The following is a 224966-nucleotide window of genomic DNA, read 5'->3' as shown; positions in this document are numbered from 1 at the left end:
GTGGCGAGGCTGCACAGGATCATCGGAGCGAGGCCGAACATCGAACCGATCGAAAGGTCGAATTCGCCGGCGATCATCAGCAAGCCGAAGCCCAGTGCCAGAATGGCAAGTTCGGGGAACAGGCTCATGATGCCGCGCAGGTTCTGCGGATTGAGGAACAGGCCGTGGGTGGCGACGGCGAAGTAGGCGACAAGCACGATCAGCACCCACAGCGCGACCAGCTCGGGCTTGTCCATGTAGATTTTCAGCAAACGCTTCATCCAGCGTCACTCCTGTTGACGGCGAGACCATGGCGGCGGCAATCGCTTGCCGCCGCCCGCGACGTTCTGGATTGCCTAGCGGTAGCCGTCCTTGCTGAGCTGCAGGATATCGTCGACCATGTCGGGGGTGACCACGGCGCTGCCGGTGTTAACGTCATAGGCCGACAGCTTGAATTTCTTGATCAGCGGTGCCTGCAGCACCGGCGCATAGCCCTGGAGGTAAGGCTGCTGGTCGATGTGGAACTGGATGTAGCCCTGCTTCATGGTGTTGAGCACGTCGGGCACCAGGTCGAAGCCGCCCATGGTGATCTGGCCGGGCGCAATGCCGCGGTCCTTCAGCACCGTCACCGCGCCGACGTCCCAGAAGCCGGTGTCGGCATAGGCATTGAGGTCGGGATTGCCGGTCAGGTAATTGCCGAAGCGATCGCCGGTCGTACCATAGTCGAGGCCGGCGTCGATCTCGTCCCAGACGATCTTGCGGTCGGGATGCTCGGATTGCCATTCCTTGAAAGCCATGATGATGCCGTTGGCGCGGGCGCGCGACCAGTTGTCGGCCGGGGCATTGACGCCGATCAGCGCCTTGACGGGGCCGCTGGCCGGGAATTTCGAGGCGATGGCGCGGCCGAGCGCCTGGCCGGCGAGGATGAAGTCCTGGCCGACGAAGGCCAGACGGGCGTTGCCTTTCGCGCCCTCAAAGTCGTCGACATTGGAGGCGATCACCGGAATGCCTGCGTCGATTGCCTCCTTCACCACCTGGTCGAACGCCTTGTTGTCGGGGATCGAGGTGATGATCATGTCAGGGCTCTGGGCGATCGCCGCCTGGATATTGGCGATCTGCCCCTGGACGTCGCTGACCTTGGACACGAGCAGCATCTGGCAGTCGGCCTTGATGAGCGCGCAGGCGTCGTCCATGCCCTTCTTGACCGACAGCCAGAAAGTGTTGCCGCTGTCCGAATGCGTCGTGTAAATAATCCGCAACGGTGCATCCTCCGCCATTGCCGGCATGGTCAGCACGGCAAAACTTGCGGCCAGGATAGTAAGCAGTTTCATCATCGTCGTTCCTCCCGTTTGGTGGTGGTTGATTGGCTTTAGCTTGCCTCGGACACCCGTCGAGTGATCGTGAAGCGCCGGTCGAGATCGGGGCTCAGTTCGAGGCCGAGCCCGGGGCCGGGCGGTACCGTGATCCTGCCCTTGCCGACTTCAGGCAGTGGCGTGACGAGGTCGCGGTACCAGGTGCGGTAAAACGCGCGCACGCTCTCCTGGATCAGCGCATTGGGCGCGTTCAGCGACAGATGGGTAGAGGCGGTAAGCACCACCGGACCGGTGCAGTCATGCGGGGCGATCGGCAGGTGCCATGCCTCGGCCATCGAAGCGATTTTCTTGGCCTCCGAGATGCCGCCGCACCAGGACAGGTCGAGCATCACGATGCCCGCCGCTCCCGTCGCCAGCAGGTCGCGGAAGCGCCAGCGTGTCGCGAGTGTCTCCGAGGCGCAGAGCGGCGCTGTCGAGGCTTCGCTGTAACGCTTGAGGTCGTCCAGAGAATCCATGCGGATCGGATCCTCGTGCCAGTAGGTGTCGTAAGGCGCCAGCGCCCGCGCGATCCTGATCGCCGGCGTCAGCGCCCACATCGAGTGGAACTCGACCATGATGTCGATCTTGTCGCCGACGCGCTTCCTGATCTTTTCGAAAGGCCGAAGCGCCGATTTGAGCTCGGCGGCGCTGATGTGCAGCCCGCCATTGGCCTCGGCCGCCACGTCGAACGGCCAGATCTTCATGGCCGTGATGCCTTCACCCAGAAGTTCTTCCGCCAGATCGTCTGCCCGGTTGAGAAAGGCATCGAGGTCGGCATAGCGGTCGCGGTCGTCGGCGAGACCGTAATTGGCAACCGTCTGGCCGCCTTGCTTCATGTAGGCGGTGCCGGCGCAGGTGTTGTAGGTACGGATGTCGTTGCGGGTGAAGCCGCCCAGCAGTTGCGCGACCGGCTGATTTGTGAGTTTGCCGAAATGGTCCCACAAGGCGATGTCGATAGCCGAATTGCCGCGCATCTCGGCCCCGGTAGAGGCAAAGCCGACATAGCCGGTCAGCGTCTTCCCTATGCGGTCGATCTGGCGCGGATCCTGTCCGAGCAACAGAGGTGCTGCGGTCTCGTGCACATAGGCTTCCACCGCCTGAGCGCCGAAGAAGGTTTCACCGAGGCCGGCAAGACCCTCATCGGTATGGACCTGCACCCAGCAGAGGTTGGGATGCTCTGCGATGCGGATCGTCTCGATCTTGCCGATCTTCACCTGGCTGCGCTCCGCAAGAATGCTTCCTTGACCATGATCTTTTGCTACGCTGACCTTCGGTTCGCGATCACGGCCTAGTTGATGCCGCTGGCCAGCAGCACCTTGACGGTGTTGTCGAAATGCTCGGCCATCATCGCCTCCGCGGCGGCGCGATTGCCCTCTTCGATCGCCGCGGCGATCGCCTCGTGGCAGGCGACGCTTTCGTAGCGGTCGGCATCGGTCGCGCGTGCTGCCCAGCCGATCCGCCAGGTCTGCCGCGTCACCACATGGAACGAGCCGACGATCAGCGAGAACATCGGATTGCGCGAAGCGCGCGCAATGGTCTCGTGAAAGGCGATGTCGTGCTCCATCACTTTGTCGGAATTGCTGAAATCGGCGCGCATGGCGGCAGCCAACGCCTTGATCTCGCGCGCCTCCTTGTCGGTGCGCCTGAGCGCCGCAAGCACCACCGTGCGCATCTCGATGGTGCGGCGCACGTCAAGAATCTGCTGCACCGAAACCTGATCGGTCTGCACGCCGTGATCGATGACAAGGGCCAGCACTTCGGGAACGACCGCCGACACCCGGGCGCGGCGGCCATTGCCGACGTCGATCAGCCTCAGCGCCGCCATCGATCGATAGGCCTCGCGCACAACGGCGCGGGAAACACCGAGCTCAACGCCGATCGCCGCCTCGCTTGGCAGCGGGTCGCCGATCTTCAGGCCCTCCGTGCGAATCATCTGGCGAATGCCGTGGATGACCTTTGAGACAAGGCTGGTCGTGGCCTCCTCGTCCTCCGTCGCATCGCGCTGAAGCGGATTGTTCATTCGAACCTGTATGCTAGGTTTCGGCAAAAATGTAGAAAGCATTGAGCCAACCTATTGTCAATAGCGTCGTATCCGGACTACCAATGCCGCGAGGTTTGCCGAGGAGCGAGAGACGAACGATGAAACCAGCGATTCAGAGACCCTACGCCATCACCATGTGGGACTTTTCCTGGTTGGAGCGCCGCTGGCCGGGCGCCGGCTACGAGGATTGGGACGAGGCGCTGGGCGAGCTCGCCGAACGCGGCTACAACGCCGTGCGCATCGATGCCTACCCGCATCTGGTCTCGGCCGATCCGATGAAAAGCTGGGAGATCCTGCCGGTCTGGGACCAGCTGAATTGGGGCGCCCAATCGCTGATCCATGTCCAGGTGCTGCCGGCGCTGGTCGAGTTCATCGCCAAGGCTAAGGCGCATGGCATCGCAGTTGCGCTTTCGACCTGGTACCGGCAGGATCGCGACGACCTCAGGCTGAGGATCAGGACTGCCGAGGATCAGGCGCGGGTATGGATCGACACGCTGCGCGAGATCGACAAGGCCGGCCTCATCAACCACATCCTCTATGTCGACCTCTGCAACGAATACCCGCTTCCGATATGGACGCCCTATCTCTACGGCGGCACGACAGGCGAGGAATTGAGCCGTGCCGAGCCAAGGGCGCGCGACTGGATGGCCGACTCGCTCAGGCTGATGCGGGCCGCCTATTCCGACATCGATTATACCTTCTCGTTCTGCAGCCAGTACAAGAACTGGAACGACCAGGATGTCTCGATGCTCGATTTCCTCGAGCCGCATATATGGATGGCGCACCGCGAGACCTCGGATTATTATTCCAAGATCGACTACAATCACGAGCAGTTCGATCCGCGCGGCTTCAACAACATCGTTGCCCGCGGCCACAGCGAGTACAAGGCCAACAAAGCCTATTACGACGGCAAGCTGCTCGGCGAGATCGACAACGTCGCGGCCTGGTCGCGCCATGCCGGCAAGCCGCTGGTCACCACCGAATGCTGGTCGCTGGTCGACTACAAGGACTGGCCCGGCCTCGACTGGGGCTGGATCAAGGATATGACCGCGATCGGCACGGAATACGCCGCCAAGAAGGGGCGCTGGAGCGGCATCGCGCCTTCGAATTTCTGCGGGCCGCAGTTCCGCGGCATGTGGCGCGACATCGCCTGGCACAAGCGGCTGACCGACCTGATCAAATCCTCCGCCATCGATGCCGATTTGAAGCGCTGACTAGGAAGGAGGCCGTCTGGCCGGCCGAACAGGAACTGGATGGCCGCTGGGTGGATTCATAGTGTGAGCGTATCGATGCGTTTCGTCAGCGCCACGGGATTGCCAAGCACGCGCAGCGTCTTCAGCCGAGCGGTGCCGCCGGCGACGACCGAGACGGCTGACGCCGGCACGCCAAATCCCTTGGCGACCAGCCTTTCCAGCGCTCGATTGGCGACCCCGTTTTCCGGCACGGCGCGGACGCGAGCCTTCAGATGGCTTCGCCCATCCGCCGTCGTTTCGGGGCCCTCGAGCCTGTCCATCGCTGATTTCGGCGTCAGCCGGACGAACAGGTCGATGCCGTCGGCGCGCGTGCGGAACGGCGCGCTCATGGGACGCCTGAACTCAGACGACCAGCGAAAGCACCGTGGTGAGCAGGAACTGCCGGATGAAGAACAGGATCAGCAGCAGGATGATCGGCGAGATGTCGATGCCGCCGAGATCGGGCATGAAGCGGCGGATCGGCCGCAGCGCCGGCTCGGTCAGCCGATAGAGCATGTTGCTGATGGTGTCGACGAACTGGTTGCGGGAATTGACGACGTTGAAGGCGTAGAGCCAGGAAAATATCGCCGAGGCGATGATGATCCACCAGTAAAGGTCAAGCGCCATGACAATGGTCTGAATGAGGGCGATCATGCCGGTCTCCGATTGTTGCCGACATGTAGCCACTGTAGGGGAAAGCGGCAAGAGCCGCCTTCTGCGGCATGGCGAAGCCGGACGAGCGGCCGAACGGCATTTCGGCGACACGCACAGCCTTGACAGGAAACCGCTGCGGCCGATAAAAGCCCCATCCGCTGGACGGGGCTGTAGCTCAGCTGGGAGAGCGCGTCGTTCGCAATGACGAGGTCAGGAGTTCGATCCTCCTCAGCTCCACCAGCGGATTTTCTCGACCCCTTGCCCAATGGATGCCGAGCACACCTCCTTGATAGCGGCGCTTTGTTGCTTGCGCACGCTGCCCGGCGATTTCGCGACGCTGAGAGAAGGCCACTTGCGACTTGCGGCCATCGAGGATTACCGGCGTGACCACGCGCTTTGGCGTCGGTCGGCTAGGGCCAGCCCCCAATTTGCTCGGCCGGCAGTTGCTGTAAGAATAGCCCAAGAGGATCGGCCTCCTTGTTCGCCTATTCTTTCTGTTTCCATTTTGCCGTGCTGACCTTCGCCGCTGGGGTCGTGACCACCTCGAAAATGCCCGTAAGCGATCCGTAAGCCGGGATCGCGGAACCTCTGCCCGTTGATAACAGCCGATTGCCGCAAGTCCTTCGACCTGCGGCCGTCGGGCCCGACGACGGGGATTGAAATGGCTGTCGCTCCAGCATTGCGCAATGAAGCCTGGGCGCTGTCGCGATTTGCGGCTGCCATCTGCTTCACGCAAGCGCAGCAAGGCGCGCGAACTGCCGGTGCCGCTCAAGCCACCCCTCTGGCCACCGCTCTGGCCCCCGTGGCAGTTACATGACCTGGACCGTTGACATGAAGGACCGCTTCGAAGCCATAGCGAACCCAAGCTGCCGGTTCGATATCTGGGACAATGAGAGTGGCGAGCCCGTGGTTCATCGCGGCCGATTGCTCTCCTTTGCCACGACGGAGACGGCGGAGCGGATTGCCGGCTTCCTCAACGAGACGGCCGCAGCCGGTGACGCCGAGCCGGCCCCGGAGGTACCGGATCAGGCGCCAGCACGTACCCGACGGGCGACGAAAAGGCATTACTCGGGATCGGGGTCTGTCATGACAGAACCTTCGGATTTCGCTGGGACGGGCAAGTCTTAGACCAGCCCGCGCTTGGCCATCATCGCTTCCGGTGAAGGCATCTTGCCGCGGAAGGCGGTGTAGAGTTCTTCCGGGTCCTTTGAGCCGCCGGCGGCGTAGATGTTCTTGCGCAGCCGCTCGGCCAGCGCCGGGTTGAAGGGATCGCCCGTCTCCTCGAAGGCGGCGAAGGCGTCGGCGTCAAGCACTTCCGACCACATGTATGAATAATAGCCGGCCGAATAGCCATTGCCGGCAAAGATGTGGCCGAAATGCGGGGTGCGGTGACGCATGGCGATGGTGTCGGGCATGTTGAGCTTTTCGAGCGTTTCGGCTTCGAAACGAAGCGGCTGATCCGCCGCGTCCGGCCGCGCGTGATAGGCCATGTCGACCAACGCCGAGGCCGTGAACTCGACCGTGGCGAAACCGGCACCGAAGGTGCGCGCCGCCAGCATTTTGTCGACCAGCGCCTTTGGCATCGGCATGCCGGTCTTGACATGCAGCGCATGTTTTTCCAGCACCGCCGGCACCGTCAGCCAGTGCTCGTAAAGCTGCGAGGGCAGTTCGACGAAATCGCGGCTGACCGACGTGCCCGCGACCGAGGGCCAAGTGACGTCGGTCAGCATGCCGTGCAGGGCATGACCGAATTCGTGGAACAGGGTCTTGGCTTCATCAACCGACAGCAAGGCTGCCTGGCCGGCCGGCGGCTTGGCGAAGTTCATGATGTTGTAGATGACCGGCTTCGACCCAGGGCCAAGCTTGTAGCCGGATTTCAGCGCACTCATCCAGGCGCCGGAGCGCTTTGACGGCCGCGCGAAATAATCGGCGAGGAACAGGCCGCGCTCGCTGCCGTCGGCATTCTTCACCACGAAAACGCGAGCGTCCGGGTGCCAGGCGGCAATGCCCTTCTTCTCCTCGAAAGAAATGCCGAACAATCGTGTCGCCACGTCGAAACAGGCGTCGATGATGTGATCGAGCTGCAGATACGGCTTCAGCTCGGCCTCGTCGAAGGCGAATTTCTCTGCGCGCAGCTTCTCCTGATAGAAGCGCCAGTCCCAGGCGGCGAATTTCTCGTTGCTGCCAGCCTCGGCCGCCAGCCGCCGCAATTCGGCCTGATCGCTTGCGGCCTTTTCCACCGCTTTTTCCCAGACCGGATCGAGCAGCGTGTGCACCGCCTCCGGCGTCTTTGCCATGGTGTCGTCGAGCTTCAATGCGGCGTAGGAAGCATAACCGAGCAGCTTCGCCTTCTCGGCGCGCAGGCGCAGCATGTCGCGCACCACTTCGGTGTTGTCGGTGGCGCCGCCATTCTGGCCGCGCATGATGAAGGCGCGGAACGCTGTCTCGCGCAGGTCGCGGCGTTCGGAGAAGGTCGAGAACGGCTCGTAGATCGAGCGCGACAGAGTGACGGCGTAGCGGCCTTTCTGGCCGCGCATCTCGGCGGCTTCGGCCATCGAGCTTTTCAGGAACTCCGGCAGGCCGGCTAGGTCTGCTTCGTCGAGGAACAGCGCCCAGTCGCGCTCATCGGCAAGCACGTTCTGGCCGAAGGTGGTGCCGAGCGACGATAATTCTTCGTTGATCGACGCAAGCCGCTTCTTGCCGTCGGCATCGAGCCTGGCGCCGGAGCGGACGAAGTTTTTCCAGGTCTTTTCCAGCACACGCAGCGTTTCGGCATCGAGCTTCAAAGCCTCGCGGCGCTGATAGAGACCGTCGATACGGGCAAACAGCCGCTCGTTCATCGAAATCGCCGAGAAATGCCGCGACATTTTTGGCGAGATGTCGCGCTCCAACGCCTGGATCGCCTCATTGGTGTGGGCGCCGGCGCGGCACCAGAAGATCGACGACACACGGTCAAGGGCCTCGCCGGCAAGCTCGAGCGCAGCAAGTGTATTCTCGATGGTCGGCGTCCCGGTGTTGCCGGCAATCGCCTCGATCTCGGCCTCATGCGCCTTCAGGGTCGCATCGAACACCGGAGAAAAATCACCGTCGCCGATGCGCGTGAAATCGGACAGGCCGAGCGGCCCTTGCCACGCAGTCAGCGGATGGGCGGCGAGGTCGATGGCGGACGGCATGGGCAAACTTTCGCTGAGTGGCGGGAGGAGGTGGATCGTCACCGATGTAAGGCGCCGGCCGGTTCCATGCAACAGCGCCCGGTTAGCGCTGAAAGCGTGCGCACATGGTGCCGTGAGTTATCATTCGAGCCGAATTCTATGCCCACCAAGATTATTATCTTGTAGCCTGCATTTTCCCTTGACTGAGGCTTCCACTCGTATGCGACCCTGAGGATGCCCACTCACGCGCCGTGCAGCAAAAGGTGCACTGTTCACCGGAATTCCTGGAATCCGACCTGACACCCGATCCAAGGGAACCTTAATGAGAGTAGAATTCCATGGCCTCACCTTCGACCTGCCTGCCGGATGGGTAGACATAGCCGGCGATCTTCCTGAGGGATCGCCACCTACCTTAGCCAAAGAAACGGACGGCTGCGGCGCGATTCAGTTCTCAATTGCGAAGTATCGTAGCGGGGAAAAACCAAACGCAAATGCTGATGTTCTGAGAACATTTATGATTCAGTTTTGTCATAATAATTCTATAGATGTAAGACATATCACGCAACATGAGTCTGAAGGCATAATCTCTGTTGGTGTATTGTCAGAAACCACCGACCAATTGTTATCTGCATGGTATATGTCAAACGGAATTGATTTTGTATTTATGACATATCTATGTCTTGGTGATGCATATTATCTAGAAGAATTGGACGTTGCTAGAGCAATCGTGTCGTCTATATCGTTTTAGGTAAGAATTACGGTGACAGTGCACTTTTTAGACGCGAAATAACACCGGCAATTCCAGCGCCCGTCCTCAATAACCTGGACGAAAATTTCGTCAGTAACCGTCGCAATTTTCGGCGATCGCGGCTTGCGAACTGGCGGTGATTTGGTCGTTGGCGACTGCAAAGGTCTCCTGCATCAGCATGTCGTTGCTGGGAAAATCATAGCAGGCGATCACAGTGGTGACGCCGCCCTCGGATTTCTCGATCCGGTGGCGGATTTCGGCCCCGGCGACGGCGCCTTGCCACTCGGCGATCGAGGCGATGAATTCCTGCTTGCTTTGCACGACGCCGAGGTCGTCAAGCTTGATGCGCACGTTATCGGCAAGCAGGTCCGACAATTCGGTGCGGTCGGCGACCAGCAGTGCCGAATACCAGCGGTCGATGATCGCGCTATCGTCGGCGCGGGCGACATTTGCTGAGCACAGCAGTGCCGCCGCCGCGAACGCGAACCGAGCTCGCACCATGCCTAGTCTCCTACTCCGTCTCCGGCCGCTCGAAATCGCCGGTGTCCTTGTTCATCACCCAAAGCTCGCCGGTCGAAATATCGAACCAGGCACCGTGCAGCGACAGCCGCCCCTTGCCTTCGAGGATCGAAACACAAGGGAAGGTGCGCAGATTGGCTATGGAATAGCGGATCGAGATGCGCTCCAGCGCCGTCTGGCGCTCGGTCGCGGTCATGAAGGTGCTGGACGATACGGTCTCGGCCGCCGGCGCGATCAGGCTCATCCATTTGCCGATGAAATCGCCCGGCGACAAGGGTGCCGCCGTGGTGTCGAGTGCCGCACGGATGCCGCCGCAGCGGCCGTGGCCCATCACCACGATGTTCTTGACCTTGAGGCTCTGCACGGCAAATTCGAGCGCCGCCGATGTCGAGTGGAACTGATCGTCGGGCGCATAGGGCGGCACCAGATTGCCGACATTGCGCAGCACGAACAGCTCGCCGGGCCCGGCATCGAAGATCGCTTCGGGCGCGGCCCGGGAATCGCAGCAGGCGACGATCATCGTTTCCGGTGCCTGGCCCTCCCGCGCCAGCGAGCGATAACGCCCGCTTTCGGTGAGATAGCGGCCGCTCATGAAACTGCGGTAGCCGGCGAGAAGATGGTCGGGAAGATGGGGCATGGGCGGCGTCTGGAGCCTTTCCGGATTAGAGGCGGCAGCTCGGTTCAATCTCATAGGCTCTAGCGCATCAGTCCGAAAATCGGAAACCGATTTTCGGAAAGCGCGATGCGTGGTTTCAACGTGTCAGCCTGTACTTTGCATGCAATCGAACGAACGCCACTGTTAATCGGGCTCAGAACCGCAGATTGGCGCCGGCGCGCAGCAAAAGCCAGTAGAACAGGCCGGTCGCACCGACTGCGAGGAGCATCGCCAGGATGAAGCCGCTGGGAGCCTCGGAGAATGGCAGCCCACCAGTGTTCATGCCGAATATGCCGACGATCAGCGTGCCCGGCAGAAGCAGCGCACTCATCACTGCCAGCGCCTTCAAGCTGCGATTGGATTCGTCGGCGAGCTCGGCTGCAAGCTCCTCCTGCAGCAGCCTTGCCCGGTCGTTGATCATGACGACCTCGCGGTCGAGCCGCTCCAGGCGGACGGCAAGCCGGCGCAAAACGGCATGTGCGCCGGCGGAGAGGTTCCAGGCGGAGCGGTCCTCGTCCTGGAAAAGCGCTGCCAAGGCCGAGATCGGCCGATGCAGGGACACGGCAAGCCGGCGCACATCCTTTAGTTGCCGCCTTTCATCGGCAAGCCGCTCGGTCACGAGATGGTCCTCGACCGCATCGAGCCGCTTCGTCGCCGCGGCGAGCCGCAGGCTGGCGGTTTTGCAAAGGGCCATGACCAGCGTCTCGAACAGCTCGAATGCTGTGGCCGGCCGCAGCCCTGCGGCAAGCGCGGTGTGCACTTCCTCCACCGCCGCCAGCGGATGGCGCCGGCCGGTTACCAGCAGCCGCTCCGAGACCGCAAAATGCAATCTGCCGATCGTCGTCGACTGATGGGCGATCTCGCCATGCAGGTCGGCCGAAATGCCGTGGACGACGCCGTTCTCATGGGCCAGCACCAGGCTGTCCTCGTGCCCTTCGAGGATTGCATGAGCCGACGCCGGCAGCGCGCAGGCATGGCTGACCCAGGAATGGGCGCGCCGGTCGACAAGGTCGACATGCAGCCAGACCCAGCCGTCCGGTGATGCCAGTGCGGCCTCTATGTCTCTGGGCGCCAGCGGTTCGGGAGCTTTGCCGGGAGCGGCATGATAAGCCCAGACCAACCCGGGAGCATGATGCTGGTCGTCCGCGGCAAGCAATGTCAGATGCGATGCGTCATTCATGGCCGCCGCCGAAACAAAGCGCGTTCAGGTGATCCGGGAGGCGCCGGAGCCGGCGCCGCGACATTCTGGTCAAGCCCTGTCCCCGCTCAGAACACCTGGCGGAAGATGGCGAACAACACGAAGGCAAGACAGATGGAGACCGGAAGGGTCAGCATCCAGGCCATCAGCATGTTGCGCACCGTCGCCCATTGCAGGCCCGAGCCGTTCGCCGCCATGGTGCCGGCAACGCCCGAGGACAGGACATGGGTGGTCGAGACCGGCAGGCCGAGATAGTCGGCCGATGCGATCGTCGCCATGGCGACAAGCTCGGCGGACGCACCCTGACCGTAGGTCAGATGGCTTTTGCCGATCTTCTCGCCGACAGTGACGACGATGCGCTTCCAGCCGACCATCGTGCCGAGGCCGAGCGCCAGCGCGATGGCGACCTTGACCCAGAGCGGGATGAACTTCGTCGCGTTGTCGACCGCCTTGTGATAGATCGTCACCGCCTTCAGGTCGTCTGCCTCCATCGGCAACAGCTTCTTCTTGTCGATCAGCTTCAGCGCTTCACCGATAAGATAGATGTTGTTGCGGGCGTTGCTGACCAGAGTTGTCGGCAGCTTTTCCACGGACGGATAGGGCGACAACATGGCGCTGGTGTCATGGATGAAGCTCTGCAGGGCAGGCGTGGTCTCGTCCTTCCAGGTCTTGGTACGGACGGCGTCGCCGACCGCTGTGGCAGCGTCGGTCACGGCGACGCCGGGCTTGACGTATTTGCCGAGCACGGTCTCGACCTCAGTCGCCGCCGACTTATAGGCTTCGAGATAGTTGATATCGGGCGTGCGGTTCAGCGCGAAGGCGGTCGGCACTACGCCGATCAGGATGAGCATGATGAGGCCCATGCCCTTTTGCCCGTCATTGGAGCCGTGGGCAAAGCTGACGCCGGTGCAGGTGAAGATAAGCAACGCCCGGATCCACAGCGGCGGCGGGGCTCTCGACTTAGGCGCCTCGTAGAGCTCGCGGTTCCTGACCAGCAGCTTCATCACCAGAAGCAGCAGCGCAGCCAGGCCGAACCCGACCAGCGGTGAGATCAGAAGCGACAGGCCGACATTGAACGCCTGCGACCAGTCGATGCCGCTGGTGATGGAGCCGGCCGGAGCCGTGAACTGGTTGGCGAGGCCGACGCCGATGATCGAGCCGATCAGTGTGTGCGAGCTCGAGGCAGGCAGGCCGAGATACCAGGTTCCGAGATTCCAGATGATCGCGGCGACCAGCAGCGCGAAGACCATGGCCAGTCCCGAGCTCGATCCGACCTGAAGGATCAACTCGACCGGCAGCAGCGAAATGATGCCGAAGGCGACCGCCCCGCTGGCGGTGAGCACGCCGAGGAAGTTGAAGAAGCCGGACCACATCACCGCAAGCTCGGCCGGCATGGAATGCGTGTAGATCACCGTTGCCACCGCATTGGCGGTGTCGTGAAAACCGTTGACGAATTCGAAGCCGAGCGCGATCAGCAGCGCCAGGCCAAGCAGGATCCACGGCACCGCGACGGTGCTGGTCAGGTCCTGGCCGAGTGCGTAGCCGACATAGGCAAGGCCGCCCAGGACGATGACGGCAAAGGCCGGCAGAAACCATTTGCCGGTGCTGTTCGGCCGGTCGAGCGGATGCTCCGGCCTTGGAATTCCTGCTTCGCTTGAAACAATATCGACCATACCCCACTCCTCGTGCATTGCAGCAAAGAATGGGAGGACGCTATGTCCGCACAATGAAGCCTGTGTGACGGCAGGGCAGGTTGAGGTGACGCAAACGGGGCAATCGAAGCAAACTGACGTCCCGACAGTCGGAGCAACTGAACCCCGGCGAAGGCAACCCTCGCCTATCCCGCGATCTCCAGCAGGGACGATATCAGCAGCCGGCGCTCATCGGCGGAGAGAACATCCGAACCGAACAGGTTCATGCTGCGAAGCCCTTCGATGGCGAGATAGCAGACCAGCAGCGCCTTGAGGTCCGGCGTCTCGCCCTTCAGCCGCTCGAAAACCTGCCGCCTGAACGATTTTATCGGCGTCAGGAAATCAGGATCTTCGGCGATCGCCGAAAAGATCCAGGAGGCCGACGGTTTCGACTCCTCGGCACGATCGGCCGAAAGCCTGATATAGGCTGCAAGCGGGCTTTCGCCGCTGACGCCGCTCGTGCGAGCGGACTCCAGCGCCTGTTGGAACTCGCGCAGGTAGTCCTCGACCAGCGCCTGCATCAGCTTCGCCTTGGTCGGAAAATTGTAGAGGAGGCCGCCTTTCGACACGCCGGCACGGCTGGCGACCGCATCCAACGACAGGCTGCCAGGACCCGTCTCGCGCGCCACGTCGGCGGCGGCGGCGAGAATTTTCTCGCGCGAATTTGCTCTGCGGACCTTCATCAATCGTTCCCCCATTCATTAGCTTAGGCGGAATTGACAAGACCGTCCAGACGGTACAGTAAGATCGCCGTCATTTGAAATTGGGACCAGTCACAGGTATGTGTTCCGGTCATCCGACGGTTATGCTGGGCCGTGGCCGAGGGGACTGTTCGTGATCAAGCGCTTCATCATCGCCTTCATTCTGCTCGTGCTGGTGTGCGGCGGCATCGTCGGCTGGCAGCTTTTCCGTGACAAGATGGCCCAACAGTTCTTTGCCACCATGAAGCCGCCGGCCACGACAGTGTCGACGGTCGTTGTTAAACCGACGTCCTGGACGCCCGGCATCGAGGCGATCGGTACGGTCAGTGCCGTACGCGGCGTCGACCTGACGGTGGAGACCGCCGGCATCGTCAAGGACATCCTGTTTCACGCCAATCAGAAGGTCGCCGCCAACGCCGTGCTGCTGCAGCTCGACGATGCCGTCGAGCGAGCCGACCTCGTGGCGTCGAAGGCGCAAGCCACATCCGACCAGACGACGTTGACGCGCGCTCTTGAGCTGCAGAAGCGCGGCGTCGGCACCGACGCTACGCTCGACACGGCGCAGGCAGCGGCGTCGGTCTCCGCCGCGCAGGTAAACAAGCTGCAAGCGGTGCTCGACCAAAAACAGTTGACGGCCCCTTTCAAAGGCACCGTGGGTATTCCGAAAATCGACCTTGGCCAGTATCTCACACCCGGCACCGCCGTGGTGACCTTGCAGGACATGGACACGATGCGTGTCGATTTCACGGTTCCGGAGCAGCAGCTTCCGCAGCTGAAGATCGGCCAGACGGTGCGGCTGGGCATTGGCGGCGGCGACATGCCGTTCGCCGGCAGCATTCGCGGTATCGATCCGAAGATCGATCCGACGAGCCGGCTGGTGACGGTGAGGGCGGAGGTCGCCAATCCGGAAGGCAAGCTGACGCCCGGCCAGTTCGTCCAGGTGCGCGTCGAACTGCCCGAGGACAAGAACGTGCTGGCGCTGCCGCAGACCGCCCTGACCTCCAGCCTGTACGGTGACTTCGTCTTCGTGGTGCGCCCGGCCACATCCGCCGAAACCAACGGCGCGGCTCCCGAGGCAAAGCCGGAAGAAAAGCCCGCCGCGGATGCTGCCAAGCCCGCTGCCGAAGCGCCCGAGGCAAAGCCGGAAGAAAAGCCGACTGCTACCCCGGCCAAACCGACAGCGGAAGAACAGAAGCCGCAGCTCGTGCTCGCTCAGGTGTTCGTCAAACCGGGCCGCCGCAACGCCGGTCTGGTCGAGATCCTGCAAGGCATCGCGCCCGGCGACGAAGTCGTCACCGCCGGTCAGAACCGGCTCTTCAACGGCATGTCGGTCGCCGTCGACAACACGATCGACCCGACCAAGCCGGGGAACCAGCAGGCAGCCCAGCAATGAGCTTTTCCGACATCTTCATCCGCCGCCCGGTCCTTTCGACTGTGCTCGCCTTGATGATCCTGCTTCTGGGTTTCCAGGGCATCTTCAACCTTTCGATCCGGCAGTATCCGGAGGTTGAAGAAACGGCGATCACGATCACCACGGCCTATCCCGGCGCCAGCGCCGACCTGATCCAGGGGTTCATTTCCGCGCCGATCGCGCGTGCCGTCGCTTCGACCGAAAACATCGATTATGTCACGTCGGCGAGCCGGCCGTCCTCCAGCACCGTGACGGTGCAGATGAAACTCGGCTCCAACCCCGACGTCGCTCTGAACGAAGTGTTGTCGAAGGTGCAAGGCGTGCGTGGTGACTTGCCGGACGAGGCCAAGGATCCGGTGATCATCAAGGGCACCGGCCAGCAGTTCGCGATGATGTACATCTCGATGCAGAATCCGAACATGACGCGGGAACAACTCACCGAATATATCGAACGCGTCGTGCGGCCGCGTATGTCGACGGTCGAAGGTGTCGCCGACGTGCAGATATTCGGCGCCGCCGACTATTCGATGCGCGTCTGGATCGACCCGATCAAGCTGGCCGCGCGCGGCGTCACCGCAGCGGAAGTGCTGACTGCCATCAACGAGTCGAACTTCCTCTCCGCGCCCGGCAACACCGAAAACGAGTACGTCGTCTCGTCGATCACGGTGCGCTCGACGTTGCAGACGCCGGAGGCCTTCGCCGCTCTGCCGCTCCGCTCGAAGGACGGCAATGTGGTGAGACTGCGCGATGTGGCGCGGGTGGAGCTCGCCGCCGAGAACACCGACGCTAGGGTGAGCTTCAACGGCAAGCCCGGCACATTTCTTGCCATCTTCCCGACGCCGGCCGCCAACCCGCTGACCACTGCGGCGGCAATCCACAAGATAGTGCCGACCATTCAGGAGACGCTGCCGCAAGGCATGACGATCGAGGTCGTCTACGATTCGACCGAGCAGATCAGCGCTTCGATCGAAGAGGTGTTCAAGACCATCGGCGAAGCCGTCGCCATCGTCATCGTCGTCATCCTGCTCTTCCTCGGCTCGTTCCGCTCGGTGATGATGCCGATCGTGACCATTCCGCTGTCGCTGATCGGCGTTTGCTTCCTGCTGCTTTCGCTGGGCTATTCGATCAATCTGTTGTCGTTGCTGGCCATGGTGCTGGCAATCGGCCTCGTCGTCGACGATGCCATTGTGGTGGTGGAAAACATTCACCGCCACATGGAAGAAGACGGTTTGTCGCCGATGCAGGCGGCCTTCAACGGCATGCGGGAGATTTCGTCCGCCGTCGTCGCCATGACGATAACACTGGCCGCCGTGTTCGCACCGCTGGCCTTCACCGGCGGCCTGACCGGTGCGCTGTTTCGCGAATTCGCGGTGACGCTGGCCGGCTCGGTGGTGCTGTCGGGTGTCGTCGCCCTCACCATCACACCGATGATGTCGGCACGCATCCTGAGGGCAGGTTCGCACAGCCGCTTCCAGCGCATTGTCGATAACACGTTCGGGCGCGTCGAAAACACCTATGAGCGGCTCGTCACCGGCTCGTTGAAATATCGCCCGGTGACGCTGATGATCGTCCTCGCGCTGGTCGCGACGACCGGCTTCATGTTCACCAAGACCCCGAGCGAGTTGGCGCCGGAAGAAGACCAGGGCTTCCTGCTTTCGATCGTGACGGCGCCGCGCTATGCAACGTCCGATTATACCGAGCGCTACGTCAACCAGATACTCGGCCTGGTCAAGGACCTGCCGGAAACCAGGGCGCAGTTTTCGGCTGTCGCCTTCGACGGCCAGACCAGCGGCGCCTTTGTCGGCTTTGCGTTCAAGGACTGGGCCGAGCGCGCCCGCAACTCCAAGGAGATTCAGGAGGATATCCAGGGCCGGCTGGGTAAGGTGGCGGGCGTCAAGGCTTTCGTCTTCGCGCCGCCGACGCTGCCCGGCTCCGGCGGCGGCCTGCCGATCACGATGGTGGTGCGCTCGACCGGCGAGGCCTCCGAAGTCTACGAGGCGGCGGAAAATATCAAGAACAAGGCGCAGGCCTCCGGCCGCTTCATCGTCGTGGAGAATTCGATGGCCTACGACGCGCCGCAAGTCACGGTGACGATCGATCGCGACCGCGCCGCCGCACTCAACCTGCCGATCGCCGATATCGGCCGAACGCTGACGCTCTTGGTCGGTGGCGCCGAAGTGGCGCAGTTCGACCGCGACTCCAACAGCTACGACATCATCCCGCAGGTGCCGCAGCAATTCCGCGACAACCCTGAAAAGCTGGGCGAGTATTTCGTGCGCAGCGTTTCAGGCGAGATGGTGCCGCTCTCGGCGGTGGTTAAGATCTCGACCAACGCCTCTCCGGCCGCGATCGAGCAGTTCAACCAGTTGAACTCCGCCACGATTTCCGCTCTGCCGCTGCCCACCGTCACCACCGGCGACGGGCTGAAGACCATCGAGGACATTGCCAGGCAAAGCCTGCCAGACACTTTCTTCATCGACTATACCGGTCAATCGCGGCAGGAGAAGGAACAGGGCTACACGATCATCATCGCTTTCGCGGCGGCGGTGCTGGTCATCTATCTGGTGCTGGCTGCGCAGTTCGAAAGCTTCCGCGATCCGCTGATCATCATGATGGCGGTGCCGCTGTCGATCTTCGGCGCGATCGTGCCGCTTAATATCGGGCTCGGCACGCTCAACATCTACACGCAGGTCGGCTTGATCACGCTGATCGGCCTGATCACCAAGCATGGCATCCTGCTGGTCGAGTTCGCCAACCAGCAGCGTGAAATGCACGGCATGCGGCGGCGCGACGCGATCATCGCCTCGGCCAAGGTGCGGCTGCGGCCGATCCTGATGACGACGGCGGCGATGGCGCTAGGCGTGGTGCCCCTGATCATCTCCAGCGGCGCCGGTGCCGCGGCACGCTATTCGATGGGCTTGGTGATCTTCACCGGCATCCTGGTCGGAACCATGTTCACGCTGTTCGTGGTGCCGATGTTCTACACCTTCATCGCCAGCAAGGACCTGCCACATCACGCCGAAAAGCCGGATCCGAAGCTGATGCCGGTGATGCCAGATTAGATTGTACTAATATTATGCTAATAAAGAAGGCCGGATTTCCGGCCTTTTTTGGGAGCGACGAGAGCAGCATCGCTCACTTGACGATGACGATGCTGGTGTTGGCCGGGCCGAAGACCTCGACGAGCTGGTAGAAATCGGCGGCGTTGTCCGGATGCAGACGCACGCAGCCATGCGAGGCCGGCTGGCCGAGGCGCTTGGTGGCGCTTGTCGCATGTACGGCGTAGCCGCCGCTGAAGAACACCGAATGCGGCATCGGGGCGTTATCGTATTTCTTCGAATACCACATTGCATGCATGCGGGTCGGCTTGAACGAACCGGTTGGCGTGACGTGCGTCCGGTCCCCGGTCGAGACCTTCCAGGCGAATGTCGGCCGGCCGTCGACTAGGATTTCCATGGTCTGCTGCGACAGCGACACACGCGCAACGATCTTGTTGGCGGCGGCGTGGGCTGTGCCGTTGCCGGCCCCGAAAAGCAAGGCAGCACCGGTGATGATTGCGGCGGTGACGTTGATGAGCTTGGCGGAAATGGCAGTGTACATGATGTCTCCCCTATTCTGCCGGTCGGGGCCGGCTCCAATTCGATGACCGGCTTATCGGGGCGTCATGTTTCGAGCCGATTTCGCTAGATGCGCGTTTCTGTTTCGATTGTGTTTCCTCTGGTTAACAAAAAGAGTCCGCGCAAAGCGGCTTCCAGTCGCGCGATACCATTAGGACGGTGCCATGTTTGCAAAAAGGGATCGGCTTTTCACAAGGAGATCGGCCGAGCCGCGGCACGAATACGCGGTTGCCTTTCGTTTGAGAGGAATTCACCTGACTCCGAAACCGAGCTGCAACAAACCGCGGCCTCGGCGGCATGATCCGGATACAGCACACGGGCAAAGTTGACCTAACGAAAACAGCCGGCACCGAATGATCGGAAGCCAACACTGCTTTCGCTACGGTCTAAATTGGTCTGGATAGTTTCCAGCCTGCGCATCGACCGGCTCAAGGCCCTCTGGCGGGGGCGGCTTCGGGCTGTTGAGGATGCGCGGCGCCTCCGGCAACTTGCTGCCGAGAGGACCGAAGGCCCGCGCCGCAACGGGGGGCTCCGCTGGCGGCGCGGGCGCTTCGGGGGTTCCCCTGAAGCGCCCGCAAATCCCAATTTTGAGGAACGAACAGGATGAAAACGAAATTCGCCGCTTCCGTGCTTTCTGCCCTGCTCTACGTGCAGGGCCTGCTCGGCATTGCCGGCCTCGCCACCGTGCTGCTGAAGGAACGTGCCCATGCCGGCGAGTTCAGCACGAACAGTGAAATGCCGTCAGGCCCGTCGCTTCTCGTGGTGCGCTGAGGAAAGAGCATCGGACCCCAAAAGTGGAAACCGGTTTTGGGAAAATCCGATGCTCAAAACAAAAGGGTGGCTGTCCTGCATTCAATCGGCGAATTGCGTCGGCGGATCGAACCGGTAACCCGCACCCCGTATGGTGGTGATGGTTTCGGTATCGAGCTTGCGGCGCAGCCGCACTATGCGCGAATCGATCGACCGGTCGAAGGCTTCGGCATTTTCGGCGGGCGCGGCGGCGATGATGTCGTCGCGCGTCAGCACCTTGCGCGGGCTGGCCAGGAACAGCCTGAGCAGCGCCACCTGCCCGGGCGAAAGCTGTTCTTCCGTGCCCGAGCGGTGCATGACGATGGCCGATCGAAGATCGACGGTCGCGTTCTCCAGCACGATCAATTCTCCGGCGCTCCTGCCGCGCCGCGCCAAAAGGCCGCCGACGCGGGCGGCGAGCTCCCTGACATTGAGCGGGCTTTCGACGACGTCGGCGGCGCCGAGCTCGAGCGCCAGCACCTTGTCGACCAGATCGGCCGGGCGGCAGATCAGGATGAAATCCGGTCCACCTTCGCCGCCATGGCGCCTGAGCAGGTCGCGCCCCTCCGCCTGGCTGACGCTGTCGCCGACAACCACGACATCGATGCCCTTTTCCGAAAGCAGCGATTCGGCTTCCCACGGCTGTCGCGCCGCGCGGACGTCATGACCGCGTCGCTTGAGATGATCGGCGAGATCGGTCGCAATTACTTCAGCGACGGAAACAAGCGCGATGACGGATCGTGCAGCCATGTTTTTCTACCCCGCATACGGCAACCCAAGAAGAGTGCTGGACATCATGTTTATACCCAATCTACTTTCCGCTGAAAGCGGGAGCGAAAGCATCGTGCGGGCACGAATTGTCATTGTCGAGGACGAGCCCGACCTGAGGGACGCGGTCGCCGAGTATCTCGGCGCCAGCGGCTATGATGTGGCCACGGCCGAAAGTGCGGCGGCGGCGCGAGACCTTTTGGAAACGCAGTCCTTCCATCTGGCCATTCTCGACATCGCCATGCCGGGCGAGGACGGCTTGTCGCTCGGCCGCTGGATGCGGTCGAAAATGCCGATCGGCATTATCTATGCGACCGCCGCCGGTACCGCGCTCGACCGCATCGTGGGACTGGAGCTCGGCGCCGACGACTACATCGTCAAGCCCTACGAATTGCGCGAAGTGCTGGCCAGGGTGCGCAGCGTGCTGCGCCGCGTTCCGGAGCCGACCGAGCCACAAAAGGCCAAGGCCGAAACATCTGGCGGACGCCGGTCCGTGAGCTTCGGACCCTTTCACGCCGATCTCGACGGCAGGCTCGTCACCGGTGCCAACGGCGCGGTCATCGACATGGCCAAGAGCGAGTTCGACGTGCTGGAGGTGTTCCTGACGCGCGCCAACCGGCTGTTGACGCGGGCGGCGATCTCCGAGGCGATCGGTTTCGTCGAGGACCCGGAATCGTCCCGCGCCGTCGACATCCGCATCATGCGGCTGAGAAAGAAGATCGAAGCGGACCCGGCCAATCCGAAATTCCTGCGCACGGTGCGCGGCGAAGGCTATATCTTCTCGCTGCCGGCCGGCGAAAATAACTAAGGCCCGGCGGCTTGAGCAAGCCACGGCCAGGAAATGACGGCTGACCATGACCGCTGAAACAGCACGGGCGGAAATGCAGGGCGCGGCGATGGCGGCCGTGCATGTGGTTCGCCGGCTGCGCCAAGCCGGCGACTGGCAGCACGAGATGGAGGGTATCCTCCAAACGCTCTGCGAAGCCATGGATTGTCACCGCGGCATCCTGTTTCGCCTGCGCGAGCTGCCCGGCCAGGGCTTCGCCCAGTCGGTCGCCGCTTATTGGATCGCCCCCCGGTTTGGCGGCGAACTGGCGTCACCTACGGTGATCATGCAGTCGGTCGTCGATTCGGACCCGTTGCTGGAACAGCTGGCGGAAGACGAACGCCAAGGCAAGATCTTCGCCGGGCACACACGCGATCTCGAAGGCTTTCTGCGGACCGATTTCGAAAAGCAGAATATCAAGTCGTTCCTGTCGGTGTCGGTCTTTTCGCACGGTAACCTGTGGGGCACGCTGGCGGTCAACGACTGCGTCAACGAACGCGAATGGACGGATGAGGAAGAGGCGGCGCTGCACATCGTGGCACTCGCCATCGGTGATGCCATCGAACGGTCGCCCTCCGACGCGCATGCCAGCGAAGTCATTCGCCGCACCATGCTGCAGGCCTCGCTCGACGCCATCATCGTCATCGACGAGACCGGCTCGATTATCGAATTCAATCCGGCTGCCGAGAAGATGTTCGGCTATCAGCGCAGCGACATCCTCGGCAAGGACCTGCTCGATACGGTCGTGCCGGAATATTACCGCAAGGGCTATGCGTCGGGCGCCGAATACATGTCGGGCCGCGGCGCGCCGATGGTCGGCCAACGGCTCGAAACGGTCACCCAGAACGCCGCCGGCGAGGTTTTTCCGATCGAACTGACGGCAACCGAGATGCGGGTCGCGGATCGCCATCTGATCTTCGGCTCCATCCGCGACCTGCGCGACAGATTGCGCGCCGAGGAGGAAATCAACCGCCAGCGCGAAAAACTGCACCAGAACGAGAAGATGGCGGCGATGGGCTCGCTGCTTGCCGGCGTTTCGCACGAGCTCAACAACCCGCTGGCCGTGGTCGTCGCCCAGTCGACGCTGCTGCATGAATTCGCCGCCGATCCGCAGACCAAGGTGCGCGCCGAAAAGGTGCGCGCCGCTGCCGAGCGCTGCGGCCGTATCGTCAAAAGCTTCCTGTCGATGGTCCGCCTGCACCCGACGGCACAGGCCGAGACCGACCTCAATCAGGTGATCCGCGCGGCACTCGAAGTGACCGCCTATGGCGCGCGATCGAGCGGCATCATCATCGACACCGATTTCGCCAGCGGCCCGTTGCTGGCCATGGCGGATGCCGACCACGTGACGCAGGTGGCCGCCAACTTCCTCATCAACAGCCAGCACGCCTTGGCCGGCATTGCCGGCGATCGGCGGATCAAGGTCCGGACGTTTCGCAGCGACCGCGGCAACCCCGGATTCTCGGTCGAGGACAACGGGCCGGGCGTGCCGGAAGCGATACGCTCACGCATATTCGAATCCTATTTCACCACCAAGCCGGTCGGCGTCGGCACCGGCATCGGCCTGTCGATCTCCAAATCGATCATCGAGCGGCACAATGGCAATATCTGGTTCGAGGAGGTTTTGCCGAGGGGCGCGCGTTTTGTCGTGCAGCTGCCGGCGATCTCCGCCGGCGCGGCCGCCGCCGGCGACAGTCCGTCGCGGTCGAGCGGCTTGCGTCACGCGCTGATCATAGACGATGAGCCGGATGTCGCGGCGTCGCTCTCCGACATCCTGGAGCTGATGGGCATCAAGTCGCGGATCGTGCCGGCCTGGGTCTCGGCCGCCGCGACCCTGAGCGGCCACATACAGCCTGACATCGTGTTTTCCGATTTGCGCATGCCCGGCACCAGCGGCATAGCCGCCTATCGCGAGCTGCTTGCCGAAATGCCGGATCTGGCGCGGCGCTTCGTGCTGGTCACCGGCGACCTGATCGGCGCGAAAGGCGAGATCGAGGCGCTGCCGGCGCCGCAGCGGCCGCAAATCCTGGAAAAACCGTTCAGCACGCTGGACGTGCGCGGCGTGCTTTCGGCCATTGCCGAGCAGGCGGCTTCGGGCGGCTAGAGACAAAAAGGAAGAAAAAAGACTCCCGGCCGACATTGCGGCGGGAGCCTGACTGGAGTGCTGGAGGGCGCTCGCGAAAAGATCAAAAAACGTTCGGCGTGTCGGCCAGCGGGGCTGCATTGGCGATCATACGGACCGGCCGGGCCCTGCCTGACTGGGCAGCGATGGCGCGCAGGCAGTCCAGGCTCTCGGCGCCCCAGGCCTGACCCTTGCAGGCAAAATCGATGTCCGGGATCGGCAGGCGCGCCGTCTTGGTCGTGGTGGTCGCGCCGTCGATGAGGTTGGCCGGCGGGTTCAGCGAGGCGAAGGCCGGACCGACCGTCGGCGTGAACGCCATGCCGGCAAATGCGGTGGCGGCCAGCAGCATGAACATCGCCATCGGATGATCACTGGCGCGCTGGCGCAGCGCCAGCTTCGGGCGCCGGTCGTTGCGCTGCGGGCCCTGCAGGCGATGGTCGTTATCGGTGATCTGGGTTTTCGTATGCATCGTCGGTTCCTTCGGTGTTCTTCTTTTCCCTGTTGAAACGAACTTAATCGCACCTTGTAACGGGCCAACGATGATGGATTAACGATTGTGTAACCGGCATGAAACCAGGCCCGCGGCCATTCCGGGGCAAACTGATCATGGTAGCTGGCCGCACCGGTGGCATTCAGCGCTCGTTTCCCGCTATCCACGGCACCGGATTCACGTCGCCTTTTGCAGGTCCACGGAGGGCCGGGCGCTCAACAAGCGTAAGGGGATTAACGTCCGGATTTCCCGGGATTTTCCCAGCCTCGACCATTCGGGTTCGGCTCACACATACCGCGCGATTTCACGTCAGGAATTCGCCTTATTTTCGCAAGCCATTGCATTTCAATGGAAAATCTTTATTTATTGAACGAGTATTCAATAAATAACGAGTCTTTTATGAACCCGCATCTGCGCGACGTGGCAATCCCCAACGATTGGGATCGGCGGGGGCTGCCGGGCTGGAGTTATCATTCCGACGCCTTGCTCGAACTCGAGAAAGAGCACGTCTTCCGCAACCACTGGCAGATTGCTGGCCATGTCTCGGACGTGCCGAACGCCGGCGACTATCTGACGATGGATGTGGTTGGCGAGCGGGCGCTGATCGTGCGCGGCAAGGATGGCGTGGTGCGTGCCTTCAACAATATGTGCCGCCACCGCGGCAGTCGCGTCGTCGCCGACAGCCAGGGCACTTGCAAGAATGCGCTGGTCTGCCCTTTCCATGGCTGGGTCTACAATCTCGACGGCACGCTGCGCGGTGCTGCCCGCCCGCGTTCCTTCCCGGACCTCGACAAGACCGAATTCGGCCTGATGCCGCTCGAGCTCGAAATCTGGATGGGCTTCATCTTCATCCGTTTCCGCAAGGGTGGCCCTCAGCCATCCGTGGCCGAGCTGTTGAAGCCGATCGAAGCCGAGATTGCCCATTACGGTGTGGCCGAGATGGTGCCGTCCTGGGGCATCTGGACCCAAAAGACGCCGGTCAACTGGAAGTCGGTGCGCGACGTCGACAATGAAGGCTACCACGTCGCCATGGCGCATCCGGCGCTGCAGGATCTTTACGGCGCGACCTATTTCGACGAGCCGTTCGTCAACGGCGTGTCGCGCTCGTTTGCCACCTACAACCCGCATGCCGGACGGCGCTGGAGCGTCGCGCAATACATCAAGCTCGCACCCGAGGCGAAGCACTTGCCGGAGCACCTGCGCAAGGCCTGGATCTACTATGGCATCTTCCCGAACAACGCGCTGTCGATCATGCCCGAATCGGTGCAGTTCTATCAGGAGTTCCCGCTGTCGACGGGTGAGACGCTGCTGCGCGGCGCCATCTACCGCTATCGCGACGAGACCAGGGAGCAGGCGGCTGCCCGCTACCTATCCTACCGCATCGACCGCGACACGCTGGCCGAGGATGTGCAGCTTTCGATATGGTCTAACGAATCCATGCTGTCCGAAGCCTTTGGGGGTTTTTACCTTTCCGATCTCGAATATGGCGTGCGCACCCACCACGACCATTTGCGCAAGCAAATTCCCGTGCTCGGATTGGAGACCGCGCCCGAGGAGAAGGATATGTGGGCGCTCAACGAGGCGCTCAGATCACGCTCCTGACGCATGTCGCCCAAAACGTTGGCCGTGATTCTCAGGCCCAGATGGCGACGGGAATGCCGAAACGATCGGCGAGCGGCGGATCCGGAAACGGCATTGCCTCGCCTCTGGCGATGCGGCCGGCAATCAGCATCATCGCCGCGGCATCGAGGAAATCGTCGGCGGCTGCACCGCGCGGCGGCGGCCGGTCGAGAAAATCCTGGCCATAACCATGCCCGACAAGCAGCGCCTTGCGTTCGGTCATGCCGGCTGGATTGACGCTGCCCCTAATCTTCTTCGGCAAGCGCATCGCCCGGTCGCCGTTCAGCCTGCAGAAGGCGACTTCCGGATGCGATTCGAAGACGCGGCTGCGCAATTCGGGCCGGCCGATCAGCAGCGAATCGATCTCGCGGATCTTGGCGAAGATGCCGAAGGCCTGGATCGAGACGCCACGCGGCGGATCGGAGGTTGTCTTGGCCACCTCGCTGGCCTTGCGATGTGCGGCGTACCAGGCTTCGACCGTGGTGAAGGCTTCCATCTCGGCGTAGAGCGCGGCGCGGGAGGGGATGGCAAAGACACTGGACTGCCGGGCACCGAGAAGCGGCCGCACCAGCGCCTCCGGGCCGCGACCGCCTCTTTGCGAGAAATCAGGCAGGCCGATCGGCATATCGACCGCCACGATCGCATTGGCGGGTAGCTGGTCGAGCAACGCTGCGAAACTTGGGAAAACGGCTGCCGATGGTACGGCACCGGGATCGCGACGGACGGCTATCCAGCCGGCCTTGCAACCGTCGACCCCGATAAGCGCAACATCCTTGGGCATAACATTCTGGGGCGCATCATCCTGGGGCACGGCGTCTTCGGCCAGCGTCACGCCCGGCGGTCCCGTCCCGGATGCAGGAGATGGCGAAGCTGCACCATCGCCATCGGGTGCGACAGGCTCTGGGCATCGGTCTCGAGCTGCAATTCGTCGCCGCCGCGCTTGGCGGTGCGCGCCAGAATCTCGTAGACAGCCGCCGTGGTCGATTGCAGCGCCTTGGCGGCCGGCTGGCCGGACAGGATGCGCGCTAGGTAGACGGCCGCCGTCAGGTCGCCGAGCCCATTCGGCGGCTTCTCGATCAGGCGGTGTTCGGCAAGCAGCGCCTCTCTGCCGTTGAGCAGCAAATTGCCGATGCCGCCGGCCATCATCGCCGGTGCCGAAGTGACCAGCATGGTCGGTGGCCCGGCTTGCAGGGCTGCAGCCATTGCCGATTTCAGGTCAGGCAGCGGCGCTCCGGCCATCCATTCCAGCTCGTAGCGGTTGGGCGTGGCGATATCGGCGATCGGCATCAGCCGGTCGCGCATGGCGATAGCGGTCGGCTCCGGTACGTAGAGCCCGCCCGAATCGCCCATCACGGGGTCGCAGATATAGAGGGCGTCCGGCGTCTTCGCCTTGACCGCACCGACCAGCGAAGCGACGGCTTCGGCCTGGCCAGCCTCGCCGAGATAGCCGGACAGCACGGCGCCGACCTCGCCAAGCCATGGCGCGCGCTCGAGGTCGGCCATCAGCGCCTCGAACTGGTCCAGCGGCGGCACGATGCGGGTCGCCCGGCCATGGCCCGGATGCCAGGGCAGGATGACGGTCGGCACCGCCCAAACCGGAAACCCCAGCGTCTCCAGCGCAAAGACGGCAGCGCGGTTGCCGACCGAGCCGCGGGCGACATGGCTGGAGACGACGATGACCGCGCGCGGCGCGTCGGTTTTTTCGGCGCTCATTGATTTTCCTAGCTGCCCCTGGTGACGAAAAGCACGAGCCAGATCAACAGGCCGATGGCAATAAGCAAGCCCGCCGCCCGACCAATACGGGTGCCCCAATATTCGATCGGATCCGACCGGTCGGTATCGGTTGCGGTGACGTGGTCTCGCGCGCCCCTGACGGTACGCGCGAGGAACGAGGTGCCGCCCGGGTCGGTCTCGCGCGCCACCCGTTCGATGATGCGGCGCGATTCGCTGTCGTTGTCGTGGCGTTGCGCCATGGTGCTGTCCCGTTTCATGCCGAGCTTAACCCGTTCGCCCCGTCTGTCACAGGGCCTGACGGCGAATGGTAGACAACCAGTAACGCTTCTCGGCCGAAGTCATTTTCTTACCCAAGGATTGTGGTAATGCTTCGCCTGCCAACGCTATCGAGGGGACCTTATGATGCTTGCCCAGCGCCTTTCTTCACCGCCCGCTTTCCGTAATTTAGCAGCGTTCCTGGTGATGGCCGGTATGCTGCCGCTGCTTGCCGGCTGCGGCTACAACACCATCCCGACTGCTGAGGAGAACGCCAAGGCCGCATGGAGCGAGGTGTTGAATCAATACCAGCGCCGCGCCGATCTCATCCCCAATCTGGTCAACACGGTCAAGGGCTACGCCGCGCACGAGAAGGATACGCTCGATGCCGTGGTGGAGGCGCGCGCCAAGGCGACGCAGGTGACCGTGACGCCGGAAACGCTGAACAATCCGGAAGCGTTCAAAAAATTCCAAGACAGCCAGGCCGGCCTGACCAGCGCGCTGTCGCGGCTGCTGGCGGTGGTGGAGAACTATCCCGATCTCAAAGCCAATCAGAACTTTCTGGCGCTGCAGGCACAACTCGAAGGCACCGAGAACCGCATCGCAGTTGCTCGCCGCGACTACATCCAGGCGGTGAGGGAGTACAATCTGACGCTGAGGACCTTCCCATCGGTGATCTGGGCGACCTTGTGGTTCCGCGGCAACCAGCCGTTTGCGAATTTCACCATCGAGGAAGACAAGATGCAGACGCCGAAGGTCGATTTCGGCACGCAGCAGGGCGGGTGAAGAACGCATAACGAGCCTGGTCCCTGCTGGCCTTGCACTCCGTCGCGCCCCCCTCTGTCCTGTCGGACATCTCCCCCACAAGGGGGGAGATTGGCAGTTCTTGCGAAGGCGGCCAATCACCACCTTTGAGAGTTGGCGAAAGCGGTCGTAACGGGCGATCTCCCCCCTCGTGGGGGAGATGTCCGGCAGGACAGAGGGGGGCGCGACGGAGTGCCAGCCTGGCATTTCTACTCGCCATTTTAAGCCTCCTCTTCCTCCCACTCAGCGCGTTGGCCGCCGAATTGCCGGCGCTGACCGGACGGGTCGTCGACAATGCCGGCATCATCGATGCCGCGACCAAGGCGGCGCTGACGCAGAAGCTTGCCGATTTCGAGGCAAAAGGTTCGGACCAAATCGTCGTCGCAACCATTCCCAGCCTCGACGGCGAGGAGATCGAGCCCTACGCCAACCGGCTGTTCCGCGCCTGGAAACTCGGCCAGGCGAAAGAGAACAACGGCGTCCTGCTTCTGGTGGCACCGAACGACCGCAAGATGCGCATCGAGGTCGGCTATGGGCTGGAAGGCACGCTGACCGACCTGCACACCAAGCTGATCATCGAAAACGACATGGTGCCGGCCTTCCGTGCCGGCGATTTCTCCGGCGGCATCAGCAAGGCCGTCGATGACATGATCATGGTGCTGGAAGGCAATCCCGAAGAGCTGGAGGCGCGCGGCGAACGCAACCAGCAGCCGCCGTTCAACAGCGACGATCTGTTCTTCACCATCTTCATCGGCATCTGGGCAATCATCTTTTTCGGCGGCCTCGCTGCCTCCATCCTGCCGCCGATCTTCGGACAGAAGATCGGTCCCGGCCGCTATCGTTGGCTCGGCATGACCTTCGAACCCAGCCGGCGGTCTTCCGGCGGCTGGTCGGGCGGCTCCGGCGGGGGATGGTCGTCGGGTTCAAGTGGTGGCGGGTTTTCCGGTGGCGGCGGTTCGTCCGGTGGCGGCGGCTCCTCGGGAAGCTGGTGACGAAATGACAAGACACGCCGTCAGCCTGAAGAGACCCGGCTGCTCCATCAGAATGATCGGCACTGCGTTGACGGCCATGGCGGTGCTGCTGGTCGGCTTCGCGGCCTTCGCCGCCGAACTGCCGGCGCTGACCGGACAGGTCGTCGACAATGCCGGCATCATCGATGCGGCGACCAAGACGGCGCTGACGCAGAAGCTCGCCGATTTCGAGACCAAAGGTTCGGACCAGATCGTCGTCGCGACCATCCCCAGCCTCGACGGTGAGGAGATCGAGCCCTACGCCAACCGGCTGTTCCGCGCCTGGAAGCTCGGCCAGGCGAAGGAGAACAACGGCGTCCTGCTTCTGGTGGCGCCGAACGACCGCAAGATGCGCATCGAGGTCGGCTATGGGCTGGAAGGCACGCTGACCGACCTGCACACCAAGCTGATCATCGAAAACGACATGGTGCCGGCCTTCCGCGCCGGCAATTTCTCGGGCGGCATCAGCAAGGCCGTCGACGACATGATCATGGTGCTGGAAGGCAACCCGGAGGAGCTGGAGGCGCGCGGCAAGCGCAATCCGGCGAATGACAATCCTGTCGATCCCATCTTCATGCTGTTTATCGTCCTGTGGGCGACGATGTTCTTCGGCGGCTTGGCAATGGCGTTCCTGCCGCCGATCTTTGGCACGAAAGTGTCGCCGGGCGTGTACAAATGGCTGGGCATGACGTTCCGCTACGGCCGCGGGCCAGGTTCGTCATCCTCCGGTGGTGGTGTCTGGACGTCCGGGACCTCGTCCGGCAGTGGCTGGTCGTCGGGAAGTTCCGGCAGCGGTTGGTCTTCTGGAAGTTCCGGCGGCGGGTTTTCAGGCGGCGGCGGTTCGTCCGGCGGCGGCGGTTCTTCAGGAAGCTGGTGAGACATCAATCATGGCAACACGACCGATCAGCCCCGAGGATCACGAGCGCATCGCCGCGGCGATCCGCGTTGCCGAATCAAAGACCGACGGCGAGATCTACTGCGTCGTGGCGCATGCCAGCGACGGCTATTTCTTCCCGGCTGCTTTCATGTCGATGCTCGGCATGCTCGTCGTCAGCCTCGCCGTCGGTTACGGGCTGGAAGCCTGGTGGCTGTCGATCCGCTTGCCGCATTTCGTCATCGCCGAGCTTCTAGCGCTTGCCAGTGTGCTTATCCTGTTGTGGGCATTGCCCGCATTGCGCATCCACCTGGTGCCGAGGCGGCTGCGCTACCAGGCCGCCCACGCCAATGCGATGAAGCAGTTCCTCGCCCGCAACGTCCATCGCACCACGGCGCGCACCGGCGTGCTGGTGTTCGTCTCGATCGCCGAGCGCTATGCCGAGGTGGTCGCCGACAGCGGCATTAATTCTCGTGTCGGCCAGCATGTCTGGGACGGCGTCGTCCGCGACCTTACGGCGCATGCCGGCGACGATCGGCTTGCCGACGGCTTCGTCAAGGCGATCGAATCGGTCGGTGCCGTACTGGCCGAGCATTTTCCGGTCTCGACCGGCGACAGCAACGAGCTGGACGACCATCTGGTCGAGATTTGATCTCGCTAAATGCGGTTTTGCAGCGTCTCAAGGACGCACCGTTCGGCTGTGCGAAAGCATCGCGGCGGCTGACCGGACTCTTGCAATCGGGCGCTGCGGGTTTATGGTTAACCAATCATGAATACGCTGAGCATCGACATCAGGAAAGCCGAACCGCGCGATGCAGCCGCTATCGCCGACGTGCATCTTGAGGCTTGGCGCGGCGCCTATGCCGGTATTATCCCGCACCGCACGCTGACATCGATGATCAACCGCCGCGGTCCTGACTGGTGGGCGAACGCCATTCGTCGTGCTGCCACCGTCCTGGTCGTCGAAATCGGCGGCAAAATTGCCGGCTATGCGACGATCGGCAAGAACCGCGCCCGCGAACTCAGGCAGCAGGGCGAGATCTACGAGCTTTACCTGCGGCCGGAATATCAAGGCATCGGGCTCGGCAGCCGGCTTTTCTCGGCCGCACGGGCACGGCTGGCCGACCATGGCCTGAAAGGCATGGTGGTGTGGGCGCTGGAAGACAATCAGAACGCACTTGCCTTCTATGCCGGCGCCGGTGGCCGCGATGTTGCCGAGGGCGTCGAGATCTTCGAGCAGAAGGCGCTGAAGAAGGTCGCTTTCGTCTGGGAATGACGGCCAGCGCATGATCCGACCGGTTTCGGTTCGGACGATCTCCCCAGTACCATTCGCCGCATTGCACCATGCGCCGTCGCCCGCTATCGATCTTCAATCGAGAGAGGGATAAACGATGCGTATCGAAGCGATTGCCAGCGGAAAGAACCCGCCCGAGGACGTCAACGTAATTATCGAGGTGCCGATCGGCGGCGAACCGATCAAGTACGAGATGGACAAGGAGGCCGGCACGCTGTTCGTCGACCGCTTCCTGCACACTTCAATGCGCTATCCCGGCAATTACGGTTTCGTGCCGCACACGCTGTCGGGCGACGGCGACCCGATCGATGTGCTGGTCTGCAACACGCGCGCGCTGGTGCCGGGCTGTGTCATCAATGTGCGGCCGATCGGCGTGCTGGTGATGGAGGACAATGCCGGCCAGGACGAGAAGGTTATTGCCGTGCCTTCGCCCAAGCTGACGCTGCGCTACGAGAACGTCACCGAGTACACGCAACTGCCTGATATCACCCGCCAGCAGGTGCAGCACTTTTTCGAGCACTACAAGGATCTCGAACCCGGCAAGTGGGTCAAGATCGAGGGCTGGTACGACGCTGCCTACGCCAAGAAGATGATCGTCGAGGCAATCGAGCGCGCCAAGCGCAAGTAATTACCGGGCGCAAATAATCAGTTGTCGACGCGGCCGAAATCGGGCGCGTTGCCAAGCACCACACGCTTGTCCTTGCCGCAGGCAAATGTCTTCGCCTTCTCGTCGGCAAGCTTGCGCGCCTGATCGTTGGCGGCGGGATTGCCGGTGGCGAGCACGAGAGCGATCGTGCAGCCTTCGTGGGCGTCCGGTTGGGCAACCTTGGCGACGATCAGCACTTCCGTCGACTTGTTCTCGCCCTCGGTATCGCTGATCGAGCGACGATGGATGACTGCGAAAGGAACGGCAGTTTTGCCGTTGGCTTCGATACGCCACTCGACTTTGGGTCCAGCCGAATTGAGGCCGGAAAAGCTTTCCCAGACCGTGGTCATGTCGCTAGGCGGAAAGCCGTAGAACAGCGATTCCCGCGCGTCATCGTAGGAAACCAGCACCGGGTAGCCGCCATAGCCCGAACAGGCGAGGTCGGCCCAGTCGCCGTCGCCTTCTTCCGCCTGCGCATAGGTCACGCAGTCCTTCTCCCAGACGAGATCGGTATAGACGCTGGATATATCGCCGGCCCGGGCTGCCTGGCAGAGACCGGCGAGGACAAGCGGAACAAGCAGCAGGGCACGCATGGTGGAGAATCCCCTCTGAACCCTATCTCGACCTAAGCCTTGCAAAAAAATACAGGGCGTACAACGCGGAAAAAGAAGCAGATATAACGAACGTTTGGTAGTCCATCCAACAAATTGCGAGTAGCGACGCGCAAGCTGTAAACAGGGTTAGGGGGACAGCGACGCCCAAGTATAAGAAGATCAAAGCCAACGCCGATATTGAGATGGTCAGCGCGCTCGCTGTCTGGCTAAAGTCAGGCGCCCTGAAGAAGAAATATGCCAAGGTCGATGAAATGAGTATGAGGAACGCAACTCTGCGCAGCACGGCTTCCTTGACCGTATATTCATTCAGACTAAGGACCGTCCTGATGTCTCTCTTTTCTTGGTCGCTGATAAAAACCGAATTTCCCTGCCTCACGTAGTGAAGCAGGAACATCTTTTGAAGATCGTCCAAAATCGTTCGAGCAATCGATTTCAAGTCGTTACGTGCAATGTGAGGCCAAAAGCGGAGCAATCATATTGCTCCCGACCGGCACAGACAGCAAGAGAGCTATTTCTTCAAGCTCGCTTCGATCAGAAGATCGGCGTTACGGGCCACCGACTGCGCCGGTCCGCCGACACCGAACAGCTGGCCGCTGATATAGGCGCCCTCGATCAGGAGCAGCAGCCCGTCGCCCAGCGTGTCGGCGTCGCCGGCGCCCATCTCTGCCGCCATGGCACGCAGGCGGCGGCGCAATTCCTGCTTGTTGGCCTCGCTCACCACGCGGGCCGGATGGCCGTGTTCGGGATATTCGACCGCGGCATTGGTCATGCCGCAGCCGCGATAGTCGGGCCTTTGCGTACGCTTGCCGACACGCGTCAGGAAAGCGACGATCTGCGCGCGCGGATCGCCGGGATGGGCATTCACCGCCTCGTCGAAGCGCTCCCAAAATTCGAGGTCATAGTGCCGGAGATAGGATGCGGCCAACTCATCTTTGGACGGAAAGCTGCGGTAGAGGCTGGGCTTGGTGACGCCGGCACGCCGCACGATCTCGTCGACGCCGATCGCCCTGATACCTTGCCGGTAAAACAGGTCGCGCGCCACCTGGAGAATCCTTTCGGCGGCGCGAGGCGGCGGTGCGTCATTCGTTTTGATCGTTGGTTCAATGCTTTTCATGTCTGGTGTGCCGATTAGCTGGTTGACAATGTTACCGGTCGGTACGTATGTTTCGCGCTCCTGCAACGTACCGGTCAGTAACATGATAGCTCAATCCCGTCCGTTTGGCCAGCGCTACGCTTTCGTCGTGGTCGCCGTCATCTTCCTCTGCCTGCTGATCGCAGCCGGCCTGCGTTCGGCGCCGGCGGTCATGATGCTGCCGCTGGAGAACAGTTTCGGCTGGCGGCGCGACGTCGTCTCGCTGGCCGCGGCCACCGGCATCTTCCTCTATGGCCTGACCGGGCCGTTTGCCGCGGCGCTGATGGAGCGGATCGGGCTTCGCCGCACCTTGCTTGCCGCGCTGCTTTTGATGTCGGGATCGACCGCGCTCAGCCTGCTGATGACCAAGCCGTGGCATCTGCTCCTCACCTGGGGCGTGTTTTCCGGCATCAGCTCGGGCGCCGTCGCTACCGTGCTCGGCGCAACCATCGTCAACCGCTGGTTCAAGACCAATCGCGGCCTGGTGATGGGACTGATGTCGGCGTCGAGCGCCACCGGGCTGCTGGTCTTCCTGCCGCTACTCGCCTCGCTTGCCCAGTCGGGCGGCTGGAAGCCGGTCGCCATTGCCATTGCCGTGGCCACCGCCGCCTTGGTGCCGCTGGTTTATATGCTGGTGCCGGAGCGCCCGGCCTCGATCGGCATGGTGCGTTACGGTGCCGAGGCCGACGACGTGCCGCCGGTGCCGCCAGCCTCGCAAGGCAATTTCCTCACCCAGACGCTGAGCACGCTGCGCCGCGCCGCCGGCACGCGCGTGTTCTGGTACCTGTTCGCCACCTTCTTCGTTTGCGGTTTCACCACCAACGGGTTGGTCGGCACGCATCTGATCGCCTTTTGCGGCGACATGGGCATCGGCGAAGTGCAGGCCGCAGGCCTGCTGTCGATGATGGGCATCTTCGACCTTATCGGCACGACACTGTCGGGCTGGCTCACCGACCGTTTCGACCCGCGCAAGCTGCTCGGCGTCTATTATGGCATTCGCGGCCTGTCGCTGATCTATCTGCCCTATTCCGGCTTCTCGGCGACCAGCCTGATCATCTTCGCGGTGTTTTACGGACTGGACTGGATCGCCACGGTGCCGCCGACGCTCAGGCTCTCCAACGAGGCGTTCGGCGACCGCAGCGGGCCGATCGTCTTCGGCTGGATCGTCGCCGGCCATCAGGTTGGCGCCGCAACGGCCGCCTTTTTCGGCGGCACCATGCGCGAGCTGCAAGGCAATTACGAGCTTGCCTTCCTGATCGCCGGCATGACTGCAATAGCCGCCGCCTGCATCTCGCTGCTGATCAACACCAGCCGCCCGGCGTTCGACCCGGAACCACAGGCGGCATAAGCGCATTCGTCGCAGGAGAGGTGCCGTCGGGCTAAACTGCCGATCTCCCCCACAAGGAGGGCGATCGGCAGTTCGCCCGTTGTTGGTTGTAACGAAACCTTCATCGTTTCGAAATGTGCATGAAACATTGAGGCTGGACCTTGGCGGCGACATTCAACGCCATCCAGGAGACAGCCATGAACAAGATTTCGATGACGCGGCGCGCTTTCGTCACGTCGGCCAGCGCCATTGGCCTGGTCGGCGCGTCGGGCCTCGCCCTTCCTTATTATTCGCGCGCCAATCAGCGCCCGGCCTTCACCCATGGCATCCAGTCCGGCGACGTCGACGCCACCAGCGGCATGGTCTGGACGCGTACGGACCGGCCGTCGCGCGTCATGTTCGAAGTGTCGTCGACGGAGAACTTCGCCAATGCCGTCCGCCTGGCGCCGCTCGATACGTCGCCGGCCAGCGACTATACGGTGAAGCGGCTGCTTACCGATCTCGCCTCCGACCAGGACATCTTCTACCGTATGGTCGCGGCCGATCTTGCCGACATCAACGCCGTTTCAGAGCCGATCGTCGGCCGTTTCCGCACAGCACCTGCCTCGAAGCGCGACATTCGTTTCGCCTGGTCGGGCGACACCGCCGGCCAGGGCTGGGGCATCGACGACACCGGCATGAAGACCTATGCCACGATCGGGAAGCATACGCCCGACTTCTTCCTGCATTCGGGCGACACGATCTATGCAGACGGCGCGATGAAGGACGAGGTTGACCTGCCCGGCGGCGGCAAGTGGAAGAACACCGTGCTCATCGATGAAAAGCGCAAGGTTGCCGAGACGCTGGACGAATACCGGGGTCAGTGGAAATACAATTTGATGGACAGGAACGTGCTCGCACTGAACGCCATCTGCCCGACGTTCTACCAGTGGGACGATCATGAGGTGCTGAACAACTGGTCGGATTCGAAGGATCTGACCGCCGACGACCGCTACACCGAAAAATCCATCCATGTGCTGGCGGCACGCGCTGCACGCGCCTTCCACGAAATGACGACGATCCGCTACGAGCCGTCGGAGCCCGGCCGCGTCTATCGCAAGATCGCCTATGGGCCGCTGCTCGACGTGTTCTTTCTCGACATGCGTTCCTATCGCGGTCCCAATGGTCCGAATATGCAGGAGACGATGACGCCGCAATCGCGCATCCTTGGCGAACAGCAGACGAAATGGCTGAAGCGCGGACTGGCGAATTCCAAGGCAACCTGGAAAATCATCGCCGCCGACATGCCGCTCGGCCTCGTCGTCTGGAACGACGGCACCAAGAAGGTCGGGGCTGAGGCAGTCAGCAATGGCGACAATGGGCTGGCCAAGGGGCGCGAGCTGGAAATTGCCGACCTCCTTCGCTATATAAAGAACGCGGGCATCAGTAATACCGTCTGGCTCACCGCAGACGTGCATTACACAGCCGCGCATTACTACAATCCGGACAAGGCGCAGTTCCAGGACTTCAATCCGTTCTGGGAATTCGTTTCGGGTCCGATCCATTCCGGCACGTTCGGACCTAATGATTTCGACATGACCTTCGGCCCGGAGCTGAAGTTCATCAAGGCGCCGACTGCCGAACAGGGTCAGAACCTGCCGCCGTCGGCCGGCCTGCAGTTCTTCGGCCTCGTCGACATCGATGGCGCCACTGAGCAGTTGACGGTGCGGCTGATGGATCGCGACGACAGCGAACTCTACAAGGTCACGCTCGATCCGGTGCGGTCGGCGTGAGAAGCCTGGACCGCTACCCTCGGTCCAGCCCAAGGGCAGGCTCCGGGGAGACGTGCATCAATCGGGATAGCAGACGACGGGAATCTTGGGCCATACGGCTTGGTCGCATCCGGCGTTTTGCTGCCGGTGCTTGAAGGCGGTGCTGACCGGCCCGGTCACCATCGGGTCGACCCCATCGGGGGCATCGGCAAAAAGCTGCTCCGCCGAACGCTTGTCGGACGGCAGGGCAGTCTGCGTCTCCTTGAACGACGCGGCCGATTGCGCCGCGCCTGCCGCGAGGAGGACGGCGAGTGCGGTACATGCCAAAATCGGCCGGAGTCTGATGCCTGCGTCGATCATGAAATTCGAACTGCCCGGACCATGAAAGGTTCCGCCTTGGTTAATAATTCCACTTCACACCAAGACATTTAAGATTTGGTGACTTTATTTGGTGGCTCGCCTCCTCTTTCGCAATTGCGAAAAACCCTGTATGAGCCGCCCAACCGAAAGAGGCAGCGCCTTTTGGCCTGCTGCCTGCAACGCTCCCGAGACCGAAACATGAAAATCCGCAATATCGCGATCATCGCGCACGTCGACCATGGAAAAACCACCCTCGTCGACCAGCTTCTGAAACAGTCCGGCTCGTTCCGCGACAATCAGCGCGTCGCCGAGCGCGCCATGGATTCGAACGATCTCGAAAAAGAACGCGGCATCACCATCCTGGCCAAGGCGACCTCGGTCGACTGGAAGGACACCCGCGTCAACATCGTCGATACGCCCGGCCACGCCGATTTCGGCGGCGAGGTCGAGCGCATCCTTTCGATGGTGGATTCGGCCATCGTGCTGGTCGACGCCGCCGAGGGGCCGATGCCGCAGACCAAGTTCGTCGTCGGCAAGGCACTTAAGGTGGGCTTGAAGCCGATTGTCGTCATCAACAAGATCGACCGGCCGGATGCCCGCCACGTCGAAGTGGTCAACGAGGTGTTCGACCTTTTTGCAGCACTTGACGCCACCGACGAGCAACTCGACTTTCCGATCCTTTACGGTTCAGGCCGCGACGGCTGGGTCTCGGAAAACCCTGAAGGCCCGAAGGACCAGGGGCTGGCGCCGCTATTCGACCTCGTCATCAAGCACGTGCCGGCGCCGACCGTTCATCCCGGCCCGTTCCGCATGATCGGCACCATTCTGGAAGCCAATCCGTTCCTCGGCCGCATCATCACCGGCCGTATCGAATCCGGCACGCTGAAATCCAACCAGGCGGTCAAGGTGCTGGACCATGACGGCACCCAGGTCGAAACCGGCCGCATCTCGAAGATCCTTGCTTTCCGCGGGCTCGAGCGCCAGCCGATCGAGGAAGCGCAGGCGGGCGACATCGTCGCCATCGCCGGCTTGTCGAAAGGCACTGTCGCCGACACGTTCTGCGACCTGTCGGTGACCGAGCCGCTGCACGCGCAGCCGATCGATCCGCCGACCGTGACGATGTCGTTCCTCGTCAACGATTCACCGCTGGCCGGCACAGAAGGCGACAAGGTGACCAGCCGCGTCATCCGCGACCGCCTGCTGCGCGAGGCCGAAGGCAATGTCGCGCTGAAGATCGAGGAATCGCCGGATAAGGATTCGTTCTTCGTCTCCGGACGCGGCGAATTGCAGCTGGCCGTGCTGATCGAGACTATGCGCCGCGAAGGTTTTGAGATCGCCGTGTCGCGGCCGCGCGTCGTCATGCAGAAAGGCGAGAACGGCGAATTGCTGGAGCCGGTCGAGGAAGTCGTCATCGACGTCGACGAGGAGCATGCCGGCGTCGTCGTGCAGAAGATGTCGGAGCGCAAGGCCGAAATGGTCGAGCTGCGCCCTTCGGGCGGCAACCGCCAGCGCATCGTCTTCCACGCGCCGACGCGCGGCCTGATCGGCTACCAGTCGGAGCTGCTGACCGACACGCGCGGCACCGCCGTGATGAACCGCCTGTTCCATGCCTACGAGCCCTATAAGGGCGAGTTGCCGGGCCGTACCAATGGCGTGCTGATCTCCAATGAACAGGGTGAATCGGTAGCTTACGCCATGTGGAACCTGGAAGACCGCGGCCCGATGGTCATCGACCCCGGCGTCAAGGTCTATCAGGGCATGATCATCGGCATCCATTCCAGGGACAACGACCTCGAAGTGAACGTGCTGAAGGGCAAGAAGCTGACCAACATCCGCGCCGCCGGCAAGGACGAGGCGGTGAAGCTGACGCCGCCGATCCGCATGACGCTGGAGCGCGCGCTGGCCTGGATCCAGGACGACGAGCTGGTCGAAGTGACGCCGAAAACCATCCGCCTGCGCAAGCTCTATCTCGACCCGAACGAGCGCAAGCGGTTTGAGAAGTCGGCGAAAGTGGTCGGCGCGGCGTAAAGGGCAATACCGCGCAATGAGCGGCAAACTCGTCACGGCTGTCATATACGACAATCGACCCGAGGCCGAAGTTTGCGTGTCGATGCTCGACGCGTATGGAATTTATGCTCTCGCGAATTACCTTCTCGACACGGGCAGGCTCGGCTTGATCCATGTGCAAGTCGCCGACAGCGATCTCGATGCGGCCAAGGGTTTGATTGGCTCGGTCCCCGAAGCGGGCGACTGAGCCTTGGCCGCAATTGTCTCTGATTGCGCATGCCCTCGCCGTTGCCTTATCCACCTGCAGCCGAAATGATATCGTCCCGGTCTGGTTCGCCAGACAGGTGGACGCGGATCGCCGTTCCCGCCCGAGCCGGCCTGCGCAAGGCTTTGGCACCGTCCGGACCGACGGCCAGCAATCGCTTCTCTTCCCAAACCTGAAGCCGCGATCGCGAGATACCGAGTTCGTTGGCCAGCAACCGGTCGAGCCGCAGCGCTGTCGGCATTTCGAGCCTGAGATGGAGTTCGAGAGCGGTGGTGTTTTCCGGCCTGTCCCCGAGCACCTCCTTATGAACGACGGCTTCAGGAAACTCCTCGACGCGCCCGATCCTGCTTCGCAGTGCGACAACATCGAAGGCATGGCGACGCGCCAATGCCGAGTCGTTGCTTTCGAATGCCTGCAGCAGGGCCGGCTCTATGTCGCGGCGGCTGCATCGCTCCAGAACGCCGAAATTCCAAGAGTTGTCGCAATAGATGCATCGGTAGATCAGCCACGCATCGATGCGTTTGCCGTTGGCGTTGACGCGGAATTTCCCGCTGCTGTGGTAAGGCTTCAGGCCGCCGCAGCGATTGCAGTTGAGGTGAGGTCGAGGTGCGATCTTGGGCGTGATCGCCCAGCGGATGCGCAGTATCGAAGACATGCCGAAAAGCCCCTTCCCGTCGGGAAGTTCGTCAGATCGGCGATGTCGAGTTGCCCATGCGGGCACGGCGTGGCGAGAGGCTGCGGTGGTCGGAATCAGGTGTCGCGGGTAATCGTGCGCGACAGCGGTTCAGCAGTGCCAAACCGGTCTCGAACCGCCACCCTGAAGAACAGATGATGTGAAAACAGGCACCGCGACTGCGACGCCCTGCTCTGTGTCGGGGGAGTTGACGAGACCGGCGGTTACGTAGGCAAAGTGAAGCTCGAAAAGGATTTCGGGACGACATTTCTAGCCGCGAGGTGCCTGGCCGACAAGCCCTCTTTCTGTGGACGCTACCGTCGCCGGAACGGTTGGGTTACATTGAACAATCCAACATCTCAAAGAGATCCGGGTCATGCATTTCACGTCGCTTCTGATTTTTGCCGCTGCCCTTTTCGTCGCCGCCGGCTCGCCCGGCCCGTCGATCGCCGCGCTTGTGGCGCGGGTCATCTCAAAAGGTTTTCGCGACGTGTTTCCGTTCCTGCTTGCCATGTGGATCGGCGAAGCGATCTGGCTGTCACTGGCGGTGTTCGGCCTGGCCGTCGTGGCGCAGACGTTCCATTTTGCCTTTGTCGTCGTGAAGTGGGTCGGCGTCGCTTATCTCGCCTGGCTTGCCTGGAAGATGTGGACGGCACCGGTCGAGGCAAAAGAAGGTTCGTTGCCGCGCGAAGATTCGCCCGCCAAGCTGTTCTTTGCCGGCATGGCGGTGACGCTTGGCAACCCCAAGATCATGATGTTCTATCTGGCGCTGCTGCCGACCATCATCGACCTCGGTTCGGTCAGCATGATCGGCTGGGTCGAGCTGACGGCGACCATGGCCGTGGTGCTGGTCGCCATCGATCTGGCCTGGGTGCTCGCCGCAGCGCAGGCGCGCAAACTGCTCAAAAGCAAGCGCGCGATGAAGATCGCCAACCGCGTCAGCGCCGGCACCATGGCCGGCGCTGCGGCGGCGATCGCTGCTCGGTCCTGAGCCGGCGCGTCAACCCATTTCGATTATCGGCGCGATCTCGACGCTGAAACCCGGGTCCGTCAGGATAGGACAATCCTTGGCTTTGCCGACGGCATCGTCGATGTCTTTCGCTTGGATGATTGTGTAACCGGCGGTCGGATTGCTGCCTCCATTGTTCTCGACCTTGCCGCCAGGCAGCAGGGTCTTCGACATGCCGACCGGATTGCCCCCATCGATCACGGCCGAGCCAAGCTTGCCGTACCATCCGTTCCAGGCATCCATCGCTGCTTTCCGTTCGGCCTCATCGGTCGGCATCTTGCCAGAGCCGTGATAGATGTAGAGAAATTTTGCCATGCTCTCCTCCTCTGATCGGCGGCGTCGAACCGGCATGCGGTCACGCCGCATGCTGATCATCGGACCAAACCGGCAAACAAGCAACGAGAATGCGAAGCAGCTAATATAACGTGCGGTTGACTCGCAGCCGCGGTGCCCTATCGCGCCATCGAGTGGTATTCATCGTTCGGCCGCATGTCGATTGCCGATGCCAGGCGGTTCGACATGTTGAAGAAGGCGGCGGTCGAGGCGATGTCCCAGATGTCGCGGTCGGAAAAGCCGACTTGCCGCAGCGCCGCCCGGTCGGCCTCGACCATCTTTGCCGGCTGCTCGGTCAGCTTCACCGCGAATTCGAGCATTGCGCGCTGCCTGTCCGACAGCTCGGCGGCGCGAAAATTCATCGCCATCATCTCGCCGAAGGCCGGATCGCCGGAAAGCTGGCGCACCGCCGCGCCATGCGCGGCCAGGCAATAGTAGCAATGGTTTATGGAGGAGACGGCCACCGCGATCATCTCGCGTTCGAGTTTCGACAGGCCGGATTCACCCAGCATCAAATCATTGTACATGTCGGTGAAGGCGCGCAGCTTCTTCTCGTCGAAGGCATAGGCGAGCAGCACATTGGGAACGAGGCCGAGTTTCTCCTCGCATTTGGCGAAATAGGACTTGGTCGCGTCGCTCAGCTCCGCCGGCGCAAGGTCAAGCGCGGTGATTTTGTCCGTCATGGCGGATTTCTCCTCGTTTTTCGCCAGCCTGCCGGTGAATTCCGACATTTCGTCGCAAGCCGTCAAACCTTTGTCGCCAAATACCGGTCATCTGCTACCATAGTTGTAAAAACACGACGGGAGGGAATTAGCTCATGGCCGGCCTGAAATCCGCAAGCCAGTTGAAAAAGATGAGTGCGGCCAAGGGCAGCGAAAAGCCCGGCAGGCTTGCCGATTACCTGCTGGCCCGAGCTCCGGCCGAAGATGTCGCCGCTTATGACGTCATCGATCTCGAACGCGCTGCCGAACTCGTCGGCCGCGCCGTCGCCCGGCACAAGAAGGACGACTGCGTCGTTGCCATAGACGTCGATTCCGGTGTCGTCCGCCAGGGCCGGCCGATGACGGTGATCACCGTCGTCAACGACAACATGCCGTTCCTGTTCGATTCCGTCCTCGGCGAAATCACCGAGAGCGCCGGCGAGCCGCTGCTGGTTACCCATCCGGTCATCGTCGTCAGGCACGGCAAGAACGGCGTCGAGGAAATCCTCGGCGATGGCGGCTTTGCCAAGGGCGACCATAGCCATGACCGCCTGAGCGTCATCCACGTCCATATCGGCCGCCTTTCGGCCGAGCAGGCCGAAGGCCTGTCCGCACGCCTGACGAAGCTGTTGGGCCAAGTGCGCGCCGCCGTAACCGACTGGAAGCCGATGCTTGCCCGCCTCGACCAGGCGATCTCGGAATTCCGCTACTCGCCGGTGCCGCTCGACAAGGCCCATGTCACCGAGGCGATCGCCTTCCTCGAATGGCTGCGCGACGACAATTTCACCTTTCTTGGCATGCGCGAATTCAAGTACACCGGCGGCGAGAAGAGCGGTATGCTGGAGCGCGCCGAAAAGCCCGGCCTCGGCATCCTTTCCGATCCCGACGTGCTGGTGCTCAGGCGCGGCACCGAAGCGGTGAGCACGACGCCGGAAATCCGCGCCTTCCTGCATGGGCCGGAACCGCTGATCGTTACCAAGGCCAATGCCAAGTCATCGGTGCACCGCCGCATCTACCTCGACTATATCGGCGTCAAGACCTACACCGGCAAAGGCGTGCTTTCAGGCGAGCTCCGCATCGTCGGCCTGTTCACCTCGACTGCCTATACGCGCTCGGTGATGAAAATCCCCTATCTGCGCTCGAAGGCGGAAACCGTCATTGCCAAATCCGGCTTCAATCCCGGCGACCATTCCGGCAAGGCATTGATCAACGTGCTGGAGAGCTATCCGCGTGACGAGCTGTTTCAGGTTCCGGTGCCTATCCTGCGCAAGCATGCCGAAGCCATCCTGGGCTTGATCGAGCGGCCGCGCGTCAGGGCGCTGGTGCGTGTCGACCAGTTCGACCGCTTCGTCTCGATTCTCGTCTTCGTGCCGCGCGACCGCTACGACAGCGTCGTGCGCGAGAAGATCGGCACCTATCTGAAGACGGTGTTCGAAGGCCGGCTGTCGGCCTATTATCCGGCCTTCCCGGAAGGCGGGCTGGCGCGCGTCCATTTCATCATCGGCCGCTCCGGCGGCAAGACGCCGAAGGTCGAGCAGGCGACGATCGAGGCGGCGATTCGCGACATCGTACGGACCTGGGACGATGCCCTGCGCGAGACCGCGACCGAGACAGGCGCCGACGCGAGACTCACGGCCATCGCCTCGCGCTTTTCGGAAAGCTATCGCGACAGTTTTCCGCCGGCGGTGGCGCTGGCCGACGCCGGGCGCATCGCCAAGCTCGACGCGTCAAATCCGATCGCCATCGACTACTACCGTCATGCCAACCAGAAGCCGCATCAGGCGGCGCTGAAAATCTATCACCACGGCAGCCCGGTGGCGCTGTCGCGGCGTGTGCCGGTGCTGGAAAACATCGGTTTCCGCGTCATCAGCGAGCGCACTTTCGAGGTAAGCGACAATCAATCCGGCATGGTCTTCATCCACGACATGGAACTCGAGAACAGCTACGGCAGGCCGATCGACCTCGACAATGGCGGCGCGCTGTTCGAGGATGCGTTCTTGTCCGTCTGGCGCGGCAACGTCGACAATGACGGCTATAACGGCCTCGCCCAGACCGCAGGCCTGTGGTCGGGCGAGATCACCGTCCTGCGCGCCTATGGCCGCTATCTGCAGCAGGCCGGTATCCCGCAGAGCCAGGATTTCATCGCCGCCGCGCTGAACCGCTTTCCCGAGATCGCCCGCGGCCTGCATGCGCTGTTCGTCGCCCGCCTCGGGCCGACGGCGGAAACGGAAGGCGTCGTTCAGGCCAAACATCTGAAGGCCAAGATCACGGATGCGCTGGAAGACGTTCCCAACATCGACGACGACACCATCATCCGCCGTTATCTGAACCTGATCGAAGCCTCGCTGCGCACCAATCATTTCGTTGCCGATACGAAAGAGAAAGGCCAATCACTGGCGATCAAGCTCGATTCGCAATCGGTCGACGGCTTGCCGGCGCCGCGGCCATGGCGGGAGATCTTCGTCTACGGCTCCGAGGTCGAGGGCGTGCATCTGCGCTTCGGCCCGGTCGCACGCGGCGGCCTGCGCTGGTCGGACCGCGCCCAGGACTACCGCACCGAGGTGCTCGGCCTGGTCAAGGCGCAGCAGGTCAAGAATGCGGTGATCGTGCCGGTCGGCGCCAAGGGCGGCTTCTATCCGAAGAAGTTGCCGATGAGCGCCGGTCGCGACGCCATTTTCGAGGCCGGCACGGCCGCCTACAAGAACTACGTCTCCAGCCTGTTGTCGATCACCGACAATATCGGACTGGACGGCGTCATCCCGCCGGCCGGCGTGGTGCGGCGCGACCAGGACGATCCCTATTTCGTCGTCGCCGCCGACAAGGGCACGGCGACCTTCTCGGACACTGCCAACGCCATCAGTGAAAAGCACGGCTTCTGGCTCGACGACGCTTTCGCCAGCGGCGGTTCGGCAGGTTACGACCACAAGAAGATGGGCATCACCGCCAAGGGTGCCTGGGAAGCGGTCAAGCGGCATTTCCGCGAGATGAACCGCGACATCCAGACCACGCCCTTCACCGTCGTTGGCGTCGGCGACATGTCGGGCGACGTGTTCGGCAACGGCATGCTGCTGTCGGGGCAGACCCGGCTGATCGCCGCCTTCGACCATCGCGACATCGTCATCGATCCCGATCCCGACATGGCGGCTTCGATGGCCGAGCGCAGGCGCGTGTTCGCGCTGCCGCGCTCAAGCTGGCAGGATTACGACAAGACGAAGCTGTCCGAGGGCGGCATCATCGTTTCGCGCAGCCAGAAGTCGATCACCCTGCCGGCGGCCGCGGCCGCGGCGATCGGCCTAGGCAAGTCAACGGCCACGCCGGTCGAGATCATGAGTGCCATTCTCAAGGCGCCGGCAGACCTTTTGTGGTTCGGCGGTATCGGCACATATGTCAGGGCGTCGAGCGAGACCAACCAGGATGTCGGCGACCGTGCCAATGACGCGATCCGCATCACCGCGCTCGACCTGCGCGCCAAGGTCATCGGCGAAGGCGCCAATCTCGGCGTCACGCAGCGGGCGCGCATCGAGTTCGGGATGAATGGCGGCCGCTGCAATTCGGATGCCATCGACAATTCGGGCGGCGTCAACTGCTCCGACGTGGAGGTCAACATCAAGATCGCGCTGGCTTCCGCCATGCGCAAAGGATCGTTGACCCGGCCGGCGCGTAACAAATTGCTGGCCGAGATGACCGACGAGGTCAGCGGCCTGGTGCTGTCCAACAATTACGAGCAGACGCTGGCGCTGTCCCTTGCCCGCAAGCGCGGCCTTGCCGACATCGCCCATCAGAGTCGTTTCATGGCGGCGCTCGAGGCGCGCGGGCTGCTCGACCGTGCCGTCGAGACGCTGCCGTCGCCGGCGGCCCTTGCCGAGCGCGAGACGCGCGGCGAGCCGCTGACCCGGGCTGAACTCGGCGTGCTGCTCGCCTATGCCAAGATCGTGCTGTTTTCCGACATCGTCGCCAGCGACGTGCCGGACGATCCGCATTTCGACCGCGACCTGATGGGTTACTTTCCCGACCGCATGGCGAAGAAATATGCGGCAGAAATCCACGGCCATCGCCTGCGCCGCGAGATCATCGCCCGTGTAGTCGCCAACGATCTGGTCAATCGCGGCGGCCCGTCCTTCGTCAACAGGCTGCAGGAAGCGACTGGCCGCAGTGCCGCCGATGTCGTGCGCACCTTCGCCGTGGTGCGGGATGGTTTTGCGCTGCCGGCGCTCTATCGCCAGATCGACGCGCTCGACAACCAGATCGACGGACAGATCCAGCTCGACCTCTATCAGGCGGTCAGCCGGCTGATCTTTGTGACCAGCGGCTGGTATCTGAAGAACGATGCCGGCACCGCACCGCTCGGGCAGCGGATCGCCGAGTTGCAGGATGCGCGCAGGGCGTTGGAGCCGAAGCTCGTCTCGCTGCTGCCCGCTTTCTCGCGCGAGCGGATCGAGGAGCGGCGGCATAGCCTGTCAAAGGGCGGTGCGCCGGAGAGCCTTGCCGAACAGCTGGCGCTGACCGATGTGGCGGAACTTGTCCCCGACATCGCGCTGACGGCGCGGATGGCGAATGCCGATATCGTCGCTGCCGCCAAGGCGTTTTTCGCGGTCAGCGACGTCTTCCGCATCCCGCGCGTCGAGGACGCGGCGCGCTCGATCACGCCCTCGGATTATTACGATCAACTGGCGCTTTCCCGCGCCACCGACACGATCGGCGCGGCGAGGCGTGGCATCGCGGTGGCGGCACTGACCAGCCATGCCGAGGCGGCGGATCCGGTGGCGACATGGCTGGAAGCCGGCGGCGAACGGGTCGGGCGCATCCGCGAGCGGCTGCAGGCGCTGACCGAGGGCGGCGACATCACCGTATCGCGGCTGTCCGTCGCGTCCGGCCTGATGAGCGATCTGACGGCGCTGTGAGCAGCCTTCCACATCGCGCGGGATTGCCGGAAAGAACTGCGCTATAGAACGAACGGCGCCCTGCTTTGGGGCGCTGGGGCATGATCCCGAACGTGACGATCGGCTTTGGGATCATGCTCAAAGAAAAGACGGAGCGTCATTCCGACTCGATCGGAATCTAGCAAGCTCCAGCGGAGGGGACATGGTTGAGATGGCAATGCAGCGGGCGTCGGGACGCGGCATCTGGGGATGGATGCTGTTCGACTGGGCGGCACAGCCGTTCTTCACGGTCGTCACCACCTTCATCTTCGGTCCTTATTTCGTCTCGCGCATGGCCAGCAATCCGGAGACGGGGCAAGCGGCGTGGGGCTACGGCATTGCCGCCGCCGGCCTCGTCATCGCCGTCTTGTCACCGATCCTCGGTTCGATCGCCGATCAAACCGGACCACGCAAACCGTGGATCGCCTTCTTCGCCGCGGTCAAGATCACCAGTCTCACGCTGCTGTGGTTCGCCGCGCCCGGCTCTAATCTTTTTCTGGTCGTGGCGGTGTTCTCGCTGGCGTCGGTCGCGGCGGAATTCTCGACCGTGTTCAATGATTCGATGATGCCGCGCCTGGTGCCGAAGAGCGACATCGGCAGGATCTCGAACATGGCCTGGGGCCTCGGCTATCTCGGCGGCATGATCGCGCTGATCTTCGTCGTTACCGTCATGGCCGGCTCGCCTGAAACCGGCAAGACCGTCGTCGGGCTCGACCCGATCTTCGGCCTTGACCCCAGGCTCGGCGAGGACGCGCGCGCCACCGGACCGTTGTCGGCGGCCTGGTATTTCCTGTTCATCCTGCCGATGTTCTTCTTCACGCCTGACGCGATCAAAGGCATGCCAATCGGGCCGGCGGTGCGCGAGGGATTGTCGGAACTGAAGTCGACGCTGGCCGAAGTGCGCAAGCGCAGTGGCATTTTTCGCTTTCTCGTCGCCCGCATGATCTATCAGGACGGCGTCAACGCGCTGCTGGCGCTGGGCGGAACGTTTGCGGCGGCGATGTTCCATTGGTCGATTACCGAGATCGGCCTGTTCGGCATCATACTCAACGTCGTCGCCATAATCGGATGCCTGGTTGCCGCACGCCTCGACGCAGCACTGGGTTCCAAGATCATAGTGATGATTTCGCTTGTCATGCTGAGCATTGCCACGATCGGCATCGTCTCAACCGGCCCGGGCTATACGCTGTTCGGCGCCTGGATAATGCCCGGACTGGATGGCGGCGGATTGTTCGGCACGGCGGCGGAAAAAGCCTACATTTTCTACGGCCTGCTGATCGGGCTTGCCTTCGGGCCGGTGCAGGCATCGTCGCGCTCCTACATGGCACGCAGCGTCACCGCAGCCGAATCGGGCCGCTATTTCGGCATCTATGCGCTGGCCGGTCGGGCAACCAGTTTTGCCGCACCATTCATGGTGGCCACGATCACCCTGGCCAGCGGCTCGGCGCGGCTCGGCATGGCGGCGATCGTGCTGTTCCTCGGCGTCGGCATCGCGATCCTGATCGGCACGCCTTACCCCGCGGATCGGCCGGCTGAGTAGCTTCCCCACAAGGAGAGGGACGGGCGCTCAATGCCGGAAGTGCCTCACTCCGGTGAAGACCATGGCGATGCCGTGAGCGTCGGCGGCGGCGATGACATCGTCGTCGCGCATCGAGCCGCCCGGCTGGATGACGGCGGTGGCCCCGGCTTCGATTGCCGACAAAAGCCCATCCGCGAACGGGAAAAAGGCATCCGAGGCGACGACCGAGCCCTTGGTCAAAGGCTCCGTCAGACCGGCAGCCTCGGCCGCGTCGAGCGCCTTGCGCGCGGCGATACGCGAGGAATCGACCCGGCTCATCTGACCGGCGCCGATGCCGACGGTGGCACCATCCCTGGCGTAGACGATGGCGTTCGACTTGACGTGCTTTGCCACGCGAAAGGCGAATTTCAGATCGGCCAATTCGGCCGGCGTCGGGGCGCGCCGGGTCACCACTTTCAGCTCGAGGTCATCCACCACCGCATTGTCGCGGCCCTGGACGAGCAAGCCGCCAGCAACCGATTTTAAGCCGAAACCCGCCGCGCGCGGGTCGGGCAGGCCGCCGGTGACCAGCAGGCGTAAATTCTTCTTGGCGGCGACGACGCGGATCGCTTCGTCCGAGGCGTCCGGCGCGATGATGACCTCGGTGAAGGTTTTGACGATCTCTTCGGCAGCCTCGGCATCGAGGATTAGGTTCATGGCGACGATGCCGCCGTAGGCCGAGACCGGGTCGCAGGCCAGCGCCCTGGCATAGGCCGCTTGCAGTGAAGCGCCTTCGGCGACGCCGCACGGATTGGCGTGCTTGATGATGGCAACCGCGGCGGAGCGGGCCGGATCGAACTCGCCGACCAGTTCGAAGGCGGCGTCGGTATCGTTGATGTTGTTGTAGGAAAGCTGCTTGCCCTGAAGCTGGCGCGCCGTAGCGACGCCCGGTCGCCTGTCGCCATTGACATAGAAGCTGGCGCCCTGATGCGGGTTTTCGCCATAGCGCATCACCGATTGCAGCTTGCCGCCGAAGGCGCGCCATGTCGGATGCTCGATCTCCAGCGCCTCGGCGAACCATCCCGAGATCGCCGCATCGTAGCTGGCGGTGCGGGCAAAGGCCTTGGCTGCCAGCTTCTTGCGGAAATCCAGCGACAGCGAGCCGAAATTCATCTCCAGCGCGTTGAGCACCGAGGCATAGTCGTCAGGGTCGGTGACGATGCCGACATAAGCGTGGTTCTTGGCCGAGGCACGGATCATCGCCGGGCCGCCGATGTCGATATTTTCGACGATCGCCGCGTAGTCGGCGCCGGAGCGGCGCACCTCTTCGAACGGATAAAGATTGGAGACGACGAGATCGATCGGCTCGATGCCGTGGTCGCGCATCGCCGCGGCGTGCTCGGGATCGTCGCGAACACCGAGCAGTGCGCCATGCACCGACGGGTGCAGCGTCTTGACGCGCCCGTCCATGATCTCGGGAAAGCCGGTGAGCTCGGATACGTCGCGCACGACCATGCCGGCCTCGGCAAGGGCCTTCGCCGTGCCGCCGGTCGAGACCAGCTCGACGCCGGCCGAAGCCAGCGCCCTGGCGAAATCGATCAGGCCGGTCTTGTCAAAGACGGAAAGCAGCGCGCGGCGGATGGGAACGAGATCGGGCGCTGGAATATTCTTGGCGGCGACGGCCATAGGCTGGCGGCCTTTCGACTTCTGGTTGGAGAGCGTCCGCGGGCCGTAGCATATGAGGCCCGGAAATCAAGCCGCAAGGCTTGATCAGCGTCTGCCGTTGCCACTGGCTTCAGCTTTTTCCGGATGGCCGCCGACAATGGTCCGCGTCAATTGCCAGTGGACCTCGGAAATCTCCGAGGCTTTGAACGCAAGCACGATCTGGCGGCTGCGGCGCGGGCCGCCGAGCCCGGCGAAATAGATCGATTCCTCGACCTCGGGCGTCACTTCGGTGGAGGTAAACACCCAGGTGTCGGCATGGTCGGCGGTCAGCACCAGGCGGTCATGCTCATCCTGGAGCAGGTTTATGTCGGGATGGACATGGAAACGCACCGTAACGAAATCACGGCCATTGTTGCGGATAGAAGCGCCGCCCGGCCGCAGGAAGCGGTCCCTGCCTGCAAGCACATTGCCCTCGGTCGACAATTTCAGCTCGCGCTCATGCAGGAACCCGAAACGCGCCACGTAGCCGTCATGGCGGGCGATGAAGCCCTGGCTGCCCTTCTGGTCGGTACGCTTGCAAGGCACATGCTGCGGCCCGCCGATCAAAGGCGTGCCGAGCAGGTCGTTGACCCGCAAGGAGTGGTTGAAGCGCGCCGATGACGTATCGTTGATGGTGGCGGTCGAGTGGGCGGCGGTGGCGCGGGCAAGCGGCCGGAATTCGGCGGCGCCATAGGTGTCTATGCCGGCATTGACGATATAATGCTGGCGGCCCGACGACAATTCGAAGGCGAGGCATCCGGCGTGAGCGGCATTGGACACGTCGACGGGCGGCGGCGGGCCGGTATCGGCGATCACCGTGACACCACCCATCGACAGGCGCTCATAACCCGAATGCGGCGCGTGCAGCAATGGTGCGCCGGCGGTGTCGTCGTGATGCAGGATGGTGGCGATACGGTCGTGAATGGTGGCGCCCATGCCGTTGAAGCGAGCAAGGCTGCCATCCTGATGGCGAAAGAAGCGCAGCGCCGGCAGCATCCGGTCGATGGCGCCGATCAGGGCGGCCGGCGGTGTCTCGGCCTGATTGGCATACGTCTGGCGCAACGGCAGAAGGTCGGCGAGGATTTCAAGCACGGCCATCGGATTGCGGGAGATATGGCCGCCGTCAGGCAGAATCTGGCGATCGAGCTCCTCAGCGAGAGTACGGGTGGCACCGCGTAGCGCCGAGGCGGGCGCCGGCAGCGACAAAGCGGCAAACGCCAGCGCAATGCGCGCGCGCAGCCTGTCCTTGCCGTCCGGCATCTCGCGCGCCATGGCGCGCAAATAGCGGATCTGGACGGCGAGCGATTTCAGGAACGCGCGGTAGAACGGAAATTCGGCGCCCTGCAACACGATCGAGGAATGCTGCAGCCAGGCAATGACGCGCTTGGCCGTCGTGCCGGGCTCCCAGGCAACGCCGGAAATATGGCTGCCATGGATTGCAATCCAGTCGGAAACCAATGCTCGCGCGTTGGCGGCGGCGAGCTCGGTGCCCGCGGCACGCATATGGCGCAGCCAGCGAAAGCCGTGCAGCGTCCTTTGCCAGCCGGGATTGGGCACGTCGATCTGGAAGGGCGATTTGCCACCGGTCTCGACCAGATGCCCCGAAAGCGGATAGCGGCCGTAATAGATCTCGAGCGCGATCTGAGGATCGGCGAGGCGCAGGTCCGGCGGGGCGATCAGGACGCGCTCCGGCGTGCGGCCGGAGTAGCGCCAGCGATAGAGTGGCCCGGCACGCAAGCGCCGGCGCGTCTTGCGCCAGAACTCCCTCGCGACAAGCGTCCATAGTCGCGTCGTGTTACCGGCAACGATTGCCAAAACCCCTCCTGATCGTCCTCGCCCAAGCACAAGTTTATATGATTCAAGAACTTGTGCGAAGGCGAATTCCGCGACAGCGTGGCCGTTCAGCCTGTTTTCCGTGCCTCCTCGCCCCAAAAAGGTCGGACTGCGCTTCGAGATCTACCCCTTAGCCGACTCTGCGCATGCGGGCGGCGAAGAAGCCGTCCAGCCCGGAACGGGCCGGCGAACCTAGCTCCAGATCGGCAGGCGTGGTGCGCAACGTGCCTTGCGGCGTCAGGAACGGGTCGATGCCGGCGATCTCACGCAGCCGAAGCGGGTCGTCGACGATTTCCGCATTGCCGGCGAGAAAGTTGCGATAGAGCTCTTCGCCTTCGAGCGGATCGAGCGAACAGTTGGAAAAGACGATGCGTCCGCCAGGTTCGACCAGGGTGACGGCGCGGGCGAGCAGCTTCCGCTGCAGGTCGGCCAGTTTTTCGACGTCGGCCGCCGTCTTCGTCCAGGGCACGTCGGGGTGCCGCCGCACCGTGCCGGTCGAAGAGCAAGGTGCGTCGAGGAGGACGGCGTCGAAGAGGTCCTTCGGCTCGTATTTGAGCAGATCGGCTTGCACGATCTCTGCCGAAAGGCCTAGCCTTTCGAGGTTCTGCGCCAGCCGCGCCAACCGGTTTCGGGACATGTCGAGCGCGGTGACGCGGGCGCCGGCAAGGATCAGCTGGGCGGTCTTGCCGCCGGGGGCGGCACAGAGGTCAGCGATGTGAAGCCCCTTGACGTCGCCGAACAATCGAGCCGGCAGGCTGGCCGCAGCATCCTGAACCCACCAGGCGCCTTCCCCAAAGCCGGGCAGTTCGGTGACGGAAGCGCTGAGCTTTTCGACCCGCACCGTGCCGGTCGGCAAGACGAAGCCGCCGAGCCGTTCTGCCCACAGCGCCGGATCCGACTTGACCGAGAAATCGACCGGCGCTTCATGGCGATGGGCGAGCAGAATCTGCCTGGCCTTGTCGGGTCCGTAGACAGTTTTCAAGCGGTCGGAAAACCATCTCGGCGCCTCGTCGGTGGCGGCAAGTGCCGCCGCCAGCTCGTCCTGCTTGGCCCGCGCCAGGGTGCGAAGCACGCCATTGACGAGGCCGGAAAAGCGCGTGGTGCGCGGATCGGATTTGGCGTGGGTCACGGCGAGGTCGACGGCGGCGCTGTCGGGAATGTCGAGGAACAGGATCTGCGCCGCCGCCACATGCAAGATGTGCGAAAGTGCTGTGGCGTTGGGCGGCAGCGGCTTTTCCAGGCGGCGGGCCAGCAGGCTCGATATGGTCATGCGGTAGCGCAGGGCGGTGACCAGAATGGCGCGCACCAGGGCACGGTCGCGCAGGTCGAGCGCCTTGTATTGCGGATGGCCGTTCTCATGGTCGGTCAGCCCGTCGAGCGGCGTTCTCGCATCGATGACGGCGGCAAGCAGGCGGGCGGCTGCCTTTCGCGCGGCGAGGCCGGGCGCTTCCGAAGGTTGTCTTGGAAGCGGCGTCATCGTGCGGGTGATCGCTTGGCTAATGCGAAGACGGCGTTGAGAAAATCATCTTTGCTACCCGCGGGGGAAGACAGCCCCAGGTATTCATTCTCCACCTTGCCGAGATAGTCGGAGATTTGCCTGGGATCTGCGCCGTCGACCACGAGACTCATAATCTGCAGCAGATAGTTGTCATACTCATCTGCAGGAAGCGGACGGAATCCAGGTTCTCTGGATGTCGCTGTACTCTCCATAGGTATTCCAATCGGGTTCCAGTGCTTAGCGCACAGGATACGCATCTCCTCAAGTTGCATAGGCCCCTTCCCGCCCGCGGCTGCGCTCACGACCACGGACCTTTGGGCCCGGTTGGATTGCGTCCCCAGGGATTGGGTTTCGGCCTGGCCGGCTCAGCCGGCCTCTCGGGCCGCGCGGCCCTGTCCCACGGACCCGACGGCTGCTGCCCGGTCTCTTCCGGCGTCGGCCTTGGCGTCGCGGCCGCTTCGGGTGCGCCGGCCATCTCGCTTGCCATCCTCTGCAATGCGGCGATGCGGTTTTCTGTGCTCGGGTGAGTGGAAAACAAACTGTCCATGCGCTCGCCGGAAAGGGGATTGATGATGAAGAGATGGGCGGTTGCCGGACTGCGCTCGGCATCCGGGTTGCGGATGCGTTCGGCGCCACGCGCGATCTTGTCAAGTGCCGAGGCGAGCCACAGCGGGTGTCCACAGATTTCGGCACCGCGCCGGTCGGCCTCGTATTCGCGGGTGCGGCTCACCGCCATCTGCACGATCATGGCGGCCAGGGGCGCCACGATCATCGCCACCAGCACGCCGACGATGCCGAAGGGATTGTTGTTGTCGCGGTTGCCGCCGAAGAAGAAGGCGAAATTGCCGAGCATCGAGATTGCGCCGGCAAGGGTGGCGACAATTGTCATGGTCAGCGTGTCGCGATGCTGCACATGGGCAAGCTCGTGCGCCATCACCGCCGCGACTTCTTCATGTGACAGTTGCTGCAGCAGGCCGGTGCTGGCGGCGACAGCGGCATTTTGCGGATTGCGGCCGGTGGCGAAGGCATTGGGCTGCGGATTGTCGATGAGATAGGTTCTCGGCATCGGCAGGCCGGCACGCTGGGCGAGACCCTGCACGATGGCGTAATATTCAGGCGCGTTGCTTTCGTCGACCTCGACGGCGCGGTGCATCGACAGCACCATCTTGTCGGCGTTCCAATAGCTGAACAGATTGGTGCCGGCGGCGATCAGCAAGGCGATCATCATGCCGCCGGATCCGCCGATGAGATAGCCGACGCCCATGAACAGGGCCGTCATTGCGGCCAAAAGCATGGCGGTGCGAAGGGTGTTCATCGTCTGCTCCGTTCTGGCCCAACAAAGGGGTCGATCCTTGTGGACCCATCGCTATATGATGGGAAACAGCGGTTCCCGTTTCAATCGGGGGCCTGTTTCAATCTACCGGAAGATCGCATGATCGACAAAACCAGCAAAACGCGTGCTAACGGCGAGCCGCAAAAGCCGCTGGCGCCGGCAGCCCGGCGCGCCTTGGCGGAGGCCGAGGCGCGGCGGGAGAAATATCGCGCGAAGGAAGCCACACTGCCGAGGGAGATCGGCGGGCGCGGCGGCAAGGAGCCCGGCCGCTACGGCGACTGGGAGGTCAAGGGCCTGACCAGCGACTTTTAGCCCAAACAGGGTGCTAGCTAAGCAGGCTGCGAGGCCCGCTCCGCTTCGATGGTGATCCAGCCGCTGGCATCGACGGCAATGCCGATCGCGTCATAGCCGGCGACGGCGGCATGCGGCGTCTCCAACGGATGCCGGTGCGTGGCGCTGATCACCACGACCGCGGCGCCCGCGGCCTCGGCTGCCGCTATGCCGGCGGGTGCGTCCTCGAAGACGAGGCAGTCGCGCACATCGACGCCGAGCCGTTCGGCCGCCAGCCGGAAGCAGTCGGGCGCCGGCTTGCCGCGGGACACGTCCTCTGCGGCAACGATTACGGCGGGAGCCGGAATGCCGGCGGCCTGCAGGCGCAGCAAGGCAAGTTCGCGGGGCGCTGAGGTGGCGATCGCCCAGCTCGCGGGCGGCAGCGACGCCAGGAACGCCGCAGCGCCGGCAATCGGGCGAATGCCCTCGACATCGGCCGCCTCGGCCTGCAAAAGCGCATCGGCTTCGCGGGCAGGGTCGATGCCCGGAAGTGCCAGCCGGCCGATGGTCTCGATCGCCCGAACGCCGTGGATGGTCGGCAGGAATGCGGCGACGTCAAGACCTTGCCGATGCGCCCAAGCTGCCCAGACCCTTTCCGCCGCGGCAATCGAATTGAGAATCGTGCCATCCATATCGAACAGGAAGGCCGCAAATTTTCTGCCTGCAAACATCGGTTTTTCCGGAGTCATTTTGGAGGGATTATTTCGAAGGAAGCATGTCGATCGACCGTAACGTTGCCGCGTCCGTATGGGAAGCCGCGCGGCGTCGTTTTCGGCCTCTCCACGGAACCGCTGCGCATGTCCCCGCGTTGATCGGAGCTATCTTTCACGACGATCGATGGGGGAGGACGATGCTGATTCGGCTCGGCTATGAAATTGCCATTGAATGCGTTGCAGCCACGCCGGTCGTTTCGTTGCTCGATATCCACAAGGATCGTCAGGCCAACATCAAGCGGCAGACGCGCGTGCTGACGTCGCCGTCCGTGCCGACCAGGGTCTACCACGATGTCTTCGGCAATAGCTGCCGCCGCTTCACGGCGCCGGCCGGAAATTTTCGCATCCTCTACGATGCGGTGGTCGAAGACAGTGGCGAGACGGACGAGGTCAACACGCTGGCCAGGCAAGTCCCGGTCGAGGAATTGCCGGATGAGGTGCTCGGCTATCTGCTCGGCAGCCGCTACTGCGAGACCGATCATCTCAGCGATCTGGCCTGGCAACTCTTCGGCCAGCTTCCGCCGGGCTGGGCGCGGGTGCAGGCGATCGTCGACTATGTCCACAACCGCCTTTCCTTCGGCTACGGCTATGCGCGCTCGACCCGCACGGCGGCGCAGGCGCATGAGGAACGCGTCGGCGTCTGCCGCGACTTTGCCCATCTGGCAATCACGCTCTGCCGCTGCATGAACATCCCGGCCCGCTACGTGAACGGCTATCTCGGCGACATCGGCGTGCCCGCCGATCCGGCGCCGATGGACTTCTCGGCCTGGATGGAAGTGTTCCTCGACGGCAAGTGGTACATCTTCGATCCCCGCCACAATTTGCGGAGAATCGGCCGCGTCGTCATTGCGCGCGGCCGCGACGCCACCGACGTGCCGCTGCTGCACAGTTTCGGCCCGCACCGGCTCAGCCTGTTCAAGGTCTGGACCTACGAGCAGGAAGGCAATCTGTTCAAGCCGCCCTATCGCGGCGTCGACAGGACGGTCAGCGCACGGATGCTGGCCTAGTCGTGTCGGACACATTCATCGTCGATATTTCCATCTCCCGCCACCGCTGATCCGGTTCGATACATCTCGGCTGTGCCGGATCGGGACGCGGTCCGGCCGTCCCGAATTGTAAGCCGGATCGTGGTAAGCGCTTCGTGAACAAAGTCGCGCCGGTGTGCATTCATTTACCGGTTGTTTACTGTATTGCGGCTCGAAACCGTTTGGAAACAATGGTCTGATGGGGAGCTGCTCGCTTTCGCCCGCCTGGCGGAGCGATCCGGCCGGAATCCTGCAATGCGCCTTCGGACAGCTACAGGCTGTAGCGAATGGAGGCGGAAGGATGCGGCGTTTCGGGGGTCTTGTTCAGACGATCGGCGGCTTTGCCGCGGATCGCAGCGGAAATTTCGCGGTGCTGTTTGGCGTAATCGGCTCAATGCTGGCGCTGAGCGTTGGCTTTGCCATCAACGTCTCCCAACTCTATAATGTGAAATCGAGCCTGCAGGGCGTGGTCGATGCGGCGGTCACCTCGACGGCCCGCGACCTGACGACCGGCGTCATCAGCGAGGCCGACGCGAACAAATCGGTGCAGGCCTTTCTCGATGCCAACAGCACGGCGGGTATCCTGCAGGACAACGAGATCGTTCTCGACAATCTGGCGATCGACAGGACCGCCAAGACCGTCCAGGCGGACGTCCATGTCAACGTCAGCTACTATTTCCCGTTTTTCAGCACGGGTGGCATGCAGCGCGTTCCAGCATCGACGACGGCGCTCTATTCGGACAAGGAGATCGAAGTCGCGATGATGCTCGACGTGACCGGGTCGATGGCCGGCCAGAAAATCATCGATCTGCGGGCGGCTGCGGCGAATGCGGTCGACAGTTTCCTGGGCGGCCAGGACCCCTCCAAGCCGCGAGTGCGGGTTGCCATCGTGCCTTACGCCAATTCGGTGAATGCCGGTACGCTTGCCTCCAGCAGCGTCTATGTGGAAACCACCGCCAGCCAACGCAAACAGGCGCCGGCCAATGACGCCGTGCAGTATGTCACGGGCTTCATCCGTCCGGACAATTGCGCCACCGAACGCAAGGGGACCTATCAATATTCGGACGCAGGCCCTGACGCCAGCATGGTCAACCGCGACTACCTGCTGTCGTCCTTCGCTTGGCAAACCGGCACCGCCGCCTGCCCGGCCGCCACGCTGATGCCGCTGACGGCGGATGCGACGGCGCTCAAGACGGTCATCAAGAATTTCGTCGCCTCCGGCGGCACCGCCGGCCATATCGGCGTGCAGTGGACCTGGTACATGCTGTCGGAAAACTGGGGGAGCATAATGAGGACTTCGCAACGGCCGGCCAAGATGGATCCAAAAAAGGTCGCCAAAATCGCGATCCTAATGACCGACGGCGAGTTCAACCTATCCTACTTCGATGCGAGCACCGTCGGCGACGTCTACAATGACGCCGGCAAGGAGCCGACCCGCACGGCGGCCAAGAAACTTTGCGCTGCCATGCGGGACAAGGGCATCGAGATCTTCACTATTGGGTTTGACCTAAACGAAACGAATGCCAAGGCGACGCTCCAGGATTGCGCGAGCCCGGACACCGCCAAGATCAAGCACTTCTACCAAGCGGCCAATGGAACCGAACTCAACCAGGCTTTCCAGGATATAGCGCGCAACGTCGAGATGTTGAGCGTAACCAAATAGGGGACAACAGCCCAAAAAGAAAAGGCCGCCGCTTCTCGCGAAGCCGGCGGCCTTCCGTGTTTCCGTCCATGGCGCGGCTCCGGGCGGCGACGGTTGGTCGCCAGCCGCGCATCTCGCGCCTTAACGGGAAGACTGCTTCCCGAAAGTGCAATCCGCTGAGGCCACGTTCTGGAAAACGAAATCACTCGACATCGGATCACCTCCTTTCGATTTGTTGAACACTCCCTCATGATGGGGTGTCACCCGGCAAATGGCAAGGCGCGGCACCCGAAAATCCTGAACAAGCGTGCTTGCGCACCCAGGCGGCTTGCGGCCGGCCGATCGGGCAGGCAAGATCGCGCTGCTATTGTTCCGGGCCACTATTGTTCCGGGTAAGGGAGGACGGGGATGGATCCAGCCGATAGGGCAGCCCGGATCGTTCGAACGGTTATCGAAACGCTGAAGCCGGGCTTTGCGGTGAGGTTGTGGACGGGCGAGCGGATCGGCCCGGCTGCCGGCCCGGTGCTCACCATTAACGACCAGGACATCGTCTGGCAGATCGTACGCCGCCCCTCCTTCTCGACGCTGATCGAGATGTGGATTTCCAAGGCAGTCGACGTCGAAGACGGATCGCTGTTCGATTTCTACGCCTTGCCCACGCAAGGCAAACTCCGGACGAAGCTCAAGTCATTGCCGAAGCTGGCGATCCTGCGCGACCTGCCGGCCGTGCTGCTTTCGCGAAAACAGATGACGACGCGCACCGACCTTTCCGGCCGCAATCCTTTCGTCAGCGGTTCGAGCAAGGAGGCGATCCAGCACCATTACGATATTTCCAACGCCTTCTATCGGCTCTTCCTCGACGAGCGGATGGTCTATAGCTGCGGCTACTTCAAGGATTTCGCCAACGATATCGACCAGGCGCAGAAAGACAAGCTCGACCATATCTGCCGCAAGCTTCGGCTGAAGCCCGACGAAAAACTGCTCGACATCGGCTGCGGCTGGGGAGCGATGCTCATTCACGCGGTGAAGAACTATGGCGTCGTCGGCCACGGCGTTTCGTTGTCGGAGGCACAGACCGAACTCGCCCGCGAACGCATCCGTGCCGAAGGGCTGGAGGACCGCATCACCATCGAGATAAAATCCTATGGCGAGCTCTCCGGCTCCTTCGACAAGATCTCGTCGATCGGCATGTTCGAGCATCTGGGGCTTGCCAACCATGCGGCCTATTTCTCGACGATCCATCGCCTGCTCAAACCCGGCGGCATCTATCTGCACCATGCCATCACCCGGCGCGACAAGGGCAGCCTGAAGAAGACGCTGCGCAAGGGGCCGGAATTCAAGGCGTTGATCAAATACATCTTCCCGGGCGGCGAACTCGACACGATCGGCATGACGCTCGGCAATCTCGAGGCGCATGGCTTGCTCGTCTATGATGTCGAAAACTTGCGCGAGCATTATGCGCGCACCTGCAGGCTATGGGCCGAACGTCTCCATGCACGCTTCGACGAGGCGATCGCCGAAGTCGGCGAAGCCAAGGCGCGGCTCTGGCTGCTTTATCTCACCGGCTGCTCGATCACCTTCGAACGCGCCTCGGCGCAGATTTTCCAGACCGTCGCCACCAGGCGGGCGCGCGGCCCCAGCGGCCTGCCGCCGACGCGTGCGGATTTGTATCGATAGCCTACAGGAAGCGCATCGTCGCGCCGATCTCGATCCGGCCGGGCCGGTCGACCGTGCAGTAGACGCCGAGATTGTGGGCGTTGTGGCGGACCAGGCTGCGCAGGATTGCCGGATCGTGGTCGAAGCCGTCCTGGGCAATGATGGTGAAGCCGCATCGGCGGCACGGCTCGGAGACGGTCAGGAGCAGGTCGCCGATCGCCAGCTTGCGCCCGATCCATTCCGTCTCGGGAAACGACCCCTCGACCTCAGGCATGTCGACGACGATGTTGGGCCGGAAGCGGCGCGGGTCGGCGACGCCTTCCGGATGCAGCGCCTTCAAACGCGCCAGCGAAGCGGTGGTCAGCAGATGAATGGGGGCCTTGACGTAGCGCTCCGCCAGCAGGGGACCGGCGTAATCCGGCGCGGCATTCTCCCGGCGAAACGGCCGGATAGAAGCCGCAAAGCCGAGATAGGCGGAAACGGCGCGGTCGCTGTCAGCGCCGGGTGCGGCCAGCCAGTCGCCGTCGGGGACGGCGATCTCCAGTCCGCCGGCCGGCGACAGCCGGGTACGGATGCGCGGCACCTTGTGCCATTTCGCTTCGCGATCGGGCCGTGCAATTTCGTTGTTCGAAGCATCGACGAGACCGAACAGGCGGTCGCCTTCAACGGTGTGCCAACCGACCGAGATCACCTCTTGGCGCTCGCCGGCGAGCGAGCTCGCGGGGTAGCGCCAAAGCTCGGTGACAGCACCCAACGAGGCTTGCATCAGCTCTTCTTGTTTTGCCGATTGGCGATCAGGTCGTCGACGACTGCTGGATCGGCCAGCGTCGAGGTGTCGCCAAGCGCAGCAAAATCGTCCTCCGCGATCTTGCGCAGGATGCGCCGCATGATCTTGCCGGAGCGCGTCTTCGGCAGGCCCGGTGCGAACTGGATCTTGTCGGGCGAGGCAATGGCGCCGATCTCCTTGCGGACATGGGCGACGAGTTCATTGCGGAGCTCCTCGCTCGGCTTCTCGCCGGCCATCAGGGTGACGTAGCAGTAGATGCCCTGGCCCTTGATGTCATGGGGATAGCCGACCACCGCGGCTTCGGAGACTTTCTCGTGTGAGACCAGCGCCGATTCGACCTCGGCGGTGCCCATGCGATGGCCGGAGACGTTGATGACGTCGTCGACGCGGCCGGTGATCCAGTAGTAACCGTCAGCATCGCGGCGGCAGCCATCGCCGGTGAAGTACTTGCCCTTGTAGGTCGAGAAATAGGTCTGCACGAAGCGCTCGTGATCGCCATAGACGGTGCGCATCTGCCCGGGCCACGAATCGGCGATGCAAAGATTGCCGCTGGCTTCACTTTCCAGCACCCTGCCGTCACCGTCGACCAGCTGCGGCTTGACGCCGAAGAACGGCCGCGTTGCCGAACCCGCCTTGAGGTCGGTGGCGCCGGGCAGCGGCGTTATCAGGATGCCACCGGTCTCGGTCTGCCACCATGTGTCGACGATCGGCACCTTGCCGTTGCCGACGACGTTGAAATACCACTCCCAGGCTTCGGGATTGATCGGCTCGCCGACCGAGCCCAGCACACGCAGCGAGTTGCGCGACGTTTTGGTGACGTGCGCATCGCCGGCACCCATCAGCGCGCGCAGCGCCGTCGGGGCGGTGTAGAAGATGTTGACCTTGTGCTTGTCGATGACGTCCCAGAAGCGCGATTGCGACGGGTAATTCGGCACGCCTTCGAACATCAGCGTGGTGGCGCCGTTGGCGAGCGGCCCGTAGAGAATATAGCTGTGGCCGGTGACCCAGCCGACATCGGCGGTGCACCAGTAGATGTCGCCGTCATGATAGTCGAAGACATATTGGTGGGTCATCGAGACGTAGACGAGATAACCGGCGGTGGTGTGCAGCACACCTTTCGGCTTGCCGGTCGAGCCCGACGTATAGAGGATGAACAGCGGGTCCTCGGCCTTCATCTTCTCCGGCTTGCATTCGGCCTTAACCGTCGCGACCTCGTCATGGTACCAGACGTCGCGCCCGGCGATCCAGCCGGTCTTGCCGCCGGTGCGGCGCACGACGACGACCCTTTCGACCTGGGTTCCGGCCTTTGCGGCGATCTCGATTGCCTTGTCGGTGTTCTCCTTCAGCGGGATCGGCTTGCCGCCGCGCAGGCCTTCGTCGGCGGTGATGACAAAAGTCGACTTGCAGTCGTCGATGCGGCCGGCCAGCGCGTCCGGCGAAAAGCCGCCGAAGACGACCGAATGGATGGCGCCGATCCGCGTGCAGGCAAGCATCGCATAGGCGGCTTCCGGGATCATCGGCATGTAGATGGTGACGCGGTCGCCCTTCTTGACGCCGTGCTTCTTCATCACATTGGCGAGCCGGCAGACGTGCGCATAAAGCTCGTTATAGGTGATCTTCCTGTCGTCGTAGGGATTGTCGCCTTCCCAGATGATGGCGGTCTGGTCGCCGCGCTTTTTCAGATGCCGGTCGATACAGTTCCAGGAAACATTGGTCTGGCCGTCCTCGAACCATTTGATCGAGACCTTGCCGTCGAAGGAGGTGTTCTTGACCTTGCTGAAAGGCTTGAACCAGTCGATGCGCTTGCCGTGCTTGCCCCAGAACTTGTCCGGGTTCTTGACGCTGTCGGCGTACCATTTCAAATAGGTGTCGTTGTCGATCAGCGCGTTCTTCTTCCACGCCGGCTGGACGCGGTGGACATGAACATCGGACATTTCTTAGCTTTCCTCCCGAAACCCAACCCGCCGGGTTGACTGCCAGCGGCATCGCGGCGATGCGGCCGCGAATTCGCGCGCATTATTAACAGTTCGGCGGTGACGGCAACATTAGACGTTGGATTTGCGCGGCGGGATGCCGCAGGCGCTTTGGTCACTGCTGTCAGCACTCGGCGGGATCGCTGCTAACTACATGTTTTTGCGTAGTAAACCCGGTCTACACCACAAAAGATCAATAGACGCTTAAGCAAATAGCGCGCACAATTTCAAATTGGGAGGAAGGAGAATCAACCAGGGGACCGCAATGCGCGACCATTCCGAAATGGACCTGATGCTCAAGGGCTATGGCTTGACCACGGCCAAGATTCTTTATCACTTTCCCGATCATCCGCATCTGCTGCAGAGCTTCATCTGGCAGGACTACGACATCGCCCCGAAATTTCCGGTGCTGATCCGCTTCATCGAGTTCTGGAAGGCCAAGCTCGAAGGCCCGCTGCATTCGGTGAGCTACACGCACCAAAAGCTGATCGCGCCGAATGAGTGGCGCAAGGTCGATGGCGAGTTCTTGCTGCATTAGAGCGCCGCGCGGGCGGCAGTCTGGGAGCCGCCGTCAGCCCTGGAGCGTCAGACCGCGGGCGGGCTCAGCCGAGCAAAACCCTCCTGGCGGCGATAGGGAAAATACGGGTAGGGTGCGGTGACTTCGCTTGCCGCGTCGAGCTTCTTCATCTGGTCGGCCGTCAATGACCAGCCGACGGCGCCAAGATTCTGGCGTAGTTGTTCCTCGTTGCGCGCACCGATGATAACGGAGGCGACGGTTGGCCGTTGCAGCAGCCAATTGATGGCGATCTGCGGCACGGTCTTGCCGGTTTCCTTGGCCACGATGTCAAGCGCCTCGACCACCCGATAGAGATGCTCGTTCTCGACTGGCGGTCCGAAGCTTGCCGTATCGTGCAACCGGCTTTTTTCCGGCAGCTTCTCGCCGCGGCGGATCTTGCCGGTCAGGCGGCCCCAGCCGAGCGGGCTCCACACCAGCGCACTGAGGCCCTGGTCGAGGCCGAGCGGCATCAACTCCCATTCATAGTCGCGCCCGACCAGCGAGTAATAGACCTGATGGGCGACGTATCGGGGATAGCCGTATCTATCCGCCAGGCCGAGCGACTTCATCACTTGCCAGCCGGAAAAGTTGGAAACGCCGATATAGCGCAGCTTGCCGGCGCGCACGAGGCTGTCCAGCGTCGACAGCACCTCCTCGATCGGTGTTGCGGCGTCGAAGGCGTGCAGTTGCAAAAGGTCGATGTAATCGGTGCCGAGCCGGCTGAGCGCATCGTCTACTGCCCTGATCAGGCGCGAACGCGACGAGCCGGCGTCGTTCGGCCCGTCGCCCATCGGCAGCGATGTCTTGGTCGAGATCAGCACGGCGTCGCGGCGGCCCTTGATCGCTTGGCCGAGCACCTGTTCGGAGGCGCCGTTCGAATAGACGTCGGCGGTGTCGAAGAGGTTGACGCCAGCCTCAAGGCAGATGTCGACCAGCCGTCGCGCTTCCGTCGCATCGCTGTTGCCCCAGGCGCCGAATAGCGGTCCCGAGCCGCCGAAGGTTCCGGCGCCGAACGAAAGCGCGGGAACCTTCAGGCCCGAGGCGCCAAGACGTCGATAATCCATGGTTTTGCTCCTTGTTGTTTTCGAAAAACGATCTGGGTTTGCCCGGCACCGCTACGATCGGGCGGATACCGGCAGGGCGAGCGCTGCGCCACGGTCGAAGCGCAGCGCCAGCGCCGCCACGCCAAGCGCCGAAAGCGGTAGCAGGGCGGCGACCCAGGTGACGGCGCCGAGGCCGGGACCATGGGCGATGACCACGCCGCCGAGCCAGGCGCCGGCGGCATTGCCGAGATTGAAGGCGGCGATGTTGACGGACGAGGCAAGGCTCTGACCGGCGTCTTGCGCCTTTTCCAGCACCCACATCTGCAGCGGCGCCACGGTGGCGAAGGCGGCGGCGCCGAGCAGGCCGACATAGATGACGGCCATAACTTGGCTGTGCAGTGCGAATGTCATCGTACCGAGCACCAGCGCCAGCACGACAAGGCTGCCGAGAACGGAAGGCATCAGCCAGCGGTCGGCGAACCTGCCGCCGGCGAGATTGCCGGCGATGAGGCCGCCGCCGAAGACCAACAGAATCGGCGATACGGCTGCTTCCTGAAAACCGGTGATCTCGGTCAGCAAGGGGGCGATATAGGTGAAGACGGCGAAGACGCCGGCGTAGCCAAGCACAGTGGTGGCAAAGCCAAGCAGCACCGGCGCGCGGCCGAGCACGGCGAGATCGCCGCGCAAATTGCTCTTCTCAGGCTCTGCCTGGCTGCGCGGCACCAGCAGTAGGATGATGGCGAAGGCGACGATGCCGACCAGGGTTACCGCCGAGAAGGTCGCGCGCCAGCCGAAGGCCTGGCCGAGCCAGGTGCCGAAGGGCACGCCGAGGATGTTGGCGATGGTCAGGCCGGTGAACATCAGGGCGATCGCCGAAGCCTTCTTGTTGGGTGCCACCAGCCCGGTCGCCACGACCGAGCCGACGCCGAAGAAGGTGCCGTGGGCGAAGGCGGTGAGTACGCGGGCACCCATCAGAGTCCAGTAGTCGGGGGCTAGCGCACAGGCGAGGTTGCCCAGCGTGAAGATCGCCATCAGCGCCAAAAGCACGGTCTTGCGCGGCCAACGGGCGGTGACGATGGTCAGCAGCGGCGCGCCGATGACGACGCCCAGCGCATAGCCGGAAATCAGCTGGCCGGCAGCCGAGATCGAGACGCCGAGGTCGGTGCTGACGTCGAGCAGCAGGCCCATGATGACGAATTCGGTGACGCCGATGCCGAAGGCACCGGCGGCAAGAGCGTAGAGAGCAAGAGGCATGGCGGTTCCCACTTCGATGGCGACCAGTTTTGACGACGGGCGCCGTGTCCTCCCACGCCCCGGCCTGAAAGATCGTGCTGCACCGGACTGTGAACCAGCCTTGCCTAGGGCACATTGTCTGTGAAATAGATTCACCAATGGCCAGGCCCGACATCAACCGCTCCGGCGAGATCGAAGTGTTCGTCCGCGTCGTCGAGGCGGGCAGCTTTTCGGCCGCGGCACGTGCGCTGCGCATGACGCCGTCGGCGGTGAGCAAGCTGATCGCGCGGCTGGAGACACGGCTTGGGGCGCGGCTGGTCAGCCGTTCGACCCGCAAGCTGCAACTGACGCCGGAGGGGGCGGCCTTCTTCGACAGCGGCGTGCGCATCCTCGCGGACATGGCGGCAGCCGAGCGCGAGGCAGCAGCGGGCGCCGCGCCGCGTGGACGGCTGCGCGTCAACAGTTACGTGCCTTTCGGGCAGCACCGGCTGATCCCGCTGTTGCCGCGTTTTCTACAACGCTACCCCGAAATCTCGGTCGATCTGGTGTTGACCGACAGTGTTATCGACCTGATGGAGGAGCGCGCCGATGTCGCCATCCGCGCCGGGCCGCTCGGCGAATCACGGCTGGTGGCGCGCAAGCTCGGGCAAAGCCGGGTGGTCGTCGTTGCGGCGCCATCGTATCTCGAAGCGCATGGCACACCCAAGACGCCGGTGGATCTCGATCGTCACAACCAGATGGGCTTCTGCTTCGTGCGCCACGTCGACGGCTGGCCTTTCGTCGACGCGGCCGGCAAGGCAACCACCATACCGATCATCGGAAACACGCTGGTCAGCGACGGCGAAGCGATGCGGCTGATGGCGCTCTCAGGGGCGGGCATCGCCCGGCTCGCGCACTGGCACGTGGAGGCCGACATTGCCGCCGGGCGGCTGCTGCCGCTGCTGGAAGAGTTCAACCCCGGCGACGAGGAACTCACCCATGCGGTCTATGTCGGCCAAGGTAAGCATTTGCCGGCGCGGGTGCGGGCCTTTTTGGATTTCCTGGCCGAGACCGTGCGGCTGGACTGAAGCGGAAAAGCAATTGGGAGCCTACTTGGTTCCCGAATTTGGTTCCCGAAAATCAGGGCGAGAGGGCGCTACTTCTTCGGCGTAAACGGCGCCGGACGCCGGCCGGCTGCCTGACGTTCGAGCATCCAGCCGGGGTACTCGGCAGGCAAGGCACTCACTTCGTCAAGCCTGGCAAGATCGTCGGTATCGAGCCTCAACTCGGTGGCGGCAAGGTTCTGTTCGAGCTGTTCCATGCGGCTGGCGCCGATGATGACGCTCATCACGAACGGCTTGGCCAAGACATAGCCGAGCGCCACCGTGGCGACGCTGACGCCGTGCTTGGCGGCGATCTCGCGCATGACGGCGACCGCTGCCCAGGCGCGGTCTTCGTTGACCGGCGGGAAATTGAAGCTGGCGCGGCGGCCCTCGCCATTGCCGGGGGCGCCGGGGCCGTATTTGCCCGAGAGCAGGCCGCCCGCCATCGGCGACCAGACCATCAGACCAAGCTTTTCTTCGTTGAGCAACGGCACGATCTCGCGCTCCAGGTCGCGGCCGGCGATCGAATAGTAGGACTGGACGGTCTCGAAACGGGCAAAGTCCTTGCGATCGGCAATGCCCAGTGCCTTGGCGATGCGCCAAGCCTGCCAGTTCGAGACGCCGACATAGCGGACCTTGCCGGCGGTGACCAGATCGTCGAGCGCCCGCAGCGTCTCGTCGATCGGCGTGACGGTGTCGGTGCCGTGCAGTTGGTAGAGATCGATGTGGTCCAATTGCAGACGTTCGAGGCTGCCTTCGACCGAATCCATGATGTGGCCGCGCGAAGAACCGCGCTGGTTCGGGCCATTGCCCGTGGCGCCGTGGACCTTAGTGGCGATGATCACGTCCTGCCGGCTGACGTCAAGATTCCTGAGCGACTGGCCGAGAAGCCGTTCCGATGTGCCGAAGGAATAGACATCCGCCGTGTCGAAGAAATTGACGCCGGCGGCGAGCGAGCGGGCGACGATCTCGTCGACACCCTTCTGGTCGAGGCTGGCGATCAGGCCCCATTGGGCATTTTCGCCCGCGGCGCCAAAGGTCATCGTGCCGAGGCAAAGTTCGGAGATAAACATCCCCGTGTTTCCAAGTTGATTGTAGCGCATGGTGGCTCCAGAGGGATTGGTAATGACCCAACCCATATAGGAACGATACGTTTCGTTTCCAGTCGCTGGTATAGCGACCTAGCGGTTCTGAGCCAACCTCCGCAGTAGTGGAGGTCAGAAGTCCCAAGGATTGAGAACCGTCACCCCGATATCGTCGAAATCGGCGACGTTGCGCGTAACCAGGATGAAGTCGTGGACGAGTGCTGTCACGGCGGGCATCAAGGCTGGACGCCAAACAGTCGCTAAACGAAATGTCTGCTAGCGGCTGCCGAAAATCGCCGACCCAACCCTAACGCTGGTCGCGCCGAACGCGATCGCCGTTTCGTAGTCGCCGGACATGCCCATCGAGAGCTTTTCGACGCCGGTCTCAAGCCTAAGCTTTTCCAACAGCGCGAAATGCGGACCGGGATTCTCGTCGGCCGGGGGAATGCACATGAGGCCTTCGATGGCGAGGCCATGAACCGTGCGGCAGCGAGCGACGAAGGCGACGGCCTCGCGCGGTTCGATGCCGGCCTTTTGCGGCTCCGAGCCGGTGTTGACCTGGACATAGAGCCTTGGTGACCGGCCCTGCCTGGCAATTTCCTTGGCCAGTTCTGCGGCGATCTTCTCGCGATCGACCGTCTCGATGACATCGAACAGTGCCACTGCTTCCTTTGCCTTATTCGATTGCAACGGACCGATCAGATGCAGTTCGATCTCGGGGAAGGCTTCCCTCAGCGCTGGCCATTTTCCTTGTGCTTCCTGCACGCGGTTTTCGCCGAAGACACGCTGGCCGGCCTCGATGACCGGGCGGATATCGGCCGCATCGAAGGTTTTCGAGACGGCGACCAGCCTCACCGCTCCGGCGTCGCGTCCGGCCTCGCGCTCGGCGGCAGCTATTCTCGCCTTGACCGTGAAGAACTGTTCGACGGCGCTCGCCATGCCTATATCCTGCCTGTGTTTCGTTTTCGCCGGATCGCCGCAGTTGACGGGTCCGGCAATCCATGGTGAACACCGCGACGACATTTCCTGAGCCGCCCGGGGCATTGTCCGGCAGTTCGCGCATGCTTTTAAGTGAAAAACATCCGATGGCAACCGAACGATATAATCCGCGCGCGTCAGAGCCCAAATGGCAGAAGGCCTGGGACGCCAAGAAGCTGTTCGAGGCCGACAACGGCGACCCGCGCCTGAAATACTACGTGCTGGAGATGTTCCCTTATCCGTCGGGGCGCATCCATATCGGCCATACCCGCAACTACACGATGGGCGACGTGGTGGCGCGCTACAAGCGGGCCAAGGGTTTCAACGTGCTCCACCCGATGGGCTGGGACGCCTTCGGCATGCCGGCCGAGAACGCGGCGATGCAGAACAAGGTCCATCCCAAGGACTGGACCTATCAGAACATCGCCGCCATGCGCGAGCAGCTCAAGGTCATGGGCCTGTCGCTCGATTGGGCACGCGAGTTCGCTACCTGCGACGTCGACTACTACCACCGCCAGCAGATGCTGTTCCTCGATTTCGTCGAGAAGGGGCTGGTGACGCGCAAATCCTCCAAGGTCAACTGGGATCCGGAGGACATGACGGTGCTTGCCAACGAGCAGGTCATCGACGGCCGCGGTTGGCGCTCGGGCGCGCTGGTGGAACAGCGAGAGCTGACGCAGTGGTTCTTCAAGATCACCGACTATGCGCAGGACCTGCTGGATTCGCTCGATCAGCTCGACGAGTGGCCGGAAAAAGTGAAGCTGATGCAGGCGAACTGGATCGGCCGTTCGGAAGGTCTGCTGATCCGCTGGCCGCTGGCCAAGCCAGCAGCCGGCGAGCATGAGCTCGAAGTCTATACGACAAGGCCCGACACCATCTTCGGCGCCTCCTTCATGGCGATTGCCGCCGACCATCCGCTGGCCAAAAAGGCCGCCGAAGACAATCCGGCGCTGGCAAAGTTCATCGACGAGGTCCGCCATATGGGCACCTCGGTGGCGGCCCTGGAGACGGCCGAGAAGAAGGGCTTCGATACCGGCATTCGCGTCGTCCATCCGTTCGACGAGAAGTGGACGCTGCCCGTCTACGTCGCCAATTTCGTGCTGATGGACTACGGCACCGGCGCGATCTTCGGCTGCCCGGCACACGACCAGCGCGACCTCGACTTCGCCAACAGATACGGCCTGCCGGTCATTCCGGTGGTGATGCCGGAAGGCGAGAATCAAGGAAGTTTCCAGGTCATCGATGAGGCTTATGTCGATGGCGGCGCAATGATCAATTCGCGCTTCCTCGACGGCATGAAGCCGGATCAGGCATTCGACGAGGTGGCGAAGCTGCTGGAACAAAAGACCATCGGCAACCGGCCGATGGCCGAGCGCAAGGTGAACTTCCGCCTGCGCGACTGGGGCATTTCGCGCCAGCGCTATTGGGGCTGCCCGATCCCGATGATCCATTGCGAGGATTGCGGCGTGGTGCCGGTGCCGAAGGCCGACCTGCCGGTCAGGCTGCCTGATGACATCGAGTTCGACCGGCCGGGCAATCCGCTCGACCGTCATCCGACATGGCGGCACGTCAAATGCCCGCGCTGCGGCAAGGACGCACGGCGCGAGACCGACACGATGGATACTTTCGTCGATTCGTCGTGGTATTTCGCGCGCTTCACCGCACCCTGGGCCAACGATCCGACCGACCCCAAGGCCGCGACTGAATGGCTGCCGGTCGACCAGTATATTGGCGGCATTGAGCACGCGATCCTGCACCTGCTCTATTCGCGCTTCTTCACCCGCGCCATGCGCGAGACCGGCCATGTCGATCTGGCCGAGCCGTTCAAGGGCCTGTTCACTCAAGGTATGGTGGTGCATGAGACCTACCGGGTCGGCGGCGCCTCGAACGGCCGTTGGCTTGCGCCGAGCGAGGTCAGGCTGGAGGACGCCGACGGCAAACGCCGCGCCTTCGAAATCGCCACCGGCGAGGGGGTGACGATCGGCCCGCTCGAAAAAATGTCGAAGTCGAAGAAGAATACGGTGAGCCCGGAAGAGATCACCGACGGCTACGGCGCCGACACGGCGCGCTGGTTCATGCTGTCGGACTCGCCGCCCGAGCGCGATGTCGAATGGACCGACGAGGGTGCCGCCGGCGCGCACCGCTTTATCCAGCGTATCTGGCGGCTGGTGTCGACGGCTGCCGAATCGCTCGCCGGGATCCAGCCGGCAGCGGCGAAGGACGGCGAGGCAGGGACAATGTCCAAGGCCGCGCACAAGATCCTGAAATCAGTCGGCGAGGATATCGAAAAGCTCGCCTTCAACCGTGCCATCGCCCGCATCTACGAACTTGCCAATGCGTTGACCGTGCCGCTCAACGAGGCGGCAGAAGGCAAAGCTGATCCGGCGCTCAAGGCTGCCTGCCGTGAGGCCGTCGAGATCCTGGTGCACCTGATCGCGCCGGTCATGCCGCATCTGGCCGAAGAGTGCTGGCAGACGCTCGGAGGCACTGATCTTGTCGCCGAACGGCCCTGGCCGGTCTACGATCCGGCGCTTGTCGTCGACGCCGAGATCGTGCTGCCGGTCCAGGTCAACGGCAAGAAGCGCGGCGATTTGACAATTGCCCGCGACGCGGACCAAGGTGCGGTCGAAAAAGCGGTTCTGGCCCTCGACTTCGTGCAGAAAGCGCTCGAAGGTAAGGCGCCGCGCAAGGTGATCATCGTGCCGCAGAGGATCGTCAATGTCGTTGCCTGATCCGAAAAAGGCGGAGCTGACGCTGCGCCGTGTCGTGCTTTGCGGGCTGCTCGCCTCGGTGGCGCTGGTTTCCGCCTGTACGGTGCGTCCGCTCTATTCGAGCGCGCCGCTGGTTGCCGGTTCGCAAGTCGGCGCTGCCGCCGAACTGGCATCGATCTCGGTCAAGCCGGTCAAGACCCGCTATGCCCAGCAGGTCCGCAACAATCTGATCTTCGCGCTCGGCCAGGGCGCCGGCGAGCCGGCTTCGCCGGTCTATTCGCTCGATCTCGGTGTCTCCGAACTCGTCGAATCGGCGGCCATTGAGCAGGTCACGACCGACGAGGACGAGCCGACCGCCGGCACCGTGACGCTGACCGCGAATTATGTGCTGAGCGATGCAAAGACGGGCACGGTCATAGCCAGGGGAAAGCGCTCGATCCCGTCCTCATACGACAGGCCCCGCCAGGAATTCGCGTCGTACCGGGCCCAGATCGACGCCGAGAACCGCGCGGCGCGCGAGCTGGCGGATATCCTGCGGCTGTCGATCGCCCAGGATCTGATAAAGCACGGCAAGCCGGCGGCAAGCTAGGTCTTTCCAGCCTGGGATTGAAGCGCCCTGTCTGTGGCGGAGTGCGCTATCTGCAAAAAAGGCCGATTGCTCGGCCTTTTTTTCGACGTAGGATATTCGCTTCAGCCGATCGTCTGGCCGGTCTTTGCCCAGTCGGCGAGGAACTGCTCCAGGCCCTTGTCGGTCAGCGGGTGTTTGACCAGCGCCTTGAGCGTCGCCGGCGGCGCGGTGATGACGTCGGCGCCGATCAATGCCGCCTGCTTGACATGGTTCACCGTGCGCACCGAAGCGGTCAGGATCTCGGTCTGGAAATCATAATTGTCGTAGATGGTGCGGATATCGGCAATCAGCTCCATGCCGTCCCAGCCGCTGTCGTCGATGCGGCCGACGAAGGGCGAGATGAAGGAGGCGCCGGCCTTGGCGGCGAGCAACGCCTGGGTGGCCGAAAAGCACAGCGTGACGTTGACCATGCGGCCGTCCGACCGAATGTCCTTGCAGGCTCTCAGGCCGTCGAGCGTCAGCGGCACCTTGATGCAGACATTGTCGGCGATCCTGGCCAGGATCTTGGCCTCCGCCATCATGTCCTTGTATTCGGTGGCGATGACTTCGGCCGAGACCGGGCCCTTGACGATCTCGCAGATCTCTCTTGTGACGTCGGCGATCTTGCCGCCGGATTTCAGGATCAGCGACGGATTGGTGGTTACGCCGTCGAGCAGCCCCAAATCGTTCAGCTCACGGATTTCCTTGACATCGGCGGTGTCGACAAAAAATTTCATGGCGGTCTCCTGAAGATTTTTCATGTGCATGTCATGCACATTTGGGGTCGGACTTTGATCTAGACCAAAGTCGGGGCAAGGTCACGCCTCATGATCGAAGATTCGCCCTTTGTCGCGGCCGCACCGGTCCTGGTGCCGATGCCCGCCGAGCGCCCCTACACCTATGCCGTGCCGGCTGGCATGCGCGTCGTGCCGGGTTCGATCGTGCGCGTTCCGCTTGGGCCCCGCCAAGTCGCTGGCATCGTCTGGGACGGCGCCGTCGAAAAGGTCGACGCGAAGAAATTGCGGCCGATCGAGCAGGTTTTCGACTGCCCGCCGATCGACCACGCGATGCGGCGTTTTGTCGATTGGGTGGCGCAGTACACGCTGTCGCCGCCCGGCATGGTGGCGCGCATGCTGCTCAGGGCGCCGGAGGCGTTCGATCCGGAACCGTGGATCGAAGGGCTGCAGCGCACCTTCGCCAAGCCCGACCGAATGACGGAGCCGAGGATGCGCGTGCTGGAGACAGCCGAAGGCGGGCTCGCCTGGACGCGGTCCGGCCTGGCGCATGCGGCAGGCGTATCGTCGTCGGTGGTGGACGGGCTGAGGGCGCAGGGCGTATTCGAGACGGTGATGATCCCGCCGCGGCCGGTGGTCGCAGCACCCGATCCCGGCTACGCCATGCCGACACTGATGCCTGACCAGAGCGATGCCGCCGAGATGCTGCGCGCCAATGTCGCGGCCGGCATATTCGGTGTCACCCTGCTCGACGGTGTAACCGGATCCGGCAAGACGGAGGTCTATTTCGAGGCGGTCGCGGCCGCGCTCGATCGTGGCACGCAGGTGTTGATCCTGCTGCCGGAAATTGCGCTGACCCACGCCTTCCTCGAACGCTTTCAGGAGCGGTTCGGCGCCAAGCCGGCGGAATGGCACTCGGACCTGCCGCCAAGGATGCGCGAACGGGTCTGGCGCCAAGTGGCGGAAGGCGGCGTGCGGGTCGTCGCCGGCGCGCGCTCGGCGCTGTTCCTGCCGTTCAGAGAGCTTGGACTGATCGTCGTCGACGAAGAGCACGACCCCGCCTACAAGCAGGAGGATCGCGTCTTCTACAACGCGCGCGACATGGCCGTGGTGCGCGGCCATATCGGCGGCTTTCCGGTCGTGCTCGCCTCGGCGACACCGTCAGTCGAAAGCCGGGTCAATGCCAGCCAGGGCCGCTACAGCAGGGCGGTGCTTTCGGCGCGCTTCGCTGAGGCAGCACTTCCCGATCTCAAGACGATCGACATGCGTCGCGCGCCGCCGGCACGCGGCGGTTTCCTGTCGCCGGTGTTGCTTGGACAAATGCGGCAGACATTGGAGAAACATGAACAGTCGCTGCTGTTTCTCAACCGGCGCGGCTATGCGCCGCTGACGCTCTGCCGGGTCTGCGGCCACCGCTTTGGCTGTCCGGTTTGCTCGGCCTGGCTGGTCGAGCATCGCTTTCGCGGCCAGCTCGTCTGCCACCATTGCGGGCACAATGAGCGCCGTCCCGAGGCCTGCCCGGAATGCGGCACGCTCGACCATCTGGTCGCCTGCGGGCCGGGTGTCGAGCGCATCGCCGAGGAGGTCGTCGCGCATTTCCCCGATGCCCGCACCATCGTCTTGTCGTCGGACCTGATGGGCGGCGTGCGGCGGCTGCGGCTCGAGCTTGAAGCCATCGCCAATGGCGAGGCCGACATCGTCATCGGCACGCAACTCGTCGCCAAGGGCCATAATTTCCCCAACATGACCCTGGTCGGTGTGGTCGATGCTGATCTCGGCCTTGCCAATGGCGACCCGCGTGCCGCCGAGCGCACCTTCCAACTGCTCAGCCAAGTGACCGGCCGCGCCGGCCGTACCGGCAAGAGGAGCCTGGGCTTGCTGCAGACCTTCCAGCCCGACCACCCTGTGATGCGGGCGATCGTCTCCGGCGATGCCGAGGCCTTTTACGAACGCGAGATCGCCGAGCGCGAGCGGGCGGGGCTGCCGCCCTTCGGCCGGCTGGCCGGCGTCATCGTCAGCGCGGCGGCGCGCGCCGAAGCCGAGGGTCATGCGCGCGGCCTGCGCCGTGCCGCGCCGCAGTCTTCCGACCTGTTCGTGCTCGGCCCGGCCGAGGCGCCGCTGTCGCTGATCGGCGGCCGCCACCGCTTTCGCCTGCTGATCCAGGGCGAGCGGCGCGCCGACATGCAAGGATTCATCCGCACCATGCTGGCCGAAGGACCGAAGATACGGGGCTCGGTGCGCGTCCAGGTCGACATCGACCCGCAGAGCTTTTTGTGAAGGGGCTCAGAGGACAGGCTTCCGTAAATTGCCGATGCCCATCTGGCGTATGTCTCTTGCTTCGTTAGAATGCCCGAAATTTTGAATATGCATTTACGAGGGACAACATGGAATTTGCGTTTCCGTGGCCGATGAGCCAGGGCGAGTGGCTGGCATGGTCGAGCGCCGTGATGACCTTGCTGTTCGGCCTGCTGCTGTTCCTGGCGCCAGGGTTGGCCTTCCGCATCCTGCGGCTGCAGGTCAAGCCCGAGAAGGCGGCGGCGATCGCCGAAGGTCGCGGCAGGATGTCGGGCTTCTATCTCGGCGTCAGTCTGTGCTGCATCCTGCTTACACCCCAGCCTTTCCTCTATATGGCACTCGGCTTCTCCTGGCTGTTCACCGCCTTCGGCAGGCTGCTGTCGATGATGTCGGACGGCGCCAACACGCCGTTCAACTGGGCTTCCATCGTCGTCGAGCTGGTGCTGGCGGCGCTGCCGCTTGCCTTCGCCTTCGACTTTTTGCCCTGAATCAGGGACCAATCCGGGGTTGGTTGCTGAACTCGGCCACCGGATGCGACAATAGTGCCTGAAAACCATGCCGGACGACGCATTGCGGTCTGAAAATGCCTGTGCTAGACGGCAATCGACTTTCGACCGGGGATAGCGGAAGCCGCGCCTCCGTGCTTGGAAAAATGCAGTAAGGTCAAAGATTTAGCCAGAGTTTTCGCTCGCGCCAACAATCTGCGGCCTGTCAGACAAGAGAAAAGACGGTCCGTGGCCCAATCGTCATCGCCAATCTCAGGTGTCGCAGAACGCTATGCGGGTTCGCTGTTCGAACTCGCGCTGCAGGCCAATTCGGTCGCCAGCGTCGAGGCCGACCTCAACAGTTTCGAAGCGATGCTCGAAGGCAGCGCTGACCTTTCGCGGCTGATCAGGAGCCCGGTCTTCTCCAGCGAGGACCAGGCCAAGGCGATCGCCGCGATCGCCGACAGAGCAGGGATCACCGGCCTCACCGGCAACTTCCTGCGCGTCGTTGCCCAGAACCGCCGGCTGTTCGCCGTGCCCGGCATGATCAAGGCGTTCCGCCAGATTGCCGCCGAACACCGCGGCGAGACCGCCGCCGAGGTTACCTCGGCGCATGCGCTGACGCCTGCCCAGGAAACCGAGCTGAAAGCGGCGCTGAAAAGCGTCGCCGGCAAGGATGTGGCGATCACGGTCACCGTCGACCCGTCGTTGCTCGGCGGACTGGTGGTCAAAATCGGCTCGCGCCAGATAGATACGTCGCTCAAAACCAAACTCAATTCGCTCAAGCTTGCACTGAAAGAGGTCGGCTGATGGACATCCGCGCCGCGGAAATTTCCGCAATTCTGAAAGACCAGATCAAGAATTTCGGCAAGGAGGCCGAGGTCTCCGAAGTCGGCCAGGTGCTGTCCGTCGGTGACGGCATCGCCCGCGTCTACGGCCTCGACAATGTCCAGGCCGGCGAGATGGTCGAGTTCCCCGGCGGCATCCGCGGCATGGCGCTCAACCTCGAAGCCGACAATGTCGGCGTCGTCATCTTCGGCGCCGACCGCGACATCAAGGAAGGCGATACCGTCAAGCGCACCGGCGCCATCGTCGACGCGCCTGTCGGCATGGGCCTGCTCGGTCGCGTCGTAGACGCGCTCGGCAACCCGATCGACGGCAAGGGCCCGATCCAGGCGACCGAACGCAAGCGCGTCGACGTCAAGGCGCCCGGCATTATCCCACGCAAATCGGTGAACGAGCCGATGTCGACCGGCCTCAAGGCCATCGATGCGCTCATCCCGGTCGGTCGCGGCCAGCGCGAGCTGGTCATCGGCGACCGCCAGACCGGCAAGACCGCGATCATCCTCGACACCATGCTCAACCAGAAATCGGTGCACGACAACGGCCCGGAGAAGGAAAAGCTGTACTGCGTCTACGTCGCCGTCGGCCAGAAGCGCTCGACCGTCGCGCAGTTCGTCAAGGTGCTGGAAGAGCGCGGCGCGCTCGACTATTCGATCATCGTCGCCGCCACCGCGTCCGATCCGGCGCCAATGCAGTTCCTGGCGCCGTTCACCGCATGCACCATGGGCGAATATTTCCGCGACAACGGCATGCACGCGCTGATCAGCTACGACGATCTGTCGAAGCAGGCCGTCGCCTATCGCCAGATGTCGCTGCTGCTGCGCCGTCCCCCGGGCCGCGAGGCCTATCCTGGCGACGTCTTCTACCTGCACTCGCGCCTGCTCGAGCGCGCCGCCAAGCTCAACGACGACAATGGCGGCGGCTCGCTGACGGCGCTGCCGATCATCGAAACGCAGGCCAACGACGTGTCGGCTTACATCCCCACCAACGTCATCTCGATCACCGACGGCCAGATCTTCCTGGAAACCAATCTGTTCTTCCAGGGCGTCCGCCCGGCGGTCAATGTCGGTCTTTCGGTGTCGCGTGTCGGCTCTTCGGCGCAGATCAAGGCGATGAAGCAGGTCGCCGGCTCGATCAAGGGCGAGTTGGCGCAGTATCGCGAAATGGCTGCTTTCGCCCAGTTCGGCTCCGATCTCGACGCCGCCACGCAGCGCCTGCTCAACCGCGGCGCGCGCCTGACCGAGCTGTTGAAGCAGCCGCAATTCTCGCCGCTGAAGGTCGAGGAACAGGTCGCGGTGATCTTCGCCGGCGTCAACGGTTACCTCGACAAACTGGCGGTCAATCAGGTCGGCAAGTTCGAGCATGGCCTGTTGTCGCATATGCGCTCGGCCGGCAAGGATGTGCTCGACGGCATCCGCAAGGAGAAGGCGCTGTCGGACGATCTGCGCGCCAGGCTGAAGGCGGAGATCGATGCCTTCGCTAAGACCTTTGCTTGAACGAAGCCGGACGGACGGGATCAGGTTTGAAGCATGCCTTCATTAAAAGACCTTCGTAACCGTATCGCCTCGGTCAAGGCGACGCAGAAGATCACCAAGGCGATGCAGATGGTCGCCGCGGCGAAGCTGCGTCGCGCGCAGGAAGCAGCGGAAGCGGCGCGTCCCTATTCCGAGCGGATGGGCGCGGTGCTGGCCAATATCACTCAGGCGATCGGCGGCGGCGGCGATGCCCCGACGCTGATGACCGGCACCGGCAAGGACGACGTGCATCTGCTTGTCGTCTGCACGGCCGAACGTGGCCTGTGCGGCGGTTTCAATTCGCAGATCGCTCGTCTTGCCCGGGAGCATATCCGCAAGCTTCTGGCCGACGGCAAGCAGGTCAAGATCATCTGCGTCGGCAAGAAGGGATTTGACATCCTGCGCCGCGACTACGGGGCGCTGATCCTCGATCGTGTCGATCTGCGCGAGGTCAAGACGCTGGGCTTCGTCAATGCCGATGCCATCGCCAGAAAGGTCATCCACCTGTTCAACGAGGGCGGTTTCGATATCTGCACGCTGTTCTATTCGCAGTTCAAGTCGGTGATCAGCCAGATCCCGACGACGCAGCAGATCATTCCGGCGGGCGTGCCTTCGGCTGCCGCTGAAGCGACGGATGGCGGTAGCGCCGTCTACGAATATGAGCCGGAGCCGGGCGAAATCCTCTCCGACCTCATCCCGCGCAACATTTCCGTGCAGGTTTTTCGCGCGCTGCTTGAAAATGCGGCCGGCGAGATGGGCGCCAAGATGAGCGCCATGGACAATGCGACGCGCAACGCCGGCGACATGATCAACAAATTGTCGATCACCTACAACCGCCAGCGGCAGGCGCAGATCACCAAGGAATTGATCGAAATCATTTCGGGCGCCGAGGCGCTCTAGGCACGCTCCCAAGACGGTCATCGACCGCGAGCGTGTGAGAAACAAAGAGACGAAAAGGGTAAAGACGATGGCGAAAGCAGCGACCCCCCAGAAGGCGGCTCCGAAGACCGCGGCACCAGCGAAGGCTCCGGCAGCAGCAAAGGCCGCTCCGGCCAAGAAAGTGGCGGCACCCGCCAAGGCTGCCGCGGCGAATACGCCGGCCGTTACCATCAAGAGGACTGGCTTGGCGGGCAAGGTTCGCCAGGTCATCGGCGCTGTTGTCGACGTGCAGTTCGGCGAACATCTGCCGGCGATTCTGAACGCGATTGAGACGATCAATGTCGGCAATCGCCTGGTGCTCGAAGTGGCCCAGCATCTCGGTGAGAACACCGTGCGCTGCATCGCCATGGACTCGACCGAAGGTCTGGTTCGCGGCCAGGACGTCTATGACACCGGCGCGCCGATCACCGTGCCGGTCGGCCCCGGCATGCTCGGCCGCATCATCAACGTCATCGGCGAACCGGTCGATGAGGCAGGTCCGGTCGACGGCATCGAGATGCGCTCGATCCACCAGCCGGCTCCAACCTATGTCGAGCAGTCGACGGAAGCACAGATCCTGGTCACCGGCATCAAGGTTCTCGACCTGCTTGCGCCCTATGCCCGCGGCGGCAAGATCGGCCTGTTCGGCGGCGCCGGCGTCGGCAAGACGGTGCTGATCCAGGAACTGATCAACAACGTCGCCAAGGCACATGGCGGCTTCTCGGTGTTCGCCGGCGTCGGCGAGCGCACCCGCGAAGGCAACGACCTCTATCACGAGTTCATCGAGTCCGGCGTCAACAAGAAGGGCGGCGGCGAAGGCTCCAAGGCCGCACTCGTCTATGGGCAGATGAACGAGCCGCCGGGCGCGCGCGCCCGCGTCGGCCTGACCGGCCTGACGGTTGCCGAATATTTCCGCGACCAGGGCCAGGACGTGCTGTTCTTCGTCGACAACATCTTCCGCTTCACGCAGGCGGGCTCTGAAGTGTCGGCTCTGCTCGGCCGTATTCCGTCGGCCGTCGGCTATCAGCCGACGCTGGCCACCGACATGGGCGCTCTGCAGGAGCGCATCACGACGACGACCAAGGGCTCGATTACTTCGGTGCAGGCGATCTACGTGCCTGCCGACGATCTGACCGACCCGGCGCCGGCGACTTCGTTCGCCCACCTCGACGCGACGACCGTGCTCAACCGCGCGATCTCGGAAAAGGGCATCTATCCGGCGGTCGATCCCCTCGATTCGACCTCGCGCATGCTCGACCCGATGGTTGTCGGCGAGGAGCACTACCAGGTCGCGCGCCAGGTGCAGTCGATCCTCCAGCGCTACAAATCGCTGCAGGACATTATCGCCATCCTGGGCATGGACGAGCTGTCGGAAGAGGACAAGCAGACGGTGGCCCGCGCCCGCAAGATCGAGCGCTTCCTGTCGCAGCCCTTCTTCGTCGCCGAAGTGTTCACCGGCGCGCCGGGCAAGCTGGTCGACCTCGCCGACACCATCAAGGGCTTCAAGGGCCTCTGCAACGGCGACTACGACCACCTGCCGGAGGCCGCCTTCTACATGGTCGGCGGCATCGAAGAAGCGGTCGAGAAGGCACAGCGCCTGGCGGCTGAAGCGGCTTGATGGTGAATGGTCAATAGTGAATTGTGAATAGGGAGTAGCGGACAGGAAATCGGGGCTGAGTGAAGGGCATTCTTTCTCACCATTCACCATTCACCATTCGCTAAATTGATCATGCCTGAAGCTTTCAAATTTGAACTGGTCTCGCCGGAGCGCCTGCTGGTTTCCGAGCAGGTCGAGTCCGTCGTCATTCCGGGTGTCGAAGGCGAGATGACCGTGATGGCGCATCACGCACCGGTCATGACCACGATCAAGCCCGGCGTCGTCACGCTGAAGACCGCTTCCGGCAAGGAAGAGCGCTATGTGGTGTTCGGCGGCTTTGCCGACATCGTTCCGGCCGGCTGTACGCTGCTCGCAGAATCGGCTGTAGCGGTCGGCGATATCGACCGCGCCGATCTTGCCCGCCGCATCCAGGAGGCGAGGGAAGACGCCGCCGACGCCAGGGACGATCAGACCCGCAGCAAGGCCGAGCAGTTCCTTAACCAGCTCACGACGCTGGAAGGTGCCATCCTGCCGGCTTGAAGCGAAGATCAGTTCGGCTTTTGAGAAAGCGAGGCTTGCCTCGCTTTTTTATTTGATGGACAGTCCGGCTGCCTGCGCATTGGCATTGAGGGGTGGCCGTGACGGAAGAAACAGCGCGACGAGAAACAGCCTCGCGATCCCTGTGGTCGACGGCCCTGGTGTCAGCCTTTGGCGGTCCGTTCGGCGGCTTTCTGTGGATCGGCAGTGGCAAACTGGCGGTCGCCAGCGTGGTGGTGATCAGCGCCGTCGTTTTCGCGCTTATTTACATCGGCTTTCCGGTATTGCCTGGCGTCGATCCTGCTTGGTGGGCCAATTTTTCAGGGATCGGTTTGATGGCCCTGTGGGCAGCGATCGTTGTTCCCTTCGCGCACCGGTTCAAGCCGGACAGATGGTACGCGCATGGGCTTTCGGTGCTGGTGCTCGTCTTTCTGACCTCGTATCCGGCTGCATTCGCAATACGCGCGTTCCTGTTCCAGCCTTTTTCGATTCCCTCCAGCAGCATGGTGCCGACGTTGCAGGAAGGCGACTATCTCTTCGTCTCCAAAATGGCATACGGCTACAGCCGCTACAGCGTGCCGTTCAACCTGCTTCCCGTTGATGGACGTTTATTCGGCGCGGAACCCAAAAGGGGAGATGTGGCTGTATTCAAGTTCCCGCCCGATCCGAGCGTGGACTACATCCAGCGGATCGTCGGCCTTCCGGACGAAAAGATCCAGATCATCGACGGGGTGCTTCACATCAACGATGTCGCGGTGGGACTCGACAATATCGGTACTTTTTCGTCCGACGAATTCTCGAGAGCCAAACTCCAAAGCGAAACCTTGCCGGGGGGTGTCACCCATTCCGTTCTCAACCTCACCGACAACTCGATCGGCGACAATACGCGCGTGTTTGAGGTGCCCGAAGGCCACTACTTCGTGCTTGGTGACAATCGCGACAATGCCTCCGACAGCCGGTTCAGTGTCGGGTTTGTTCCCTATGAAAATCTGGTCGGCAAGGCTGTGCGGCTATTCTGGAATTCCAAAAGTACCGATTATTCGTCTCGACAGACGCCGAACGGCCAGGCGAGCAAATAGCCTTACACGGTCAGCGCCTCCACCGCGCGCATGACGCCGCGCAGTTCGGCGAGGCCCTTCAGCCGGCCGATGCAGGAATAGCCGGGGTTCACCTTCTTGCCGATGTCGTCGACGATGGCATGGCCATGGTCGGGACGCATCGGGATCTGCCAGTCCGCCCTGCCTGCCGCCTTGCGTCGCCGTTCTTCGCCAATCAGCGCCGACACGACCGCCACCATGTCGGTGTCGCCGTCGAGGTGCTCGGCTTCATGGAAGGAGCCGTCGGGCTCCTTGGTGACGTTACGCAGATGGGCGAAATGGATGTTTTCGGCGAAAGCCTTGGCCATTGCCGGCAGATCGTTCTGGGCGCCCGCGCCATAGGAGCCGGTGCACAGCGTCAGTCCGTTAGCCGGTGAAGCGACGGCGTCAAGCAGCGCGCGGGCATCGGCTGCCTTGGAAACGATGCGCGGCAGGCCGAACAGCGAAAAGGGCGGATCGTCCGGATGGATCGCCATCCTGACGCCGGCCTCTTCGGCCACCGGCACGATCTCGCGCAGGAAGGCAAACAGGTTTTCACGCAGTCCTTCGGTGGAGACGTCCTTGTAGAGGTCGAGCGCGCGGCGGAAACTTGCCCGATCGAAGATGAATTCGCGCGCCGGCACCCAGCCGATCAGGTTGCGCTCCAGCCTTGCCTTGTCGCTTTCGCTCATGCCTTGCAGCCGAGCACGCGCGGCTTCGATACGGGCCGGCGGGTGATCGGCCTCGGCCCCTTTTCGCTCGAGGATGAAGACGTCATAGGCGCAGAGTTCGACGACATCGAAGCGCAGCGCCGTGCCGCCATGCGGCATCGGATAATCGAGGTCGGTGCGCGTCCAGTCGGTGATCGCCATGAAATTATAGCAGACGGTGTTGATGCCGGCGGCGGCGACGGCGCGGATCGAGGCCTTATAATTGTCGATCAGGGCGCGCCAGTCGCCGCTGCGGGTCTTGATGTCCTCATGGACGACGATGCTCTCGACCACGTCCCAGGTCAGGCCTGCTGCCTCGATCTCGGCCTTACGCCTGGCGATCTCGCCCGCCGGCCAGGCGCGCCCGTCGTTGAGGTGGTGCAGCGCGCTGACGATGCCGACGGCACCGGCCTGACGAACATGGGCAAGCGTCACCGGATCGTCGGGGCCGAACCAGCGCCAGGTCTGTCTCATGGCTTCTCACTCCCTATGCCAAGTGCCGCGAAAGCAGCGGCAGGCCCGCCCCGCCGCAGGCGTTCGAGATGGGCTGCCGTCAGGTCGATCAGTGTCATGCGCTGTGAATGGTCCTTGGCGAAGCCAGCCAGATCGAACACCGCCGCCACAGTTTCCACCCGGCTGCCGAGCGCAGTGAGTCGAGTATCGAGCGGGTCGGTGAAATGGGCTTCCGGCAGGGTTTTGCCGCGCGCCTCGCAAGCGGCGATCCAGGCGGCCACCACCAGCATCAGATGCGCGGGCGGGTCACCAGCGCTCAGCCGCTCGACGGCCGAGGCGACGATGCGCTGCGGCAGCTTCTGGCTGCCGTCATTGGCGATCTGTGCCGTCCGATGGGCCAGCGCCGTGTTCGAGTAGCGTTCCGCGAGCTGGGCGGTGTAGCCGGCCGTATCGAGCCCGGCGTCCTGCGGCAGCGTCGGGATGGCCTCGGCCCACAGTCCGTCGACGAATTGCCTGATCGCCGGATCGGCGAAGGCGCGGTCGACCGTTTCATAGCCGCTGAGCAAGCCGAGATAGGCGATTGCCGAATGCGAGCCGTTGAGCAGCCGCAGCTTCATGTCTTCGAACGGCCCGACATCGCCTACCATGGTGACGCCGAACTTTTCCCATGCCGGCCTGCCCGCCGGGAAATCGTCCTCGACCACCCATTGGCAGAACGGCTCGGTCATCACCGGCCAGGCATCCTCGACGCCGAGCTCGACGGCGATACGCGCCCGGTCGACGTCGGTGGTTGCCGGCACGATGCGATCAACCATGCTCGACGGAAAGGCGACGCCGTCGGCGATGTGGCCGGCGAGGCCGGGATCGCGCAGTGCGGCGAATTCGACCAGCAGGCGGTGCAGCGTGGCGCCGTTGGCCGGAAGGTTGTCGCAGCAGAGCACGGTGAAAGGCTGGATGCCGGCGGCACGGCGGCGCGAGAGCGCTTCGGCCAGGAAACCATGCGCCGTCCGGGGCATTTGCGGGTTAGCCAGATCGTGGACGATGTCGGGATGTGTGCTGTCCAGACCGCCGCCGGCGGCTCTCAAATAGGCCTTTTCGGTGATCGTCAGCGTGACGATGCGCGTGCGCGGATCGGTTAGAACGGCGAGTACCGCAGCCGGATCTTCCGGCGCCACCAGCAGCGACCGGATCGAGCCGACGACGCGCAGCTCTTCACTGCCGCTGCCCCTGATCGCAAGCGTGTAGAGCCCATCTTGTGGCGCCAGCGCGTCGCGCGTGTCTGGACTGCGCAAGGAGACGCCGACAATACCCCAATCCGCCTCTCCTGCCGCCAGGCAGTCGTCGACATAGGCAGCCTGATGAGCGCGATGGAATGCGCCGACGCCGAGATGGACGATGCCCGGCGCGATGCCGCCGCGGTCGTAGCGGGGAACCGCGACCGAAGCCGGCAGTGCCTTCAGCGTGCTGTTGGAAAGGCGTCTATTGGTCATTGCGCGGCGTGTCTTATCGAGATTGTTTGGTCACTGTTGGCAGGCGAGGTAACACCCGTTGCCGTCCCGCACAATGGGCAATGGGCGTCGAAAAGTCATCATACAACAACCCAATTTTTGTATGTTGACATTATTTCTTCCCGACCCTACCGATGTCCGGATTGGGGGGATTTACGTGGCGGCATTGACGGATCCGGATTTGCTATTTGCCGCCGAGGCGCGCCCGCTTTCGCTGGCTCGCGATCTCTATGCCGCGGTCAAGGACCTGCCGATCGTCAGCCCGCACGGCCACACCGATCCGCGCTGGTACGCGCTGAACGAGGCGTTTCCCGACCCAGCGCAATTGCTGATCGTGCCGGACCACTACATTTTCCGCATGCTGTTCAGCCAGGGCGTTCGGCTTGAGGAGATTGGCGTGCCGACGCTTGACGGCTTGCCGGTCGAGACCGACGGCAGGGCGATCTGGCGGCGCTTCGCCGAGCATTATTATCTGTTCCGCGGCACGCCGACCCGGCTGTGGTTCGACCATGTGCTCGCCCATCTGTTCGGCATCGACGAGCCGCTGAATGCCAAGACAGCCGACCGCCACTACGACACCATCGCGACGCTGCTGCAGCGTGAAGACTACCGTCCCCGGGCTCTGTTCGAGCGCTTCAACATCGAGGTCATCGCGACGACGGAGGGCGCGCTCGATGATCTCCAATGGCACCGGACCATCCGCGACAGCGGCTGGCAGGGCCGCGTCGTCACAGCCTACCGGCCGGATGCGGTCGTCGATCCCGATTTCGAAGGCTTTTCGGCCAATCTCGACCGCCTTGGCGATATCACCGGCTGCGACACCGGCAATTGGACCGGCTATCTCGATGCGCATCGCCAACGGCGGGCCCTCTTTAAGAGTTTTGGCGCGACTTCGTCCGATCACGGCCATCCAACGGCCGACACCGCCAATCTCTCGGATGCCGCCGCCGAGGAGCTGTTCAACCACATTCGGCGGGGCTCGGACGACGAGCGCGAGCGAAAGCTGTTTCGCGCCCAGATGCTGACCGAGATGGCCAAGATGAGCCGCGACGACGGGCTGGTCCTGCAGATCCATCCCGGCTCCTGGCGCAATCATTCGCCGGCTATCTTTCAGAAGTTCGGCAGGGACAAAGGCTTCGATATTCCGACCCGAACCGACTATGTGACGGCGCTGAAGCCGCTGCTCGACTGCGTCGGGCTGGAGCGCGACCTCACCATCATCCTCTTCACGCTCGACGAGACCAGCTGTGCGCGCGAGCTGGCGCCGCTCGCCGGCGTCTACCCGGCATTGAAGCTCGGGCCGGCCTGGTGGTTCCACGACAGCCCCGAAGGCATGCGCCGGTTCCGTGAGATGACCACCGAAACGGCCGGTTTCTACAACACCGTCGGTTTCAACGACGACACCCGCGCTTTTCCATCCATACCGGCCCGCCATGATGTGGCGCGCCGGGTCGATTGCGCTTTTCTGGCGCGTCTCGTCGCCGAGCATCGGCTCGGCGAGGACGAGGCGCACGAGCTGGCGCAGGAACTTGCCTATACGCTCGCGAAAAAAGCGTACCGGCTCTAACGGCGCTTGCCGCCATCGTTCAAACGGGAGGAAACCAATGCTGCATTTTTCTAGACTAGCGGGAGCTACGCTACTTGCCGCCGCACTGATGGCCGGATCGGCAAGCGCCCAGACGGTTTTGCGCTCGTCCGACACGCACCCGGACGGCTATCCAACGGTCGAGGCGGTCAAATATTTCGGCGAGCTCGTGAAAGAGCGCACGGCCGGCCGCTATGTGGTCGAGCTCTATCCTTCCGCGCAACTCGGCGAGGAAAAGGACACGATCGAGCAGGTGCGCACCGGCGTGATCGACCTCAACCGCGTCTCGATGGCGCCGTTCAACGGGCTCATCCCCGAAACCACCATACCCTCGCTGCCCTACATCTTCCGTTCGGAAGACCATATGCACAAGGTCATGGACGGAGCGATCGGCGACCAGATCGCCGCGGCGTTCGACCAGGTCGGGCTGGTGTTGCTCGCCTTTTACGACGGCGGCTCGCGCTCCTTCTACAATTCGAAGAAGCCGATCAACTCTGTAGCCGATATGGCCGGCATGAAGTTCCGCGTCATCCAGTCCGACATCTTCGTCGACATGGTGGCGGCACTCGGCGCCAACGCGACACCGATGCCGTATGGCGAAGTGTATTCGGCGATCGAGACCGGGGTCATCGACGGCGCGGAGAACAATTTTCCGAGCTACGACACCGCCAAGCATGCGGAAGTCGCCAAGTACTATTCGCTCGACGAGCACACGATGGTGCCGGAAGCCTTCGTCATGGCGAAGTCGAGCTGGGACAAGCTGACGCCGGAAGACCAGGCGATCTTCAAGGCGGCCGCCAAGGAAAGCGTCGCCAAGCAGCGCGAGCTGTGGACCGCCAAGGTCAAGGAATCGCGTGCCAAGGTCGAGGCGGCCGGGTCGCAGATCACGACGCCGGACAAGCAGCCCTTCATCGACGCGATGGGGCCGGTCTACGAGAAGCACGTCAAGGACGACAAGCTGAAGGCCATGGTCGCAGCCATCAAGGCCGTGCAGTGATCAAGCGGCGGCGCGGGCATTCCGCGCCGCCATCCTCTTCGGGAGAAAACCGGTGACTTCCAGCCCAAAACCAAGACCGCCCCTGTCCGGCGTCGCGCGCGTGATGTCGCGCGTCAGCACGGCGGCGCTGTCGATCGCCGGCATCGGGCTGGTGCTGATGACCGCCTTCGTCGCCTGGCAGGTGTTCGGCCGCTATGTTCTGAACCGCTCGCCGAGCTGGACCGAGCCGGGCTCGGTGATGCTGATGAGCTGGTTCATTTTCCTCGGCGCTGCCGTCGGCGTGCGCGAGAACTATCACCTCGGCTTCGACGTCCTGCTCTACGTGCTGCCGAAAGGCGGCAAGCGCTGGCTGAGGATGATTTCGGACCTCGTCGCGCTCGCCTTCGGCATCGGCATGATCTGGTATGGCAGCCAGCTGGTCGCATTGACCTGGGGCTCTACCTTGCCGTCACTCGGCATATCGGGGGGCTGGGATTACGTCCCGCTTGTCGCGGGAGGCGCGCTCATCGTGCTCTTCACGCTGGAGCGCATCGTGCTTCGCCTCTCCGGTGCGCCGATCGACGATGCCCTCGATGAACTGCCGCCGGCCGAAGTCGCAGCCGAACTCGACACCGCGAACGTGAAGGTCTGACGCCATGGAACTCTGGATTCTCTTCGGCGTCTTCACCCTGCTGATGCTTATCGGCACGCCGATCGCTTTCTGCCTCGGCGTCGCAAGCTTTGCCACCGTCCTCTATATGGGCCTGCCGCCGCTCATCGTATTCCAGCGACTGAATTCCGGCATGAGCGTTTTTTCGCTGCTGGCCATTCCGTTTTTCATCTACGCCGGCGACTTGATGGTGCGCGGCGGCATCGCCAGCAAGATCGTTGCCTTCGCCGGCTCGCTCGTCGGCCATTTGCGCGGCGGCCTCGGGCAGGTCAACATCGCCACCGCTACATTGTTCGGCGGCATTTCGGGCTCCGCGGTGGCGGAGGCAGCGGCGGTAGGCGGCTTAATGATTCCGCAGATGAAGGCGCGTGGATATGGAGCGGACTACGCCGTCAATGTCACGTCGATGGCGGCGCTGATCGCGCTGCTCCTGCCGCCGTCGCACAACATGATAATCTACTCGATCTCGGCAGGCGGAAAGATCTCCATCGCCGATTTGTTCACGGCCGGCATCATTCCGGGCCTGCTACTGGCCCTGTCACTGATGGTCACCGCCTATTTCGTGGCGCGCTCCCGCGGCTATCCGACCGAGCCGTTTCCGGGCTTCACCGCCGTCGCGCATCTCTTTGCTGTCGCGGTGCCCGGCCTGCTGCTGATCGCGATCATCTTCGGCGGCGTACGATCGGGCGTCTTCACGGCCACCGAGAGTTCCTGTATCGCCGTCATCTATGCGTTGCTCGTGACTGTCTTCGTTTACCGGCAGATGACCTGGGAAGGGTTTGTTCATGCCACCCATGGCGCCGTGCGCACCACGGCCATGGTGCTGCTCATCATCGGCATGGCGGCGGCGTTCTCGTGGTTGATGGCCTTCCTGAAAGTGCCGGCAGCGCTCATCGCCTCCATGAACGCGATCTCGGACGATCCGCTGGTCGTGCTTCTCCTGCTCAACCTCTTGATGCTGTTCCTCGGCACCTTCATGGACATGGGGCCGACGATCATCATTTGCACGCCGATCTTCCTGCCCGTGGCGCAGGCCTACGGCGTCGATCCGGTGCATTTCGGCGTCATCATGATCCTCAATTTCGGCATCGGGCTGAACACGCCGCCGGTGGGCGCAGTGCAGTTCGTGGCGTGCGCAGTAGGCAAGATATCCGTCTGGGAATCGATGCGCTCGATCTGGCCGTTCTATGGCGCAGGCCTCGTGGTGCTGGCGCTCGTCACATACATTCCGGCCATTTCGCTATGGCTGCCGAGCGTCTTCAAATAGGGGGTGCGACATGGCCTGGGACACCGCAGTCGGCCTCCGCGTCGAACGAAGACCGAAGCTTTCGGAAACCGTCGTTGCGGCGATCCGCAAGCAGCTGCAGGCGGGCGAGATCCAGCCGGGACAAAAGCTGCCGACCGAGGGTCAGTTGACTGAAACCTTCGGGGTCAGCCGCACCGTGATACGCGAGGCGCTGGCCAAACTTGCCGCAGACGGCCTGGTCGAGCCGCGCCAAGGCGCCGGCGTCTTCGTTACCGAGCATATCTCGACGATGTTCGGTGCTCTGGCAGCGGAGATGGGCAGCAAGGATTCGATCGCCCTCAACGTTCTGGAAGTCAGGTTGGCGATCGAGATCGAATCCGCCGGGCTCGCTGCCATCCGCCGCAACGCTGCACAGGAAGCGGCAATCCAGGAAGCCTTCTTCGAGTTCGAGCGGCTGCTCCTCAACAGCGAGCCGACGGGACCGGCCGACCTTGCCTTCCACCGCGCAATCGCCAGCGCCACAAACAATCCTTTCTATGTCGAGATGCTCGACGTGCTCGGCCGGCGCGCCATTCCTTGCGACGTGACTTCGCCCTGGTCGACCGAGCTCGCCCAGTCCGACGCCTACCAGCGCGGCCTGCAGCGCGAGCACCTGATGATCCTCAATGCCATCTCGGCAGGCGACGCCGAGGCGGCCCGGGAGGCGATGCGCGCGCATCTCGGTGCCAGCCAGCAGCGCTATCGCGAGCGCCTGCACGCGCGCCAGGTTTTTTATGCCGACTCGGTCAAGGCCGCGGCAACCGAATGACCAATGAGGCAGCAATGATTCAAACTGACGATCACACGGATTTCACCTCCCGCTTCGCCATCGACCCTGTTTCTGCCGCGGCGATGGGCACGGACGAGCTCCGTCACAATTTTCTCATCTCGGGCCTGTTCCAGCCCGGCCGCATTAGCCTGACCTACACCCATTACGACCGCATGATCGTCGGCGGCGCCATGCCCGCCGACGCACCGCTTTTGCTGCAGGCGATCAAGCCGACCGGGACCAAGGATTTTCTCGACCGCCGAGAAATGATCATCGTCAATATCGGCGGTGCCGGCATCGTCAAAGCTGGCGGTCAATCCTACGAGCTGCAGCCGCGCGACATGCTCTATCTCGGCATGGGCACCGATGAGGTATCGTTCGCTGCGAGCAATCCGGCTGAGCCGGCTAAGTTCTACCTGCTCAGCGCGCCGGCGCATCAGAGCTACCCCAGTCAGCTGATCCGCATCGGCGATGCCAAGCGACTCGATCTCGGCAGCCAGGCGACCTGCAACGAGCGCTCGATCTTCCAGTTCATCCATGCCGACGGCGTAAAGACCTGCCAATTGGTCGTCGGCATGACCCAGCTTGCCCCCGGTTCCGTCTGGAACACCATGCCTTGCCATGTGCATGACCGGCGCATGGAGGCCTATCTCTACTTCGACCTGCCGGAGACGGCGCGGGTGTTTCATTTCATGGGTGAACCAGACGAAACGCGCCATCTCGTCATGCGCAACGAGGAGGCGGTGCTGTCGCCGGGATGGTCGATTCATTCGGGTGCCGGCACTTCCAACTATGTGTTCATCTGGGCGATGGCCGGCGACAATGTCGACTATACCGATGTCGATCTGGTAACGATGGAAGAGCTCAAGTGAGCGATCTCTCGGCCTTCAGCCTTGCCGGCAAGCGCATCCTCGTCACCGGCGCCAATACCGGAATCGGCCAGGGCATCGCCGTGTCGATCGTGCGCGCCGGCGGCATGGTCGTCGGCGTCGGCCGGTCGGCGATGGACGAGACGGCAGAGAAGATAGCGGCGGCCGGCGGACGCTTCGAAGCGGTCCGCTGCGACCTTGGCGATGATGCAGCTGTCCAGGCGATGCTTGACCGCGTCTGGGACGATACGGGGCCGCTCGACGGCCTGGTCAACAATGCCGGCATCATCCGACGTGCCGATGCGGTCGAACTGACCGAAGCCGACTGGGACGACGTCATGGGCGTCAATCTCAAGACGGTGTTCTTCCTCAGCCAGAGTTTTGCCAGGCGCGTGCTTGCCGCTTCGGGGCGGCGTGGCAAGATCGTCAACATCGCTTCGGTGCTGAGTTTTCAGGGCGGCATCCGCGTCGCCTCCTACACCGCCTCCAAACACGGCGTGCTCGGCATCACCCGGCTGCTCGCCTGCGAATGGGCGGCAAAAGGCATCAACGTCAACGGCATTGCGCCGGGCTATATCGAGACCAACAACACCGAGGCGCTGCGCGCCGATCCCGACCGCAGCGCCTCGATCCTGGCGCGTATCCCGGCCGGGCGCTGGGGCGCGCCGGAAGACATCGGCGACGCAGCCGTGTTCCTGCTGGCGCCGGCGTCGAACTATATGCATGGCGCGGTGATGCCGGTGGACGGCGGCTGGCTGGCGCGATGAGCAACAAAAGATGAGAGTTTGGCGATGACCGGAACCAAAATCTTCTCGCATGCCGGCGAGGGTGCGTGGACGCCGACGCCCGATGGCAATCGCAGGCGCGTGCTCTTGCACACTGATGAACTGATGATGGTCGAGTTTGCCTTCGACAAGGGCGGCGTCGGTGCATTGCACTCGCACCCGCACGTCCAGGCGAGCTACGTCGCCGAAGGTCGCTTCGAGGTCACCATCGACGGGAGGACCGAGATCCTGGAAACCGGAAGCAGCTTCATCGTTCCTTCCAATCTGATCCATGGTGTCAAGGCGCTGGAGGCGGGACGGCTGGTCGACAGCTTCACGCCGCACCGCGCCGATTTCCTCGACTGAGCTGCGGGCCCGAAGATCAGGCTGCCGGTTTGCGCTTCTCTCGGAACGAAAAACCCGCGCCTCCGGAGAGACGCGGGCGTGTTGCCTGGGCGCTTGTGGCGCCGCGGTACTCAAAACATCACCGCAGAACCTGAACCTGCCGAATGATGGTGAAGATAGGATTAACCGCCCCGAGACGGCGCGATATTCACAGCCAAGGCGAATAGGGGCTGGAACGACGGTCTCATATCGGCCAATGAGAGAGAAGTTCTCTTCAGGCGGTGCCGAGGACAGGACTAGAGGGGCCTAGAATGTTCGAATCTGCTGTCCAGGCAATCACCTGGCGATTCGCCGGTGAATTTCGGCAGGTCATGTTCCCGAAAGTGCTGCAGTGCAGATAACAGCGAGCATCCCGGCAGAGGTTCCCAAGCGGCGCGTCCTGAAGGATGTGTTCGGCTTCGATGATTTTCGTCCCGGCCAGGCGGTCGTGATGGAGGCGCTGCTGGCCGGGCGCCATGTGCTGGCCGTCATGCCGACCGGCGCCGGCAAATCGCTCTGCTACCAGGTGCCGGCGCTGGTGCTGGGCGGGCTCACCATTGTCGTTTCGCCCTTGGTGGCGTTGATGCAGGACCAGGTCGCCGCATTGCGCCTTGCCGGCGTGGCGGCCGATACGATCAATTCCTCACTCGACCGCGATGCCAATATCGCTGCATGGCGCCGCGTCGCGGCAGGCCAGACACGCCTGCTCTACCTTGCACCGGAGCGGCTCATGACGGCGCGAATGCTCGACGCGCTCGCCAGGCTCGATATCCGGCTGATCGCCATCGACGAGGCGCATTGCATCTCCCAATGGGGACCGGCGTTTCGGCGCGAATATGAAGAATTGTCGCGGCTGCGCGGCATCTTCCCTGATGTGCCGATCATTGCGCTGACGGCGACGGCGGACGAGACGACGCGCACCGACATTGCCGCGCAACTGTTCGACGGGCGCGTCGACACCGTGGTGCTGGGCTTCGACCGGCCAAACATCAAGCTAGGCATCGAGCCCAAACAGGACAGCAAGCGCCAATTGCTGAGCTTCGTGCAGCGCCATGCCGGCCGCAGCGGGATCGTCTACTGCCTGTCGCGCAAAAAGACCGAAGAGATGGCGGCGTTCCTCGAGCGGAACGGCGTGCGTGCCCTGGCCTATCATGCCGGCATGAGCAAGGACGCGCGTGAAGCGAATCAAAACGCTTTCATGACCTTGTCCGGCGTCGTGATGGTGGCGACCATCGCCTTCGGCATGGGGATCGACAAGCCGGATGTCGCCTATGTCTTCCATACGGATCTGCCGGGCAGCCTCGAAGCCTATTACCAGGAAATCGGGCGAGCGGGCCGCGACGGGCGGGCGGCCGAGGCACATATGCTCTTCGGTCTCGGCGATATCCGCATGCGGCGGCTTTTCATCGAAGACGAGGACGCACCGGCGGAGCACAAAAGGCGCGCGCACGGCCGGCTCGACACGCTGATCGGCTATTGCGAGACGGCGCAGTGTCGCCGCCAGATCCTGCTTGGCTATTTCGGCGAAAGTGCGTCGCCTTGCGGCAATTGCGACAACTGCCTTGACCTGGCGCCGCATGCGGATGGTGAGGCGGAGGCACGGATCATCCTCGCGGCCATCGCACAGACCGGCGAGCGCTTTGGTGCTGCCCATGTCGTCGATGTTTTGCTCGGCCATGAAACCGAGAAGGTCCTGGCCAGGAACCACCACAGGCTTACCAGCTTCGGCACCGGTGTGGCGCACAAGAAGAATCTATTGCTGTCGCTGGTCCGCCAGCTCGTCGCGGGAGGGTTTCTGACATTGGACTCAGGCGGCCATGGCGGCCTCGCCATCGCCGAAAAGGGCCGTGAGCTGGCCCGCGGAGAGGCTTCGTTCCGGTATCGTGTGGACGCGCGCCAGTCATCGCGAGGCAAGATACGTCCCGTACAGGGCGCCGCAGCAGGCACGGAAGCTCTGGATTCGGCGCTGCTGGCCGCACTCAAGGCGGTACGGCTGCGTCTCGCCCGCGAGCGCCAGGTGCCAGCCTTCGTGATCTTCTCCGATCGTACGCTGATCGATATGGCCGAACGCTGCCCGAGTGATCTGGACGCCTTCGCCGAAGTGAATGGTGTCGGCGCCGCGAAGCTCAAAGATTTCGGCGAGATATTTCTCGGCGCGATCGCCGCGCATCAATCCGATGGATCGGCTTGAAAAACCCTCACCAACGTCCTGCGGCAACTGTCAGTTTGCGAGGCAACATTTCTTGAATTTCTTGCCGCTTCCACAGGGGCAGGGATCGTTGCGTCCGACATCGCGCAAGGGGTTTGTGGCCGGCGTCATGTTGGACCAATCTCTGGTTGGCCAAGGCTCCCAATCGTCCTCGTCAAGCCCAATGCCGTGAGTCGTCCAATCCAGCGCCGCGAGCACATCGTCGATATAGCCGAGATTGGCGTGCTTGAACCGATCGATGTCATCAGGGCGTTGCTCGGCGTTCCAGCAGATCCCTTTCGAAATGGCTGCGTTCTAGCACTCCGTACGGCACACGGTCTTCGTCCCAGGCGCTGTAGACGAGCGGGACAAGATCGCGCACCGCGAGCAGGGCGATGGCCTCCAGCCAGCCAATCCAGGCGTGATCGTCGTCGTCAGCCAGCCTCTCCTTGAAGAACCGCTCGAGAAACTGCTGCATCCGATCTCGCTCGATTCGGCCTTCCCAGGTTAGAAAGGTCGCCGCGCCCAGCAGCGCTTCGCGGGTAAATTCGTCGACGGAGCGGTCGGCGATGACGCTGAACAGGGCGTCAACATCGCCGTCGAACACGCCCGCGACGATGCGTGCCATGGTTTCGGTGATGGCGTCGCCGAGCAGGCGGTTGGTTTCCTTCTCCGGGCGGCGCAGCAGGCGCAGCAAGGGTTGACATGCCTGGCTGTCACGGGCGCCGCCCAGAACATACAAGCCTCTGAAGAGCAGCATCTCCTCATCCTCCGACAGAGCCTCTCCATCGGCCGCTCTCGTGAGGATCGCCCGCAACGCGGGAGCGGATTCTTCAATCCTTGCGATGCAGTGAATGATTGCCACATCCGGCAATTGCCGCTTGGTGGCCACGGCATGCAGTTGGTCTTCTATCGGACCCAGATCGAAGCCGGGGTTGCCATGGCCAAGGATAGATTCCAGATCTTCGTTCTTCATGGCATTCTCGATGTCGTTCGCGCTTGCCAAATCTACGCCAGACCGGCTGCCTTTCAACAGTTCATCCGCTGCATGAGTAGCAAATTCCTGTGCAGAAGGTCATCGCCGCCAGTGGAACGGGCAGCGGCGAACCGTCGTCTCAAGCGGCTCTACGACGCCGTTGAGGTGCGTCTTCTCAACCGTCGATTCCAATGCCACATCCTGCGATGTTGATCATCTTTCTGCCTTGCAGGTTCTCACGCCGGCGGCGCGATTAGCACCTGCTTCGTCTCGCCACTGCAATCGCAGCCTCCTGCTGCCGCAAGCGCTCGATCTTCGCACTCTGGCGGGCAGTGACAGCAGAGGCGATACGCCGCCCTCCCCATAGCCAGTCCGGAATATCGGTGTGGACGACTTTGCCGCGAGCGATGGCTGTTGCCGACATTTCGTCGGCGACCGCGCCCATCGCGACGTTGAGTTCGACGCAACTCATCGTCGCGTATTTCGCGGCATCGAAGGATGCAGGCAAAGGCGATGCGCAACTTCCGACAAACATGAGGCTGCATATCAGAGGCGTGGCCGTGGAGATCGCCTTCATTCTCTTATCAAACACGTTGACGCCGGACGGGCGAATTTCGGAGGGTTCTCGATCTCGGGCCGCGAAGCGCTCCCGAAGTTCTGCGTAACTGAAGCATGTGAATCTCTACAATACTCTGTCCGGACCGTCCTATTTGTCTTCGAAGAATTCCGAGAGAAGCGCTGCGGTCTTGCCCGGGTACTCTTCCGGGAAAAAGTGCCCGCCTTGGACAGCGCGTCCTTCAACTCTGTCGGCCCATTTTCTCCAGATAGCCAGCGGCCCGCCTTCTTGCGTATACCAGTTCTCCAGGCCGCCTTCGCCACTCCATAGCGCCAATAGCGGACACTCGATGCGACGACCGTTTGCCTGGTCTAGCGCGTCATGTTCACGATCGATCGTGGCAGCGGCCCGATATTCTTCGCAGATCGCGTGAATATGAGCGGGATCGCGAAGCGCATCAACATAGGCGTCCCTGACCTCTTGGGAGAATATTTTTGCCGACGATCCCCACTGCCCAATCGCATTGTCGACGACGGCATCGGGAGCCGCGCCAATCAGACGCTCCGGCAGGGGCTCCGGCTGGGCAAGAAGGCTCCAGGGCCAGAAGCCGAGCGTCAGTCTGGCATCGGCCCTATCCCATGCGGCGGCGGTTGGGATGACGTCGAGGACGGCGATTCTAGACACCGCATTGGGGTGATCGAGCGCCAGACGATAGGCGACCCGCCCGCCACGATCATGCCCAGCCACCATGAACCGCTCAAACCCTAGTTGCTTCATGGCTTGAACCATGTCGACGGCCATGGCGCGCTTGGCGTATGGGCTGTGGTCGGAGGAGGAAACCGGGCACCCGCTTTGCCCGTAGCCTCGAAGGTCGGCGGCGACCACCGTGAAGCGGGGCGCCAAGGCTGCGGCGATATCCCGCCACATCAGATGCGTTTCTGGAAAACCGTGAAGAAACAGCAGCGGCGGACCCGTGCCACCTACCCTTGCGAAAATGGTCGTATCGTCCAGCCGCAAGCTGCTGGCACTGAAACCTGCAAACACCGTCAGCCTCCTCGGCGTCCCTTAGACAAGCTTTAAGGGTACTAACGGTCGCCTGAGGCGAAAACCCCGGCCGCGATGGCCAGGGTTTAAGCCGGCTAATTGCTAGAACCGAAACCAGACCCAAACGCGCCTGCGGAAGCACCGCCTGCGCCGATAGCCATTTCGCCAGTAAACGCGACAGACCCTTCTCCAAGCGCGCCGGCGGCGCCGGCGTGGCCGGTGCCACCGGCGATGATAGACCGGTTGCAACTCTGCTTGAGTATCGTCGTCGTCGAAGGTCTCTATATCCGGCGCCTCGAGTTCATCGAGAATGCCGCTTCTGGCAGCTGGAACGCCGGCCACTGCGTTCATAGGCCGAACTGCGCTCGCAAGGGCGGCGGCCCCGGCAATGCCAAACATTCCTGTCAAAAATAGTCGCCGATCCATGGAAACCTCCCAATCTTCAATCAGCGAGACAACAAGGCTAACGATGGGGAGATAGCGCAGTCGATATAAAAGCCCAGAGCCGCGCGGCGATTGGCGGTGGTCCGATCGGCCGGAGGGCGTCGCCGCCTCCTCGAAATCGATCGACAAACACCCGGAGTTTTTGAATGATGGCGGGCCGTGAACGACGAAGATGGGACCTACGTCTACGCTATGGCTACCTAATTCCACGCTACTGCTCTCTGTTTGTCGCTCGCGTTGCAAGGAGGGCTTGACGGCCATCCTACCAGAAGGTAGGGTAGGGCATGAGCAACTTATCTACCACCTCTGACGACATCCTGGCTTGTGCGCGTTCTCTGATTGTCGCTGGCGGCTACAACGGTTTCAGTTATGCCGACATCTCTGATGTGGTCGGGATTCGTAAGGCGAGCATCCATCACCATTTCCCAAGCAAGGTCGATCTGGTCCGAACGCTGGTTGCGCGGTATCGGGAAGAAGCTGAAGCGGGGATGGCGAATCTCGAACTTCAGGTATCCGATCCGCTCGAACAGCTTCGGTTCTACGCTGGGTATTGGGAAGCCTGCATCGCGGATGCCAGCGCTCCGTTTTGTGTCTGCGCGCTGTTGGCAAGCGAGCTCCCTGTTCTGCCCGAGGAAGTTGGCCTTGAGGTCCGGGCGCATTTCCGCTCCCTGTCAGCGTGGCTGACATTCGTGCTGGAGCGTGGCGCGCGGCACGGCCAACTTCAACTGATGAGTACCCCTCGTGCCGAGGCTGAAGCGTTCATGGCAACGGTTCACGGTGCGATGCTTTCGGCACGGGCCTATGGCGATCCGAAGATATTCGGCGTCGTGACAGGCCCCCTCCTGGAGCGACTCCGCGCTTCTCCCCAGATACGGCCCTAGATCTCAAATAACCATAGCCGTGATCGCTCTGCGACGTTCGTCGAGAGCCTCTACCTACTAGTCGAAAGGACGATCCAATGGCGGTTCACAGTGGCGATCTTTCTCGCGCCAGCCAGGAACAATGGCTCAAGCTCTATTACTTCGCTCGGACAGCGTTCTCGGCTGTCTGGGTGGCGGCTGCCTTTACGGTGGGACAGAATTCCGGAGGGATCGCGGCGGTTTTACTCGTGGCTTATCCTGCATGGGATGCCCTCGCCAATTTTGTCGACGCATCGCGCAGCGGAGGATTGGGACAGAATCGCACGCAGACCATTAACGTCGTGGTCAGTGTGGCGACAACGCTCGCGGTCGTTCTCGCGCTGAAGATGAGCATGAATTGGGTGCTCGGGGTGTTCGGCGTATGGGCGATCCTGTCCGGCCTGCTTCAACTCGGCACCGCAGTCCGCCGTTGGAAGAGCTATGGTGCGCAGTGGACGATGATCCTGAGCGGAGGGCAATCAGCACTGGCAGGTACGTTTTTCATCGTGCAGGCGCGGATGCCGATGCCGCCATCCATCACCAACGTGGCCGGCTATGCCGCAGTAGGCGCCCTCTACTTCCTGGTTTCGGCGGTGTGGCTGAGCGTGAGCCAATTGCGGCGGAAGGCTGTATAGCCCGCCATCTTAAGCCATCACCGACCCGATCAGAGATACTGTCAGCCGCTGGTGTCGGCTCGCCGATCTGTCGACAGAACGGAACGACCCACCCCGTCCTTAGACTGGAAAGGAGACCGATATGTCTGGAATTTCACCACTCGGCTGGGTGGATACACTCGGCAGCCTGCCTGCCTCCGGCTACTCACCCAGCGGGTCGAGGTCGAGGAACAAGGAGGTCCGCATCATGGGGTCCAAGAGCAACGTGCTCCGAACCTTGTGGCGCTCTCTAGCTCCGGCGCAAAATTTGATACCCTGGGCGTGTCCGGAATGGACCCCGTTGAAGTGGCGGAGAGGGAGGGATTCGAACCCCCGATGGGCTTGCACCCATGCCGCATTTCGAGTGCGGTGCATTCGACCACTCTGCCACCTCTCCGCGGTCATGGTCCGCCGTTGCCGGCGCGGCGCACTAGATAACGGCTGGACAGGCAGGTTACAAGGGCCAATCTGCCCCGGCGCCGCAGCTTCTGTCCGCGCTTCCTTCGAGGCTCCGGTGGCCCGCTGCTCGATATTTCCCGGACTGGGCTCAACCCATTCGCAGCTTGCCCGCGGCGCTTGCCTTGACTCAAGCCGAACCTTCGGTTAGGGACAGCGCGCAATCGGCGTGGAGGGATCTTCCGCGCCGCTTGTTTTTTGAATCCGCAGACTGACAAAAAGACGGCCGAACCGCCTGAGGCGGTTCATCAAGGCCGACCGAACAGCGAAAGGCAAAAAATGTTCGCAGTCATCAAAACGGGCGGCAAGCAGTATCGCGTTGTCGCCAACGATCTTCTGAAGATCGAAAAACTCGAAGCCAATGTCGGCGACATCGTCGAGATCGGTAGTGTGCTCGCGCATGGCGAGGGCGAGAACGTCACATTCGGTGCGCCGTTCGTCGATGGTGCGACGGTCACCGCCGAAGTCGTCGAGCAGGGCAAGAACCGTACCGTCATCGCCTTCAAGAAGCGCCGCCGGCAGAATTCACGCCGCAAGATCGGCCATCGCCAGCTTTTGACCACCGTCAGGATCGCCGAGATCCTGCTGGGTGGCGCCAAGCCGGCGAAGAAGGCCGCCGCCAAGACCGAAGCGAAGGCCGAGGTTGCAGCCAAGACCGAGGCGAAGGCTGATGCCGCGCCGAAGGCCGAAGCGAAGGCAGAGGCTGCGCCAAAGAAGGAAGCCAAGGCCGAGGCAGGCGCCGCCGCCGCGCCGTTGTTCAAGGCGCCGAAGGGCGAGCCGGACGATCTGACCGTGATCAAGGGCATCGGCCCGGTCGCCGCCGGGCAGCTCAACGAACAGGGCATCGCCACTTTCGCCCAGATCGCCAAGCTGTCCGACAAGGATGTCGCCAAGATCGACGAGCACATGCCGTTCAGCGCCGACCAGATCAAGGACTGGCGCGAGCAGGCCAAGGAATTGGCGAAGAAGTAGAACGAACCGGCGCAATCGTCGCCGGATCGGACTTGAAACGGAACGCGAACGCGTTCATAAGATCGTTTAGGCGCCTCGCGGCGCATCGGAGTAGTTAGATGGCACACAAGAAAGCTGGCGGATCGTCGCGCAATGGTCGCGACTCCCATTCCAAGCGGCTCGGCGTGAAGAAGTTCGGCGGCGAAGCCGTGATTCCGGGCAACATCATCATTCGTCAGCGTGGCACGACGTGGCATCCCGGCACCAATGTCGGCATTGGCACGGACCACACGCTGTTTGCGCTCGAAGCTGGCGCAGTCACCTTCAACAAAAAAGCCAATGGCCGAACCTACGTATCGGTGAACCCGATGACGAAGGCAGCGGAGTAGCCGGTTCCGCACGAGAACACCGGCACCCATCTCGGGAACCGGTGTCTGGCCAAGCCAGGAAATGGATCAGGGGAGATGGGTTTCCATCTCCCCTTTTTCTTGTGCCTGGAGGACTTTGACATGGTTGCCGAAGCGGAAGACTCAGACGACGAAAGTTACGCGATAGATTGCCCCGTCCTGGTCACCGAGCGGCTGGTCATGCGTGCCCCGCGTGAAAGCGACATCGAGCAATTGGTGGCGCTCGCCGACAACCGCCATGTCGCGGAAATGTTGGCCCGCATGCCGCATCCCTATGGCGAGGCCGAGGCACGCGCCTTCCTCGCCATGACAGCATCGCGCCGAGCGGGAATCGCCTATGCGCTGACGCTGGCTGGCACCGAGACCTTCGTCGGCTGCGCCGGGCTCAACACCACGGATCGCGGGCTGGAGCTCGGGTACTGGATCGGCGAGCCGTACTGGAAACGCGGCTATGCGACTGAGGCAGCGCACGCACTGGTCGACCTTGCCTTCCAGAGAACCACGATCCAGGTGCTGCACGCCTCGACGCGGGTCATCAATCCGGCCTCGCGCCGGGTCATCCACAAATGCGGCTTCCAGTATGCCGGCCAGGGCATGCTGAACTCGATCGTTGCCGGCCAGGTGCCGGTCGAGCGCTACCGCCTTGATCGCAAGACCTGGACCAGCCTCAGGAACTGGGTGCACTTTTGATCGGCGCTGCTCACGCCATCTCGACCCAGACCGGCACGTGGTCGGAGCCGACCGCTTGCCGGTCGACCCACAGGCGGTTTAGCGATTTGGCGAGCGAGGCGCTGGCAAAGACATAGTCGATGCGCTTGTGGCGGCTTGCATCATCCGGCCGCTTGGGGTCGACCCAGGTGATGAGATCGGCGCCGGCAGCGCCGAGGCGCGCGGCGGCATCGACGGCGAGGTCGGCGGTCACCGGCATGCCGAATTCATGGTCAGGCTGGCCGGCGAGTTCGACATATTCCGGCGATCCGGCCAGCATGTTGAAGTCGCCCATGACGACGAAGGCTTCGGGATAAGGCAGGTCCGGCAAGCCGATCTCGGCGACGCCGGAGAGCCCACCGCCCTCAAGCGGGTAGTTCAACAGGCGTTGGCGCAGAAAGCGGATCTGGCTCAGCCGTTCAACGGGGCTGCGGTGGTCGAGATGGGTGGAATAGAAGCGGATGAAACCAAGCGGCGTTTCGATCAGCGCCTCCAGTGCGCCGCGCTGGAAGTTCATCGCTTCGAAACTGCGGCTGCGCGGCAAAAGGAGATTGCGCGACAGATGGATCGGCGTTCTCGACAGCACCATGTTGCCGAGCTGGAAGGTGGTCGTGATGGCTCGGCCGTTCTCCAGACGCGAGCCGGCGTCGGCCTCGAAATTGCTGCCGTAGACGGCAAAATAGTCGGGCAGTGCCTCGCCGAGCTCGGCCACCATGTCGCGGCCGCCATTGTTGGGATTGGCGCGGGTGACCTCCTGCAGCGCGATCACGTCGGCGCCGCGCACGGCATCGGCGATGCGGCCGGCATCATAGCGGCCGTCGAGACCGATGCCGTAGTGGATGTTGTAGGTTACCAGCTTCATTGCGACTCCGGCCATGTTCATAAACAGCCCTCGCCCTTCGCCCTGCCTTGGTTTAGAGCAGTGCCGAAGGTTTAGAGCAATGCCGCAAGGCCACTAGCAGAAACTCAGCAATCCGATGAAATTTCTCGATCAAGCCAAAGTCTACATCCGCTCCGGCGACGGCGGCGCCGGTTCGGTGTCGTTCCGGCGCGAAAAGTTCATCGAGTTCGGCGGTCCGGACGGCGGCGACGGCGGCCGCGGCGGTGATGTCTGGGTGGAGGCGGTCAATGGACTGAACACGCTGATCGACTATCGCTATCAACAGCATTTCAAGGCCAAGACCGGGACGCACGGCATGGGCCGCGACATGACCGGCGCCAAGGGTGCCGACGTGACGCTGAAAGTGCCGGCCGGCACGCAGGTCTTTGCCGAGGATAACGAGACGCTGATCTGCGATCTGACCGTCGTTGGCCAGCGCTTCCTTTTGGCCAAGGGCGGCAATGGCGGCTTCGGCAACCAGCATTTCAAGACCTCGACCAACCAGGCCCCGCGCCGCGCCAATCCCGGCCAGCCGGGCGAAGAGCTCAACATCTGGCTCAGGCTCAAGCTGATCGCCGATGCCGGCCTGGTCGGGCTGCCCAATGCCGGCAAGTCGACCTTTCTGGCGGCGGTCACCGCGGCCAAGCCGAAGATCGCCGATTATCCCTTCACCACGCTGCATCCCGGCCTTGGCGTGGCCCGCATTGACGGTCGCGAATTCGTCATTGCCGATATTCCGGGCCTGATCGAAGGCGCGCATGAAGGTGTCGGCATCGGCGACCGCTTCCTTGGCCATGTCGAGCGCACGCGTGTCCTTCTACATCTTGTCTCGGCGCAGGAAGAAAATCCGGCCGATGCCTACAAGACCGTGCGTGCCGAGCTCGAAGCCTACGGCAATGGGCTGACCGACAAGGTCGAAATCGTCGCGCTTTCCCAGGTCGACATACTCGATGCCGACGCACGCAAGAAGAAGGCCGCCTCGCTGAAACGCGCGGCCGGCCGCGCGCCGATGCTGCTTTCGGCAGTCACCGGCGAAGGCGTCGAAGCAGTGTTGCGCGCGCTGATGGCTGTGGTGGCGGAGGCGCGCGAAGCTGTCGCTGCGCCGGTCGAGACGCGCTGGAACACATAGCCATGGCCGCGCAATCGCTGAAAAATTATCGGCGCATTGCCGTCAAGATCGGCTCGGCGCTGCTTGTCGACCGCACGACGGGCCTGAAGCGCGACTGGCTGGCCTCGCTTGCCGGCGACATCGCCGTGCTGGCCAATAGCGGCGCCGAAATTCTCGTCGTGTCTTCCGGGGCGATTGCACTCGGCCGCACCATCCTCGGCCTCGGCAAGCGGGCGCTGAAGCTCGAGGAGAGCCAGGCTGCTGCTGCCGTCGGGCAGATCGCCTTGGCCGGCGCCTGGTCGGATGCGCTCGGCAAGAATGGCTTGAAATCGGGCCAGATCCTGCTGACGCTCGGCGACACCGAAGAGCGCCGCCGCTATCTCAACGCGCGGGCGACGATCTCGACACTGCTCAAGATGAAGGCGCTACCGGTCATCAACGAGAACGATACGGTGGCCACCTCCGAAATCCGCTATGGCGACAACGACCGGCTGGCGGCGCGTGTCGCCACCATGATGGGCGCCGATCTTTTGGTGCTGCTTTCCGACATTGACGGGCTCTACACGGCGCCGCCGGCGCGCGACCCGCAAGCCCGGTTCATTCCGGTCGTCGACCGCATCACCCCCGACATCGAAGCGATGGCGGGTGCCGCCGCTTCGGAATTGTCGCGCGGCGGCATGCGCACCAAGCTCGACGCCGGCAAGATCGCGACCGCCGCCGGCACCGCCATGATCATCACATCAGGCACGCGGCTGTCGCCGTTGCTGGCAATCGAGCGCGGCGAGCGCGCCACCTTCTTCCGGCCGAGCGCCAATCCGGTCAAGGGCTACAAGACCTGGATCGCCGGGCAGCTCGAACCGGCGGGACGGCTGACCGTCGATGCCGGCGCCATCGGCGCGCTGCTCTCCGGCAAGTCGCTGCTGCCGGCCGGCGTCAAACTGGTCAGCGGCAATTTTGCGCGTGGCGACACGGTGGCGATCTTGTCGCCCGAGGGCCGCGAGATAGCGCGCGGGCTGGTTGCCTATGATGCCGCCGATGCCGTAAGGATCGCTGGCCTGAAGACGACCGAGATCGAAACCGTGCTCGGCTACGAGGCGCGTTCGGCGATGATCCACCGCGATGACCTTGTGGTGAGCGGCGCGACCGACTGAGAAAGGGCTCCATGCACGCTACTTGCGGGGTTCAGGCGGCCATTTAGGCGGGTTGCGGTATCTTTCCTCAACGTCGCGTTTAGTTCTCAGCAACTCGCTGCAGCCTCCCAGTTCTGCTTCGATCCCAGCCTTGGCTCGTCGATCCACCTCGATTTGGGAAATGTCCTTGTCGTCCCCGGCGACGACATCGCGAATAAGCCCGTCGGTCGTTGTTATTTTCGCACTTGTATCCTCCTTCGTCCTTTTTTCTATTTCCGCTTCAAGCCGAGCCCGCGGCCCACATCCATGGAGCTCCTCGACAACGACGGCAATCCGAGAGGGCGGTGTCGCCGGTGCGCCGCAGTAGCGTTCAGCAAAAGCAAGTTGCACCATCAAGCTGTACGCAATCAAAGCCATCCCGTCGGGGCTCTCGCCAGGCTCGAACTTGTCGTCGCAGTAGTCGGCGGCGTGAAGGCCTGTCGGCAGGAGCATCGCGCCGACAGCAACGAGAATTATGAAGCTCTTCATTCTACTCCCCCAGATTTGCGGCCATTGCCGCGAAGGCCGGCCGCGTGTAAATCCACCAAGCTTCACCGGAGCGGTCAGATGCTGAACAAACACAAAGGCGAAGATGTAGCCAGTTTGATGGCACGGACGGGCCGTAAGGCCCGCGCCGCCGCCCGACCGCTGGCCATCGCCACCACCGCCGCCAAGAATGCGGCGCTTCTCGCCATGGCCGACGCGGTCGTTTCCCGTGAGCAGGACATTCTTGACGCCAATGCCATCGATGTCTCGAATGGCCACGAGTCCGGGCTTTCCGGCTCGTCCATGGACCGGCTGAAGCTGGATCCGGCGCGCATCCGCGCAATGGCCGACGGTATTCGCGAAATCGCCGCACTCGGCGATCCGGTTGGGGATGTCATCGCGGCTTGGGACCGGCCGAACGGCCTGCATATCGAACGGGTGCGCACGCCGCTCGGCGTCGTCGGCGTCATTTACGAGAGCCGGCCGAACGTTACCGCGGATGCTGGCGCGCTGTGCCTCAAGGCGGGCAATCCAGTAATCCTGCGCGGCGGCTCGGATTCACTCAATTCTTCCGCCGCGATCCACGCTTGCCTGGTCGAAGGGCTGGAGGCAGCCGGGCTGCCGCAAGATGCCATTCAGCTTGTGCCGACCACCGACCGCGCCGCCGTCGGCGAAATGCTGAAAGGGCTTTCCGGCAATCTCGAGGTCATCATTCCGCGCGGCGGGCGCAGTCTGGTCGAGCGTGTGCAGAACGAGGCGCGGGTGCCGGTCTTCGCGCATCTCGAAGGCATCTGCCATGTCTATGTCGACCGCTCAGCCGATCTCGGCATGGCGGTCAAGATCGCCGTCAACGCCAAGATGCGGCGCACCGGGGTGTGCGGTGCCGCCGAGACGCTGCTGGTCGACCGTGCCGTCGCGTCGACGCATCTGGTGCCGATCCTCGAGGCACTGCGGGCGGCAGGGTGCGAGATCCACGCCGATGCCGAGGTGCTGAAACATTACGCCGATGCCCGGCCCGCGACCGACGCCGACTGGGTGACCGAGTATCTCGACGCGATCATCGCGGTGAAGCTGGTCGACGGGATTGGCGGCGCCATCGAGCATATCGAGAATTTCTCCTCGCATCACACCGAGGCGATCATCGCCGAGGACGCCACAGCGGTCGACCGGTTCTTCAACGAGATCGATTCGGCGATCCTTCTGCACAACGCCTCGACCCAGTTTGCCGATGGCGGCGAGTTCGGCATGGGCGCCGAGATCGGCATCGCCACCGGCAAGATGCATGCACGCGGGCCGGTCGGCGTCGAGCAGCTGACCTCGTTCAAATACCGCGTACGCGGGTCGGGACAGGTGAGGCCTTGAGCGCCGGTCTTACCCTCCCCCTTGTGGGGAGGGTGGCGAGCATCGCGAGCCGGGTGGGGGTGCGACGCTGAACTCTGCAACACCCCCACCCCCCGCCCCGGCGCGGGGCGGCCCCCCCCCCCCGGGGGGGGGGGGGGGGGCCCCCCCGGCGGGGGGGGGGGGCCCCGCGACGCTGAACTCTGCAACACCCCCACCCCGCTCCGCTTCGCGGATCGACCCTCCCCACAAGGGGGAGGGTAAGGAATCCGTATCCTCCCACTATCTGCACATGCCGCATGCCGGGAAAGGCGTGGCGGTCGGGCTGTTCGGTGGTTCATTCAACCCGCCGCATGCCGGCCACGCGCTGGTCGCCGAGATCGCGCTCAGACGCCTTGCGCTCGACCAGTTGTGGTGGATGGTGACGCCCGGCAATCCGCTCAAGAATGCCGGAGACCTGGCGCCGCTGGCCGAGCGGCTGCAGCTATCCGAAAAGATCGCCAAGAACCCGAAGATCAAGGTCACCGCCTTCGAGGCGGCCCACCGCGTCCGCTTCACCGCCGACACGCTGGCGCTGGTCAAGGCGCGTAACCCCGGCGTCGATTTTGTCTGGATCATGGGCGCCGACTCGCTTCGCGACTTCCACCGCTGGCAGCGCTGGCGCCGCATCGTGATGACGTTCCCGATCGCGGTGGTCGACCGGCCAGGCGCGACGCTGTCGTTCCTGTCGTCGGTGGTCGCCAAAACCTTCGACTATGCCCGCGTCGACGAAGGCGACGCACCGCGGCTCGCCCGCATGACGGCGCCGGCCTGGACCTTCATCCACGGCCCGCGTTCGTCGCTGTCGTCGAGCGCGATCCGCAAGGTGGCAAAGGGCTGAACCGGCGCGGAAGGCAAGTCCCGGTGATGTCGCTTTTGCGGCTGCCTTGACCTGCTTGATGGGCGATCCTCGGTCATGACGATTCTCGAGCGCGACCAGGACAAGAACGGTCTAGGGCAGCCGGCGCCGTCGATCGCCATTGCCAGCATCCTTTTGTCGATGGCGCTGATCGCCGTCGGCAATGGGCTGATGTTCGCCTATATCCCAGTCCGGCTCGGCGCCGAGGGCTTCGATCCGACATGGGCGGGGCTGATCGTCACCGGTCTTTCGGCCGGCGGCCTTGCCGGCTGTATCCTGACCGGGCCGCTGGTGCGGCGCGTCGGTCATGCCCGCGCATTCATGGTGCTGTCGGCGCTGATCGTGCTATCCAACGCCGCCGTAGGCGCCGGGCCGCATCCATTGCCGTGGATCGCTGCACGGGCGCTCTACGGCTTTGCCATTTGCGGACTATTCATCGTCGCGCAGAGCTGGCTGAACGATGTCATCGACAACGCCATCCGCGGCCGGGTCATGGCTACCTTCTACGTTGCCTATGTCGCCGGCCTCGGCGTCGGCTATTCGACGCTGGCGTTGGTCGATATCCGCGCGGCCGACGCGCCGCTGATCGGCATCGTCTTCACCGCGCTGTCGATCCTCCCCGTCGGGCTGACGCGGCTTGCGCAGCCACCGTCGCCGCAAGCAGCGTCCGTGGCGCTCGGCCGGGCCTGGCGGATTTCGCCGGTCGGCGTTGCCGGCATGCTTGCCGTCGGCGGCCTGTCGATGACGATTTCGGGTTTTGTGCCAATCCATGCCACGGCCAAGGGCTACAGCCAGGCCGACGTCGCATTGCTGCTTTCGGCGATGCCGGTCGGCACGCTGATCCTGCAGATTCCGCTCGGCTGGATTTCCGACCGCACCGACCGGCGCTTTGTGCTGATCGCAGCGTCGGCACTTGCCGCAGCGGCAGGCCTGTTTGCCTTGGGTTTCGACGGCGGCGCGCTGGCGGCGCTGCTCGTCATCTACGTGGTCTGGGACGGCGCCTCGGAATCGATCTATTCGCTGGCCAGCGCCCATGCCGGCGACCGCGCCGGCAAGGACGATATGGTGGCGCTGTCGAGCTCGCTTTTGTTTGCCTGGTCGTTGTCCGGCTTCGTCGTGCCCGGCATTGTGACCGGGCTTTCCGCCATCTACGGCACGCAGACCTTCATTTATGTGGCGATCGTCATTGCCGCCGCCTATTGCCTGTTCGTTCTCTGGCGCGTCGTCATGGTGCGGCCCGTGCCCGCCACCGAGACCGGCAGTTTCGCGCCGATGACGGCGCAGGCGCCGTTGCCTGTCGATCTCGCCTTCGCGCCCGAAGATCAGCGCGGGCGCGGAGAGCTTTGAGGGGCATCCTGCCAGCTGGCTGCAACGCTCTATTGCTGCGTGGCTGAGGCCTCCGGCTGCGGCGCTTGCGGCGCCGGCGCCGGAATTGAAAGACCTTCGGCATCGAAGGCCTGCTTGACCCCTTTGGTGAGGTCGATCTGGGCGGCGAAGAAATCGGCAGCCGCCGTCCAGTAGCGTAAGGTGATGGCGACGTTGCTGTCGCCGACAGTCGCGACAAAGGCGATCGGCGCCGGCTGCCGCCTGACGCGCCTTTCGGCGGCGGCGACGCCGAGCATGGTCTTTTGCGCGAAATCGATGTCGTTCCACGAGCCGATGCTGAGCGTGATGTCGCCGCGACGCACACCGTTGCGGGTGAAGTTGCGGACCGGCTGGTTCCATAGGGTCGAGTTGGGCGCAAGCACGTAGACGCCTTCGACCGTCCTCAGCGTGGTAGCGAATAGCCCGATCTCCTCGACGGTGCCGGATATGGCGCCGACCTCGACATATTCGCCGATGCGGAACGGCCGCAGCGCCAGGAGCATGATGCCGGCGGCAATGTTCTGCAGCGTGCCTTGCAGCGCCAGGCCGATGGCCAGGCCGGCGGCACCGATGGCGGCAATGATCGAAGCCGTCTGCACGCCGAACTGGCCGAGAACCATGATCACGACAAGCCCCAGAATGGCGTAGCGGACGACCTGCGAGAAGAAATGGCGGAGCGTTTCGTCGAAGCCGCTGATATGGCCGAGGCCGGCATAGATCGAACGCTCGGCGAGGCCGGCGACGATGTAGCCGATGACCAGCAGGATGACGGCGCCGACCGCCGAAAGCGAGTAGGAGACGATCAGCGTACTTAGTTGCGCAAGGCCGGATTGCACGGTGAGGAGGGCGTTCTGGGGATCGATCGGCATGTCGGGGATTCCGGTTCATGGATGAGCCGATAACCGCTGCGGGGCGAGGCGGTTCCGATTTCTCGCCTGGAAAAGCCGCAATGCGGCACGACATTCGGCCGTTACGAGATGTCGGTTTGCGAGCGCCGTCTTGAAACTGCAACGCAACTCTGCCTATCTAAGCAGTGTCACCTGATTTTAGGGGTGATTTGGTTGTTCTTGCTGCGAAAGGAAATACACTGAGAACAGCACTGCGGAAGAAGGCCGACATCGTGCCTTCGCCGGCCGGGATCAGCGTAAACGACGCCGTGTCCCGCGCCATCAAGACAGTCCTTGCCAGTCTGGAAGACTCCAAGGCCGAAAATATCGTCTCAATCGACATTCAGGGAAAATCGAGCCTCGGCGACTACATGGTCGTCGCGTCGGGCCGATCGCACCGTCATGTCTCGGCTGTCGCCGATCATCTCCTCAAGGCGCTGAAGGATGCCGGGCTCGGCACTGCGCGCGTCGAGGGGCTGGCTGGCGCCGACTGGGTCCTGATCGATTCGGGCGACATCATCGTCCATGTCTTCCGTCCCGAGGTCCGCGACTTCTACAATCTCGAAAAGATGTGGCAGGCGCCGGATCTCGAGGAAGACACCCTCCACTGAGCCGTATTTGTCTTGATGCATGTCGTTGTCCGACATGCATCAGCGGCTCTTCGAGACAGGGATGAAGATTACCGTTCATGCCGTGGGCCGAATGAAAGCCGGCCCCGAGAAGCAGTTGGCCGATCGCTATTTCGAGCGCTTCGCCAAAAGCGGCCCTGCTGTAGGCCTCGAATTCGCCGGGATCGCCGAGATTGCCGAAGGCCGGGCGCAGACGGCCAATGAGCGCCGGCGCGAGGAAGGCCAGAAGCTGCAGACGCACTTGCAGCCCGGCACGGCGCTGATGCTGCTGGATGAGCGCGGCAAGAACCTTTCCTCCGAGGATTTCGCCGGCCGCATAAGCTTCCTGCGCGATGGCGGGCGCAAGGCGCTGGTGATTGCCATTGGCGGCGCCGACGGCCATGACCAGTCGCTGCGCGACCTGGCTGATCTGACGGTGTCGCTCGGCGCGCTGACCTGGCCGCATCAGCTGGTCCGCGTGATGCTGGGCGAGCAGCTTTACAGGGCGGCCACAATCCTTTCCGGCCATCCCTACCATCGTTCATGAAGCCGGCTCGATCAGCGAATTGACGCCAGCCGCCCGGATTTTTGCCCCAATGCTCACAGAGGTTTGCGGATGGCGGCCGGGGCTCGAACATGGTTGATGGTTCGTTAACGAAGCCGCGCATAGAGTTGGGCTTCAATGTCTGAAGACTGGAAATCACGAACGGGCTCTTGGCGCGCGCGCTACGGCATCGCCGTCGCGGCGATCGTGCTTTCGCTCGGGGTCGCGCGGGCCGAGAACACGCTCGACCTGGCGCCCGACCCGGACCAGAGCCGCGCCGAATACGAAAAGGTGTCGAAAGAGATCACGCTGTCGTCCGATCGGCTGGCCAAGCTCGCCGCCGACATAGCGGCGGTCAAGAAGGACCACGCCTCGATCACGGCGGCGCTGATCCAGTCGGCGATGACCGAGCAGAAGCTCGGCCAAGACATCGAGGATATCGGCGGCAAGCTGGAAGGGCTGAAGGCCGAGGAGCAGAAGATCCGCGCCTCACTGGCCGCTAGACGCAACGTTCTGGCCGAAGTGCTCGGCGCGCTGCAGCGCATGGGGCTCAATCCGCCGCCTGCGATCCTGGTCAAGCCCGAGGATGCATTGTCGTCGGTGCGCAGCGCCATCCTGCTCGGTGCCGTGGTGCCGGAACTGCGACAGCAGACTGACATATTGCTGGCCGATCTCAAAGAGCAGTCGCGGGTGACGGCCTCGATCGAGGCCGAGCGGGCGCGGCTGACGTCAGCGGTCGGCGAACAGGCGGCGGAAAAAAAGCGGCTCAGCATGCTACTCGAAGCCAAGCAGAAGCTCGCCGCCGATACGGAAACCGCGTTGGCCGCCGAAAAGCAGCGGTCCGCGACGCTGGCGGCCAAGGCCGGCAGCCTGAAAGAGCTGATCGCATCGCTGGAGGCCGACAGGGCCCGCAAGGCGGCGGATGCGGCCAAGGCAGCCGAGCAAAAAACGGCGGACGCCGACAAGGGCCCGGCATCGGGCCCGGCGGCGCCGACGGAATTGGCCTCGCTGCCGGTGCCGGAGAGCAACAGGCTCACCGCTGCCGCACCGTTTTCCGCGCTTCAAGGGCAGATCGCGCTGCCGGTCACCGGCAGGATCAAGCGGCGCTTCGGTGCCGACGACGGTAACGGCGCGGTGATGCTCGGTGACATGGTTGCGACACAATCGGGAGCCATCGTCACAGCGCCGGCGGATGGAAATGTGCTTTATGCGGGGCCTTTCCGCTCTTACGGTCAACTCTTGATCCTGAATGCGGGTGACGGCTATCATGTCGTCCTGGCGGGGATGAGCAGAATCAGCGTCGCGTCTGGCCAGTCGGTGCTCGCAGGAGAACCGGTCGGCGCGATGGGAGAGGCCCGGGTGGCGAGCACCTCGGCATCGAAGAATGGAAATGCCACACCGGAGCTCTATGTCGAGTTCCGCAAGGATGGAAAACCCGTCGATCCGGCCCCATGGTGGGCGGACCGTTTTTCTGGAAGGACGTGAATGATGCGGAAACTGTCGCTTCTGTTTGCCGGTGCGCTGATGGGTGCATCGGCGATGAGCCTGGTCTATGGCGCGCCCGGCTCGACGGCGAAGGCTGCGGGCTCCGAGACCTACAAGCAATTGGCGATCTTCGGCGACATCTTCGAACGGGTGCGGGCGAATTATGTGACGCCGCCCGACGACAAATCGCTGGTCGAAAATGCCATTAACGGCATGCTGTCCTCGCTCGACCCGCACTCCTCCTACATGAATGCCGAAGAAGCGCAGGACATGCGCGTGCAGACCAAGGGCGAATTCGGCGGCCTCGGCATCGAGGTCACCATGGAGAACGACCTGGTCAAGGTGATCACGCCGATCGACGATACGCCTGCCGCCAAGGCTGGTGTGCTCGCCGGCGACTATATCGCCAAGATTGACGGCGAGGAGGTTCGCGGCCTGACCCTCAACGACGCCGTCGAGAAGATGCGCGGGCTGGTCAACACGCCGATCAAGCTCACAATCCTGCGCCAGGGCGCCGACAAGCCGATCGAACTGACGGTCGTGCGCGACATCATCAAGGTGAAGGCGGTCAAGTTCCGGGTCGAGAACGACATCGGCTACATGAAGATCACCTCCTTTACCGAAAAGACCTATGACGACCTCGAGAATGCCATCGACACCATCAAGAAGCAGGTGCCGAACGACAAGCTCAAGGGTTACGTGCTCGATCTGCGTCTCAACCCAGGCGGTTTGCTCGACCAGGCGGTGAGCGTGTCGGATGCCTTCCTCGACCGTGGCGAGATCGTCTCGACGCGCGGCCGCGATCCGAAGGACGTCACCCGCTTCGACGCGCGGTCCGGCGACGACATCGGCGGCAAGCCGCTGATCGTGCTCGTCAATGGCGGCTCGGCCAGTGCATCGGAAATCGTCGCCGGTGCGCTGCAGGATCTGCGCCGCGCCACGGTGGTCGGCACGCAGTCCTTCGGCAAAGGTTCGGTGCAGACCATCATCCCGCTCGGCGAGAACGGGGCGCTGCGGTTGACGACGGCGCTCTATTACACGCCGTCCGGCAAGTCGATCCAGGGCAAGGGCATCACGCCCGACATCAAGGTCGACCAGCCACTGCCGGCGGAACTGCAGGGCAGGGATCTGACGCGCGGCGAATCGGACCTCAAGGGCCATATCAAGGGCGCCGACGAAGGCACGACCGGTTCGGGCTCAGCCGCCTATGTGCCGCCGGAGCCGAAGGACGATTTGCAGCTCATCTATGCCGAGCAGCTGCTGCGCGGCCAGAAGACCGATCCGGCGTTCCCGCCGAATCCGCAAAAGGCCGTGTTGAACCAGTAAGGGCGGGCAAGCCGGGGCCAAACAGGTCTGGCTGCCTGAGCGAAGCGATGCGATGCTGCCGGGGCCGCGAGGCTCCGGCAGTTTGATTCGGGGCCGCGGCCGGGATGCTGCGCACCTCGATGAAATGGGGCGGGCCGATATTTGGATTTGCGCCTTCGGAAAAGGTTTCTTTCGGAGACGCGCGCCGGGGGTGCGGGGCTTGGCTGATATCGGCAAGGACATAGAACGACCTCTCGGACAGGCGATCCGGCCGCCGCGCGCAGGCAGCGGGATCAGCGCCGGTGCGGTCGTGGCCGCGCTTGTCGTGCTGGCCGTGGTCGGCGTTTCCGGCGCGATCGCCTTGCGCGACAAGCCGTTTCGGAAGCTGCAAGAAGCCGCCGTTTCGACGCCGAAGATGCCGGCAGCGGCGGATACCGCCGCGGCGCCGGCCAAGGCGACGCCCGAAATGGAAGCGCCAAGCAACGCAAGCGAACAGAAGACAGGCGGGCAGAAGACAAGCGAACAGAAGACGGGCGAACAGAAGACGGGCGGTCCGCAGATCATCCATGTACAGACCGAGGAGGGTGACGGTCCACCCAAGGCCATCGTCATCAGCGACCCTTCGACAATCGGCCAGAACCTCAGGATCGCGCACATTCCCGACAAGGCGCTGATCGAGGCCAGCGAGACCGGTCCGCTGCCGATCCGCGCCGACGACGGCCGGCGCCCGTTCGACGTCTATGCGCGGCCGTGGTCCGGCGCACGCGGTGCACGCGTGGCGCTCGTTATCGGCGGGCTTGCAGTGTCCCAGACCGGCACGCAGGCAGCCATCTCCAAGCTGCCGGCGGAGGTCACGCTGGCCTTCGCGCCGCATGGCAACAGTATCGGCCGCTGGATGCAGGCGGCGCGGCAGAGCGGCCATGAGATCATCATGCAGGTGCCGCTCGAGCCGTTCGATTATCCGAACGTCAATCCCGGCCGCAACACGCTGACCGTGGCAGCGGCGCCGGACGAGAATTTGAAGAATTTACGCTGGGTGCTGTCGCGAACGACCAACTACACCGGCGTCATGAACTATATGGGCGCCCGCTTTTCGGCCGACGCGACGGCGATGGGGCCGTTGATGGCCGAGCTTGGCAAGCGTGGTCTTGCTTATGTCGACGACGGTTCGTCGGCGCGCAGCCTGGCACCCGAATTGGCGCTGAAGGACGGCGTGCCGTTCGTTGGCGGCGACACGGCGATCGACGCGGTGCAGGACCGCGGCGCCATATTGAAGAAACTGGATGGGCTGGAAGCGACGGCGCGAGCGAAAGGGTTTGCCGTCGGCGTCGGCTCGGCCTTCGACCTGACGGTCGATACCGTGTCGTCCTGGGTGACCGAGGCCAAGAAGCGCGGCATCGAGATCGTGCCGATTTCGGCGGTCGCCATAGACCCGGAAAAAGGCTGACATGGCAAAGAACAAGCTCGTTGACCCGGAAACACTGCCTTACCGGCCCTGTGTAGGAGTGATGGTCCTCAATGGCGCCGGCCTGGTCTGGGTTGGTCATCGCATTGCCGAGCCGGACAGCGAATTCGCTGGAACGACGCAGCTCTGGCAGATGCCACAGGGCGGCATCGACGATGACGAGGAGCCGCTGCCTGCCGCGGAGCGCGAACTCTACGAAGAGACCGGCATGCGCTCGGTGTCGCTGCTGGCCGAGGCGCCGCACTGGATCAAGTACGACCTGCCGGCCCATCTGGTCGGCATCGCCTTCAAGGGACGATATCGCGGCCAGACGCAGAAATGGTTTGCCTTCCGCTTCCACGGTGACGAAAGCGAGATCGAGATCAATCCGCCGCCGGGTGGCCACAAGGCCGAGTTCGACCGGTGGGCGTGGCGGCCGATGCTGGAATTGCCCGGCCTGATCGTGCCGTTCAAGCGCAAGGTCTATGAAGGCGTGGTGGCAGCGTTCCAGCATCTGGTGGCGTAGCCGCCGGCCTTCCGCTAAAACAGGTCGGCATGAACGATATCTCCAGCAAATCTCTTCCGCAGACCGTCTCTCTTCCGCAGACCGGCGCCCCGAGTGAGCTGATCAGCGAAGCGGCGGCGGGGGCGATCCTGACCATCGATCTCGGCGCCGTCCGTGAGAATTACCGGCGGCTGAAGGCGCGGCTGGCCGGCGTCAGCTGTGCAGGAGTGGTCAAGGCCGACGGTTACGGGATTGGCGCGGCGCCGGTGGCCGCGGCACTGATGGCTGAAGGCTGCGCCATGTTCTTTGTCGCGCATTTGACCGGAGGCATCTTGCTGCGCAAGGCGCTCGGCTCAAGCCCGGCCATCTACGTGCTGAACGGCATTCCGCCGGGCGCCGAAAGGGAGGCGGTTGCGGCGGGGCTTTGCACCGTCGTCAACAGCATCAGCCAGGTCGCGGCATGGCGTGAGGCGGCGGCGCGTGTGGGCCGTAAATTGCCGGCCGCCATCCAGGTCGACAGCGGCATGTCGCGGCTCGGCATGACACCGTCCGAGGTGAAAGCTGTCGCGCAGGATCCGCAGGCTTTCGACGGTGTCGAACTGACCTTCGTGATGAGCCATCTCGCCTGCGCCGACGAACCCGAGCAACCGGCCAACGAGCAGCAGCGGCTGGAATTCGAACGGCTGCGCAGGATGCTGCCGGAGGCGCCGGCTTCGCTTGCCAACTCATCAGGCATTTTTCTCGGACAGCGCTATCACTACGATCTCGCTCGTCCCGGTGCCGCTCTCTATGGCATCAATCCGACGCCGGCGAAGGAAAACCCGATGCTGCCGGTGGTGCGATTGCAGGCCAAGGTCATCCAGACGCGGATGCTGGAGGCCGGCGCCGGTGTCGGCTACGGTCACACTTTCCGCGCCAAAACTCCGCTTGTCGCGGCGACGATTTCGCTCGGCTATGGCGATGGCTGGCATCGACGCGCCGCCTCCGCCGCCTGGTTCGAAAATGTGCGGCTGCCCTTCGTCGGCCGGGTTTCGATGGATTCGATCATCCTCGACATTTCCGCACTGCCGCCCGGCAGGCTGGAGGCCGGCGACCTCGTTGAACTGATCGGGCCGTCATCGCAGACGGTGGACCAGGTAGCCGGCCATGCCGGCACCATCGGCTATGAGGTCCTGACCAGCCTCGGCCACCGCTTCCATCGGCGCTATGTGAATGGATAGAGACGCAAGCTGCTTGCTCTTTATGCGTGTCGTTTCCCAACAAGCATCGGGCACTTGGCTGGGGCACTAAAATCCGGCAGACAGAAGGCGGCAATAACCCCGGTCTCGAACCCTGACGAGACGTCTTTGCGGAGAACCAAGCGATGAAGATCTTCGTGCTGGGCGGCGGCGTGATCGGGGTTACCACCGCCTACTTTCTTGCCGAGGCCGGCCATCAGGTGACGGTGATCGATCGCCAGAAAGGCCCGGCGCTGGAAACCAGCTTTGCCAATGCCGGCGAGATCTCGCCCGGCTATGCCTCGCCCTGGGCCGGGCCTGGCGTTCCGCTGAAGGCCATCAAATGGCTTTTGATGAAGCACGGTCCGCTGGTGGTACGGCCGGCGCTCGATCCGCATATGTGGATATGGCTGGTCAAGATGCTGCGCAATTGCACGACGCAGCGCTATGCGCTGAACAAGGCGCGCATGGTGCCGCTGGCCGAGTACAGCCGCGACGCGCTGAAGGCGCTGCGCGAGGCCGCCGGCATCGCCTATGACGAGCGCGCCAAGGGCACGCTGCAGCTTTTCCGAACGCAAAAGCAGCTCGATGGCGTCGGCGGCGATGTCGAGGTGCTGAAGACCTATGGCGTCCCCTACGAGATACTCGACCCCGACGGCTGCATTGCGGCCGAGCCCGCGCTGGCTGGCGTGCGCGAAAAAATCGTCGGTGGCCTGCGGTTGCCCGGCGATGAAACCGGCGACTGCAAGATGTTCACCGACAGGCTTGCCGAGCTTTGCGTGGCACGCGGCGTCACCTTCGAATACGACACAGAGATACGGCGTGTCGTCAAGAAGCGCGATCGCATCACCAACATCAGCACCAGCAAGGGCTGGATGGTCGCGGATGCCTATGTGATGGCGATGGGCAGCTATTCGGCGCGGTTCATGCGCATGCTGAAGCGGCCCATCCCGGTTTACCCGGTCAAGGGCTATTCGATCACCCTGCCGGTCAAGGACGCCACCGCCGCACCTGTATCGACGGTGATGGACGAGAGCTACAAAGTGGCGATCACCCGGCTCGGCGATCGTATCCGGGTCGGCGGTACGGCGGAGATTTCCGGCTTCGACATGCGGCTGCACGAATCGCGGCGCCATACGCTCGAACATTCGGTCGGCGACCTTTTCCCGGGCAGCGGCGACATGCGGTCGGCGACCTTCTGGTGCGGGCTGCGGCCGATGACGCCGGACGGGCCGCCGCTGATCGGCCGCACCGATTTCTCCAACCTCTATCTCAACACCGGCCACGGCACACTCGGCTGGACCATGGCCTGCGGCTCGGCCAAGGTTCTGGCCGACATCATCTCCAGCCGGGTGCCTGACATCAACATCAGCAATCTCGGGCCGGAACGATACGCTAAGTAAGGTCGGCCCAGCAGCCGACACGGCGTCACACGAACAATTCCCGGTCCCGTTCAACGGCCTTGGTGATGAAGCTCGCGACGATCTGGACGCGGCGCAGCGGCCTGACCGATTCATGATAGACCAACCAGTAAGCGCGGCGGATGGGTGCGACGATATCGAGAGGCACCAGCTCCGGCATCGAGCGGGCAACGAAGGTGTGCAGGATGCCGATGCCGGCGCCGGAACGCACCGCTTCGGCCTGACCGAGCGCGGAGGAAATGGCGAAGCTGGTGCGCCAGTCGGCGCTGAATTCGGCCGCGTAGTCAAGCGAGGGACTGACGATCAGATCCGGGACGTAGCCAATCAGCGTGTGCTGGCCTAGCGCGGCGGCGGTTCCGGGCAGCCCATGCGTGTCGGCATAGGCCCGGGACGAGAACAGGCCGAGCGTGTAGTCGACCAGCTTTCCCGCTACCAAGCGGCCTTCCGTCGGCCGCTCGACGGTGATGGCAATGTCGGCCTCACGCCGGGACAAAGAGAAGGAGCGCGGCACCGGCACCAGCTGGATGGTGAGCTCACGGTGCAGAGCGGTCAGCGCGCCGAGGCGCCTGGCCAGGAAGGCCACACCGAAGCCATCCGGCGCACCGATCCGCACGGTGCCCGAGACGTCGTCGCCTTCGCCTGCCACGGTCGAGCGCGCCGCGATCATGTCGCCCTCCATGCGTTCGGCGATTTCGAGGAAACGCTCGCCTGCCGGCGTCAGCTCGCTGCCGGTGGTAAGCCGGCGAAACAGTTTTGTCCTGAGCGCATCTTCGAGGGCGGCGATGCGGCGCGACACGGTCGCGTGGTTGAGCTCCAACCGTCTGGCGGCGCCGAGGATCTGGCCGGCGCGCGCCACGGCAAGGAAGATGCGGGCGTCATCCCAGTTCATGGGAGATGTCCGGCAGGACAGAGGGGGGCGCGAAGGAGCTCAACTTAAACAATCCAAGCTGTACCGGCATATCCCTATCATTTGCGTGATTTAATGCACAGATATAAACCGATGTCTATTTTCCGCACAACGGTTGCGTTTTCGCTCGCGTTGCCATCGCTCACGCAAAGGCGGACAATGCCTCATCACGAACCAGGGAGAGAAATCATGATCGAATACGGTCATTTCATTGGCGGCAAGCGCGTCGCTGGGACCAGCGGCCGCAAGCAAAACATCATGCAGCCGATGGACGGCACAGTGCGTGGCACGGTGGCGTTGGCTTCGCAGGCGGAATTGCGCGCGGCGGTCGAAAACGCCAAGGCGGCACAGCTCGGCTGGGCGGCGACCAACCCGCAGCGGCGCGTGCGCATCTTGATGAGGTTCCTCGAGCTGGTCGCCAAGGAGTATGATGCGCTGGCCGAGATATTGGCGCGCGAACACGGCAAGACCATCGCCGACGCCAAGGGCGACATCCAGCGTGGCCTCGAAGTGGTCGAGGTCTGCATCGGTGCGCCGCATATGATGAAGGGCGAGTTCACCGATGGCGCCGGCCCCGGCATCGACGTCTATTCGATGCGCCAGCCGCTCGGCGTCGTCGCCGGCATCACGCCGTTCAATTTTCCGGCGATGATCCCGCTGTGGAAGATCGCGCCGGCCATCGCCTGCGGCAATGCCTTCATCCTGAAGCCGTCGGAGCGCGATCCGGGCGTGCCGATGCGGATTGCCGAACTGTTCATCGAGGCCGGCCTGCCTGCCGGCATCCTCAATGTCGTCAATGGCGACAAGGATGTGGTCGACGCCATCCTCGACGATCCCGACATCAAGGCGATCGGTTTCGTCGGCTCGACACCGATCGCCCAGTACATCTATTCGCGCGGCTGCGCGGCCGGCAAGCGCGTGCAGTGCTTCGGCGGCGCCAAGAACCACATGATCATCATGCCCGATGCCGACATGGACCAGACCGTCGACGCGCTGATCGGCGCCGGCTACGGCTCGGCCGGCGAGCGCTGCATGGCGATCTCGGTGGCCGTCCCGGTCGGCAACGACACCGCCAACCGACTGATGGAAAAGCTGGTGCCGCGCGTCGAGAGTTTGAAGGTCGGTCCGTCGACCGACTCTTCCGCCGATTTTGGCCCGCTGGTCACGGCACAGGCGCTGGAGCGGGTCAAGGGTTATGTCGATATCGGAGTCAAGGAAGGTGCCAGGCTGGTGGTTGACGGCCGCGGCTTCTCGATGCAGGGCTACGAGAACGGCTACTATATGGGCGGCTGCCTGTTCGACAACGTGACCGCCGACATGCGCATTTACAAGGAAGAGATCTTTGGGCCGGTGCTCTCGGTGGTGCGCGCGCCGACCTACGAGAACGCCATCAAGCTCGCCAACGAGCACGAAATGGGCAATGGCGTCGCCATCTTCACCCGCGACGGCGATGCCGCGCGCGACTTCGCCTCGCGAGTCCAGGTCGGCATGGTCGGTATCAACGTGCCGATCCCGGTGCCGATCGCCTACTATACGTTTGGCGGCTGGAAGGCGTCCTCATTCGGCGACCTCAACCAGCACGGGCCGGACGCGTTCCGCTTCTACACCAAGACCAAGACGGTGACGTCGCGCTGGCCGTCCGGTGTGAAGGACGGTGCCGAGTTCGTCATCCCGACGATGAACTGATCCTGATCGCAAACGCTGAACGAGGCCTGGGCACGGACCCGGGCCTTTTCGTTTGAACGTTAATGTGATGGAACCAAGAAGGCAGCAATTCTCTTAAGTTGTGATCCTGCAGCGAGGAGGCGCTGGCAGACCAAACCAACGGCGCTGGTGACGGCTCCGGGGGATATCGTCAGGCGCAAAGGAGGTGTCAGATGACACGTCGCATGGCGACTATCGCTTGCGCGGCAACGGCGGCGCTTTCCGCCATCCCGGCAATGGCTGCCGAGCAATGCGCGGCACGCGCCGATATGGTCAAGGCGCTCGGCGAGAAGTTTCATGAAAACCCGAGCGCAGTCGGCGTCGTCAATCCGAATGTGGTGCTTGAAGTCTTCGTTTCCGACAATGGCACATGGACCATCCTCGCTAGCGACACAAAGGGTCAAAGCTGCGTGATTTCGGTGGGCGAAGGCTGGGAGAGCGCGATGACCAAAGCGGCGCTGCCAGGCACCTGAACGATTTATCACGGGTCTGCGCGCCTCGGCATGGCCGCGCCGCCTGTGGCCCGTTCTTTCGGCGACAACCGTAAAACGGATCTGCAGGCGCCCGCTCGGGCGCCTGCTTGCGCTTTTCCATTGCCGATACCATATATCGAGAACATAATGGGAACATCTGGAATCGTTCCCACCGATGGCAGACCGGAACACAGAAAGGAACGACGCGATGATGATGACGTCGGAACCGGCCTGGATCGCTCCGGCAAAATGAGGCCGTCAAACCCCTCCTTTGCCGGAACGTGATGGCAAAGGAGGTGCCCTATGGCACGCAAATCGCTGTTGGGATGGGTGAAAACCCTGGTTCTTGCTGGCGCATTGGCGGTGGGTACGAACACCGCAAGCGCACAATATCAATACTGCGTTGAACATGGCGAGCTCGTCGCCCATTTGAGCGAGAAGTTCCAGGAAAGGCAGTTTGCTTTGGGGCTGATCGGTCAGGTGGCGGTGATGGAAGTCTTTGTCGCCGAGACCGGAACCTGGACCATCGTCGTCACCGATATCGCCGGCAGAAGCTGCATCGTCGCGGCCGGCGACAATTGGGAAAACGTGATGGCCCTGCCCGGCCAGGGCGCATGACGAAATGGCAGGCTCAGCGTGTGGCAGCTGCCTCGGCATGGCCGCGCAAAAGCGCCATCAGGCGCTTGGCGTCCTTGGCAGCGGCCTCCTCGTCGCCGGCGAGGATCGAGCGGATCAGCGCGACATGGTGCTCGGCGGATTCGGCCAAGCCGGTATCGGCCTTGTAGCGGAACCAGAAGCGGCGACTGTGGGTTTGCAAGGGCGCCGCCAGGCGCGCGGCGAACGGGTTGTCGGCGGCCAGCGCCAGCGCCTCGTCGAGAGCCTTGTCGGCCTGGATGAAGTAAAGCACATTTTCCGAAATCACCGCTTTCTGCATGGCCAACGCTGCGTCATGAAACAGGTCGGCGGCCTCGCGGGTGACGAAGCGGGCGGCCGAGCGGGCAAGCACCACCTCGACGCCACGGCGGGCGTCGAGGACGCGCAGCCAGTCGCCGGGGTGAAGCGGGGCAATCGCAATGCCGGCGCGCGGTCGGACCTCGAGCAGCCCTTCCCAGGCCAGCCGCTGGATCGCCTCGCGCACCGGGGTGCGGCCGAGCCCGAGCCTGTCGATCAGCGCGCCCTCGGTGATGAAGCTGGCGGGCACCAGCTCGAGCGTCACGATCATATGTTCGAGCATGCGGTAGGCCTTCGCGGTCGCCGGCTCGGAGCCTAGATTTTCATATATCAATGCCGGCCTCCTGATATATTGTTGATATATCATAGCGGATTCAACGTTGACAGCCGGCTTCTTAAGAAATATACGACTGATATATCAGATGGAGCGACCGATATGTGGGCCGGAGTCTTCCCCGCCGTTACGACCAAATTCACCGAGGATGACCGCCTCGACCATGCCGAGATGGAGCGCTGCTTTGCGCTGCAGATGGAGGCCGGCTGTGACGGCATCACCGTCTGTGGCTCGCTTGGCGAAGGGCCGATGCTGTCGCATGACGAGAAGATCGAGGTGCTGAAGACCGCGCAGAAGATCGCAGGCAAGAAACCGGTGCTTTTGACGGTCAACGAGGCCGGCACTCGCGAGGCGGCCGCAATCGCGCGCCGCGCCGCGAAAGAAGGCGCCAACGGTCTGATGGTGGTGCCGAGTCCGATCTACCATACCAACGCCGAAGAGACGGTCGCGGCACTCCGCGCTGTCGCCGCGGCCGGCGACCTGCCGGTGATGATCTATTCCAACCGGCTTGCCTACCGTGTCGACGTCACTGTTGACCAGATGGAGGAGCTGGCGAAGGACAAGCGCTTCGTCGCCATCAAGGAGTCCTCCGACGACATCCGTCGCTCGACCGAGATCATCAACCGCCTCGGCGACCGCTACGACCTGTTCACCGGCGTCGACAATCTCGCCTTCGAAGCGCTGTCGGTCGGTGCCATCGGCTGGGTGGCGGGCCTGGTCACCGCGTTCCCGCGCGAGACGGTCGCCATCTACCAATTGATGAGACAGGGCCGCCGCGAGGAGGCGCTGACGATCTACCGCTGGTTCCGGCCGCTGCTCGACCTCGACGTCTCGACCTATCTGGTGCAGAACATCAAGCTCGCGGAAGTCTTCGCCATCAACACCAACGACCGCGTGCGCATGCCGCGCCAGCCGTTATCGGGCGAGCGCCGCAAGACGGTGGAAAAGATCGTCAGGGATGCGCTGGCGGTGCGGCCAGAGCTGCCGACATTCTGATCCACTCCCTTTGAGGGTATTTGCAGATGTGCAGCGCGGCGCACAGCAAATGAATGATGATGCTACGCTCGACATCGCCATTGTCGGTGGCGGCATCATTGGCATCTGTGCCGCCGCCTTTCTGGCCGAAGCGGGACGAAACGTCACGATCTTCGATCGGACGGGAATCTGCGAGGAGACCAGCTCCGGCAACGCCGCTGCCTTTGCCTTCTCCGACGTGTTGCCGCTCGCCCACAAGGGCATGATCAGGCAGTTGCCGAAATGGCTCGCCGACCCGCTCGGTCCGCTCAGCATTCCGCCCGCCTATTTGCCGAAGCTGCTGCCTTGGCTGGTCCGCTTCTGGCGCGCCGGGCGAAGCGACCGCTATGAAGCCGGCCTTGCGGCGCAGGCCGGGATGATGAAGCTCGCCGAGGCGGAATGGATGGGCTTGCTGGATCGTTCCGGCACACGGCCGCTGCTGCACGAGGACGGCTCGCTCGAACTCTACGAAAGCGAGGCCGAGTTCAAGGCGTCGCTGCCCGGCTGGGCGGCAAGGCAGCGCTTCGGCATCGGCTTCAGCCATGTCGAAGGCAACGCTCTCGCCGCCTTGCAGCCCGGCCTGTCGCCGCGCTTCGTCAAGGGGACGTTCGTGCCGGGGTGGAAGACCGTCGCCGACCCCATGCTGCTCGGCAAGGCGATTTGGGCCTATGCCGAGGGATTGGGCGCGGGGTTCGAAAAAGCCCGGATCGAGCGCGTCGAGGCGGGACAGGACGGCGCGACGCTGACCATGGCCGAGGGCACGACGCGGCGGGCAAATCATGTCGTCATCGCTGCCGGTGCGTGGTCGCATCTGCTGGCAAGAAAACTCGGCGATCGCATCCCGCTGGAGACCGAGCGTGGATACAACACGACGCTGCCGAAGACCGTCTTCGACGTGAAGCGACAGCTCATCTTTTCCGGGCATGGCTTCGTCATCACGCCGCTCGAGACCGGCCTGCGCGTCGGCGGCGCGGTCGAGCTCGGCGGCCTTGAGAGGCCGCCCAATTACGCGCGCTCGAAAGCGCTGCTCGAAAAGGCGCAAAAATTCCTGCCGGGATTGGACCCTGCCAATGGCCGCGAATGGATGGGGTTCCGGCCGTCGCTGCCGGATTCGCTGCCTGTGATCGGGCGGTCGCAACAAACGCCCTCGGTGGTGTATGGCTTCGGCCATGGTCACCTCGGCCTGACCCAGGCTGCGGCGACCGGACGCTTGATCCGCGAGCTCGTTCTCGGGCAAAGTCCATCGCTCGATCTCGGTTCCTTCAGGCCGCAGCGGTTTTGAGTTCCAAGGTCTTAAGTCGGGAGCCGTCATGGCCAAGAATTCCTTCTTCTGCATAGACGGCCACACCTGCGGCAATCCGGTGCGGCTGGTTGCCGGCGGTGGGCCGCTGCTCAACGGCTCGACGATGATGGAGCGGCGAGCGCATTTCCTGGCCGAATACGATTGGATCCGCACCGGGCTGATGTTCGAGCCGCGTGGCCATGACGTGATGTCCGGCTCGATCCTCTATCCGCCGACGCGTGAGGATTGCGACATCGCCATCCTGTTCATCGAAACCTCGGGCTGCCTGCCGATGTGCGGCCACGGCACCATCGGCACGGTGACTTTTGCCGTCGAACATGGATTGATCAAGCCGAAGACGCCGGGCGTGCTCAGGCTGGATACGCCGGCGGGCCTGGTCGTCGCCGAGTACAAGCAGGTCGGCGACCATGTCGAGGAGGTGCGCATCACCAATGTGCCGTCGTTCCTCTATGCCGAGGGACTGACGGTCGAATGTCCCGGGCTCGGCGAGATCAGCGTCGATGTCGCCTACGGCGGCAATTTCTATGCCATCGTCGAACCGCAAAAGAATTATCGCGACATGGCCGAGCATTCGGCCGGCGAGCTGATCGCCTGGAGCCCGGTGGTGCGGCAGCGGCTCAACGAGAAATACACCTTCGTCCATCCGGAGAATCCCGGCATCAACCGTCTGTCGCACATATTGTGGACCGGCGCGCCGACCAACCCGCAAGCCGATGCCCGCAACGCCGTCTTCTACGGCGACAAGGCAATCGACCGATCGCCCTGCGGCACCGGCACCTCGGCGCGGATGGCGCAGCTTCACGCCAAGGGCAAGCTTGGGGTTGGCGACGACTTCGTCCATGAATCGATCATCGGTTCGCTGTTCAAGGGCAAGGTGGAGGAAGAGATCACCGTCGCCGGCAAGCCGGCAATCATTCCGTCGATCGGCGGCTGGGCGCGGATGACCGGATTGAACACGATCTTCATCGACGACCGCGACCCGTTCGCGCACGGCTTCGTCGTCAAATAGAGAGAATCCTGACCTTGGGGAAACAACGAGGAGCGGCAAGGGGATTCCCTTCGGTGACGCAACGATCCCGCTCATCAACTTATTTTGACGGTGATTTCTTCGAAACGAAGCGCATGGTGTGGTTGAATCATCAAAGACATTGCGTTAGGCCAATGATAGGGTCCGCTCTGGTCCAGAGGCCGGATAGGAAAAAACGGGCAATCCGATGGCGTGCGACGAAAACACCCATGGCGATTGAAAAATCACGTTGCAATCCGGGCTCGAAACTTTACGACTAGGGGCAATACGAAAAGGAATGCGTCTGCATGGGCGACATTCCAGGGGAGCCACGACAGCATGCAGTATTTTGTCCAGCAGCTTATCAATGGGCTGACGCTGGGATCGATCTATGGGTTGATTGCGATCGGCTACACGATGGTCTACGGCATCATCGGCATGATCAATTTCGCCCATGGCGACATCTTCATGGTCGGCGCTTTCACCGCCCTCATCGTTTTCCTTATCCTCGGTGCGTTGTTCTATTCGGTGCCGATCGTCGTTGCGCTGCTGATCATGATGATCGTGGCGATGCTTTTGACCGGCCTCTACAACTGGACGATCGAGAAAGTGGCTTACCGGCCGCTGCGCGGTTCGTTCCGGCTGGCGCCGCTGATCACCGCCATCGGCATGTCGATCGCCCTGTCCAATTTCGTCCAGGTCACGCAAGGGCCGCGCAACAAGCCCGTCCCGCCGATGGTCTCCAAGGTTTATACGATCGCGGGCATCAGCGTGTCGCTGAAGCAGATCATCATCGTCCTGGTCACCATAGTCCTGCTGGCGCTGTTTTGGTATCTGGTCAACAAGACCTCGCTCGGCCGGGCGCAGCGCGCCTGCGAGCAGGACCGCAAGATGGCGGCACTGCTCGGCGTCGACGTCGACCGCACCATCTCGATCACCTTCATCATGGGCGCCGCGCTTGCCGCCGTCGCCGGCACGCTGTTCCTGATGTATTACGGCGTGGTGGTGTTTTCCGACGGTTTTACGCCCGGTGTGAAGGCGTTCACCGCCGCGGTGCTCGGCGGCATCGGCTCGCTGCCCGGCGCCGTGCTCGGCGGGCTGATGATCGGCTTCATCGAGAGCATGTGGTCGGCCTATTTCTCGATCGACTACAAGGATGTCGCCGCTTTCTCCATCCTGGCGATCGTGCTGATCTTCCTGCCTTCCGGCATTCTGGGCCGGCCAGAAGTCGAAAAGGTCTGAGATCATGGCGGTTACCGTGTCTCCGGAAAGCGCCGTCGTCGCCACCCCAGTCCAGCGCGCTTTTCGCGAAGCGCTCTATGCCGGCGCCATCTCGCTTGGCCTGTTCGTGCTGTTCATCGGCCTGAAGACCGATCAGAACATCTCCAACGAGTTGATCCTGGTGCAGCGCTGGGGCCTGCTCGGCGCCGTGGTGATCGCCACCATGATCGGCCGTTTCCTCTACGTCGCCTATGGCCAGCCTTTCATGGCCAACCAAAAGATCGCCGATGTCGCCACCGGCCTGCTGCCAGACAGTGTGGCGACGCGGTTCTTCCGGTTACAATATTTCTTCGCGGCGATCGGTATTGCGGTCGTTCTGCTTCTTCTGGCCAGCTCCCTTGACGGGCTGGTGGGGCCCGATCTTGCAGGTTATGCGCGTTTCGTGCGAGCGCTGGCGATCATCTATGCGCTGGCTTGGGTGATCTACTATTTCCGTGCCTTCATCCATGCCCATTTTTCGGCGCTCGGCATAACCGCGCTGGCGCTCTATCCGATCATCGTCGTGCTGGTGCTTGCTCTCTATACGGGCTCGATGGTGGGCGGCTTCCAGGGCTCGCTGAAATGGGTCGACAATTTCGGCATCCAGATCCTGATCTACGTGATGCTGGCCTGGGGACTGAACATCGTCATCGGCCTCGCCGGCCTGCTCGATCTCGGCTATGTCGCCTTCTACGCCGTCGGTGCTTACGCCTACGCGTTGCTCGGCACGCATTTCGGCCTGTCGTTCTGGATCCTGCTGCCCGCCGCCGGCCTGATGGCTGCGTTCTGGGGCGTCATGCTCGGCTTCCCGGTGCTGCGCCTGCGCGGCGACTATCTGGCCATCGTGACGCTCGCCTTCGGCGAGATCATCAGGCTGGTGATCATCAACTGGCGCGAAGTGACCAACGGTTCGGCCGGCATTTCCGGCATCCCGAAGGTTTCGTTCTTCGGCCTGATATCGTTCAATGTCTCGGACCCCAACTACATCGCCAAGGTGTTCGGAATTGCCCAATCGGGCGCCTATTACAAGATCTTTCTCTACTACCTGATCCTCGGGCTCTGCCTGCTGACTGCCTTCGTCACAATAAGGCTGAGGCGCATGCCGGTCGGCCGCGCCTGGGAAGCGCTGCGCGAGGACGAGATCGCGTGCCGCTCGCTCGGCATCAACACCACCACCACCAAGCTCACCGCCTTTGCCACCGGCGCGATGTTCGGCGGCTTCGCCGGCTCGTTCTTCGCCGCACGGCAAGGCTTCGTCAGCCCGGAATCCTTCGTCTTCCTGGAATCGGCGATTATCCTCGCCATCGTCGTGCTCGGCGGCATGGGCTCGCTGGTCGGTATCGCCGTCGCCGCGCTGGTGATGATCGGCGGCACCGAAGCGCTGCGTGAACTCGATTTTCTGAAGCGGATATTCGGCCCCGACTTCACCCCGGAACTCTATCGCATGCTGTTGTTCGGCATGGCGATGGTCATCGTCATGCTGTGGAAGCCGCGCGGCTTCGTCGGCAGCCGTGAACCGACAGCCTTCCTCAAGGTTCGCAGGGCCGTGTCGGGATCCTTCACCAAGGAGGGACACGGCTGATGAACGCGAGCCCCTCCGTGACCGACGCCATCCTCCAGGTCGAGCATCTGTCGATGAAGTTCGGCGGTCTCGTCGCCATCGGCGACCTGTCCTTCCAGGCCAAGCGCGGCGAGATCACCGCGCTGATCGGTCCGAACGGCGCCGGCAAGACCACCGTGTTCAATTGCATCACCGGTTTCTACAAACCGTCCGAAGGCATGATCACGCTCAACCGGCGCGACGGCTCGAGCTTCCTGCTCGAACGTCTGCCGAACCATGAGATCCCGGCGCGTGCCAAGGTGGCGCGCACCTTCCAGAACATCCGCCTGTTCTCGGGCATGACGCTGCTGGAGAACCTTCTCGTCGCCCAGCACAACAAGCTGATGAAGGCCTCCGGCTACACCATTCTCGGCCTGTTCGGCTACAGCGGCTACAGACAGGCTTCGGCGGAATCGGTTGAACTGGCCGAGCACTGGCTGGAGAAGGCCGATCTTGTCGGCCGCGCCGACGATCCCGCCGGCGATCTGCCCTATGGCGCGCAGCGGCGGCTCGAAATCGCTCGCGCCATGTGCACCGGGCCTGAGCTTCTGTGCCTCGACGAGCCGGCCGCCGGCCTCAATCCGAAGGAATCGGCTGGGCTCAATGCGCTTCTGATGGACATCAAGGACAACACCGGCACGTCGATCCTTTTGATCGAGCACGACATGGCGGTGGTGATGCAGATTTCCGATCACGTCGTGGTGCTCGAATACGGGCGCAAGATCTCGGACGGCAACCCGCAATCGGTACGGACCGACCCGCGCGTCATCGCTGCCTATCTCGGCGTCGAAGACGAGGAGGTCGAGACTGTGCTCACCGAAGTCGGCGACGAAGACGTCATCGAGCAATTGGATACGGGTCCGGATGCCGCCCACGGCCCAGGCACATCGTCTTCGTATCTCGCCGGACCGGTGGCCGATACGGTCGGCCACAGCGAGGGCGAGCGCGTCACCGTGTCGAAAGGTGCCTCGAAAGCCGGGCAGTTCGACGCGAGGTCGAGTGCCGCAGCAAGCAAGGCGGCAGCGCAGGCCAAAGCCAAACCGACGGCGAAATCTTCTGCCGCGAAATCCTCCGCAGCAAAGCCGGCGACCAAGGCTCCGGTGAAGCCGAAGACACCGCGCGTCTCCAATCGGCGTGGAGGGCGTAAATAATGGCCGGCACAACGCTGCTCGATATCAAGGGCGTCCAGACCTACTACGGCAACATCAGGGCGCTGAACGGCGTCGACGTCACCGTCAACCAAGGCGAGATCGTGGCGCTGATCGGCGCCAACGGCGCCGGCAAGTCGACGCTGATGATGACCATTTTTGGTGCTCCACGGGCGCGGGCGGGCACGATCACCTTCGCCGGCACCGACATCACCCAGATGCCGACGCATGAGATCGCGCGCATGCGCATCGCCCAGTCGCCGGAAGGGCGCCGCATTTTCCCGCGCATGACGGTGATGGAAAACCTGCAAATGGGCGCCAGCCTCGACAACCTCGAGCATTATGACGACGACGTCGAGAAGGTGTTCACGCTGTTTCCACGCCTGAAGGAACGTATTGCCCAGCGTGGCGGCACGCTGTCCGGCGGCGAGCAGCAGATGCTGTCGATCGGGCGCGCGCTGATGGCGCGGCCGAAGCTGCTTTTGCTCGACGAGCCGTCGCTCGGCCTGGCGCCGCTGATCGTCAAGCAGATATTCGACGCCATTCGCGAGCTGAACCGCACGCAGGGGCTGACCGTATTCCTGGTCGAGCAGAATGCCTTTGGCGCGCTGAAGCTCGCCACGCGCGGCTATGTCATGGTCAACGGCAATGTAACGATGAGCGGCACCGGCAAGGAGCTGCTTGCCAATCCGGAAGTGCGCGCCGCCTACCTCGAAGGCGGCCATCACTGAGTCTCGGGAGACATCAATTATGCAGGGCATTCTCTACGAGGAACCCTCGATCTGGCAGTTCTTCTTTGTCACCTGCCTGCTCGGCGGCTGGGCGGCGTGGATGACGGGCAAGGCATGTGCCCAGACGTGGCGCAGCTTCGTCCAGCTGTTCGCCTTCATGCTGGGGCTCGGCATCGGCATAAGGTTCATTCATCACGCGCTGTTCGGCGGAACGATGTTCTCGCTGCATTACTACGTCATCGACACCATCGTGCTGATGATATTGGGTTTCATCGGTTACCAATACACGCGTACCAACCAGATGGTGACGCAGTATAATTGGCTTTACGAAAGAGCCTCTCTTTTGAGCTGGAAACCAAAAGGTTGACGTTTATCATTAACGTCGTTTCGGGGATGAATCGGCGTGACAAGTGCCTGAAAATCGGCAAAGTACTCTTTCTGCGAGCAAGGGTGGGCATCGCATGAAAGCAACATCCACGCCCACTCGGTAAATGGGAGCGTTTCAATGAAAAAGTCACTTTTGTCCGCCGTCGCCCTGACCGCGCTTGTCGCGTTCAGCGGCAATGCGTGGGCTGACATCCTGATCGGCGTTGCCGGTCCGATCACCGGCCCGAACGCAGCTTTCGGCGCCCAGTTGCAAAAGGGCGCCGAGCAGGCCGTCGCCGATATCAATGCCGCCGGCGGTGTCCTTGGTCAGCAGCTCAAGCTTGAAGTCGGCGACGACGTCTCTGATCCCAAGCAAGGCATCTCGGTCGCCAATAAGTTCGTCGCCGACGGCGTCAAGTACGTCGACGGCCACTTCAACTCCGGCGTCTCGATTCCGGCCTCGGAGGTCTATGCCGAGAACGGCATCCTCGAGATCACGCCGGCCGCGACCAATCCGAAGTTCACCGAACGCGGCATGTGGAACACCTTCCGCACCTGCGGACGCGACGATCAGCAGGGCAAGGTTGCCGGCGACTATCTCGCCGCGAACTTCAAGGACGCCAAGATTGCCGTCATCCACGACAAGACGCCTTATGGCCAGGGCCTCGCCGATGAAACCAAGAAGGCGATCAACGCCAATGGCCTGACCGAAGCCATGTATGAGGGCATCAATGTCGGCGACAAGGACTTCTCGGCCCTCATCGCCAAGATGAAGGATGCCGGCGTCACCGTCGTCTACTATGGCGGCCTGCACACCGAGGCCGGCCTGATCATACGCCAGCTCGCCGACCAGGGTCTCAAGGCGACCTTCATGTCCGGCGACGGCATCGTGTCCAACGAACTGGCCTCGATCGCCGGCGATGCAGTCGACGGCACGCTGATGACGTTCGCTCCCGATCCGCGCAAGAATCCCAACGCCAAGGAACTCGTCGAGAAGTTCCGGGCCGCTGGCTTCGAGCCGGAGGCTTACACGCTCTACTCCTACGCGGCGATGGAAATTATCGCGGCCGCCATCACCAAGACCGGGTCAGCCGATGACGCTCAGAAGGTGGCCGAGACCATCAAGTCGGGCAGCCCCTGGAAGACAGCGATCGGTGAGATCGGCTATGACGCGAAGGGCGACATCACCCGTCCTGACTACGTCATGTACACCTGGAAGAAGGGTGACGACGGCAAGTTCACCTATGTCGAGAACGCACCCGGCAAATAACCGGACCTTTCTGCTGAAATGCCCGGCGCTTCGCGCCGGGCATTTTTTATGGGACTTGCGGCTTCCGAAAGCACGGATCGAGAGTGTCCGTGCGCATCCGAACGACGCATATCTTTTCAGCGGCAGGGGATGGATTAAATCGGTTTAATCTCTGCCTTCGATTTTGTTTGCACTGCAGCATTTTCGCGCTAATCATGGCGTCAGCTCTCCCTTCCGTGTCTGGAGCCTTCCTTGGCAATCACGAAGATCCTTGTCGCCAACCGGTCTGAAATCGCCATCCGCGTCTTTCGCGCGGCCAATGAGCTTGGCCTCAAAACCGTGGCGATCTGGGCGGAGGAGGACAAATATTCGCTGCACCGCTTCAAGGCCGACGAAAGCTATCAGGTCGGGCGCGGGCCGCATCTGGCCAGGGATATGGGGCCGATCGAAAGCTATCTGTCGATCGAGGAGGTTATCCGCGTCGCCAGGCTTTCGGGCGCCGACGCCATCCATCCGGGCTACGGCCTGTTGTCGGAGAGCCCGGAATTCGCCGAGGCCTGCGCCAAGGCCGGCATCATCTTCATCGGGCCAAAGCCGGATACGATGCGCAGGCTGGGTAACAAGGTCGCCGCGCGCAATCTCGCGGTCGAAGTCGGCGTGCCGGTGATACCCGCCACCGATCCTTTGCCGGACGACCTGGCGGCGGTGAAGGAACTCGCCAAGACGATCGGCTACCCGGTGATGCTGAAGGCATCCTGGGGCGGCGGCGGCCGCGGCATGCGCGCCATCCGCTCCGCGGCCGATCTCGCTCGCGAGGTGATGGAAGGCAAGCGAGAGGCGAAGGCGGCTTTCGGCAAGGACGAGGTCTATCTCGAAAAGCTGATCGAGCGCGCCCGCCATGTCGAGGTGCAGGTGCTGGGCGACACGCATGGCAATGCCGTACACCTATTCGAGCGCGACTGTTCGATCCAGCGCCGCAACCAGAAGGTGGTCGAGCGGGCGCCGGCGCCGTATCTCGAAATGTCGCAACGCGAAGAGCTTTGCGGCTACGCACTGAGGATCGCGCGCGAAACCAGCTATATCGGTGCCGGCACCGTCGAGTTCCTGCAGGATGCCGATACCGGAAAATTCTATTTCATCGAGGTCAATCCGCGTATCCAGGTTGAGCATACAGTCACCGAACAGGTGACCGGCATCGACATCGTCAAGGCGCAGATCCATATCCTTGACGGCTTTGCCATCGGCACGGCGGAATCGGGCGTGCCGGCGCAGAAGGACATCAGGCTCAACGGTCACGCGCTGCAGTGCCGCATCACCACAGAAGACCCCGAGCACAATTTCATCCCCGACTATGGCCGCATCACCGCCTATCGCGGCGCCACCGGCTTTGGCATTCGCCTTGACGGCGGCACCGCCTATTCGGGCGCGGTCATCACCCGTTTCTACGATCCGCTGCTGGAGAAGGTGACCGCCTGGGCGCCGACGCCGGCCGAGACCATCGCCCGCATGAACCGGGCGCTGCGCGAATTCCGCATCCGCGGCGTGGCGACCAATCTCACCTTCCTCGAGGCGATCATCAATCACCCGAGTTTCGCCGACAATTCCTACACCACCAAGTTCATCGACACGACGCCGGAACTGTTCGCCAGCGTGAAGCGGCAGGATCGCGCCACCAAGCTGCTCAACTACCTTGCTGACGTTTCGGTCAATGGCCACCCCGAGACGCGCGGCCGGCCGCAGCCAAAGGCCGATGGGGCGCCACCGGTAGTGCCATATCTCAACGGCAATGTGCCTGACGGCAGCAAGCAGAAGCTCGACGTGCTCGGGCCGGAGAGATTCGCGGCGTGGATGCGCGAGCAAAAAGAGGTGCTGGTCACCGACACGACGATGCGCGACGGCCATCAATCCTTGCTCGCGACGCGTGTGCGCACCTATGACATCGCCGGAATTGCCGGCACCTATGCGCGTGCTCTGCCGCAGCTTTTGTCGCTCGAATGCTGGGGCGGCGCCACATTCGACGTCGCCATGCGCTTTCTCACCGAAGACCCATGGGAGCGGCTGTCACTGGTGCGCGAGGCAGCACCCAACCTTCTGCTGCAGATGCTTCTGCGCGGCGCCAATGGGGTTGGCTATACCAACTATCCCGACAATGTCGTCCAGCATTTCGTCCGCCAGGCCGCGGCCGGCGGCATCGACCTGTTCCGCGTCTTCGACTGCCTGAACTGGGTCGAGAACATGCGCGTCGCCATGGATGCGGTCGGCGCCGAGGGCAGACTGATCGAAGCGGCGATCTGCTATACCGGCGACATACTCGACCCGGCGCGGGCGAAATACGATCTGAAATACTATGTCGGCCTGGCCAGGGAATTGCAGGCGGCAGGCGCCCACATCATCGCCGTCAAGGACATGGCCGGGCTGTTGAAGCCGAGCGCTGCCCGCGCACTGTTCAAGGCGCTGCGCGAGGCGACAGACCTGCCGATCCACTTCCATACCCACGACACATCCGGCCTGTCGGCGGCAACCGTGCTGGCGGCAGTGGAGAGCGGCGTCGACGCCATCGATGCGGCGATGGATTCCCTGTCCGGCAACACCTCGCAGCCTTGCCTGGGCTCGATTGTCGAGGCGCTGAAAGGCACCGAGCGCGATCCGGGCCTCGATCCACAGTGGATCAGGAATATCTCGTTTTACTGGGAGGCGGTGCGCAACCAATACGCCGCCTTTGAAAGCGACCTGAAAGGGCCGGCTTCGGAGGTCTATCTGCACGAAATGCCGGGCGGGCAGTTCACCAATCTCAAGGAACAGGCGCGCTCGCTCGGGCTGGAGACGCGCTGGCACGAAGTGGCGCAGACCTATCACGACGTCAATCTGATGTTCGGCGACATCGTCAAGGTGACGCCGTCGTCCAAGGTCGTCGGCGACATGGCGCTGATGATGGTGAGCCAGGACCTGACCGTCGCCGATGTCGAGAACCCGGCGAGGGACATCGCCTTCCCTGATTCGGTGGTGTCGATGTTGCGCGGCGATCTCGGCCAGTCGCCGGGCGGCTGGCCAAAGGCATTGCAGAAGAAGGTGCTGAAGGGCGAAAAACCGATCACGGTGCGGCCGGGTTCGCTGCTCAAGCCGGCGGACCTCAAGGCCAGCCGCACGGAGATCGAGGAAAAGCTCGAGCGCAAGCTCAGCGAGTTCGAGTTCGCCTCGTGGCTGATGTATCCGAAGGTGTTTTCCGATTTTGCCGCCGCGCAGGAGACCTATGGGCCGGTCAGCGTGCTGCCGACGCCGACCTATTTCTACGGCATGAAGCCGGAAGACGAGATTTTCGTCGACATCGAAAAAGGCAAGACGCTGGTGGTGCGCTGCCTGGCGATCGGCGATGTCGACGAAAAGGGCATGGTCACCGTGTTCTTCGAGCTCAACGGCCAGCCGCGCCGGGTGAAGGTGCCGGACCGGGCGCATGGCGCGTCCGCCGCCAAGGCACGGCGCAAGGCGGAGCCGGGCAATGAGGCGCATGTCGGCGCGCCGATGCCTGGCGTCGTCTCGGCGCTTTCGGTCGCTGCCGGCCAGGCGGTGAAGGCCGGTGACGTGCTGCTGTCGATCGAAGCGATGAAGATGGAAACGGCGCTGCATGCCGAGCGCGACGGCACCATCGCCGAGGTGTTGGTCAAGGCCGGCGACCAGATCGATGCCAAGGATCTGCTGATCGCATTCGGGTGAGCTAGGCCAGCATCAATAGGGCCTTGTCGGCGCCTGGCAGCAGCCCTTCATGCCGCATCGATAGCACCTTGACCCGCCGCGCCCGGTCGGGCATCGAACCGCTGCAATTCGCTGCTCAGGTCACCCCGAGTCGCGGCGAGAAAACGACGCGGAGAGAAAATATGGCCGACGACATAACCGAGACCAGCCAGACTGTTGCCGCCGGCCAGCTGCGCGCCTTCATCGAGCGCATCGAGCGGCTCGAGGAAGAGAAGAAGACGATCGCCGACGATATCAAGGAAGTGTTCGCCGAGGCCAAGGGCACCGGATTCGACACCAAGGCGATGCGGTCGATCATCCGGCTGCGCAAGAAGGACCAGGCCGAGCGCCAGGAAGAGGAAACCATCCTCGACCTCTACAAGGCGGCGCTTGGAATGGTGTAAAGGCCAGACTCGGCGCCGAACACGGTTCCGGGAGAAGCGGTTCCAGCCATGGATTCCGGCCCATGAGTGAATTCGACTTCGGCGCCCACCGCGCCTCGGAATTCCGGCAGCGCGGCTTCTGGACCCTTTTCGCAGAGCGGCATCCCGAGGAACTGGTTCGCCGGGCAAAACGCGGGCCCTGGTTCTGGCAGCGCGGGCTGCCGGATTTCGGTCTGGTCATTTCCATGTATGTCGCGCCGGCTGAGAATGTCGTCGGTGTGTTTTTCGGCCGCAACGAGAAGCTTGGCGCTACCGATGTCTGGGCACGGCTGCGGCCGTTCCAGCCGGCGATCGAAGACAGGCTGAAACTCAGGCCAGACCAGTGCTTGCAAGGGCTGGGCATCAATTCGCTATGGCGGGTGAATTGTTTTGCCGAGGACAATTGGCCGGCGATGGCCGACTGGCTGGTGACGGAAGCCTGGCGTTTCGAGCGCGCAATTGCCGAAGTTCTGGGTCAGGAATAAAGCAGCGTTTCTAAACGCAATCCTTATGGAAGGGTCGCTCTGGTGAGCAGAGCGAGGGAGCCGGTGGATCGATGACGATCATATCGCGCGTTGCCGCCTTCTTCCGCTCACGCTGGCTGGGCGGCGTGCCGCTCGATCGGCTGTTCTGGCGCGACCTGGTCGTTGTCGGCACAGCGATCAACATCGCGTCATCGGTGGCGGCGCTCATTCTGCTCGGGTTGAAGTTGCCGCTTGCCCTTGTGCTGGCGGTGCATTTCGCGCCGGTGCCCTACAACATCTTCCTAACCTTTGCCGTTTGGCGGACTGCCGGAAGCTCAGCTGGCGCCAAGGCGTCGCTGATGACGCTTGGCGCCACGTTGTGGCTGATCGTGGTGGTCGTGGTTTGACGATCAGGCGGCCGGCTCGAATTTGAGCGCCACGCCGTTGATGCAATAGCGCAGGCCGGTCGGCGGCGGGCCGTCCTCGAAGACGTGGCCGAGATGGCTGCCGCAACGGGCGCAATGGCATTCGGTGCGGACCATGCCGTAGCTGCGGTCGACGGTGGTCTCGACTGAACCCAGCACTGGGTCGTTGAAGCTCGGCCAGCCGGTGCCGCTCTCGAATTTCAGCTTGGATTCAAACAAGGGCTGGTCGCAGCCGACGCAGGAGAAGGTGCCGGCGCGCTTCTCGTGCAGCAGGGCGCAGCTTCCCGGCCGCTCGGTGCCGTGGTTGCGCATCACCGCATATTGCTCAGGGGTCAGCCGGGCGCGCCATTCGGCATCGGTGCGGGTGACGAGGTAGGTGTGGCTGTCCATTTTTTCCTCTTAGCTTATGTCGCTATTTGGGTTGCCTTCCCAACTTCGCCTGAAATAGGTATTTGTTACGGCGTTTGCCCGTATTTCCTATCCTGCCGCGAAGAATTCCTTAGGCGATGGCGGCGAGATAGCGCGCAATCGATGCTGAAAATGCGGCCTTTGCATCTCCGATGACGTTCTGGTTCCACCACGCGCCATAGATATGGTCGAACGCGAAAGGCTCCAGCGCGGCCTTGATGCCGAGCACTTTCGTCGCGTTGAGCGGGATGTAGTTCGGGTAGCTGTACATAAAGCTGACGTGACGGCGAGTCGGCGTCACCTGCACGATGTCGCCGGCCAAGATGGCGCTGCCGCCGTCGCGTTTCCAGTGCAGTACCTGACCACCGGCAAAGTGGCCGCCGCAGCGGATGAGCGTCAGCGACGGGTTTATGGCGCGCGTCTCGCCTTCCCAGCTGATGATTGCCGGATGCGGGCGCATGATCCACTGACGATCATCGGCGTGCAGATAAATCGGCACGCCGCCAAACGCCTCGCTCCACTCGACCATTGCCGAATAATAATGGCAGTGCGAAATGGCGATGGCGGCCAGGCCGCCCCGGCGGTTGATCTCGGCCACCGCCTCGTCGCTGACCATCGAGATGCAGTCCCACAGCACATTGCCGTGCGGCGTTTGCGCCAGCAATGCGCGCTGGCCGATAGCGAAGCGCGGCTCGATGCCGAAGGCGAGCACGCCGGCATCATCCCTGATCACGACCCGATGCCCGGCGGCGAGCTCTTCCGGCGTGGTCCAGGCCTGGCCCTCCCAGCGCACATATTGCCGCTCGTCCTCGCAGATCGGGCAATGGTCCGGCGGCGTCGCTGTTGCCGCGAACTGGACACCACATTGCAGGCAAAGGAAACAGGTCATCGGTCTTCCTGTCTTGCGTGCCGTAGATCCATTCAATGCTTCCTTGAAAGTTGCTTCGTCGCGGCTTCGAGCCCGGCGAGCGTCAGCGGAAACATGCGGCCGCCGAAGATGTTGCGGATCATGGCGATCGAATTAGTAAAACCCCAGTGTTTCTCATTTTCCGGGTTGAGCCAGACCGCGTTCGGCCATTGCTGCAGCAGACGGTCGAGCCAGACAGCGCCGGCTTCCGCGTTCCAGTGCTCAACCGAGCCGCCGGGATGCGCGATCTCGTAGGGGCTCATCGAGGCGTCACCGACGACGATCACCTTGTAGTCGGGACCGTATTTGTGGAGGAGATCGAAGGTCGGAATCACCTCCGCGTGGCGGCGGCGATTGTCCTTCCACACGCCTTCGTAAAGGCAGTTGTGGAAATAGAAATATTCGAGCTGGCGGAACTCGGCGCGGGCGGCCGAAAACAGCTCCTCGACGCTCCTGATGTGGTCGTCCATCGAGCCGCCGACATCGAAGAACATCAGCAGCTTCACGGCATTGCGCCGTTCGGGTCGTGTCTTAACGTCAAGATAACCATGCTCGGCGGTGGCGTGGATGGTGCCTGGCAGGTCGAATTCTTCCTCGGCGCCTTCGCGCACCCAGCGGCGCAGGCGCTTCAGCGCGATCTTGATGTTGCGGGTGCCGAGCTCGACGGCATCGTCGAAATTCCTGAATTCGCGCTTGTCCCAGACTTTCACCGCCCGGCGATTGCGGCTTTCGTGCTGGCCGATGCGCACACCTTCGGGATTGTAACCATAGCCGCCGAAGGGCGAGGTACCGCCGGTGCCGATCCATTTCGAGCCGCCCTGATGCCGCCCCTTCTGCTCCTCCAGCCGCTTTTTCAGCGTTTCCATCAGCTTTTCGAAGCCGCCCAGCGCCTCGAGCAGCTTTTTCTCCTCGTCGCTCAGGTGCTTCTCGGCGAGCCGCCGCAGCCATTCCTCCGGGATGTTTTTGACATCGACCGCGTTTTCGCCAGCCAGCGCTTCGACGCCCTTGAAGATGTGCGAAAAGACCTGGTCGAAGCGATCGATGTGCCGCTCGTCCTTCACCAGGGCGGTGCGGGCGAGATAGTAAAAACCCTCGACATCATAGTCGACCAGCCCGGCTTCCAGGCCTTCCAGCAGCGACAGATATTCGCGGAGCGAGACCGGAACCCGCGCTGCCTTCAGTTCGAGGAAGAAGGGAATGAACATCGCGCCGTCTACAGCAGATCGTACTCGATGAAACCGGTGCGCCGCGCGACCCGGTCGTAGAGCTTGCGCGCGGTGGTGTTGGTCTCGTGAGTCATCCAGTAGACGTTCTTGACGCCGATCTTGCCGGCTTCCTGCTTGACCGCCTCGATCAGCGCGGCGCCGACGCCCTTGCCGCGCACATCCGGGTCGGCGAACAGGTCCTGCAGATAGCAGTTGTTTATCTGCGACCAGCAGGAGCGATGGTAGAGATAGTGCGTCAGGCCGACCGCCTTGCCGTCGAGGGTGGCGATGAAGCCCTTCGGCTCAAACTCACCTTCCGTGAACAGCCGCTTCCAGGTGACGGCATAGACCTCTTCCGGCAGCTTGGTTTCGTAGAAGGTGAGATAGGCAGTCCACAGCCGCCGCCAGTCGGCATGGTCGGATTGTGCAAGCGGGCGGACGGTGATCTCGGTCATTTCGTTTCCTCCGAAGCTTCAGGCCCGAAGCTGTCTCGATGCCCGGCGGGCGGCAACAGTCCAGCAACGGGAAAGCGCTGTCCGGTGGCTTTCGTCGGCCCATAGCGGATCGCTTCTTACCCTTGCCGTCTCGCCATGAAGGCCAGGCGCTCGAACAGATGCACGTCCTGTTCGTTCTTCAACAACGCGCCGTGCAGCTTGGGCAGCGCGTTTTTCGGATCGGCGCGCAGGTCCTCGGGCGCGATGTCGTCGGCGACCAGCAGGCGGATCCAGTCCAGCGCCTCGGAGGTCGACGGCTTCTTCTTCAGGCCCGGCACGTCGCGGATCTCGTAGAACTGGGTCAGTGCTGCTCGCACGAGGTTCTGCTTGATGCCGGGATAGTGCACGTCGACAATTCTGTGCAGCGTGTCGACGTCGGGAAAGCGGATGTAGTGGAAAAAGCAGCGGCGCAGGAAGGCGTCCGGCAATTCCTTCTCGTTGTTGGAGGTAATGATGACGATCGGCCGCACGGTGGCGCGGATTGTCTCGCCGGTCTCGTAGACGAAGAACTCCATCCGGTCGAGTTCCTGCAACAAATCGTTGGGGAACTCGATATCGGCCTTGTCGATCTCGTCGATCAGAAGCACGACCTTCTTGCCGGCGGCGAAGGCGTCCCATAATTTGCCGCGCTTGATGTAATTGCAGATGTCGTTGAAGCGATCGTCGCCGAGCTGGCTGTCGCGCAGCCGCGAGACGGCATCATATTCATAGAGGCCCTGCTGGGCTCTTGTCGTCGACTTGACGTGCCATTCGATCAGCTCCAGGCCGAGCGCCGCCGCCACTTGCCTCGCAAGTTCGGTCTTGCCGGTGCCGGGCTCGCCCTTGACCAGCAATGGCCGCTCCAGCGCGATCGCCGCGTTGACCGCCACCATCAGATCCTTGTCGGCAACATAGGCTGCCGTGCCTTCGAAACGCATTTTTGCTCCCGGGTTCATCGCGCGACCCTAAGGACGGGGCCTTGGCTGTGCAAGCCGCTGCTGCCGGCATACGCTTGGTGAGGTCTTGCGCCGGCTTCACCAATTGCGTCGAATTAAGTCTCCAAGCATGTCATCTCTCTGGCGCTTGGTCTGCCGTCCGCCTATATTGGTGGATGACGGTCTGCGCTTCCCGGCAGGAGAACATTTTCCCCGGGGCCTTAATGATCCCTAGGGAGCTGTCCCTGGGAAGACCCGTGGGTTTTCTCATACGGCGCCCACCTACTTTGTAGGTTCCCGGGATCGCTCTCTCCACCGGTTGTGTGGATCGTCACTTACATTTTCAGCGGACCAAGCGGTAGAAAACGTCGTTCCCGAACCTTCGTCCCAGATCCGACTTTTCTATCCTGGCTCCATGACCTCCCCAAAAGACCTGAAAAAAAATCTCCGCAACGAAGCACTCGGGCGCCGCGATGCGCTCGATCCGTTCTGGCGGGTGGAGGCGGCGCTGGAAATGGCCGAGACGGCGCGAGACCGGATGACGGTCGAGCCGGGCCAGATCGTCTCCGGCTTCTGGCCGATGCGTTCGGAAGTCGACGTCCGGCCGCTGATGTTTGCCTTGCGCGAGAAGGGGGCAAGGCTCTGCCTGCCGGCCATTCTGGACAAGAGCACCATCGTCTTTCGCGAACTGGTGCGCGGCGCGCCGATGATCGACATGGGCTTCGGCACCGTCGGGCCGCATGACGAAGCCGAGGTGCTCGATCCCCAGGTGATGCTGGTGCCGCTTGCCGCCTTCGATGCGCGCGGCCACCGCATCGGCTATGGCGCCGGCTATTACGACCGGGCGATCGCGCGGCTGGTCGACAAGGGGCAGCAGTTGCGGCTGATCGGTATCGCCTTCGACTGCCAGGAGGTGGCCCTGGTGCCGGACGAGCCGCATGACATGATCCTTCCGGAAATACTCACCGAGAGCGGGTTGCGCCGCTTCGCGCCAGAATTGTAGATGGAGGAATGAGACTTCTCTTCCTCGGCGACATGGTCGGCAAAACGGGACGGACGGCGGTGTGGGAACAACTGCCCGGCCTGATCTCGGATTTCAAACTCGACTTCGTCATCGTCAATGGCGAGAACGCCGCCGGCGGCTTCGGCATCACCGAGGAGATTTTTCGCGAGACGATCTCGGCTGGCGCCGACGTCGTCACCACCGGCAATCATGTCTGGGACCAGCGCGACGCGCTGATTTTCGCGCCGCGCGAAGAGCGCTTCCTGCGTCCCTCCAACTTCCCGAAGGGTACGCCAGGGCGCGGCTCAGGCGTCTACATCGCCAGGAACGGCGCGCGCGTGCTGGTCGCCAACATCATGGGCCGGGTGTTTATGCATCCCGAGCTCGACGACCCGTTCCAGGCCGGCGAGCGCGAACTTGCCGCTTGTCCGCTCGGCGAGCAGGCCGATGCGATCGTCATCGATTTCCATGCCGAAGCGACCTCGGAAAAAATGTGCTTCGCCCATTTCGTCGACGGTCGTGCCAGCCTTGTCGTCGGCACCCACACGCATCAGCCGACTGGTGACCACCAGATCCTCAATGGCGGCACGGGTTATATTTCCGATGCCGGCATGTGCGGCGATTATGATTCCTCGCTCGGCATGGACAAGGAGGAGCCGCTCAACCGGTTTTTATCCAAGGTGCCGAAAGGCCGCTTCGAGGCGTCGACCGGACCGGCGACATTGTGCGGCGTTGGAGTCGACATTTCCGATCGTAGCGGCCTGACCGAACGGATCGCGCCGTTTCGCCGCGGACCGCGGCTGGAAGAAACGGCTCCATCCTTCTGGTCGTGACATTGATACAGGCGCTTGCAATACCCAATTGCCGGCGAAACTGCTCTAGATCGTAGAGGGGACGACCTCCATGCAGCTAGTCGAATTCCTGGCGCCGCATTTCGCCTTTGTCTCAGATCCGACCGCATGGGTCGCGCTGCTGACGCTGATCGTGCTGGAGGTCGTGCTCGGCATCGACAATCTGATCTTCATCTCGATCCTCACCAACAAATTGCCGGAGGCGCAGCGCGCGCGCGCCCGACGGCTCGGCATCTCCGCCGCGCTGATGATGCGGCTGATCCTGCTTGCCACCATCTCGATCATCGTCCAGCTGACGACGCCGATATTCACCGCTTTCGGCCATGGCTTTTCCTGGCGCGACCTGATCCTGATCGCCGGCGGCCTGTTCCTCGTCTGGAAGGCGACCAAGGAGATCCACCACACGGTCGATCTCGAAGATCACCAGGACACGATGATGGGCGAGACTCTGCAGCTTTCGCTGGCCGGCGCGATCTTTCAGATCCTGCTGCTCGACCTCGTCTTCTCGATCGACTCGATCATCACCGCGGTCGGCATGACCGACGAAATCGCGATCATGTACATCGCGGTGATCGTGGCGGTGAGCGTGATGATGCTGGCGGCCGGGCCGCTGGCCGATTTCATCGCCAAGAACCCCAGCATCGTCATGCTGGCGCTCGGCTTCCTGCTGATGATCGGCATGACGCTGATCGCCGACGGCATGGGCTACCATGTACCCAAGGGCTACATCTACGCGGCGATGGGTTTTTCGGCACTGGTCGAAGGACTCAACATGTTGGCGCGGCGGCGGAAGAAGGCAAAGTCCGGTGGCGGGCACTGAGGATGGCAGGCATCCCTGAGAGCCGCGCGTTCTAAGCCGCCGACACGCCTTTCGGATGACGGTCGCTGATCAGGCCAAGCGTCAGGCCGTGCTCGAGCCACGCCTTGGCGCCGGCGAGCACCAGCGCAAAGCCATCGGTCGAGCCGATCGCCTGGTTGACTTGCTCGTCGCCGCTGCCGGCAAAGCCGAAATTGCGAACCTCGACAAAGGTCGTTCCGCCCGGCATCTCGGTAAAAGTCCACACCACAGTGGTCGGCGGATCGCTCCATTGCATGACGATCTTCTCGTTCGGTACGATCTCGCTGACCATCACCGCCGTCGAGACGCCATACATGCGCCATTCCCAGCGAACTTTGTTGCCGCTGTCCAGCCTGTCGCTGCCATGGGTGAACCAGAATTTCGTCGTGATCGCGGGGTCAATGAAGGCTTCGAACACTTCGGCGACCGGCCGCCTTATCAGCATGCCGGCTTCGGCGGTCGGTGTTTCACGGATTTCCATATCGTGCTCCTTTTCATGAAGACGCCGCCTGTTCACCAGGCATCGGGTTCGCGCACGAGGTGAATGATGTTGGCCGGGTTGGTGATCCAGCCGCCGCGGAAGCCTTCACCCAGTGCTTCGATGGCGTCGCAGCGCACGACGCCGGCCTTGGCGAGATGCTCCGCAGCGGCCGGAAAATCCTCGGTGAACAGTTCCAGCCAGATCTCGGCCTGGCTCATCATCAGCGCCTCGTCGATCCACAGCCGATTGGGACCGAGTTCGAAGCCGATGGCAGGCGCTTTGGTCGTGAATGGCTTCAGGCCGATGACGTCGCGATAGAAGGCGATCGTTGCCTGGTATTGATGCGGCGGGACTTTCATCGCGATGTTGATGCCGCCGGTGATCTTCGCGGTCATTTTGGCTCCATTGCTCTCAGATATTGGTCTCGTTGGCCGGCTCGCCCTTCATCTCGCTGCGGTAATAGCCGTCGCGCAAATTGATGCCGTATTCGACATAGGCCTTCAAGCAGGCCAGCATCTGCGACCAGCCCTCGCAATTGAGGTAGGACTTCTTCAGGCCGACGGCGTCCTCCTGCCAGCCGGTCTCAGCGATGGTGACGAAGGTGCCACCGTCGTCGAGCGGTTCGAAATTCATCTCGATGCGGGTCTTGTAGGCCGGCTTGCCGTCGGCGTCGGTAGCGTCCCAGCGCAGCACGATGCGGCTGTCCCTGACCACCTCGTCGACCTCGACGGGAACCTTGCCCCACCAGACAACACCGGCGCCCGCTACCAGCGGCGCGCTGGCGCCGCCGATGGTAGTGAAATAGAAGCTGAGTTTCTTCGGGTTGACGACTGCGTCGAAGACTTCGGCGACCGGCTTGCCGATGCGCCCCGAAACTCTGAATCCAAGAGACATATCCACAGCTCCTTCCTTGAATGGATCAATGATATGTTATATAAATATAACATGTCAAGCCGATCGCAGGACGACAATGTTTTCAAGGCGCTGGCGCATCCGCGCCGGCGTGAGTTGCTGGACCAGCTGAAGAATGCGCCGCAGACCACCGGCATGTTGTGCGATGCCTTCCCCGACATGGACCGCTGCACGGTCATGCTGCATCTGAAGGTGCTGGAGGAGGCCGACCTGGTTGTGGTGCGCCGCGAGGGCCGCGAGCGCTGGAACCATCTCAACGCGCTGCCGATCAAGCACATCCACGACCGCTGGATCAGCCAATATGCCACGCATGCGATCAGCATCCTCGACCGGCTGAAATCCGATCTGGAGGGATGAACGGCCGCCGAAGCCTGCCATTTTCGGGTCTCAAAACCCTCACGCGTCCTCCGCCACGGCGCCGCTGGACGAATTGAGCCGATTTATCTATAAGCCGGCCATTCCGATATAGAGCGTCGTACGTCCGTCCGGACGCAGCAGGACGTTCTGAAATTTTGAATTCGAGCATTTTGCAAGACGCCGGGTGGTTCACTAGGCCGCAGATGCTCTAGCCGAGAAGACGACAGGGGTGCCATGGCTGGCCATTCACAGTTCAAGAACATCATGCATCGCAAGGGCCGCCAGGATGCGGTGCGATCGAAAATGTTTTCCAAGCTGGCGCGCGAAATCACCGTCGCGGCCAAGAGCGGCACGCCCGATCCATCGATGAACCCACGCCTGCGCCTTGCCGTGCAGAACGCCAAGGCGGTGTCGATGCCGAAGGACAATATCCAGCGCGCCATTAACAAGGCGTCGATGGGCGATGCCGAGACTTACGAAGCCGTGCGCTACGAAGGGTACGGGCCGGGCGGCGTCGCGCTGATCGTCGAGGCGCTGACCGACAACCGCAACCGCTCCGCGTCGAATGTGCGCGCTGCCTTCACCAAGGCCGGCGGGGCGATGGGCGAGACCGGCTCGGTGTCGTTCATGTGGGACCGCGTCGGCGAGATCTACTATCCGGTAGCGGCTGGCAGCGCCGAGAAGGTGATGGATGCGGCGATCGAGGCCCGTGCCGACGACGTCCAGTCGGACGAGGAAGGCCACACGATCTACTGCGCCTTCGAGAATCTCGGCGAAGTGTCGAAGGCGCTGGAAGGCGCGCTCGGCGAGGCTGAATCGGTGAAGCCGATCTGGAAGCCGCAGACCAATATCGCGGTCGACGAGGAGCGGGCACAATCGCTGATGAAGCTGGTCGCGACGCTCGAGGACGACGACGACGTGCAGAGCGTCTACGCCAATTTCGAGGTCGACGAGGAGACCTTGGCGAAGCTCAGCGCGGCATGACCGAACAGGCGCTGCCCCAGGTCCGCATCACCTATTGCACGCAGTGCCAGTGGCTGCTCAGGGCCGGCTGGATGGCGCAGGAGTTGCTGTCGACCTTCGGCACGGATCTCGGCGAAGTGGCGCTGGTGCCCGGCACCGGCGGCATCTTCACCATTTCCTGTAATGACACGCTGGTCTGGGACCGCAAGCGTGACGGCGGCTTTCCCGATGCCGCAAAGCTCAAGCAACTGGTTCGCGACGTAATCGATCCGGATCGCGATCTCGGCCATGCCGATCGCAAGAGCCACAAGTCAAAAGATCCCACGTCAAAAGACCCTGCCTGAGGGTCGTTCACATTTCTGCCCCTGCATTCACCGCCATGCCATGATGAAACAGCCCAGCGCGGCGATGGCGGTGATGGTGCGGACATGGTTCCACATCACCCAGTCCCTGAGATAGGTGGTCCACATAGCGGCGCCATTGGCGCTGGCCGGATCGACGGCAGCCAAGGCGTTGTTGAGCGGCACGTTGAAGATCATCGTCACGATCGGGTTGCCGACGAGATAGATCAGGGCGCCGGCGAGAAGCCAGAACGCACCCGGTTGGCTCAAGCCGATAAGAGCGCCTGCGGCGAGGACAAGACACACCAGCCCGGTGCCGAAAAGTGCGGTCATGAACATCGGCGTCACCGCAGTGACGTTGATCGAATTCATGGCGGCGATGCCGCCCGCGGCCGGCATGCGGGCGAGGCCCGGCATGACGAAGCTGGAAAAGGCGAAGAAAACACCGCCGACGATGCCTGAACCAAGGGCAGCGACGAAGGTGAGGGTGGGAAGCAGTTTCATGATCATGTCAGTTGCTCCAGATGCCGGTTGAGGTGGTTTCGATTGCATAAGCGGAAAAGTCTTTTGGGGCGCGACCGATTTCCTTGCCCGCAAACGTGAGTAATCCTCATATTTGCAAAACGTGATAAACCCTCGTATTTTACGAGTCAAGCCAATTGTTGGCCAATTCGCCTGGAGACAGTGATGGAAGGCTCGACCGTATCGGGTTCACAGGATGGCCAGATCGCATCGCCGCGCCGGACGCCAAGCCAGCAGCGCAGCCGCGAGCGGGTCGAGCGGATGCTGGCCGCCGCCTCGGCACTGATCGCCGAGCAAGGCAGCGACGCGATGCGCATGGGCGAGGTGGCGAAGAGAGCCGGCGTGTCGATCGGCTCGCTCTATCAGTTCTTGCCGGACAAGCGGGCGATCATCTGGGCGCTGGCCGAGCGCTATACCGCAGAGAGCCAGGCCTGCATTGCGGCGGCACTGGCGGAGGTCAGTGACGCCGAAGGCCTATGCAGGGCGTTTTCGGAACTGGTGGATACCTATTACGCGCTGTTCCTGGCGGAGCCGGTGATGCGCGACATCTGGTCGGGCACGCAGGCCGATAAGGCGCTGCGCGACCTCGAACTTGCCGACAGCCGGGCCAACGCCGAATTCCTCACCGCCGTGCTGAAAAAGCTGCGGCCGTCTGCCGATCCGGCGGCGCTGGAAACGACGGCGTTTCTTATCTGGCAGATGGGCGAGGCCACCATGCGGCTGGCGATCTCGGTCGAGCGGCAAGAGGGCGACAGGCTGGTTGCCGCCTACAAGCGGATGGCGCTGCGGGAACTGGTGGACCGGTAGGGCCGCACCCCGGCAACAAAAAACCCGCCTCGACGGCGGGTTTTCGATGTACGAAAGATCGCTTGGCTTAAAGGCCGAAACCTTCGAAGCGCTTCTTGAACTTCGACAGGCGGCCGCCGCGGTCGAGCAGGGTCTGCTGGCCGCCGGTCCAGGCCGGATGGGTGGTCGGGTCGATATCGAGGTTCATCGTATCGCCTTCCTTGCCCCAGGTCGAACGGGTCATGTATTCGGTGCCGTCGGTCATGACGACCTTGATGGTGTGGTAGTCGGGATGGATGTCGGTCTTCATGGTTCTGTTCCTGGCTTGCCGGGTGCTGCCGACGGGCTAAAGCCTGCGTCGATGCGCCCCTTTTTAAAACTCGAAGCCGCAGCTATTGAGGAGCCACGGCTTCTAAAACGGTCGGCGAGCCTATACATCAGCCGGAATTGAATCACAAGGCCGCGGCAAGCGCATATTGATCGCGCAAACCCCAAAGGGCCAAAGGAAACGGTCATGGCGAACATCAGCGGCGATGCAGACGAGCGCAGGCGCTCGCTGAGACCGCTGCAGCGCCTGTTTCCCTACATCACCCATTACCGCAAAATGGTCATCGGCGCGATCGTCTCGCTGGCCGTCGCGGCGGCGACGACGCTGGCGCTGCCGCTGGCCGTGCGGCGGATGATAGACCACGGCTTTTCCGCTTCCGATTCCAGCTTCATTGCCGAATATTTCGCCATGCTGGTGGTGATGGCCGCCGTGCTGGCGGCGGCGTCAGCCAGCCGCTACTATTTCGTCATCACGCTGGGCGAGCGCGTCGTTGCCGATATCCGCCGCGATGTCTTTGCCCACGTCACGACACTGTCGCCCTCCTTCTTCGACACGGCCCAGTCGGGCGAGATCGTCTCGCGGCTCGCCGCCGACACGACGCAGGTCAAATCGGCGGTCGGTGCTACCGCCTCGGTGGCGCTGCGCAACGTCATCCTCGGCCTCGGCGCCGTGGCGATGATGGTCTTCACCAGCCCAAAGCTGTCCGGCCTGGTCATCGCAGCTATTCCGGTGATCGTGCTGCCGCTGGTCGCCTTCGGCCGCTCGGTGCGGCGGAAGTCACGACTGGCACAGGACACGCTGGCCAATGCCACCGCCTATGCCAGCGAGCAGATAGGCGCGGTGCGCACCCTGCAGGCCTTCACCAACGAGAAGCTTGTCACCGGGTATTTTTCATCCGCCGTGGAAGCAGCGTTCGAAGCGGCGCGGGCCTCGATCTTTGCTCGCTCCTTTCTCACCTTCTTCGCCATCTTCATGATCTTTTCCTCGGTGGTGGCGGTGCTTTGGTTCGGCTCGCGCGACGTGCTCGAGGGTACGTTGTCGCCGGGCACGCTCGGCCAATTCCTGCTCTATTCGGTGTTCGCCGCCGGGGCGCTCGGCGCCCTTTCGGAAGTCTGGGGCGAACTTGCCCAGGCAGCGGGCGCTGCCGAACGGCTGACCGAGATCCTGGCCGAAAAGCCCGCGATCCAGGCGCCCACCGATCCGAAACCGCTGCCGGCGAAAGCGAGAGGCGCAATCAGCTTCGACGATGTCTCCTTCTCCTATCCGGCCCGGCCCGACCGCGCCGCCGTCCACGGCCTGAGCTTTCAGGTCAAACCCGGCGAGACGGTGGCGATCGTCGGGCCGTCGGGCGCCGGCAAGAGCACAGTCTTTTCGCTACTTCTGCGCTTCTACGATCCGGAGGCCGGCAGGATCGTCATCGACGGCGTCGATTTGCGCGAGGGCGATCCGGCCGCGATCCGCGCGCGCATCGCCATCGTGCCGCAGGACGTCACCATCTTTGCGGCGAGCGCGCGCGACAATATCGGCTTTGGCCGGCCGGGTGCCAGCCAGGCCGAGATCGAGGCGGCGGCGAAGGACGCGCTTGCCGACGAGTTCATCCTGAGGCTCGAAAAGGGCTATGACAGCCAGGTCGGCGAGCGCGGCGTGACGCTGTCGGGCGGCCAGCGCCAGCGCGTGGCGATCGCCCGCGCCATTTTGCGCGATGCGCCGATCCTTCTGCTCGACGAGGCGACCTCGGCACTAGATGCCGAAAGCGAGACGCTGGTGCAGACGGCGCTGGACCGGCTGATGCAGGGCCGCACCACGATCGTCATCGCCCATCGGCTGGCAACAGTGCTGAAAGCCGATCGCATCCTGGTCATGGATGGCGGCCGCATCGTCGAGGAAGGCACGCATCAGAGCCTGGTCGCCAAGGGCGGCATCTATGCGCGGCTGGCCAAGCTGCAGTTCGAAAGCGGGGCGAATGCTTTCAGGGGCGCGGCGGAGTAGCATCGCTAGCCTGTTCCATCCCGATGAAATCGGGATGAGGCTCCATCTTCTTGTTTGACCATGATCTTTTCCGAAAACCGGCATCCACTTTTCGGGGTCATGGTCCCCAGCGGCCGCCGAGATTCTTCAGCTACCGAAAGCTCGGCGTTTACCGCGTCGATAGGCGATGAACAGTGGAACGCCGACAAGCAACGACAACAAAAGCATGCTGGCGATGGCCTGTCGCTGCTCCTTAGCTGGATCGCTGAGTTGCACATTGGCTGGCGGCTCTTCATAGGTAAAATCGTACTGCCACCGTATTTCGTCTGCGACGTCATCGACGGTTTTCAGGTAGTCGGCGATCGCCTTGGCCGGCACTTCAGTCGCCAGCGTCTGAAAGTTCCATTCAACCTGAAATTGGGTAGGTGTGTTGGACCAGGACACCTTGAGCGACATGTAGGGCGTCACGATGTTTCTCATCGACTCACCGGAGAACCTCGCCTTGAGGTTGCGCACGGTCACCTTGTGACGCCGGTAGAGCCGGGAGCCGAGGGAGATAGGCCCGGTACGGCCGACGATTGTCGGGGTTGCAAGAGAGTTGCCGAGATCGGCCGCGCGGATCGGAAAATTCTTTGCCAGATCGTTGGCCGCCAGCGCCTCCGCCGGCAAGCGATAACTTTCCTTCACGCTCACTATGTTGCCGTCGCGGCGATCCACGACTTCCGGCTTGGCGACGGTTTGGATGCCCGGATATTGCTTGTTGTAATATTTCAGGTAGGTGTCCGACACCTCGCTCAGTGACCGGCTGGCCAAGTTGCCGCGCATCCAATCGGCATCGGCGTCCTCATATGTCGAGAAGACCGTCAGCACGAGGGGATCGCCCGGTTTCCGCGGAAAGTCGAATTCCTCCGCGATCTGGATCGATGGGCTGGTAAGCTCCGGACTCGGCATCTTCTCCAATCCGCCGGTGCTGGAAAGCGGCAGCGCGAAGCCGTAGTCGGGCTGCGCGAGATTGTGCGCCTTGCCTCCCTGAAGATAGTTCGTGGCGTCCAGCCAATATGTCTTTGTTCCGATCCTTGCCTTGACGATGGCATGGTCGAAATCGCGAACCGCCGGCAGATGCTGGTCCAGGGCCCGCCCCTCGTCGAGGTCGGCCAAGGCAACCTCGGCAGCAATGCCAAGCCGCACAAGCGAAGAAACGAGCAGCAGTGCCTTGTCCTTGCAGTCACCAAACCCGCTAAGGATGACCGTCGCGGGGTCACGCGGAATGTGGGAGCCGGCACCCATCGACAGGCTTACATAACGGATCTGGCCCTGTACCAATCGCATTGTCTCGACCATCCGGTCTTCGGGCACTGGATGCCGGAGAGCGATGTCGTCAAGCTTTGCGGCGAATGCCGAGGGAAAAACGGTCGCTGGCTTGTAATAGGGCGCAACAGCATCGACCACACTTTGCCAATTCGCGGTCGACGCAACATCGATAGAGCCCCAGCCTGGATACGTCACGGGCAGGTTTTCTTCGACATTGATCGGTTTCGGATTTGGAATTTCCCACAGATAGGTCGTGTCCGGCCCTGTCGAGGAGATCGCAGGTTTGAGTTGGGTTCCCCTTGCCTTGATCTCGAGCGGCTGGCCCGAAGGCCAAATGATGCTTGTGCGGATCAGCGCCACCGGCTCTTCCCATTCGGCGGAGAAGTTCTTGAAGAAAAGATCCTTACCGACGAGCGGCGTTATCTCATAGGTCGATCCGTAGTCGACGATGTCGCCGGCGCGCACGTCATCGATGTTGACATGGGCCGTCAGCCAGCCATCGAAGACGCCTTTCTCGGCGTCTCTTTCCCTGCGGAAGATATCGAATTCGACGTCTCCCAGCCGGTCCAAAACGGCGCCATCGCGGATGATGTGAAGATGGTTGAGCGTAACCTTGTGCCGGGACGGATCGAACTGCAGATCGATACTTGCGCCCCGATCGAGGCCGGGACGGTCGACGATTTTATAGACGGTGCGCGAGTACTCGACATAGCCGCCGGCGCGATACTTGATCTGATCGTCCGAGAGCAGCCATGAAACGCCATTCTTGATTTGATCCGATCGGGTGGGATCGGCAGCCGGAATATCAACCTGCTTTACCCAGCTTTCTGCCGGACGCTTGAGAACCATGTCGTCGGACATGGCGGGAGAACTCAGGCCGATCAATAAGATGAAAAATACCAGGCGGGGCCAGAAAGACTTCACCCTACGAAAACTGTAACCAGGCAGACATCTATGCGCGCCCAACTTGCAAGAAGTCCTTTTTCAGAGGCTTTCCCACCAAAGTAAAGGCCCGTTTCGGGATTTCTGCAGTCTCCTCAGCAAGAACCACTAATAGACGAAGGGGCTCAGTTCCCGTACCGCTTCTTCAGGTGATCGGTGAAATGCACGGCATTGAGCTTTTCGCCGGTGGCGCGTTCGAGCAGTTCCGGCGTCGACCAGCGCGAGCCTTGCGACCAGATCCTTTTGCGGCGCCAGTCGTTGATCGCGGCGAAATCTCCCCTGGCAAGGTCTTCGTCGGCTGAAGGATGATCTCGCGTCAGCGCCGCCCATTGCTGCGCCGCCATCATGGCGCCCAGCGTATAGGAGGGGAAATAGCCGAAGGCCGCACCCGGCCAGTGGACGTCCTGCATCGGACCATCAGCCGGATTGCCCGATGTCGACAGGCCAAGATAATCGCGCATCTTGGCATCCCAGGCTTCGGGCAGGTCGGCTGCTTCCAGCCGTCCCGAGACAAGCTCCTGTTCCAGCTCGTAGCGCAGGATGACATGCAGCGGATAGGTCACCTCGTCGGCGTCGACGCGGATCAGGCCGCGCTCGACCCGGTGCACATGCGGCAGGATGTCGTCGATCGTCCAGCTCTCACCAAGGTGCCTTTCGACCACCGGCAGCGCCCAGCGCCAGAACTCCGGGTTGCGGCCAATCTGCTTTTCGACGAACAGGCTCTGGCTCTCATGGACGGCCATGCCGCGCGCTCTGCCGAGCGGCCAGTGCGCCCATGCCTTCGGCAGGTTCTGCTCGTACAGCGCATGGCCGGTCTCGTGCAGCACGCCCATCAGCGCCGACAGGAAATCCGAGGTCTTGTAGCGGGTGGTGATGCGCACGTCGCTCGGCACGCCGCCGCAGAACGGATGGTGCGAGACCGACAGCGAACCATGGGTGAGGTCGAAACCGACTGCCGCCATCATGGCGAGGCCGAGTTCGCGTTGCTTGTCGATCGGGTAGCTGCCCGATAGCGGCTTCAGCGGACGCCTCGCCAGCCGCGCCTCCTGCACCGCCAGCGCCTCCGGCACGAAGCCTTTCAGGAATGCCTTCAACTCGGCAAACACCGGCGTGATGTCGGCGGCGCGGTTACCGGGGTCATACTGCTCCATCAGCGCGTCGTAGGGCTCGAGCCCGAGCACCTCGGCGCGAAGTGCTGCCTCCTCGCGCACCAGCGCCACGACGCCTTCCAGCGCCGGCAGGAAGCCAGTCCAGTCGTTCTTGGCGCGCAGGTCGCGCCAGAGCTGCTCCGAGCGCATGCGCGCGGTCGTCTGGCGCTCGACGAACTCGACCGGCAGGCAGGTCAGGTTGGTGTATTGCCGGCGGAATTCCCTGACCGCGGCTTGCTGCTCTTGGTTCAGCGCTTCCCGCTCGGCCGCCGCGATCCAGTCGGCGATCTCGGGCGCAGTCGCTCGGGCGTGGTGCATGCCGGCCAGCGCCGACATCGCCTCTGCGCGTTTCTCGCCGCCGCCGACCGCCATATGGGTCGCCTCGTCGGCGCCGAGGATGGCGAGCGCATGTTCCAGCGCTTCGAGCTTGTGGCCGAGGTCGTCGAGTTTTTGAAAGGACATGGTGGGGTTCCGCCGATTTGACGGCGGGAAAAGATACCAATGCAAAAGTGTTGGCAACCCCTGAAGGCCGTCTGCGATCGACGCATTGATTGCCGGCTGCAACGGCTGAAAGGCATCTTGCGGAAGCGGCGGCGCGCGTGATCAATGTCGTCTGGCGGCGGCAGACCGTGATGGGAAGACGAAACATGATCGCCAATGTGCTGGTCGGGCTGGTGGCCGTGATCCACCTCTACATCGTCTATCTGGAGATGGTGCTGTGGGACACGCCGCGCGGCCACATGGCGTTCAAGCTGACGCCGGAATTCGCCAGTGTCTCGAAAGTGCTTGCGGCCAATCAGGGGCTTTACAACGGCTTTCTCGCAGCCGGGCTGATCTGGGGGCTTTACCTCGGCGAAGCCGGTTTCCAGTTCAAAGTCTTCTTCCTGCTCTGCGTCGCCGTCGCCGGCCTTTACGGCGCGGCGACGGTGGGCCGTAAAATCCTGTTCATCCAGACAGTGTCGGCGGCAGTTGCCTTGATCGTACTTTGGCTCGGCTGGTGAACGGCTGGTGAAGGCTTGACTGGTGAAAAAGCCAGCTCTTCCTTTTCAGCCGTTCGGATAGTATCCGCCATCGGCGCCATCGCCGATCAGGGCGTTACTGCCGGTGGACGTGCGGAGTTTCTGGCTCAGGTCGTCGACCTGGTGCAGCAGTTGCTGATACTGCCTGACCGGCATCGTGCCATGTCCCGCGGCAGCCGTCCTTTGCGCGACACGGCTGATATGAGCGGCCCGCATCTGCAAGCTGTGCGCCTCGGCCGGCGTGATCTTGTTCACCTGCCTGGCGGCGGCAATGCCGTCATCCAGGCTCTGGACCTGATCGATCAAGCCAGCCACGCGCGGGCTGTATACGGCGCTCGACGCCGCGTAGGCGCCGGAAAACGGGGCTGTCACGAGAAATGCGGTGAACGTTGCAGTCCTCAGAGCAGTGGGAGCGAAGAAGCGCATGATTGCGTCTCCTTTTACTGAGGAAGGCGGTGATTGGGCTGTCCTGCCTTCCGGCCGCGGGCCGTCAGGTTCCGTCGCGTCGCGATGAACGGTTCCACCGCCGGCGGTTCTCGGCCCACGACCAAGGCTAAAAGGCGATGGCGGCAAAGTGTAATTAAAAAAAGGTAATCTTTTTCAGGCCTTGCCGGTGCCGCACCGGTGCCCTAAATGCCGCCGACGTGAGCCGGCTCGATCCGGTGCATGTTGCTTGCGAGCCAAAGGGTTGCAGATCACCGTTCGGTGAGCTTCAGCTCGATGCGGCGGTTCTTGTTGCGCGCCTCTTCGGTATCGGCGGGGTCGAGCGGCTGGAATTCGCCGAAGCCGGCCGCGACCAGCCGGTTGGCCGGCACGCCGTTCTCGATCAGGAACTTGACCACCGATGTCGAGCGCGCCGTCGACAATTCCCAATTGTCGCGGTAGCGGCCGGTGCCGGAGAGCGGCTTGTTATCGGTGTGGCCGTCGACGCGCAGCACCCAGTTGATCTCCGGCGGGATCTCTTTCTGCAATTCGATGATGGCGTCGGCGAGCTTTTTCATCTCGACCTTGCCGGCATCGTTGATCACTTCGGAGCCGGTCGGGAAAAGCACCTCCGACTGAAAGACGAAGCGGTCGCCGACGATGCGGATGTTCTCGCGGTCGGCGAGGATTTCGCGCAGCCGGCCAAAGAAGTCGGAGCGGTAGCGGTTCAACTCCTGCACCCGTTGCGCCAGCGCGACGTTCAGGCGGCGGCCGAGATCGGCGATCTTGGTGTTGGATTCGCGGTCGCGCGTTTCGGACACGTTGAGCGCTTCTTCGAGCGCTCCGATCTGCCTGCGCAGCGCCGCGATCTGCTGGTTGAGGATCTCGACCTGGCTCAGCGCCTGCTGGCTGATCTGGCGCTGACTGTCGAGTTCGCCGGAAAGCGCAGTGGCGCGCTGGTTGGCCGCGTCGCCGGCACCCGCGCCTTGCGCCAGCAATTGCTCGAGCCGGCTCTTTTCAGCCTCTGACGCCGACAGCGACGCCTGCAAATTGGCGAGCGAATCTTCCTTGTCCTGCGTCGTCGAGCGCTCCAGCGCCAGAAGCTGCGTCAACTCATTGATCTGGGAATTGAGGCGGTTGAGCACCGTGTCCTTGCCGGAGATCTCGCGACCGAGCAGGAACTGCGCCAGCACGAAAACCGTGAGCAGGAACATGATCGCCAACAGCAGCGTCGACAGCGCATCGACGAAGCCCGGCCAGTAATCGATGCGGCGGTCGGAGCGCCGGCCTCGCGCCAACGCCACGTCAGTGCACTCCAGGCTTCTTCAAGGCGTCGGCGATTTTCTCCAAGGTGTTGCGCATCGCCTTCTGCTCGTCGGACTGGGCCTCGACCCAGTCGCGCATGATCTGCTGCTCCGAGCGCATGTTCTTGACCAGGCCGGAAATGCCGTCGGCGAGATTGGCCATGGCGGTGGCGACGCGCGGATTGGAGCCGCCGCCATTCTCCTGCAGGGTGCGCAGCTTTTCCGACAACAGCCGGATTTCATCGGAGGGTTCGGTCTTGGCCGCGTCGGCAACGACGATGTCGGAGGACAGGTCGGTGACCGAGGACAGCCAATTCTCGAGCTCGGTGTAGAAGCGCGTCTGGGCACGGCCGGCCTGCAGGTCGAGGAAGCCGAGCACCAGCGAGCCGGAGAGACCGAACAGCGACGACGAGAAGGCGGTGCCCATGCCGGCCAACGGGGCGGAAAGCCCCTGCTTCAGGGATTCGAGCACGGCCGCTGCATCGCCGGTGCCGGGATCGAGCGACTCGATGGTTTCGCGGATCGAGCCGATTGTGTTGAGCAGGCCCCAGAAGGTGCCTAGCAGGCCGAGGAACACCAGCAGCCCGACAAGGTAGCGCGAGGTGTCGCGGGTTTCGTCGAGGCGGGTGGCGATCGAATCCAGCATGGTGCGCATCGAACTGGTCGAGAAGGCAATCGTCGACGAGCGGCCGATCATCGCCTTCATCGGCGCCAGCAGCACCGGTTCGGTGGTTTCGGAACCGGCGCGGAACGAGTTGACCCAGCGCACCTCGCGGAACAGCCGGCCGACCTGGACGAAGGCCAGCAGGATGCCGACCGCCAGCACCCCGACGATCAGGCCGTTGAGGCCGGGATTGGTGACGAAGGCGGTCGAAATCTGGCGGGTCAGGATGGCGGCGATAAAGGCCACGATAAACAGAAAGATCACCATGGTCAGGAGAAAGACCTGCGGGCTCGACAATTTGTGCGGGTCGTAGATCAGAACGTCGGAGCGCCTGCCCATGCCGAAGGATCTGAGAAAAGTCATCCGTGCCCCGTTTCCGATGCCGTCGCCGCCGATCACGTTGTGTTCGCGACTCTAAACGGAATTGTGACGAAATTGAATGGCGCTTGGCAATATTGCGACCCGTTCGCGCCCGGCGGTCAGAATCGGTTGATGACCAGGCAGTCGACCATGGCGGCCAGATGCAGCCCGGCGCCGGTAACGACAAAGCCGTGCCACAGCGCATTGTGGAAGCGCAGGCCTTTCCAGGTGAAGAAGATCACGCCACAGGAATAGACGATGCCGCCGGCAACGATAAGCGCGATCGATGTCGCCGGCAGCGTCCGTACGAGCGGCTCCACCAGAACGATGCCGCTCCAGCCGATGGCGAGATAGAAGACGATCGCCAGCCGGTCGAAACGGCCGGGAAGAAAGACCTTGATGGCGATGCCGACCGCCGCGGCAATCCAGACCAGGACGATCATCGAAACAGCCAGCGGCGAGCCGCCGAGCTGGGCGAGGAAAGGCGTGTAGGTCGCAGCGATAAGCAGGTAGATCGCCGCGTGGTCGAAACGCCGCAATATCCATTTCGCCGGCGACGACACCGGCCAGAGATTGTAGGCCAGCGAAACCGACAGCACGGTGAGCAGCGAGACCACATAGAACGCGGCAGCGACATATTCGCCGGGGCCGGTTCGAAAGGCGGCCAGTGCCAGCAGCGTCGAGCCGGCAGCGATCGCCAGTACGATGCCCACGGCGTGGACGATGCCGTCGGCGATGATCTCGGCGCGCGAGTAATGCCAGCGCCCCATGAAGGGGATGTCGATCTGGGATAGTTCGCTCCGGGATTTGGGCTGGCTGTTCGTCATCGATGATCCTGCGTCGCCTTATCTGGGCGGCCGCGGGACAGTATTTCAAGCTTTGGTTGCCGTTTTGCGACTGCGGCGCTTCAGCGCGGTGCGCCTGTATTAGCGCGGCGTGACTGGCTTCTTCACCGTCTTCAACAGCGCGCGCTGCATGAGTTCGTTGCCGGCAACGACCGAACCGGCGGTCAGCATCTCCTGGCCGCCGGCGAAATCGGAAACGAAGCCGCCCGCCTCGCGGATCAGCAACATGCCGGCGGCGATGTCCCAGGCCGACAGGCCGATTTCCCAAAAACCGTCCATGCGGCCGGCGGCGACGTAGGCGAGATCGAGCGAGGCGGAGCCGAAACTACGCACGCCCGAGACCTCGGCCATGACATTGCGCAACTCGACAAGGAAATTGCCGTGCTGGCCACGTCCGAGATGCGGCATGCCGCAGCCGATCACCGCATCGACCAGCTTGGTGCGGCCGGCGACGCGCAACCGGCGGTCGTTCATGAAGGCGCCGCCGCCACGCTCGGCGGTGTAGAGCTCGTCCATCGCCGGATTGTAGATGACGCCGGCGACGATCTGGCCTTGGCGCTCCAGCGCGATCGAGATCGCGAAGAACGGAATGCCGTGCAGGAAATTGGTGGTGCCGTCGAGCGGATCGACGATCCAGCGATGCTGGCCGTCGTCGCCCTCGATCACGCCGCGTTCCTCCATTAGGAAAGCGTAGCCGGGCCGCGCCTTCGACAGTTCGGCAAAGACGATGTCTTCCGCCTTGCGGTCGGCCTGGCTGACATAGTCGCCCGGTCCCTTCATCGAAACCTGCAGGTTCTGCACTTCGCCGAAGTCGCGCGACAGCGAGCGGCCGGCCTTCATAGCGGCCTGGACCATGACATTGAGGATCGCGGAACGCGCCATTGCTCTTCTTCCTGCCGCTGCGCCTATTTGCTTTGACGCATGATCTTATCCAAAAAGTCTGCAACCTTTTGGGATCATGCCTTAGTCGGCGCGGCGCACGTAAGTGATTTCGTTGGTATCGACGATGATGCGCTCGCCCGAGCCGATGAAGGGCGGCACCAGCACGCGGATGCCGTTCTCGAGTATCGCCGGCTTGTAGGACGAGGCTGCCGTCTGGCCCCTCACCACCGGGTCAGCTTCGGTGATGGTCAGCGTCACTTGGTCGGGCAGCGAAATGCCGATCGGCCTTTCGTCGTAGAGCTGGACCGTCACCATCATGCCGTCCTGCAGGAAGGCGGCGCGATCGCCGACGAACTCCTTTTGCAATTCGAGCTGCTCGTAGCTTTCGGTGTCCATGAACACCAAAGCGTCGCCCTGCTCGTAGAGGAAGGAAAAATCCTTCAGATCGAGCCGGATCTGCTCGACTGTCTCGGCCGAGCGGAAGCGTTCATTGAGCTTGGTGCCGTTGATGAGGTTCTTCAGTTCGACCTGGTTGTAGGCGCCGCCCTTGCCGGGCTTGACGGTGTTGGTCCTGACCGCCACCCAAAGGCCGCCATCATGCTCGATGACGTTGCCGGGACGGATTTCGTTGCCATTGATCTTGGCCATGGTGGTGTGATCCGGAAATGAGATGACCGCCGCGAAGGCGATTTGGCGCCTCCAAGACCACAAATCGCCAGGAGAGGCAAGGAGCGCCTTCCGATGAAGCGGGAACGAAGCTGGCCCGGCAGCGCGGCGCGGCAGCCTCAGTCCGTCCCGACGATGGCGGTCACGGCCTCGGTCACGGCGTCGGCCACCTTAGACAAAAGATGCAGGTGCGGCGAACGCAAGACGACAATTCGCAGCGACAGCTCGAGGCCGGGAGCGTCGACCAGGGCAATGCCCTCCGGCAGCTTTTCCTGCAGCAGCCGCTTGGGCAGCAGGCCAAGGCCTTGGCCTCGACGAACCCAGTCGATCTGCAGCGCGCTGTCCTGAATCTCGGCGCCGACCATCAGCCTGTGGCCGCCCTCGGCAAGGGCAGCCGCCAGCCGCCGGCGCGCGTCGCAAGGCTCAGGGCTGAGGACCCAGGGCGTGGTCCTGACATCGGCTTGCCGGCAGGTGTTTTCGGCAGCGATGATGCCGAGAGGCTCGGTTCCAACGACGCCGTCGCCAGCTTTGGAATTGCTGCCGTCCAGGATGAAAGCGAGGTCGAGCTGTCCGCGCTTATGCTGGTCGGCCAACTCAATACTCCAGCCGCTCTTCAGACGCAGCGAAACCTTCGGAAACCGCGCGACGGCATCAGCAATGGCGGCGGCCACGGCTTTGTCGCAAAGTCCATGCGCGAGGCCGAGCCGCAGCAGACCCTCCGGCTCGTTACCCTTGGCGAATAATCTCAGCGCGTCGACGGCGGCGAGAATGTCCTTGCCGCGTGCCAGCACCTCGACTCCGGCCGGAGTCAGTCGCGACGGCTTTAGCCGGCGGTCGAGTAATTCCGTGCCGAGCATCTCCTCCAGCCGCTGGATCTGGCGGGTGACGGCCGGCTGCGTCAACGGCAGGCGTCGAGCCACCTTCTGAATCGAACCCTCCTCGGCAAAGAGGGCCAGCGTTTTCAGTTCTTCGAGCATGAGACACCTACATGTTACAGAGGCATAATTATTCTGAACATTATGAATTTGAAATCGGGCGCATGGCAAGCGATTTTTCCTCCAGCAGGGCCAGCAGGAAAGGAACAACGATGAAAGCGATCGAACTGCAAAACCCGGGCGGCCTCGAGAACCTCAGAATGGTCGAGCGGCCGATGCCTGAACCAGGGCGCCAGGAGATGATTGTCAAGGTCAAGGCCACGGCGCTGAACTATCGCGATGCCGAGATCGTCCGCGGCAGCTATCACACGAAGTTTGCATTGCCGCTGGTGCCGCTTTCGGACGGCGTCGGCGAAGTCATTGCCATCGGCGCCGAGGTCAGCCGGTTCAAGATCGGCGACCGGGTCTGTGGCACGTTCTGGCAGCGCTGGGTCGGTGGCAGTTTCGCAATGGCCGAGCCCTCCTATCAACGCGGCGGCCCGATCGATGGACTGCTCAGCGAATTTGCCCGGCTCGACGAACAGGCGGCGGTGCTGGCGCCAGCCAATCTGAGCGACGTCGAGGCGGCGACGCTGCCATGCGCCGGCGTGACGGCATGGCATGCGCTGTTTACGGAAGGCAGTGTGAAGCCTGGCGAAACCGTGCTTTGCCTCGGCACCGGCGGCGTTTCGCTGTTTGCGATGCAGTTCGCCGCGGCTGCTGGGGCGCGCGTCATCGTGACGTCGAGCAGCGACGACAAGCTTGCACGGGCAAAGCAACTTGGCGCGCAGGATGGCGTGAACTATCGCACCGATCCCGACTGGGCATCGGCCGTGCTGGGATTGACCGATGGCCGCGGCGCCGACCATATCATCGAGGTTGGCGGACCGCAGAGTTTCGCACAATCGCTGAGGGCAGCGGCGCGCGGCGCCCAGATCAACGTCATCGGCTATCTCGGCGGCAGTGATGGCGCGATCAACCCGCTCGATATCTTCCGCCCGCAGGTCAGAGCGCGAGGCATACCGGTGGGCTCACGCGAATCCTTCGAGGCGATGAACCGCGCCATTGTCGTCAACCGGTTGAGACCGATGATCGACCGGGTCGTGCCGTGGAGCCGGGCTGCCGAAGCCTTTCGGTACCTTGAACACGGCTCGCCCTTCGGCAAGGTCGTCCTCGATCACACGCAATGAGCCCGGGCTGACGAAGTCCGGGTGCAATGAATCGCGAGATCGCGGTCAGGGCAGGCGGTTGGCCCGTTGCAGCGCCTGCTGCGTCTGCTCGTCGGTCAGGCCCTGCAGGAAATCGTCCATCTCTTGGTCGATGAGCCCGGCGCGGCGGGCGACAACATACCAGGCGCCGGCGAGGATCAGATCCGGGTCGGTGCCGATGCCGTTCATGTAGAGCTTGGCGAGACGGTTCTGGGCGGCGACATTGCCGCCTTCTGCGGCCTGCTTCATCCAGTTGAAGCCGGATTTCAGGTCGCGGGCGCCGCCGCGCCCCTCGATCATCCAGGTGGCGAGATCGATCTGTGCCGTGTCGTAGTTCTGCCGCGCGGCCTGTGTCAGCAGGCCGCGGGCGCGGACATCGTCGCGCGGCTTGCCGCCGGCGCCATTGGCGTAGACCTGTGCCATCGCATACTGTGCGTCGGCAAGCCCGGTCGCGGCAGCGCGCTCGTAATAGGATATGGCTTTGGTGATACCGACATCGCCGGGCTCCTGTTCGACCATCAGCTGCGCAAAATTGAACTGCGCCAGGCGGTTGCCGGCCTCGGCGGCGGCCTGCATCAGCGCATAGGCCTCCTTCTCGTCCTTTTTGACGTAGCGGCCGTCGAGCAGCATCAGCGCATACTGGAATTGCGATTCCGGAATGCCCTGCTCGGCGGCAAGCGCATACCACTTCGCCGCCGCCGCCGCGTCGATCGGCACACCGAGGCCACGCGACAATATCTCGGCCACCAGCGTCTGTGCCGCCGGATCGCCGTTTTGAGCCCGGGAAAGCGCAAGGTTGTAGGCCGTCTTGTAGAGGCCGCGCTGAAACGCGCCGTAGGCGGCGTCCGACGGTTTTGCCCCGAAGCGCTCGGGGTTTATGGTGTCGGCCGACGGTAACGGGGCCATGGTGGCGGGCTGCGGCAACGGTGCGGCGATCGGCTTGTCGGCAGGTTCGCTGGAATCCGGCCTGGGCTGTGGCAGCGGAACGGTTTCCGCCGCTGGGGCCTGGGTCACGGCCATTGCAAGCAACGCACCGAAAAGGATCGTCCGCGAGAGCACGTCAGTCCTCGAAGCGCGGCGCGGTTTCGTCGAGCAGCGCGTTGGCGGCGGCGACCGCCGTCTTCGGGTCGACACCATCGGCAAAGACGGCGCTGGACAGCGCCACGAATTCGGCGCCGGTGGCGGCGACCGCTTCCACCGAGGCAAGGTCGGATCCGGCCATGACGATGCAAGGGATCTGGATCACATCCGCCCACCATTGCCCTAGCGACAGGTTACGAGGGTGCGGCTCTGGCTTGTTGTCGTAGCCGAAGCGGCCGAAGAAAATATAATCGGGCCTCACCTCGCCGAGTTCCAGCGCGTCGTCGCGGGTCTTGGCGCCGCCAGTGCCGACCATCATCTTGGCCTGGAAGTGTCCGATCGTTTCGGCGAGCTCGTCCTTGCCGACCTCGACATGGATGCCGTCGGCCTGAACGCGGCCGGCGATGCGGGTGTCGCCGGCAATGATGACGGCAACGCCGGCCGCTTGCGCCACCGGCACGATCCGCTCGGCAAAGGCCTGGAAAGAGGCCTCGTCCATGCCGTTTTCCGGCAGGATGAGCGAGGCGACGTCACCGCCGTCGAAAGCCGCCGCAATGTGCTCGGCCGGCACGTTCGGCGGCGCGATCAGCACGATACGGCAGCGGTTGGGGGGCGTTGCGTCATTCATTGAGTTCGATCCCGGTTATCGCCTATGCCGGGCGAAGATGGTTGCATTGCGGCATAGAGCAAAGTGCGGGAATTGAACAGACGGCAGGGGGATCACGATTGCCGTCAACAATTCTATCGGGCTTGGCGTGTGACTGCCGTTGGCCGAAATTCTCCTCGCTTGGTCGCTTGCGGGCTCTAGGCAGGCACTTTCGATTTCCATAGCGACCAGCCGAGGTTCATGCCGGCGGCGGCGACCAAGATGGCGGCGGCGCCGACGATCTGGGCCGGATGCAGCCGATGGCCGAAAGCGACGACATCGACCAGGATCGCGGCCACAGGGTAGATAAAAGACAGCGATCCCTGCAAATGCGTCGGCAGCTTCTGAATGGCGCCGTACATGAGGATGTACATCAGGCCGGTATGGACGATGCCGAGTGTCGCCAGCATGACCCAGCTCCGCGCATCGGCGGGAAGGTGGGTGAGATTGGCGAACGGCGCCAGCATGAGAACGCCGACGCAGACCTGGATCAGGGCGATCAGGTGTGGCGGCGTGCCTTTGAGTTTCTTGGTGACGATAGCCGCAACGGCCCAGAAGAAAGCCGCGGCCAGCGCCATCGCGATGCCGGTAAAGTAATCCGCGCCGTGATCACCTGCAGCGGGGCCAGCATCGGGTGCGGCCTGCACGATCAGCAGCATGCCGGCGAAGGCGATGCCAAGCCAGGTCAGCTTGATCATCGTCAGCCGTTCGGAGAAGAAGAGCGCGCCAAAACCCACCAGCATGAAGGGCTGCGTGTTGTAAACGGCCGTGGCGATCGAGATCGACGCGCGGGAAAACGCGCTGAACAGCAACAGCCAGTTGATAACGATGGCAGCACCGCCGAGAGCCGCGATCGCGACAATGCGAAGCGACAGCCTGCCACGCAGCAGTCCCAGCGCCGCGCAGATGATCAGCAGCGTTACCGCCCCGAAAGCACAGTGCCAGAACACCACGTCCATGATAGGTTGGCCGGAAAGGACGACGAACCAGCCGATCGTGCCGAGGATCGCCATCGCCGCCGTCATTTCGATCGTGCCGCGTATCGTGTTGTCCATGGATGCTCCTGAAACCCGTTGAGATTTTATAATCCCACGGCGGATCGGGTATTTCCATGACTTGCAGCTGGTGATATGCAGAGTGAACCTCATTTAATTAGGTAAACATCGGTTTTTTCTTGGAATTGTAAAATGCTGGACGAACTCGACAGAAAGCTCCTCGATATCCTGGTGAAGGATTCACGGACCTCGCTAAAGGAACTGGCGCTGCAGGTCGGGCTGTCGTCGCCAAGCGTTTCGGAGCGGCTTCGGCGGCTTGAGGATCGCGGCGTCATCCGCGCGTTCACCATCGACATCGATCCGCAGGCGCTCGGCTACGCCTTGCAGGCGATCGTTCGCATCCGGCCGTTGCCGGGCAAGCTGCACATCGTCCAGAAGCTGATCGAGGAAACCCCGGAATTCGGCGAATGCGACAAGGTGACGGGCGATGACTGCTTCGTCGCCCGGCTGTTCGTCCGCTCGATCGGCGAGCTCGACCGGATTCTCGACCGTATCGCTGACAAGGCCGAAACCAGCACCGCTATCATCAAGGCGCAGCCGATCCGGAGGCGCCCGCCGCCGCTCGACATGCCAAACATGTGACGGGCTCCGCTGGCGTGGCCCACATATTTGCGGTCGCGGTCTGACCATTTCTGGTCTATTCCAGAGTTCAACTTTCCCTCCAGCGTCCCTTCCCCATGTCAGGCCTGCTCGTCGATCCCTGGTTCTATGCCGCGGCCATTCCGGCCGTCATCCTCGTTGGCCTGTCGAAAGGCGGCTTCGGCGGCGCCGTCGGCTTTGTCGGCGTGCCATTGATGGCGCTGACCATGCCGCCGGTTCAGGCAGCCGCAATTCTTTTGCCAATTCTGTGCCTGATGGACATTGTCTCGGTGTGGACATGGTGGGGCATCTTTGACCGCAGGATGCTGGTCGACATGATGCCGGGTGCCGTGGCCGGCATCGCCCTCGGCTGGCTGACGGCGGCGCTTGTTACCGAAGAGATGGTGCGGCTGATCGTCGGCGCGGTCGCCCTGATCTTCGTGCTACGCTGGATTTATGTGCAGATCCGCCATGGGGCGACACATTCCGCGCAGCCCAACCGCGTCGCCGCCGGCTTCTGGGGTGCCGTCGCCGGTTTCACCAGCTTCGTCGCCCATGTCGGCGGCCCGCCGTTTCAGGTCTATGCGCTGCCGATCAGGCTCGATCCGAAGGTGCTGTCGGGCACCGCGGCGATCTTTTTCGCCGTGACCAATGCGCTGAAGCTCATCCCCTACTTTGCGCTCGGCCAGTTCGACACCACCAACCTGACCGCGTCGGCGGTGCTGATGCCGCTAGCGCCGCTGTCGACCATCGCCGGCGCCTGGCTGGTGCGGCGGATGCGGCCGGAGCTGTTCTATCCCTTCACCTATGCGACCGTGGCGGTCGTCGCGGTCAAGCTTCTGTGGGACGGCATCGCCGGCCTTTTATAAGACGGCGGCCCCCAGCCGGCCGCCGCCGGATTCTTTAAGCCTCAGGCGGCACTCGGCAGCAGCGGCCGCGTCCTACCAAACGCGAGAGCAACGCCCGTTGCCAGCACCAACGCCATGCAGCCAAGAATGGTGATGTCGTGCAGCGTCGGCTTCAGCACCATGTCGGCGATGATCACGAGCATCACCGAATAGTCGAAGCGCGCAGCATTGAGAACGCGCTGGCCCTGGGCAAGCACTGCCGGCGTCACGCCATCCTTGGCGATCATACCGGCCATGCGGTCGGCAGTCGGCTTGAAGACGAACATGCCGATGCAGAAGGTCGTCGCATAACCGGCAAGGCCGATCAGCACCCACAGATCGGAAAAGCCGACCCAGAAGCCGCACATGATGAGGCCGAAGAGCAACGTCAGCATCGACATCGGCGCGAAGAACCGGTTGCCGAGCTCGCCGGTGGCGCGCATCGCCTGCAGCATGCCTTCGACGTTTCCAGCGCGATCGGCGCGGACCGCAAGCAGCATCAGCGTGAAGCCGCCGCCGACCCAGAGGATCGCCGAGACGATGTGCAGAAATTTAACGACCGAGTACCAGTCCATGGTTCGCTCCTTGAGAAATTTGATGATTGCCGGAGCGCAAGGTTTGCTCCGCCTCGTTGCGAGGAGCGGGCGTTTAGCGCGGCGCCTGTTTCGGAACGATGTCGCGCGGAGGGCGGTTTTGTTTCGGTATGTCGGTCACGATCTGGAGGAACCATTGCGTAAGCGCGTTGCTCCACTTTCCAGCCGGTGGTGCAAACGATCCTTAGCCGGTCGGCTGTGCTGTTCCGGCACAGATGCTGGGCGCTTGATCAAAAAATATGCCCTTCGTTAAGGCTTCGTTAAGCTTTACAGGCGTTTACTATGCCCATCCAGTGATCTGGATTCTTACCGAGTGGTTGGAGCCACTTTGTTTGACGCCTCCCTGTTAAACTCCTGAGAGCCGCCTTATCCGCGGCTCTTTTTTTGTTCGTCGGCAAGGAGCCCTTGGCGTCAAATGGGGCCGTTAACCGTTTGTTAAACATGTGCTTGCCTTCGCTGCCGGCGAAGCGCATTTTCAAGCTTCAGTCGTTTAGGCTGCCGGATGTGACGGCCAAGAGCCAAATCGGCCGGCTGTTAGGCAAGTGCAGGGGCGTAGCAAATGAACGAGCCTTCGAAGGCCGGCGCGAAAACCATCAAACTGGCGGAGCGCCGGGTTTTCTCCCAATCCTTCAAGCCGCTCTATCAGGAAGGCATGGGCCTGGTCGAGCAGGCGGCCGAATATCTCGACGGCAAGGGCCGGGCCGAGGCCAAGAAGCTGTCGAGGCTGGCGGCGACACTTTATGCGGCCGAATCGATGCGGCTGACCACAAGGCTGATGCAGGTCGCCTCGTGGCTGCTTTTGCAGCGGGCGGCGAATTCCGGCGAGATGACCCGCGATCAGGTCGCCTCCGAAAAATCCAAGGTGCGTCTGGACACCGCCTCCGCGCATGAGGAGGCGCCCGGCTGGGCCGAACTGCCGAAGGATTTCATCGACCTCGTCAACCGGTCGCTGCGCCTACAGGCGCTGGTGCGCCGCATGGACGAGGAGATCTATGGCGGCCTCGCCGAGGTGCCGCCGTCGAGCCGTCGCCTCAATCCGGTCTCCGACCAGATCACGCTGCTAAACACGGCTTTCGCCCGCGGCTGACAGGCTGCTTGATAATTCTACTCTGACGGACACCTGGCGCGGTTTTCTGCGCTTACCTGCAGCGCCGCGCGTCCTTTTGGACGCGCAAAGGACGCTGCAGCACTTTGATTACGCATGATCCCGAAAATCGAACCCGATTTTCGGGATCATGCGATGCTCACGGACCCAAATGTCCGCTCCGCTTCGGTTCTCGAAAACCACACCATCTGCCTCGTCAGAGCGAATTCTCAAACAGCCTGTGGGACACAGTGTAAGCCCGTTTCTGGTTTGTTCACATTTTGCTGGCATCGCTGTCCGCTGGGGGTAAAGTTGGCGGATGGGGGAAGCGATTCGCATCATCGGCATCGATCCGGGGCTTAGGCGTACCGGCTGGGGCGTCGTCGAAAGCCTCGGCAATTCGCTGCGCTTCGTCGCTTCCGGCACCGTGCGGTCCGACGACAGAGCGGCGCTGGCGGTGCGTCTTTGCCAATTGCATGACGGGCTCGCCGAGATCCTGCATGCCGCGATGCCGCACGAGGCGGCGGTCGAGCAGACCTTCGTCAACAAGGATGCCGCGGCGACGCTGAAACTCGGCCAGGCACGGGGCATCGCCATGCTGGTGCCGGCGCGCGCCGGCCTTGTCGTTGCCGAATATGCGCCAAACGCCGTCAAGAAGGCGGTGATCGGCGTCGGCCATGGCGACAAGAAGCAGATCCATATGATGGTCAAGGTGCTGATGCCGAAGGCGACTTTCGACACAGACGACGCCGCCGATGCGCTGGCTATCGCCATCTGTCACGCGCATCACCGGCAGAGCATCGCCTACAGGATGGCGGCGCTGGCATGACGGTTCCGGCATGATAGGCAAGCTCAAAGGCACGCTGGACGAGATCGATGAGGATTTCTGCATCGTCGACGTGCATGGCGTCGGCTACGTCGCCTATTGCTCGGCGCGCACGCTTGCCGCGTTGCCGCCGCCCGGCGAGGCGGTGGTGCTGTTCATCGAGACCTATGTGCGCGAAGACATGCTGCGGCTCTATGGGTTCCAGTCGGTGCTGGAGCGCGAGTGGTTCCGGCTGTTGATGAACAATGTGCAGGGCGTCGGCGCCAAGGTGGCGCTGGCAATCCTGTCGACGCTGGCGCCGGCCGACCTCGCCAATGCGATTGCGCTGCGCGATATCGCCATGGTCAGCCGTGCGCCCGGCGTCGGCAAGAAGGTGGCCGAGCGCATCGTTACCGAATTGAAGAACAAGGCGCCGGCCTATGCGGGCACTGCCTCCGGCACCATCGGCCTGAAGCAGGAGCTCGGCGAGGGCGTTGCCTCGGCGCCGATCACCGACGCCGTCTCGGCGCTGGTCAATCTCGGCTATTCGCGCGACACCGCCGCCAATGCGGTGGCGGCAGCGCTGAAGACGGCAGGCGAGGAGGCGGACGCCTCGAAGCTGATCCGCTTCGGCCTGAAGGAGCTGGCACGGTGAGACGTTGCTTGTCCGGTCCCTTGCCATATGCAAGGAAGGCGGCATGAGCCTTTCGCCACGCCTCATTGCTCCCGACAGACGCGGCGAGGACGCCGAGCAGACCTTGCGGCCGCAGACGCTTGGCGACTTTGTCGGCCAGGCGGCGGTGCGGGCCAATCTCAAAGTGTTCATCGAAGCCGCCAAGGGGCGCAGCGAAGCGCTCGACCATGTGCTGTTCGTTGGCCCGCCTGGCCTCGGCAAAACGACGCTGGCGCAGATCATGGCGCGCGAGCTTGGCGTCAATTTCCGCTCGACCTCGGGTCCGGTCATCGCCAAGGCCGGCGATCTGGCGGCGTTGCTCACCAACCTCGAAGACCGCGACGTGCTGTTCATCGACGAGATCCACCGGCTCAACCCGGCGGTCGAGGAAATCCTCTATCCGGCGATGGAAGATTTCCAGCTCGACCTGATCATCGGCGAGGGGCCGGCGGCGCGCTCGGTCAAGATCGACCTGGCCCGCTTCACGCTTGTCGCCGCCACCACCCGGCTCGGCCTTTTGACCAACCCGCTGCGCGACCGGTTCGGCATTCCGGTGCGGCTCAATTTCTACTCGGTCGAGGAACTCGAGCAGATCGTGCGGCGCGGCGCCCGCATCCTTGCCATGCCGCTCGGCGACGACGGTGCCTTGGAGATCGCCCGGCGGGCGCGCGGCACGCCGCGCATCGCCGGCCGGCTGTTGCGCCGGGTGCGCGACTTCGCCAGCGTTGCCGGCGACGGCCATGTCGACCGCAAGATCGCCGACGAGGCGCTGACGCGGCTGGAGGTCGACGGGCTCGGCCTCGACGCGCTCGACCGCCGCTATCTCTCAATGATCGCCCGGAATTTCGGCGGCGGGCCGGTCGGCATCGAGACCATCGCTGCCGGGCTTTCCGAGCCACGCGATGCCATCGAGGACATCATCGAACCCTTTCTAATCCAGCAAGGCTTCATCATGCGTACCCCGCGCGGCCGCGTGCTGGCGGCCAATGCCTGGCGGCATCTCGGCCTCGACGCGCCGAAGGACCTGGCGCAGCAGCAGATCAGCCTGTTCCAGGAAGAGCCCTAGCTTGCGGCTTCGTTGCCGATAGTCCCGGAAACAGCAACACTGCCAGCGAGAACAGCTCCGCCCTCCAGGTCTTGATCATCGCCGGTCTATGCGCAAAACAGGTGGTGCCAAAACAGATGCTCGTCGGGACCAAAAGGACAGCGCAATGGACGATCACGGTGAATCGGCATTGTCCGCCGGGCTTTCCGGCGCGCTGACGGAATTCGGCCATCGATTGATGGCGCGGGTCTATTATGCAGACACCGATTTTTCCGGCGTCGTCTACCACGCGCGCTATCTCGAATTCTTCGAGCGCGGCCGTTCCGACTATCTGCGGCTGGCCGGCGTCCACCACACCGAGCTTGCCGACGGCAAGCATGGCGAGAGAATAGTCTGGGTGGTGCGGCGCATGGAGATCGACTTCCGCGGTTCGGCCCGCATGGACGACATCCTGACCATCGATACGCGCACCGACGAGATTTCCGGCGCCCGCATCGTCATGGCGCAACAGTTGAAGCGCGGCAGCGAAGTGCTGGTCGAGGCGCGTGTCGAAGCGGCGATCGTCGGCGAGAACGGGCGGCCGCGGCGCTTTCCCAAGGACTGGATCGCAGCCTTCATGCCCAGAACGCGCAAATAAGGGCCCAGAGGCGGACGATCCCGGAGATCCCGGTCGGGGCCAGGATCGCCGGGCGGCTCGTCGGGGCGCGGCAATGCGCCGCGCTGTACGTCCTAACCCATCCTTAACCATAACGGTCCATGAAGGGATTGGTTAAGATTGGGAGAATCCAAGCGCCTTCCTTTCACCAATATTTGCCCCGAAAAGGCCGCCAACGGTGCATTTGGGGTTATTCCGCAAGCCTAACGCGAACGGACCACAAGGGATGCCCATGGGCCAGCCGCCAGCCACGCCCGGAAAATCTTTAAGGACGTAACATGGAAAACATCGCTCTCGCCGAACCGGGCGCGCATTTATCGATTTGGGCCTTGTTCATGCAGGCCGGTTGGGTGGTCAAGCTGGTCATGATCGGGCTGCTTGGTGCCTCGATCTGGACCTGGGCGATCATCGTCGACAAGCTCGTCGCCTATGCCCGCATGCGGCTGGCGCTCAATCGCTTCGAACAGGTGTTCTGGTCGGGACAGTCGCTGGAAGAACTTTACCGCACGCTCGCCGACCGCAAAACGACCGGCATGAGCGCGATCTTTGTCGCCGCCATGCGCGAATGGAAGAAGAGTTTCGAGAAGGGCGCGAAATCGCCGCTCGGCCTGCAGACCCGCATCGACAAGGCGATGGATCTGGCGTTGACCCGCGAGATGGAAAAGCTGGAAGGGCGGCTCGGCTTCCTCGCCACCACCGGCTCGGCGGCGCCCTTTATTGGCCTGTTCGGCACGGTCATCGGCATCATGACCTCGTTCCAGGCGATCGCCGCCTCGAAGAACACCAGCCTTTCGGTGGTCGCGCCCGGCATCGCCGAGGCGCTGCTGGCGACGGCCATCGGCCTGCTCGCCGCCATCCCGGCCGTCATTGCTTACAACAAGCTGTCGTCGGACGCGAGCAAGATCGCGGTGCGCATGGAAGGGTTCGCGGATGAGTTCTCCGCCATACTCTCGCGCCAAATCGATGAAAAAGTCGCGCAGAAGGCCTGAGGAACGATCATGGGAATGTCCGTAAGCGCAGGTGGCGGAGGACGCGGCGGGCGCGGCCACAGGCGGCGCGGCCGCCATCACGCCCTGATCTCGGAGATCAACGTCACGCCGATGGTCGACGTGATGCTGGTGCTGCTGATCATCTTCATGGTCGCGGCACCGTTGCTGACGGTCGGCGTGCCGATCGACCTGCCGGATACGCAAGCCAAGGCGATGAACGCCGATACGCAGCCTATAACCGTGTCCATCAACTCGGCCGGTCAGATCTACCTCCAGGAAACCGAGATCCCGATCGAGGAATTGGTGGCCAAGCTGCAGGCGATCTCGAAGACGGGCTATGACGAGCGTATTTTCATCAGGGGTGACAAATCTACCGACTATGGCACGGCCATGAAGGTGATGGCCCGCATCTCGGCTGCCGGCTACAAGAATATCGGCCTGGTTTCACTGCAGGAACAGGATCAGTAGACGCAAGATGAGGACCGGCCTCACCACATCGGTGATCTTGCATACGGTGGCGATCGCCTTCGGGCTGTTCACGTTGTCCTCGCCGCCTGCGATGCCTGCGTCCGATGCGGAATCGGTGTCGGTCGAGATCGTGCCGATGGAAGCGACGGCACAGGTCCTGCAAGGCGACAAGAAGGCTGTGATGCACGACAAGCCGGCACCGCTACCGACGCAGCGTCCCGACATCGTTCCCGACGCCCAGAAAGTCGGCGAGAACAGCGTCGATACCGACAAGCCGCCGACACCTGAGCCCAAGCCCCAGCCAGTCGATATGACGGCGGCTCCGCCACCCGCGCCGACGCCGGTCGAAAAGCCCAAGCCCGAGGACGTGCCAAAGCCAAAGGAAGAGCCGAAGCCTATTCCCGCTACAGAGGTAGCGCCGGTGCCGCAGCCGAAGGAAGAGGTCAAGCCCGAACCGGTCAAGCAGACCGATCCCAAGCCGACGCCGGCCAAGGAGCCGACGCCCACGCCGCCGCAGGACAAGACTGCCGCGATCGATCCACAGCCCGAGGTCAAGCCGGATGCCGTCGCCGAGGCGATTGCCAAGGAACCGCCAACCGAGGAGGCGCAGCTTCCGGACTCGGCGCCGGCGCCCGAGGCTCGGCCGAAGCCGCAGCCGGTCCAGGCCGAAAGCGCCAAGGCGCCGGAGCGCAAGGATGCCGACAAGCCGGTCAAGGAAGCCTCATCCAAGCCGAAATCGGACGACAAGCAATTCAACGCCGACGAGATTTCGGCTCTGCTCGACAAGCGGAAGCCGGCCGGTGGCGGCGCCAAGCGCTCGACCCAACAGTCGTCGCTCGGCGGCGACAAGGACCAGGGCCAGAAGCTTTCGAAATCGGAGCAGGGGGCATTGGAGGCCCAGCTTGGTGGCTGCTGGACACTTCCGGTAGGGCTTGAGGGTTCGGAGGATTTCGTCGTCGTGGTCCGGTTTAATCTGGACGCCTCCGGTAAGTTGGATGGCCGGCCGAGCGTCGAAAAGTCGAGCGGAAACCGCCCGTTTGACGAAAGTGCCGTTCGCGCGGTTCAGAAATGCGATGTGGCCGGCCTGCAGGTTCCCGCGGGCAAGCAAGACATCTGGTCCGACGTTCGGGTCACCTTCGACCCCAGGGAGATGCTCGGCCTTTAGGGCCGGCGCCCACAGATTCAGCGAAGAGAAACGAGAAGACATGAAATCCATCCTCAAGCCGCTCCTGACGATCGCAGCGATGGCGCTGGGTATGACTGTTGCGGTCACCCTGCCGGCACGAGCGCTCGTTGAGCTCAACGTCAACAAGGGCAATGTCGAGCCGTTGCCGATCGCCATCACCGATTTCCAGGGCGGCGATGCGCTTGGCGCCGAGATTTCTGGCATCGTCAGCGCCGACCTGAAACGCTCCGGCCTGTTCGCGCCGATCGACAAAAGCGCCTTTATCGAAAAGATCTCGAACCCGGATGCCACGCCGCGCTTCGAAGACTGGAAGGTGATCAATGCGCAGGCGCTGGTTACCGGCAGCGTTGGCAAGGAGGCAGACGGCCGCGTCCGCGCCCAGTACCGGCTATGGGACACCTTTGCCGGCCAGCAGATGTCCGGCGAGCAGTTCTTCGCCAACGACGCCAATACCAGGCGCGTCGCCCACATCATCGCCGATGCCATCTACGAACGGCTGACCGGCGAGAAGGGCTATTTCGACACGCGCGTCGTCTTCATCGACGAGTCCGGCGCCAAGAATGCGCGCAAGAAACGCCTCGCCATCATGGACCAGGACGGCGCCAACGTCCGCTATCTCTCGAACGGCAAATCGATCGTGCTGACGCCGCGCTTCTCGCCGAACCGGCAGGAAATCACCTACATGTCCTACGAGAGCGGCCAGCCGCGGGTTTACCTTTTGCAGATCGAGACGGGGCAGCGCGAACTGGTCGGCAATTTCCCCGGCATGACGTTTGCGCCGCGCTTTTCGCCGGACGGTCAGAAGGTAATCATGAGTCTTCTGCGCGACGACGGCAATTCCAACATCTTCGCCATGGATCTGAGAAGCCGCTCGACGACCAGGCTTACCAATTCGACCGCCATCGACACCTCACCGTCCTACTCGCCTGACGGCAGCAAGGTGGTGTTCACTTCGGATCGCGGCGGCCGCGCTCAGATCTATGTGATGGACGCCGACGGCTCGGGCCAGACCCGCATCTCGTTCGGCGACGGCGTCTATTCGACGCCGGTGTGGTCGCCGCGCGGCGATCTCATCGCCTTCACCAAGCAGACCGGCGGCGAATTCCAGATCGGCGTCATGCGCACCGACGGTTCGGGCGAGCGCATCCTATCCACCGGCTTCCAGCAGGAAGGGCCGACCTGGGCGCCCAACGGCCGGGTGCTGATGTTCTTCCGCGATTCCAACGGTGGACCAAAACTTGTTTCGGTCGATCTCACCGGCCGCAACGAACAGTCGATCCCAACGGCGAACTTCGCCTCGGACCCGGCCTGGTCGCCGCTGCTGGAATAGAGGAATAGAGGAATAGGGGAACTGAGGAATAGAGGAACTGAGGAATAGAGGAACTGAATTGAGGAACCGAGGAACTGACGAGTTGAAGAACTGAAGAATGGAGAAGGCAGCGGCCTACATCGAGCACGCGAGGGATTTGGAAGTCTACAAGCGTGCCTATGCGGTTTCCCTTGGGGTACACAGAGCCACGCTTGCTTTTCCGAAAATGGAGCAATACGCGCTCGCCGATCAACTTCGTCGTTCCAGCAAGGCGATCTGCGCCAATTTGGCTGAGGGTTTTGCCAAACAGACCCACTCCAAGCCCGAATTCGCACGGTTCATTTCGATGGCCATAGGGTCATGCAGTGAAGTGGAGACGTGGATTTCGTATGCGTTCGATCTCGAGTACATCACACAGGCGCAACGCGACGATTGGTTGCAATCCTATGCCCGCATCTACGGAATGCTGGTCAATCTCAGAGAGAAGCTGAGGTGATCTCTTTCCTCAATTCCTCAACTCTTCAATTCTTCAATTCCCTCTTTTTCATGTTTTGGCCGCATTTCCGCCTACGGTCCGCGCTCATTGTCGCCCTTGAGTAGCCCTCGGCAGAACGGTTGCGGACGGCAGCCGAAAACCAAATTTTAACGGCAGCCGAAAACCAAATTTTAACCGTGTTTCTTGAGCGCTGGTTAACCCAAACGTGGTTACTGGAGGATCAATGAAATCACTCGAATTGCGAAGGAGAGGCGGCATGGGCCGTATCGCAGCACTTACCACAAACCCGGTCATGATCGCGCTGGTCGCGATGCTCGCGATCACCGGTTGCGCCTCGAAGAAGACGCCGAACAGCGCCGCCGATCTCGGCCTCAACGGCGCCGGCGCGGCAACGCCGGGCTCGGCCCAGGACTTTACCGTCAACATCGGCGACCGCATCTTCTTCGATACCGACTCGTCCTCGATCCGCGCCGACGCGCAGACGACGCTGTCGCGCCAGGCGCAGTGGCTGAACCAGTACAAACAGTTTGCCATCGTCATCGAAGGCCATGCCGACGAGCGCGGCACGCGCGAATACAATCTGGCGCTCGGCGCCCGCCGTGCTGCCGCCACCCGCGACTTCCTGGTCGCCAAGGGCGTTTCGGCGCAGCGCCTGAAGACCATTTCCTACGGCAAGGAGCGTCCGGTCGCGGTTTGCGACGACATCTCCTGCTGGTCGCAGAACCGCCGCGCCGTAACCACACTAGGCGGCGCCGGTTCTTGATCGGCATAAATGCAACACTTGGTGCGAAAGGCGGCCAAAAGGCCGCCTTTTTCATATCTGCTCGCTCCAATTCCTACGGCAAGGAGCGTCCGGTCGCGGTTTGCGACGACATCTCCTGCTGGTCGCAGAACCGCCGCGCCGTAACCACACTGGGCGGCGCCGGTTCTTGATCGGCATAAATGCAACACTTGGTGCGAAAGGCGGCCAAAAGGCCGCCTTTTTCATATCTGCTCGCTCCAAACAAAATTTGGCCGAAGTCTCACGTCCTGTTAAGAGCCGAGAGCGCCCGGCTGATCCTACTGGCTAGTCCCACTTGGCTGGTCCACTTCGGTTGGAAGGGCGCGCAACAGGCTAACGGTTTTCACGGCGAGAGGCACATGCATTTCAGAACGGTCTTGAGCGGCACGCTTGCGTTGCTGCTCGTATCAAGCACCGCCGCACTTTCTAGCGGGATCGGGGCAAGCGGCACCGGGCAATCCTCGGAAAGCGGATTTTCCTTCCACCTGCCGACGATCAAACTGCCCGGCATTTTCGGTGAAAAGAAAAAGCCGGATCAGGTTCAATTCGCGCAACAGGATGGCACCGGCACTCCGGCGCTGGAGGAACAGCTCCGGCAGATGAACGGCAAGATCGAGGAACTCAACTTCCAGGTCCTGCAGATGCAGGAGCAGATCCGCAAACAGCAGGAAGACAACGAATTCCGCTTCCAGCAGTTGGAAGGCGGTTCGCAAGGCGCGCAGCAGCCGGCCGAGCAGAAGAAGTCCGAGGCCGCGCCCAACAGCGACAGTAATGTGGCGGAGGCGCCGGCAACGCAGGCGCCGGCCGCTGCGGACACGCCGCCAGCCGGCGACAAGAGCGTCGAGGACGTCATCGTCGAATCGCCCACCGGCGATCCCGGCAAGCTGATCCCCGGCGCGCCGCCCAAGACGTTCGGCACCATCACCGTCGACAAAAACGGCAATGTCGTCGAAGCCGACGGCAATGCGCAGGCGAACGCGCCGGAGCAGAATACGGCCCCAGCCACCGGCGCCAACGCAGCCGGCAACAAGGCCGGCAAATCCGACGATACGGTGGTCGCGGCACTCCCCTCGACCAACGACCCGGAGGAGCTTTACCGCAACTCTTACCAGTTCATCCTGTCGGGCGACTACAGCACCGCCGAACAGGGTTTCCGCGACCACATCGCCCGTTTTCCCAAGGACGCCAAAGCGGCGGACGCGCACTACTGGCTCGGTGAATCGCTGCTCGGCCAACAGAAATACCGCGATGCGGCCGAGACTTTCCTCGCTGCCAGCAAGGACTATCCCAAGGCCAAGAAAGCGCCCGACATGCTGCTGAAGCTCGGCGTTTCACTGATCGGGCTGAAGCAGCGCGACGTGGCCTGTGCCACCTTCAGCGAGATCGGCAAGCGCTACCCCGATATTTCCGGCGCGCTCAAGGAGCGGGTCAAGCAGGAAAGGGCGCTAGCGGCGTGCTAGTTTTTCTGTTGCATGTCGTTGCCCCAAAATCGGGCCCACTTTTGGACGACATGCATGACGCTCGACACCGAGCCTGACCTTTCGGATTTTTCGCAGATCGACTTTTCCAACGGCGCTGTTGCGGCCGTGTCCGGCGGCAGCGACTCGACCGCCCTCCTCCTCCTCCTCAAAGCCCATCTCGACCGTACCGCGCCGGCAACGAAATTGCTGGCGGTGACGATCGATCACCAATTGCGGCCGCAAGCGGCAGCGGAAGCGAAAGCCGTGGCCAGGCTGTGCGCGGCGCGCGGCATTGCCCATCGCATCCTCGCCTGGTCGGGGCACAAACCGTCGACCGGCCTGCCCGCCGCCGCACGCGAGGCGCGATACCGGCTGCTCGCCGAGGCCGCCGAAGCGGCAGGCATCGGCCTGATCCTGACCGGCCACACCGCCGACGACCAGGCCGAGACCGTGCTGATGCGGCAAGCACGTGACGAGCGGCCAAGCGATGGGGGGCCGAGTGATGCGGGGCCAGGCGACGCTGGGCAAAGCGACGACGGGCCGCGCGACGAGCGGCGGGGCCTTGCCGGCATGGCGCCGGCAACCCTCTACGACTGGCGGCACTGGATCGTGCGGCCACTGCTCGGCGTGCGGCGTGCGGCGCTGCGCGAATTCCTCAGGCGTAAACAGGTCGCTTGGGCCGAGGACCCGACCAATGCCGACACTGCTTTCGAGCGGCCGCGCATCCGTGCAGCACTTGGCGATGGTGATGGTGCGCCTCGCGTGGCTGAAGCGATGGCGCTGGCCAGAAAGGCGGCGGTCGAGCGTGAGCAGTTAGGACACGGCGCCGCCATGCTGATCCGCAGTTTTGCCTCCAGGCCGGCCGCCGGCCTCGTCCGCCTCGATCGGGATTTTGCAACGGACGGTGACAGCCGGGCGGCGATCTATGCGCTGCGCATCCTGCTGGCGGCGACCGGCGGCACCGCCTTCCTTCCCGACCAGGCCCGCAGCGAGGCACTTTTCGACCGGCTCCGCAGCGGGCCGCTTTGTGCCACATTGTCGCGGAGCGTGGTCGATGCTCGGCGTACCGGTATCTTTCTGCATCGCGAATTGCGCGATCTGCCGCCCGCTGTTGCGGTTTCCAACAATGCCCTTTGGGATGGCCGCAGACGGATCACGTTGGGCGACAATTCAGGTGCATTGTTGATCGCGCCGCTGTTGGTAGCACCGCTCGGGGCGGCCCTTGCCGCAAAGCGGGCAATTGCCGGGCCTGGCACGTCGGCAAGCCTCGTACGTGCCGCCTTGGCCGCGGAGCCGGCGCTGTGGCGAGATGGCGAATGCCTTGGTTTGCCGGGGGAAGGCCCGATGCCGGCGGCGGTCGCCGCATATCCGGCAGTCGCGCCCTTCGCCCGTTTCCTGCCGTGCTTCGATCTGGCGCCGGCCGATGCCGTCGCCGCGTTGCTTGGCGCGGCGCCGATTCCAGCCGCGCCATTCGGCGGCCACAGTGCCGGCTTACCACGGGCGAAAGCTTAACCGAGACCTGCTGTTATGCTTGGCAAGGGGAGACGCTCTCCCTATGTTAGGCCCAAGTTTCCTCTCACGACGCGTGTCCGCCCAGCGGGCGCCAACGGGACAATTGATGAATCCGAATTATCGCAACCTCGCGCTCTGGGCGATCATAGCGGTCCTGCTCATCGCTCTCTTCAATCTTTTCCAGACGCCGCAGACGCGTGGAGCCTCGAGCGATGTCCCCTATTCGCAGTTCCTGCAGGAAGTCGCGGCGGGGCGGATCAAGACGGTGACCATCGCCGGCGCCCGCATCTCCGGAACCTACACCGACAGTTCAAACGGCTTCCAGACCTATTCGCCTGGGGATCCGTCGCTGGTTTCGCGGCTGCAAGACAAGAACGTCACCATCAATGCGCGTCCTGAATCCGACGGCTCCAATTCGCTGTTCGGCACCCTGATCTCCTGGCTGCCGATGATCCTCATCCTCGGCGTCTGGATATTCTTCATGCGCCAGATGCAGTCCGGTTCCGGCCGCGCCATGGGCTTCGGCAAGTCGAAGGCTAAGCTTTTGACCGAAGCGCATGGCCGCGTCACCTTCCAGGACGTCGCCGGCGTCGACGAAGCCAAGGAAGATCTGGAAGAGATCGTCGAGTTCCTGCGCGACCCGCAGAAATTCCAGCGGCTCGGCGGCAAGATCCCGCGCGGCGTGCTGCTCGTCGGTCCTCCCGGAACCGGCAAGACGCTGCTCGCCCGCTCGGTCGCCGGTGAAGCCAACGTGCCGTTCTTCACCATTTCCGGCTCGGATTTCGTCGAGATGTTCGTCGGCGTCGGCGCAAGCCGCGTCCGCGACATGTTCGACCAAGCCAAGAAGAACGCGCCTTGCATCATCTTCATCGACGAAATCGACGCAGTCGGCCGCCATCGCGGCGCTGGCCTCGGCGGCGGCAATGACGAGCGCGAGCAGACGCTGAACCAGCTGCTGGTCGAGATGGATGGCTTCGAATCCAACGAAAGCATCATCCTGATCGCCGCCACCAACCGGCCCGACGTGCTCGATCCGGCGCTGCTCCGGCCGGGCCGTTTCGATCGCCAGGTGGTGGTGCCGAACCCAGACATCGTCGGCCGCGAGAAGATCCTGAAGGTGCATGTGCGCAACGTGCCGCTGGCGCCCAATGTCGATCTCAAGGTGATCGCGCGCGGCACGCCGGGGTTTTCCGGCGCCGACCTGATGAACCTGGTCAACGAGTCCGCCCTGATGGCGGCGCGGCGCAACAAGCGCCTCGTCACCATGGCCGAATTCGAGGATGCCAAGGACAAGATCATGATGGGCGCCGAGCGACGCTCGTCGGCGATGACGCAGGCCGAGAAGGAGCTGACCGCCTATCACGAGGCCGGCCACGCCATCCTGGCGCTCAACGTGCCGTCGGCCGATCCGCTGCACAAGGCGACCATCATCCCGCGCGGCCGGGCACTCGGCATGGTCATGCAACTGCCGGAAGGCGACCGCTATTCGATGAGCTACAAATACATGATCTCGCGCCTCGCCATCATGATGGGCGGCCGCGTCGCCGAGGAGTTCAAATTCGGCAAGGAGAACATCACCTCGGGTGCCTCCTCCGATATCGAACAGGCGACCAAGCTGGCGCGCGCCATGGTGACGCGCTGGGGCTTCTCCGACAAGCTCGGCCATGTCGCCTATGGCGACAACCAAGAGGAGGTGTTCCTCGGCCATTCGGTGGCGCGCACGCAGAATATCTCGGAAGAGACGGCGCAGATCATCGACGCCGAAGTGCGCCGGCTGATCGACGAAGCCTATTCGACGGCAAGATCCATCCTGACCAAGAAAAAGAAGGAATGGATCGCGCTGGCGCAAGGCCTGCTCGAATACGAGACGCTGTCCGGCGAGGAGATCAAGCAGCTGATCGCCGGCAACAAGCCCGCACGCGACCTTGGCGACGACACGCCGCCGAGCCGTGGCTCGGCCGTGCCGAAGTCCGGTCGCCGCAAGAAAGGCCCCGAGCCCGAAGGCGGCATGGAACCCCAGCCGTCAAGCTAGGCTCCGGCCCAGGAGAGATCGACTTCGAAACGCCGCGGTTTTGACCGCGGCGTTTTTCTTTTGATGACGGTCAATCTCACCTGTTCGCGAGGCGCTAAAGCTGCCGATCTCCCTCTCGTGGGGAAGATGCCAAGTGGTCGCAAAAGAGGGCCGGACGGAGGGGGCGCGAAGGAACACGACTTTGCAATCGTCCTTGAGCATCGATTCCGGCAATACGAATGGGGTGAGCCGGTGAAGGGAATTCGCGTTTTTCTGCCGGCCGCAACGCATTTTGTTCTTGCTTTGTTCCGGCAGCTATGCTATTAGTTTGAGTATGGTGCTGATTGGCGCCGACGACCCGCCCGCCGAGGCGGGTTTTTTGTTTCAGGCTTTTTGAAAGTTCCGGCGTTGCCGGCCTGACGCTGGCGGGACAGCGCCCCCCTGTCCTGCCGGACATCTCCCCCCACAAGGGGCCGGCCATTGCATATGAAGTCCCCTCATCCGGCCGCTTTGCGGCCACCTTCTCCCCGCCGGGGAGAAGAGCCTGGCATCAACGCTGGCGACCCGGGTGAGGGGCACTTGCCCATATGCGATTGCCCTGCCCGTCGTAGGGAGATCGGCACCTTCGACGTTTCGCGCAGCCCGCAAGGAAGTTGGCAAAGGGTTGAGCATGACCTCGGGAGGGCCGTCACATTGCTCGGCCACAACAAAAAGCCCGCGAACCTTGCGGCTCGCGGGCTCATATCGTCAGATGATGGCGCCGGTCAGCTCTTCAGCTTGGAGTTGCAGAGGCTGTAGAAGCCGCCGCCCTTCTGGATCCACCTGAGGCCGCCCAGCGTGTTGGCGTCCTTGTTGGCGTAATACAGGTCGAGGCAAGTATGCATGCGGCCCTTGGCCGGGGTCTCGGTTGCGTATTTTTTGGAGATCGCCGTCGGGAATTTCACGCCCTGGGGGGCGGTGATGGTCGGCGGTTGCGGATCGCCGGTGTACTTGGCATCGGGAGCCGGCAGGGTTTCGTCGTCGGCGGCACCGGTGCCGCATTGGCTCTTGCGGAAGTCGTTCCACTTCATGCCGTTCAGAGTATTGCCGGACTTGGCGGCCTGATATTTGGCGCTGCAATCCGCCATGCTGAGGCCTTTGCCGGTATCGGTCGCCGCGGCCGTCGTCGCCTTGGCAGGTGCGGCGGCGGGCTGTGCCGCTGCAGTTGCGCCGGCGGCGCATTCACTCTTGCGGAAATCGTTCCATTTCATGCCGTTGAGCGTGCCGGCAGCCTTGGCGGCCTGGTATTTGGTGCTGCATTCCTTGGCCGTCAGCCCAGGCGCCGCGTCATCGCTGGTGGCCGCCGCTGCTTTGGTCGTGGCGGCAGGCTGTGCGGCTGCAGTTGCGCCGGCAGCGCATTCGGTCTTGCGGAAATCGTTCCACTTCATGCCGTTCAGCGTGCCGGCGGCTTTTGCCGCCTGGTACTTGGTGCTGCACTCCTTCGCCGTCAGGCCCGGCGCCGCATCGTCGGCGGCAGCTGCCTTGGTGGTGTCAGCGGCCTTTGCCGTGGTCTTGGCCGGCTTGGTGTCGGTCGTAGCAGCAGCAGTGGCATCGGTGCCGCATTGGGCCTTGCGGAACTGGTTCCAGTTCTGCCCGTCAAGCGTTCCCGCATCCTTGGCCGCGTTATACTTGGTGCTGCACTCGGCCATGGTCAGCGCGTTGGCCGGCGCTGCCAGGAACAAAGTGACGACGGCAATGCCCGTCAAAGTCGCAAGTCGATGGATTAGCATGGCGTTTTCTCCATTGTGCCGCCCATTATATGTCCCTGGCGAATCAATAGCGCTCAACGGCCGGTTGCGCCAGATGCTAAGTGCGAGCGAGAAGGCCGGAAGATGCTTTCTTTGCGATAGGGTGATGAAATCGTTGCCACCTTATTGTTCTCCAAGGTAGATGTTTGGGGATGTATTCGCCCACGGCTACGCCCAGCTTCGGACCGCGAGACTATCTCATCGGATAGTCAGTCATGCCGGCCGGCGCCGTCGATCCGAAATTTGCCTTCGGCGAGAATGGTTCACCTTTAACACCCTTTGGGAACGTCCCTTGGCCGGCGTGACACAAAACACACAAGACAAAGGTTTTATAAGGATTAGTCGTCCATAATCATACAATGTGATGACAGAGCTCGGCCGATTTTATGGCATGAGATGCTCGGAAAGAACCATCAGGAAGCTGGCTAGCATGGCAGGACATTATTTCGGTACGGACGGCATTCGCGGGCGCGCCAACAAGTTTCCAATGACGGCGGAGGTCGCCATGAGGGTCGGCATGGCCGCCGGCCTCTCGTTTCAGCGCGGCAGCCACCGCCATCGCGTCGTGCTCGGCAAGGATACCAGGCTTTCCGGCTACATGATCGAGAACGCGATGGTGTCCGGGCTGTGCGCCGCCGGCATGGATGTCTTCCTGCTCGGCCCGATCCCGACGCCCGCGGTTGCAATGCTGGTGCGCTCGCTGCGCGCCGATATCGGCGTGATGATCTCTGCCTCGCACAACCCCTATTACGACAACGGCATCAAGCTGTTCGGCCCCGATGGCTACAAGCTGTCCGACGAGATCGAGGAGCGCATCGAGGGGATGCTCGACAAGGATATCGAACTGGCGCTCGCCGATTCCGATGGGCTCGGCCGTGCCAAACGCGTCGACGGCGTGCATGACCGCTATATCGAATTCGCCAAGCGCACGCTGCCGCGCTCGATGTCGCTGTCGGGCTTGCGCATCGTCGTCGATTGCGCCAATGGCGCCGCCTACAAGGTGGCCCCCGACGCGCTGTGGGAACTTGGCGCCGAGGTCGTTGCCATCAATGTCGAGCCCAACGGCTTCAACATCAACAAGGAATGCGGCTCGACCCATCCGGCCGGCCTGCAAAAGAAGGTGCACGAAGTACGCGCCGATATCGGCATAGCGCTCGACGGCGATGCCGACCGCGTCGTTATCGTCGACGAGAACGGCGCGATCGTCGATGGCGACCAGATCATGGCGCTGATCGCCGAATCCTGGCATCAGAGCGGACGGCTGGCCGGCGGCGGCGTCGTCTCGACGGTGATGTCCAATCTCGGCCTCGAACGCTTCCTCGGCGACATGAACCTGCAGTTGCATCGCACCAAGGTCGGCGACCGCTATGTCGTCGAGCACATGCGTGCCCATGGGCTCAATGTCGGCGGCGAACAGTCGGGCCACATCGTGCTGTCCGATTTCTCGACCACCGGCGACGGCCTTGTCTCGGCGCTCCAGGTGCTCGCCTGCATCAAGCGGCAGAACCGGCCGGTCAGCGAGCTGTCGAAGAAATTCGAGCCGGTGCCGCAGCTGTTGAAGAACGTGCATATTTCCGGCGGCAAGCCGCTGGAGGAGGCGCCAGTCAAGGCAGCGATCGAAGATGCGCGCCATCGCCTCGGCAAGGCCGGGCGCCTGGTCATCCGGCCATCCGGCACGGAGCCGCTCATCCGTGTCATGGCGGAGGGCGACGACCCACAACTCGTCGAGTCCGTCGTCAACGACATCGTGGAGGTCATTTCGGAAACGCGCAGCGCCGCCTGATCTCGCCAACAAGGTTGTCAGTTCGAAAGCCCGCTTCGGCGGGCTTTTTTGTTGGATCCTCTGTCAGTCCTGCTACAGCAACGGCCGCCAGATTCATCGAATTTTACGGAGTCGTGGTTAATCGATACGGTTAAACGCCTTTTAACCTTTCCAATTCATTATCCACAACTGAGGTCAATCATATTCGGGCGCGTTGCCGTTCGAGGGTTCTCAGGGGTGATAAGCATGTTCAACACAGCTAGAATGGCTCTTCTGGCCGCGCTGTTTGCCGGCGTCGGACCGGCATTCGCCGCCGATTTCGTCGAGCCGCCCGTGGTCGAGGAGGCACCGCCACCAGTTGCCTACGAGCAGCCGGCCGAATTCGGCGGCTGGTATATCCGCGGCGACATCGACTATCACTGGTCGAAGTTTCGTGGTGGCGACTATATCACCTACGGTGTAGCGCCCCAGAATCCCGGCAAGTTCGCCACCGGCAAGCTGGATGGCGCCTTCTCGGCCGGCGCCGGCGTCGGTTACCAGATCGATGAGCATTTCCGCACCGATCTCACCTTGGACTGGATGAGCAAATCCAAATTCCGCGGCTCGACCAATGGGTTTTGCGGCGTCAATCAAACGCCCTGCACCTCGGTCGACACCTCGTCCTATTCGGCGCTGCTGCTCTTGGCCAACGCCTATGTCGATATCGGCACCTGGCATGGCGTCACGCCTTATGTCGGCGCCGGCATCGGCGGTGCCTGGGTCAAATGGGATGAGCTGCACAATGTGGACAGCGACGGTTCATTCGATCATGCCGGCGGCAAGGGCTGGCGCTTTGCCTATGCTGCCATGGTCGGCGCATCCTATTGCTTGACCGACCGCGTCAAGCTTGACGTCGGCTACCGCTTCAGCCACATCAACGGCGGCAAGATGTTCGACTATGCCTCGCTCCCCAATGTCGGCCCCGGCTATGACAAAGGCATCAACGTTCACGAAGTGCGCGGCGGCCTGCGCTATCAGTTCGGCAGATCGGACTGCGCTCCGCCGGAGCCCTATGTTCCGGAACCGGAGCCGGTCTACACCAAGTAAGCGCTTCGAAAATCCAGGAATTCGTCGACCGCCCGGCTGATGCCGGGCGGTTTTCGTTTGGCGGCCTGGAGTGCTGGAACACCGTCCCGCCCGAAGAGCGAAAGCGCATCGAAATCAATTCTCTAACGCCTTGTTATCCTTAACCCGCACTTAACCACTATGGTTAACAATGCTCCCTGATACGGCGCGCGACCGCAAAATGCGCCAAGTTCGGGAGCCGGGACCATGACATTCAAATCGCCTGTAGTGCTGGCGCTTGCAGCAATCGTACTGATGCCGCTGACGCCGGCGCTTGGCGCTGACTACGATCCGCCGGTCTATGTCGACCAGGCGCCGGACTATGTGCCGGTCGAGGTTGGCTCGGGGTGGTATCTGCGCGGCGATGTCTCTTATCTGGCGCAGAAGAGTTACAGGACTGTGGATTTAGGGTTCAATGCTGCCAACTACGAAGAAAATGAGGATCCGGTTTTTGCGAGCATAGGCTTCGGCTACCACTTCAACGACTATCTCCGCGCCGATCTCAATCTCGGCTATCTGCCCGGCAACAAGATCGGCGTCAGCTATGACAGCGGAACGACCGTGGCATCGGGAGACCTGAAAAACTTTGCGTTCTCGAGCATACTCAACGGCTATGTCGATCTTGGCACCTATGTCGGAATCACGCCTTATCTCGGCGCCGGTATCGGTCTCGTCCAGAGCAGGCGTCGTCTCTCGGCGGACTACTTCACCAACAACGGCAACCCCGCCGACGATTTCGTCACGCATGACAACAAGACCCAATACTCATTCGCCTATACGCTGAATGCCGGCCTTGCCTATCAAGTGTCCAAGAATGTTTCGGTCGATCTTGGTTATCAGTATTTTTCCGCACCGGATGCCGAATACCAGACTGTCGAGAGCCTGATTTCCTATCCGATCCGCAAAGGGATCACTAATCACCAAGTCAAAATCGGATTGCGCTACGATCTCTGGTAGGCTCGATCGAAGCCGAGGCGTTAACAATGGCGGGTCGTGGCCGGCCGTTTGCGTTTTCGCCCCGGGGCGCCGGCAATATCCCGGCAGCGACAAAAACTTTCCCCTTGACGCCGAAAGGCTGAACGCATATCGCCGTCCGTGGGCCACCCCTCCCCAACGAGGGGCCACTATCTGGAAGGATAGACCACGATGACGACGCATACGAAGCCCGGACTCCGTCCGGCAAATCCCAATTTTTCCTCAGGTCCCTGTGCAAAACGCCCCGGCTGGTCGGTCGAGGCGCTCAAAAATGCCGCGCTCGGGCGCTCGCATCGCGCCAAGATCGGCAAGGCCAAGCTCGAACAGGCGATCGAGCTGACGCGCGAGCTCCTCCAGGTTCCGGCAGATTACCGCATCGGCATCGTGCCGGCGTCGGACACCGGCGCGGTCGAAATGGCGCTGTGGTCGCTGCTCGGCGAACGCGGTGTCGACATGGTCGCCTGGGAGAGCTTCGGTTCCGGCTGGGTCACCGATGCGGTCAAGCAGCTGAGGCTCGCCGATGTTCGCAGGATCGAAGCCGGCTACGGCGCGCTGCCCGACCTGACGAAAATCGACTTCGACCGCGACGTGGTCTTCACCTGGAACGGCACGACTTCGGGCGTGCGCGTGCCGAACGGCGATTTCATCCCGGCCGGCCGCAAGGGCCTGACCATCTGCGATGCCACATCGGCCGCCTTTGCGCAAGGGCTGGACTTCCAGAAGCTCGACGTCGTCACCTTCTCCTGGCAGAAGGTGCTGGGCGGCGAGGGCGCGCATGGCGTGCTGATCCTCAGCCCGCGCGCCGTCGAACGCCTGGAAAGCTACAAGCCGGCCTGGCCGCTGCCGAAGATCTTCCGCCTCACTTCGGGCGGCAAGCTGATCGAAGGCATCTTCAAGGGCGAAACCATCAACACGCCGTCGATGCTGTGCGTCGAGGACTATCTCGACGCGCTGCATTGGGCGAAGTCGATCGGCGGCCTCGATGCTCTGATCGCCCGTGCCGATGCCAATGCCGCAGTGCTCGATGGCTTCGTCAAGAGTTCCTCGTGGCTCGGCCACCTTGCCGTCGAGCCGGCAACGCGGTCGAACACCTCGGTCTGTCTTTCCTTCACCGATCCGGATGTCGTGGCACTCGATGCCGACGGACAGGCGGCCTTCGCCAAGGGCATCATCTCGGCGCTCGACAAGGAAGGCGTCGCCTATGACATCGGCGCCTATCGCGATGCACCGCCCGGCCTGCGCATCTGGTGCGGCGCGACAGTCGAGGCCTCCGACCTCGAAGCGCTGCTGCCGTGGCTCGACTGGGCCTTTGCCGCGCAAAAGGCGTTGCTGAAGGCAGCCGCCTGACTCCCTCCCCTTGAGGGGAGGGTGGCCCGAAGGGCCGGGTGGGGTCGCCTCCACCCGCTCAACGATACGAGCTCAACGATACGCCATCCAGAAAAGAAAAGATTTTCGGCCGCGCCCGGCCGCAACGACCCCACCCCGGCGCTTCGCGCCGACCCTCCCCTCAACGGGGAGGGACGCCAATCGCAAAGGACCAAGCCCATGCCACGCGTTCTCGTCTCGGACAAACTCTCCACCACCGCCGTGCAGATCTTCAGGGATCGCGGCATCGACGTCGACTATCTGCCGGATCTCGGCAAGGACAAGGAAAAACTGCTCGAGGTGATCGACCAGTATGATGGGCTGGCCATCCGCTCGGCGACGAAGGTCACTGAGAAGCTGATCAACGCCGCGACCAGGCTGAAGGTCGTGGGCCGCGCCGGTATCGGCGTCGACAATGTCGACATCCCGGCGGCGAGCCGCAAGGGCATCATCGTGATGAACACGCCCTTCGGCAATTCGATCACCACCGCCGAGCATGCGATCGCCATGATCTTCGCGCTGGCCCGCCAGATACCGGAGGCCAACGCCTCGACCCACGCCGGCAAATGGGAAAAGAACCGCTTCATGGGCGTCGAGATCACCGGCAAGACGCTGGGCATCATCGGCTGCGGCAATATCGGCTCGATCGTCGCTACGCGCGGCGTCGGCCTGAAGATGCACGTCGTCGCCTTCGACCCGTTCCTGTCGGACAGCCGCGCCGAGGAACTCGGTGTCGACAAGGTCGAGCTGGACGAGCTGTTCGCCCGCGCCGATTTCATTACCCTGCACACGCCGCTGACCGACAAGACGCGCAACATCATCGACGCTGCGGCGATCGCCAAGATGAAGACCGGCGTGCGCATCATCAACTGCGCCCGTGGCGGGCTGATCGTCGAGGCCGACCTGATCGCGGCCTTGAAGAGCGGCAAGGTGGCCGGCGTCGGCATCGACGTGTTCGAGGTCGAACCGGCGGAGAAGAACGCGCTGTTCGGCATGGAGAACGTGGTGGCGACGCCGCATCTGGGTGCCTCGACGATGGAGGCGCAGGAGAATGTCGCGCTACACGTCGCCGAGCAGATGTCGGACTATTTGATCAAGGGCGCCGTTTCCAATGCCATCAACATGCCGTCGATCACCGCCGAGGAAGCGCCGCGGCTGAAACCTTTCGTCAAGCTCGCCGAAGTGCTTGGCGCCTTCGTCGGCCAGGTCACCGAGGATCCGATCAAGGAAGTCGAGATCCTGTTCGACGGCTCGACCGCGACGATGAACACGCGGGCGCTGATCAGCGCCACCCTTGCCGGGCTGATTCGGCCGCAGGTCGCCGATGTCAACATGGTGTCGGCGCCGATCATGGTGAAGGAGCGCGGCATCATCGTCGCCGAGGTCAAGCGCGACAAGTCGGGCGTGTTCGATGGCTATATCAAGCTGACGGTCAAGACCGAGCATAGGACGCGCTCGATCGCCGGCACCTGTTTTTCGGACGGCAAGCCGCGCTTCATCCAGATCAAGGGCATCAATCTCGACGCCGAGGTCGGCCAGCATATGCTCTACACGACCAATGCCGACGCGCCCGGCATTATCGGCCTGCTCGGCACGGTGTGCGGCGAGAACGGCGTCAACATCGCCAATTTCCAGCTCGGCCGCAACCGGCCGGGGGGCGATGCCATCGCGCTGCTCTATCTCGATGCCCCGTTCCCGGAAAACGTCTTGGCGCAGGTGCGCTCGCACAAATCGATCGACTCGGCCAAGCGGCTGCGCTTCGACGTCGGCGTCGCCTGAAAATTCGGTCGCTCCGTGTGCGGCAGCACGCGGAGCTCTTCCGCGGTCGTTGATGGACCGCAGTGAAACGTCGCGGCAAGCGACTTCATTCAGCCGCGGATATCGCCGTCTTCCGTCCGCTGTATTCGGCGAGGCCGATGCCGCCAAGCACCAGCACGAGGGCCAACGCCTGATAGAGCTGGAACGCCTCGCCGACGATCAGCACCGACAGCAGCGTTCCGAAGATCGGCACCAGATTGATGAACAGGCCGGCCCGGTTGGCGCCGATCAGCTCGTTGCCTCTGATATAGAAGATCTGCGAAATGACCGAGGCGCCGACGGCAGTATAGACTGCGACCGCCCAGCCGCGTGCATCGGGGACGATGACCCTGCCGGCGGCAATCTCCCACAGAAAGAAAGGCAGCGATGTGACGAGTGCGGCAACCGACAGCGCCAGCATCAGGCTCTGCCAGCGGATGACCGGCTTCAGCCGCAACCCCACCGAATAGAAGGAGTAGCAAAGCACGGCGACCAGCATGATGGCATCGCCGAAGTTGAGATCCAGCCTGAGAAGCTGGCGTGGATCGCCATGGCTCGCCGTCACCACGACACCGGCGATGGTCAGCACGACACCGATGACCTGCACGCCGTTGACGCGCAGGCGAAAGAACACAAAATTGGCGATGATGATGACGATCGGAATCGCCGCCTGCTCGATCGAGACGTTGATCGCCGTGGTGTAGTTAAGCGCCGTGTAGAAGATCGTGTTGAAGAAGGCGAAGCCGCAAGCGCCGAGCCCGCCAAGTAGCAACCACTGCCTGCGCACCACCGGCCAGTCTTGGCGCAGCGTTCCCCAGCCGATCGGCAGCAAGATCAGAACCGCCAGCAGCCAGCGCAGGAAGACCAGCGTCATCGGCGAAATATGACCGACCGCCAGCTTTCCCGCCACGGAGTTGCCGCCCCACAGCAAGGTGGTGAACAGCAGGAACAGATAGGCGGTTCGATGCATCGTGAAGTCCCGGCCAGGCAGAGAGAAATGACGGGTCGTTGCGGGCCTATTGCGACAGCTCGCGCAAGTAAATGATGTCAAAGGCGAAAATTGTTGTGCCTCGGAGCGTTTTGGGCGGCAAAGAATGGTCGCGCTCGCCGGGTCTTGACGCTATAGAGCGACATGCGCCCAATTGGACGCACAAAGTACGCTCTAGGGCTTATTAATCTTCGCATCGTGCTTTTGAAAATCGATTCCGATTTTCGGGCCGATGCGATAGAGGCCTGTCGTTTCGAACCGTTTCAAGCTGCGTCGCGCGGCGTCTCAAGGGAAAAGAAGCATGGCCAATGTGGTGGTCGTCGGCTCGCAATGGGGCGATGAAGGCAAAGGCAAGATCGTCGACTGGCTGTCCGAGCGTGCCGACGTTGTCGTGCGCTTCCAGGGCGGCCACAATGCCGGCCATACGCTGGTCGTCGACGGCAAGGTCTACAAGCTGTCGCTGCTGCCGTCCGGCGTCGTGCGGCAAGGCAAGCTGTCCATCATCGGCAATGGCGTCGTCTTCGACCCGCACGCCTTCGTCGCGGAAGTTGCGAAATTGAAGGCTCAGGGCGTCGAGGTGACGCCGGACCGCCTGAAAATAGCCGAAAACACCGCGCTTATCCTGTCCTTGCACCGGGAGCTGGACGGATTCCGCGAGGACGCCGCTTCCAATTCCGGAACGAAGATTGGCACGACCCGTCGTGGCATCGGTCCCGCATACGAAGACAAGGTGGGCCGGCGCGCGGTCAGGGTGATGGATTTGGCGGATTTGGAAACGCTGCCCTTGAAGGTCGACAGGCTGCTGACGCACCACAATGCGCTGCGGCGCGGGCTGGGCCATGCCGAGGTCACGCATGAGGCGATCATGAGCGAGCTGATCTCGGTCGCCGACGAGATCCTGCCCTATATGGATCGCGTCTGGAAAATCCTCGACGACAAGCGCCGGGCCGGCGAGCGCATCCTGTTCGAGGGCGCGCAAGGCACGCTGCTCGACATCGACCATGGCACCTATCCGTTCGTCACCTCCTCCAATACGGTCGCCGGTCAGGCTGCCGCTGGGTCCGGTGTCGGCCCGGGCGCGATCGGCTATGTGCTCGGCATCACCAAGGCCTATACGACGCGGGTTGGCGAAGGTCCGTTTCCGACCGAACAGAAGAACGAAATCGGCGAGTTCCTGGGCACGCGCGGCCATGAATTCGGCGTCGTCACCGGCCGCAAGCGGCGCTGCGGCTGGTTCGATGCCGTGCTGGTCCGCCAGGCCGTCGCCGTCAACGGCATCAAGGGCATTGCGCTGACCAAGCTCGATGTGCTCGATGGGCTGGATGAGATCAAGGTCTGTACAGGCTACCGCCTTGACGGCGAGGCGATCGATTACCTGCCGGCCAGCCAGGGCGCGCAGGCGCGCGTCGAACCGGTCTACGAGACGCTGGAGGGGTGGAAAGGCACCACCGCCGGCGCGCGTAGCTGGAACGACCTCCCGGCCCAGGCGGTGAAATACGTCCGCTACATCGAAGAGCTGATCGGCGCGCCGGTCGCACTCCTTTCCACCAGCCCTGAACGCGACGACACGATACTTGTGACCGATCCGTTTCAAGACTAGTTTCTCAGCCTTTCCGGGCATTGCGGCTGATTTGCGGGGGCCGGCCCAGAAACAAAATGCAGGTCGACTGAAGCATGGTAGATTTTGTTTCTGTTCTGAAAAAGGCGCTCGATAATCTTGGCGAGCCGTCGGCGGAGGTGCGCGCCAGGGTCTACGACAAGGCTCGTTCGACGATTGCGAAGAAGATTGCCGACCGCGATCCACCGCTTACGCCGTCGGACGCCGCTAAGCAGAAGCGTGCGCTCGAAGAGGCCATCTCAAGCATTGAGCGAGACTACGCCAAACCTGCGCCGACATCCGATCCGCTGGCGGAACTGGAGGACATCTTCTCCTCCATAGACCGCAACAAGAACCAGTCCAGTCATGTCCGGCAGCCGGCAAAGACGGAGCCGGCAAAGAGCGGGCCGGCATGGCAGCCCACGCCCGCCAAGGCGGCGCCGAATTGGCAAAAGCCGCAGCCCGTCGCTCTTCCTCCGGAGCGCGCTGGTTCGCCGTCATCCGACATGGATCTTCCGACGGCCGATGGCAAAGATGGCGTTTTTCAGGACGATGACTTTTCCAACGACGGCGGCCCCGCGGAGGACAGGTTCCAGCGGCTCCATCCTGCCGAGCGCAGGCGCAGCTATGGCGGCGTGATAGCCGCCGTCATCGCCTTGCTCGTCATTGCCGGTGGGGGTTATGGCATGTGGCTGAACAAGGAGGCGTTCGGCAGTATGTTCGGCCTCGACGGGACCAAAGCCGTCGCCACCGAACCGCTGGTAAAACCAGCCCCGGCCAAGCCGGTGGCCGACGCGGCCGTACCGGCCGCCGCGCCTCCGACGGAGGCCGGCGAAGGCGCGAAGTTCACGCAGCGCCTGACGCCCGAGGGCCACGAAGTGGATCCCGGCCCCGCAGCCGGGCAGGCGGGCATCGGCGAAGGCGAATCCGTCGCCGCACTCACCACGCCGCCGTCGGCCGCACAAGCTCCGACCACCCCGGCACCCGCCGCGCCGGCACCGGCCGCACCTGCCGACACGCAAGCCCCGGCCACTGCTCCAGCAGTCGATGGGTCGGCTGCACCAACTCCCGCAACGCCGCCCGCCAACGGAGAGGCAGCACCCGCCGATGCTGCGACTGCCCCGCCCGCGCCCGCAGCGGCCGCCACACCGCCCGCACCGGCAGCGGCACCAACGGTAGTTCCACCGGAAGCCGCGTTGGCGGTCGGCCAGAAGGCGATCTTCTACGAGGAACGCACCAGCACCGCTCAAGGCTCGGCCGAGCCCGGCAACATCGTCTGGTCGCTGGTGCAGGAATCGCCCGGCGGCGACCTGCCGCCCGAGCCGGCGATCCGCGCCGAGGCGACTATTCCAGGCAAGGATATCCAGTTGCGCATGACGATCCGTCGCAACACCGACCAGACGCTGCCGGCCAGCCATATCATCGAGATGATCTTCCTGACGCCTAACGGCTTCGAGGGCGGCGGTGTCGACAACATCCTGCGTGTCGCCATGAAGGGCTCCGAACAAGATGCCGGCAGTCCGCTGATCGGCATCCCGGCCAAGATCGCCGACGGTTTCTTCCTGGTTGCGCTCAACGACACCAAGGCGGATGAAGACGCCAATTTGACCTTGCTCAGGGGCCAGGACTGGATCGACGTGCCGGTCGTCTACAAGACCGGGCGGCGGGCGCTGCTCACCATGGAAAAGGGCATTCCCGGCGAGAAGGTGTTCGACGAGGCGCTGAAGGCCTGGCAGGCCAAAACGGCGGGCTGAAGCTGAGGTATTGGTCCGGTCGCTGGTACCGTTCAGAAGCCCTGGAACAGCATGTCGAGTGCGGTCACGATGTCGTCGTGATGCCGAGAAAGATTTCCTTCGGCGATGAGCAATTCAGAGGTCATCAAGGCTGACATGAATTGAGTGACCATGACATGGTCCTTACCGTTGATGGTGAAGATAGGATTTAGCCGGCGGCCCGGCACCGGGGCCTTGTTGGCTGGCATCAGCGGGACGACTACCTTCGTGTCGAGCCGTCCCAGAAGGTCGGACTGGACATCGAGAAGGTAACCGTCGCCTTCGGCACTCTGATAGAAATCATAACGCGCCATCAAAACAGCCGGTACTTGGCCAAAGGCAAGCCGTTGCGCCTGACATAGTCATTGGAACTGTCGATCGCTTCCTTGTTTTCCTCTTGCCACCGCCGGTTTTTTTCGGCCGAAATCGCCTTGGCGATGCCCTCTTCCGCAGCGCGGGATATATTGATGCCCAACGCTTTGGCATCCTCGATCAATCTGGAGTCGATCGATGTATTAACCGACTTTCTTTGGGCTTTTGGAGTCGATTGAAGCATGGAGTCGCTCCCATTTATGCGCATAATGTAGGCGCATATGAGCGTGCATGCAACCTCTCATGCCTCCATCTCTTCCCGCAGCATCTCGAGTTCCAGCCACTCCTCCTCGAGTGCTGCCAGCGTGGTTCGCTCCTTGTCGAGCGCGGCAATCGTCTTCTGGAACGAGGCCGGGTCGCGCTCGTAATAGGCCGGATCGGCGATGTTGTTCTCCAGCCGCGAGATCGAGGCCGACACCGCCTCGATCTTCTTGGGCAGCGATTCCAGGGCGAATTTCTGCTTGAACGACAGTTTCTTCGCCGGGCCCTTCGGCGCGGCCGCTTCGCTCCTAGTTGCCGCTTCGCCGTTTTCTGGCTTCGGCCGCGCCTTGCGGTCGTCCAGCCTGGTGCCGCCGCGCTGCGCCAGCATGTCGGAATAGCCGCCGGCATATTCGATCCAGCGGCCGCCGCCTTCCGGCGCGATGATGCTGGTCACGGTGCGGTCGAGGAAATCGCGATCGTGGCTGACCAGGATCACCGTGCCGGCAAAGCCGGCGACCAGTTCCTGCAGCAGCTCCAGCGTCTCCATGTCGAGATCGTTGGTCGGCTCATCGAGCACAAGGAGGTTTGCCGGCCGCGCCAAAACGCGGGCGAGGATCAGCCGCGCCCGCTCGCCGCCCGAAAGCTCGCGCACCGGCGTGCGCGCCTGTTCCGGCTTGAACAGGAAGTCCTTCATGTAGGACACGACATGCCGCTGCTCGCCATTGATGACGAGGTTCTCGCCGCGCCCGTCGGTCAGATACTGCGCCAGCGTCTCCTGCGGGTCGACGGCTTCGCGCTTCTGGTCGAGCGTGGCGATCTCCAGATTGGTGCCGAGCCGCACCGTGCCTGCGTCCGGCTTCAATTCGCCGGTCAGCATCTTCAATAGCGTCGTCTTGCCGGCGCCGTTCGGCCCGACCAGGCCGACGCGATCGCCGCGCTGGATGCGGGTCGAAAATCCCCTGACCACGGTCAGATCGCCAAAGCTCTTCTCGATGTTCTTGGCTTCGATCACCAGTTTGCCGGATTCGGCGGCGTCGCTGGCTATCATCGTCGCCGCACCCTCGGCGCCGCGATGGCCGCGAAAGCGCTGGCGCATGGTCTGCAACTCACCGAGCCGGCGCATGTTGCGCTTGCGCCTTGCCGTCACGCCATAGCGCAGCCAGTGCTCCTCGCGCACGATCTGGCGGCCGAGCTTGTGCTGCTCGCGCTCTTCCTCCTCCAGCACGATGTCGCGCCATTCCTCGAAATAGGCAAAGCCCTTGTCGAGACGGCGGGTCTGGCCGCGGTCGAGCCAAATTGTGGCGCGCGACACGCGTTCGAGAAAACGCCGGTCATGCGAGATGACGACCAGTGCCGAGGAGGTGCGGGCAAGCTCCTCCTCCAGCCATTCGATAACCGAAAGGTCAAGGTGATTGGTCGGTTCATCGAGGAGGAGAATGTCGGGCTCCGGCGCCATGACGCGGGCGAGCGCGGCGCGCCTCGCCTCGCCGCCGGAGAGATCGTTCGGCCGTTCCTCGCCGGATAGGCCGAGATGCTCCATCAGATAGGTGGCGCGGTAAGGATCGTCGGCCGGCCCGAGCCCCGCCTCGACATAGGCGCGGACAGTCGCAAAGCCGTCCATGTCGGGCATCTGCGGCAAGTAGCGCACGGTCGCTGATGGCTGGCGGAAGACTTCGCCGTCCTGTGGTTCGATCAGCCCGGCGGCGATCTTGAGGAGCGTCGACTTGCCAGAGCCGTTGCGGCCGACCAGGGCGATCTTGTCGCCAACTGAGGCCGTCAGGGCGGCACCGTCGAGCAGCGGCGTGCCGCCAAAGGTCAGCTTTATCCCGTCGAGATTGAGAAGCGGCGGCGCCATGTCAGCTTTCTGGGCTCAGCTTTCCGGAAGAGGGTAGGGATGCGCGAGCAGCAGCGCGCGGCCGCTGGCCAGCGCGATTTCGAGCCGGCCCTTGACCTCGTTGGAAATGGTTAGCGACGAGCCGAACGCAACCTCGACATCGTCGAGCGGCCATTTGGCGCCGGTGACTGTCAGGCCGGCGAGATCCGAAAAGCCGAGCACCGAAAACAGCGTGCCGTCGACATAGTCGAAGCCGGTCTTTCCAGGCAGCAAAGGAATGCCTTCCTGTGCGCCGCTGGTCAAAAGCACTTCCGTTCCGCCTTCCGCCAGCCGGACGCTCAGCGCCAGATGCAGGAAGATGTGGTCGGTGCGTTTGCCGCCGAAGGCGCCTGCGAGCACAAGGCTGGTCGCACCGCGTTCGAGCGCGGCGGCGATAGCGAGTTCACCGTCGGTCTTGTCCTTTTCAGCGGGAAACACCTGCCGTGGCACGGCGGCCAGATCCTCCGGCAAATCGGCAGGCACGGAATCGAAATCGCCGACCCAGAGTTCCGGCCTCAGGCCCAGCATACGGGCATGGCCGATGCCGGCATCGGCGGCAATGACGCGCGTGCCGGCGACCTGGCGGTCGAGCAGCGGCGTGCGGATGAGATCGCCGCCAAGCAGGATGGTGAATGTGCTCATATCTCGTGGCCCTTACCAGCCCTGCCCCGGAAACGGAAGATGAAACGGCAGACGAAACGGAAGGCCGCGCTTTGGATGCCCGGCAAACTTCCGCTTGCGCGGCACTTCGGCCGGGCCTATGTGTCGAAACGCTCTAACGGGGTGCCGGACGCGATCTTCGCGGACCGGCTGAGAGGCAAGACTGCCAACCCGCTGAACCTGATCCGGTTTGTACCGGCGGAGGGATTAGACGTTTCGGACAGCCCGACGCCTCAATTCCTTTCAACGCGAACGAAGGAGGCGCCGATGCGCAGTTTTTTCCACTCTCTTGTCTCGATTGTCCTGCTTGCAGCATCCGCGCTCGCCCTGCCAGGGCAGGCATCGGCACAGGATAAGCTGACCGTCTATACCTATGAAAGCTTCACCGCCGATTGGGGTCCGGGACCGGCGGTGAAGAAGGCTTTCGAGGCCGAGTGCGGCTGCGTCGTCGAATTCGTCTCGGTCGCCGACGGCGTCGCGCTGCTCAACCGTGTGAAGCTGGAAGGCGCCGCGACCAAAGCCGATATCGTGCTTGGCCTCGATACCAATTTGACCGCAGATGCCAAGGCAACCGGCCTGTTTTCGCCGCATGGCGCCGTGTCGGACGTCAGCGTGCCGGGCGGCTGGAGCGACGGTATTTTCGTGCCGTTCGACTATGGCTATTTCGCCGTCGTCTACGATACCGAAAAACTGAAGAGCCCGCCGAAGAGCCTCAGGGAATTGGTCGAGGGCGATGCCGGCGACAAGATCGTCATCCAGGATCCGCGCACCTCGACGCCGGGCCTTGGCCTGCTGTTGTGGGTCAAGTCGGTCTATGGCGACAAGGCGCCGGAAGCCTGGGCCAAGCTCAGGGCAAAGGTGCTCACGGTAACGCCGGGCTGGAGCGAGGCCTACGGCCTGTTCACCAAGGGCGAGGCGCCGATGGTGCTGTCCTACACCACCTCGCCGGCCTATCACATGGTTGCCGAAAACACCGAGCGCTACCAGGCGGCGTCCTTCGAGGAAGGCGAATATCTGCAGATCGAGGTCGCTGGGATCACCACCAAGGGCGCGAAGAATCCGCTGGCGGAAAAGTTCATGGCCTTCATGACCGGGCCGAAATTCCAGGACGTCATTCCCGAGACCAACTGGATGTTCCCGGCCGGCAAGACCGACAAGCCGCTCAACCCGGCTTTCGACAAGCTCGTCAAACCGACCAAAACCTTGCTGTTCAGCTCGGAGGAGGTGGCGGCAAATCGCAAGGCTTGGGTCGACGAGTGGCTGGCGGTGATGAGCAAGTAGGCTTTCACCGACGAAGATGTTCGCTCTACGGCGCCCCCCTCTGTCCTGCCCTCTTTGCCAAAGCTTGGCATCTCCCCCACGAGGGGGGAGATTGGCCGTCATTTCGGCTTTCGCCAATCTCCAACGTTGCAGGACTGAGCGAGGCGCGGACGCTGCCGATCTCCCCCCAAGTGGGGGAGATGTCCGGCAGGACAGAGGGGGGCGCGAAGGAACGCCGTCCTCGCTAAGAATCTCGAATCTGGCGGTCTAGCGTGCAACGCGCGTCATCATCGGACTCCCGCGTCACCGCTGGCACAGTCGCGCTCGCCGCCATCGCGCTGCTGATCGGCGGCGCCTTCGCAGGGCTCGTCCTGGAAGCCGCACGCGACCCTTCCGGTGCTGTCTCGGCTTTCGATTCCTATCTCTTCCGGGTCGCCCGTTTCACGCTCTGGCAGGCTCTGTTGTCGACCCTGCTCTCCGTCGCACCAGCGCTGTTCGTCGCGCGTGCCCTGTCGCGGCATCCACAGTTTTTCGGGCGAGGCTTTATCCTGCAGCTTTTCGCCGTGCCGCTGGCGCTGCCGGCCATTGTTGCCGCACTCGGCGTCTTGGCACTCTATGGCCGCGCTGGGTTTTTCGCCGGCATGCTCGGCGCGATTGGCGGCCAGAGCTGGCCCGGCATCTATGGTCTGTCGGGCATTCTCGTCGCCCATGTCTTCTTCAACCTGCCGCTGGCAACGCGGCTGTTCCTGGAAGCGTTGCAGACGGTGCCGGCCGACCAATGGCGGCTGGCGAGCCAGCTTGGCATGGGCGCGGCGCCGGCCTTCCGGCTGATCGAATGGCCAACGCTGCGTGCGGCCCTGCCGGGCATCGCCGGGCTCGTCTTCATGCTCTGCATCACCTCCTTCACCATCGTGCTTACGCTGGGTGGCGGGCCGCGTGCGACGACGCTGGAGGTTGCTATCTACCAGGCGCTGCGTTTCGACTTCGACCCGGCGCGGGCGGTGACGCTGACCTTGCTGCAAATTGCCCTGACCTTTGTCGTGGTGCTGGCATTGACGCGGCTTGGCGCCAATATGACCGGCGACGCCAATCTGCCGGTTGCGCCGCGCCGGTATTTTTCAGCTGGTGCGGCCGAGACCGTGCTGAACGCGCTGGTGATCGGGCTGGCACTGCTGTTCGTCGCCGGGCCGATGGCGGCCACGCTGGCGGCCGGGCTTGGCGCCGATCTCGGCCGCCTGGCCGGCGAGAGCGCGGTGCGGCAAGCGACGGCGACCAGTGCCATGCTCTCCCTCTTATCGGCGCTGCTCTCCTTGGCGTTGTCGCTGTCGCTGGTCATGGCGCGCCGGGCGCTGGCACTCACCCGGCGGACCGGCAGGCGGACGCTGCTCGAACATCTGGCCGACACCGGTGCGGGGTTCGTCCTGGTGGTGCCGCCCATTGTCATCGGTGCCGGCTGGTTCCTGCTCCTGCGCACCGTCAGCGATGTCTTTGCGATCGCCCCTGTCATGGTGGTTGCGGTCAATGCGGTGATGGCGATGCCGTTCGCCATCCGCGCTATCCGCCCTGCCTATGACGCGGCGAGCGAACGCCACGAACGGCTCTGTGCACAGCTTGGCATCTCGGGCTGGAACCGGTTGCGGCTGGTCGACTGGCCGTCGCTGCGGCGGCCGCTCGCCACCGGCTTCGCTTTCGCCATGGCGCTGTCGCTCGGCGATCTCGGCGTCATTGCGCTGTTCGGCAGCGATTCCGTGCAGACCTTGCCCTATCTGCTGCTGGCGCGCATGGGCAGCTACCGCACCGAGGATGCGGCCGGGCTGGCGCTGCTGCTCGGCCTTGTCTGCCTGGCACTGGTGCTGACCGCGGACTGGCTGGGAAGGAGAGAGAAATCATGATGCCGATCAGCCCGGAACGGTCCATTTCGGTGGAAAAAAGCGCGGCCGTGCGGCTCGACAATGTCTCGTTCAGCTATGGTGAAACGCCGCTTATATTCGACGTCGATTTCCCGGCGTCGGAAATCACCGCCATCATGGGGCCGAGCGGTTCGGGAAAGTCGACGCTGCTCAATCTGGTGGCCGGTTTCGAGGTGCCGCGGTCGGGCCGCGTGCTGATCGGCGGCGCCGACGTCAGCACTGCGCCGCCTTCAGAGCGGCCGGTGTCGATGGTATTTCAGGAAAACAACTTGTTTGCCCATCTTTCCCTCGAGCAGAATGTCGGGCTCGGCCGCTCGCCTTCGCTCAGGCTGAACGACGCCGATCGCGCCGCAATCGCCGCAGCGCTGAAGCGCGTCGGCCTTGCCGGCAAGGAAAGCCGGCTGCCGCGCGAACTCTCGGGCGGCGAGCGGCAGCGCGTCGCGCTCGCCCGGGTCCTAGTGCGCGACCGGCCGGTGTTGTTGCTCGACGAGCCGTTCGCTTCGCTCGGACCGGCACTGCGCGACGACATGCTCGACCTGGTGGCCGACGTCCATTCGGAGCAGCGCATGACGGTGCTATTCGTCACGCACCAGCCGGACGATGCGCGCCGTATCGGCCGAAACATGGTTTTCCTGGATGGTGGCACGGTTGCCGCGACGGGCACCGCCGCCGATTTTTTCGTCGGGGCTGGACCGGAGGCATTCCGACGCTATATCGGCTCGGGTCCGTTTGCGGCTGGATCACGAGATGTTGCCCGGAAGCGGACATAATTTATGGTCAAACCGGCGGAAGGCGAAGCGGCGCTTGCTTGCCATGGTCGAGGTAGTGTGGCTAGGTCCGCCAGGAGTTGGTCCGGCTTAGACCGTGATTTGCCCTTGCTGCCTCGTATCTGTCGGACGCACGAAGGACGCCGTAGCACTTGATTTTGCGCGTGATGCTTTCCGGAAATCGCGCCCGATTTTCGCGGTCACGTGCCAGGACTTGAAAGGAAGCCGATCTGCCGACCGGCATCGACAATCGGAGGGTGAAACCGCTGGCGCGCTTTCTGGCGCTGGCCGGTCTTGCCGTGGCGCTGGCAAGCTGCCAGATGTTCACGCCTCCCGACGTGCAGGAATCAGGCTTTCAGCCCTCAGACAAGCCGATCACGGTCGACAACGTCGCCGCCAACGGCAAGCTCGCCCAACTGGCGAAGGCGCAGCACCCGCGCATCCTCGCCACCTATGGCGGAGAATATTCCGACCCCAAGCTCGAGCGCATGGTGGCCAAGATCGTCGGCAGACTGACCGTGGTGTCGGCCAACCCGACCCAGACCTACCGCATCACCATCCTCAACTCGCCCAACGTCAATGCCTTCGCGCTGCCGGGCGGCTATCTCTACATCACCCGCGGACTGCTGGCGTTGGCCAACGATTCAGCCGAGCTTGCCGCCGTCATTGCGCATGAGATGGGCCACGTTACGGCCAATCACGGCCTGCAGCGCCAGCAGCTGGAAGCCGAAGAGGGCTTGGCGACCAAGGTGGTTTCGGATGTGCTCGGCGACAACCCGACGGCCAAGGCGGCGCTGATCCGCGGCAAGTTGAGGCTGGCCCAGTTCTCGCGCAATCAGGAGTTGGAGGCCGACGCCATCGGCATCAAATCGATCGGCGAAGCCGGTTTCGATCCCTACGCCGCCGGCCGCTTCCTGCAGTCGATGTCGGCCTATACCGATTTCCGCTCGATCAGCGGCGCCACCGACGCCAGCCTCGACTTCCTGGCGACGCACCCCAATACGCCGCAGCGTATCGATCTCGCGCAGCGTCACGCCCGCCAGTTCGGCGCGCCCGGTGTCGGGTCGCGCGACCGCGATTCATTCCTTTCCGGCGTAGACGGGCTGCTTTACGGCGACACACCGGAGGAAGGCTATGTGCGCGGCGAAACCTTCCTGCATCCTGGCCTCGGCGTGTCGTTCTCGGTGCCCAACGGCTTCATCATCGACAATTCGGCAGCGGCGGTGACGGCGACCGGCCCGGGCGACATGGCGATCCGCTTCGACGGTGTTTCGATCGACAAGGGCCGCTCGCTGACCGACTACATCCGCAGCGGTTGGGTTGCCGGCCTCGACGACAGCAGCGTGCGCCAGGAGACGATCAACGGCAACGAAGCGGCGACCGCGCATGCCGGCGCCGATGGCTGGCAATTCGATATTGCGGTGATCCGCGCCGGCGGCCAGGTCTACCGCTTGCTGACCGCGGCACCTTCGGCCAGCACTTCGCTGAGCACGGTGGCGCGCTCGGTCAGCGGCTCGTTCCGTATCCTGAGTGCTGCCGAGAAGGCGGCGTTGAAGCCGCTGCGTATCCGCATCGTCACGGTGCAGCCCGGCCAGACAATGGGCTCCCTGGCCGCACAGATGGTCGGCGTCGACCGCAAGCTGGATTTGTTCAGGGTGCTCAATGCGCTGTCACCGGGTGCCGCCGTCTCGGCCGGCGACAAGGTCAAGATCGTCACGGACAAATAGCAGCCGACGCGATTTTCAGGCTGCGAGAAATTCCGGATTCTGCTTCACCAGCGCCGCCTTGAGTTTTTCCATGGCGCGCGCCTCGATCTGGCGGACACGTTCCTTGGAGATGCCGAGCGTCTCGCCGAGTGCTTCGAGCGTCGCGCCCTCGTCGCTCAGCCGGCGCTCCTCGATAATCCTGAGTTCTCGCGCATTGAGCGCGCCGAGCGCCGTCTTCAGCCAGACAGAGCGGCGTTCGACATCGATCGTGTCGCCGACGACCTCGTCGGGCAGCGGATCATCCGAAACCAGGAACTCCATCCGCTCGGTTGCGCCCGCATCGTCGGCAAGCGGCGTGTTGAGCGAGCTGTCGGGTGCCGAAAGGCGGGAATCCATCATCGCCACATCGGCCTCGGAAACCCCGAGAGCCGCCGACACTTCGCGGTAGAGCGTGGCATTCGACGTCTGCTCGGCGCCGTTTGCCAGGCGGGCGCGCAGGCGCCTCAGGTTGAAGAACAGCGCCTTTTGCGCCGAACTGGTGCCGCCGCGCACGATCGACCAGTTGCGCAGGATATAATCCTGCATCGACGCGCGGATCCACCAGGTCGCATAGGTCGAGAACCGCACCTCGCGCTCCGGCTCGAAACGGGCCGCGGCCTCCAGCAGTCCGACATGGCCTTCCTGGATCAGGTCGCCCAGCGGAAGGCCGTAGTGGCGGAACCGCGACGCCATGGAAATGACCAGCCGCATATGCGCGACGGTGATGCAGTGCAGCGCGTGCTGGTCATTGTTTTCCTTCCAGCGCAGCGCCAGGAGATGCTCTTCGTCACGTTCCAGATAAGGGGCTTTCATCGCCGCGCGAACCATGGTCCGTCCTGCACTGTCTTGCATCATGCCGCGCTCCTGCTTCAGGCGTTGCGGTGCGATCGAATCGTGAGTTGGCGCCGATGGTTGAAATGGCGGCGCCGCGCCCTACAACAGCCAAGAACGTGCCATGCGGGGGAATGTTCCCCCGGACTGTCATGTCGATTGCGCTGTTTCCAGGCGATTCGCCACCGGCCTTGACTCAGCCGGATGGCGCCGGGAGATGCTGGTTGAGAATGGGATTTCAAGGGCGCGAGATTTTTGAAATTTAGTTTCTTATTCTGGCATCGCGCATCTGTCATTTTCCGGCACTCGCAATGACGCCGGACATCGGCCAAGGACGGGATCACAGAAAAATGACATGGCTCAAATCGCTCATCATCGCCGGAACGCTGCAGGTTCTGGCCATCGCCGCCAGTCATGCCGGCGCCAATCTCGACCAGATCAAGCAGTCCGGCGTCTTCAAGGTCGGCACGGAAGGAACCTATGCGCCCTTCACTTATCATGATGCTTCCGGCGCGCTGGTCGGCTTCGACGTCGAGATCGCGCGGGCCATCGCCGAGCGCCTCGGCGTCAAGGCCCAGTTCCTCGAAGGCAAATGGGACGGACTGATCGCCGGTCTCGACGCCAACCGCTACGATGCCGTCATCAACGAAGTCGGCATCACCGAGGCGCGCAAGGCCAAATATGATTTCTCCGATCCTTACATCGCCTCCAAGGCGGTGCTGATCGTGCGCGGCGACAACACCGACATCAAGAGTTTCGCCGACCTCAAGGGCAAGAAGGCGGCGCAGTCGCTGACCTCGAATTTCGGCAAGCTGGCTGAAACCAACGGCGCCGAGCTCGTCGGCACCGACGGCTTCGACCAGTCGATCCAGCTGCTTCTCACCGGCCGCGCCGACGCCACCATCAACGACAGCCTGTCCTTCCTCGACTTCAAGAAGCACAAGCCCGACGCCAATGTGAAGATTGCCGCGCAGGAAGAAAACGCCGACTATTCCGGCGTCATCGTGCGCAAGGGCGATCCGGAACTGGTGGCCGCCATCAATAAGGCGCTGGCCGACATCAAGGCCGACGGCACCTACCAGAAGATCGCCGACACCTATTTCGGCCAGGACGTTTCGAAGTAAAACGGCTTTTCTCGTGTGGGCCGAATGCCGGCCCGCGTCGTTCATGTCGCGGCGAGCTGTCTTTGACGGCCCGCCGCTTTCGCGTGATATGAGCGACGGCAATCTGGCAAGGAGGAGCCTTCGTGCCGCACTGGCTGCAATTGATGCTGGAATCCCTGCCTACGCTGCTGTGGGCTGCACTGATCTTCACCGTGCCGTTGACGCTGCTGTCGTTTGCATTCGGTCTTGTCCTCGGCCTGGTCGTGGCGCTTGTCCGCCTGTTCGGTCCCAAACCGCTGGTCGCCGTGGTTCGCTTCTACGTCTGGATCTTCCGCGGCACGCCGCTTCTCGTGCAACTGTTCCTTATCTTCTATGGCCTGCCATCGGTCGGCATCCTGCTCGACGCCTTTCCGGCAGCACTGATCGGCTTCACCTTGAACATCGGTGCCTATTCGTCGGAAATCATCCGCGCCGTCATCGGTTCGGTGCCCAAGGGCCAGTGGGAGGCAGCCTATTCGATCGGCATGACCTGGGCCCAGGCAATGCGGCGCACCATTCTCCCACAGGCAGGGCGCGTCGCCGTGCCGCCGCTGTCCAACACCTTCATCTCGCTGGTCAAGGACACTTCGCTCGCCGCCGCCATCACCGTGCCGGAGATGTTCCAGGCAGCGCAGCGCATCGTCGCCACCACCTATGAGCCGCTGATCCTCTATGTCGAGGCAGCGGCCCTCTATCTGGTCATGAGCTCCGTGCTGTCGGCCTTGCAAGCGCGGCTGGAAACAAGGCTGAACCGCTATGGCGGCTTCCTGGAGGCGCGCGCATGATCGGCCTCACCAACATTGAAAAGCGTTTCGGCGACAATTTGGTGCTGAAGGGTGTGACCGTCACCATCGAGGAAGGCAGCGTCACGGCGCTCGTCGGACCATCGGGCGGCGGGAAAAGCACGCTTTTGCGCTGCATCAACCTGCTCGAGCTGCCGACTTCAGGCACTGTGCGGATCGGCGACGATGCACTCGAATTCCACCCCGGCGGCAGGGTCTCGACCAGGGATATCCAGCGGCTGCGGCTGCAGACCGGCATGGTGTTCCAGAATTTCCAGCTGTTTCCGCATCGCACCGCGATCGAGAACATCATGGAGGGGCTGGTGACGGTGCTGAAATGGCCCAAGGAAAGGGCGCGCGAACGGGCGCTGGCTCTGCTCGAAAAGGTCGGCATGACGCACAAGGCCGATGCCTGGCCGGCGACGCTGTCGGGCGGCCAGCAGCAGCGTGTGGCGATTGCCCGGGCGCTGGCGCCTTCGCCGAAAGTCCTGCTCTGCGACGAGCCGACCTCGGCACTCGATCCGGAACTGGTGCAGGAGGTGGTCGATGTGCTCAGCCAGCTCGCCAGCGAGGGCACCACCATGGTGATGGCGACGCATGATCTGCGGCTCGCCTCCAAGATCGCGCGGGAAGTGGTGTTCCTCGATGGCGGCAACATCGTCGAACAAGGGCCGGCCGCGGTGCTGTTCAGCAACCCGGAGCGCCAGCGGACTAAGCGGTTCATCGCGACGCTGAAGCAGGAGGCGGAAAGGGAGGGCGGTGGCGAGAGCTAAAGCGCGTCGCGTTTGACCGGCCTCATGCGACGCGCTTTAGGCTGTTGTTTTTACGCATGTCGTTATCGCAAAACCGCTGCACACTTTTGCGCGACATGCATTAGAATGACCATCGCCGGTCAGCCAAAAACAAAAAACCCGGCGCGAGGCCGGGTTTTTTAATTTCCAGGGCGAAAAAGCTCAGGCAGCTTCTTCCTGCTCGGCTTCCTCGTTATCGGCCTTAGCGCCGCGCTTCGGGCCCTTGTTGAGGTTGACCTCGATGAGGCGCACCGCTTCGGTCTCCGACATGCGGTTGACGGCCGCGATCTCGCGGGCCATGCGGTCGAGCGCCGCCTCGTAGAGCTGACGCTCGGAATAGGACTGCTCCGGCTGGTTGTCGGCGCGGTAGAGGTCGCGCACCACTTCCGAGATCGAAATCAGATCGCCGGAGTTGATCTTGGCATCATATTCCTGGGCGCGGCGCGACCACATGGTGCGCTTGACGCGGGCGCGGCCCTGCACGACCTTCAGCGCGCGCTCGACATAATCCTCTTCCGACAGCTTGCGCATGCCGATCGAGGTCGCCTTGGCGACTGGCACCTTGAGGCGCATCTTGTCCTTCTGGAAGTCGATGACGAACAGTTCCAGCTTGTGGCCTGCAACTTCCTGCTCGTCGATCGAGACGATCTGGCCGACACCATGCGCCGGATAGACGATGTACTCCCCGGTCTTGAAACCGTGGCGCGCTGCGGTGGACTTCTTCTGCGGGGTGATCGTTGCCATTACGCCCTGAACTCCTTGTTGTGGTACCGGCATCGTGCCGGCCCGAACTCGTGCGACCGGGGTGACCGGTCGTTAGCCACACAACGATGAACTCACCGGAAAGGCTAGGACCGGCAAATCGCAACATTTGCGACCGCCTGCCCCAGATCGCTCTGGTCCGGATTGAGAAATTCACCTTTCAGTGATTTGGGGCGTTTGCGCCATAAATCGACGTTGTGTCACCGGCATGTTGAGCTGATGTAACACAAAAAGTCGGAAGAATCAAGGTTTTGCTGCACGCGCGAAGGCCATGCGCCATCGCCGTCTGTCAAGGCAGTTAATGTATCACGTCTGTTACGCGGCGTCAGGCGGCCGCAATCGGCAGTCTTGTCAATCGCCTTCGCCGGGCTCCGGGGAGAAATATTTCTCGAATTTGCCAGCTTCGCCATCGAAGTTTTTAGCGTCAACCGGCGGCTCCTTCTTGGCGGTGATGTTGGGCCATTTCTCGGCATATTCGGTGTTGATCTGCAGCCATTTGTCGAGGCCCGATTCGGTGTCGGGCTTGATCGCGTCGGCCGGGCATTCCGGTTCGCAGACGCCGCAATCGATGCACTCGTCCGGGTGGATGACGAGCATGTTCTCACCTTCGTAGAAACAGTCGACCGGACAGACCTCGATGCAGTCCATGTATTTGCATTTTATGCAATTGTCGGTCACGACATAGGTCATTGGTCGGCTCCGGGGCGTCCCATTTTGTTGGGCCTTTTTGGTGAGGTAATGCCTTTGTCCGCTGGTGGCAAGGGCAGCCCTTGCCAGCAATGCCGGGGTTTCCGGAATGGAATTCCAGAGAGCCGGCAAAGCGGAAGTTTGACCTTGCTCAATCGTCGCCGAGCAGATGGTCGGTCTGGCGGCGTTCCTTCTTCGTCGGGCGGCCGCTGCCGGCCTCGCGCAACGGAGGCATGGCATCCGGAAGCGCCGCGCCCTTGGGCACCGGAGGCGGCGACATGTCCTCGTAGAGCAGGCGGGCTTCTTCGGCCGGCCCGCGCCGTGCACCGGTGCCAAGGACCTTCCAGACGAAGATCCGCCGCTCGAGCGTGATGGTCAAAACGTCTCCCGGCCGGACCGTATCGGAGGCCTGCGCTGCTTTGTCGCGATTGATGCGGACGCGTCCGGCGACCACCAGCTTGGCTGCCAGCGATCGTGATTTCACCGCGCGCGAGAAGAACAGCCATTTGTCGATGCGCTGGCGGGCATCAGTGACCATCGGACGAGCAGCTTACTTCTTCAACTGGTCGCGCAATGCGGCGAGCTTGGCGAAGGGGGAGTCCGGGTCGAAGCGGACCGGGCGTTCCTCACGCGGCTTCGGCTGGAAGGCGGGCTTTCCGCCCGGCGCGCCGCCTTTGCCGTCCTGCCGGCCAGCCTTCCAGTCGGGCCGGTTTTCACGCCGGTCGGGGCGTTCGCCCTGCGGCTTGCCGGAGCGCTGCTCTCCCGCCTCGCCTTGCGGCTTGGGCTTGAATTTGCTGCGGTCGAAGCGCGGCTTGCCGGCGCCGTCACGCTGATCGTGGCGCCCTTGACGGGCGGGCCGGTCGCCCGGCGTTCCTGTCGGTTGCCCGTCTGCATCTACAACCGGCGCATCGTTGCGGCCCTCGCGTGCGGCCTGGCCGTTACGCGCGCGATTGTCCCGATGATTGTCCCGGGGACGATTATCTTGCTGGCGATGACGCGGGCGCTGGTCGAAGCGACCCTGCCGCCACAACAGGATAGGTTTTGGCTCCTCGGTCTCTGGAGCGGGCTCGCCGGTGACGGCTTCCGCCGTCGCCGCAGGTTCGGCCGGCGATGTTTCCATGGTTTCGAAAACCGGCGGCTCTGCCGGTGTCGTAGCCTCAGATTCCGCCCCAAGTTCCGCCTTTGGCTCAGCCGCTGGTTCAGCAGCCGCTTCGGCGGCGGGCTGGGTCTCTTGCGTGACTTCTTCTGGAGCTGCCGGCTGGTCTTCCGCGACAGCCTCTGCCGCCGTTTCGGTTACGGCTTCGGCCGCAGCCTCCGCAACAGGGGCCGCATCCGACACGGGCTCGGAAGGCTCCGCCGGTGGCTCTGCCGCGGCAGCTGCTTCCGCTATCCTCGCCTGCTCGGCCCGCGCAGCCTCGTCCGCGGCCTGCTTTGCAGCGGCGGCTTCACGTGCGGCATTGTCTTGTGCTTCGAGCCGCGCCTTGACCTCGGCCGCCGGTTTGGCATCGGCGCGATAGCCTAGGCCCTTCAGGATCTCTTCCATGTCGTCGGCGGTGGCGCCGAGGATAGACATCATCGGCGGCGTCACCATGAAAGACTGACCGTCATAGGCGCCGTCGGGGCGGGGCCCGAGGCCCGGCTTCCAGTTGGTCGCCGGCCGGATCAGGTCGGCCAGCCGTTCAAGAATATCGACGCGTACAGCACGCCGGCCAAGATTGCGGTAGCCGGCAAGCTTGTAGAAAGTCTTGTCGAAGGTCGGATCGATGACCACCGAGGTGCGGCCGGAGGCCAGCGCGTGAACGACATCGCCGAAGCCGGGCTTGTCCTTGCCGTCGTTCCTCAGCGCCCACAGCAGCATTATCAACCCGGCCGGCGCCGGCTTGATCAGCGCCGGCACGAAGACGTGGTAGGCGCCGAAGCGCACGCCGAGACGGCGAAGCGCCGCGCGGCCTTCCTGGTCGAGGGACTTCATCTCGTCGGCGATGTCGCGACGGTTGATGAGGCCGAAATGCTCGACGAGCTGGAAAGCAATGCCGCGGCCGATGCCGGTGATCTGCTCCGCATTCTTGAGGTCGACCAGCGGCTTCAGCAGGGATTCGATCTGGAAATTGACGAAGCGCTCGGCGCGCGCGGCAACCTTGTCGCGGGCCGGACCGGTGAGTTGCTCGTCGGCCAGCAGGACGAGACGCGGCTTCAAAGCGTCTTCGCCGGCGACCAGCGTGCCGATCGGCGCGCCGATCCAGCGCAGCGTGCCATCCGAACCCAGGGCGATGTCGCCATTGGCCGAGGCACCGAAGCGCTCGGCCCGCGCCTCGAACTCGGCGGCAAGCGCCTTCTGCGCCGCCGCCCGCACCGCCTTGGCATCCTCGCCGCCGGCGCTCTGGTCGGCAGTGAAACGGAAACCCTGCAACTCGCCGACGTGGTGGCCTTCGACGAGGACGGTTCCGGTTGGGCTGATTTCGGCTTCAGGCATCGTGTTTTCTCTAAGGCGCCGCATGAGGACGGAAGTCCTGCGGTCTACAAAACGTTTCGTCAACCGCTCATGCAGCGCATCCGACAATCTGTCTTCGATTTCGCGCGTCTTTTCCTGCCAGTGTGCCCGATCGGCCAGCCAGCCGGGCCGGTTCGAAACGAAGGTCCATGTGCGGATCTGGGCAATCCTGTGCGACAGCGTGTCGATGTCGCCTTCGGTGGTGTCGGCACGGCGCACCTGCTCGGCCATATAGTTCTCGTCGACATGGCCATGCTTGGCAAGGTCCATGTAGATAGAAGCAATCAAGTCGGCGTGCTGGGCCGGCGCGATCTTCCTGTAGTCGGGTAGCGCGCAGGCTTCCCAAAGCAGCGCCACGCGCCTGGCATCGGTGGTGAGTGCCCGGATGTCCTCGTCGCGCGACAGATGCTCGAGCGCCTGCGCGTCTACTGCCGGCAGTGCGCGCGTCAGACCTTCGACCGGAGCATTGGTCTCGATCGAGCGCTTCAGCGCATCGAGGTTGGCGAAATCGAAGTGCGCGGTGCGCCACTGCAGCACTTTCACCGGGTCGAAATCATGCGCCTCGATCTTCTTGACCAGTTCCTCATCCAGCGGATCGACCTGGCCGGTGACGCCGAAGGTGCCGTCGCGCAAATGCCGGCCGGCACGGCCGGCAATCTGGCCGAGCTCGGCCGAGGTCAGGTTGCGGTACTGGTAGCCATCGAATTTGCGGTTCTGGGCGAAGGCGACGTGATCGAGGTCGAGGTTGAGGCCCATGCCGATGGCGTCGGTGGCGATGAGGTAGTCGACGTCGCCCGACTGGAACAGCGCCACCTGGGCGTTGCGAGTGCGCGGGCTTAGCGCGCCGAGCACGACGGCGGCACCGCCCTGCTGGCGGCGGATCAGCTCGGCTATGGCATAGACCTCGTCCGCCGAGAAGGCGACGATCGCGGTGCGCCGCGGCAGGCGGGTCAGCTTCTTCGAGCCGACATAGGCAAGATGCGACAGGCGTGGCCGTGTCACTACCGACACGCCCCGCAGCAGGCGCTGCAGGATGCCGTGCATGGTGGCGGCGCCGAGCAGCAGCGTCTCCTGGCGGCCGCGCAGATGCAGGATGCGATCGGTGAAGATGTGGCCGCGTTCGAGATCGCCGGCGAGCTGGACCTCGTCGATGGCAACGAAGGCGGCATCGGTCTCGCGCGGCATGGCTTCCACCGTGCAGACCGAGTATTTCGCGCCCGCCGGCTGGATCTTTTCCTCGCCGGTGATGAGCGCCACCTTGTGAGCGCCGACCTTCTCGCAGACGCGCGTATAGACCTCGCGGGCGAGCAGCCTGAGCGGCAGGCCGATGACGCCGCTTTCATGCGCCACCATCCGTTCGATGGCGAGATGGGTCTTGCCGGTGTTGGTCGGGCCGAGCACGGCCGTCACGTCTCGACCCGACAGGATCAGCGGTTCAGTGTGTTTCGGATGGATGTTCATCGGCCTGGAAATAAGGCTCTCTGCCTCGCATTGTCGGGAGCGCGCCCATATTGGCCGCGTATGACAGGCGACACATAGGGATTTCGGGCGCGAAGCGAAAGCGGAATGTGCCGAGGCAGGCCGATTGGTTCGTTCGAAGCCGCAAATCTGTTCCCGATTAACAGTTGGAACGAGTCTGGAACGAATCAGCGACGAATCACAGACTCGCGCTGATTCAGGTTTTGTTCACGGCTACATCTGGGTTTTCTGCCGGCGAGTCTCACCACATGCTGAATCACAGAAACTGGCCCGATTCATGCAGGTAGCATCCAGGCGAGCACCTCCGTTAACCTTTGCCGGTGAATGATCGTGGCCGGCCAATCCGCTTCGTCCAACATTGTGAAATTATTGATGTTTCTTAATGCGCCTTAATCATTTCAATGGTGTTTTCAGCACTCGCCGTTAACATTCCGCTCAAAGCCGGAACGAATCGGCGACGAATCAGCGATAGGCAAAGTTTCTCGATTTGTTCACCGCAACATGTTGTGTCGTGAACAGCTTTTCCACCGAGAATCCACAGGCAGTGAGACGGCTTTTGCACAGGCTGCGCGGCGGCCATTAACCTTTGCGTGCCGGATTGGGGCAGCGTGCCGCACCGCGATCGTTCAACGGGAAGGCTGCTATGGAAACGGGCCGTTTTGCGGCCCGTTTCGTCCAGCGCGTATCTGTCTCAACGTAAAGATAAAGTTATCAGCTAATATACTGCCCGCCATTGGCGGATATGGTCGAGCCGGTGATGAAACCGGCATCGTCGGAAGCGAGGAAGACGACGCAGCGCGCGATCTCCTCCGGCTCGCCGAGGCGGCCGACCGGGATCTGCGGGATGACGCGCTCGTTGAGCACCTTCTCGTCCATTGCCTTGACCATTTCGGTGGCGATATAGCCGGGGCAGATCACATTGACGGTGATGCCGGCGCGCGCACCTTCCTGGGCCAGCGCCTTGGTGAAGCCGATGTCGCCGGCCTTCGAGGCCGAATAATTGACCTGGCCGACCTGGCCTTTCTGGCCGTTGATCGAGGAGATGGTGATGACGCGGCCGAACTTGCGGTCGCGCATGCCGCCCCACAGCGGATGCGTCATGTTGAAGACGCCGGAAAGATTGGTGTCGAGGACCTCTTTCCACTGCTCGCGCGTCATCTTGTGGAACATCGCATCGCGGGTGATGCCGGCATTGTTGACCAGCACCGAGACGGGACCGAGTTCGGCCTCGATCTGTTTGACGCCGGCGGCGCACGCCTCATAGTCGGCGACCGACCATTTGTAGACCGGGATACCGGTCATTGCGTTGAATTTCTGCGCCGCGTCGTCATTGCCGGCATAGTTTGCGGCAACCGAATAGCCGGCGCTTTTCAAGGCGATCGAGATCGCCGCACCGATGCCGCGCGACCCACCTGTAACGATTGCGACCTTTGTCATAATGCTCCCTCCCAGAGTGAATGGTGAATAGTGAATAGTGAATGGTCGCGAAAGCCCTCTGGTCTTCCATTCACCATTCACTATTTTCCATTCACCCGATTGCTTCCACGCACATGGCGACGCCCATGCCGCCGCCGATGCACAGCGTGGCAAGGCCTTTTTTCGCACCGCGACGGCGCATCTCGTAGACCAGCGTGTTGAAGACGCGGGCGCCCGACGCGCCGACCGGATGGCCGATGGCGATGGCACCGCCATTGACGTTGACGATCGACGGGTCCCAGCCCATGTCCTTGTTGACGGCGCAGGCCTGCGCGGCGAAGGCCTCGTTGGCTTCGACCAAATCGAGGTCGCCGACCGACCAGCCGGCCTTGGCCAGCGCCTTGCGCGAGGAGGGAATCGGTCCCGTCCCCATAATCTGCGGGTCGACGCCGGCAGTCGCCCAGGAAACGATGCGCACCAGCGGCGTGATGCCGCGCCTTGCGGCTTCCGCTTCGGTCATCAGCACCACGGCGGCGGCGCCGTCATTGATGCCGGAAGCATTGGCTGCGGTTACCGTGCCGTCCTTGTCGAAGGCGGGCTTGAGCTTGGTCATGGCGTCGATCGTCGCGCCGTGGCGGATGTATTCATCCTGGTCGACTACCGTGTCGCCCTTCCTGCCCTTGACTGTGAAGGCAACGATCTCGTCGTTGAATTTTCCGGCTCTCTGCGCAGCCTCGGCCTTGTTTTGGGAAGCCAGTGCGAACTGGTCCTGGTCGTCGCGGGTGATTTGGAACTGGCGGGCGACGTTCTCCGCGGTGTTGCCCATATGATAGCCATAGAAGGCATCGGTCAGGCCGTCCTTGATCATGGTATCGATCAGCTTGAAATCGCCCATCTTGACGCCACCGCGCAGATGCTGTGCATGTGGAGCCATCGACATCGATTCTTGGCCGCCGGCAACGATGATTTTTGCATCGCCCTGTGCGATCTGCTGCATGCCGAGCGCGATGGCGCGCAGGCCGGAGCCGCAAAGCTGGTTTAGGCTCCAGGAGGTCGCCTCCTGCGGCACGCCGGCGGCCATAGCCGCCTGCCGCGCCGGGTTCTGCCCTTGAGCTGCGGTCAGGATCTGGCCGAGAATGACCTCGTCCACCTCCTTGCCGTCGACACCGGCACGAACAAGCGCTTCCTTGACAGCGACGGCACCCAGTTCATGAGCCGGCGTGTTGGCGAAGGCGCCGTTGAAGGAGCCGACGGGCGTGCGCGCCGCACTGGCGACAACGATGGCGTTGGAAGCGGACATGTTCTTCTCCATACTTTCGGGGAGCGATTTCGGGTGCGGTCGGGGACTTTTCTTGCCCTTTCCACAACCCGAGTCAAATCCGAAATGGGCAGGGCGTTCCTCCGCGGCAAGCGGGCCGCGCGTCGCTGCGATGACGGCTCATCCGTGCTGCGCAGCATAAAATGTTCCCGCACTGCACAAACTGCTTGGATTCATGACGCTTTTGCGCATATCCTTTAAAAAGGCGTAATCGTTACCGGCGGCTTACTTAAGCTGGCCGGTGTCCGGGGAGGATGCAGATGGCCGCAAAAGACGAACCTATTGTTATCAAGAAATATGCCAATCGCCGTCTCTACAATACGGGCACCAGCACCTATGTGACGCTTGAGGATCTCGCTGAAATGGTCAAAAAAGGCGAGGAGTTTACTGTCCAGGACGCCAAGACCGGTGACGACATCACGCATCCGGTTTTGACCCAGATCATCTTCGAGCTGGAGAACAAGGACGGGCAGAACATGCTGCCGATCCCGTTCCTGCGCCAGCTCATCGCCTATTACGGCGACCAGATGCAGATGATCGTGCCGAGCTTTCTCGAGCAGTCGATGCTGGCCTTCTCGAAGGAGCAGGAACGCTTTCGCGAGCAGATGAAAGATGCCCTCGGCAAGTCGCCGATGGACATGATGAAGATCGCCACGCCGATCAAGGTGCTGGAGGAGCAGACGCGGCGCAACATGGAAATGTTCCAGAACGCCATGCGGCTGTTCACGCCGTTCCCGCCTGCGGGCTCTGCGCCGGCAGCAGCGCCGGCCGAACCGGCCAGGAAAGAAACACCGGAAAAACCCGACGACCTTCAGGAGCTGAAGGAGCAAATCGCCGCGATGCAGCGCAAGCTCGACACGATGTCGTGATTGCCGGGGCGAGGCGCCGCGTCGAACCTTCCCTCAGGTGCGGCTGAGACTTCGCACACAGCGCGGCTAGAGCTGCTCCGGCAGCGGTCCCTGGTAGCGGGCGCGCGGCCGGATCAGGCCGTTGCTTGTCACCTGCTCCACGGCATGCGCGGCCCAGCCGATGCTGCGGCCGAGTGCAAACAAGCGGAACGGCGAGTCGGACGGCAAGCGGAGGCTGCGCGTCAGCGCGGCCAAGGCGAAATCGACGTTCGGGCGCATGCCCGTTGCTGCAAAGGCCGCATCGCAAAGCCGTAGCAGCCCATCGTCGACATCGACGGCGGCCAGCAACGGCTCCGCACGCGGATCGCCTTCGGGATAAAGCGGATGGCCAAATCCGGGCAGCGGCCTGTCGTGACCGAGCCAGCGTCCGATAGCCGCATCCGGCCCCAATCTCTGCGCATCCTCCGCGAGCATCATGACTGCCTCCGCGGCGCCGCCATGGCGCGGACCGGAGAGCGTGGCGAGGCCGGCAAGCAGGCAGGCCGAAACAGGTGCACCGGTGGACGCGGCGACCCGCGCGGCGAAGGTCGATGCGTTCAGTTCGTGATCGGCCAACAGCACCAGCGAGCGGCGAATCAGGTCTGCGCCAGCAGCATCGAGGGACCAGCCCTGCGCCAGTCTTTCGTGCACGGCACCGGTTCCGCGAACCGCGCCGAGCGCCTGAGCCAGAGCGGCGATGGCGCCGGCCGCATCTTGGTTGAGCGAAGCCGCCCTGCGGCCGAGCGAAGGCCGGCCCTTCGCCGCCAACGCGGCCAATTCCGCGAAGGCAGCCGGCCGGCCAGTTGCGCCGTTGCCATGGCGGCTCGCCGACACGAACGACACTGCTGCGTCAGATGCCCAAAGCAGGCTTGCCGTCTGCTCCAGCGTGGCAGTCTCGCAGAGAGCAACCGCATCCTGGCCGCGATAGACGAGGCGGCCGTGCAAAACGGTCGAGATCGTGGTGGCGATTGCCGGCTCACCCCAGGCAATTGCGCTTTCGGCGATTGCCTGGGGATTTCGGCCGCGCGCCCGGCGGCTCGCCAGCGCCGCGATATCGTCGGCGCGATACTGGCTGCGGCGTGGGTCGGACCGATCCGGCCGCATGCCGATGCGCCCGCGGCTGACATAGGCATAGAGTGTCTGCGCGCGCACCTTGAGGCGCTCCAGGGCTTCTTCCCGCGTCAGCCACTCCGTCATGTCAGCCTTGGCATGTTGATTCAGTTGATCAAGATTGATGGTCTAGTCGCCGACCCTTATCTACGACACGGAAATGGTCAAGGAGAAACCGATGGCGAATGGGCTCGATGATGTGGTGGCGGCGGAAACCGTGCTCTCCGATGTCGACGGCCTTGGCGGCCGCCTGACCATCCGCGGCCATTCGCTGCCGGAACTGGCAGGCCGCTGGAAATACGCCGACGTGGTTCGGCTGCTGTTCGACGGCTTTTTCGACGATCTTCCCGGCGACAAGGAGCTGGCGAACGCGATCGGTCGAGCGCGCAGCGAAGTGTTCGAGCAAATCGAGCCCTTGCCGCCGTTTCTCGCGTCCCTCGACATCTACAGCGCGATGCGCGCCGGCATTGCCCTGCTGGCGGACGGCGACAAATTGCCGGACGCGCTCCGGCTGGTTGCAGCACCTGCCGTGCTGACGCCGGCCTTGCTGCGCTTTCAGCGCGGCGAAAGCCCAATTGCGCCCGATCCCAAGGCCGATCATGCCACCGACATGCTGCGGATGCTGACCGGCGCTGCGGCCTCGCCGGCGTTGGCGAAGGCGCTCGATACCTATCTCGTGACGGTCTGCGACCATGGTCTCAACGCTTCGACCTTCGCAACGCGTGTTGTCGCCTCGACGCAGGCCGGACTCACTTCGGCGGTGCTGGCCGGGCTCGGAGCGCTCAAAGGGCCGCTGCATGGCGGCGCCCCTGGTCCGGTGATCGAGATGCTGGATGCGATAGAGGCGCATGGCGACGCTAGCGGCTGGCTGCGCGACGAGATCGCGCGCGGCCAGCGCATCATGGGCTTCGGGCATCGCATCTACCGCGTGCGCGATCCGCGTGCCGACGTGCTGAAAGCCGTCGTGCGCCAGCTTGGCGCCGAGGGCGAAGCCGGCCACCGGCTGGCCTTTGCCGAAAGCGTGGAGCAGGCGGCGCTCGAGGTGCTTCGGATCGCCAAGCCGTCGCGCTCGATCCAGACTAATGTCGAGTTCTTCACAGCGCTTCTGCTGGAAGCGGCGGGCTTTCCGAAAGAGGCGTTCACCAACGTCTTTGCCGCCGGGCGCGTCGCCGGCTGGATCGCCCACGCACGAGAGCAGCAGACGAGCGGACGGCTGATCCGGCCGCAGTCGCACTATATCGGGCCGGTGCCGGACCTCGTCGCCTGAGGATTTCCCCTCGCGGAACCGGCCGCCGCAGCCGCTTGGCTGGCAGCGCCCCTCTTCTGGACGAGGGCGCGGATGTATGCTCATGACAAAAAATTTCATGTCATTGCTCCACACATCCGCTGTTCTTGGGTGACAGAGAACCTATATGCTGCAGTGCAGCATGGTTCCATGTGAGCCCATCTCAAAAGGAATAAGCCGCCTTGATCGCCAGAAAAACCGCCATCGTCACCGGTTCCACCTCGGGCATCGGCCTAGCCATTGCCCACGCGCTCGCGGCCGAAGGCTGCAACATCGTCGTCAATTCCTTTTCCGACACCGCCGATGACCACGCCATCGCCGACGCGATCGCGAAGCACCACAAGGTGAAGACCGCCTACGTCAAGGCCGACATGTCGAAGCCGGCCGAGTGCCGGGCTTTGGTCGTGAAGGCAGCCGAGACATTCGGCTCGGTCGACATCCTGGTCAACAATGCCGGCATCCAGCATGTCGCGCCGGTGGAGAGCTTCCCGATCGAGAAGTGGGATGCGATCATCGCCATCAACCTATCGTCGGCTTTCCACACCATCGCCGCCGCCATCCCGCTGATGAAACAGACCGGTGGCGGCCGGATCGTCAACGTCGCCTCGGCCCACGGGCTGGTCGCCTCGCCGTTCAAGTCGGCCTATGTCTCGGCCAAGCACGGCATTATGGGCCTGACCAAGACGGTCGCCCTGGAGCTGGCGCGCGACAAGATCACCTGCAATGCCATTTGTCCCGGCTATGTGCTGACGCCGCTGGTCGAGGCGCAGATCCCCGACCAAATGAAGGCCAACAAGATGGACCGCGAGACTGTGGTCCGCGAGGTCATGCTCGAAAAGCAGCCGACCAAGGAGTTCGTCACCGTCGAGCAGGTTGCGGCGGCCGCGGTGTTCCTGTGCTCGGATGCGGCAGCGCAGATCAACGGCACACACATCTCTGTCGACGGCGGCTGGGCCGCTCAGTGAGCCATCCAGCGGTCGAGGGCCACGCCATGACGAAAAACGGCAAGGCGGAGGAGCCAAAGAAGATAAACGTCGCGCTGCAAGGCGGCGGCTCGCACGGGGCGTTTTCCTGGGGCGTGCTCGATCGGCTGCTGGAGGACGGGCGCCTCGATATAACGGCGGTTTCGGGCACCAGCGCCGGCGCCATGAATGCCGTGGCGCTGGCCGACGGTTTCGTCCGCGGCGGCGTCGAGGGCGCACGGCGGAAGCTCGACGATTTCTGGCGTGCGGTGGCCGCAAAGGGCCGCTTCAGCCCGGTGCAGCGCATGCCTTGGGACGTCGCCTGGGGCAATTGGTCGATCGAGAACACGCCCGGCTATTTCCTGTTCGATACGATGTCGCGGGTATTTTCGCCCTATGTCGCTAATCCGCTCGCCATCAATCCGCTGCGCGACGTGGTCGAACGTGAGATCGATTTCGACAATGTGCGCGCCTGCAAGTCGATGGAACTGTTCATTTCCGCGACCAATGTCGAGACCGGTCAGCTGCGTGTCTTCTCGGACGGCGAGATCGACCTCGACACGGTGATGGCGTCGGCCTGCCTGCCGCAATTGTTCCGCGCCGTCGAGATCAAGGGCGTACCCTATTGGGACGGCGGCTATGGCGGCAACCCGGCACTGTTCCCGTTCTTCAAGACGGCGGCCACCGAGGACGTGCTTTTGGTCCAGATCAATCCGGTGGTCCGCGAGGGGACGCCAAAGAGCGCCAATGAAATCCAGAACCGCATCGACGAGATCACCTTCAATGCCGGGCTGTTGCGGGAATTCCGCTCGATCGCCTTCGTCAAGGAACTGATCGCCGCCGGCCGGTTGCCGCACGGCGAATATCGCGACATCCGCATGCATCGCATCGATGCCGACGAGGCGTTCAAGGATCTGTCGGCATCGTCCAAGGTCAATGCCGAATGGGCGTTTCTTGTCTATCTGCGCGACCTCGGCCGCACCGCAGCCAGTGATTGGCTGGAAGAAAATTACGACGCCGTCGGCAAGCGGCCGACGATCGATCTGTCCGGCGAGCTCGACGACGGCTTGAAGCCGGTGCGCGGGCCGGCGCCGGGCCGGCGGGTCAAGGAGTTTCTGGCGGCGCGCAAGCAGCCCGAGGCCGCCCGCCGTCCGGCCTAGCTGCTTCGCAAAGCAGATGGCATTCGCAATCTGTTCAATCATCCTGACACTTGCTGCCATGCCGCTATTTTTGGCGATCGAGAGCCGATGCAGCAACCGCATCTTTGCGGGCAAAGCAACAATCCATCAACTTTTCTGACTATATTGCGATGCAACTTTGAGGTAGAAGCGCGCTTCGCCGATCACGGCAATTTGAATACGGCCTCGCGCGCACCCATATCGGCGACGCGCCCCAATTAGAAGATGCGGCCTGGCCGAACCCCGCGCACTGGAAAAATGACGATGCCGAAATTCAGGTTTCACAAGCTTGCAGCCATTGTTGTGCTCATCGGGTTCGCCGGCTGGATGGCGACAGGCGAGTTCTCTTCCGTCGGTAGCGCGTCCGCCGATAACAAGCCCAAGGCAGGAGAGGTCGAGCAGCCCAAGGCAGCCGACGCAGGCAAGCCCCAATCTGCAAAACCGGGGGCTGCTAAACCGGGGGCTGCCGAAGCAGAGCAGCCCAAGGCGCCCTTGCGCACGGTCGCGGTCATAACCCCGCCGCGGCGCACCTATGCACGCGCTATCCGCATTTCCGGACTGACCGAAGCCGACAAGCGCGCCGTCCTGGCGACACGCGTCGCCGGCGTCATCGACAAGCTGCCGGTCAAGCAGGGTCAGCACGTCAAGACCGGCGACCTCATCCTAATGCTTGCCGCCGAGGAAAAAATCTCGGCGGTCGACAACGCCAAGCAGCTTGTCGTGCAACGTGAGGCCGAGCTCGCTGCGGCCCTGCGGCTGATGAAAACCGGCAATCTGCCCAAGCTGCAGCTCGACACGGCCCGCTCCAACCTGACGCTGGCCAAGTCGCAACTGGACGCCGTGCAAGCCGAGCTCGACCGCAACGAGGTTAAGGCGCCGTTCGACGGTGTCATCGACCGGGTGCCGGTGGAGCTTGGCAGTTCCGTGATGCAGGGCGGCGAGGTGGCAACCATTCTCAAGCTCGATCCGGTGATCGCCCGCGCCGAAGTCAGCGAACGCGATCTCGGCTATCTGAAGATCGGTGACGAAGCCAATGTGCGCCTGGTCAGCGGCCAGACCGTCAAGGGCACGGTGCGCTACATCAGCCGGGATGCATCTTCGGCAACCCGTACCTTCCGCGTCGAAGTCGCTATCCCCAATGCCGATGGTTCCGTACCGGCCGGCATGACGGCAGAAATCGCGCTCAGCGCCCAGCCGACCGACGCCGTGATGCTGCCGCGATCGGTGGTGACGCTCGGCGACAAGGGCGACCTCGGCATCCGCGCCGTCGACAAGGACAACAAGGTCGTGTTCTTCCCGATCGACCTGGTCGACGACACGCCAACCGGCCTGGTGCTCGGCGGCATTGCGGCAGACGCCCGCATCATCGTCGCCGGCCAGGAGCTGGTTAAGGAAGGCGAAGTGGTCAAGCCGGTCGAAGCCGACCAGGCGACCATTCAAAAGCTGTTGGGCGAAGCGACGGCCGGGACGCAGTAATCATGGACATCGTCAAACTTGCAATCAGCAATGCCCGGCTGACCATTTCGGTCCTGATCTTTCTCATCCTTGCGGGTGCGGTCGCCTACCAGTCGACGCCGAAAGAAGCGGAACCCGACGTTCCGATTCCGATGATGTATGTCAGCCTGATCTACCAGGGCATCTCGCCGGAAGACTCCGAACGCCTCCTGCTGCGGCCGATGGAAGCCAAGCTGAAGAGCCTGAAGGGCCTCAAGGAGATGCGGTCGGCCGCCTTCCAGGGCGGCGGTTATGTGCTGGTCGAATTCCAGCCACAGACCGATCTCGCCACCGCGTTGCAGGACACGCGCAGCAAGGTGCAGGACGGCAAGGCCGACCTGCCGCAAGCGGCTGAGGAGCCCGTGGTCTCCGAGGTCAACATCTCCGAATTTCCCGTCCTGGTCGTGACGCTATCGGGCGAGGTGCCCGAGCGCGTGCTGACGGCAGCGGCGCGCGAGCTGCGCGACCGCATCGAGGAAGTGCCCGGCGTGCTTGAGGGCTCGCTGCAGGGTGCGCGCGACGACCTCGTCGAAGTGGTCATCGATCCGATGAAACTGTCGTCCTACGGGCTGCAGCTCGACCAGTTGATCGGTGCGGTCGGCGCTTCCAACAGTCTTGTCGCCGCCGGCAACATCGAAGGATCCGAGGGCAAATACGCGGTCAAGGTCCCCTCGCTTATCGAGACACCAGAGGATGTGGCGGCGCTTCCGGTCGTCGCCGGCCCCAATGCGGTGGTGCAGGCCAAGGACATTGCCACCATCCGCTCCACATTCAAGGACGCCGAGACGGTCACCCGCCTCGACGGCAAGCCGGCGATCGCCATCGAGGTGAAGAAGCGCATCGGCTCCAACCTGATCGATACGATTGGCAAGGTCAGGGAGGTGTCCGACGCCTTCATCAAGACCATGCCGGAGGGCATGCACGTCACCTACACGCAAGACAAGTCCGTCTTCGTGAACCAGTTGCTCGGCGACCTGCAGAACCACGTGATGATCGCCGTCATCCTGGTGTTCATCGTCATTCTCTACGCGCTGTCTGGCCGTGCCTCGCTGTTGATCGGATTGGCCATCCCCTCGTCCTTCCTGATCGGCATCCTGTTGCTGGCAATGATGGGCTACACGATCAACATGATCGTGCTGTTCAGCCTCATCCTGGCGGTCGGCATGCTGGTCGACGACGCCATCATCGTCACCGAATTCGCCGAGCGACGCATGAGCGAGGGCATGCCGAAGGAGCAAGCGTTCGCGCTTGCCGCCAAGCGCATGGCCGGCCCGGTCATCGCGGCGACGATGACGCGCATTGCCGCCTTCTCGCCGCTGTTGTTCTGGCCGGGCATTATCGGCGACTTCATGAAATACATGCCGATCACGCTGATCGTGACGCTCTCGGCCTCGATGCTCTATGCGCTGGTCTTCGCGCCGACGCTGGGCGCGATATTTGCCAAGGCGCCGGCCCATCACCCCGACGACAATCGCGACGGCTGGTACATGGCCGTGGTCAAGCAGGCGGTGCATTATCCCATCACCGTGCTTGTCCTCACTGTGGCGCTGTTGTTCGGCGTCGGCTACGCCTATTCGAAATTCGGCGCCGGCGTCGAATTCTTCCCGAATGTCGAGCCTGACTACGGCCTGCTCTATGTCCACGCCCGCGGCAATCTTTCGCTTGCCGAAATGGACGCGGCCACCAAGACCGCGGAAAATCGGCTGCTCGGTTGGCCGGGCGTGAAGTCTGTCTATACCCGTGTCGGCAAGACGCAGGGCGGCGGCCAGGATGTTCCGGAAGACGTGGTTGGCGTGATCCAGTACGAATTCGTCGACTGGCGCGAGCGTAAATCGGCGAACTCAATCCTGGACGAACTGCGCGGCGTTATGGCCGGCATTCCCGGTGTCGACGTCGAGGTTCGCGTGCCGGAAGCCGGCCCGCCTACCGGCAAGCCGATCCAGATCAGGCTTTCGGCCGTAGATCCGAAGGGCCTTGACGACAAGGCCCGCGCGGTCGCCGCGCGCATTGCCAAGGTGCCCGGCGTCATCGATATTTCCGACGGTCTGGCGCCGCCCGGCGTCGACTGGGCGCTTGAAGTCGATCGCGCCAAGGCGGCGCAGTACGGCATCAGCCCAACCGCGGTCGGGACGGTCGTGCAATTGGTGACCAACGGGCTGAAGCTCAGCGAATACCGGCCCGCCGGCGCCGACGATGCCGTCGACATCAGACTGCGCCTGCCCGAGGATCGGCGCACGCTGTCGACGCTCGACGAGCTGCGGGTGCAGACCGCGCAAGGCTCGGTGCCGATCTCGAATTTCGTCGTGCGCAAGCCAGAGCCGACGGTCGGTATCCTCAACCGCATCGACGGTGCGCGAACGGTGGTCGTCCAGGCCAACGTCGCTGCCGGCGCCCAGGTGGCTGCCGTCCAGCAAGAGGTCACCAAGGCCGTGTCCGAGATGGATCTCGGCAGCGGCATACGCTGGAAGCTCGCAGGCTCGAACGAGGACAGCGCGGAGGCCAGCGCCTTCCTCAGCAAGGCTTTCGGCGCAGCGATCTTCCTGATCTTCCTCGTGCTTCTGGCGCAGTTCAACAAATT

Annotated in this window: 210 protein-coding genes, 2 tRNA genes, 1 other RNA gene, 3 pseudogenes and 1 riboswitch (2 of these 217 cut by a window edge); of the genes and pseudogenes, 130 read left to right on the top strand and 86 right to left on the bottom strand. The window is 63.0% G+C overall.

Annotation, left to right across the window (positions count from 1 at the left end):
• The 4 genes from NKJ94_RS03640 to NKJ94_RS03625 form a co-directional block, all read right to left on the bottom strand.
• Window positions 1–260, bottom strand: the 5' end (the start) of a protein-coding gene (locus NKJ94_RS03640) for an ABC transporter permease (protein ID WP_352523011.1). The gene continues 718 nt to the left of window position 1, outside the view; 260 of the gene's 978 nt are visible here — the first part of the coding sequence; its start codon is at window positions 258–260; its stop codon lies off the left edge, out of view.
• Between the two features lie 75 nt (window positions 261–335).
• Window positions 336–1313, bottom strand: a complete 978-nt coding sequence (locus NKJ94_RS03635) for a substrate-binding domain-containing protein (protein ID WP_352523010.1) — start codon at window positions 1311–1313, stop codon at window positions 336–338.
• A 35-nt stretch (window positions 1314–1348) separates the two neighbouring features.
• The gene (locus NKJ94_RS03630; protein ID WP_352523009.1) at window positions 1349–2545 is read right to left on the bottom strand and encodes a mandelate racemase/muconate lactonizing enzyme family protein; all 1197 of its coding nucleotides are present in this window, start codon (window positions 2543–2545) and stop codon (window positions 1349–1351) included.
• A 74-nt stretch (window positions 2546–2619) separates the two neighbouring features.
• Complete coding sequence (locus NKJ94_RS03625) at window positions 2620–3351, bottom strand: FadR/GntR family transcriptional regulator (RefSeq protein WP_352523008.1); 732 nt, start codon at window positions 3349–3351, stop codon at window positions 2620–2622.
• Between the two features lie 119 nt (window positions 3352–3470).
• On the opposite strand from NKJ94_RS03625, the gene NKJ94_RS03620 reads away from it, so the two are divergent.
• The gene (locus NKJ94_RS03620; RefSeq protein ID WP_352523007.1) at window positions 3471–4586 is read left to right on the top strand and encodes a cellulase-like family protein; all 1116 of its coding nucleotides are present in this window, start codon (window positions 3471–3473) and stop codon (window positions 4584–4586) included.
• Window positions 4587–4642: 56 nt separating this feature from the next.
• Here NKJ94_RS03620 and NKJ94_RS03615 read toward each other — a convergent pair whose 3' ends face one another.
• The gene (locus NKJ94_RS03615) at window positions 4643–4954 is read right to left on the bottom strand and encodes a DUF167 family protein (protein WP_352523006.1); all 312 of its coding nucleotides are present in this window, start codon (window positions 4952–4954) and stop codon (window positions 4643–4645) included.
• A 13-nt stretch (window positions 4955–4967) separates the two neighbouring features.
• Window positions 4968–5258 carry a YggT family protein gene (locus NKJ94_RS03610; protein WP_023678162.1) on the bottom strand — a complete coding sequence of 97 codons (291 nt, stop codon included), beginning with the start codon at window positions 5256–5258 and terminating at the stop codon, window positions 4968–4970.
• A 164-nt stretch (window positions 5259–5422) separates the two neighbouring features.
• Between NKJ94_RS03610 and NKJ94_RS03605 the strand changes: the two genes are divergently transcribed.
• Together NKJ94_RS03605 and NKJ94_RS03600 are read left to right on the top strand one after the other, a co-directional pair.
• Window positions 5423–5498, top strand: a tRNA-Ala gene (locus tag NKJ94_RS03605).
• A gap of 573 nt (window positions 5499–6071) precedes the next feature.
• Window positions 6072–6386 (top strand): hypothetical protein, encoded by a 315-nt coding sequence (locus NKJ94_RS03600; protein ID WP_352523005.1) that lies wholly within the window; start codon window positions 6072–6074, stop codon window positions 6384–6386.
• Here NKJ94_RS03600 and NKJ94_RS03595 read toward each other — a convergent pair.
• Window positions 6383–8437, bottom strand: coding sequence for a M3 family metallopeptidase (locus NKJ94_RS03595; protein ID WP_352523073.1), 2055 nt, complete (start codon window positions 8435–8437; stop codon window positions 6383–6385). The genes NKJ94_RS03600 and NKJ94_RS03595 overlap by 4 nt on opposite strands.
• 295 nt (window positions 8438–8732) lie before the next feature.
• Here NKJ94_RS03595 and NKJ94_RS03590 point away from each other — a divergent pair, with 295 nt between their 5' ends.
• A complete protein-coding gene (locus NKJ94_RS03590; protein WP_352523004.1) occupies window positions 8733–9158 on the top strand; it encodes a hypothetical protein in 426 nt (141 codons plus the stop codon).
• Window positions 9159–9248: 90 nt separating this feature from the next.
• On the opposite strand, the gene NKJ94_RS03585 is transcribed toward NKJ94_RS03590, so the two are convergent.
• From NKJ94_RS03585 to NKJ94_RS03565, 5 genes are all read right to left on the bottom strand, one after another.
• Window positions 9249–9659: a nuclear transport factor 2 family protein gene (locus tag NKJ94_RS03585; protein WP_352523003.1), complete on the bottom strand. Its 411-nt coding sequence runs from the start codon at window positions 9657–9659 to the stop codon at window positions 9249–9251.
• Window positions 9660–9669: 10 nt separating this feature from the next.
• A complete protein-coding gene (locus tag NKJ94_RS03580; protein ID WP_352523002.1) occupies window positions 9670–10314 on the bottom strand; it encodes a carbonic anhydrase in 645 nt (214 codons plus the stop codon).
• 172 nt (window positions 10315–10486) lie between these two features.
• Window positions 10487–11512 (bottom strand): transporter, encoded by a 1026-nt coding sequence (locus NKJ94_RS03575; protein WP_352523001.1) that lies wholly within the window; start codon window positions 11510–11512, stop codon window positions 10487–10489.
• 86 nt (window positions 11513–11598) lie between these two features.
• Window positions 11599–13203 (bottom strand): inorganic phosphate transporter, encoded by a 1605-nt coding sequence (locus NKJ94_RS03570; RefSeq protein WP_352523000.1) that lies wholly within the window; start codon window positions 13201–13203, stop codon window positions 11599–11601.
• Between the two features lie 164 nt (window positions 13204–13367).
• Window positions 13368–13904 carry a TetR/AcrR family transcriptional regulator gene (locus tag NKJ94_RS03565; protein ID WP_352522999.1) on the bottom strand — a complete coding sequence of 179 codons (537 nt, stop codon included), beginning with the start codon at window positions 13902–13904 and terminating at the stop codon, window positions 13368–13370.
• A 151-nt stretch (window positions 13905–14055) separates the two neighbouring features.
• On the opposite strand from NKJ94_RS03565, the gene NKJ94_RS03560 reads away from it, so the two are divergent.
• Window positions 14056–15315, top strand: a complete 1260-nt coding sequence (locus tag NKJ94_RS03560) for an efflux RND transporter periplasmic adaptor subunit (protein ID WP_502904153.1) — start codon at window positions 14056–14058, stop codon at window positions 15313–15315.
• Entirely contained in the window at window positions 15312–18395 is a 3084-nt protein-coding gene (locus tag NKJ94_RS03555) for an efflux RND transporter permease subunit (protein ID WP_352522998.1), read from the top strand. Before NKJ94_RS03560 ends, NKJ94_RS03555 begins: the two co-directional genes overlap by 4 nt.
• 73 nt (window positions 18396–18468) lie before the next feature.
• On the opposite strand, the gene NKJ94_RS03550 is transcribed toward NKJ94_RS03555, so the two are convergent.
• A complete protein-coding gene (locus NKJ94_RS03550) occupies window positions 18469–18933 on the bottom strand; it encodes a L,D-transpeptidase (RefSeq protein ID WP_352522997.1) in 465 nt (154 codons plus the stop codon).
• Window positions 18934–19553: 620 nt separating this feature from the next.
• On the opposite strand from NKJ94_RS03550, the gene NKJ94_RS03545 reads away from it, so the two are divergent.
• Complete coding sequence (locus tag NKJ94_RS03545; protein WP_352522996.1) at window positions 19554–19721, top strand: hypothetical protein; 168 nt, start codon at window positions 19554–19556, stop codon at window positions 19719–19721.
• An 81-nt stretch (window positions 19722–19802) separates the two neighbouring features.
• Here the strand turns inward: NKJ94_RS03545 and NKJ94_RS03540 are convergent, their stop codons facing one another.
• The gene (locus NKJ94_RS03540) at window positions 19803–20489 is read right to left on the bottom strand and encodes a response regulator transcription factor (RefSeq protein WP_023721317.1); all 687 of its coding nucleotides are present in this window, start codon (window positions 20487–20489) and stop codon (window positions 19803–19805) included.
• A 46-nt stretch (window positions 20490–20535) separates the two neighbouring features.
• Between NKJ94_RS03540 and NKJ94_RS03535 the strand changes: the two genes are divergently transcribed.
• Together NKJ94_RS03535 and NKJ94_RS03530 are read left to right on the top strand one after the other, a co-directional pair.
• A complete protein-coding gene (locus tag NKJ94_RS03535) occupies window positions 20536–21315 on the top strand; it encodes a response regulator (protein ID WP_352492215.1) in 780 nt (259 codons plus the stop codon).
• 46 nt (window positions 21316–21361) lie between these two features.
• Window positions 21362–23437, top strand: a complete 2076-nt coding sequence (locus tag NKJ94_RS03530) for a PAS domain S-box protein (RefSeq protein WP_352522995.1) — start codon at window positions 21362–21364, stop codon at window positions 23435–23437.
• Window positions 23438–23519: 82 nt separating this feature from the next.
• Here the strand turns inward: NKJ94_RS03530 and NKJ94_RS03525 are convergent, their stop codons facing one another.
• Window positions 23520–23924, bottom strand: a complete 405-nt coding sequence (locus tag NKJ94_RS03525; RefSeq protein WP_352522994.1) for a hypothetical protein — start codon at window positions 23922–23924, stop codon at window positions 23520–23522.
• Window positions 23925–24344: 420 nt separating this feature from the next.
• Here NKJ94_RS03525 and NKJ94_RS03520 point away from each other — a divergent pair, with 420 nt between their 5' ends.
• Entirely contained in the window at window positions 24345–25547 is a 1203-nt protein-coding gene (locus tag NKJ94_RS03520; RefSeq protein WP_352522993.1) for an aromatic ring-hydroxylating oxygenase subunit alpha, read from the top strand.
• A gap of 31 nt (window positions 25548–25578) precedes the next feature.
• Here NKJ94_RS03520 and NKJ94_RS03515 read toward each other — a convergent pair whose 3' ends face one another.
• The 3 genes from NKJ94_RS03515 to NKJ94_RS03505 are packed head-to-tail and all read right to left on the bottom strand — an operon-like array spanning window position 25579 to window position 27538.
• Window positions 25579–26346 carry a DUF429 domain-containing protein gene (locus tag NKJ94_RS03515; protein ID WP_352523071.1) on the bottom strand — a complete coding sequence of 256 codons (768 nt, stop codon included), beginning with the start codon at window positions 26344–26346 and terminating at the stop codon, window positions 25579–25581.
• Window positions 26347–26393: 47 nt separating this feature from the next.
• Window positions 26394–27278, bottom strand: coding sequence for a pyridoxal kinase PdxY (pdxY, locus tag NKJ94_RS03510; RefSeq protein WP_352522992.1), 885 nt, complete (start codon window positions 27276–27278; stop codon window positions 26394–26396).
• Between the two features lie 8 nt (window positions 27279–27286).
• Complete coding sequence (locus NKJ94_RS03505; protein ID WP_352522991.1) at window positions 27287–27538, bottom strand: hypothetical protein; 252 nt, start codon at window positions 27536–27538, stop codon at window positions 27287–27289.
• A 163-nt stretch (window positions 27539–27701) separates the two neighbouring features.
• On the opposite strand from NKJ94_RS03505, the gene NKJ94_RS03500 reads away from it, so the two are divergent.
• From NKJ94_RS03500 to ppa, 6 genes are all read left to right on the top strand, one after another.
• Window positions 27702–28340, top strand: coding sequence for a LemA family protein (locus tag NKJ94_RS03500; RefSeq protein ID WP_352523070.1), 639 nt, complete (start codon window positions 27702–27704; stop codon window positions 28338–28340).
• Window positions 28341–28558: 218 nt separating this feature from the next.
• Window positions 28559–29350, top strand: a complete 792-nt coding sequence (locus tag NKJ94_RS03495) for a TPM domain-containing protein (protein WP_352523069.1) — start codon at window positions 28559–28561, stop codon at window positions 29348–29350.
• A gap of 52 nt (window positions 29351–29402) precedes the next feature.
• Window positions 29403–30245 carry a TPM domain-containing protein gene (locus tag NKJ94_RS03490; RefSeq protein ID WP_352523068.1) on the top strand — a complete coding sequence of 281 codons (843 nt, stop codon included), beginning with the start codon at window positions 29403–29405 and terminating at the stop codon, window positions 30243–30245.
• 10 nt (window positions 30246–30255) lie between these two features.
• Window positions 30256–30894 carry a TPM domain-containing protein gene (locus tag NKJ94_RS03485; protein WP_352522990.1) on the top strand — a complete coding sequence of 213 codons (639 nt, stop codon included), beginning with the start codon at window positions 30256–30258 and terminating at the stop codon, window positions 30892–30894.
• Between the two features lie 117 nt (window positions 30895–31011).
• Window positions 31012–31518, top strand: a complete 507-nt coding sequence (locus NKJ94_RS03480) for a GNAT family N-acetyltransferase (protein ID WP_352522989.1) — start codon at window positions 31012–31014, stop codon at window positions 31516–31518.
• Between the two features lie 115 nt (window positions 31519–31633).
• A complete protein-coding gene (ppa, locus tag NKJ94_RS03475) occupies window positions 31634–32164 on the top strand; it encodes an inorganic diphosphatase (RefSeq protein ID WP_352522988.1) in 531 nt (176 codons plus the stop codon).
• Window positions 32165–32181: 17 nt separating this feature from the next.
• Here the strand turns inward: ppa and NKJ94_RS03470 are convergent, their stop codons facing one another.
• Window positions 32182–32775: a hypothetical protein gene (locus NKJ94_RS03470; protein ID WP_352522987.1), complete on the bottom strand. Its 594-nt coding sequence runs from the start codon at window positions 32773–32775 to the stop codon at window positions 32182–32184.
• A 529-nt stretch (window positions 32776–33304) separates the two neighbouring features.
• The gene (locus NKJ94_RS03465) at window positions 33305–33910 is read right to left on the bottom strand and encodes a TetR/AcrR family transcriptional regulator (RefSeq protein ID WP_352522986.1); all 606 of its coding nucleotides are present in this window, start codon (window positions 33908–33910) and stop codon (window positions 33305–33307) included.
• A gap of 82 nt (window positions 33911–33992) precedes the next feature.
• Between NKJ94_RS03465 and NKJ94_RS03460 the strand changes: the two genes are divergently transcribed.
• Together NKJ94_RS03460 and NKJ94_RS03455 are read left to right on the top strand one after the other, a co-directional pair.
• Window positions 33993–35276, top strand: a complete 1284-nt coding sequence (locus NKJ94_RS03460; protein WP_352522985.1) for an MFS transporter — start codon at window positions 33993–33995, stop codon at window positions 35274–35276.
• 176 nt (window positions 35277–35452) lie between these two features.
• Window positions 35453–37027 carry an alkaline phosphatase D family protein gene (locus tag NKJ94_RS03455; RefSeq protein ID WP_352522984.1) on the top strand — a complete coding sequence of 525 codons (1575 nt, stop codon included), beginning with the start codon at window positions 35453–35455 and terminating at the stop codon, window positions 37025–37027.
• A 57-nt stretch (window positions 37028–37084) separates the two neighbouring features.
• On the opposite strand, the gene NKJ94_RS03450 is transcribed toward NKJ94_RS03455, so the two are convergent.
• Entirely contained in the window at window positions 37085–37366 is a 282-nt protein-coding gene (locus tag NKJ94_RS03450; protein ID WP_352522983.1) for a hypothetical protein, read from the bottom strand.
• A 198-nt stretch (window positions 37367–37564) separates the two neighbouring features.
• Between NKJ94_RS03450 and typA the strand changes: the two genes are divergently transcribed.
• Both typA and NKJ94_RS03440 read left to right on the top strand, forming a co-directional pair.
• The gene (typA, locus tag NKJ94_RS03445) at window positions 37565–39394 is read left to right on the top strand and encodes a translational GTPase TypA (RefSeq protein ID WP_352522982.1); all 1830 of its coding nucleotides are present in this window, start codon (window positions 37565–37567) and stop codon (window positions 39392–39394) included.
• 16 nt (window positions 39395–39410) lie between these two features.
• On the top strand, window positions 39411–39620 hold the full coding sequence (locus NKJ94_RS03440; RefSeq protein ID WP_352522981.1) for a hypothetical protein: 210 nt from the start codon (window positions 39411–39413) through the stop codon (window positions 39618–39620).
• Between the two features lie 46 nt (window positions 39621–39666).
• On the opposite strand, the gene NKJ94_RS03435 is transcribed toward NKJ94_RS03440, so the two are convergent.
• The gene (locus NKJ94_RS03435) at window positions 39667–40293 is read right to left on the bottom strand and encodes a DUF1062 domain-containing protein (RefSeq protein ID WP_352522980.1); all 627 of its coding nucleotides are present in this window, start codon (window positions 40291–40293) and stop codon (window positions 39667–39669) included.
• A 394-nt stretch (window positions 40294–40687) separates the two neighbouring features.
• On the opposite strand from NKJ94_RS03435, the gene NKJ94_RS03430 reads away from it, so the two are divergent.
• On the top strand, window positions 40688–41302 hold the full coding sequence (locus NKJ94_RS03430) for a LysE family translocator (RefSeq protein ID WP_352522979.1): 615 nt from the start codon (window positions 40688–40690) through the stop codon (window positions 41300–41302).
• 9 nt (window positions 41303–41311) lie between these two features.
• Here NKJ94_RS03430 and NKJ94_RS03425 read toward each other — a convergent pair whose 3' ends face one another.
• Together NKJ94_RS03425 and NKJ94_RS03420 are read right to left on the bottom strand one after the other, a co-directional pair.
• Entirely contained in the window at window positions 41312–41635 is a 324-nt protein-coding gene (locus NKJ94_RS03425) for a YciI family protein (RefSeq protein WP_352522978.1), read from the bottom strand.
• A 137-nt stretch (window positions 41636–41772) separates the two neighbouring features.
• On the bottom strand, window positions 41773–42336 hold the full coding sequence (locus NKJ94_RS03420) for a peroxidase-related enzyme (RefSeq protein WP_352522977.1): 564 nt from the start codon (window positions 42334–42336) through the stop codon (window positions 41773–41775).
• A 134-nt stretch (window positions 42337–42470) separates the two neighbouring features.
• On the opposite strand from NKJ94_RS03420, the gene NKJ94_RS03415 reads away from it, so the two are divergent.
• The gene (locus NKJ94_RS03415) at window positions 42471–47255 is read left to right on the top strand and encodes an NAD-glutamate dehydrogenase (RefSeq protein WP_352522976.1); all 4785 of its coding nucleotides are present in this window, start codon (window positions 42471–42473) and stop codon (window positions 47253–47255) included.
• Window positions 47256–47436: 181 nt separating this feature from the next.
• Complete coding sequence (locus tag NKJ94_RS03410) at window positions 47437–48813, top strand: MFS transporter (protein WP_352522975.1); 1377 nt, start codon at window positions 47437–47439, stop codon at window positions 48811–48813.
• A 27-nt stretch (window positions 48814–48840) separates the two neighbouring features.
• Here the strand turns inward: NKJ94_RS03410 and purH are convergent, their stop codons facing one another.
• From purH to htpX, 5 genes are all read right to left on the bottom strand, one after another.
• Window positions 48841–50457 carry a bifunctional phosphoribosylaminoimidazolecarboxamide formyltransferase/IMP cyclohydrolase gene (purH, locus tag NKJ94_RS03405; protein ID WP_352522974.1) on the bottom strand — a complete coding sequence of 539 codons (1617 nt, stop codon included), beginning with the start codon at window positions 50455–50457 and terminating at the stop codon, window positions 48841–48843.
• An 84-nt stretch (window positions 50458–50541) separates the two neighbouring features.
• Complete coding sequence (locus NKJ94_RS03400) at window positions 50542–52290, bottom strand: heparinase II/III family protein (RefSeq protein WP_352522973.1); 1749 nt, start codon at window positions 52288–52290, stop codon at window positions 50542–50544.
• A 148-nt stretch (window positions 52291–52438) separates the two neighbouring features.
• Window positions 52439–53785: an RsmB/NOP family class I SAM-dependent RNA methyltransferase gene (locus tag NKJ94_RS03395; protein WP_352522972.1), complete on the bottom strand. Its 1347-nt coding sequence runs from the start codon at window positions 53783–53785 to the stop codon at window positions 52439–52441.
• Window positions 53782–54078, bottom strand: a complete 297-nt coding sequence (locus tag NKJ94_RS03390; protein ID WP_352522971.1) for a hypothetical protein — start codon at window positions 54076–54078, stop codon at window positions 53782–53784. Before NKJ94_RS03390 ends, NKJ94_RS03395 begins: the two co-directional genes overlap by 4 nt.
• A gap of 26 nt (window positions 54079–54104) precedes the next feature.
• Window positions 54105–55121, bottom strand: coding sequence for a zinc metalloprotease HtpX (gene htpX, locus NKJ94_RS03385; protein ID WP_352522970.1), 1017 nt, complete (start codon window positions 55119–55121; stop codon window positions 54105–54107).
• A 117-nt stretch (window positions 55122–55238) separates the two neighbouring features.
• Between htpX and NKJ94_RS03380 the strand changes: the two genes are divergently transcribed.
• On the top strand, window positions 55239–55451 hold the full coding sequence (locus NKJ94_RS03380; protein WP_352522969.1) for a DUF1674 domain-containing protein: 213 nt from the start codon (window positions 55239–55241) through the stop codon (window positions 55449–55451).
• Between the two features lie 17 nt (window positions 55452–55468).
• Here NKJ94_RS03380 and NKJ94_RS03375 read toward each other — a convergent pair whose 3' ends face one another.
• A complete protein-coding gene (locus NKJ94_RS03375) occupies window positions 55469–56140 on the bottom strand; it encodes an HAD-IA family hydrolase (RefSeq protein WP_352522968.1) in 672 nt (223 codons plus the stop codon).
• Between the two features lie 179 nt (window positions 56141–56319).
• Between NKJ94_RS03375 and NKJ94_RS03370 the strand changes: the two genes are divergently transcribed.
• The 3 genes from NKJ94_RS03370 (at window position 56320) to NKJ94_RS03360 (ending at window position 60526) form a co-directional block, all read left to right on the top strand.
• A complete protein-coding gene (locus tag NKJ94_RS03370) occupies window positions 56320–57189 on the top strand; it encodes a transglutaminase-like domain-containing protein (protein WP_352522967.1) in 870 nt (289 codons plus the stop codon).
• 319 nt (window positions 57190–57508) lie between these two features.
• On the top strand, window positions 57509–58870 hold the full coding sequence (locus NKJ94_RS03365) for a pilus assembly protein TadG-related protein (RefSeq protein WP_352522966.1): 1362 nt from the start codon (window positions 57509–57511) through the stop codon (window positions 58868–58870).
• Between the two features lie 387 nt (window positions 58871–59257).
• Window positions 59258–60526: a class I SAM-dependent methyltransferase gene (locus tag NKJ94_RS03360; RefSeq protein ID WP_352522965.1), complete on the top strand. Its 1269-nt coding sequence runs from the start codon at window positions 59258–59260 to the stop codon at window positions 60524–60526.
• A gap of 1 nt (window position 60527) precedes the next feature.
• Here the strand turns inward: NKJ94_RS03360 and NKJ94_RS03355 are convergent, their stop codons facing one another.
• The gene (locus tag NKJ94_RS03355; protein WP_352522964.1) at window positions 60528–61271 is read right to left on the bottom strand and encodes an MOSC domain-containing protein; all 744 of its coding nucleotides are present in this window, start codon (window positions 61269–61271) and stop codon (window positions 60528–60530) included.
• On the bottom strand, window positions 61271–63226 hold the full coding sequence (gene acs, locus NKJ94_RS03350) for an acetate--CoA ligase (protein WP_352522963.1): 1956 nt from the start codon (window positions 63224–63226) through the stop codon (window positions 61271–61273). The genes NKJ94_RS03355 and acs overlap by 1 nt, the downstream gene beginning before the upstream one ends.
• A gap of 304 nt (window positions 63227–63530) precedes the next feature.
• On the opposite strand from acs, the gene NKJ94_RS03345 reads away from it, so the two are divergent.
• Entirely contained in the window at window positions 63531–63803 is a 273-nt protein-coding gene (locus NKJ94_RS03345) for an usg protein (RefSeq protein WP_352522962.1), read from the top strand.
• A gap of 47 nt (window positions 63804–63850) precedes the next feature.
• On the opposite strand, the gene NKJ94_RS03340 is transcribed toward NKJ94_RS03345, so the two are convergent.
• Both NKJ94_RS03340 and NKJ94_RS03335 read right to left on the bottom strand, forming a co-directional pair.
• On the bottom strand, window positions 63851–64885 hold the full coding sequence (locus tag NKJ94_RS03340; RefSeq protein ID WP_352522961.1) for an aldo/keto reductase: 1035 nt from the start codon (window positions 64883–64885) through the stop codon (window positions 63851–63853).
• Between the two features lie 51 nt (window positions 64886–64936).
• Entirely contained in the window at window positions 64937–66118 is a 1182-nt protein-coding gene (locus NKJ94_RS03335) for an MFS transporter (RefSeq protein ID WP_352522960.1), read from the bottom strand.
• Between the two features lie 137 nt (window positions 66119–66255).
• Here NKJ94_RS03335 and NKJ94_RS03330 point away from each other — a divergent pair, with 137 nt between their 5' ends.
• Window positions 66256–67164: a LysR family transcriptional regulator gene (locus NKJ94_RS03330; RefSeq protein WP_352522959.1), complete on the top strand. Its 909-nt coding sequence runs from the start codon at window positions 66256–66258 to the stop codon at window positions 67162–67164.
• A 68-nt stretch (window positions 67165–67232) separates the two neighbouring features.
• Here the strand turns inward: NKJ94_RS03330 and NKJ94_RS03325 are convergent, their stop codons facing one another.
• Both NKJ94_RS03325 and NKJ94_RS03315 read right to left on the bottom strand, forming a co-directional pair.
• A complete protein-coding gene (locus tag NKJ94_RS03325; RefSeq protein WP_352522958.1) occupies window positions 67233–68282 on the bottom strand; it encodes an aldo/keto reductase in 1050 nt (349 codons plus the stop codon).
• A 258-nt stretch (window positions 68283–68540) separates the two neighbouring features.
• Window positions 68541–69203 (bottom strand): YggS family pyridoxal phosphate-dependent enzyme, encoded by a 663-nt coding sequence (locus tag NKJ94_RS03315; RefSeq protein WP_352522957.1) that lies wholly within the window; start codon window positions 69201–69203, stop codon window positions 68541–68543.
• A gap of 146 nt (window positions 69204–69349) precedes the next feature.
• Here NKJ94_RS03315 and leuS point away from each other — a divergent pair, with 146 nt between their 5' ends.
• Both leuS and NKJ94_RS03305 read left to right on the top strand, forming a co-directional pair.
• Window positions 69350–71974, top strand: a complete 2625-nt coding sequence (gene leuS / locus NKJ94_RS03310) for a leucine--tRNA ligase (protein WP_352522956.1) — start codon at window positions 69350–69352, stop codon at window positions 71972–71974.
• Window positions 71961–72542: an LPS assembly lipoprotein LptE gene (locus NKJ94_RS03305; protein ID WP_352522955.1), complete on the top strand. Its 582-nt coding sequence runs from the start codon at window positions 71961–71963 to the stop codon at window positions 72540–72542. The genes leuS and NKJ94_RS03305 overlap by 14 nt, the downstream gene beginning before the upstream one ends.
• A gap of 101 nt (window positions 72543–72643) precedes the next feature.
• Here NKJ94_RS03305 and fsa read toward each other — a convergent pair whose 3' ends face one another.
• On the bottom strand, window positions 72644–73297 hold the full coding sequence (fsa, locus tag NKJ94_RS03300) for a fructose-6-phosphate aldolase (RefSeq protein WP_352522954.1): 654 nt from the start codon (window positions 73295–73297) through the stop codon (window positions 72644–72646).
• A 90-nt stretch (window positions 73298–73387) separates the two neighbouring features.
• Between fsa and NKJ94_RS03295 the strand changes: the two genes are divergently transcribed.
• The 8 genes from NKJ94_RS03295 (at window position 73388) to lepB (ending at window position 82562) form a co-directional block, all read left to right on the top strand.
• The gene (locus NKJ94_RS03295; RefSeq protein WP_352522953.1) at window positions 73388–75571 is read left to right on the top strand and encodes a primosomal protein N'; all 2184 of its coding nucleotides are present in this window, start codon (window positions 73388–73390) and stop codon (window positions 75569–75571) included.
• Window positions 75572–75678: 107 nt separating this feature from the next.
• Complete coding sequence (locus tag NKJ94_RS03290; RefSeq protein WP_352522952.1) at window positions 75679–76077, top strand: AGROH133_08824 family phage infection protein; 399 nt, start codon at window positions 75679–75681, stop codon at window positions 76075–76077.
• Between the two features lie 246 nt (window positions 76078–76323).
• The gene (locus tag NKJ94_RS03285) at window positions 76324–76884 is read left to right on the top strand and encodes a F0F1 ATP synthase subunit delta (protein WP_352522951.1); all 561 of its coding nucleotides are present in this window, start codon (window positions 76324–76326) and stop codon (window positions 76882–76884) included.
• On the top strand, window positions 76884–78413 hold the full coding sequence (gene atpA, locus NKJ94_RS03280) for a F0F1 ATP synthase subunit alpha (protein WP_352522950.1): 1530 nt from the start codon (window positions 76884–76886) through the stop codon (window positions 78411–78413). Before NKJ94_RS03285 ends, atpA begins: the two co-directional genes overlap by 1 nt.
• Window positions 78414–78446: 33 nt before the next feature.
• On the top strand, window positions 78447–79331 hold the full coding sequence (locus tag NKJ94_RS03275; RefSeq protein ID WP_352522949.1) for a F0F1 ATP synthase subunit gamma: 885 nt from the start codon (window positions 78447–78449) through the stop codon (window positions 79329–79331).
• A 67-nt stretch (window positions 79332–79398) separates the two neighbouring features.
• Entirely contained in the window at window positions 79399–80967 is a 1569-nt protein-coding gene (gene atpD, locus NKJ94_RS03270; RefSeq protein WP_352522948.1) for a F0F1 ATP synthase subunit beta, read from the top strand.
• 111 nt (window positions 80968–81078) lie between these two features.
• Entirely contained in the window at window positions 81079–81486 is a 408-nt protein-coding gene (locus NKJ94_RS03265; protein WP_352522947.1) for a F0F1 ATP synthase subunit epsilon, read from the top strand.
• Window positions 81487–81584: 98 nt separating this feature from the next.
• Window positions 81585–82562, top strand: coding sequence for a signal peptidase I (lepB, locus tag NKJ94_RS03260; RefSeq protein WP_502900635.1), 978 nt, complete (start codon window positions 81585–81587; stop codon window positions 82560–82562).
• A gap of 2 nt (window positions 82563–82564) precedes the next feature.
• Here lepB and uxuA read toward each other — a convergent pair whose 3' ends face one another.
• Window positions 82565–83743 (bottom strand): mannonate dehydratase, encoded by a 1179-nt coding sequence (gene uxuA / locus NKJ94_RS03255; RefSeq protein ID WP_352522946.1) that lies wholly within the window; start codon window positions 83741–83743, stop codon window positions 82565–82567.
• Window positions 83740–85212 (bottom strand): mannitol dehydrogenase family protein, encoded by a 1473-nt coding sequence (locus NKJ94_RS03250; protein ID WP_352522945.1) that lies wholly within the window; start codon window positions 85210–85212, stop codon window positions 83740–83742. The genes uxuA and NKJ94_RS03250 overlap by 4 nt, the downstream gene beginning before the upstream one ends.
• Window positions 85213–85387: 175 nt before the next feature.
• Between NKJ94_RS03250 and uxaC the strand changes: the two genes are divergently transcribed.
• The 9 genes from uxaC to recQ all read left to right on the top strand — a co-directional run bounded on the left by uxaC (window position 85388) and on the right by recQ (window position 94723).
• The gene (uxaC, locus tag NKJ94_RS03245) at window positions 85388–86797 is read left to right on the top strand and encodes a glucuronate isomerase (protein ID WP_352522944.1); all 1410 of its coding nucleotides are present in this window, start codon (window positions 85388–85390) and stop codon (window positions 86795–86797) included.
• Window positions 86798–86834: 37 nt separating this feature from the next.
• Window positions 86835–87812 carry a TRAP transporter substrate-binding protein gene (locus NKJ94_RS03240; protein WP_352522943.1) on the top strand — a complete coding sequence of 326 codons (978 nt, stop codon included), beginning with the start codon at window positions 86835–86837 and terminating at the stop codon, window positions 87810–87812.
• 103 nt (window positions 87813–87915) lie between these two features.
• Window positions 87916–88443: a TRAP transporter small permease gene (locus NKJ94_RS03235; RefSeq protein ID WP_352479635.1), complete on the top strand. Its 528-nt coding sequence runs from the start codon at window positions 87916–87918 to the stop codon at window positions 88441–88443.
• A 4-nt stretch (window positions 88444–88447) separates the two neighbouring features.
• On the top strand, window positions 88448–89728 hold the full coding sequence (locus NKJ94_RS03230) for a TRAP transporter large permease (RefSeq protein WP_352522942.1): 1281 nt from the start codon (window positions 88448–88450) through the stop codon (window positions 89726–89728).
• 10 nt (window positions 89729–89738) lie between these two features.
• Complete coding sequence (locus tag NKJ94_RS03225; protein WP_352522941.1) at window positions 89739–90515, top strand: FadR/GntR family transcriptional regulator; 777 nt, start codon at window positions 89739–89741, stop codon at window positions 90513–90515.
• Between the two features lie 14 nt (window positions 90516–90529).
• Window positions 90530–91387, top strand: a complete 858-nt coding sequence (gene kduI, locus NKJ94_RS03220; RefSeq protein WP_352522940.1) for a 5-dehydro-4-deoxy-D-glucuronate isomerase — start codon at window positions 90530–90532, stop codon at window positions 91385–91387.
• On the top strand, window positions 91384–92151 hold the full coding sequence (gene kduD, locus NKJ94_RS03215; protein WP_352522939.1) for a 2-dehydro-3-deoxy-D-gluconate 5-dehydrogenase KduD: 768 nt from the start codon (window positions 91384–91386) through the stop codon (window positions 92149–92151). The genes kduI and kduD overlap by 4 nt, the downstream gene beginning before the upstream one ends.
• A gap of 24 nt (window positions 92152–92175) precedes the next feature.
• Window positions 92176–92514, top strand: coding sequence for a cupin domain-containing protein (locus NKJ94_RS03210; RefSeq protein ID WP_352522938.1), 339 nt, complete (start codon window positions 92176–92178; stop codon window positions 92512–92514).
• Window positions 92515–92884: 370 nt separating this feature from the next.
• Entirely contained in the window at window positions 92885–94723 is a 1839-nt protein-coding gene (gene recQ, locus NKJ94_RS03205; protein ID WP_352522937.1) for a DNA helicase RecQ, read from the top strand.
• Between the two features lie 30 nt (window positions 94724–94753).
• Here recQ and NKJ94_RS03200 read toward each other — a convergent pair whose 3' ends face one another.
• The 4 genes from NKJ94_RS03200 to NKJ94_RS03185 form a co-directional block, all read right to left on the bottom strand.
• A complete protein-coding gene (locus NKJ94_RS03200) occupies window positions 94754–94852 on the bottom strand; it encodes an SEC-C metal-binding domain-containing protein (protein ID WP_352522936.1) in 99 nt (32 codons plus the stop codon).
• Between the two features lie 133 nt (window positions 94853–94985).
• Window positions 94986–95696, bottom strand: a complete 711-nt coding sequence (locus tag NKJ94_RS03195; protein WP_352522935.1) for a DUF1186 domain-containing protein — start codon at window positions 95694–95696, stop codon at window positions 94986–94988.
• A gap of 253 nt (window positions 95697–95949) precedes the next feature.
• The gene (locus tag NKJ94_RS03190) at window positions 95950–96273 is read right to left on the bottom strand and encodes a hypothetical protein (RefSeq protein ID WP_352522934.1); all 324 of its coding nucleotides are present in this window, start codon (window positions 96271–96273) and stop codon (window positions 95950–95952) included.
• A gap of 129 nt (window positions 96274–96402) precedes the next feature.
• Window positions 96403–97296, bottom strand: coding sequence for an alpha/beta fold hydrolase (locus NKJ94_RS03185; RefSeq protein ID WP_352522933.1), 894 nt, complete (start codon window positions 97294–97296; stop codon window positions 96403–96405).
• A 728-nt stretch (window positions 97297–98024) separates the two neighbouring features.
• Here NKJ94_RS03185 and NKJ94_RS03180 point away from each other — a divergent pair.
• Both NKJ94_RS03180 and NKJ94_RS03175 read left to right on the top strand, forming a co-directional pair.
• Window positions 98025–98621 carry a TetR/AcrR family transcriptional regulator gene (locus NKJ94_RS03180; protein ID WP_352522932.1) on the top strand — a complete coding sequence of 199 codons (597 nt, stop codon included), beginning with the start codon at window positions 98025–98027 and terminating at the stop codon, window positions 98619–98621.
• A 77-nt stretch (window positions 98622–98698) separates the two neighbouring features.
• A complete protein-coding gene (locus tag NKJ94_RS03175) occupies window positions 98699–99274 on the top strand; it encodes a DUF308 domain-containing protein (protein WP_352522931.1) in 576 nt (191 codons plus the stop codon).
• 325 nt (window positions 99275–99599) lie between these two features.
• Here the strand turns inward: NKJ94_RS03175 and NKJ94_RS03170 are convergent.
• Window positions 99600–99689, bottom strand: a tRNA-Ser gene (locus NKJ94_RS03170).
• 338 nt (window positions 99690–100027) lie between these two features.
• Here NKJ94_RS03170 and NKJ94_RS03165 point away from each other — a divergent pair.
• The 3 genes from NKJ94_RS03165 to NKJ94_RS03155 all read left to right on the top strand — a co-directional run bounded on the left by NKJ94_RS03165 (window position 100028) and on the right by NKJ94_RS03155 (window position 101796).
• Window positions 100028–100720 carry a 50S ribosomal protein L21 gene (locus tag NKJ94_RS03165; protein WP_352522930.1) on the top strand — a complete coding sequence of 231 codons (693 nt, stop codon included), beginning with the start codon at window positions 100028–100030 and terminating at the stop codon, window positions 100718–100720.
• Window positions 100721–100818: 98 nt separating this feature from the next.
• Complete coding sequence (gene rpmA / locus NKJ94_RS03160) at window positions 100819–101088, top strand: 50S ribosomal protein L27 (protein WP_023678077.1); 270 nt, start codon at window positions 100819–100821, stop codon at window positions 101086–101088.
• 120 nt (window positions 101089–101208) lie between these two features.
• Complete coding sequence (locus tag NKJ94_RS03155) at window positions 101209–101796, top strand: GNAT family N-acetyltransferase (RefSeq protein ID WP_352522929.1); 588 nt, start codon at window positions 101209–101211, stop codon at window positions 101794–101796.
• 10 nt (window positions 101797–101806) lie between these two features.
• Here NKJ94_RS03155 and NKJ94_RS03150 read toward each other — a convergent pair whose 3' ends face one another.
• Window positions 101807–102676: an endonuclease/exonuclease/phosphatase family protein gene (locus NKJ94_RS03150; RefSeq protein WP_352522928.1), complete on the bottom strand. Its 870-nt coding sequence runs from the start codon at window positions 102674–102676 to the stop codon at window positions 101807–101809.
• A gap of 115 nt (window positions 102677–102791) precedes the next feature.
• Between NKJ94_RS03150 and obgE the strand changes: the two genes are divergently transcribed.
• Window positions 102792–103823, top strand: coding sequence for a GTPase ObgE (obgE, locus tag NKJ94_RS03145; protein WP_352522927.1), 1032 nt, complete (start codon window positions 102792–102794; stop codon window positions 103821–103823).
• Window positions 103824–103825: 2 nt separating this feature from the next.
• A complete protein-coding gene (gene proB / locus NKJ94_RS03140) occupies window positions 103826–104953 on the top strand; it encodes a glutamate 5-kinase (RefSeq protein WP_352522926.1) in 1128 nt (375 codons plus the stop codon).
• An 18-nt stretch (window positions 104954–104971) separates the two neighbouring features.
• Here proB and NKJ94_RS03135 read toward each other — a convergent pair whose 3' ends face one another.
• Window positions 104972–105460 carry a hypothetical protein gene (locus tag NKJ94_RS03135; protein WP_352522925.1) on the bottom strand — a complete coding sequence of 163 codons (489 nt, stop codon included), beginning with the start codon at window positions 105458–105460 and terminating at the stop codon, window positions 104972–104974.
• Window positions 105461–105538: 78 nt separating this feature from the next.
• On the opposite strand from NKJ94_RS03135, the gene NKJ94_RS03130 reads away from it, so the two are divergent.
• The 3 genes from NKJ94_RS03130 to NKJ94_RS03120 all read left to right on the top strand — a co-directional run bounded on the left by NKJ94_RS03130 (window position 105539) and on the right by NKJ94_RS03120 (window position 109040).
• Window positions 105539–106819, top strand: coding sequence for a glutamate-5-semialdehyde dehydrogenase (locus tag NKJ94_RS03130; RefSeq protein ID WP_352522924.1), 1281 nt, complete (start codon window positions 105539–105541; stop codon window positions 106817–106819).
• 268 nt (window positions 106820–107087) lie between these two features.
• The gene (locus NKJ94_RS03125) at window positions 107088–107675 is read left to right on the top strand and encodes a nicotinate-nucleotide adenylyltransferase (protein ID WP_031212055.1); all 588 of its coding nucleotides are present in this window, start codon (window positions 107088–107090) and stop codon (window positions 107673–107675) included.
• A gap of 75 nt (window positions 107676–107750) precedes the next feature.
• The gene (locus tag NKJ94_RS03120; RefSeq protein WP_352522923.1) at window positions 107751–109040 is read left to right on the top strand and encodes an MFS transporter; all 1290 of its coding nucleotides are present in this window, start codon (window positions 107751–107753) and stop codon (window positions 109038–109040) included.
• A gap of 29 nt (window positions 109041–109069) precedes the next feature.
• On the opposite strand, the gene NKJ94_RS03115 is transcribed toward NKJ94_RS03120, so the two are convergent.
• Window positions 109070–109927: a mechanosensitive ion channel family protein gene (locus NKJ94_RS03115; RefSeq protein WP_352522922.1), complete on the bottom strand. Its 858-nt coding sequence runs from the start codon at window positions 109925–109927 to the stop codon at window positions 109070–109072.
• A gap of 251 nt (window positions 109928–110178) precedes the next feature.
• Between NKJ94_RS03115 and rsfS the strand changes: the two genes are divergently transcribed.
• The 8 genes from rsfS to NKJ94_RS03075 all read left to right on the top strand — a co-directional run bounded on the left by rsfS (window position 110179) and on the right by NKJ94_RS03075 (window position 118456).
• On the top strand, window positions 110179–110556 hold the full coding sequence (gene rsfS, locus NKJ94_RS03110; protein ID WP_352522921.1) for a ribosome silencing factor: 378 nt from the start codon (window positions 110179–110181) through the stop codon (window positions 110554–110556).
• 61 nt (window positions 110557–110617) lie between these two features.
• Window positions 110618–111100 carry a 23S rRNA (pseudouridine(1915)-N(3))-methyltransferase RlmH gene (rlmH, locus tag NKJ94_RS03105; protein ID WP_352522920.1) on the top strand — a complete coding sequence of 161 codons (483 nt, stop codon included), beginning with the start codon at window positions 110618–110620 and terminating at the stop codon, window positions 111098–111100.
• A gap of 135 nt (window positions 111101–111235) precedes the next feature.
• Window positions 111236–112582: a murein hydrolase activator EnvC family protein gene (locus NKJ94_RS03100; RefSeq protein WP_352522919.1), complete on the top strand. Its 1347-nt coding sequence runs from the start codon at window positions 111236–111238 to the stop codon at window positions 112580–112582.
• Complete coding sequence (locus NKJ94_RS03095) at window positions 112583–113908, top strand: S41 family peptidase (RefSeq protein WP_352522918.1); 1326 nt, start codon at window positions 112583–112585, stop codon at window positions 113906–113908.
• A gap of 199 nt (window positions 113909–114107) precedes the next feature.
• Entirely contained in the window at window positions 114108–115334 is a 1227-nt protein-coding gene (locus tag NKJ94_RS03090; RefSeq protein ID WP_352522917.1) for a divergent polysaccharide deacetylase family protein, read from the top strand.
• Between the two features lies 1 nt (window position 115335).
• Window positions 115336–115857, top strand: a complete 522-nt coding sequence (locus NKJ94_RS03085; RefSeq protein ID WP_352522916.1) for an RNA pyrophosphohydrolase — start codon at window positions 115336–115338, stop codon at window positions 115855–115857.
• Between the two features lie 29 nt (window positions 115858–115886).
• On the top strand, window positions 115887–117056 hold the full coding sequence (gene alr / locus NKJ94_RS03080) for an alanine racemase (RefSeq protein ID WP_352522915.1): 1170 nt from the start codon (window positions 115887–115889) through the stop codon (window positions 117054–117056).
• Between the two features lie 143 nt (window positions 117057–117199).
• Window positions 117200–118456: a D-amino acid dehydrogenase gene (locus NKJ94_RS03075; protein ID WP_352522914.1), complete on the top strand. Its 1257-nt coding sequence runs from the start codon at window positions 117200–117202 to the stop codon at window positions 118454–118456.
• A gap of 25 nt (window positions 118457–118481) precedes the next feature.
• Here NKJ94_RS03075 and NKJ94_RS03070 read toward each other — a convergent pair whose 3' ends face one another.
• Window positions 118482–119363 (bottom strand): LysR family transcriptional regulator, encoded by an 882-nt coding sequence (locus tag NKJ94_RS03070; RefSeq protein WP_352522913.1) that lies wholly within the window; start codon window positions 119361–119363, stop codon window positions 118482–118484.
• 207 nt (window positions 119364–119570) lie between these two features.
• Between NKJ94_RS03070 and NKJ94_RS03065 the strand changes: the two genes are divergently transcribed.
• From NKJ94_RS03065 to NKJ94_RS03055, 3 genes are all read left to right on the top strand, one after another.
• Window positions 119571–121067, top strand: coding sequence for a CoA-acylating methylmalonate-semialdehyde dehydrogenase (locus tag NKJ94_RS03065; protein ID WP_352522912.1), 1497 nt, complete (start codon window positions 119571–119573; stop codon window positions 121065–121067).
• A 191-nt stretch (window positions 121068–121258) separates the two neighbouring features.
• Complete coding sequence (locus NKJ94_RS03060; RefSeq protein ID WP_352522911.1) at window positions 121259–121558, top strand: hypothetical protein; 300 nt, start codon at window positions 121259–121261, stop codon at window positions 121556–121558.
• A gap of 303 nt (window positions 121559–121861) precedes the next feature.
• A complete protein-coding gene (locus tag NKJ94_RS03055) occupies window positions 121862–122176 on the top strand; it encodes a hypothetical protein (RefSeq protein WP_352522910.1) in 315 nt (104 codons plus the stop codon).
• A gap of 13 nt (window positions 122177–122189) precedes the next feature.
• Here the strand turns inward: NKJ94_RS03055 and NKJ94_RS03050 are convergent, their stop codons facing one another.
• Complete coding sequence (locus NKJ94_RS03050; protein ID WP_352522909.1) at window positions 122190–122876, bottom strand: GntR family transcriptional regulator; 687 nt, start codon at window positions 122874–122876, stop codon at window positions 122190–122192.
• A 69-nt stretch (window positions 122877–122945) separates the two neighbouring features.
• On the opposite strand from NKJ94_RS03050, the gene NKJ94_RS03045 reads away from it, so the two are divergent.
• The 14 genes and pseudogenes from NKJ94_RS03045 (at window position 122946) to NKJ94_RS02980 (ending at window position 137542) form a co-directional block, all read left to right on the top strand.
• Window positions 122946–123839, top strand: coding sequence for a dihydrodipicolinate synthase family protein (locus tag NKJ94_RS03045; RefSeq protein WP_352522908.1), 894 nt, complete (start codon window positions 122946–122948; stop codon window positions 123837–123839).
• A gap of 49 nt (window positions 123840–123888) precedes the next feature.
• The gene (locus NKJ94_RS03040) at window positions 123889–125139 is read left to right on the top strand and encodes an NAD(P)/FAD-dependent oxidoreductase (protein ID WP_352522907.1); all 1251 of its coding nucleotides are present in this window, start codon (window positions 123889–123891) and stop codon (window positions 125137–125139) included.
• Between the two features lie 28 nt (window positions 125140–125167).
• Window positions 125168–126169 carry a 4-hydroxyproline epimerase gene (locus NKJ94_RS03035; protein ID WP_352522906.1) on the top strand — a complete coding sequence of 334 codons (1002 nt, stop codon included), beginning with the start codon at window positions 125168–125170 and terminating at the stop codon, window positions 126167–126169.
• Window positions 126170–126505: 336 nt separating this feature from the next.
• Window positions 126506–127408, top strand: a complete 903-nt coding sequence (locus NKJ94_RS03030; RefSeq protein ID WP_352522905.1) for a branched-chain amino acid ABC transporter permease — start codon at window positions 126506–126508, stop codon at window positions 127406–127408.
• Between the two features lie 106 nt (window positions 127409–127514).
• Window positions 127515–127685, top strand: a pseudogene (locus tag NKJ94_RS37545) (DUF3382 domain-containing protein); the annotation flags it as partial.
• 195 nt (window positions 127686–127880) lie between these two features.
• Window positions 127881–129008 (top strand): annotated as a pseudogene (livM, locus tag NKJ94_RS03020) (high-affinity branched-chain amino acid ABC transporter permease LivM); the annotation flags it as partial.
• Window positions 129008–130168: pseudogene (locus NKJ94_RS03015) on the top strand (ABC transporter ATP-binding protein); the annotation flags it as partial. The pseudogenes livM and NKJ94_RS03015, both read left to right, overlap by 1 nt.
• Window positions 130169–130176: 8 nt before the next feature.
• Entirely contained in the window at window positions 130177–130905 is a 729-nt protein-coding gene (locus tag NKJ94_RS03010) for an ABC transporter ATP-binding protein (RefSeq protein WP_352522904.1), read from the top strand.
• 19 nt (window positions 130906–130924) lie between these two features.
• Window positions 130925–131272, top strand: coding sequence for a DUF6867 family protein (locus tag NKJ94_RS03005; protein ID WP_352522903.1), 348 nt, complete (start codon window positions 130925–130927; stop codon window positions 131270–131272).
• A 138-nt stretch (window positions 131273–131410) separates the two neighbouring features.
• The gene (locus NKJ94_RS03000) at window positions 131411–132541 is read left to right on the top strand and encodes a branched-chain amino acid ABC transporter substrate-binding protein (protein WP_352522902.1); all 1131 of its coding nucleotides are present in this window, start codon (window positions 131411–131413) and stop codon (window positions 132539–132541) included.
• A 231-nt stretch (window positions 132542–132772) separates the two neighbouring features.
• Complete coding sequence (pyc, locus tag NKJ94_RS02995) at window positions 132773–136231, top strand: pyruvate carboxylase (RefSeq protein ID WP_352522901.1); 3459 nt, start codon at window positions 132773–132775, stop codon at window positions 136229–136231.
• A gap of 161 nt (window positions 136232–136392) precedes the next feature.
• Window positions 136393–136653: a DUF2312 domain-containing protein gene (locus NKJ94_RS02990; RefSeq protein WP_023800031.1), complete on the top strand. Its 261-nt coding sequence runs from the start codon at window positions 136393–136395 to the stop codon at window positions 136651–136653.
• Between the two features lie 62 nt (window positions 136654–136715).
• Window positions 136716–137156 carry a hypothetical protein gene (locus NKJ94_RS02985; RefSeq protein WP_352522900.1) on the top strand — a complete coding sequence of 147 codons (441 nt, stop codon included), beginning with the start codon at window positions 136716–136718 and terminating at the stop codon, window positions 137154–137156.
• Window positions 137157–137227: 71 nt separating this feature from the next.
• Window positions 137228–137542 (top strand): hypothetical protein, encoded by a 315-nt coding sequence (locus tag NKJ94_RS02980; protein WP_352522899.1) that lies wholly within the window; start codon window positions 137228–137230, stop codon window positions 137540–137542.
• A 3-nt stretch (window positions 137543–137545) separates the two neighbouring features.
• Here the strand turns inward: NKJ94_RS02980 and msrB are convergent, their stop codons facing one another.
• From msrB to NKJ94_RS02955, 5 genes are all read right to left on the bottom strand, one after another.
• Window positions 137546–137950 carry a peptide-methionine (R)-S-oxide reductase MsrB gene (gene msrB / locus NKJ94_RS02975; protein WP_352522898.1) on the bottom strand — a complete coding sequence of 135 codons (405 nt, stop codon included), beginning with the start codon at window positions 137948–137950 and terminating at the stop codon, window positions 137546–137548.
• A 109-nt stretch (window positions 137951–138059) separates the two neighbouring features.
• A complete protein-coding gene (locus tag NKJ94_RS02970) occupies window positions 138060–138857 on the bottom strand; it encodes an MBL fold metallo-hydrolase (RefSeq protein ID WP_352522897.1) in 798 nt (265 codons plus the stop codon).
• 32 nt (window positions 138858–138889) lie between these two features.
• Window positions 138890–140080 (bottom strand): vWA domain-containing protein, encoded by a 1191-nt coding sequence (locus tag NKJ94_RS02965; protein ID WP_352522896.1) that lies wholly within the window; start codon window positions 140078–140080, stop codon window positions 138890–138892.
• Between the two features lie 8 nt (window positions 140081–140088).
• Window positions 140089–140535, bottom strand: a complete 447-nt coding sequence (locus NKJ94_RS02960; protein WP_352522895.1) for a GNAT family N-acetyltransferase — start codon at window positions 140533–140535, stop codon at window positions 140089–140091.
• Between the two features lie 116 nt (window positions 140536–140651).
• Window positions 140652–141491 carry an AAA family ATPase gene (locus NKJ94_RS02955; protein WP_352522894.1) on the bottom strand — a complete coding sequence of 280 codons (840 nt, stop codon included), beginning with the start codon at window positions 141489–141491 and terminating at the stop codon, window positions 140652–140654.
• A gap of 175 nt (window positions 141492–141666) precedes the next feature.
• Between NKJ94_RS02955 and ssrS the strand changes: the two genes are divergently transcribed.
• The 4 genes from ssrS to NKJ94_RS02935 all read left to right on the top strand — a co-directional run bounded on the left by ssrS (window position 141667) and on the right by NKJ94_RS02935 (window position 144162).
• A non-coding RNA gene (gene ssrS, locus NKJ94_RS02950) (6S RNA) lies at window positions 141667–141822 on the top strand.
• Between the two features lie 81 nt (window positions 141823–141903).
• Entirely contained in the window at window positions 141904–142491 is a 588-nt protein-coding gene (locus NKJ94_RS02945; RefSeq protein ID WP_352522893.1) for a 5-formyltetrahydrofolate cyclo-ligase, read from the top strand.
• 8 nt (window positions 142492–142499) lie between these two features.
• Window positions 142500–143324: a TIGR00282 family metallophosphoesterase gene (locus tag NKJ94_RS02940; protein WP_023678036.1), complete on the top strand. Its 825-nt coding sequence runs from the start codon at window positions 142500–142502 to the stop codon at window positions 143322–143324.
• A 70-nt stretch (window positions 143325–143394) separates the two neighbouring features.
• Window positions 143395–144162 carry a TerC family protein gene (locus NKJ94_RS02935; RefSeq protein WP_352522892.1) on the top strand — a complete coding sequence of 256 codons (768 nt, stop codon included), beginning with the start codon at window positions 143395–143397 and terminating at the stop codon, window positions 144160–144162.
• 31 nt (window positions 144163–144193) lie between these two features.
• Here NKJ94_RS02935 and NKJ94_RS02930 read toward each other — a convergent pair whose 3' ends face one another.
• From NKJ94_RS02930 to NKJ94_RS02920, 3 genes are read right to left on the bottom strand one after another with little or no spacing between them, the layout of a single operon-like run.
• On the bottom strand, window positions 144194–144661 hold the full coding sequence (locus NKJ94_RS02930; protein WP_352522891.1) for an SRPBCC family protein: 468 nt from the start codon (window positions 144659–144661) through the stop codon (window positions 144194–144196).
• A gap of 32 nt (window positions 144662–144693) precedes the next feature.
• The gene (locus tag NKJ94_RS02925; protein ID WP_352522890.1) at window positions 144694–145056 is read right to left on the bottom strand and encodes a VOC family protein; all 363 of its coding nucleotides are present in this window, start codon (window positions 145054–145056) and stop codon (window positions 144694–144696) included.
• 16 nt (window positions 145057–145072) lie between these two features.
• Window positions 145073–145555 carry an SRPBCC domain-containing protein gene (locus NKJ94_RS02920; RefSeq protein WP_352522889.1) on the bottom strand — a complete coding sequence of 161 codons (483 nt, stop codon included), beginning with the start codon at window positions 145553–145555 and terminating at the stop codon, window positions 145073–145075.
• Window positions 145556–145606: 51 nt separating this feature from the next.
• Here NKJ94_RS02920 and NKJ94_RS02915 point away from each other — a divergent pair, with 51 nt between their 5' ends.
• From NKJ94_RS02915 to NKJ94_RS02905, 3 genes are all read left to right on the top strand, one after another.
• Window positions 145607–145930 carry an ArsR/SmtB family transcription factor gene (locus NKJ94_RS02915; protein WP_352522888.1) on the top strand — a complete coding sequence of 108 codons (324 nt, stop codon included), beginning with the start codon at window positions 145607–145609 and terminating at the stop codon, window positions 145928–145930.
• Between the two features lie 234 nt (window positions 145931–146164).
• Window positions 146165–146914 (top strand): YebC/PmpR family DNA-binding transcriptional regulator, encoded by a 750-nt coding sequence (locus NKJ94_RS02910; protein ID WP_352522887.1) that lies wholly within the window; start codon window positions 146165–146167, stop codon window positions 146912–146914.
• Window positions 146911–147237, top strand: coding sequence for an Rdx family protein (locus NKJ94_RS02905; protein WP_352522886.1), 327 nt, complete (start codon window positions 146911–146913; stop codon window positions 147235–147237). The genes NKJ94_RS02910 and NKJ94_RS02905 overlap by 4 nt, the downstream gene beginning before the upstream one ends.
• Before the next feature lie 27 nt (window positions 147238–147264).
• Here the strand turns inward: NKJ94_RS02905 and NKJ94_RS02900 are convergent, their stop codons facing one another.
• Complete coding sequence (locus NKJ94_RS02900) at window positions 147265–147744, bottom strand: anthrone oxygenase family protein (RefSeq protein WP_352522885.1); 480 nt, start codon at window positions 147742–147744, stop codon at window positions 147265–147267.
• A 177-nt stretch (window positions 147745–147921) separates the two neighbouring features.
• Here NKJ94_RS02900 and NKJ94_RS02895 point away from each other — a divergent pair, with 177 nt between their 5' ends.
• The gene (locus NKJ94_RS02895) at window positions 147922–148563 is read left to right on the top strand and encodes a TetR/AcrR family transcriptional regulator (RefSeq protein WP_352522884.1); all 642 of its coding nucleotides are present in this window, start codon (window positions 147922–147924) and stop codon (window positions 148561–148563) included.
• A 67-nt stretch (window positions 148564–148630) separates the two neighbouring features.
• On the opposite strand, the gene rpmE is transcribed toward NKJ94_RS02895, so the two are convergent.
• Window positions 148631–148852 carry a 50S ribosomal protein L31 gene (rpmE, locus tag NKJ94_RS02890; RefSeq protein ID WP_006327661.1) on the bottom strand — a complete coding sequence of 74 codons (222 nt, stop codon included), beginning with the start codon at window positions 148850–148852 and terminating at the stop codon, window positions 148631–148633.
• A gap of 204 nt (window positions 148853–149056) precedes the next feature.
• On the opposite strand from rpmE, the gene NKJ94_RS02885 reads away from it, so the two are divergent.
• Entirely contained in the window at window positions 149057–150859 is a 1803-nt protein-coding gene (locus tag NKJ94_RS02885) for an ABC transporter transmembrane domain-containing protein (protein WP_352522883.1), read from the top strand.
• A gap of 126 nt (window positions 150860–150985) precedes the next feature.
• Here NKJ94_RS02885 and NKJ94_RS02880 read toward each other — a convergent pair whose 3' ends face one another.
• Both NKJ94_RS02880 and NKJ94_RS02875 read right to left on the bottom strand, forming a co-directional pair.
• Window positions 150986–153010 carry a DUF3857 domain-containing protein gene (locus tag NKJ94_RS02880; RefSeq protein WP_352522882.1) on the bottom strand — a complete coding sequence of 675 codons (2025 nt, stop codon included), beginning with the start codon at window positions 153008–153010 and terminating at the stop codon, window positions 150986–150988.
• A 206-nt stretch (window positions 153011–153216) separates the two neighbouring features.
• The gene (locus NKJ94_RS02875) at window positions 153217–154701 is read right to left on the bottom strand and encodes a carboxypeptidase M32 (RefSeq protein WP_352522881.1); all 1485 of its coding nucleotides are present in this window, start codon (window positions 154699–154701) and stop codon (window positions 153217–153219) included.
• Between the two features lie 185 nt (window positions 154702–154886).
• On the opposite strand from NKJ94_RS02875, the gene NKJ94_RS02870 reads away from it, so the two are divergent.
• Window positions 154887–155240, top strand: coding sequence for a DUF1304 domain-containing protein (locus tag NKJ94_RS02870; RefSeq protein WP_352523066.1), 354 nt, complete (start codon window positions 154887–154889; stop codon window positions 155238–155240).
• Between the two features lie 45 nt (window positions 155241–155285).
• Here the strand turns inward: NKJ94_RS02870 and NKJ94_RS02865 are convergent, their stop codons facing one another.
• The 7 genes from NKJ94_RS02865 to NKJ94_RS02835 form a co-directional block, all read right to left on the bottom strand.
• Window positions 155286–155684, bottom strand: coding sequence for a hypothetical protein (locus NKJ94_RS02865; RefSeq protein ID WP_352522880.1), 399 nt, complete (start codon window positions 155682–155684; stop codon window positions 155286–155288).
• Between the two features lie 269 nt (window positions 155685–155953).
• On the bottom strand, window positions 155954–156985 hold the full coding sequence (locus tag NKJ94_RS02860) for a peptidoglycan -binding protein (protein WP_352522879.1): 1032 nt from the start codon (window positions 156983–156985) through the stop codon (window positions 155954–155956).
• A gap of 1 nt (window position 156986) precedes the next feature.
• A complete protein-coding gene (locus NKJ94_RS02855; protein WP_352522878.1) occupies window positions 156987–158012 on the bottom strand; it encodes a MotA/TolQ/ExbB proton channel family protein in 1026 nt (341 codons plus the stop codon).
• A gap of 116 nt (window positions 158013–158128) precedes the next feature.
• The gene (gene trhA, locus NKJ94_RS02850) at window positions 158129–158836 is read right to left on the bottom strand and encodes a PAQR family membrane homeostasis protein TrhA (protein ID WP_352522877.1); all 708 of its coding nucleotides are present in this window, start codon (window positions 158834–158836) and stop codon (window positions 158129–158131) included.
• Window positions 158837–158935: 99 nt separating this feature from the next.
• A complete protein-coding gene (locus NKJ94_RS02845; RefSeq protein WP_352522876.1) occupies window positions 158936–159736 on the bottom strand; it encodes an inositol monophosphatase family protein in 801 nt (266 codons plus the stop codon).
• Window positions 159737–159817: 81 nt separating this feature from the next.
• Entirely contained in the window at window positions 159818–160384 is a 567-nt protein-coding gene (gene efp / locus NKJ94_RS02840) for an elongation factor P (RefSeq protein WP_023678016.1), read from the bottom strand.
• A 137-nt stretch (window positions 160385–160521) separates the two neighbouring features.
• Window positions 160522–161379 (bottom strand): LysR family transcriptional regulator, encoded by an 858-nt coding sequence (locus tag NKJ94_RS02835; RefSeq protein WP_352522875.1) that lies wholly within the window; start codon window positions 161377–161379, stop codon window positions 160522–160524.
• A 110-nt stretch (window positions 161380–161489) separates the two neighbouring features.
• Here NKJ94_RS02835 and NKJ94_RS02830 point away from each other — a divergent pair, with 110 nt between their 5' ends.
• Window positions 161490–162506 carry a zinc-dependent alcohol dehydrogenase family protein gene (locus NKJ94_RS02830; protein ID WP_352522874.1) on the top strand — a complete coding sequence of 339 codons (1017 nt, stop codon included), beginning with the start codon at window positions 161490–161492 and terminating at the stop codon, window positions 162504–162506.
• A gap of 45 nt (window positions 162507–162551) precedes the next feature.
• Here NKJ94_RS02830 and NKJ94_RS02825 read toward each other — a convergent pair whose 3' ends face one another.
• The 3 genes from NKJ94_RS02825 to NKJ94_RS02815 form a co-directional block, all read right to left on the bottom strand.
• Window positions 162552–163544, bottom strand: coding sequence for a tetratricopeptide repeat protein (locus tag NKJ94_RS02825; RefSeq protein WP_352522873.1), 993 nt, complete (start codon window positions 163542–163544; stop codon window positions 162552–162554).
• A gap of 40 nt (window positions 163545–163584) precedes the next feature.
• Window positions 163585–164232 (bottom strand): thiamine phosphate synthase, encoded by a 648-nt coding sequence (locus NKJ94_RS02820; protein WP_352522872.1) that lies wholly within the window; start codon window positions 164230–164232, stop codon window positions 163585–163587.
• A gap of 176 nt (window positions 164233–164408) precedes the next feature.
• Complete coding sequence (locus tag NKJ94_RS02815; RefSeq protein ID WP_352522871.1) at window positions 164409–165305, bottom strand: DMT family transporter; 897 nt, start codon at window positions 165303–165305, stop codon at window positions 164409–164411.
• A gap of 132 nt (window positions 165306–165437) precedes the next feature.
• Here NKJ94_RS02815 and NKJ94_RS02810 point away from each other — a divergent pair, with 132 nt between their 5' ends.
• Together NKJ94_RS02810 and NKJ94_RS02805 are read left to right on the top strand one after the other, a co-directional pair.
• Window positions 165438–165887, top strand: a complete 450-nt coding sequence (locus NKJ94_RS02810) for an Lrp/AsnC family transcriptional regulator (protein WP_352522870.1) — start codon at window positions 165438–165440, stop codon at window positions 165885–165887.
• Between the two features lie 95 nt (window positions 165888–165982).
• Window positions 165983–166753: a sulfite exporter TauE/SafE family protein gene (locus NKJ94_RS02805; RefSeq protein ID WP_352522869.1), complete on the top strand. Its 771-nt coding sequence runs from the start codon at window positions 165983–165985 to the stop codon at window positions 166751–166753.
• Between the two features lie 41 nt (window positions 166754–166794).
• On the opposite strand, the gene NKJ94_RS02800 is transcribed toward NKJ94_RS02805, so the two are convergent.
• On the bottom strand, window positions 166795–167346 hold the full coding sequence (locus NKJ94_RS02800; protein WP_352522868.1) for a DUF2269 family protein: 552 nt from the start codon (window positions 167344–167346) through the stop codon (window positions 166795–166797).
• A gap of 577 nt (window positions 167347–167923) precedes the next feature.
• Here NKJ94_RS02800 and rcdA point away from each other — a divergent pair.
• The 14 genes from rcdA to ftsH all read left to right on the top strand — a co-directional run bounded on the left by rcdA (window position 167924) and on the right by ftsH (window position 181859).
• The gene (gene rcdA / locus NKJ94_RS02795; RefSeq protein ID WP_352522867.1) at window positions 167924–168451 is read left to right on the top strand and encodes a protease adaptor protein RcdA; all 528 of its coding nucleotides are present in this window, start codon (window positions 167924–167926) and stop codon (window positions 168449–168451) included.
• Window positions 168452–168767: 316 nt separating this feature from the next.
• A complete protein-coding gene (gene ruvC / locus NKJ94_RS02790) occupies window positions 168768–169277 on the top strand; it encodes a crossover junction endodeoxyribonuclease RuvC (protein ID WP_352522866.1) in 510 nt (169 codons plus the stop codon).
• Window positions 169278–169287: 10 nt separating this feature from the next.
• On the top strand, window positions 169288–169908 hold the full coding sequence (gene ruvA / locus NKJ94_RS02785) for a Holliday junction branch migration protein RuvA (RefSeq protein WP_352522865.1): 621 nt from the start codon (window positions 169288–169290) through the stop codon (window positions 169906–169908).
• A gap of 43 nt (window positions 169909–169951) precedes the next feature.
• Entirely contained in the window at window positions 169952–170992 is a 1041-nt protein-coding gene (gene ruvB, locus NKJ94_RS02780; RefSeq protein WP_352454896.1) for a Holliday junction branch migration DNA helicase RuvB, read from the top strand.
• Between the two features lie 145 nt (window positions 170993–171137).
• Window positions 171138–171608 carry a tol-pal system-associated acyl-CoA thioesterase gene (ybgC, locus tag NKJ94_RS02775; RefSeq protein WP_302893633.1) on the top strand — a complete coding sequence of 157 codons (471 nt, stop codon included), beginning with the start codon at window positions 171138–171140 and terminating at the stop codon, window positions 171606–171608.
• Window positions 171609–171904: 296 nt separating this feature from the next.
• A complete protein-coding gene (gene tolQ, locus NKJ94_RS02770) occupies window positions 171905–172615 on the top strand; it encodes a protein TolQ (RefSeq protein WP_023677997.1) in 711 nt (236 codons plus the stop codon).
• Between the two features lie 9 nt (window positions 172616–172624).
• The gene (tolR, locus tag NKJ94_RS02765; RefSeq protein WP_352522864.1) at window positions 172625–173083 is read left to right on the top strand and encodes a protein TolR; all 459 of its coding nucleotides are present in this window, start codon (window positions 172625–172627) and stop codon (window positions 173081–173083) included.
• Between the two features lie 7 nt (window positions 173084–173090).
• A complete protein-coding gene (gene tolA, locus NKJ94_RS02760; protein WP_352522863.1) occupies window positions 173091–174248 on the top strand; it encodes a cell envelope integrity protein TolA in 1158 nt (385 codons plus the stop codon).
• Between the two features lie 40 nt (window positions 174249–174288).
• The gene (gene tolB, locus NKJ94_RS02755; RefSeq protein WP_352522862.1) at window positions 174289–175599 is read left to right on the top strand and encodes a Tol-Pal system beta propeller repeat protein TolB; all 1311 of its coding nucleotides are present in this window, start codon (window positions 174289–174291) and stop codon (window positions 175597–175599) included.
• A 97-nt stretch (window positions 175600–175696) separates the two neighbouring features.
• Window positions 175697–176074 carry a four helix bundle protein gene (locus NKJ94_RS02750; RefSeq protein ID WP_352522861.1) on the top strand — a complete coding sequence of 126 codons (378 nt, stop codon included), beginning with the start codon at window positions 175697–175699 and terminating at the stop codon, window positions 176072–176074.
• Window positions 176075–176330: 256 nt separating this feature from the next.
• On the top strand, window positions 176331–176837 hold the full coding sequence (gene pal, locus NKJ94_RS02745; RefSeq protein WP_352523065.1) for a peptidoglycan-associated lipoprotein Pal: 507 nt from the start codon (window positions 176331–176333) through the stop codon (window positions 176835–176837).
• A gap of 377 nt (window positions 176838–177214) precedes the next feature.
• Window positions 177215–178315, top strand: coding sequence for a tol-pal system protein YbgF (ybgF, locus tag NKJ94_RS02735; RefSeq protein WP_352522860.1), 1101 nt, complete (start codon window positions 177215–177217; stop codon window positions 178313–178315).
• A 54-nt stretch (window positions 178316–178369) separates the two neighbouring features.
• A complete protein-coding gene (tilS, locus tag NKJ94_RS02730; protein ID WP_352522859.1) occupies window positions 178370–179827 on the top strand; it encodes a tRNA lysidine(34) synthetase TilS in 1458 nt (485 codons plus the stop codon).
• 106 nt (window positions 179828–179933) lie between these two features.
• Complete coding sequence (gene ftsH, locus NKJ94_RS02725; RefSeq protein ID WP_352522858.1) at window positions 179934–181859, top strand: ATP-dependent zinc metalloprotease FtsH; 1926 nt, start codon at window positions 179934–179936, stop codon at window positions 181857–181859.
• 743 nt (window positions 181860–182602) lie between these two features.
• On the opposite strand, the gene NKJ94_RS02720 is transcribed toward ftsH, so the two are convergent.
• Window positions 182603–183265 (bottom strand): hypothetical protein, encoded by a 663-nt coding sequence (locus NKJ94_RS02720; protein ID WP_502896075.1) that lies wholly within the window; start codon window positions 183263–183265, stop codon window positions 182603–182605.
• A gap of 790 nt (window positions 183266–184055) precedes the next feature.
• Here NKJ94_RS02720 and glmM point away from each other — a divergent pair.
• From glmM to serA, 5 genes are all read left to right on the top strand, one after another.
• Window positions 184056–185408, top strand: coding sequence for a phosphoglucosamine mutase (gene glmM, locus NKJ94_RS02715; protein WP_352494163.1), 1353 nt, complete (start codon window positions 184056–184058; stop codon window positions 185406–185408).
• Between the two features lie 225 nt (window positions 185409–185633).
• The gene (locus tag NKJ94_RS02710; RefSeq protein ID WP_352522856.1) at window positions 185634–186473 is read left to right on the top strand and encodes an outer membrane protein; all 840 of its coding nucleotides are present in this window, start codon (window positions 185634–185636) and stop codon (window positions 186471–186473) included.
• Between the two features lie 225 nt (window positions 186474–186698).
• Window positions 186699–187448 carry an outer membrane protein gene (locus tag NKJ94_RS02705; RefSeq protein WP_352522855.1) on the top strand — a complete coding sequence of 250 codons (750 nt, stop codon included), beginning with the start codon at window positions 186699–186701 and terminating at the stop codon, window positions 187446–187448.
• 189 nt (window positions 187449–187637) lie between these two features.
• Window positions 187638–188813, top strand: a complete 1176-nt coding sequence (locus NKJ94_RS02700; protein WP_352522854.1) for a phosphoserine transaminase — start codon at window positions 187638–187640, stop codon at window positions 188811–188813.
• A gap of 198 nt (window positions 188814–189011) precedes the next feature.
• Window positions 189012–190610: a phosphoglycerate dehydrogenase gene (serA, locus tag NKJ94_RS02695; protein WP_352522853.1), complete on the top strand. Its 1599-nt coding sequence runs from the start codon at window positions 189012–189014 to the stop codon at window positions 190608–190610.
• Window positions 190611–190695: 85 nt separating this feature from the next.
• Here the strand turns inward: serA and NKJ94_RS02690 are convergent, their stop codons facing one another.
• Complete coding sequence (locus NKJ94_RS02690) at window positions 190696–191598, bottom strand: DMT family transporter (protein WP_352522852.1); 903 nt, start codon at window positions 191596–191598, stop codon at window positions 190696–190698.
• Between the two features lie 319 nt (window positions 191599–191917).
• Here NKJ94_RS02690 and NKJ94_RS02685 point away from each other — a divergent pair, with 319 nt between their 5' ends.
• Entirely contained in the window at window positions 191918–193216 is a 1299-nt protein-coding gene (locus NKJ94_RS02685) for an adenylosuccinate synthase (RefSeq protein WP_023680654.1), read from the top strand.
• A 74-nt stretch (window positions 193217–193290) separates the two neighbouring features.
• A complete protein-coding gene (locus NKJ94_RS02680) occupies window positions 193291–194967 on the top strand; it encodes a hypothetical protein (RefSeq protein WP_352522851.1) in 1677 nt (558 codons plus the stop codon).
• 32 nt (window positions 194968–194999) lie between these two features.
• Here the strand turns inward: NKJ94_RS02680 and NKJ94_RS02675 are convergent, their stop codons facing one another.
• The 4 genes from NKJ94_RS02675 to NKJ94_RS02660 are packed head-to-tail and all read right to left on the bottom strand — an operon-like array spanning window position 195000 to window position 198073.
• Window positions 195000–195299, bottom strand: coding sequence for a CcdB family protein (locus tag NKJ94_RS02675; protein ID WP_352522850.1), 300 nt, complete (start codon window positions 195297–195299; stop codon window positions 195000–195002).
• Window positions 195299–195565 carry a type II toxin-antitoxin system CcdA family antitoxin gene (locus NKJ94_RS02670; protein ID WP_352522849.1) on the bottom strand — a complete coding sequence of 89 codons (267 nt, stop codon included), beginning with the start codon at window positions 195563–195565 and terminating at the stop codon, window positions 195299–195301. The genes NKJ94_RS02675 and NKJ94_RS02670 overlap by 1 nt, the downstream gene beginning before the upstream one ends.
• Before the next feature lie 33 nt (window positions 195566–195598).
• Window positions 195599–197413: an ABC-F family ATP-binding cassette domain-containing protein gene (locus NKJ94_RS02665; RefSeq protein WP_352522848.1), complete on the bottom strand. Its 1815-nt coding sequence runs from the start codon at window positions 197411–197413 to the stop codon at window positions 195599–195601.
• A 15-nt stretch (window positions 197414–197428) separates the two neighbouring features.
• Window positions 197429–198073: a thiamine diphosphokinase gene (locus NKJ94_RS02660; protein ID WP_352522847.1), complete on the bottom strand. Its 645-nt coding sequence runs from the start codon at window positions 198071–198073 to the stop codon at window positions 197429–197431.
• A 127-nt stretch (window positions 198074–198200) separates the two neighbouring features.
• A riboswitch (TPP riboswitch) is annotated at window positions 198201–198315 on the top strand.
• Window positions 198316–198358: 43 nt separating this feature from the next.
• On the opposite strand from NKJ94_RS02660, the gene thiB reads away from it, so the two are divergent.
• The 4 genes from thiB (at window position 198359) to NKJ94_RS02640 (ending at window position 203755) form a co-directional block, all read left to right on the top strand.
• Window positions 198359–199372 (top strand): thiamine ABC transporter substrate binding subunit, encoded by a 1014-nt coding sequence (gene thiB / locus NKJ94_RS02655; protein ID WP_352522846.1) that lies wholly within the window; start codon window positions 198359–198361, stop codon window positions 199370–199372.
• 251 nt (window positions 199373–199623) lie between these two features.
• Window positions 199624–201243, top strand: a complete 1620-nt coding sequence (gene thiP, locus NKJ94_RS02650; RefSeq protein WP_352522845.1) for a thiamine/thiamine pyrophosphate ABC transporter permease — start codon at window positions 199624–199626, stop codon at window positions 201241–201243.
• Window positions 201240–202031: a thiamine ABC transporter ATP-binding protein gene (thiQ, locus tag NKJ94_RS02645; RefSeq protein WP_352522844.1), complete on the top strand. Its 792-nt coding sequence runs from the start codon at window positions 201240–201242 to the stop codon at window positions 202029–202031. The genes thiP and thiQ overlap by 4 nt, the downstream gene beginning before the upstream one ends.
• A gap of 254 nt (window positions 202032–202285) precedes the next feature.
• Window positions 202286–203755 carry a M48 family metalloprotease gene (locus NKJ94_RS02640; RefSeq protein ID WP_352522843.1) on the top strand — a complete coding sequence of 490 codons (1470 nt, stop codon included), beginning with the start codon at window positions 202286–202288 and terminating at the stop codon, window positions 203753–203755.
• A 15-nt stretch (window positions 203756–203770) separates the two neighbouring features.
• On the opposite strand, the gene NKJ94_RS02635 is transcribed toward NKJ94_RS02640, so the two are convergent.
• Complete coding sequence (locus tag NKJ94_RS02635) at window positions 203771–204628, bottom strand: RNA polymerase factor sigma-32 (protein WP_352522842.1); 858 nt, start codon at window positions 204626–204628, stop codon at window positions 203771–203773.
• Between the two features lie 326 nt (window positions 204629–204954).
• On the opposite strand from NKJ94_RS02635, the gene NKJ94_RS02630 reads away from it, so the two are divergent.
• The 3 genes from NKJ94_RS02630 (at window position 204955) to NKJ94_RS02620 (ending at window position 207301) form a co-directional block, all read left to right on the top strand.
• Window positions 204955–205728, top strand: a complete 774-nt coding sequence (locus NKJ94_RS02630) for an amino acid ABC transporter substrate-binding protein (RefSeq protein WP_352522841.1) — start codon at window positions 204955–204957, stop codon at window positions 205726–205728.
• Window positions 205729–205850: 122 nt separating this feature from the next.
• Window positions 205851–206531 (top strand): ABC transporter permease subunit, encoded by a 681-nt coding sequence (locus tag NKJ94_RS02625; RefSeq protein WP_023721020.1) that lies wholly within the window; start codon window positions 205851–205853, stop codon window positions 206529–206531.
• Window positions 206528–207301 carry an amino acid ABC transporter ATP-binding protein gene (locus tag NKJ94_RS02620; protein ID WP_352522840.1) on the top strand — a complete coding sequence of 258 codons (774 nt, stop codon included), beginning with the start codon at window positions 206528–206530 and terminating at the stop codon, window positions 207299–207301. Before NKJ94_RS02625 ends, NKJ94_RS02620 begins: the two co-directional genes overlap by 4 nt.
• Before the next feature lie 180 nt (window positions 207302–207481).
• Here NKJ94_RS02620 and NKJ94_RS02615 read toward each other — a convergent pair whose 3' ends face one another.
• The 6 genes from NKJ94_RS02615 to NKJ94_RS02590 all read right to left on the bottom strand — a co-directional run bounded on the left by NKJ94_RS02615 (window position 207482) and on the right by NKJ94_RS02590 (window position 215454).
• On the bottom strand, window positions 207482–208063 hold the full coding sequence (locus NKJ94_RS02615) for a CarD family transcriptional regulator (protein ID WP_006327799.1): 582 nt from the start codon (window positions 208061–208063) through the stop codon (window positions 207482–207484).
• Between the two features lie 369 nt (window positions 208064–208432).
• Window positions 208433–208771: a ferredoxin FdxA gene (gene fdxA, locus NKJ94_RS02610; RefSeq protein ID WP_352522839.1), complete on the bottom strand. Its 339-nt coding sequence runs from the start codon at window positions 208769–208771 to the stop codon at window positions 208433–208435.
• Window positions 208772–208919: 148 nt separating this feature from the next.
• Window positions 208920–209306, bottom strand: coding sequence for an RNA-binding S4 domain-containing protein (locus tag NKJ94_RS02605; protein WP_352522838.1), 387 nt, complete (start codon window positions 209304–209306; stop codon window positions 208920–208922).
• 12 nt (window positions 209307–209318) lie between these two features.
• Window positions 209319–212720, bottom strand: a complete 3402-nt coding sequence (locus NKJ94_RS02600; protein ID WP_352522837.1) for a helicase-related protein — start codon at window positions 212718–212720, stop codon at window positions 209319–209321.
• A gap of 729 nt (window positions 212721–213449) precedes the next feature.
• A complete protein-coding gene (phbB, locus tag NKJ94_RS02595; RefSeq protein WP_352522836.1) occupies window positions 213450–214175 on the bottom strand; it encodes an acetoacetyl-CoA reductase in 726 nt (241 codons plus the stop codon).
• A gap of 91 nt (window positions 214176–214266) precedes the next feature.
• Window positions 214267–215454: an acetyl-CoA C-acetyltransferase gene (locus NKJ94_RS02590; RefSeq protein ID WP_352522835.1), complete on the bottom strand. Its 1188-nt coding sequence runs from the start codon at window positions 215452–215454 to the stop codon at window positions 214267–214269.
• A 278-nt stretch (window positions 215455–215732) separates the two neighbouring features.
• Here NKJ94_RS02590 and phaR point away from each other — a divergent pair, with 278 nt between their 5' ends.
• Window positions 215733–216341, top strand: a complete 609-nt coding sequence (gene phaR / locus NKJ94_RS02585) for a polyhydroxyalkanoate synthesis repressor PhaR (RefSeq protein ID WP_352522834.1) — start codon at window positions 215733–215735, stop codon at window positions 216339–216341.
• A 66-nt stretch (window positions 216342–216407) separates the two neighbouring features.
• On the opposite strand, the gene NKJ94_RS02580 is transcribed toward phaR, so the two are convergent.
• Complete coding sequence (locus tag NKJ94_RS02580) at window positions 216408–217556, bottom strand: citrate/2-methylcitrate synthase (RefSeq protein WP_352522833.1); 1149 nt, start codon at window positions 217554–217556, stop codon at window positions 216408–216410.
• A gap of 91 nt (window positions 217557–217647) precedes the next feature.
• On the opposite strand from NKJ94_RS02580, the gene NKJ94_RS02575 reads away from it, so the two are divergent.
• From NKJ94_RS02575 to NKJ94_RS02555, 5 genes are all read left to right on the top strand, one after another.
• Window positions 217648–218736, top strand: a complete 1089-nt coding sequence (locus tag NKJ94_RS02575; protein WP_352522832.1) for a citrate synthase/methylcitrate synthase — start codon at window positions 217648–217650, stop codon at window positions 218734–218736.
• Between the two features lie 200 nt (window positions 218737–218936).
• Window positions 218937–219719, top strand: a complete 783-nt coding sequence (locus tag NKJ94_RS02570; RefSeq protein WP_352522831.1) for a 3-hydroxybutyrate dehydrogenase — start codon at window positions 218937–218939, stop codon at window positions 219717–219719.
• 26 nt (window positions 219720–219745) lie between these two features.
• Window positions 219746–220876 (top strand): patatin-like phospholipase family protein, encoded by a 1131-nt coding sequence (locus NKJ94_RS02565; RefSeq protein ID WP_352522830.1) that lies wholly within the window; start codon window positions 219746–219748, stop codon window positions 220874–220876.
• Window positions 220877–221158: 282 nt separating this feature from the next.
• Complete coding sequence (locus NKJ94_RS02560) at window positions 221159–222370, top strand: efflux RND transporter periplasmic adaptor subunit (RefSeq protein WP_352522829.1); 1212 nt, start codon at window positions 221159–221161, stop codon at window positions 222368–222370.
• 2 nt (window positions 222371–222372) lie between these two features.
• On the top strand, window positions 222373–224966 hold the 5' portion of the coding sequence (locus tag NKJ94_RS02555; protein WP_352522828.1) for an efflux RND transporter permease subunit. 583 nt of this gene lie beyond the right edge of the window; only the first 2594 of its 3177 coding nucleotides appear in the window; its start codon is at window positions 222373–222375; the stop codon falls past the right edge of the window.

Source organism: Mesorhizobium sp. M0060 (assembly GCF_040323155.1).
Lineage (GTDB): Bacteria > Pseudomonadota > Alphaproteobacteria > Rhizobiales > Rhizobiaceae > Mesorhizobium.
This window is presented reverse-complemented; position numbering and strand designations above follow the sequence as displayed.

Excerpts from the sequence above, each read along its gene's own strand:
- NKJ94_RS03635 (WP_352523010.1), bottom strand. The coding sequence starts at position 1,313 with ATGATGAAACTGCTTACTATCCTGGCCGCAAGTTTTGCCGTGCTGACC.
- NKJ94_RS03625 (WP_352523008.1), bottom strand. The coding sequence starts at position 3,351 with ATGAACAATCCGCTTCAGCGCGATGCGACGGAGGACGAGGAGGCCACG.
- NKJ94_RS03620 (WP_352523007.1), top strand. The coding sequence starts at position 3,471 with ATGAAACCAGCGATTCAGAGACCCTACGCCATCACCATGTGGGACTTT.
- NKJ94_RS03615 (WP_352523006.1), bottom strand. The coding sequence starts at position 4,954 with ATGAGCGCGCCGTTCCGCACGCGCGCCGACGGCATCGACCTGTTCGTC.
- NKJ94_RS03610 (WP_023678162.1), bottom strand. The coding sequence starts at position 5,258 with ATGATCGCCCTCATTCAGACCATTGTCATGGCGCTTGACCTTTACTGG.
- NKJ94_RS03600 (WP_352523005.1), top strand. The coding sequence starts at position 6,072 with ATGACCTGGACCGTTGACATGAAGGACCGCTTCGAAGCCATAGCGAAC.
- NKJ94_RS03590 (WP_352523004.1), top strand. The coding sequence starts at position 8,733 with ATGAGAGTAGAATTCCATGGCCTCACCTTCGACCTGCCTGCCGGATGG.
- NKJ94_RS03585 (WP_352523003.1), bottom strand. The coding sequence starts at position 9,659 with ATGGTGCGAGCTCGGTTCGCGTTCGCGGCGGCGGCACTGCTGTGCTCA.
- NKJ94_RS03580 (WP_352523002.1), bottom strand. The coding sequence starts at position 10,314 with ATGCCCCATCTTCCCGACCATCTTCTCGCCGGCTACCGCAGTTTCATG.
- NKJ94_RS03575 (WP_352523001.1), bottom strand. The coding sequence starts at position 11,512 with ATGAATGACGCATCGCATCTGACATTGCTTGCCGCGGACGACCAGCAT.
- NKJ94_RS03570 (WP_352523000.1), bottom strand. The coding sequence starts at position 13,203 with ATGGTCGATATTGTTTCAAGCGAAGCAGGAATTCCAAGGCCGGAGCAT.
- NKJ94_RS03565 (WP_352522999.1), bottom strand. The coding sequence starts at position 13,904 with ATGAAGGTCCGCAGAGCAAATTCGCGCGAGAAAATTCTCGCCGCCGCC.
- NKJ94_RS03555 (WP_352522998.1), top strand. The coding sequence starts at position 15,312 with ATGAGCTTTTCCGACATCTTCATCCGCCGCCCGGTCCTTTCGACTGTG.
- NKJ94_RS03550 (WP_352522997.1), bottom strand. The coding sequence starts at position 18,933 with ATGTACACTGCCATTTCCGCCAAGCTCATCAACGTCACCGCCGCAATC.
- NKJ94_RS03545 (WP_352522996.1), top strand. The coding sequence starts at position 19,554 with ATGAAAACGAAATTCGCCGCTTCCGTGCTTTCTGCCCTGCTCTACGTG.
- NKJ94_RS03540 (WP_023721317.1), bottom strand. The coding sequence starts at position 20,489 with ATGGCTGCACGATCCGTCATCGCGCTTGTTTCCGTCGCTGAAGTAATT.
- NKJ94_RS03535 (WP_352492215.1), top strand. The coding sequence starts at position 20,536 with ATGTTTATACCCAATCTACTTTCCGCTGAAAGCGGGAGCGAAAGCATC.
- NKJ94_RS03530 (WP_352522995.1), top strand. The coding sequence starts at position 21,362 with ATGACCGCTGAAACAGCACGGGCGGAAATGCAGGGCGCGGCGATGGCG.
- NKJ94_RS03525 (WP_352522994.1), bottom strand. The coding sequence starts at position 23,924 with ATGCATACGAAAACCCAGATCACCGATAACGACCATCGCCTGCAGGGC.
- NKJ94_RS03520 (WP_352522993.1), top strand. The coding sequence starts at position 24,345 with ATGAACCCGCATCTGCGCGACGTGGCAATCCCCAACGATTGGGATCGG.
- NKJ94_RS03515 (WP_352523071.1), bottom strand. The coding sequence starts at position 26,346 with ATGCCCAAGGATGTTGCGCTTATCGGGGTCGACGGTTGCAAGGCCGGC.
- pdxY (WP_352522992.1), bottom strand. The coding sequence starts at position 27,278 with ATGAGCGCCGAAAAAACCGACGCGCCGCGCGCGGTCATCGTCGTCTCC.
- NKJ94_RS03505 (WP_352522991.1), bottom strand. The coding sequence starts at position 27,538 with ATGGCGCAACGCCACGACAACGACAGCGAATCGCGCCGCATCATCGAA.
- NKJ94_RS03500 (WP_352523070.1), top strand. The coding sequence starts at position 27,702 with ATGCTTGCCCAGCGCCTTTCTTCACCGCCCGCTTTCCGTAATTTAGCA.
- NKJ94_RS03490 (WP_352523068.1), top strand. The coding sequence starts at position 29,403 with ATGATCGGCACTGCGTTGACGGCCATGGCGGTGCTGCTGGTCGGCTTC.
- NKJ94_RS03485 (WP_352522990.1), top strand. The coding sequence starts at position 30,256 with ATGGCAACACGACCGATCAGCCCCGAGGATCACGAGCGCATCGCCGCG.
- NKJ94_RS03480 (WP_352522989.1), top strand. The coding sequence starts at position 31,012 with ATGAATACGCTGAGCATCGACATCAGGAAAGCCGAACCGCGCGATGCA.
- ppa (WP_352522988.1), top strand. The coding sequence starts at position 31,634 with ATGCGTATCGAAGCGATTGCCAGCGGAAAGAACCCGCCCGAGGACGTC.
- NKJ94_RS03470 (WP_352522987.1), bottom strand. The coding sequence starts at position 32,775 with ATGCGTGCCCTGCTGCTTGTTCCGCTTGTCCTCGCCGGTCTCTGCCAG.
- NKJ94_RS03465 (WP_352522986.1), bottom strand. The coding sequence starts at position 33,910 with ATGAAAAGCATTGAACCAACGATCAAAACGAATGACGCACCGCCGCCT.
- NKJ94_RS03460 (WP_352522985.1), top strand. The coding sequence starts at position 33,993 with ATGATAGCTCAATCCCGTCCGTTTGGCCAGCGCTACGCTTTCGTCGTG.
- NKJ94_RS03455 (WP_352522984.1), top strand. The coding sequence starts at position 35,453 with ATGAACAAGATTTCGATGACGCGGCGCGCTTTCGTCACGTCGGCCAGC.
- NKJ94_RS03450 (WP_352522983.1), bottom strand. The coding sequence starts at position 37,366 with ATGATCGACGCAGGCATCAGACTCCGGCCGATTTTGGCATGTACCGCA.
- typA (WP_352522982.1), top strand. The coding sequence starts at position 37,565 with ATGAAAATCCGCAATATCGCGATCATCGCGCACGTCGACCATGGAAAA.
- NKJ94_RS03440 (WP_352522981.1), top strand. The coding sequence starts at position 39,411 with ATGAGCGGCAAACTCGTCACGGCTGTCATATACGACAATCGACCCGAG.
- NKJ94_RS03435 (WP_352522980.1), bottom strand. The coding sequence starts at position 40,293 with ATGTCTTCGATACTGCGCATCCGCTGGGCGATCACGCCCAAGATCGCA.
- NKJ94_RS03430 (WP_352522979.1), top strand. The coding sequence starts at position 40,688 with ATGCATTTCACGTCGCTTCTGATTTTTGCCGCTGCCCTTTTCGTCGCC.
- NKJ94_RS03425 (WP_352522978.1), bottom strand. The coding sequence starts at position 41,635 with ATGGCAAAATTTCTCTACATCTATCACGGCTCTGGCAAGATGCCGACC.
- NKJ94_RS03420 (WP_352522977.1), bottom strand. The coding sequence starts at position 42,336 with ATGACGGACAAAATCACCGCGCTTGACCTTGCGCCGGCGGAGCTGAGC.
- NKJ94_RS03415 (WP_352522976.1), top strand. The coding sequence starts at position 42,471 with ATGGCCGGCCTGAAATCCGCAAGCCAGTTGAAAAAGATGAGTGCGGCC.
- NKJ94_RS03410 (WP_352522975.1), top strand. The coding sequence starts at position 47,437 with ATGGTTGAGATGGCAATGCAGCGGGCGTCGGGACGCGGCATCTGGGGA.
- purH (WP_352522974.1), bottom strand. The coding sequence starts at position 50,457 with ATGGCCGTCGCCGCCAAGAATATTCCAGCGCCCGATCTCGTTCCCATC.
- NKJ94_RS03395 (WP_352522972.1), bottom strand. The coding sequence starts at position 53,785 with ATGACGCCGCTTCCAAGACAACCTTCGGAAGCGCCCGGCCTCGCCGCG.
- NKJ94_RS03390 (WP_352522971.1), bottom strand. The coding sequence starts at position 54,078 with ATGCAACTTGAGGAGATGCGTATCCTGTGCGCTAAGCACTGGAACCCG.
- htpX (WP_352522970.1), bottom strand. The coding sequence starts at position 55,121 with ATGAACACCCTTCGCACCGCCATGCTTTTGGCCGCAATGACGGCCCTG.
- NKJ94_RS03380 (WP_352522969.1), top strand. The coding sequence starts at position 55,239 with ATGATCGACAAAACCAGCAAAACGCGTGCTAACGGCGAGCCGCAAAAG.
- NKJ94_RS03375 (WP_352522968.1), bottom strand. The coding sequence starts at position 56,140 with ATGTTTGCAGGCAGAAAATTTGCGGCCTTCCTGTTCGATATGGATGGC.
- NKJ94_RS03370 (WP_352522967.1), top strand. The coding sequence starts at position 56,320 with ATGCTGATTCGGCTCGGCTATGAAATTGCCATTGAATGCGTTGCAGCC.
- NKJ94_RS03365 (WP_352522966.1), top strand. The coding sequence starts at position 57,509 with ATGCGGCGTTTCGGGGGTCTTGTTCAGACGATCGGCGGCTTTGCCGCG.
- NKJ94_RS03360 (WP_352522965.1), top strand. The coding sequence starts at position 59,258 with ATGGATCCAGCCGATAGGGCAGCCCGGATCGTTCGAACGGTTATCGAA.
- NKJ94_RS03355 (WP_352522964.1), bottom strand. The coding sequence starts at position 61,271 with ATGCAAGCCTCGTTGGGTGCTGTCACCGAGCTTTGGCGCTACCCCGCG.
- acs (WP_352522963.1), bottom strand. The coding sequence starts at position 63,226 with ATGTCCGATGTTCATGTCCACCGCGTCCAGCCGGCGTGGAAGAAGAAC.
- NKJ94_RS03345 (WP_352522962.1), top strand. The coding sequence starts at position 63,531 with ATGCGCGACCATTCCGAAATGGACCTGATGCTCAAGGGCTATGGCTTG.
- NKJ94_RS03340 (WP_352522961.1), bottom strand. The coding sequence starts at position 64,885 with ATGGATTATCGACGTCTTGGCGCCTCGGGCCTGAAGGTTCCCGCGCTT.
- NKJ94_RS03335 (WP_352522960.1), bottom strand. The coding sequence starts at position 66,118 with ATGCCTCTTGCTCTCTACGCTCTTGCCGCCGGTGCCTTCGGCATCGGC.
- NKJ94_RS03330 (WP_352522959.1), top strand. The coding sequence starts at position 66,256 with ATGGCCAGGCCCGACATCAACCGCTCCGGCGAGATCGAAGTGTTCGTC.
- NKJ94_RS03325 (WP_352522958.1), bottom strand. The coding sequence starts at position 68,282 with ATGCGCTACAATCAACTTGGAAACACGGGGATGTTTATCTCCGAACTT.
- NKJ94_RS03315 (WP_352522957.1), bottom strand. The coding sequence starts at position 69,203 with ATGGCGAGCGCCGTCGAACAGTTCTTCACGGTCAAGGCGAGAATAGCT.
- leuS (WP_352522956.1), top strand. The coding sequence starts at position 69,350 with ATGGCAACCGAACGATATAATCCGCGCGCGTCAGAGCCCAAATGGCAG.
- NKJ94_RS03305 (WP_352522955.1), top strand. The coding sequence starts at position 71,961 with ATGTCGTTGCCTGATCCGAAAAAGGCGGAGCTGACGCTGCGCCGTGTC.
- fsa (WP_352522954.1), bottom strand. The coding sequence starts at position 73,297 with ATGAAATTTTTTGTCGACACCGCCGATGTCAAGGAAATCCGTGAGCTG.
- NKJ94_RS03295 (WP_352522953.1), top strand. The coding sequence starts at position 73,388 with ATGATCGAAGATTCGCCCTTTGTCGCGGCCGCACCGGTCCTGGTGCCG.
- NKJ94_RS03290 (WP_352522952.1), top strand. The coding sequence starts at position 75,679 with ATGGAATTTGCGTTTCCGTGGCCGATGAGCCAGGGCGAGTGGCTGGCA.
- atpA (WP_352522950.1), top strand. The coding sequence starts at position 76,884 with ATGGACATCCGCGCCGCGGAAATTTCCGCAATTCTGAAAGACCAGATC.
- NKJ94_RS03275 (WP_352522949.1), top strand. The coding sequence starts at position 78,447 with ATGCCTTCATTAAAAGACCTTCGTAACCGTATCGCCTCGGTCAAGGCG.
- atpD (WP_352522948.1), top strand. The coding sequence starts at position 79,399 with ATGGCGAAAGCAGCGACCCCCCAGAAGGCGGCTCCGAAGACCGCGGCA.
- NKJ94_RS03265 (WP_352522947.1), top strand. The coding sequence starts at position 81,079 with ATGCCTGAAGCTTTCAAATTTGAACTGGTCTCGCCGGAGCGCCTGCTG.
- uxuA (WP_352522946.1), bottom strand. The coding sequence starts at position 83,743 with ATGAGACAGACCTGGCGCTGGTTCGGCCCCGACGATCCGGTGACGCTT.
- NKJ94_RS03250 (WP_352522945.1), bottom strand. The coding sequence starts at position 85,212 with ATGACCAATAGACGCCTTTCCAACAGCACGCTGAAGGCACTGCCGGCT.
- NKJ94_RS03240 (WP_352522943.1), top strand. The coding sequence starts at position 86,835 with ATGCTGCATTTTTCTAGACTAGCGGGAGCTACGCTACTTGCCGCCGCA.
- NKJ94_RS03235 (WP_352479635.1), top strand. The coding sequence starts at position 87,916 with ATGTCGCGCGTCAGCACGGCGGCGCTGTCGATCGCCGGCATCGGGCTG.
- NKJ94_RS03230 (WP_352522942.1), top strand. The coding sequence starts at position 88,448 with ATGGAACTCTGGATTCTCTTCGGCGTCTTCACCCTGCTGATGCTTATC.
- NKJ94_RS03225 (WP_352522941.1), top strand. The coding sequence starts at position 89,739 with ATGGCCTGGGACACCGCAGTCGGCCTCCGCGTCGAACGAAGACCGAAG.
- kduI (WP_352522940.1), top strand. The coding sequence starts at position 90,530 with ATGATTCAAACTGACGATCACACGGATTTCACCTCCCGCTTCGCCATC.
- NKJ94_RS03210 (WP_352522938.1), top strand. The coding sequence starts at position 92,176 with ATGACCGGAACCAAAATCTTCTCGCATGCCGGCGAGGGTGCGTGGACG.
- NKJ94_RS03200 (WP_352522936.1), bottom strand. The coding sequence starts at position 94,852 with ATGACGCCGGCCACAAACCCCTTGCGCGATGTCGGACGCAACGATCCC.
- NKJ94_RS03195 (WP_352522935.1), bottom strand. The coding sequence starts at position 95,696 with ATGAAGAACGAAGATCTGGAATCTATCCTTGGCCATGGCAACCCCGGC.
- NKJ94_RS03190 (WP_352522934.1), bottom strand. The coding sequence starts at position 96,273 with ATGAAGGCGATCTCCACGGCCACGCCTCTGATATGCAGCCTCATGTTT.
- NKJ94_RS03180 (WP_352522932.1), top strand. The coding sequence starts at position 98,025 with ATGAGCAACTTATCTACCACCTCTGACGACATCCTGGCTTGTGCGCGT.
- NKJ94_RS03175 (WP_352522931.1), top strand. The coding sequence starts at position 98,699 with ATGGCGGTTCACAGTGGCGATCTTTCTCGCGCCAGCCAGGAACAATGG.
- NKJ94_RS03165 (WP_352522930.1), top strand. The coding sequence starts at position 100,028 with ATGTTCGCAGTCATCAAAACGGGCGGCAAGCAGTATCGCGTTGTCGCC.
- rpmA (WP_023678077.1), top strand. The coding sequence starts at position 100,819 with ATGGCACACAAGAAAGCTGGCGGATCGTCGCGCAATGGTCGCGACTCC.
- NKJ94_RS03155 (WP_352522929.1), top strand. The coding sequence starts at position 101,209 with ATGGTTGCCGAAGCGGAAGACTCAGACGACGAAAGTTACGCGATAGAT.
- NKJ94_RS03150 (WP_352522928.1), bottom strand. The coding sequence starts at position 102,676 with ATGAAGCTGGTAACCTACAACATCCACTACGGCATCGGTCTCGACGGC.
- obgE (WP_352522927.1), top strand. The coding sequence starts at position 102,792 with ATGAAATTTCTCGATCAAGCCAAAGTCTACATCCGCTCCGGCGACGGC.
- proB (WP_352522926.1), top strand. The coding sequence starts at position 103,826 with ATGGCCGCGCAATCGCTGAAAAATTATCGGCGCATTGCCGTCAAGATC.
- NKJ94_RS03135 (WP_352522925.1), bottom strand. The coding sequence starts at position 105,460 with ATGAAGAGCTTCATAATTCTCGTTGCTGTCGGCGCGATGCTCCTGCCG.
- NKJ94_RS03130 (WP_352522924.1), top strand. The coding sequence starts at position 105,539 with ATGCTGAACAAACACAAAGGCGAAGATGTAGCCAGTTTGATGGCACGG.
- NKJ94_RS03125 (WP_031212055.1), top strand. The coding sequence starts at position 107,088 with ATGCCGCATGCCGGGAAAGGCGTGGCGGTCGGGCTGTTCGGTGGTTCA.
- NKJ94_RS03120 (WP_352522923.1), top strand. The coding sequence starts at position 107,751 with ATGACGATTCTCGAGCGCGACCAGGACAAGAACGGTCTAGGGCAGCCG.
- NKJ94_RS03115 (WP_352522922.1), bottom strand. The coding sequence starts at position 109,927 with ATGCCGATCGATCCCCAGAACGCCCTCCTCACCGTGCAATCCGGCCTT.
- rlmH (WP_352522920.1), top strand. The coding sequence starts at position 110,618 with ATGAAGATTACCGTTCATGCCGTGGGCCGAATGAAAGCCGGCCCCGAG.
- NKJ94_RS03100 (WP_352522919.1), top strand. The coding sequence starts at position 111,236 with ATGTCTGAAGACTGGAAATCACGAACGGGCTCTTGGCGCGCGCGCTAC.
- NKJ94_RS03095 (WP_352522918.1), top strand. The coding sequence starts at position 112,583 with ATGATGCGGAAACTGTCGCTTCTGTTTGCCGGTGCGCTGATGGGTGCA.
- NKJ94_RS03085 (WP_352522916.1), top strand. The coding sequence starts at position 115,336 with ATGGCAAAGAACAAGCTCGTTGACCCGGAAACACTGCCTTACCGGCCC.
- alr (WP_352522915.1), top strand. The coding sequence starts at position 115,887 with ATGAACGATATCTCCAGCAAATCTCTTCCGCAGACCGTCTCTCTTCCG.
- NKJ94_RS03075 (WP_352522914.1), top strand. The coding sequence starts at position 117,200 with ATGAAGATCTTCGTGCTGGGCGGCGGCGTGATCGGGGTTACCACCGCC.
- NKJ94_RS03070 (WP_352522913.1), bottom strand. The coding sequence starts at position 119,363 with ATGAACTGGGATGACGCCCGCATCTTCCTTGCCGTGGCGCGCGCCGGC.
- NKJ94_RS03065 (WP_352522912.1), top strand. The coding sequence starts at position 119,571 with ATGATCGAATACGGTCATTTCATTGGCGGCAAGCGCGTCGCTGGGACC.
- NKJ94_RS03060 (WP_352522911.1), top strand. The coding sequence starts at position 121,259 with ATGACACGTCGCATGGCGACTATCGCTTGCGCGGCAACGGCGGCGCTT.
- NKJ94_RS03055 (WP_352522910.1), top strand. The coding sequence starts at position 121,862 with ATGGCACGCAAATCGCTGTTGGGATGGGTGAAAACCCTGGTTCTTGCT.
- NKJ94_RS03050 (WP_352522909.1), bottom strand. The coding sequence starts at position 122,876 with ATGATATATCAACAATATATCAGGAGGCCGGCATTGATATATGAAAAT.
- NKJ94_RS03045 (WP_352522908.1), top strand. The coding sequence starts at position 122,946 with ATGTGGGCCGGAGTCTTCCCCGCCGTTACGACCAAATTCACCGAGGAT.
- NKJ94_RS03040 (WP_352522907.1), top strand. The coding sequence starts at position 123,889 with ATGAATGATGATGCTACGCTCGACATCGCCATTGTCGGTGGCGGCATC.
- NKJ94_RS03035 (WP_352522906.1), top strand. The coding sequence starts at position 125,168 with ATGGCCAAGAATTCCTTCTTCTGCATAGACGGCCACACCTGCGGCAAT.
- NKJ94_RS03030 (WP_352522905.1), top strand. The coding sequence starts at position 126,506 with ATGCAGTATTTTGTCCAGCAGCTTATCAATGGGCTGACGCTGGGATCG.
- NKJ94_RS03010 (WP_352522904.1), top strand. The coding sequence starts at position 130,177 with ATGGCCGGCACAACGCTGCTCGATATCAAGGGCGTCCAGACCTACTAC.
- NKJ94_RS03005 (WP_352522903.1), top strand. The coding sequence starts at position 130,925 with ATGCAGGGCATTCTCTACGAGGAACCCTCGATCTGGCAGTTCTTCTTT.
- NKJ94_RS03000 (WP_352522902.1), top strand. The coding sequence starts at position 131,411 with ATGAAAAAGTCACTTTTGTCCGCCGTCGCCCTGACCGCGCTTGTCGCG.
- NKJ94_RS02990 (WP_023800031.1), top strand. The coding sequence starts at position 136,393 with ATGGCCGACGACATAACCGAGACCAGCCAGACTGTTGCCGCCGGCCAG.
- NKJ94_RS02985 (WP_352522900.1), top strand. The coding sequence starts at position 136,716 with ATGAGTGAATTCGACTTCGGCGCCCACCGCGCCTCGGAATTCCGGCAG.
- NKJ94_RS02980 (WP_352522899.1), top strand. The coding sequence starts at position 137,228 with ATGACGATCATATCGCGCGTTGCCGCCTTCTTCCGCTCACGCTGGCTG.
- msrB (WP_352522898.1), bottom strand. The coding sequence starts at position 137,950 with ATGGACAGCCACACCTACCTCGTCACCCGCACCGATGCCGAATGGCGC.
- NKJ94_RS02970 (WP_352522897.1), bottom strand. The coding sequence starts at position 138,857 with ATGACCTGTTTCCTTTGCCTGCAATGTGGTGTCCAGTTCGCGGCAACA.
- NKJ94_RS02965 (WP_352522896.1), bottom strand. The coding sequence starts at position 140,080 with ATGTTCATTCCCTTCTTCCTCGAACTGAAGGCAGCGCGGGTTCCGGTC.
- NKJ94_RS02960 (WP_352522895.1), bottom strand. The coding sequence starts at position 140,535 with ATGACCGAGATCACCGTCCGCCCGCTTGCACAATCCGACCATGCCGAC.
- NKJ94_RS02955 (WP_352522894.1), bottom strand. The coding sequence starts at position 141,491 with ATGCGTTTCGAAGGCACGGCAGCCTATGTTGCCGACAAGGATCTGATG.
- NKJ94_RS02945 (WP_352522893.1), top strand. The coding sequence starts at position 141,904 with ATGACCTCCCCAAAAGACCTGAAAAAAAATCTCCGCAACGAAGCACTC.
- NKJ94_RS02940 (WP_023678036.1), top strand. The coding sequence starts at position 142,500 with ATGAGACTTCTCTTCCTCGGCGACATGGTCGGCAAAACGGGACGGACG.
- NKJ94_RS02935 (WP_352522892.1), top strand. The coding sequence starts at position 143,395 with ATGCAGCTAGTCGAATTCCTGGCGCCGCATTTCGCCTTTGTCTCAGAT.
- NKJ94_RS02930 (WP_352522891.1), bottom strand. The coding sequence starts at position 144,661 with ATGGAAATCCGTGAAACACCGACCGCCGAAGCCGGCATGCTGATAAGG.
- NKJ94_RS02925 (WP_352522890.1), bottom strand. The coding sequence starts at position 145,056 with ATGACCGCGAAGATCACCGGCGGCATCAACATCGCGATGAAAGTCCCG.
- NKJ94_RS02920 (WP_352522889.1), bottom strand. The coding sequence starts at position 145,555 with ATGTCTCTTGGATTCAGAGTTTCGGGGCGCATCGGCAAGCCGGTCGCC.
- NKJ94_RS02915 (WP_352522888.1), top strand. The coding sequence starts at position 145,607 with ATGTCAAGCCGATCGCAGGACGACAATGTTTTCAAGGCGCTGGCGCAT.
- NKJ94_RS02910 (WP_352522887.1), top strand. The coding sequence starts at position 146,165 with ATGGCTGGCCATTCACAGTTCAAGAACATCATGCATCGCAAGGGCCGC.
- NKJ94_RS02905 (WP_352522886.1), top strand. The coding sequence starts at position 146,911 with ATGACCGAACAGGCGCTGCCCCAGGTCCGCATCACCTATTGCACGCAG.
- NKJ94_RS02900 (WP_352522885.1), bottom strand. The coding sequence starts at position 147,744 with ATGATCATGAAACTGCTTCCCACCCTCACCTTCGTCGCTGCCCTTGGT.
- NKJ94_RS02895 (WP_352522884.1), top strand. The coding sequence starts at position 147,922 with ATGGAAGGCTCGACCGTATCGGGTTCACAGGATGGCCAGATCGCATCG.
- rpmE (WP_006327661.1), bottom strand. The coding sequence starts at position 148,852 with ATGAAGACCGACATCCATCCCGACTACCACACCATCAAGGTCGTCATG.
- NKJ94_RS02885 (WP_352522883.1), top strand. The coding sequence starts at position 149,057 with ATGGCGAACATCAGCGGCGATGCAGACGAGCGCAGGCGCTCGCTGAGA.
- NKJ94_RS02880 (WP_352522882.1), bottom strand. The coding sequence starts at position 153,010 with ATGTCCGACGACATGGTTCTCAAGCGTCCGGCAGAAAGCTGGGTAAAG.
- NKJ94_RS02875 (WP_352522881.1), bottom strand. The coding sequence starts at position 154,701 with ATGTCCTTTCAAAAACTCGACGACCTCGGCCACAAGCTCGAAGCGCTG.
- NKJ94_RS02870 (WP_352523066.1), top strand. The coding sequence starts at position 154,887 with ATGATCGCCAATGTGCTGGTCGGGCTGGTGGCCGTGATCCACCTCTAC.
- NKJ94_RS02865 (WP_352522880.1), bottom strand. The coding sequence starts at position 155,684 with ATGCGCTTCTTCGCTCCCACTGCTCTGAGGACTGCAACGTTCACCGCA.
- NKJ94_RS02855 (WP_352522878.1), bottom strand. The coding sequence starts at position 158,012 with ATGACTTTTCTCAGATCCTTCGGCATGGGCAGGCGCTCCGACGTTCTG.
- trhA (WP_352522877.1), bottom strand. The coding sequence starts at position 158,836 with ATGACGAACAGCCAGCCCAAATCCCGGAGCGAACTATCCCAGATCGAC.
- NKJ94_RS02845 (WP_352522876.1), bottom strand. The coding sequence starts at position 159,736 with ATGGCGCGTTCCGCGATCCTCAATGTCATGGTCCAGGCCGCTATGAAG.
- efp (WP_023678016.1), bottom strand. The coding sequence starts at position 160,384 with ATGGCCAAGATCAATGGCAACGAAATCCGTCCCGGCAACGTCATCGAG.
- NKJ94_RS02835 (WP_352522875.1), bottom strand. The coding sequence starts at position 161,379 with ATGCTCGAAGAACTGAAAACGCTGGCCCTCTTTGCCGAGGAGGGTTCG.
- NKJ94_RS02830 (WP_352522874.1), top strand. The coding sequence starts at position 161,490 with ATGAAAGCGATCGAACTGCAAAACCCGGGCGGCCTCGAGAACCTCAGA.
- NKJ94_RS02825 (WP_352522873.1), bottom strand. The coding sequence starts at position 163,544 with ATGGCCGTGACCCAGGCCCCAGCGGCGGAAACCGTTCCGCTGCCACAG.
- NKJ94_RS02820 (WP_352522872.1), bottom strand. The coding sequence starts at position 164,232 with ATGAATGACGCAACGCCCCCCAACCGCTGCCGTATCGTGCTGATCGCG.
- NKJ94_RS02815 (WP_352522871.1), bottom strand. The coding sequence starts at position 165,305 with ATGGACAACACGATACGCGGCACGATCGAAATGACGGCGGCGATGGCG.
- NKJ94_RS02810 (WP_352522870.1), top strand. The coding sequence starts at position 165,438 with ATGCTGGACGAACTCGACAGAAAGCTCCTCGATATCCTGGTGAAGGAT.
- NKJ94_RS02805 (WP_352522869.1), top strand. The coding sequence starts at position 165,983 with ATGTCAGGCCTGCTCGTCGATCCCTGGTTCTATGCCGCGGCCATTCCG.
- NKJ94_RS02800 (WP_352522868.1), bottom strand. The coding sequence starts at position 167,346 with ATGGACTGGTACTCGGTCGTTAAATTTCTGCACATCGTCTCGGCGATC.
- rcdA (WP_352522867.1), top strand. The coding sequence starts at position 167,924 with ATGAACGAGCCTTCGAAGGCCGGCGCGAAAACCATCAAACTGGCGGAG.
- ruvC (WP_352522866.1), top strand. The coding sequence starts at position 168,768 with ATGGGGGAAGCGATTCGCATCATCGGCATCGATCCGGGGCTTAGGCGT.
- ruvA (WP_352522865.1), top strand. The coding sequence starts at position 169,288 with ATGATAGGCAAGCTCAAAGGCACGCTGGACGAGATCGATGAGGATTTC.
- ruvB (WP_352454896.1), top strand. The coding sequence starts at position 169,952 with ATGAGCCTTTCGCCACGCCTCATTGCTCCCGACAGACGCGGCGAGGAC.
- ybgC (WP_302893633.1), top strand. The coding sequence starts at position 171,138 with ATGGACGATCACGGTGAATCGGCATTGTCCGCCGGGCTTTCCGGCGCG.
- tolQ (WP_023677997.1), top strand. The coding sequence starts at position 171,905 with ATGGAAAACATCGCTCTCGCCGAACCGGGCGCGCATTTATCGATTTGG.
- tolR (WP_352522864.1), top strand. The coding sequence starts at position 172,625 with ATGGGAATGTCCGTAAGCGCAGGTGGCGGAGGACGCGGCGGGCGCGGC.
- tolA (WP_352522863.1), top strand. The coding sequence starts at position 173,091 with ATGAGGACCGGCCTCACCACATCGGTGATCTTGCATACGGTGGCGATC.
- tolB (WP_352522862.1), top strand. The coding sequence starts at position 174,289 with ATGAAATCCATCCTCAAGCCGCTCCTGACGATCGCAGCGATGGCGCTG.
- NKJ94_RS02750 (WP_352522861.1), top strand. The coding sequence starts at position 175,697 with ATGGAGAAGGCAGCGGCCTACATCGAGCACGCGAGGGATTTGGAAGTC.
- pal (WP_352523065.1), top strand. The coding sequence starts at position 176,331 with ATGGGCCGTATCGCAGCACTTACCACAAACCCGGTCATGATCGCGCTG.
- ybgF (WP_352522860.1), top strand. The coding sequence starts at position 177,215 with ATGCATTTCAGAACGGTCTTGAGCGGCACGCTTGCGTTGCTGCTCGTA.
- tilS (WP_352522859.1), top strand. The coding sequence starts at position 178,370 with ATGACGCTCGACACCGAGCCTGACCTTTCGGATTTTTCGCAGATCGAC.
- ftsH (WP_352522858.1), top strand. The coding sequence starts at position 179,934 with ATGAATCCGAATTATCGCAACCTCGCGCTCTGGGCGATCATAGCGGTC.
- NKJ94_RS02720 (WP_502896075.1), bottom strand. The coding sequence starts at position 183,265 with ATGAAGTGGAACGATTTCCGCAAGACCGAATGCGCTGCCGGCGCAACT.
- glmM (WP_352494163.1), top strand. The coding sequence starts at position 184,056 with ATGGCAGGACATTATTTCGGTACGGACGGCATTCGCGGGCGCGCCAAC.
- NKJ94_RS02710 (WP_352522856.1), top strand. The coding sequence starts at position 185,634 with ATGTTCAACACAGCTAGAATGGCTCTTCTGGCCGCGCTGTTTGCCGGC.
- NKJ94_RS02705 (WP_352522855.1), top strand. The coding sequence starts at position 186,699 with ATGACATTCAAATCGCCTGTAGTGCTGGCGCTTGCAGCAATCGTACTG.
- NKJ94_RS02700 (WP_352522854.1), top strand. The coding sequence starts at position 187,638 with ATGACGACGCATACGAAGCCCGGACTCCGTCCGGCAAATCCCAATTTT.
- serA (WP_352522853.1), top strand. The coding sequence starts at position 189,012 with ATGCCACGCGTTCTCGTCTCGGACAAACTCTCCACCACCGCCGTGCAG.
- NKJ94_RS02690 (WP_352522852.1), bottom strand. The coding sequence starts at position 191,598 with ATGCATCGAACCGCCTATCTGTTCCTGCTGTTCACCACCTTGCTGTGG.
- NKJ94_RS02685 (WP_023680654.1), top strand. The coding sequence starts at position 191,918 with ATGGCCAATGTGGTGGTCGTCGGCTCGCAATGGGGCGATGAAGGCAAA.
- NKJ94_RS02680 (WP_352522851.1), top strand. The coding sequence starts at position 193,291 with ATGGTAGATTTTGTTTCTGTTCTGAAAAAGGCGCTCGATAATCTTGGC.
- NKJ94_RS02675 (WP_352522850.1), bottom strand. The coding sequence starts at position 195,299 with ATGGCGCGTTATGATTTCTATCAGAGTGCCGAAGGCGACGGTTACCTT.
- NKJ94_RS02670 (WP_352522849.1), bottom strand. The coding sequence starts at position 195,565 with ATGCGCATAAATGGGAGCGACTCCATGCTTCAATCGACTCCAAAAGCC.
- NKJ94_RS02665 (WP_352522848.1), bottom strand. The coding sequence starts at position 197,413 with ATGGCGCCGCCGCTTCTCAATCTCGACGGGATAAAGCTGACCTTTGGC.
- NKJ94_RS02660 (WP_352522847.1), bottom strand. The coding sequence starts at position 198,073 with ATGAGCACATTCACCATCCTGCTTGGCGGCGATCTCATCCGCACGCCG.
- thiB (WP_352522846.1), top strand. The coding sequence starts at position 198,359 with ATGCGCAGTTTTTTCCACTCTCTTGTCTCGATTGTCCTGCTTGCAGCA.
- thiQ (WP_352522844.1), top strand. The coding sequence starts at position 201,240 with ATGATGCCGATCAGCCCGGAACGGTCCATTTCGGTGGAAAAAAGCGCG.
- NKJ94_RS02635 (WP_352522842.1), bottom strand. The coding sequence starts at position 204,628 with ATGATGCAAGACAGTGCAGGACGGACCATGGTTCGCGCGGCGATGAAA.
- NKJ94_RS02630 (WP_352522841.1), top strand. The coding sequence starts at position 204,955 with ATGACATGGCTCAAATCGCTCATCATCGCCGGAACGCTGCAGGTTCTG.
- NKJ94_RS02620 (WP_352522840.1), top strand. The coding sequence starts at position 206,528 with ATGATCGGCCTCACCAACATTGAAAAGCGTTTCGGCGACAATTTGGTG.
- NKJ94_RS02615 (WP_006327799.1), bottom strand. The coding sequence starts at position 208,063 with ATGGCAACGATCACCCCGCAGAAGAAGTCCACCGCAGCGCGCCACGGT.
- fdxA (WP_352522839.1), bottom strand. The coding sequence starts at position 208,771 with ATGACCTATGTCGTGACCGACAATTGCATAAAATGCAAATACATGGAC.
- NKJ94_RS02605 (WP_352522838.1), bottom strand. The coding sequence starts at position 209,306 with ATGGTCACTGATGCCCGCCAGCGCATCGACAAATGGCTGTTCTTCTCG.
- NKJ94_RS02600 (WP_352522837.1), bottom strand. The coding sequence starts at position 212,720 with ATGAACATCCATCCGAAACACACTGAACCGCTGATCCTGTCGGGTCGA.
- phbB (WP_352522836.1), bottom strand. The coding sequence starts at position 214,175 with ATGACAAAGGTCGCAATCGTTACAGGTGGGTCGCGCGGCATCGGTGCG.
- NKJ94_RS02590 (WP_352522835.1), bottom strand. The coding sequence starts at position 215,454 with ATGTCCGCTTCCAACGCCATCGTTGTCGCCAGTGCGGCGCGCACGCCC.
- phaR (WP_352522834.1), top strand. The coding sequence starts at position 215,733 with ATGGCCGCAAAAGACGAACCTATTGTTATCAAGAAATATGCCAATCGC.
- NKJ94_RS02580 (WP_352522833.1), bottom strand. The coding sequence starts at position 217,556 with ATGACGGAGTGGCTGACGCGGGAAGAAGCCCTGGAGCGCCTCAAGGTG.
- NKJ94_RS02575 (WP_352522832.1), top strand. The coding sequence starts at position 217,648 with ATGGCGAATGGGCTCGATGATGTGGTGGCGGCGGAAACCGTGCTCTCC.
- NKJ94_RS02565 (WP_352522830.1), top strand. The coding sequence starts at position 219,746 with ATGACGAAAAACGGCAAGGCGGAGGAGCCAAAGAAGATAAACGTCGCG.
- NKJ94_RS02560 (WP_352522829.1), top strand. The coding sequence starts at position 221,159 with ATGCCGAAATTCAGGTTTCACAAGCTTGCAGCCATTGTTGTGCTCATC.